This window comes from Cupriavidus sp. USMAA2-4 (assembly GCF_001854305.1).
Classification (GTDB): domain Bacteria; phylum Pseudomonadota; class Gammaproteobacteria; order Burkholderiales; family Burkholderiaceae; genus Cupriavidus; species Cupriavidus malaysiensis.
In genome coordinates this window covers 2254902-2482213 of record NZ_CP017748.1, presented here as the reverse complement: position 1 = coordinate 2482213, position 227312 = coordinate 2254902, and the positions used below count along the sequence as shown (strand labels likewise).

Genomic DNA, 227312 nt, shown 5'->3' with positions numbered 1-227312 from the left:
ATTCCGTACTCTTGGCGGGTTGGCGTGACACCATTCTCACCATGCAGAAGCGCTAGGAATCTAGTTATTTGTTCACGGATTGGATCTAAGCTGCCTCGATCATTTCGAATAAAGAAATCAGCAAGTTGCAATGCCTTATCGAGTTGCTGGCCATTATCATCCTCTTGTCTGCGATCACGCTCCATTAGCTCCGATACGCGCGCTTTTGGTACGCCCTCTTGTTCTAGGCGATTTCCGCGACTGGCTGCTACGCTGACAACCCCGACGAGATAAAAGAGGTTTCGGTAGACAGCGCGAAGTAGCTGGACTTCTGCGGGATGCTTAATTTGATCTATAAGATATGCTATGCGATCTGGGATGAACTCCTTTGGCTTTGTATCGAATTCCGGTGGCATATCTTCTGCGCGGACACCTACGATTTCCCGAACCGCCCATTCGGCTAGAATGTCTGGGGCAAATTGCTTGCGCAATGCTGAGCCTCCATCTTGAAGGCGAATATACCTGTCAGCCTTGTCTAGGCTTGGAAGTTTGCCAATATTGACGATATTCTTCTTTAGCGCATCATCAATGAGTTGGCTGATTTTTATTCTGTGAACCGTATAATTTAAGGCTTTGAGTTGTTGCTCTGCTTGGTTGATGACGCTCGTAATTCCAGAGCCGATGGGCCCTGCGAAGGCAATGACAAGCTCGGAGGATTCACGTCCCTTGAACTGATGGATCGGCTTATTTTTATCCGCCTGGGTGGGTTTCCGCTTTTCTGTGGGAAGCTCTGTCGGGATCGTGGCCGGTGTGTTCATATAATATGGGCGAGCTAATTTGTTTCTAGATTTACCAGTCCCAATTGGGCGCCGCCGGCCAAAATTGGGGGCGGTTTTTAGTCATCGGGCCTAATGCTTCTGGCTCGGAACATTATCTGGTAAGAGGTTGGCGTCCAGTATTGCTCCACTCCGATTGACAAAGTTCCGGACTTGATAGGTCGGTGCTAGTGCCCCCGCGGGAGCCATCCTTTTCTGTTTCGCTTGGGAATCGGAAGGCCTCGCTCTTTAAGGTGAGCGAGAAGCAGCGGTTCTAGGTGGGCTGCCCAGCCATCTGCATTCGCTTCCCAGCAGGCGCTGCAGACCATGATCTGACCGTAGGTTGCTAAAGACTTCCCATCATATTGGTGAATGCCAAATTGAAAGCTAGACCCACAGGAAAAGCAGCTGTACATGAACTTCGGTCTGGACATTGGCGGGCCCCTTGAAAATGTCCCGATGATTTGCATGGCAAGGTGGGCACCTATGTCTTCTGGTCCCACCCAGTGACATACCCGTCCTCAACCGTCACTCGAAGGCCGTAGCGGTTTGCTCCACGGTGGTTATATTTCCAGACTTCGCGAGTCTTGGTTTTCAGTAGCTTTTGATCGATAGACAAGGGCCGACCAATAGAGTCGATAAGCTGTTCTGCACTTTGTGTCTGCCATATCTGGCCTCCGACAATGCGCTGGACAACAACTTCGTCCTGATACTTGACCCGAAGATACTCTAGGCGAGCTTTGCGCCTGGATGCGCGTTGAGCCAAAACCAGTGCGACAACCGCGGCGATGGCGCATAAGGGGGCTATCCATCCGACGGTCTCATTGACCTTACTCACAACGTAGATGGGCACGCCAATGAAGAGAGCGGCGGCAGCGAGGCCAGCAATCTCCTTGTCCTTTCTTTTCCCCATGTCATCACTCCCGTCCGTGATGCGACCGCGTTGGCTCTCTCCGGCCACTTCTGCTAGCTGCACCATGGTGCGTGGTTCAGGCATGCATCGCATATCCCACTTTGGTGTGGAAATGGGGAGAGAGGACTCGGCCTGGAATGCTGCGAAGCAGCAGGGATCTCCAGCATCTATCTTTGCGCGAGTTTTGAGTGCCAAGTCGGCTATTGGCGAACTTCAGGGCTTCTTTGACTACCTTGTCGGCCATCTTCTGCGCGCTACGACTTGCGCCGCCCGCTGATCGACAGTTGCTAATTGGTCAACGTTGACCGATTTAGGCTTCCCAACCGTCTGTGCCTTCGCCCAGTCCTGTCCTTAGCGACGATGGCGGCCTGCTGGATTCATGTCACGAGGTGGCAGTTCCGTCCGCCGACGAAAGGCAATGATCTCACCGCAGGCAACGAGATCCGACTGCTACAGGATCGCTCGCGCGGGACCAGCGAATCTCCCGCTCGGGCAAAAGGTCGTCGGCTTTGGGCACTATGAGCGGTAGGAGTCAGCCTGGAGCCACCACCGACCGACATGGTTTAAGCCTGCGTAGGCCCGTTCATCTGCCTCCGGATAGCTTCTTCTTCCCCTACCGTCTGCGTGGCGGAGCCTGAATGTGACTACCTGCCTATACGTTCTAAGCGGGGTGGTCATCAGTTCACTTCGGCGGCATGCTCGTCAAGCCCGAGTCAGGGATGTCGCATCGGGTCTGGACGTACGTATTGATGCAACAAGGCGCGCCGCCGGCTAGCGGCCATCTTTGCGAGGAATTCCTATGGAAGTCAGCAGCGTGTTGAGTGCCAGTGCTAAGGAGTGGGTGTCGTTTTACGACTATGGTGCCATCGGTGACGGCGTGGCGGATGATACTGCCGCGTGTCAGGCCATGCTAAACAGTGGAAGCAATCTGGTACTGTTCGACGGGATTTTTAAGATTTCTGCTCAGCTCGTTCGAAGCTCCACGATCTGCATCGTAGTCCTCGGAACGGCGAAAATCACTGTTGCAAGCGGCGCCAACCCGGCGAGTGCGTTGAAGATCGATGGTGACGATGTAAAGATTTATCGTCTTGGTGTCGAGGGTATCTGTACCTCGGAAGTGGTGAGCGTAAGCGGGCAGCGCCCGCTTATCGTTGATCTGAGGATCGATGGCCAGGGCGGATCAAAATGTGGTCTGTATCTGAATAACCCGGTCGGAGGGGTAGTTGAGAGGCCGTCAGTTAAGAATATCGTTGGCCCGGCGACCGTCTATAGCGCGATAGGGATCTACGCCTACGGCAACGTGGATAAATTGCATATCCTTCATGCTGATATCTCCAATATCGTTGCGCCGGTGACGGGGAGTATGGGGGATTCGGCAGGGGCAAGTCGGGCAATTAATGTGCAAACGACGCTTTCAAGTGGTTATTTGAAAATTGAAGGCGGCCGCTACGATCGGATTGTCGGTCGTGAAGGGGATTCTATCAATGTGCAAAGCTCGTCTCTCACCGACGAGTTTATTTTGATTGTTGATGGTGCTGTCTGTACAGACTTCAATCGACGGGCAATCAAGGCACAATGTGGAGAGGCCCGGATTCGGAATCTGGATGCGAAAATTCAATCACTCGGACAGAGCGAAATTCCTGCTGGTTACGCACCAATCACGACGTTTGGTCCAAAGGTCTCAATTGCAGATTGTGACATTGACGCAAGGTACTTTGATTTTGCTATCGTCGTTTCTGGAGCCGCCAAGGGTCACATATCAAACAATACTATCCTTGTTGGTGTAAACCGATCATCTGATCCTTCGTGGGCGGGTAGAAGCTCTCAAACAGGGATTTATATTCGGGGTTCGGCAAAGATTAATGCTGTCAGTAATTCCATAACTGGCGGAGTTTATGGTGTTCGCTTTGTAACGGCCTCGAATTGCTCAGCAACGGGCAATGACTTGTACGGGCAGAAGGACTATGGAATTGTTCAGGAGGCGGATGCTCCTGTTGCCGTGATATCGGAGAATAGGTTCTACGATGAGGCCGGCATCGCTCCAGCCTACGCCGTCTGGATGAAAGGGGTGGGCGGCGCTGCGGAGCGGAACAAGGTACACCTGTCGAATCCCTCGCTTGTCTGTCAGGCTGTGCGCGCCGAAAGTACTTCCTCATTGCTTAGTGTCAGAGGAAATGCAGGGGCATCGGATGCGATTCCTGCTGTTGTTGATAATGGCGGCACATCCAATCTCTTCGAAGGAAATATAACTCTCGGCTCTGCAGGTTCTGGCAGCCAGTCGGGAGTTTTCTCCGCAGGGAACAACAGCAGTACTGCTGGGCGCGGTGAACGTTATACGATAGTTTACAAGACACCCATTACAGCAAACCGTGATGTAAGCACAAATAGCCGCTTTCCATCGTCGAGCGATGTATTGCGTGTTATTCGGGCGGCTAGCTGCACAGGCGATTTCAGTGTCAACGTGGCCAGCCTGAAATCGCTTACTGTACCGGGTCAGTGGTGCGAGGCCACATATAACGGCAGCACATGGGAGCTAACGGCCTATGGCGTCTTGTAGAGGCGTTCGATCTCAGTGAACTGCCCGGGCAAGGATAGCAGGCTAAGTAAAGTGCGACACGAAGGCAAGCGTCAAAGTTCGCACAGAACTTCTGTAGACAGCTAGGGCACCAACTCATGTGCGACCGGTGCGTAATCAGGAGGGGTTATATCGGCACCTTTGGGCGCATGGTCGCGGTGCGTAGATGTGCCTGATATTTTGGCTGGGGTAAGCACCAAGCCCTTCGAAGGGGTGTATTCGGTCGACTGTGCATGCAACGCTCGGGGTACCAATACAACGAGGAGGGACCATGAAAACGCTGTTCGCGCTGCTGATCGCCGCATGACTTGTTGCGCCACCGCTTGCTCAGGCGAAGGGAGGCAGTAAAGGCGGCGGCGCCCGACCTTCCTATTCCGGCAGCAAGCATAGCGGCAGCCATGGCGGCCACTATGCCGGGGGCCGCGGCTCGTCGCACAAGGGCGGCGACCACAAGAGCGCCAAGTCAGGCGACCGATATGGCAAGCATCAAGGCGGCAACTGACGTTGCGAGAGCCTCAGAGCATCAGCGCACCTACGTAGGGCCGTGAAGCCACGCCGGGACGTGAGCCGTCTCTAGCGATCGCTGGCTATCCTGTACCGGATTCGTTGGTTGTCTGCGGAGAGGATATCAACCGTGAAATTCTGGAATCGAACGGTCCTTGACTGAGCCAAGTCATATCGCACGCTCTGATAGAAAGCCGGTGCTGCGTATCCTTGCCGGAACTCGCGATAACTGAGTTCGATCGTTGTGCCCGCGATTCCGGAGTAGATCAATTCCTTCCGAATGTAGTCAGCGGAGGGCTGCTCCAATTCCCTCCAGCCATCTGGTGAGTTCAGTAGCCCCACCCACACGCGCCGCTTGGTGATGTAGCCATTCTGATCCACCAGCATGACACTTCCGGTCGTGGTGGAGACCTCCCTGCCAACGGCGTACGATTTGAAGGCGCGCTGCTCGACGACAGTGGACGCACATGCGCTCACAAGTGCTGCGCCAGCCAGGATAACGAAGTACTTGCGATCCATGACCCTCTCCCGCTGTTGTTTTCCATCGATGATGGAACGGGACGGTCATAACCGAAATCGGCCAAAGGTATAGAGCTTCCCTCATACATCTGGAGGTAGGGGATCACGTTCTAGCGGCCGCCTTTGGCCAATCCATTCTCCTCCGTCCACGCGGCAACAACCCCGATGTCCCGCACCAGCAATTCCGCGGCCGTCTGTCCCAAATCGAACAGCACATCCATGGTGGCCGGACTGAGCGAGCCGAGCGCTCTATCGCCATCATCGGCTTGTTCCTCTTCATGCTGTTCGACGGCGTTGTTGCGCGCAAGCGTGAATAGCATGTCCAAGCCTCTGGCAACCCGCACGGCGCGGTTCAGGCATTCGACGAGTGGGCCGGTATTTGCCAGTTTGCCCAGGTAGGCGGCTCGCTCAATGTGCTCATCGAATACGTTATCGCGATGCTCAAAGAGGCTTCGCTTGCATGAAGGAAATCCGGTGCCTGGGTGCTCAGAACGTGCGTGGGTCTTGCGCATTGCGGCCTCCAACGTTGGTTGCGAAGACCCGCCGCTCATCGCCAAATGAGGGGGGCGGGCCGAAGCGGGGTTGGCGAACCGGAACGTTGGCACCGGCCAGCCCGAAGGCTGCCCCACCCGGCCCGCCATTGAAAAGGCGCGCGCGAGCGCAAACGGACATGGAAATGCCGCACCGATGCGGCTGTCCGCCAACGTTGTTCAGGTCGCCAAACCTGGCCCCTGTTGTTTCAGGGGCGAATGGAGAATAGCACGCTGCGCCGCGCCGGCAACGGCGCCAGGCGCACGGAACGCAAAGTGTTTCATCGCTGGAGAGCGATGGTCCGGTGCATCGTCAAATCCGATGCGCCGCTCCCGTGCCAGTGGTGCGCGGGCCGCACACCCGGCCCGCCACCCCTCACTTGCCGATACAGAACCGCGTAAAAATCGTCCCCAGCAGGTCATCGCTGGTGAACTCCCCGGTGATGCTGTTCAGGTGGTCCTGCGCCAGCCGCAGTTCCTCGGCGAAGAGGTCGAGTGCCTGGGCCTGCTGGTCGGCCTGTTCGGCGGCCATGTCGAGGTGGGACTGGGCGTTGCGCAGCGCCGTCAGGTGGCGTTCGCGGGCGAGGAAGGTGCCTTCGTTGCCGGACGATTGCCAGCCGACCAGGCGCAGCAGGTGGGCGCGCAGCAGTTCGATGCCGGCGCCGCTGCGCGCGGAGATCCAGACTTCGCTGGGATTGGGGCCGTTGGCGGCGACCACGTGCGGGCGGTTGCTGCTGAAGTGCGCGTCGCCGGCGGCGGGGGCGAGGTCGATCTTGTTGACCACGCGCAGGATGGGCGAGCCCGGCGGCAGCACGCCGCTGAGGCGGTCGTCGATCTGGTCGTCGATGGGGGACAGGCCGTTGCGCACGTAGTCGGTGGCGTCGACCAGGTGCAGCACGATGTCGGCGCGGCCGACGGCGTCCCAGGTGCGTTGGATGCCGATGCGCTCGACTTCGTCGTCGGTGTCGTCGCGCAGGCCGGCGGTGTCGATGATATGCAGCGGGATGCCTTCGATCTGGATGGTCTCGCGCACGCGGTCGCGCGTGGTGCCGGGGATGGGCGTGACGATGGCCAGCTCGGCGCCGGCCAGCGCGTTGAGCAGCGAGGACTTGCCGACGTTGGGCTGGCCGGCCAGCACCACCGACAGGCCTTCGCGCAGCAGCGCGCCCTGGCGTGCCTGCGCCAGCACGCCGGCGAGGTTGGCGCGGATCACGGCGAGCTGGCCGCGCGCGTCGGAGGCTTCGAGGAAGTCGAGTTCTTCCTCGGGGAAGTCGAGCGTGGCTTCCACCAGCATGCGCAGGTGGATGACCTTGTCGACCAGTTCGTGGATGGCCTTGGAGAAGACGCCTTCCATCGAGCGCGCGGCCGAGCGCGCGGCGGCTTCGGTGCTGGCTTCGATCAGGTCGGCCACGGCTTCGGCCTGGGCCAGGTCGAGCTTGTCGTTGAGGAAGGCGCGGCGGGTGAACTCGCCGGGCTCGGCCAGGCGCAGGCCGATGCCGCGGCCGGCTTCCAGGCAGCGCGCCAGCAGCATCTGCATCACCACCGGGCCGCCGTGGCCCTGCAGTTCGAGCACGTCTTCGCCGGTGTAGGAGTTCGGCGCGGGGAAGTACAGCGCGATGCCGTGGTCGATGACGTCGCCGGTGGCGTCGAGGAAGGGCAGGTAGGTGGCGTGGCGCGGCTTGAGCGTCTGGCCGCAGAGGGCGCGCGCGATGGGGGCCACGTCGGGGCCCGAGACGCGCACCACGCCGATGCCGCCGCGTCCGGGCGCGGTGGCGATGGCGGCGATGGGAGGCTGGGAGGCAGTCATGGGCATATTGTCGCAGAAGGTGTGGCGGGCGGCGCCTGGCCGCCGGTGCGCCGGTGCGCCGGTGGCGGCGGGCAGGGCGGGGCAGGGCGTGGGCAGGGCGTGGGCCTGGTGCTGTCAGGCCGGCTGGCCCGGCGCGGGCGCCTGGCCCAGGCATTCGCACAGCAGGCGGCGCGCCACGGCTGCGTCGATGACGCGGCCGAGCCGGGTCTGGCGCTTGACCAGCTTCGCGTGGAGGGCTGCGGTGCGGCGCGCCGGCAGCACCTCGGCCAGCGCTTCCAGGGTGTAGCGCAGCAGCTTGCCGCGGATGCGCAGCTTGTGCAGCCTGGCGGTGTCGTTCTCATGTGCGGCGCGCTTCAGCTGGCGCAGCCGCTTGCGCGTGCTCGCCACGCGCTGGCGGGCGAAGGGGCCCAGCGCGGGCGCCGCCGGCAGGTGCGGTCCCACGCCGCCGCGCAGGTGGACCAGGTCGCGCTGCAGTGCCGGCAGCGGCCAGTGGCGGCATTGGGCCAGCCGTGCCCGCATCTCCCCGTGCGCCTCGGCGCGGCGCGCGGCGGCGGTGTCCAGTACCGCCAGCAGCACCGGGTCGCCGGGCTGGCGGTCGAGCGCGGGTTTGAGCGTTTCCAGCGCGAACACGTCCCAGTCGCGTACGGGGCCGGCGGCATCGGCCAGCTCGCCGACCAGCTGGCGCCAGCGCCGCGCCATGCCGGCCGGCAGCGCGGGCGCGAAGGTCCAGGCCAGCGCGCGCAGGTGGCGGGTGGCCACGCGCAGCGCGTGCACGTCTTCCACCGCGTTGCGGCTGGCAAGCACCTCCAGGCACTCGCCGATGGCGGCGAGGTCCGCCTCGGCCAGGTCGGCGAAGGCGGCGTGCGGGCGCATCTTGCGGTCAAGCCGGAGCGGATCGGAGCGGGTGCGCATGGGTGGCGGAGATACGGCGGCTGATTGCGGCGGCGGAGTGCGGCGCTGGAAGGCACCAATGGGTACCAACATTATCCAGTGTAGACGATGGGGCACAGCCGGCAGTGTGGGGTGCGGCACCCTGGACGGCGGCGGCGCTGCCAGGCGGCGGTGGCGCGCCGGTTGACGGCGATTGACGGCGATTGACAGCGCGCCCGCGCGCGGTTGCAATGGCCGCCATCGCCCCGGAAGGCAAGGAGACAGCGAAGATGATCGACCATACCGGCGTGCTCGTCGGCGATTTCGCCCGCAGCCGCGCGTTCTACACCGAGGCGCTGGGCGCCATCGGCTTCCTCAAGAACATGGAGTTGCCGGCCAGCGTCACCGGCCATACCGACATGGCGGGTTTCGGGCCGCCGGACAAGCCCGAGTTCTGGATCAGCGCCGGCACGCCCAACCGGCCGCCGGTGCATGTGGCCTTCCGCGTCGACAGCCGGGCGGCGGTCGATGCCTTCTATCGCGCGGCGCTGGCCGCCGGTGGCCGCGACAACGGCGCGCCGGGCATCCGCGCGCACTACCACCCAGACTACTACGGCGCCTTCGTGCTGGACCCGGACGGCCACAATATCGAGGCGGTCTGCCACCTGCCGGCCTGAGGCGCGGGCCTGTGGCGCCGGCCATCGCGCGCGCATCAACGGGTACGGCGGCCGGGGCAGCCGAGGCGGCCTGGGCGAGGCCGGGCGACGCTCAGCGGGTCGCGACGATGAACAGGCGCGGGAAGGGCAGCAGCACCGAGCCGTCGGGCAGCGTCGGGTAGGCCTGCGCCACGGCGTCCTGGTAGCGCGCCAGGTAGTCGGCGCGCTCGGCCTCGTCGAGGGCCTGCACGAAGGGGCGCAGGCCGCTGCCCTTGAACCATTCCACGATGGCCGCAGGCCCCGCCGCCAGCGGGTGGTGGTAGACCGTCAGCCACACGTCCACGCGCGCCGCATGCGGACGCAGCATGGCGTAGTACTCGGTCGGCGTGAACAGGCCGGTGCGGGCATTGGCGGCATCCGCCAGCTTGGCCGCCCAGGGGCCGGCGGCGGCCACCTCGCGCATCAGCCGGTGGGCGGGTTCGTCGAGCGAGTCGGGCATCTGCACCGCCAGGCTGCCGCCGGGGGCGAGCTTGCCGATCAGTTCCGGCAGCACCTTGCGATGGTCCGGCACCCACTGCAGCACGGCGTTGGCCAGGATCACGTCGACCGGCGCAGCCGGCTGCCAGTCCTCGATGCCGGCCAGGGTGAACGGTACCTGGGGCAGGCGCTGGCGCGCCGCCGCGATCATGTCGTCGGAGTTATCCACACCGGCGACCTCCGCGCCGGGAAAGCGCTGCATCAGCACCTCGGTGGAATTGCCGGGGCCGCAGCCCAGGTCGACGGCGCGCCGCACGTCCTGCGTCGGCACTGCCGCCAGCAGATCCCGTACCGGGCGGGTGCGTTCATCCTCGAACGCCACATATTGTCTGGCAGACCAGCTCATCTTGCTTCCTCTTCTAGCGGATTTCCTGCGGAGGCTGCCGCCCGGCAATGGCTTTGGGGGGCGTTGCGGGCGCTGCGGGCCTTGCCGGCCGTGTCAGGCCCCGGCAAGGGATGGCGCAAGCATAGGCCCGCTCATCTATGATTTCCAGCTCATCCCGAGCACAATATCCATACCCTGATGGTATGGATAAAGCAGGATGGTGAACCAGGTCCTGCGGGAGATGGCTGGATGATCGATCTGCGCCGCCTGCGCGCCTTCGTGGCGCTGGCCGAAGAAGGCAATATCACGCGTGCCGCCGAGCGGCTGGACATGCAGCAGCCGCCGCTGACGCGGCTGCTGCGCGGGCTGGAGGCCGAGCTGGGCACGCGCCTGATGCAGCGCTTGCCGCGCGGCGTGCGGCCGACCGAGGCCGGCCAGGCGCTGCTGGAGGAGGCGCGCGTGCTGTTGGCGCGCGCCGAGGCCCTGCCCGGCGTGGTGCAGCGCGCCGCGCGCGGCGAACTGGGGCGGCTGGCGCTGGGCTTCACCAGCTCGGCCAGCTTCCACCCCTTCGTGCCGGCGGTGCTGCGCGCCTTCCGCGCGCGCATGCCGGGCGTGGCGGTGGCGCTGGAGGAGGCCGGCACCGTCGAGCTGGCCGACGCGGTGCTGCACGAGCGGCTCGATGCCGCCTTCGTGCGCTCCCCGGCGGGCGGCCTGCCCGACCTGCTGCTCGATCCAGTGCTCGACGAGCCCATGCTGGCCGCCTTGCCCGCCCATCACCCGCTGGCGGCCGATGCCGGCAGCGCGGCCGCGCCGCTGCCGCTGACCGCGCTGGAGCGCGAGCCCTTCATCCTGTACCGGCGCCCGACCGGCCCCGGCCTCTACGACAGCATCCTCGCCGCCTGCCGCGCGGCCGGCTTCAGCCCGCTGGTGGCGCAGGAAGCGCCGCGCCTGCCGGCCACGCTCAGCCTGGTGGCCGCCGGGCTCGGGGTGTCGGTGGTGCCTGCTTCGATGCGCCGGCTGGGTGGGGAGGACATCGTCTACCGCGACCTGGACTGCCCCGCGCTGTCCGCCCCGCTGCACCTGGCGCTGCGGCGGGGCAACCCGTCGCCTGCGCTGGCGCGGCTGCGGGAGCTGGTGCGGGAGTTGGCGACAGCACAAGCGGGCACGGTCCAGACGCCCCGCTGAGTCGTGTCGCCCCCCGCGTGGCGGGCCGGTCAACACGTTGCTTGCAAGTAGATCGCGCGCGACCTATATTTTGCCCATGGATACGCAAGACACCCCGCTCAAGCTGCCGGCGACGGCGCAACTGCTGGACCACCAGTTCTGCTTCTCGGTGTACGCCACCTCGCTCGCCTTGAACAAGCTGTATCGCAAGCTGCTGCGTCCGTTAGGACTGACTTACCCGCAATACCTTGTGATGCTGGTGTTGTGGGAGCAGGACGAGGTGACGGTCTCCGATATCGGCGCCCGCCTGAACCTCGATTCGGCCACCCTGACGCCCCTGCTCAAGCGGCTCGAAGCGCAGGGCTTGCTGAAACGGGCACGCGCCGCGGCCGACGAACGGCAGGTGATCGTCAGCCTGACCGAAGCGGGCCGGGCGATGAAGGCGCCGGCGCGGCAGGTACCGGAATCGCTGCTGTGCGCCTCGGCCTGCAGCATCGATGAGCTGGTCACGCTGAAGCGGGAGCTGGACACGCTGCGTGAACGCTTCGCCAAGGAGGCGATGCAACCTTAGGGGCGGCAAGGCCGGCGGCGGCCCAGGCTGCCGTTGGCTGGCAGATCATATGTAGTGCGCGATTCAATCGCTAGCAATTCAAAGCGGGTGCGGTGCCTCCCCGGCGATGGCGGTGACTCCCGTGACCTCGGCAGCAATCAGCAGCAATCAGCAATCAGCAACAAAAACCCAGACCCACTCTAGCCAACCAAGGAGTCCACCATGTCGATCGAAAAAGTCCTCTACCGCGCCCAGGCCCAGGCAACCGGCGGCCGCGACGGCCGCGCCGTCTCGTCCGACGGCGTGCTTGACGTCAAGCTGACCACCCCGCGCGAACTCGGCGGCGCCGGCGGCGACGGCACCAATCCCGAGCAGCTGTTCGCCGCGGGTTACTCGGCCTGCTTCATCGGCGCGCTGAAGTACGTGGCCGCGCAGCAGAAGATCGCCTTGCCGGCCGAGACGTCGATCACCGGCAAGGTCGGCATCGGTGCCATCTCCAGCGGCTTCGGCATCGAGGTGGAACTGCAGATCTCGCTGCCGGGCATCGACCGCGCGGTGGCCCAGGGCCTGGTCGACAAGGCGCACACCGTGTGCCCCTACTCCAACGCCACGCGCGGCAATATCGACGTGACGCTGACCCTGGCCTGAGGCGACCGACGCGATCGGCGTGATGGCGTGATGGCGTGATGGCGGTGCCGCCAGGCGCGGCACGCAACGGCCGCCGCCCGGCGCGCAAAGAAAAAGCCCGGCACGAGCCGGGCTTTTTTGCACGTCAGGGGAGGCGCGCTCAGCTCTTGGCTGCCGCCGCGGCCCTGCCCTTGCCGAGCATGCGGTTGATCTGCCACTGCTGGGCGATCGACAGCACGTTGTTCACCACCCAGTACAGCACCAGGCCGGCCGGGAAGAAGAAGAACATGAAGGAGAACACCAGCGGCATGACCATCATGACCTTGGCCTGCACGGGGTCCGGCGGGGTCGGGTTCAGCTTGGTCTGCACGAACATCGACACGGCCATCACGATCGGCAGGATGTAGAACGGATCCGGCACCGACAGGTCATGGATCCAGCCCAGCCACGGCGCGCCGCGCATTTCCACCGACGACAGCAGCACCCAGTACAGCGCGATGAACACCGGGATCTGGATCACGATGGGCAGGCAGCCGCCGAGCGGGTTGACCTTCTCGGTGCGGTACAGCGCCATCATCTCCTGGTTCATCTTCTGCGGATCGCCCTTGTGGCGCTCGCGGATGGCCGTCATGCGCGGCTGCAGGTCCTTCATCTTGCCCATCGAGCGGTAGCTCGCGGCCGACAGCGGGAAGAACACCAGCTTGATCAGCACCGTCAGCAGGATGATCGACCAGCCCCAGTTGCCGAGGAAGCCATGCAGCTTCTCCAGCAGCCAGAAGATCGGCTTGGCCAGCACGGTCAGCCAGCCGTAGTCCTTCACCAGTTCCAGGCCCGGGGTGATCTTCTCCAGCATGCGCTCTTCCTGCGGGCCGGCGAACAGGCGCGCATCGGTGGTCACCGTGGCGCCCGGCGCGATCTGGCCCAGCGGCTGCTGGATGCCCACGCGGAACAGGTTGGCGTCGATCGCTTCCACGTAGAAGCTGTGCTGCTTGCCGGTCTGCGGGATCCAGGCCGAGGCGAAGTAGTGCTGCACCATCGCCACCCAGCCGTTGTCGGCCGCGGCCGGCACGTCGGCCTTGCCCTTGGCGATGTCCTCGAACTTGATCTTGTGGTACTTGTTCGCGTCGCTGTAGACCGCCGGACCGGTGAAGGTGCTGTAGAACTGCGACTGCTCGATCTTGCTGCCGTCGCGCACCAGTTCCAGGTACAGCGTCGGCGAGATCGCCTGGGTGCCGTCGTTGGTCACCGCGAAGCGCGTGTCGACGACGTAGCTGCCCTTGCGGAAGATGTACGTCTTGACCAGCTTGATGCCGCCCTTGTCGGCCGTCAGCGCCACTTCCAGCGTGTCCGCGCTGCCGAGGGTGCGCGGGCCGGGAGCGGCCGTGAACACCGTGGTGTGGTTCGGCAGGTCGCCGCCGATCAGGCCCGAGCGGGCCACGTAGGTGCGCACGCTGTCGCGTTCGAACAGCACCACCGGCTTGCCGTCCTTCTCATGCTGGTTCAGCAGTTCCAGGCGCGACAGGATGCCGCCCGCGGTGTCGATGGTGGCACGCACCTCATCGGTGGTCACCACGATCTGCTCGCCGGCGGGCTGGGCCGCGGCCTGCGGCGCGGCAGCGGGCGCGGCCGCCGCGGAGGCGCCGGCGGCCTTGGGCACGTCGCCCTGGGTGGCCGCGTTGGCGGCCTGGCCCGAAGCGGCTGCCTGCTGCTGGTTGGCGCTCGGGAAGAACATCGACGGATGACCCGTGGCGCGCTGCCAGTTGTCGTAGAGCAGCACGAGGGACATCGCGAAGATGACCCACAGTATGGTGCGTTTGATATCCATGTCTCGCAGTGGTCAGGGGGATTCAGGGTCGGGGCAGCCGGACGGTGATGCGCGCCGCCGGCTCGGAGGCGCTCGCTTCGGGCATGACGCCAGGCACGGGATCATACCCGCCCTGTGCGAACGGATGACAACGGCAGAGCCGGCGGGCAGCCATCCAGCTGCCGCGGCCGGCGCCGTGGCGTTCGATCGCCTCGCGGGCGTAGTCGGAACAGGTCGGCAGGAAGCGGCACTGCGAGCCGAAAAACGGGCTCAGGGCGATCTTGTAGACGCGCAGCAGGGCTAGCAGGAGTCGCTTCATGATGACGGCTCGTTCGGGCGGCGGCTAGGCGGTCGGCGCCGCGGCCGGCGGGTGCGCGCCCGCGGGGGCGGGCTGCACCGGTGGCGGCAGCGGCCGCGCGGCCACATCCAGCAGCGCGCCGATCTCGGCCAGGCAGGCCCGGCGGATGGCGGCGCGGCTGGAAAAGTCCGCGCGTGGGAACTTGGCCTGCAGGCGCAGCAGTACGTCGCGGCCGGCAAGTTGGTCCTGCCGCAGGCGGAACAGTTCCCTCGCCATGCGCTTGACCAGGTTGCGCTCGGCCGCGCGCGGGGCGAATTTCTTGCCCGTCACCAGCCCCAGTCGTGCCTGCGGGAGCCCGTTGGGGCGCACGTAGAGCACGAAGTGCTGGCTGCGGCGACGGGGCCGCAAAGCAAAAACGGATGAAAACTCATCCGTCTTTGTCAGCCTTACGGCTTTGGGAAAGGCATGGGCGGGCACGCTGGGCAAAGCTAGCGGATTGCTGCGCTTGGCTGCAGTGCTCCCGGCCGTCCTGCAGGCGAGGCGGCGGCCGGACGCGGCGCAGGCTGCGCCGCTCCGGCCGGTCGCCCGGCCCTTAGACTGCCAGGCGCTTGCGGCCCTTGGCGCGACGCGCGTTGATGACGGCACGGCCGCCACGGGTCTTCATGCGCACACGGAAACCATGGGTACGCTTGCGGCGGGTAACGGAAGGTTGGTAGGTACGTTTCATGTTGCACTCTCTGGTTGATCCGGGCTCGCCCGGGCACCGGCCGGTGGCCGGGGCGCCATGGCCGCCGCATATGGTTCGCTTGGGGCTGCCGCGTAGGCGGACTTGCCGACGTCTGCGGTTGTCTTTTGCTGCCGGCCGTGCGTCTTGCGACGCTGCTGACCTGTCGGGATCGAGCCGGCGTGCCGGCCTTGCTGTCTCTTCCTGGTCAGGCTGCTTCGGCCTGCTGTCCGTCCCGGCCATCCGGCCCGCGGGCGCGGACGGTACGGATCAGGTCAGACCCGGCGATGCGCATACGTGATCCCCTGCCGCATCGCAGAACCCGCCATTTAAACGATTTTTGCCGGAAGTGTCAAGGTGAGGAGCTGAGTATACGACGTATACGTCGCCTGGCGTGGCGTCAGGTAAACGCGTTGCGTGTGTCATTGTCCACAATGCCCGGTGGGTAAGTGAGCACGTCGCGGGCCGCGCTCCACAGGCCTGTCCACAGGAGAAAAAGCAGTCTTTCCATTTGTTTACGGGACCTTGCGCGCACCGCCAGGTCGCGTCAAATCAAGGGTTGTGCACAACGATCCACTGCTTCTACACAACTTGTCCACAGACTTATCCTTTGTGGATAACTTGGAGCGAGGGGTACAATCCGGGTCCAAACATCAGACGGGGTGGCGTGGCTCACGCGCAGCCCGGGTCCGCGCATGGCGCGCCAGCATTGGGAGAGGTGGCGAGGCGATCGCCCGTATACCCGTATACGAAGTTGTATACGTGTGGTTTACGGTCCGGTCGCCCCGCCATTTCCTATTTCCCATCTGCCGGCGGCGAAGGTCACCATGCAAGGTCCCGGACGGGAAGCGCAGGCGTGAGCCGCATCGGTCGTCGGGATCGCAAAACAAAACAATGCAAGATTTCTGGCAGGCGGCAGCCGCGCAACTCGAGCGCGAACTGACGCCGCAACAATTCAAGACCTGGATCAAGCCGCTGGCGCCGGTCGCCTTCGACGAGGAGGCGCACACGCTGCGCATCGCCGCGCCCAACCGCTTCAAGCTGGATTGGGTCAAGAGCCAGTTCGCCAGCCGCATCACGGCACTCGCCTGCGAGTACTGGGAGGCGGATGTGAGCGTGCACTTCGTGCTCGACCCCACGGCCTCGGGGCGGGCGGCGGCGTACGCGCAGGCGAACGGCCTGGCCGGCACGCACCTGGTACCGCCGGCGGGCGTGCCGGGCGGTGGCTATCCGGGCGCGGCGCCGGTCCAGCCCGGCCAGATGCAGGCGGGCATGCCGGGCGGCCAGTACCCGGCAGGCGGCCCCGGCTTCGCCCAGGGCGCGCAGCCGTTCGGCCAGGGCGGCCAGGGTGGCCATCCGGCCGGCGCAGCCGGCTTCGGCGGCGGCGCCTACCCCGCCGGCATGGGCGGGGCGGTCGGCCATGGCGCCATGAACCCGATGGGCGGCATGGGCGGCATGGGCGGTGCGGCCATGGCCGATATCGACGTGGCCCAGATGGACCCGGCGGAGGCCGCCGCGCGTTCCTACCGCGTGCCGGCCCAGCCGGGCGGCGCGGGCATGGGCGGCATGGGGCCCGGTGGCGCCGGCATGGGCGGCGCCCAGCAGCCGTCGGACACCGTGCACGAGCGCTCGCGCCTGAATCCCATCCTGACCTTCGACAACTTCGTCACCGGTAAGGCCAACCAGCTCGCGCGCGCCGCTGCCATCCAGGTGGCCAACAACCCGGGCAAGTCCTACAACCCGCTGTATCTCTATGGCGGCGTGGGCCTGGGCAAGACCCACCTGATCCACGCCATCGGCAACTTCATGCTGATGGAGAACCCGCGCGCGCGCATCCGCTACATCCATGCCGAGCAGTACGTCTCCGACGTGGTCAAGGCCTACCAGCGCAAGGCCTTCGACGAGTTCAAGCGCTACTACCACTCGCTCGACCTGCTGCTGATCGACGATATCCAGTTCTTCTCGGGCAAGAACCGCACGCAGGAAGAGTTCTTCTACGCCTTCGAGGCCCTGATCGCCAACCGGGCGCAGGTGATCATCACCAGCGATACCTATCCCAAGGAGATCACCGGCATCGACGATCGCCTGATCTCGCGCTTCGACTCCGGGCTGACCGTGGCCATCGAGCCGCCCGAGCTGGAGATGCGCGTGGCGATCCTGATGAAGAAGGCCGCCGCCGAGAACGTCAGCGTGCCGGAGGAGGTCGCCTTCTTCGTCGCCAAGCACCTGCGCTCCAACGTGCGCGAGCTGGAAGGCGCGCTGCGCAAGATCCTGGCCTTCTCCAACTTCCATGGCAAGGACATCACCATCGAGGTCACGCGCGAGGCGCTCAAGGACCTGCTGACGGTGCAGAACCGCCAGATCTCGGTGGAGAACATCCAGAAGACCTGCGCGGACTTCTACAACATCAAGGTCGCGGACATGTACAGCAAGAAGCGGCCCGCCAATATCGCGCGGCCGCGCCAGATCGCCATGTACCTGGCCAAGGAACTGACGCAGAAGAGCCTGCCCGAGATCGGCGAGCTGTTCGGCGGGCGCGATCACACCACCGTGCTGCACGCGGTGCGCAAGATCGCCGACGAGCGCAGCAAGGACGCGCAGCTCAACCACGAGCTGCACGTGCTGGAGCAGACGCTGAAGGGCTGAGCACCGGGCACGGACCATGTGCATGGAATGTGCATGGGATGCAAAGAATCTGCACCCCCGGCTCCCCCCGGGAGCGAGGGTGCGAATTTGCCTGAACCGCCATGCGGGGCTGGCATACTGTAGGGTGCGCGCCGGCCTTGCGGGCCGGCTGCCCCGAATGGGATAGCAGTACGCGGAATCAACCAGAAGCACCGCCGGCACGGGTGCCATGGTCGCCAGAGCTAAGGCTTTGCGGTGAGTCGGGACGAACTGCCGGGAAATCCACCAATAAATGCCTCATGGGGCATTTTGTTCGTGGAAAATCGTGATGCACGGAGCACATATCGCCTGCGGCATGTGCCCGGCGCACGGCCCGGCGAGCGTCGCCCCGCTTCACCGCAGCGGCTTATCCTTTGGTACAATGGCACATTAACTCCTTGATTCCAAAGTAAATTTGGATCGATGTGAATCACGGAGCCAATGGCCCTGCGGTCGCCGACGACAAACGACGAAGGATAAACTCAATGCAATTGGTCAAAACCTCGCGAGACAACCTGCTGCGACCGCTGCAAATCGTGAGCGGCATCGTGGAGCGCCGCCACACCCTCCCGATCCTGGCCAACCTGCTGATCCGCAAGTCGGGGGCCAACGTTTCCTTCCTCTCGACCGATATCGAGATCCAGATCACCACCCATGCCGAGTGCGGCGTGGGCAGTGACAGCGTGGCCACCACCGTGGCCGCGCGCAAGCTGCTCGACATCCTGCGCGCCATGCCCGACGGCGACGTCGCCCTGTCGCTCAACGACAAGCGCATGACCGTGCAGTCCGGCAAGAGCCGCTTCGCGCTGCAGACGCTGGCCGCCGAGGAATTTCCCACCGTGGCCGAGGCGAGCGAGTTCAACGCCACCGTCACGCTGCCGCAGAAGACCTTCAAGCACCTGCTCGCCATGGTCCACTTCGCCATGGCCCAGCAGGACATCCGCTACTACCTGAACGGCATGCTGCTGGTGGTGGACGGCAAGAAGGTCATGGCCGTGGCCACCGACGGCCACCGCCTGGCCTACTGCGGCGTGGAGCTGGATCAGGAAGCGGCGGGCGCCGGCGCGCGCCAGGAAGTCATCATCCCGCGCAAGACCATCCTGGAACTGCAGCGCCTGCTCGAGGACACCGACGATCCCGTGCAGGTCCAGCTCGCCGCCAACCAGATCAAGTTCACCTTCGCCAACGTGGAGCTGATCTCCAAGCTGGTGGAAGGCAAGTTCCCCGATTTCCAGCGCGTGATCCCGAAGGGCTACAAGAACGCCTTCGCGATCGACCGCGTGCAGCTGCAGCAGGCGCTGCAGCGCACCGCCATCCTGACCACCGACAAGTTCAAGGGTGTGCGCTGCATCCTCAGCACCCACACGCTGAAGATCAGCTCCACCAACGCGGACCAGGAAGAAGCCCAGGAAGAACTCGAACTCGACTATTCGGGCGACGCCCTGGATATCGGCTTCAACGTGACCTACCTGCTCGACGTGCTCGGCAACCTCAAGAGCGAGCAGGTGCAGGTCTCCCTCGGCGACTCGAATTCGAGCGCGCTGATCACCGTGCCGGATGACGACAACTTCAAGTACGTCGTCATGCCGATGCGCATCTGATGCGACGGCAGCAGTCGAGCCTGGACGACACAAGGAACGACGAGATTCGCCACACCGGAGCATCCAACGGCACGCCACGGCAGCCGGCCCGCAGGGCCGGACATGCCGCCGCAGCAGGGGCCGGATCCGCGGGATCCGCCCCTTTTGCCGTTTTTAAGTAACCCGCACGCGGACCGACCGACGCCCGCCCCGGCCCACGACGCCGGCGCCGGCCCGGTTCCCGCCATTGCCGTGAGTAGGAAAACATGACCGAACAGCAGAAACCGCAACAGGAAAACAGCTACGGAGCCTCCTCGATCCAGATCCTGGAAGGCCTGGAGGCGGTGCGCAAGCGTCCCGGCATGTACATCGGCGACACCTCCGACGGCACCGGCCTGCACCACCTCGTGTTCGAGGTGCTGGACAACTCCATCGACGAGGCGCTGGCCGGCTACTGCACCGAGATCCAGGTCACCATCCACACCGACAACTCGATCTCGATCGTCGACAACGGCCGCGGCATCCCGCCCGACGTCAAGTTCGACGACAAGCACGAGCCCAAGCGCAGCGCGGCCGAGATCGCCATGACCGAGCTGCACGCCGGCGGCAAGTTCAACCAGAACAGCTACAAGGTCTCCGGCGGCCTGCACGGCGTGGGCGTGTCCTGCGTCAACGCGCTGTCCAAGTGGCTGCGCCTGACCGTGCGCCGCGACGGCAAGGTCCACCTGCTCGAGTTCGCCCAGGGCGCGGTGCAGAACCGCCTGGTCGAGAGCGCCACCGGCACCGACGGCCAGCCGGTCGAAGTCTCGCCGATGAAGGTGACCGGCGCCACCGACAAGCGCGGCACCGAAGTGCACTTCCTCGCCGACGAGGCCATCTTCACCAACGTCGAGTTCCACTACGAGGTGCTGTCCAAGCGCATCCGCGAGCTCTCCTTCCTCAACAACGGTGTGCACATCCGGCTGACCGACCAGCGCACCGGCAAGGAAGAGGACTTCGCCTTCTCGGGCGGGGTCAAGGGCTTCGTCGAGTACATCAACCGCGCCAAGACCACGCTGCACCCGACCATCTTCTACGCCAATGCCGAGAAGGACGGCATCGCGGTGGAAGTGGCCATGCAGTGGAACGACGGCTACAACGAGCAGGTGCTCTGCTTCACCAACAACATTCCGCAGCGCGATGGCGGCACCCACCTGACCGGCCTGCGCGCGGCGATGACGCGCGTCATCAACAAGTACATCGAAGAGAACGAGATCGCCAAGAAGGCCAAGGTCGAGACCACCGGCGACGACATGCGCGAAGGCCTGGCCTGCGTGCTGTCGGTCAAGGTGCCCGAGCCCAAGTTCAGCTCGCAGACCAAGGACAAGCTGGTCTCGTCCGAAGTGCGCCTGCCGGTGGAAGAGCTGGTCTCCAAGGCGCTGACCGACTTCCTGCTGGAAACGCCGGCCGACGCCAAGATCATCTGCAGCAAGATCGTCGACTCGGCGCGCGCGCGCGAAGCCGCGCGCAAGGCGCGCGAGATGACGCGCCGCAAGGGCGTGCTGGACGGCATCGGCCTGCCCGGCAAGCTGGCCGACTGCCAGGAGAAGGACCCGGCCATGTCCGAACTGTTCCTGGTCGAGGGTGACTCCGCAGGCGGCTCCGCCAAGCAGGGCCGCGACCGGAAGTTCCAGGCTATCCTGCCGCTCAAGGGCAAGATCCTCAACGTCGAGCGCGCCCGCTTCGACAAGATGCTGTCGAGCCAGGAGGTGCTGACGCTGATCACCGCGCTCGGCACCGGCATCGGCAAGGACGACTACAACCTCGACAAGCTGCGCTACCACCGCATCATCATCATGACCGATGCGGACGTCGACGGCTCGCACATCCGCACGCTGCTGCTGACCTTCTTCTACCGCCAGATGCCCGACATCATCGAGCGCGGCTACGTCTACATCGCGCAGCCGCCGCTGTACAAGGTCAAGCACGGCAAGGAAGAGCGCTACATCAAGGACGACACCGAGCTCAACGCCTACATGCTGCGCCTGGCGCTGGAGAAGGCCGCCCTGGCGCGCCCCGACGGCAGCGAGATCAGCGGCGAGGCGCTGGGTGAACTGGCCCGCCAGTACCAGCTCGCCGAAGGCGTGATCGGCCGCCTGTCGCGCATCGTCGACAGCGACGCGCTGCGCGCCATCGCCGACGGCATCACGCTCGACCTCGACAGCGCCGCCGCCGCCGAGGCCTCCGCCGTGGCGCTCAAGGCCAAGCTCGCCGAGATGCACGCCAAGACGCTCAGCGGCGCCGCCGTCAACAACGATGGCACCGCCGACGTCTACGCCCAGTTCGACGAGAAGACCGACAAGCACCGCCTGATGATCGCGCGCCGCCAGCACGGCAACGTGCGCCTGTCGCACCTGGACGCCGACTTCGTCCACGGCGCCGACTACGCCGCGCTGGCCAAGGCCGCCCAGACCTTCCAGGGCCTGATCCCCGACGGCACCAAGGTGCGCCGCGGCGAGGGCGACAAGCAGCGCGACCAGACCGTGGGCGACTTCCACGCCGCCATGACCTGGCTGCTGTCCGAAGCCGAACGCGGCGTCTCGCGCCAGCGCTACAAGGGCCTGGGCGAGATGAACCCCGAGCAGCTCTACGAAACCACGCTGGACGTGACCCAGCGCCGCCTGCTCAAGGTGCAGATCGAAGACGCCATCGCGGCCGACCAGATCTTCACCACGCTGATGGGCGACGAGGTGGAACCGCGCCGCAACTTCATCGAGAGCAATGCGCTGGTGGCGCGGAATATTGACGTTTGATGTCGACCCGGCCTTAGGGTGCCAAAGCCATCGCAACTGGCGCCACAACGCTGCTACAGCCGGACCTTGGTCAGTGCTATTGGCCTGCAGAGGACAACAGGTCGACGGTTTCGGAAGCGGCAGGATCCGTAGTTGACCTGCAAGCGAGATGAGCCCAGCCAGAATTGGCTGGGCTTTTTTTCGGGCGCGGCGGCACTATGGGCGACTTTCCAGGCCGGTCTTTGGTGAACCGACCCCTTCAGCAGGGCCAGCAGGCTTCCAGCAACGTCCCTTTAAACCAGCTCCTGGAAAGCGGCAGGAGCATCCGCTGTTGCCCGTGTTTCGCTGCCAACTCCGCTGGCGGAAGATCGTTCAGCCTCAAGGTCCTTCAACCGGCGCGCCTCCGACACGTCCATGCCGCCGAACCTTGCGCGCCAAGTGCAGAACGACGCGTCACGGAACCCGTGCTTCCTGCACAGTCCCTTGACCGGCATACCAGCCTCGGCTTCCTTCGGAAACCCAATGATCTGCGCTTCCGTGAAGCGCTTCTCGATGTTCGTCTTCTTCTCCGAAAAGGAACCTTACTAGACTCCGGCTCGCCCTGTTTGCAGGGGGCAGGTCACCAGGGCAATGCCTATTGACAAGAGTGCCGGGCAACTTGCATCGTGACGCACCTGTCTTCGGGCCCAACAAAAAATAGAGAGACACACGCCATGAAAGCCGCCCCCGCCGACGCCCGCCACGCCACAGAAGCTCCCGAGCCGGTTGTCTACGTCGTCGATGACGATGGCGGCGTCAGGACTTCGCTGAAGTGGCTGCTGGAGTCCGTGGGCCTGTGCGTACACGCCTACGCCAATGGCCGCGAATTTCTTGATGCCGCAGATCCCTCTGTGCCGGGATGCATCCTGCTTGACGTCCGCATGCCGTACATGGGTGGCTTCGATCTGCAGGAAGGCCTCGCGCCCAGAGGCTTCCTGCTGCCGGTCATCTTCCTCACCGCGCATGGCGACATCCCCATGACCGTGCGCGCCATGAAGGGCGGTGCTCACGATTTCCTCGAAAAGCCCTTCAACGACCAGGCTCTGATCGACCGGGTCCAGGTCGCCTTGCAACTATCGCTGCGCCAGCACGCCGCGGCCACGACACGTGGCAGCCTCCGCAGCAGGCTGGGCCAGTTGTCGGCGCGCGAACGCGAGGTCTTCGAGAAGATGGTCGAGGGGAAGGCATCGAAAGTGATCGCCACGGAACTCGACATCAGCTACAAGACCGTCGAGGTGCATCGCGCGCATATCCGCGAAAAGCTCGGTGTCACTTCACTCGCGGAGCTGGTCCGCCTTGCGGTGGAAGACAGGTCCGCGAACGATTCCGGCCCACCCGTGCGGGAGTAAGTGCTCCCCCTTATTCCCCTAGGTGGGTGAACGAATTTACCCGCACCATGCCGTCACTTAACCTTGATTCCGAGATAACACGATCGGAACGAGGAGAGACAAGGCATGAAGAAGTTCGCAATCATCGGTGGCGGCCAGTGCGGGCTGCATCTCGCATTCGGCCTGCTGGACCGCGGCCACGACGTCACCCTTTACAACGATCGTAATCCCGAGCAGCTGCTCGCCAGCCGCATTCAGAGCACCGCCTTCCTGTTCAACCGCACCCTGGAGATGGAGCGCCGCCTGGGCCTCAACTTCTGGGAGCATGAGGCTCCGCTTGGCGAAGGCATGCTGGTCGATTTTCGCGACCCTGGCGGCAAGAGCATGCTGTCCGTCGCGGGCCGCCTGCACGAGAAGTCCGGGCAGGCGCTGGACCAGCGCACCAAGTTCGCGCGGTGGATGCAGGAGTTCGAGCGGCGCGGCGGCAAGCTCGTGATCCGGACCGTCTCACTCGATGAGCTCGAACAGGTTGCTGCCGAACACACTCTGACGTTCATTGCCGCCGGCAAGGGCGCCGTCAACGCCCTGTTCGAGCGCGATGCCGAACGCAGCCGCCACCACACGCCGCCGCGCCAGCTGGCCGCGCTGCTGCTGCGCGGCCCCAAGCTGCTTGGCGAGCGCCCCTGGCCCAAGGCCGACTTCCGCCCGCTACGCTTCAACTTCATCATGGGCGTGGGCGAGTTCTTCTCGCTGCCGTTCTATACGCATACGGCAGGGGAATGCCGCAGTTTCCTCTTCGAAGCCCGCCCCGGCGGCCCGATGGACCGCTTCGGCGATGCAGCGGATGGGCAGGAGATGCTTGCCGTCGCCAGGCAGGTGCTGCGCGAGTACGCACCCGATGACGCCGCGCACCTCGAAGACGCCAAGCTGACGGACCCGAACGCGTGGCTCAAGGGCGCGTTCACCCCCACCATCCGCAAGCCGGTCGGTACCCTGCCCTCCGGGCGCGTGGTAATGGGAGTCGGCGACACGGTCTGCCTGAACGATCCGATTGCCGGCCAGGGCGCCAACAACGCCTCGCGCATGGCGGAGCACCTGCTCCATGCCATCTCCGAGGCGCAAGGCGAGGGCCTGGATGCGGCGTGGATCCAATCGACCTTCGACGCCTTCTGGGAGAACTCCGCCAGTTACACGTCGGCCTTCTCGAACTTGCTGCTCGAGCCGCCAGGCGAGGCGGCGATGGAAGTGCTCGGCGCCGCGGCTCGCCACCGCGAGGTCGCCGATGCCTTCATGGCGTGCTTCGAAACGCCGCGGGATTTCTGGCCGTGGATCGACGACCGCGACGCGGCCCGGCAGTTCGTGGCGCGGAGGGTCCACGATGCAGCCTGACCTTCCCATGCTCTCGCCATTCGATCGCGCCGATCTGCGGCGGGCCCTTGGCACCTTCCCGACCGGCGTGACGGTCGTGACCGCGCGCGGCCCCGACGGGCAACGCCTTGGCGTGACCGCCAACTCGTTCACCTCGGTCTCCATGGATCCGCCCCTGGTGCTGTGGAACCTGGCGCTGAGTTCGCCCAATCTGGCTGCCTTCCAACGTTGCGGGCACTTCGCCATCAACGTGCTGGCCGGCGACCAGGCCGCCATCTGCCGGCAGTTCGCGACACCGTCGGCGGACAAGTTCGACGGCGTGGCGACGCTTGATGGCATCGAAGGCGTACCGCTCATCGAAGGCGCAGCGACGCAATTCGAATGCCGTACCGCCACGTCGCATCCGGCGGGCGACCACTTGATCCTGATCGGACAGATCGTCCGCTACCGGTCGCAGCAAGCATCGCCGCTGCTCTTTTGCCAGGGCCGCCTGCAGGCTTACCCGAGGCACCCGGGCGAAGCGCGCACCGTGGGCTGACGATTTCCGGAGACATCATCATGAAAGGCATACAGGACAAGGTCGCGATCGTCAGCGGCAGCGCAACCCTGATCGGCGCTGCGATTGCCCGCGAATTCCTGCGTTATGGCGCCAGCGTGGTCATCGCGGACATCGACGCGCAGCGTGGCGAAGCCTTGCAGGCCGAGCTCGGCGGCAAGGCCCGCTTCGTGCGCACCGACCTGCTGCAGGACCAGGAGATCCTGCACTGCGTTGAGGAGACGGTGGCCGCATTCGGCCGTATCGACTTCCTCGTCAATGTCGCGTGCAGCTATGTCGACGACGCGATCAGCTCGGACCGGCTGGCGTGGACGCAGGCGCTGAACGTCAACCTGATCGGCGCCGCCATGCTGCTGCGCGCAGCTCATCCGCACCTTGCGGCAAAGGGTGGCGCCGTCGTCAACCTCGGTTCCACCAGCGCGCGTGCGGCGCAGGCTGGCCGCTGGCTTTACCCCGCGTCCAAGGCGGCCATCCTGCAGCTCACGCGCAGCCAGGCGCTGGACCTCGCCGGCGATGGTATTCGCGTCAACAGCGTGTCGCCCGGTTGGACCTGGTCCGGCGTGCTGGACACCCTGTCGGGCGGCGACAAGGCCCGCACCAACGCCATTGCAGCGCCCTTCCACATGCTCGGGCGCGTGGGGGAGCCGGAGGAAGTCGCCGCCGCGGTGGTGTTCCTCTGCTCCGACCATGCGTCCTTCATCACGGGTGCCGACCTGCCGGTCGACGGTGGCTATAGCGCAATGGGGCCGGAACAGCGGCTGTCACCGATCGCCGCGCTGGTTGCATAGCCATCACGCCAGGCCGATACCGGGCCAATACGGCACCGGCGGCCTCATCGACGCAGTTTGTACGAGATCGATCCCATGGAAACCGCTGTCCACTCCCTGCACTTTCTTTGCCGCGCCGAGGAAGTCCCCGCCAACACCGTTCGCCGGGTCGACATTCCCGGCTTTCCCGCACTTGCCGTCTTCAACCTGGACGGCAGTTTCTTCGTCACCGACGACCGCTGTACCCATGGTGAAGCCTCGCTGTGCGAAGGCGAGATCGATGGCGACCTGGTCGAATGCCCGTTCCACCAGGGCACCTTCGATATCCGCACCGGCAAGCCGACCGGGGCACCGTGCCGCATTGCGCTCAAGACCTACGACGTGACGGTCGAGCAAGGCGGTGTCCACATCCGCCAACCGGAATGAGGTCGCCTTGATGTTCCGTATCCAACTTGAAGGCGCCGCCGGCGGCTTTGCGTGCCACGCCGGCGATACGGTGCTGCGCGCCGGCCTGCGCGCAGGTCTCGCCCTGCCCTATGAATGCAATGTCGGCGCCTGCGGGACCTGCAAGTTCGAACTGCTGCAGGGTGAGGTCCTCAACCTGCGCGAGAACGCGCCGGGCCTTTCGGCGCGTGACCGCGCCAAGGGCCGGCTGCTGGGCTGCCAGGCCCGTCCGCTTGGCGACTGCACCATCAAGCTGCGCCTGGATGAGGCCTGCCGCCCGGCTGTGCTGCCTGCCATGCGGCTGGCGGAACTGACCGGGACACAGGACCTGACACACGACATCCGCGAGTTCCACTTCCGGGCGCAAGGGCGTGCGCAGTTCCTGCCGGGCCAGTACGCCCTGCTGCATCTGCCCGACGTCAACGCGCCGCGTGCGTACTCCATGTCGAATATTGCGAACGCGGACGGTCACTGGCAATTCCAGATCCGCCGCACGCCCGCTGGCGCCGCGACCGGGGTGTTGTTCGACCAAATGCGCATCGGCGACCGCATCGAGATCGATGGGCCATACGGCATCGCATACCTGCGCACCGACATAGCGCGCGACGTGGTCTGTATCGCCGGCGGCTCGGGCCTGGCGCCTATGCTGTCGGTTGCCCGCGGCCTTGCGGACAGCCAGGCCATGCACGCGCGCCGGCTCCATTTCTTCTATGGTGCACGCACGCCGCGGGACATCTGCGGCGCAGACCTGTTGCAGCAGCTGCCGGGGTTCGGCGAACGGATGGCCTACTACGCGACTGTCTCAGCCCCCGCCGCCGGGAATCCGCCATGGCATGGCCACACCGGCTTTGTCCATGAACTGGTGCGCGACACGCTGGCGCCAGCCCTCGCAGACCACGAGTTCTACCTCGCCGGTCCCCCGCCCATGATCGAGGCCGTCGAGCACCTGCTGCTGGTGGAGCACGGCGTGCCGCAGGGCCAGATCCATTTCGATCGCTACTTCTGATGCTTGCGCTGAGCCTGCTCGATGGCGTCGGCCTGCTTGCCGCCGCCCTGACGACGGGCGCCTTTGTCCCGCAACTGCTCAAGATCTGGCGCTCGCGTTCCGCCGCTGACATCTCATACGGGATGTATATCGCGTTCATTGCCGGCGTCATGCTCTGGCTCGGCTATGGCGTCGCCATCGGATCGATGCCGATGGTGGTCTCGAACGCCGCCGTCCTGCTGCAGGCCGTCGCCATCCTCGTGCTCAAGCGCCGCTTCGAAGCGTGAAGCCCGCGCGCGGGCCAGGCGTGCTGCGGATACGTGTTTCACCTTATCCCCGTAGATAGCCGGCCGGATTCTCCGCAGCGCCCCCCACGCCTAAGCTGACCATTCGACAAGCCAGACAGGAGGAAGACCACATGTCCCCGGATACGCCCACTGCGACCATCACCGTCCCGCCTGTGGACCACGTCCATGTCAGCCGCTACACGCGCGGCGTGATCGGCCCCAGCCTCGAGATGCTGGGCCCGGTCCGCGACGGCGGCCGCATCTCCACCGGCACTCCGCCGGGCTGCTGGGGCCCGATGATCACGCCCATCTTCGAGGGCGGGCACGAGGTCACGCAGCCCGTCGCGATCGAAGGCGCCGAAGTCGGTGATGCCGTCGCGCTCAAGATCCTGCGCTGCGACGTGACGTCCGAAGCCACCTCTTCCGGCGTCATGGAGTTCGTGGAAGGACGCTATCTCGGCGATCCCTTCGTCGCCAAGCTGTGTTCGGCCTGCGGCACGCCGAGCCCGGCCAGCCACGTCGAAGGCATCGGCGACACGGCGATCCGCTGCAATACCTGCGGTGCCGAGGTCAACGCCTTCCGCTTCAGCAACGGCTATGTGATCGTGCTGGACCGGACCAATGGTGTGTCGCTGACCGTGGACCGCGCAGCCGCCCAGCGCATCGCCGCCATGCCGGGCGCGCACGCCTTGCTGCCGGAGCGCTCCGAGCAGCATTCGATCCTGTCGCTGGCACGCGCCGACATGGCCGGCGTGGCCGCCCACATGCAGCCATTCCTCGGCAATATCGGCACGCTGCCGTCTACCGATATTCCGGACTCGCACAACGCCGGCGATTTCGGCGCCTACCTGGTCGCCGCGCCGCACCGCTTTTCGCTGACTCAGGAGCAGCTCGACCAGCACAAGACCGATGGCCATATGGACACCAACTCGGTACGCGCGGGCGCGATCGTGATCTGCCCGGTCAAGGTGCCCGGCGCCGGCGTCTACATGGGCGATATGCATGCCCAGCAGGGCAACGGCGAAATCGCCGGGCATGCGACCGACGTTGCCGGCGAGGTCGAGCTGGAAGTCGAGGTGATCAAGGATCTCGCGCTGGACGGCCCGATCCTGCTGCAGCGTCCCGATGACCTGCCGCCGATGGCCCGCCCGATGAGCGCGGCGCAGCGCGCCCACGTACGAGCACTCGCCGCGCGCTATGGCCAGGGTGAGATCGAATGCAATGGTCCGATCACCTTCATCGGCTCCGGCACGACGCTGAATGCGGCAACCAAGAACGGGCTCGATCGCGCAGCGAAGGTCACGGGCCTGCCCTACGACGAGATCCTCAACCGCGCCACGATTGCCGGGTCGATCGAAATCAGCCGCTTGCCGGGCGTCGTACGCGTGACCTTCCTGTGCCCGATGGCGGTGCTGGACCGCCTGGGCATCGGTCACCTGGTACGCCGCCAGTATGGATTGGAGGATGCGCCCGCGCAGCACGCCTGAGCGGGCCGCCTGATCATTGCACGAGAAAAAACGAGGAGCAACAATGAACGTACCCCATGAGCAATTGCGCTGGGCAAGCAAGTTTCCCGAGCTGGGACTGGAGCCCATTCCGGTCGAGCCATGCATCTCGCCGGAATACTTCGAAAAGGAAAAGGAGCAGGTCTTCATGAAGACCTGGCTCAAGGCGGGCCGCGTGGAAGAGATTCCCAATGCTGGCGATTACAAGGTCAAGAAGATCCATTTCGCCAAGACCTCGGTGATCCTGATCCACGGCAAGGATGGCAAGATCCGCGGTTTCCACAACACTTGCTCGCACCGGGGCAACAAGGTGATCGTGGAAAGCGGCGAGGAGACCTTCGGCCGCAGCAAGGCAGCCGTGGTGACCTGCCGCTTCCACGGCTGGGTCTACGACGCGCAAGGCCAGATCGCCCACGTGCCGGAGGAAGAACGCTTCTCACCGTGCTGGGAGAAGGCCTCCAATGGCCTGACCCCGGTCCATACCGACGTCTGGGAAGGCTTCATCTTCATCAATCTGTCCAAGGAGCCGGTCGACTCGCTGCAGAACTACCTGGGCGGCATGGGCAAGCACCTGGCAGGCTATCCCTTTGCTTCGATGAACCGGTGCTTCAGCTATCACACGACGCTCGACTGCAACTGGAAGATCGCGCTCGATGCGTTCTCCGAGGCGTACCACGTCTCGACGATCCACGCCGGCTCCTTCCCCAATGCCTTCTCGACCGGCCTGGCGGACGTGGAGCTGTTCGGCGACCACCGTACCACCGGCATCTGCCTGACGCTGGACGCCACGCCGACACCGATTGCCGCGATGGCCAACGAGATCACAGGTGCCTCCCTGGTTGCCAAGCGCGGTGCTTCGATGCTGCCCGCCTCGGTCAACCCGAGCCGCCGCGAGGATTTCTCTTTCGAGCTCAGCGTGGTGTTCCCCAACATCCTGATCCACATCTCCGAAGGCATCTGGTTCACGCACCAGTTCTGGCCGATTGCCCACAACCGTACGCTGTGGGAAGGCAAGTACTACGTGCCGGCCCCCAAGACCAACAGCGAGCGCTGGGCGGTGGAGTTCGCGCAGGTCCTGCAGCGCAACGCCTGGCTGGAAGATACCGCCACGATGGAGGATACGCACGCAGCGCTGGAGTCCGGCGCGAAGACACATATGGTTCTGCAGGACGAGGAGATCCTGCTGCGCCATGGGTACAAGGTGCTGGAGCAATACATGACCGCCAAGCAGGAGTGAAGACAGCATGAACGCCGTGAACGCCATGAACACGAGTTTGCCGAAGGATTTCGAGATGCTGGAGCCCCTGGTGGCCGATTGGGCCCTGCAGACGCAGGATGCGCGCCAGGCGCGGCGCAAAGCCTCCAGCCGTGGGGAACTGCAGTACTTCTACGACAACATGCTGCCGCGGATGCCGGCGATCCTGAAGTACCTGGATCGTTATCCGCTGGGTGAACTGCCGCTCGACGTGTCGCGTCTGCTTGCGCTGTCGCTGTCGATGGCCGAGGTGGCGCCTCACATCGAGTTGTACGGCGGCAGTCCGGGCGTGCCCTACGCCTTCGAGGAGTCGCGCTTCGTGGCCGAGCACGGACAGTCCGTGCTGTAGGCGGCCGCCAGGCATCCACTTCGCCACCACCTGCCGCCGGCTTTGGCCGGCGGCCTTTCATCCCGCCATGACATAGCCCGCCATGACATCCGCGACCCTTTCACAGCGCCTGCGCAGGCTGGAAGCCATCGAGGCCATACGCCGGCTCGTTGGCGAGTACGCACGCGGGGCCGACCGTCGCAACGATCCCGGCATCCTGGGCCCACTGTTTCATGAGGACGCGGTCTGGGAAGCGGAAGGCTTCGGCCGATGCGTGGGCCGCGAGGCCATCGCCGCGCACCTGGCGCAGATCGGCACGGAGCAGATCGTCTGGAGCCTGCACTACATGGTCTCGCCGGTGGTCGAAGTCAACCCGGATCTGCGCTCCGCCCGCTGCCATTGGTACCTGTGGGAACTGGCGCAGGTCAAGGAAGACGGCGCACACCGCGCCCACTGGATCGGCGGTTGGTACCACAGCGAACTGACCGAGGCCGACGGTATCTGGCGCTTCCGGCACGTGCAGCTGGACCTGCGGCTCGTGCATCCGAACGGAGAGGACTGGGTGCCCACGGCGGCATGAGATGCCGTCCGCGAGGCCCGCTTGTTGCGCTAGGCGGCCTGCGCGGCGCAGCCGGGCAACAATACGTGGCAGCGGGTTTCGCGGACCCCGCCGTTCTCACGCGCGGCTGCCTCGGTCATCCAAAGGTGTCCGCCATGTGATTCAACGATCGACCGGCACAGCGACAGGCCGATTCCCAAGCCCTCGCGCTTGGTTGTGAAGAAGGCGCCGAACATCTTGTCCGGGCTGATGCGCGGCAGGCCGTGGCCCGTGTCTGCGAGTGTCATCTTGATGCGGCCCGAGGATTGCCGTCCCACGGAGATCCGCAGGCGCCGGCAGTCGCCCTGTGCCTGTTCGATCGACTCGATGCCATTGACGGCAAGGTTCACCACAACCTGCTGGATCAGCACGTCGTCGCACTCCACCCAGCATGGCTGCGCATCCATGTCGTACTCGAGCGTCACGCCCGCATGCCTGGCGCGCACACCGATCAGTTCGCCCATATCCGCCGCAAGCCGGCGCAGGTCGGCTGTGCGGCGTTGATAGTCGCTCTTGCAGGTGAAGTTCCGCACGGTATTGACGATCTTGCCGGCGCGTTCCGCCTCGTTCTGCGCGAGTTCGAGCGCCCGCAGGATGCCCGCTTCGGAATAGCTGCCCGACTGGATCTGGCGCCGGCAGCCGGCCACGAAATTGAGAATGGCAAAGAACGGCTGGTTCAACTCATGCGCCAAGGCCGCAGCCATCTCCCCGGTGGTCGACAACCTGGCGATATGGCCGAACTGGCGCTCGCGTGCGTGGGCCAGTTCCTCGTCCTGCACGCGGCTGGTGATATCGCGGAAATTGATCAGGATGCCCGCCACGGCGGGATCGCGCACGAGGTTCCGGCATGTGGCTTCGTGGACGCGCCAGAGGCCGTTCCGGTGCAGGATCCGATAGGTCAGCGTGGTGTCCGCCTCCGGTGGCAGGCTGCCCAGGATTTCGCGGAACCGCTCGCCCTCTGCCTCGCTGACGAAGTCATAGACCGAACGGCCCGTGGCAAAGCGCGGCGGCACGCCCAGGAGCGGCAGGATGGACGGGCCCGCAAACCGTATGATGCCGTCGACCGACAGGATCGCGATGCCGTCGGCGGAGCGTTCGATGAGGCGGCGATAGTAGCGCTCTTTTTGCCGCAACGCAGCCTCTGCCTGCTTGCGTTCGGTGATGTCGCGCGCAATGGCGAGGACCCGGACCACGCCATCCAGCGTGATGGGCTTGAGGCTGACCTCCACCGCCGTCTCCGCGCCGGCACGGTCCCGGATCACCCATTCGAACAGCTTGTCCTCCGGGGTGGTCGCGGCCTCGCGGACGAGCCGCAATCCCTCGTCGTTGTCGTACGGAAAGTGGTTGCGCGTCAAGTCGCCGATCGCCATCCGGCGCAGTTCCTCGACGCTGCAGCCATACACCTCGCAGGCCTTGCGGTTGGCATGAAGGATCTCACCGCTGTCCTTGTCATGGATGACCATGACGTCGTTCGCGTAGTCGAACACGTCCCGATAGTTGGTGGAGGCGGTCATGTGTGAATCCGGAATAGCTACGGACAACTGGCGCGGCGTGCCGCTGGCGCGTCAAGCGTATGCCAGAAGCCGTCGTCCGCGCAAGCCGGTGTGGCGCTGCCCGCACCGGACGGAGGCTGCATTCGCGACGATCCCATAGCGCGATAAGGGATAGCGCTTATCGCCGTACATGGACGGACCGATCCCAAACTGCGCGAGCGCCGCGTACGCTCACGTCAGGCCTCGCATATGTCTGGGCCGGAAAAAATCATAACCATTCCATGGAGGAGACAATGCAGGCAAAGAGGGATCTTGCCGCCAGCGTGGAAGACCACGCGCTGGAGGCTGTACCGGAAGGCAGCCGCAAGGGCTGGCTATCGCTGTCATGGAGCACCGTGGGGATCGTCACGACACTGGTGCAGCTGTTCATCGGCGCCCTGACCACGTTCGTGGCCGGGCTCCATATCGCAGTGCTGGCTGGCATCACCGTGGCGGTGATCGGCGCCCTGCTTGGCTGGGGCGTCGGCCATGTTGCGTATCGCACGGGCCTGTCAAGCACCGTGCTGTCTCGCCACCATGGTTTTGGCAGCAAGGGATCGGTACTGACCGCCGCGGTGTTCGGCTTCATGATCATCGGCTTCCTTGCGCTGGAAAACGCCTTGCTCTACAAGGGTTTTCTGTTCTACCTGAACCGGCCGGACACACTGTCCAACCGCGTGATGATCTACGGCGGGCTGACGTTGGCATGGGTGGTCATCACCGCCTTCGGGTTCGGCCTTGTCTCACGCGTGTCCTCGTGGATGCTGGTCGCCTTCCTGGCCGTGCTGGCGTACATGGTGTTGGAAGTGATCGCCGTCTCCGGACAGAGCTGGAGCGCCGTCTTTGCATTCGGCGCACAGTTCCCGCCGAATGCCCTCAAGGCGCTCGGCGCCGCGACGGATTTCGGCAAGTTCGCTTTCTGCGTCAATGTCATGGTGGGATCGGCCGGGGCGCTGGCCCTGATCGATGCCGATCTCGGGCGCTATGCCCGACGCTCGCGCGATATCGCGATCGCGGCGCTGCTCGGCAATCTCTTCATGGATGTGATCATGCTGGTGGTCGGCGGTGTCGTCATGTACGCCGGCATGGCGGCATTGACGGAGTACTACGTCGGCACCGGCATGTCACGCAGTGCGGCCCAGGCAGCCGCGCTGCAAAGCCCGGACAGCGTCGCGGCCGCCTTCATCGTCTTCGGCGGCGTTGCCGGCACCGTGCTGATGGTACTGGCGCAGTCGAAGGCTCAGGTGCTCAATGTCTACAGCGCGTCGCTGTCGCTCACCAACCTGTTTGATGCTGCGTTCTCGTGGCGTCCCGGCAGGCTCGTGTTCGTGGTACTGGCCAATGCCATTGCCCTGGTGATGCTTGCTGGCTCCATCCTTGCGTGGTTCAACACCTTCATCACGGTGCTTGGCATCCTGACCACGAGCTTCGCCGGCATCATCGTCGCTGACTACTTCCTGGTGCACCGCTTCGTTTCCTGCGCCGGCCCGCAGGCCGGCAGCCGGTCCGGCTTCAACTGGGCGGGCATCGTCACCTGCGCCGTCGCCTTTGTGCTTGCGCACTATGTGCTGGTTGAATGGATGCCGGTCGAGTTCTTCGTCTCCATCAGCGTCTCACTACTTCTCTACCCGGTGCTGCGCATCGCTTCCGTGCGGCGTCAACGGGATACCGCGTCTTCCGTCAGCCTCGGCTAGCCCGGGCACTCCTGCCAGTGGCGATCCTCCCGGCCGCTGGTCCACCCATCGGTAACGTGCTGGTGCGCTCCGCCCCTATCTGCGCACAGTCGAAACATAAAGCCATGACGATGATTTCAAGAAAACTGCTCGGCCGGCTCCTGCCTGGCCTGGCCGTGACGTGCGCCGCAACCGCGCACGCCCAGTCCTCGGTCACACTCTATGGTGTGATGGATGCCGGCATTACCTACGTCAACAACCAAGGCGGCCACGCCAACTGGCTGCTGGACACCGGCATGCTCTCCCCCAACCTGTTCGGGCTGCGCGGCAGCGAATCGCTTGGCGGTGGCCTCAAGGCGGTGTTCACGATCGAAGGCCAGTATGCGCTCGACAACGGGGCCAGCATCGGTGGCCTGTTCGGCAGGCAGACGTTCGTCGGCCTGTCATCGCCCTGGGGCACGCTGACGCTCGGCAGGCACTACGACTTCAGCTTCGACATGCTGGCCGTACTGCGCTATGGCCCCTCCTTTCCGTTTGTCAGCCTGCACAACCTCAGGCATGGGCCGTTCGGGGGGCTGGGCATTCCCAACATGCCAGGCGGCGCGATGGACTTCGACCGCGTCGGCGGAGCCGAGCGCATCCCCAACTCCATCAAGTTCAGCAGTGCCAACTATGGCGGACTCACGTTCGGCGCCTTGTATGGCCTGGGCGAGCAACCCGGCAGCTTCAGCCGCGACCGCGCCTACAGCGCCGGTGTCGGCTACGAGCGCGGACCGTTCGCGCTCAGCGCGGCGATCACCGAGGTCCGCTACGCCGCCATCAACAATGGCAACGACGGCATTCGCACCTGGGGCCTCGGCGGGCGCTACGCACTGGGCACGAGCAACATCAACGCGCTGTACACGAACACGCGCAATACCTTCACCGGGGGCGGCGTGCAGGTACTGCAGGCAGGCGTAACCATGCCGGTCGCACCCGCAACCACCGTGCTTGCGGACTATCAGTACCAGTGGGCCAATGCCGCGCTGAATCGCAACCACGCGCATCAGGTCGGCCTGACCTTGGACTACGCCTTCTCGCGCCGCACCGACACCTATCTCGGCGCCGTCTACCAGCGTGGCAGCGGCACAGGTGCCGCTGCCTGGATCCCGGGGTTGATGATCGGCTCCGACAACAAGAGCCAGGTGCTGGTACGAGCCGGGATCCGGCATGTCTTCTGACCGTGAATGACTCTGTTTTCCCGCAATGCGCGGCGCGCATCCGCTGCGTCTGACTCTTTATTACTCACACAAGAAGGAGGAACAGCCATGGCTGAACTGAATGCCAAACAACTGCTCGATCTGGTGAACAGCCGTCGCGTCGCCGACGGCAACGAACGCGTGCGCGCCATCACGGCGCGTATCGTCGGCGACCTGTTTCGCACCATCGACGAGTGCAACGTCTCGCCCGACGAGTTCTGGGCCGCGGTCAAGTGGCTGACGCGCCTTGGCCAGGCCGACATGATCGGCCTCATTACCGCAGGTCTCGGCTTCGACCGCCTGCTCGATATCCGCGAGGACGAGATCGACCGCGCCGCCAGCCGCTCCCTGGGCACCCCCCGCGCGATCGAAGGCCCGCTCTACATTGCCGGCGCGCCGCTGCACCAACGCGAGGTACGTCTTGATGCCGGCAACGAGGACAGCGGCACGCCCTTCGTCATGGAAGGCCAGGTGCTGGGCACGGATGGCCGCCCTGTGCCGCATGCCATGGTCGATGTCTGGCACTGCAACGCCTCCGGCCGCTACTCGCACTTCGACCCGTCCCAGCCGGCCTACAACCTGCGACGCCGCATCGAAGCCGACGAGCAGGGCCGCTACCGCTTCCGGAGTTTCCTGCCGCCCGGCTACGCAATTCCGCCCAACAGCCCGGTTTCGGAACTGTTCGAGAAACTGGGCCGCCATGGAAACCGGCCGGCTCACATCCACTTCCTGATCTCGGGCCAGGACAAGCGGACCCTGACCACCCAGATCAATCTGCCCGGCGATACCTACCTGGACGATGACTTTGCCTTCGCCACCCGCGATGGCCTTGTGGTGGAACTGCAGCAGGTACAGGACCCGACCGGCTATGAGTCGCTCGGCATCAGTTCGCCTTTCGCCCGGGTGCAGTTCGACTTCCGGCTCCAGGATGCAGCCAGCGATCGCGAAACGCGCGCCGCCAGCCGCTACGAGACGGCGCTCGGCTAGGCGTCGAGCGCACGCCCGGGCCGCCTTGACACTACCTGGGTACGACTCTCTTCCATGGCCGGCGTGCCCCGCCGGCAGAGATTTCCCGCCCGTTGGTTCCGACAACAACAATAACAACAGCGTGTTCATACCGTACTCGCCGGGATGGTCGGCTCTACGGCAGGCGATCGCCGGTGAAATTGCGATGCATGCGGCAGCAGCACCCGCCTGAGCGGTGCAATGGTGTCCGGGTCCGGGTCCGGGTCCGGGTCCGGGTCCGTGGCCGGGCTGGGGCGCGGCATCATCCAAGTACTTGCTTTGCCAGGTACCGCGAGAGCCCGATCTGTGGCGCCTTACGCCGGCCAGGCCTTCCCCGCCACCGAGCCATTCGCCCCGCCAACAAAAAACGCCCCGCACAAGCGGGGCGTTTTTCCAGGCACCGGCAGCCCTCACTGCGACAACCGCATCACCTTCAGCGCCGGATCGGCCGCGATGGCCGCTTCGGAGAACGGCAGCCGGTTCCAGTGCTTGCCCGAGTACGCACGCATCTGGTCGAACGCGTGCGGCGAGGCGTGGTCGGTCGATTCGCCGTAGGTGAGGATGGCGTCGGCGACCGGGCCCTGGTCGTCGAAGGTCACGGTCTGGATGTAGCTGGTGCCGAAATACACCGGCAGCCCCTTCGGCCCGATCGGCAGGGTTTGCAGCTTGTTGAGCACGCCTTCGTATTCCTCGCCGCCGTGCAGGGCGATGGAGCCGTCCGGTGCGTGCGCGGCCTGTACCGTGCCCAGCGGCGCATCCAGCGCGAAGCCCGCCTTGCGCACCGCGCCCACGGCTTCCTTCAGCGCCTTGAACACCGCCGTGCGTACCGTCGCGTCGTTCATGCGCAGGCCGCGCGGCGTGTGGACCGGGTCGGCCGGGTCGAACTCGACGGCGTGCACCTGCGCGATGTCCTTGGCGCGCATCCAGAACTCGCGGAACAGGTGCGCGGCGCGGGCGTCGGCGTTGCTGGTGCGGTTCCACTGGCCGAGGGCGGCGCAGCCGTCGCGCACGTCGGCATCCGGGGCCGGCGTGGCCTTGCATGCCGCGAGCAGGTCGCCCAGCACCAGTTGCCCCGCCAGGTTGGCATTGCTGAAGATCATCGCCTGCAGGTTCGGCAGGTCGATGCGGTTGCCGGGCAGTCCGTCGGTGCCGGCCAGGCGGCGGCCGATCTCGATCAGGCCGATGCGCGTGCGCAGCCGCTGCGGTACGTCGACCGAGCCCATCACCGGCGAGAAGCCGGTCAGTTTCTGCGCGGGGTTGGTCAGCCACGAGCTGTCATTGCTGTTGGCGACGTAGTCGTCGCGCTCGAGCACCGGCATGCGCGCGGGCGCCACCAGCCCGGGTACCGGCGAAGCCGGATCGACCTGCCAGTTGCAGGTGCCGCGCGAGCCGTCGAGCAGCACCAGGCCCGCGTCCTTGAAGAGTTTGCCGGCCAGCGGCGACGGGGCACAGCGCTGGAGCTCCGCGGCCGGCACGTCCGGCGTGGTCGACACGTCGGCGAACAGCGCGCGGCCGTTGCGGTCGGTGGCGATGGTGTTGACCCAGGGAATGCCCAGGTTGCCGATGGCCTGGCGGATGCCGGCCACGTCCCGGGCCTGCCCGATATGCAGCCAGCTGTCGACCGAGCGCGTGTTGTTGCGGTTGGCGTCGCGCAGGGCGTAGGCCTTCTGCGTGGTCCACGGCATGCCGCCGCTCGGCATCGACAGCACCGGGCCGTAGATGGTGTCGTAGAAGGTGTGCGTGCGGCGCTCGAGGCGGCCGTCCGGCAGCTTCACGTCGAAGGCGACCGTGCGGGTGGTCATCTTGTGCGGCGTGCCGTCGACCAGGTAGGTGGTCGGGTCGCCTTCGGCCAGCTTCAGTTCGAACAAGGTGAAGCGGCGGCCGGTGGAGACGGTGTGCGTCCACGCCACGTCCTTGTTGAAGCCGATGCTCACCACCGGGAAGGCCGCGATCGAGGCGCCCATCACGTCGAGCTTGCCGGGCACCGTCAGGTGGACCTGGTAGAAGCGGTTGGTGGTCGTCCACGGGAAGTGCGGATTGCCGAGCAGCACGCCGCGCCGGTTGGCGGTGGCGTCAGCGCCGAAGGCCCAGCCGTTGGAGCCGATCGGCATGTCGCGCAGCTGCAGTTCGCGGTCCAGCGCCACGGTGTCGACGGCCTGCGGCGGAATCTCGCGCTCGGCCACCGGCGTGCGGCCCGGCGGCTGCGCGGCGACGATGCCCGCCAGCATGGCGCCGGCGCTGGCCTGGATCGCCTTCTCTTCGCCCATGCGCATCATGTCGCCCAGCGTGAGCGGACGCACCCAGGCGGCATTGCGGCAGGCGGCCGGGAAGTTGGCGGGCGGCGTGTCCTTGAGATAGCGGTTGAAGCCGGCGATGTAGCCGCGCAGCAGCTCGCGCGCCTCGGGCGACATCTGCGCATAACCGGCGCGCAGGCCGTCCTCGTCGAAGATGCCCTTGAAGAAGGCGTCCGACTGCAGGTTGGGGATCGGCTTGAACGAGACCGTCACGGTGCCCTCTGGCCCGAAGGTCTTCGAGCGCTCGCCGTTGACGGTGACCACCTGGTCGGCCAGCAGGCACAGGTTGTCCTGCGCGTAGGCATAGGCCATGCCATAGCCGAGGCTGGCGTAGTCGTTGGCGCGGATGTGCGGAATGCCGAAGCCGGTGCGGCGGATCTCGGCGGACAGGCCGGTGTCGCTGAGCGACCCCCAGCGGCCATCGGTGGAACTGGCGCAGCCGGCCAGCGCCGCGAGCGCGGCCATGGCGAGCGTGCCGCGCAGCGCGAATCCCTGCATCATGCGTTGTCTCCTGTTGTCGGTCTTGTCTTGTGTCGCTCTAGTCTTGCGGCGGCGCGCAGGCGCAGCCACCGCCGTATCGTCGACTGGGGCCCGCCCGGAGGAAAGAGGTATTCCCGCCAGAGTTGGGGTCAATCCCGCCACGCAGGAGGCCTCCGCCCCGCCTCCCCCTATACTCTGCGGCATGCCGACCATCGACCTGCTGACCTTTCCCGACGCCGGCCTCTCCACGCTGGCGACCGTCGCCGACACCCTCGGCGTGGCCAATGCGCTCGCCTCCATGCATGCCGGCAAGCGTGCCGATGCCGCCAGCCCGGTGTTCGGGTGGCGGCTGGTCGCGCGCGACCCGGCCCGCTGGCAGGCCGCCGCCGAGACCCTGGCCTGCCGCTGCCAGCCGCTGCCGGCGGACGACGCCGCGCTGGGCGACGCGCTGGTCGTCCCGCCCCTGCATTTCGACCACATCAGCACGCTGGAGCAGCGCCTGGCCCTGCTGGAGTGGGAACGCGCCACCATCCGGCGCTACCTGGACGCCGGCAGGCTGGTGGCCTCGTCCTTCACCGGCGTGGCGCTGCTGGCCGGCGCGCTGCCCTCCGGCCGGCGCCTGACGGTGACGTGGCTGATCGCCGGCTGGCTGCACGGCAACTACCCGCAGCTGAAGGTGGTGGCGGAGCAGGCCATCGTCAGCAGCGGCAACGTGCTGACGGCGCGCGCGATGGAGCACGGCGTGGCGCTCACGCAGCGCCTGGTCGGCCGCCTGGCCGACACCCGGCTGGCACGCACCCTCGGCAAGGCCGTGCTCGACCACCCGTCGCGCGGCGAGTCCACCGCCATCTGGCTGCGCAGCAAGCCCGCCATCCGCACCAGCGTGGTACTGCGGGCGCGGCGCTACCTGCAGCAGCACCTGCACGAGCCGTTCGACCTGGCCAGGCTGGCCGCCGCCGCCTCGACCAGCGAGCGCACGCTGCTGCGGCATTTCACCAAGACCCTGGGCACCTCGCCGCTGCAATTGCTGCACCGGCTGCGCGTGGAGCGCGCCTGCCACCTGCTGGAAGTCAGCACGCTGAGCCTGACGGCGATCGCCGAACAGTGCGGTTATCACGACATGTCCGCCTTCCGGCGCCTGATCCGGCGCCACACCGGCCAGCCGCCGGGCGCCCACCGGCGCGCGCATTCGGTGCGCGCCGAGCTGCGCGGCTGAGGGGCGGGGCGCTGCACAGCGCGCTCCCGTCTTCCCCACCCCCTGATCAGGGAAACCTATAAGCCAGAACTACCCGGACGGGTGGGAGCGGGCCGGCCGCCCGCTGCCTACACTGCAGGCACAACGATAAGCCACCGGAGACAGCCATGACCGACCACCCCGCCCGCCACGGTCCCTGAGCGGCCGCCCCGCGCCGGCCGCAGCGCCGGCTGCCTGACGCACCAGACGTACCGCTTGCCACCTGCCACGCGCTCCGCCTTCGCGCCGGAGCGAAGGCGTCCTTTTGCTCCTCGAAAAGCGAGACTGCGCATGAGCACCTCATACGATCCCGACCCCGCCGCCGGCACGCCGCCGGCGCCTGCCCACGCCGGCGCGGCGCGGAAGCTGCTGATCAACATCGACAACGGCGGCACCCTCACCGACATCTGCGTGATGGGCGGCGGCGAGGTGGTCCGCACCAAGACGCTGACCACGCCGCACGACCTGTCCCAATGCCTGTTCGACGGCCTGCGCAAGGCCTCGGAAGCCGTCTACGGCCGCGAGGACCTGGAAGCCTTGCTGCTGTCCACGGCCGCCATCCGCTATTCCACCACGCAGGGCACCAACGCCCTGGTCGAGCGCAAGGGGCCGCGCCTGGGCCTGGTGGTGGGCGGCACGCTGTCGGTCGAGCAGGTGCGCGCCGCCGACGGCGCCGCCGCGCTGTTCGACAGCGTGCTCGGCGACCGTGCCGTGGCGCTGCCGACCGGCCTGCAGGACGATGCGCTGGACGACGAAGCGGTGCGCCAGGTCGGCGAGCTGGCGGCGGCGGGGGCCAACCGCCTGGTGGTGGCGATCGGCGGCCCGCGCCGCGCCGTCCTGGAGCAGCAGATCAAGCGCAAGCTGCTGCGCACCTTCCCGCCGCATCTGCTGGGCGCGCTGCCCATCCTCTACGCCCACGAAGTGGCCGACGACGCGGACGACGCCCGCCGTACCTGGACCGCGCTGCTCAACGCTTTCCTGCACCCGGCCATGGAGCGCTTCCTGTACAGCGCCGAGCAGAAGCTGCGCGAGGCGCGCGCGCAGAGCCCGCTGCTGGTCTTCCGCAACGACGGCCTGGCCGGGCGGGTGGCCAAGACCATCGCGCTGAAGACCTACAGCTCGGGGCCGCGCGGCGGCATGGAGGGCACGCGCGTGCTGGCCGCGCACTACGGCTTCGGCCACCTGCTGTCGATGGACATCGGCGGCACCACCACGGACATCGGCCTGGTCGATGCCGACGGCGTGCGCGCCGACCGGCGCGGCCGCGTCGAGGGCGTGGCCACGGCCTTCCCTCTGTGCGACGTGGTCAGCGCGGGCGTGGGGGGCAGTTCCATCCTGCGCGCCGACGGCGAGGCGATCCGCGTGGGGCCCGACAGCGTGGGCAGCGCGCCCGGACCGGCCTGCTTCGGGCTGGGCGGCACGCTCGCCACCATCACCGACGCCTTCCTGCTGTCCGGCCTGCTCGATCCGGATTCCTTCTTCGGCGGCAAGCTGCGCCTGGACCAGGAGCGTGCCCGGCAGGCCGTGCACACCCATATCGCCGATCCGCTGCGCATGGGCGGCCAGGAGGCCATCGCGGCGATGGAAGCGGCCTGGGTGGCCAAGGTGGCCGACAGCCTCAAGGCCTATGCAGAGATCCGCCCGGACACCACGCTGGCGGCCTTCGGCGGCGCCGGCGCGCTGGTGGCCTGCCGCGTGGCCGAGGCGATCGGCGTGCGCCAGGTGCTGATCCCGGGCCTGGCAGCCGTGTTCTCGGCCTACGGCATCGGCTTCTCGGACGTCGGCCACACCGTGTCGGCGCCGCTGGCGCAGGCCAGCGACGCCGCCCTGCAGGAGGCCGCGACGGTCCTGCGTGCGCAGGCCGAGCGCGCCATGTTCGGCGAGGACGCCGCCATCGACGACTGCGCGCTGCGCTACACCCTCGAAGCAGTGACGGCCGACGGCGAGGTCCAGGCCCATGCGCTGCCGGACGGCGCGGCCCGGACGCTGCCGCGTGGCCTGCCCGTGGGCGCGGCACTGTCGCTCTCGCTGACGGCGGTCAAGCCGATGGACCGCCCCGCCATGACGGGACGCTTCGGCGGCACCAGCCAGCCGGCCGTGCCCGGTGGCAGCCGCCGCGTGGCCGTGGGCGGCCGCGAGTCCGAGCTGCCGCTGTACCGCGTGGAAGACCAGCCCAAGGGCGTGGCGGTGCGCGCCGCCGGTCCCGCGGTGCTGGAGGAAGCCTTCTTCACCGGCCGCATCGATGCCGGCTGGACCTTCGAAATCAACGCCAGCGGCGACATCCTGCTCAGCCGCGGCACGGAGAGCGTGCAATGAACGTCCTGATCACCGAGACCCTGCGCATCAACCTCGACAGCGAGCAGTGGGAGTGCCGCCGCTGCGGCCATGTGCACGGCAGCGCGCGCGACAACTACAAGCGCGGCCTGCTGGTGTACGACCGCGATCCGCGCGAGATCCACAAGCCGCTGCTGGATACGCGCCTGTACGCCCGCACCTATTCGCCCGATCCCGACTGGTGCCGCATCCTGGAGTACTACTGCCCCGACTGCGGCACGCTGGTGGAGGCCGAATACCTGCCGCCCGGCCATCCGCCGCTGCACGACATCGAACTCGACATCGACGCCCTCAAGGCGCAGTGGAAGGACCGCCCCGAGATGCAGGAGCCCGCGCAGGCGCCCGACCTGGCGCTGGAGCGCGTCAAGCTGCAGCGTGCGCTGCACGCCGCCGCGCACCATCCGCGCCACCTCGGTGCGCCGGCGGACGCCGGCTCCGCGCCTTCCACGCCCGATACCCCCACCCCCTGACCCGACCACGGAGCCACAGATGAAACGCGTTTCCGTCGACATTGGCGGCACCTTCACCGACTGCTTCGTCGCCTGGGGCGAGCAGTGCGTGGAAGGCAAGGCCCTCACCACGCACCACAACCTCGCCGTGGGCTTCAACGACGCGCTGGCCGATGCCTGCCGGCAGCTCGCGCTGACGCCCCAGCAGCTGCTGCCCGAGGTGGACTCGGTGCGCTACGCCACCACGCTGGGCACCAACGCGCTGATCGAGCGCAAGGGCCCGCGCGTGGGCCTGCTGGTCACCACCGGGTTCAAGCACACCGTACCGCTGTCGCGTGCACGCGGCTATGGCGAGGGCTTGAGCGAGCCGGAACAGATGGACATCCCGAACGCCGCCCGCCCCGATGCCCTGGTTCCCATCCCGATGATCCGCGAGGTGCGCGAGCGCGTCGACTACCTGGGCCAGGTGTTCTGGGCGCTGGACGAAGACGATGTGCGGCTGCGCATCCGCGAGCTGGTCGACGCCGGCGCCCAGGCGCTGGTGGTCATGTTCACCAACAGCGTGGTCAACCCCGCGCACGAACTGCGCGTGCGCGAGATCTTCCTGGAGGAATACCCGGCCCACATGCTGGGCGCGGTGCCGGTGCTGCTGTCGCACCAGGTGGTGGGGCGCAAGGGCGAGTACGCGCGCGCCACCTCCACCATCGTCGACGCCTTCCTGCACCAGATCATGTATCACGGCCTGGGCACGCTCGAACTCAACCTGCGCCAGCAGGGCTACCTCAAGCCGATGCTGGTCAACCACAATTCGGGCGGCATGGCCCAGCTCAACTCCACCGATGCGCTGCAGACGGTGCACTCGGGGCCGGTTTCCGGCATCGCCGCCAGCGAGTACCTGGCGGCCGCGGCCGAGCTGGGCAATGTGGTGGCCACCGACATGGGCGGCACCAGCTTCGACATCGGCATCGTGGTGCAGGGCGGGCTGAAGTTCTATGACTTCAACCCGGTGATCGACCGCTGGCTGGTCAGCGTGCCGATGGTGCACCTGGTGGCGCTGGGCGCCGGCGGCGGCTCCATCGCGCGCTACGAGCGCATGTACAAGACCGTGGAGATCGGGCCGCAGTCGGCCGGCTCCGATCCCGGTCCGGCCTGCTATGACCGCGGCGGCCAGCATCCCACCGTGACCGATGCCGACCTGCTGCTGGGCTACCTCGACCCGAAGCACTACGCCAACGGCCGCATTCCGCTCAATGTGCGGCGCGCCCGCCAGGTCATGCGCGACGCCCTGTGCGATGAGCTCGGCCTCGACGTGATCGAGGCCGCCAAGCTGGTCAAGAAGCAGGTCGACGCCGCCATGGCCAACGGCATCGCCACCGAGCTGCGCACGCGCGGCTACGAGCCCAAGGACTTCACCGTGCTGGCCTACGGCGGCAACGGTCCGCTGCATGCCTGCGGCATCGCTTCCGCGCTGGGCGTCAGCAAGGTGCTGGCACCGCCGTACTCTTCGACCTTCTCGGCCTGCGGCGCCGGCACCGTGAACCAGATGCACATCCACGAGATGAACACCTGGACCGTGCTGTTCAACCCGAATACGCGCAGCTTCTTCGGCGACTTCGACGCCTTCAACCGCGGCGTCGAGGAACTGGAGCGGCGCGGGCGCGAGGACCTGGTGCGCCAGGGGCTCGACCCGGCACTGATCCGCTACCGGCTGGAGCTGGACATGCGCTACGGCAACCAGCGCGTGCAGACCGCGGTGGTCACGCCGCTGGCGCGGCTGCGCTCGCAGCGCGACGTGCTGCAGCTGATGGAGCTGTTCCACGCGCGCTATGGCGAGCGCTTCGGCGAAGGCTCGCAGAGCCCGGAGACCGGCGTGCGCATCAATACCCTGCGCGTGTGCGCCTATGTCGAGCAGCCCTCGGTCCGCTTCGCCAGCCTGGCCATCCGCGGCGAGCCGCTGGCCCCGCCGGAGCCGGTGGCCTGGCGCGAGTGCCACTTCGTCGGCCACGACGCACCGCTGCAGACCGCGGTGTACGACGACCGCGCGCGCGCCGAAGGCACGCAGATCGATGGCCCCGCCGTGATCACCACGCGCGCCACCACCTATCTGGTCGAACCCGGCTGGACCTACCGCGCCGTGGCGCAGGGCGGTGCCTGGTTCCTGCGCCGGTAGGCGCCGCACGACACCTTGCGCAAGGCCGTGCGCACGACGTCGCACACGATGCATAAGACGATGCAGGCGACGATGCCCACGGCGGCGCACACGACAGAACAGATGGAGACGGAGTTCAGCATGTCACACGAAAGCAATGCCGAAGAGCGCGCCCTGCTCGACAAATTCCTCGCCGACAACACGCTCTTCCTCGGCCCGGATCCCGAGATCATGCGCAACCACAGCGTCCTGCCGCGCTCGCCGCAGGAGGATGCGGTGCTGCGCCGCGGCCTCGACCCGCACCAGGTCCACCATGTGCGCGGCCTGATCAACGCGGCCCTGTCCGAGGCCTTCACCATGGTCAACCAGATGGGCGCCGCCCCGGGCGCCAAGTGGGGTGACCTGGTCACCGCCATCTATACCGCGCAGGGCGACCTGTCGATGATCGCGCCGCACGGCATCATCGCCTTCGCCGCCTGCTGCTTCTATCCGATCCGCTTCATCGTCAAGAACTGGACCAACGACCCGACCGTGGGTGTGCGCGACGGCGACGGCTTCATCCACAACGACGCGCGCTACGGAGGCATCCACAACACCGACCAGTCGATGATGATGCCGCTGTACTACCGCGGCGAACTGGTGTGCTGGCTGTCCTCGACCATCCACGAAGGCGAGAACGGCGCCACCGAGCCCGGTGGCCTGCCGGCCGCGGCGGAGAGCAAGTACGACGAGGGCATCAAGATGCCGCCGTTCAAGATCGTCGAGAACTTCGAGCTCAAGCGCGACCTCGTCACCTTCCTGCAGAACTCGGTGCGCGATCCGCGCCTGCAGCTCGAGGACATGAAGGTCAAGCTGCACGCCGTGCTGCGCCTGCGCGAGCGCATCATCGCCATCCTCGACCAGTACGGCCGCGACGCGCTGATCGGCACGCTGCGCACCCACCTGGAGGATGTCGAGGGCGAGATGCGGCGGCGCATCGGCGAGCTGCCCGACGGCACCACGCGCGTGCTGCAGTTCATGGACTCCACGCTGCGCGAGAACGCGCTGCAGAAGATCTCGTGCGCCATCACCGTCAAGGGCGAGCGCATGACCATGGACTTCCGCGGCTCCTCGCCGCAGTTCCTCAACCGCTCGGTCAACACCAACCTGGCCTCCTTCAAGGCCGCGCTGTGCACCGGCCTGCTGCAGAACATCTGGCCGGACCTGCCGCACACCATGGCGGTGCTGTCGCCCATCGAGATCCTGACCGACCGCAACTCCATCCTCGATGCCGAGGGCGAGATGCCGCAGGCGATGAGCCTGATGCCGCTGTTCAAGGGCTGCGTGGTGTGGACCATCCCGATGAACAAGCTGAGCTACAGCCTGCCGCACCGCTACTCGGCCATCATCGCCTCGCAGTACGACCAGGCCGCCACCTTCATCTATGGCGGCCTGACCCAGCACGGCGACGTCACCGGCAACTTCTGCGCCGACATCAACGGCAACGGCCAGGGCGCGCGCAGCCATGCCGACGGCGAGCACTCGATCTCGCCGGTGTTCGGCTTCATGTGCGATACCGGCGAGCACGAGGTGGCCGAGGAAGACACGCCCATCATCCGGCTCGGCGCCCAGCGCCTGGCCAAGGACCGCATCGGCTGGGGCAAGTACCGCGGCGGCATGGGCTACGAGCAGATCGCCACCGCGCGCGGGTCCGGCCTGTGGGGCTTCATGACCGGTTGCGAGGGCTCCAAGTTCCCGTCGGCGCAGGGCCTGTTCGGCGGCTATTCCTGCCCCAGCTACCAGCTGATGAAGATCAAGGGCATCAATATCTTCGAGGTGCTGAAGGCGGCGCCGAAGACGGTCGAGGTGTTCGACATCGTCGAGCTGATGAACAAGCGGCCGATCCCTGGCGCGCAGTACAGCAGCCACGACATGGGCATGACCTTCGAGCTCTGCAACGAGGGCGAGATCTACATGATCTGCCAGGGCTCGGGCGGCGGCTACGGCGACGTGCTCGAACGCGATCCGGAGCTGGTCATGCAGGACCTGCGCGAGGACCTGATGTCGCACGAGAACGCGCGCGACATCTACCGCGTGGCCTACGACGCGCAGACCCTGGTGGTGGATGCCGAGGCCACCGCGGAACTGCGCGCGGCGGCGCGCCGCGAGCGCATCGCGCGCGGCAAGCCCTTCGATGCCTTCTGCCGTGAATGGGTCAAGCCGGAACCGCCGGCGGGCCTGCCTTACTTCGGCAGCTGGGACGATCCGAAGACCATCTACATGACCACCATGGGGCAGCGCGTGAAGGTGCCGGCCGAGCAGATGCAGGGCGCCTTCATGCTCAACCCCAAGGATGTGCGCATCGCCGAACTGGAGGCGCGGCTGGCCGCGCTCGAGGGCGGCGCGCCGGCGCTGCCGCGCTGAGGCGCGGCGCATCCGGTCCATTCCACGGGCCCGCCGCATGCTGGTGCAGCGCACAGGAAGCGAGGCAGGCGGCAGGCCCTGGCAACGAAACAGGTGAGACATCATGGATAGCTTGAAGCAAGCCGCGCAGGCGCGGCGGCTGCTGTGGCTCGAGCATGGCGGCTACGCCGCCCGGCTGCTGGCCGGCGGCGAGGCGCCCTGGCGCGACGTGGCGGCGACGCTGGCCTGGATGCGCCAGGCACAGGGCCTGTTGCGCTCCGACGTCGTCACGCTGCCGGCCGGCGAGGTGGCGCGCGCGCTGCTCGCGCAGGCGCCGGGTGCGCCTGCCGCGTCGGCCTCGTCGAGCTTAAGGCAGGCGATGGCGGACAAGGCGGCACGGCCGGCCGGCCCGCTGCGCGTGTGGCTTGCCGACACCGCCTTGCGCGAACAGGTGGCGGCGCTGCTGGCCGGGCTGCGCGCCGCGCTGCCCGGCACGCTCATCGCGCTGGCCTTGCCCGCACCACGCCAGTGGCTGCGGCTCGCGGCGGCCGCGGCCGGCGTGGCGGGGGAGGGCCAAGGCGGGGACGATGAGTCCGATGAGGCCGATGAGGACAGCCTCGACGCCGCCGCCTCCTACAGCGCCGACTTCCTGCGCCACTTCGGCGCCAGCGGCATCGATGCGGTGCTGCTGAAGGAAGACCGCCGCTGGCCGGATGCGGACAGCGCCGCGCTGTGCCTGGAGCTGTACCAGCCGGTCGCCAATGTGGCCGCGCACTACGGCTGGAGCTACGGGCTGCAACTGCCCGAGGCGATCGCGCTGCCGGGCGGACATCTGCCCGGTTTCGTCATCGCGCCGGCGCCGCTCGAAGGCGTGCTGAGCGGCGTGGCGGTGCCGGCCGGCTTCTGGCAGGGCGAGCCGCTGCCCGCGGCGCCCGCCGGTGCCTTCGACCACGCCACGATTCCGCCCACGGCCGAGCCGGAGTCGGTACTGGCCGCGCTGGCGCGGCTGCGCGAGAGGAGCGGGGCATGGTGAGCGAAGGCCAGTGGCTGTGGAGCCCCGCCGCGGAGCAGGCGCGCGCCTCCAACCTGCAGCGCTACATGGACTGGCTCGGCGAGGCACGCGGCCAGCCGTGCCAGGACTACGCCGCGCTCCACTGCTGGTCGGTGCAGCAGCCCGATGCCTTCTGGCGCTCGATCTGGGACTGGTGCGGCGTGCGCTACGACGGCGATGCGACACGCGTCACCGACGGCGCGCCGATGCCGCATACGCGCTGGTTTCCCGACGCGCGCGTCAACTATGCCGAGCACGTGCTGCGGCACGAGGAACAGGCGGAGGCCGATGGCGAGGGCGGGCGCATCGCCTTCCATCACGCCACCGAAGCGCAGCCGCTGCGCGCCATGAGCCTGCGCGAGCTGGGCAGCCAGGTGCGCCGCCTCGCCACCCGCCTGCGCGAACTCGGCGTGCAGCCGGGCGACCGCGTCGCCGCCTACCTGCCCAATGTGCCCGCCTGCGCCGTCGCCATGCTGGCCACGGCCAGCATCGGCGCGGTGTGGTCGTCGGCGGCGATCGACTTCGGCGTGCGCTCGGTGGTGGACCGCCTGCGCCAGATCGCTCCCAAGGTGCTGATCGCCGCCGACGGCTACCGCTTCGGCGGCAAGGACTTCGCCCGCCGCGACGAAGTGGTGCAGATCGCGCAGGCGCTGCCGTCGCTGCAGCAGCTGGTGTGGCTGCCGGTGCTGGGCAGCGGCGTGCCGGCCGACCTGCCGGCCCTGCCTTGCCGCGTGCAGGCCTGGGACGCGCTGCTGGCCGGGCCCGAGGTGCCGCGCGCGGCCTTCTGCTATGCGCGCGTGGATACCGCCCACCCGCTGTGGATCGTGTTCTCGTCCGGTACCACCGGCCTGCCCAAGCCCATCGTCCATGGCCACACCGGCGTGCTGGTCGAGCACCTGAAGCTGATGCACCTGCATATGGACCTGCGCGCCGGCGACGTGATGTTCTTCTACAGCACCACCGGCTGGATGATGTGGAACCTGCTGGTGGCCGCGCTGATGACCGGAGCCGCGGCCGTGCTGTACGACGGCAGCCCGGTGCATGGCGGCCCCGGCTGCCTGTGGCGGCTGGCGGCGGACGCCGGCGCCACCAGCTTCGGCGCCAGCCCCACCTATGTGCAGATGATGGAGAAGGACGGGCTCGAGCCGGGCCGGCACTTCGACCTCGCGCGCCTGCGCAGCGTGGTGCTGAGCGGGGCGCCCAGCACGCCGGAGACCTTCGACTGGTTCTACCGCAGCGTCAAGCGCGACCTCTGGGTGACCTCGCAATCGGGCGGCACCGAGTTGTGCAGCGGCCTGGTCGGCGCCGTGCCGCTGCTGCCGGTGCATGCCGGCGAGATCCAGGCGCGCATGCTCGGCATGGCGGTCGAGGTGTGGAACGACGCCGGCGAACCGGTCGTCGACGAGGTCGGCGAACTGGTGGTCACGCGGCCGGCGCCCTCCATGCCCATCGGCTTCTGGAACGACGCGGACGGGGCACGCTACCGCGAGTCCTACTTCGAGGTCTTCCCCGGCACCTGGCGCCATGGCGACTTCATGCGCCTGACGCCGCAGGGCGGTTGCTACATCTACGGCCGCTCCGATTCCACTCTCAACCGCTACGGCGTGCGCATCGGCTCGGCCGAGATCTATCGCGTGGTGGAAGAGATGGAGGAGGTGGCCGACAGCCTGGTGGTCTGCTGCGAGCTGCCGGGCGGGCGTTTCTTCATGCCCTTGTTCCTGCGGCTGCGCGACGGCGTGCCGCTCGACGACGCGCTGCGCGCGCGCATCGCGCAGCGCTTGCGCACCCTGTGCAGCCCGCGCCATGTGCCGGACGTGATGGTGGCGATGGCGCGCATCCCCTACACCCTGACCGGCAAGAAGATGGAGGTGCCCGTGCGCAAGATCCTGATGGGCCGCCCGCCCGAGCAGGCGGCCAGCCGCGATGCCATGGCCGACCCGGCGGCGCTGGATGCCTATGTCGCCTTCGCGCGCACGGAGGTGCCGGCATGAGCGCGGTGGAAGCCATGGCCGCCATGGCAGAGCCGGCCGGACCCGGTGCGGCCTGCCCGCAGGAGCATCCGCGCGCCGGCTACGCCGGGCTGGCACCGTTGTGCTGCAACCCCCTCGCCGCCTTGGCCGCCTTCGCGCGCGTGGGCGGCTGGTCGCCGCCGCTGCCCGAGCGCGGTGAGGCGGCGGATGCCGCCGCCGGCGCGCCGGCCCGGGTCCCGCGGGAAACCCCGCTTGCCCCCGCGCAGGGCGGCCGCTAAGCTCGTTGGCGAGCCTGCCCGCCCGCCATCCCCTCCCGCACTGACCGTGGCCGACCTTCCCGCCCCTCCGCAACGCGGCAGCCGTACCGGCGCGCCGCGCCGCCGTGCGTCCGGCTCGGGCGTGGAGATCCGCGAACACAAGCTGTTCGCGCCACCGGCACGGCCCGGCGCCATCGTGCGCCATGCCTTGCTGGAGCGCGTGCTGGCGCTGGGCGCGCCGCGCGTGGTGATCGTGCAGGCCTCGCTGGGCGGGGGCAAGTCCACCTTCCTGCAGCAGGCCATGGACACGTGCCGCGCCCGCCGCTGGGCCACCGGCTGGCTCACGCTGGACGAGGACGACGACGACCCGCACCGCTTCGAAGTCCATTTCGCCGCGCTGGTCGCCCGCCTGGCCGAGCAGGCCGGCGCCGCCGTGGCCGGCGGGGCGGCGCGCGTGGCGGCCGACAAGATGCTGGACTGGACGCTGGGGCAGCTCGCGCGCATCGCCACGCCGGCAGCCTTGTGCCTGGACGATGTGCAATGCCTGCACAACCCGGTGATCCTGCGTTTCCTGCGCGACCTGCTGCGCGCGCTGCCGCCGCGCTGCCGCGTCTTCATCGGTTCGCGCAGCCTGCCCGACATCGGCCTCAGCTCGCTGCTGGTCGCCGAGCAGGCCATGGTGCTGCGCACCGAGGACCTGCGCTTTTCCGCCGCCGAGTCCGCGGCCTTCCTGGGGGCGGAGGGGGGCCGCGCGCAGGCCGACGCGGACGCGGACGGCATCGACGCCGAGACCGCCGCCGCGATCCATCGCCGCACCGAAGGCTGGCCCGCCGGCCTGCAACTGTTCCGGCTGTCGATGGCGCGGCCCGGCATGGCGCGCGCCCTCGACGAACTGCACGCCCTGCGCGAGCGCGAGCCGCTGGCGCTGGCCGGATACCTGTCGGAGAACGTGCTGTCGATGCAGCCGCCGGAGATGCAGGATTTCCTGCAGAAGACAGCGCTGCTGCGGCGCCTGAGCGGTCCGCTGTGCGACGAGGTGGCCGGCGGCGCGGACGGCACCGCCAGGCTGCGCCAGCTGGAGCAGTCCGGCCTGTTCCTGGAGGCCCTGCAGGGCAGCCCCGGCTGGTACCGCTACCACAGCCTGTTCGCCAGCTTCCTCGCCGAGCGGCTGACGCGCGAGGATCCGGACCAGGCCAGCGCCGTGCACCGGCGCGCGGCCCACTGGCATGCGCGGCACGGCACGCCGGAAGAGGCGATGTTCCATGCGGTGGAGGCACGCGAATTCGCGCTCGCCATGGAGATCCTCGACGGGTGGGCACCGCGCCTGATCACCAGCGCCGAGCTGGTCACGGTGGTGGACTGGTTCGACCGCCTGCCGCCGCACGAGATCGTCCAGCGCGAGGGGCTGGCCATCAAGATCGCCTGGGCGCTGGTGTTCCTGCGCCGCGCCGCCGGCCCGCACCCGCTGCTGGCCCACCTGGCGCGCAGCGGCGCGGAAGATGGGCGCGACGGGAAGGCAGGAGACAGCGGGGATAGCGGAGACAGCGGGGACGGGGGAGCGGGCGCCGGCGCGGCCGGGCACAGTCCGGTCGTCGTGCTGGCCATGGCCGCCATGTTCGGCGGCGACCTGCGCGGGGCCGCCCGGCTGGCCGACGTGCCCGCGGTGCAGGAGCCGGCGCCGGATCGCTTCGTCGCCTTCGAGCGTGGCGCCGCGGCCAACCTGCTGGCCTTCCGCGCGATGGCCCAATGGCAGGAAGAGGACATCCGCCGGCTGCTGGTGCTGGCCGACAGCCACAACGAACGCGCCCAGGCCGCCTTCAGCCAGGGCTACACGCTCGCCTTGCGCTGCCTGCTGCAGGTCATCCGCGCCCGGCCCCTGGAGGCCACCGGCGCGCCGCCCTATCCGCCGGGCCTGCGGCCGCGCCTGGAACGCGGCATGGCCGCCGCCGCGCTGGGGGCGGTACGCATCTGGGCCAGCTACGAGGCCGACCAGCTCGATGCCGCGGAGGCCCTGGCCGCCCAGTTCGAACAGGACATCACGTGCGCCGCGGTGCCGGAGTTCGTCGCCCTCTCGATGGTGGCGATCGCGCGCCTGCACCAGCTGCGCGGACGCCCCGCGCGCGCCAGCGACACGCTCGACACGCTGGAACGGATCGGTTTCGAAAGCCGCTGGAGCGTGGTGCGCGAGATGGTGGCCTGGGAGCGGCTGCGCATGGCGGCCGCCGCGGGCGACGCCACGCTGGTGGACAAGCTGCTGCGCCAGGCGCCCGGCCAGGAGGCGCCGCCCGACGGCAGCTGGCTATCGGTCACGGAGCTGTTGAGCGGGCCGGTGCTCGGACGCATCCGCCTGGCGCTGTACCAGCGCCATTTCAGCCAGGCCGCCGGATTGCTGGAGGCGGCCCAGGCCATGGCGCCGGCGCGGCCGTTGCTGAGCCTCAAGCTGTCCGTGCTGCAGGCGCAGCTGCTGCACTACCAGGGCCAGCCGCGCCAGGCCGGCCGCCTGCTGCTGCAGGCCCGCGAGACGGCGCGCGCCGGCGGCTGCCTGCGCGCCCTGCTCGACGAAGGCGCCGAAGTCGCCAGCCTGCTGGCGCCGCCGCCCGAGCCCGCCGCCGTGGCGGCGGCACTGCCGGCAGCATTCCCGGCTGCGGGATTGGCCGCTGGCCTGGCCGACCCGTTCCCCGCCGGTGGCGCCGGCAACGGCGAACTCTCGCAGCGCGAGCGCGAGATCCTGCGCCTGCTGTGCAGCGGCGCATCGAACCGGGAAATGTCGCAGCAGCTCTACCTGTCCGAGAACACCGTCAAGTTCCACCTGAAGAACCTCTACCTCAAGCTCGGCGTCAAGAACCGCGCGCAAGCCATCCTGCGTGTGCGTCCGCCGGGCCCGTCAGGGCCATCAGGGCCGTCAGGGCCGTCAGGGCCATCAGGCCGCTAGGGGTGGTCCGCCACACGACCTTCACCTGCATCGGCCCTGCCGCCCCCGCATGGGGCCGCACCGCTTACTCCGCCTGCTCGCCGTCCCGCGCGCCGCCGTAGTGCCGCATCTCCAGCGGCGCCATGCCATAAGCCCGCCGGAACGCGCGCGTGAAATCCGACGCGCTCTGGAAGCCCACGGCATAGGCCACCTCCTGCACCGTCAGGCCGGGGTAGCGCACCAGGTCGTCGGCCGCCGCGCGCAGGCGCAGGTGGCGGATGTAGGCGCCCAGGCCGCCTTCGTGCTGGAACAGGCGGTACAGGCTGGGGCGTGACAGGCCGAGCGCCTGCAGCACGGACTCGGGGGTCAGCTCGCTGTCGGTCAGGTGGGCGTGCACGAAGCGGCGGGCGTGGTCGAAGGCCATGGCGCGGGCGATGGCACGCTTGCCGCCGCGCAGCCCGGCGGCCTCGGCGTAGGCGGCCGCGATCAGCTCCACCAGGGCGAGCAGCTCGCGGCAGGCGGCCTCGGCGGGCAGGTGGCGGATGCCGTCGGCCAGGCGCAGCGCGCGCGCGAGGATCAGGCGCACGGTGGGCTGGTGCGGGCCGAGCACTCGCCCGTGCAGCGCGCCGGGGTCGGGGAACAGGTGCTGCAGGCGTGTGCCCGGCACGAACAAGGTGGCGTGGCGGCAGGCGTCGCGCTGCGCGAAGATGGGCTGGTCGAGGTCGATCGCCAGGATGCCGACTTCCTGCGCTGAACCGGCACGGTTGGCCGGCCGCCCCACCACGCAGCCGTTGGCGCCGCTGAGCACCATGTGGAAGGCGATGCGGCGCAGGTTGTCGCGCGAGATGCGGGCGATGGTGCGTTCCTGCGTGACCTGGTCGGTCTCGGAGTCGGTGAACAGCAGGTCGCCGACCTCGTAGCGGTCCATCACGCCGCGGAACGGCAGGGCGATGGTCGCGCGCGAAGGCAGCACGTCGATGATCATGCCCAGCCGCTCGCGCCAGGCCAGCAGCTGGCCGGCCGCCGGCGCGACGCTCACGTCGAAGTGCCCATGCACGATGGCCAGCGGTGGCGCCGGTCCGGCGCCCGTCTGGCTGGGCGGAGGCGGTGTGTCGTCTGCCATGGCGGGGGCGATGTGGGGCGGCGCTCAGGGACGGCGCTCAAGGACGGCGCTCAAGGACGGCGGTAAGCGGTCCGGCAAGGTGCCCGCTAAAGGGGTGCCGCAAGAGCGCGGGACGCTGCCGGCAACGATGATACTGCGCTGCATGCCGGCGCCGCTGGCGCGCCGGGCGGGTGCCGGGCCGGCTGTGTCCCGCCGGTGCTGCAGCCGCTCAGCCGCTCAGCCGGCGCGGGCCGTGTCCAGCTGGCGCGCCAGTGCCGCGTCCACGCCCCCGGCGCAGCGGCGCGCCGCTTCCCAGATCTCGCGCGTCAGGTCGCCCGCATCCGTCTCGCGCGCCAGCGCGGCCGCCTCGCCCGACCACAGCACCGAGAAGTCGTCGCGGCCCGCTTTCTCGAAGGCCGCGCGCAGCGGGTCGACGGCGCCGGTGGCGAGCGGAAAGGCGGGCGCCACCTCGCTCATCGGGCCCTGCTCGCGCATGAAGCGCGTCAGCAGGCCGCGCGCGGGCCGGCCGGTGTAGAGGTTGGTCAGGCGCGTGGTGTCGTCGCGTCCCGCGCGCACCGCGGCGCGATGCAGCGCCGAGCGCCCGGCCTGCGGCGTCAGCAGGTAGGCGGTGCCGATCTGGGCGGCGCTCGCGCCCAGCGCGAAGGCAGCGGCCACGCCGCGCCCGTCGGCGATGGCGCCGGCAGCGATCACCGGCACGCGCACCGCGTCGACGATCTGCGGCAGCAGCGCGAACAGGCCCGGCTGCGCATGGATATCCCCGGTCAGGAACATGCCGCGGTGGCCGCCCGCCTCGTTGCCCTGCGCGATGATGGCGTCGACCCCGCGCGCTTCCAGCCAGCGCGCCTCTTCCACCGTGGTGGCGGACGACAGGATCATGGCCCCGGTGGCCCGTACCCGTTGCAGCAGGCCGGCTTCCGGCAGGCCGAAATGAAAGCTGACCACGGGCGGCCGGGTCTCCTCCACGACCGCGCACATGGCCTCGTCGAAGGGCGCCCGGCCCGGGCCGCTGCCGGCCGCCGACAGCTCGAGGCCGATCTCGCCGTAGTAGGGCGCCAGCTGCTCGCGCCAGCGCGCCTGGGCGGCGTCGTCGGGCGGCGGCGCGGTGTGGCTGAAGAAATTGACGTTGAAGGGCGCCGGCGTGGCCGCGCGGATCGCCGCGATCTGCTCGCGCAGCTGCGCCGGCGACAGCGCCGCGCAGGCCAGCGAGCCGAGGCCGCCGGCCTCGCACACGGCGATGGCGAGCGGGCTCAGGGAGCCCACCATCGGGGCCTGGATGATGGGGAGACGGGAGGGCAGGAAGGACATGGCGACTCGCTGGGGGTGGCGTCGAGGGAGTGGGCGGTGGCGGCCCTGCTTCAATCCGGGTTCAGCTCGCAGAAGCGCAGCCGGTTGCCGAAGGGGTCGGCCACCTGCAGCTGGCGTCCCCAGTCCAGCGTGTCGATGCCGGGACGGGCATAGGGATAGTCCTTGGCGGCCAGTTCCGCATGCAGCGCGTCGATGTCCTGCACCGGCACGAACACCGTCGAGCCCGGCGTGCTGTCGCCGTGATGCTCGCTCAGGTGCAGCGTCAGGCCGTCGCGGCGGATCTGCGCGTACAGCGGGAAGCTGGCCTCGAAGCGGTGCTCCCAGTCGAGCGTGAAGCCGAGGAAGTCGAGGTAGAAGGCCTTGGCGTGCTCGACCGAGAAGATGCGCAGGATGGGGATGGCGGACGACAGGTGCATGGCGCGGGTCCTGGGAGAGGAGAGCGTGGGTGCCGGCTGGCGGGAGCGAGGCAGTGGCTGCCGCGTCCTTGCCGCCTGCGGGCGGGGTTTGCCCGAGGCGTGCCGTCGGCGCGCCAGGCGAGGCAATCGCCACATTCTAGCCGTGCCGCGTGGCCGCCGCTTGCGGCCGTCTCCGCATTCCCGCTCCGGCACAGGCTGTGCCGGCGGCAGCGGCAGGTGCGCCTGCCGCTACCAGCCGCTGCCAGCCGCTACCAGCCGCTCCCGGCCGGCGCCGTGCCCGCCGTGCCCGCCCGTCGTCAGTTGCCGCCCGAGCTGGCCGCCACGGTGGTGGTGGCGCCCGCCGCCGGCACGGCGGGGATCGCCTGGCCGGCCACGGCCAGGCGCGCGGTCGGCGTCAGCACGATCTTGATCGGCCTGCGCGCCAGGGGCTGGGCCTGGGCCAGCGTTTGCGACTGTGCCGTGGCGGCGGCCGGCGCAGCCGGTGCCGGCTGGGCCGGCGGCACCGAGTTGGCCGAGTTGGCCGAGTTGGCCGAACGAGCCTCCTGCGCCGCGCGCAGGGCCTGCTTCCTGACCGCCTGCGCCACCAGCGCCGATTCCTTGTCGACCTCGCGCCGCGCCGCCGCCGGCAGCTTGGCCACGCGTACCAGCGACTGCGCATCGTGGCGGCGGCCGCTGGCCGTCAGCCAGATCGCCGCGCGGCTCACCGCCACCGGGCTGGCGCCGTCCAGCTCCAGCGCCTGCATCACCGGCGCCTTGGCCTCCTGGAGCGCGCCCGCGCGCATCAGCGCATAGCCCAGCGCGCTGGCGATCTGCGGGTTCAGCGGCTCCAGCGCCAGCGCCTGGCGCAGCTCGCCGGCCGCCAGCGCGAAGTCGCCCTGGCGCGTGGCGATCATGCCCAGGCCATAGTGGCTGTCCACCGCCTTGCCCTGGCGGTTCAGGTCGCGGTAGGCCTGCGCCGCCTCGGCTTCCTGCCCGGTCTCGCGCAGCGCGGCGGCGCGCAGCGCCAGCAGGTCGGCGTCGGCGCCGAAGCGCTGCTGGTAGGCCGCGATATGCGCCAGCGAGGCGTAGTAGCGCCGCTCGCGCTGCAGCGCCTGGATCTGCTCCAGCGTGCGCCCCCGTTCGGCGCGTGCCGCCGCCGAGGTGGCCAGCGCCGCCTCGTCGGGCCTGGCGGCGTTGGCCGTGCCGCCCGCCGCCGGCCGGGCGGCGGGCGCGCCGTCGTTCTGCACAGCGCTGCCGGCGCAACCGGCCAGCAAGGCCGCCGCCATGGCGGCGGCCATCCAGAGCCCCTTGGGTCCTCTGGGTCCTCTGGGTCCTTTGGGTCCCTTGCGGCCCGGCTTGTCGTTCCTGTTCATGATGCTTCCCTTTGTCCTGATCCGTAGTATCGGTGAGTCGGCTCGCCGCGGCGGACGTTCCAAGGGAAAGGAGAATCGCAATATGCGTGCCATTGCCCCGGCCGGCGGCCGCGCCTGTCCGCGCTCCGCCGCCGGCAGGCGCCAGGCAAGGCATGGCGGGCACCGGGTATGGGCTAGCGCTTAGACGGATACGTGTTACGCGTTACGTAACATGGCGATGGGGCGCCGTCTGCGCGCACGCAGCGGACGGGCGACGATGGCGTCGTGCTGGCGAGCGGTCGTGGCCCGGACAGGGGGGCGAGAGCCGCGCGGGGCTGCGCGGCCATCGCTTCAGCCGCGCGCCTCGCCGCGGGCCCGCGCCGCCAGTGCCACCACCAGCGCCAGGCCCACCAGCCCGGCCGCCACCGAGAAGGTCGCCCGCATGCCTGCCGCCACCGCGGCGGGTGGCGCGGCAGTGATATCGCCGCCGCCGGCGGCATGGGCGAACACCGCGCCCATCACCGCGGCGCCGGTGACCAGCCCGAGGTTGCGCGCCAGGTTCAGCAGGCCGGAGACGACACCGCGCCGGTCCGCGCCGATGCCGCGCATCACCGCGGTATTGTTGGCCGCCTGGAACAGCGCGTAGCCCACCGTCACCACCACGATCGCGGCCAGGTAGGCGGCCACGCCCAGCGTGGCCGGCAGCAGTGCCAGCAGCGCCGTGCCGATTACCATCGCCGCCAGCCCGGCCGCGACCGCACGCGCGGCGCCGTAGCGGTCGACCAGGCGTCCCGCGGGCAGGCCGCCCAGCGCCGACACCAGCGGACCGGCGGACAGCGCCAGCCCCACCCGCGCCGCATCCAGGCCCAGGCCGCGCGCCAGGTAGAAGGGGCCCACCACCAGCGTCGCCATCATCACCGTGGCCACCAGCGCGCTGGCCAGCAGCCCCGCGCGCAGCACGGGCTCGCGCAGCATGCCCAGGCGCAGCAGCGGCGCCGCCGCGCGCGCCTGGACCCGCACGAAGAGCGCGCCGATGGCCAGCGCCGCCGCCAGCAGTGCGCCATTGCGCGGGCCGAAGCGGCCGTGGCCGGTGGTCATGGCGAGCGCATAGGCGGCCAGCGCCAGCGCCAGCAGCAGCGTGCCGAGCGGATCGAGCTGGCCGGCGCCGCCTTGCCTGCGGTCGGGATCGGGCGGCAGGCCGCGCCGTGCCAGCCACCACGCCAGCAGCCCCAGCGGCACGTTGGCCAGGAACAGGGCACGCCAGCCGCCGCCGGCGATCAGCAGGCCGCCCAGCGAAGGCCCCAGCGCCGTGCCCACCGCCGACATGGTGCCGAGCAGGCCCATGGCGCTGCCGGCGCGTTCCTGCGGCACGGCCTCGCCCACCAGCGCCAGCGTCAGCGCCATCAGGATGGCCGCGCCCAGCCCCTGCAGCGCGCGCGCCGCCACCAGCCACCCCAGCGCCGGCGCGGCCCCGCCCAGCCCCGAGGCCGCGGCGAAGAGGAGCAGGCCGGCCAGCAGCAGGCGCCGGCGTCCGGCCAGGTCGCCCAGCCGGCCCATGCTGACCACCAGCGCGGTCACCGCCAGCAGGTAGGCCAGCACCACCCACTGCACGGCCTGGAACGGCGCGGCGAAGGCCTGCGCCAGCGCCGGCAGGGCCACGTTGGCGCTGCTGGTGCCGAGCGAGGACAGCAGCATGGACAAGGACAGCCCGGCCAGCGCCAGCCGCGGCGAAGCGCGGTCCCGGTTGCGTCCGGATGCCGGTGGCTCGCTGCCGGCGTCGATCGATCGGAAAGTGGTCATCAGGTCTCCACGCCTGCGGGGGCAGGCCATGGGGCAACAGCCTAGGCCTCGGCGAGCGCAGGCGGAAGGCGCATGGATCGCAAGGTATTCCTGCATTTGACGCCATCTCATGGCGGCGCCAAGATGGCGCCATGAGCACGCCCGACTTCAATCTCCTCCTCACCCTGCACGTGCTGCTGGACGAAGGCAGCGTGGCGCGCGCCGCGCAACGCCTGGGCCTCAGCGCCTCGGCCATGAGCCGCGCGCTGGCGCGCCTGCGCGCCACCACCGGCGATCCGCTGCTGGTGCGCGCCGGGCGCGGCCTGGTGCCCACGCCGCGCGCGCTGGCGCTGCGCGAGCAGGCCGGGCAGCTGGTGCAGGAGGTCGAAGCGGTGCTGCGCCCCGCCGCGCGGCCCCGCCTGGCGCAGGTCGAGCGCACCTTCACGCTGCGCACCAGCGAAGGCTTCGTCGAGAACTTCGGCCCTGGCCTGCTCGCGCGCATCGCGCAGCAGGCCCCCGGCGTGCGGCTGCGTTTCGTGCAGAAGCCCGACAAGGACAGCGCGCCGCTGCGCGACGGCACGGTCGACCTGGAGACCGGCGTGGTCAGCGAGGAAAGCGGCCCCGAGCTGCGCGTGCAGGCCCTGTTCCGCGACCGCTTCATCGGCGTGGTGCGCCAGGGGCATCCGCTCAGCCGCGGCAAGGTCACCGCCGCGCGCTACGCCGCCGGCCAGCACATCAGCGTCTCGCGGCGCGGGCGCGACAAGGGCGCCATCGACGACGCGCTGCAGGCCATGGGCCTGGCGCGCCACGTCGCCACCATCGTCGGCGGCTTCGCCACCGCGCTCGCGCTGGCGCGCGCCACCGATCTCATCGCCAGCGTGCCCGAGCGCCACACCGGCAACCTGCGCGCCGGCCTGCACAGCTTCGCGCTGCCGGTGGCCACGCCCGAGCTGACCGTTTCCATGCTGTGGCATCCGCGCCTGCACGCCGACCCGGTGCACCAGTGGCTGCGCGGCTGCGTGCGCGAGGTGTGCACCGGGCAGGTGGGCGAGCTGGCGCCACGCGAGAAGGAGGCGACGGGCGGGAAGGATGGGAAGGGCGGTGGCAAGGGCGGCAAGGGTGGCAAAGGCAGGGCGCGCGGCTAGCGTGAGCCTGATGCCGCGCCGCCTGCGCGGCCCGCGGCGTGCCTGCTAAAGCATCCTGAAACCCGGCTTTCGCAAAGCGAAATTGGCCGCCGGGGGGAAATCGCCGATGCTTGTGGCCTGCATCCGCGCGCGGGCATGGCGCCGCGACGGCCACCGCCACCGCTTCGATGGCCGTTTCCATGGCCGCTGCCCGCCGCGGATGCCCGCACAGAACAAGCCAGGAGACACTGCCCCATGATGCAGTCCCGCACCATCGGCGACCTCAAGGTCACCCGCATCCTCGAATACGCCGGCCCCACCCACGATCCCGCCTTCCTGTTTCCCGACATCGACCGCTCGGTGCTGGACGCCAATGCCGGCCTGATGGCGCCGCACCACTGGATCCCGCACATGAACAAGCTCATCGTGACGATCCAGTTCTGGGTGGTGCACGCGGGCAACCACATCATCGTGGTCGATACCGGGGTGGGCAACTTCAAGCCGCGGCCCGGCATCGCGCGCATGAACATGCTGAACACCCTGGTGCGCGAATGGATGACCGCGGCCGGCGCGCCGCCGGAGCGGGTCACCCACGTCGTCATGACGCACCTGCACGCCGACCACGTGGGCTGGAACACCACCTGGCAGGACAACCGCTGGGTGCCCACCTTCCCCAATGCGCGCTACTACATTCCCAAGGACGACTTCGTCTTCTGCGAGCAGGGCCGCAACAAGGAGCCCGGCGTGGTCGACGTGTTCGGCGAGTCCTTCTTCGACAGCGTGATGCCGGTGGTCAACGAGGGCCTGGCCGAGATGATCGTGCCCGGGCAGGAGATCGCCGACTGCCTGCAGGTGGAGGACGCCGCCGGCCACAGCCCGGGCCAGGTCGCCTTCCGCGTGCGCTCGCGCGGCGAGGAGGCCGTGTTCTGCGGCGACATCCTGCACAGCCCGCTGCAGATCGTGCGCCCGGACGTGAACTCCGGCTACTGCATCCGCCCGGACCTGGCGCGCAGCACGCGCCTGGGCTTCCTGCACCAGGCCGCCGACAGCGGCGCGCTGGTGCTGCCGGTGCACTTCGGCGAGCCGTACTGCGGCTACGTGCGCCGCGAAGGGCAGGGCTTCCGCTTCGAGCCGGCCGGCTGGTAGCGCGGCGCGGCCCCGCGTATTGCCGCAGCTTTCCGCGTCTTCCCGCATGTTGCCGCGGCGGGTCGCGCGGTTATCATCCGGGCAATACGATCGAGCCGCGAGACCTGCAGCATGGCTGTTCCCTTCGATATCACCGACTTCCGCCTCTTCGTCAACGTGGCGGAGTCGCGCAGCCTGACGCGCGGCGCCGAGCGCTCCTTCCTGTCGGTGCCGGCGGTCAGCAACCGCATCAAGAACCTGGAAGACACGCTGGGCGTGCGCCTGCTGGAGCGCTCGCCGCAGGGCGTGGCGCTGACCGCGGCCGGCGAGGTCTACCTGCAGCACGCGCGCGTGGTGCTGGCCGAGCTGGAGCGCCTGACCGGCAACCTGCAGCCCTACACCGCGGGCCTGAGCGGGCAGCTCAAGCTGGTGGGCAACACCACGGCCATCACCGAATACCTGCCGCCGGTGATCGGCGACTACCTCGCCACCCACCCCGACGTGCGCATCGACGTGCGCGAGCGCCTCAGCGACGACATCGTGCGCGTGGTGCGCGAGGGCGGCGCCGACCTCGGCATCATCTCCGGCAACGTGCCCACGGCCGGCCTGCAGGCGGTGCCCTTCGTCAAGAGCGCGCTGATCCTGGTGGCGCCGCTCGGTCATCCGCTGCTGGCCCGGCCCGCGGTGTGGTTCGAGCAGTCGCTCGAGTACGCCTTCGTGGCCCTGCTCGAAGCCACCGCCTACCAGATGTTCCTGACGCGCGCGGCGGGCGCGCTGCACAAGCCGATGACCATCCGCGTCCACGTGGCCAGCTACGACGCCACCTGCCGCATGGTGGCCGCCGGCGCCGGCATCGCCATCATGCCCAAGGCCGCCTTCGCGCGCCTGCGCGGCGAGCAGCCGCTCGGCAGCTGCGACCTGCTCGACGACTGGGCCGTGCGCACCTTCCAGCTCTGCGCGCGCGATCTCGAAGGCCTGTCCAGCTTCGCGCGCGAGTTCGCCAACCGCCTGATCGGGCGCTACGCGCCGGGTGGCGGCGCGGCGTAGCGGAGCAACGGTGTAGCGGTTTAGCGGTGTAGAACCGTAGCGGCGTTGCCTGACGGGGTGGCGCCGCGCTGACACCGTCCTTCGCCGCGCGCCCGCGCGGCGTCGCGTGCCGGCCATCGGGGCCGGCGCTTCCATGATCGCCACGATCTCCGCTTACGTTGCCATCCGAACTGCCAAGGCATCCTGGCGCGCGCTGCGCCGCGTATCGCCACGCGTCGGCGTGCCATGTCACTGCCTGCCGGCAGCCTGGCCTTAACGCGGCGCTAAGGGTGCTTGTCGATCGCGAAATTGTGAGTCGCGCGGCGCGGTGGCAACCTTCTCGCATCCACAGAACAACGACGCGAGACATGATCGACAAGCTTTACGAAACGGCGCGCGCGGCCGTGGCCGACGTGGCCGACGGTGCCACCGTCGCCATCGGCGGGTTCGGCGGCGCCGGCATGCCGGACGAACTGATCGATGCCCTGATCGAGCAGGGCGCGCGGGATCTCACCGTGGTCAGCAACAACGCCGGCAATGGCGACACGGGCCTCGCCGCGCTGCTGGCGGCGCGCCGCGTGCGCAAGCTGATGTGCTCCTTCCCGCGCCAGCGCGATGCCCATGTGTTCGAGGGCCTGTACCGCGCCGGCGAGATCGAGCTGGAGGTGATCCCGCAAGGCACGCTGGCCGAGCGCCTGCGCGCGGCCGGCTGCGGCATCGGCGGCTTCTACACGCCGACCGGCCACGGCACGCTGCTGGCCGAAGGCAAGGAAGCGCGCCGCATCGGCACGCGCGACTACGTGCTCGAATTTCCCATCGCCGTCGACGTCGCCCTGATCAACGCCGAGGCGGCGGACCGCTGGGGCAACCTGGTCTACCGCAAGACCGCGCGCAACTTCGCGCCGGTGATGGCCATGGCCGCCACCACCACCATCGCCGCGGTCCGGCGCGTGTGCGAGCTGGGCGAACTGGATCCCGAGACCGTCGTCACGCCCGGCATCTTCGTCAAGCGCGTGGTGCTGCGCGACGGCGCGCCGCCGGCCGCGGAGCCGGCCGTGCGCGTGCCGGCCGTCGTGCCGGCCGGCGTGGCCATCAATACTTGGGGGAGGTGAGGCGCATGGACCAAGTGGCAAGAAACCTGCTGGCCGCGCGCGTGGCGCGCGATATCCCCAACGGGGCCTACGTGAACCTCGGCATCGGCCTGCCCACCCTGGTGGCCAACCACCTGCCCAAGCATCGCGAGGTGATCCTGCACAGCGAGAACGGCGTGCTCGGCCAATGGTCGGCGGCCGAGCCCGGGCAGGAAGACTGGGACCTGATCAACGCCGGCAAGGAAGCCATCCGCCTGGAGCGCGGCGCGGCCTTTTTCCACCATGCCGACTCCTTCGGCATGATGCGCGGCGGCCATCTCGACATCTGCGTGCTCGGCGCCTTCCAGGTCTCGGAGCGCGGCGACCTCGCCAACTGGCATACCGGCGCGCCCGATGCCATTCCGGCGGTGGGCGGCGCCATGGACCTGGCCATCGGCGCCAAGCAGGTGTTCGTGATGATGGACCACCTGAGCAAGGACGGCGCCAGCAAGCTGCGCCGCCAGTGCAGCTATCCGCTGACCGGCCTCGCCTGCGTGAGCCGCGTCTACACCGAACTGGGCACCTTCGCCATCGGTCCGCACGGCGTGGCGGTGCTGGAACTCGTCGGCGACATGTCGCCGCAGGCCCTGCAGTCGGTCACCGACGTGGCGCTCGACTTCACGCGCCTGGCATCGCCCGAGTACGCCTGAACGCCCGGACGCATGAATGCCCGGACGCCGGCGTGGCAGCCGCTGCCGCGCCGGCTGTCGGGAGCACACCTGGCAGTACACAAGACGGGCCGAAAATCAGGCCGCAAGACAGGCCGCAAGACAGGCCGCAAGACAGGCCGCAGCAGCGGCTACAAGACAGACAAGACAGACAGGAGACGACAATGATGGATTGGTACAAGTCCGGCACGCCGCAGCAGAAGAAGACCTTCTGGGCCTGCTATTCCGGCTGGGCACTCGATTCCTTCGACATGCAGATGTTCAGCTTCCTGCTGCCCGCGCTGACCGCGGCCTGGGGGCTGGGCAAGGCGGAAGTCGGCGTGCTCGGCACCGTGGCGCTGGTGGTCACCGCCATCGGCGGCTGGGGCGCCGGCATTCTCGCCGACCGCTACGGCCGCGCGCGCATCCTGGTGTTCGCCATCGTCTGGTTCACCTTCTTCGGTGTGCTGGCCGGCTTCGCGCAGACCTACAACCAGCTGCTGGTGGCGCGCACGCTGCAGGGGCTCGGCTTCGGCGGCGAGTGGGCGGTGGGCGCGGCGCTGATGGCCGAGGTGATCGATCCCCGCCACCGCGGCAAGGCCATGGGCTACGTGCAATCCGGCTTCGCCGTGGGCTGGGCGCTGGCGGTGGTGGTGGCCACCGCGCTGCTGGCCTGGCTGCCGCACGACATGGCGTGGCGCATGGCCTTCTGGTTCGGCGTGATCCCCGCGTCGATCGTGCTCTTCATCCGCCGCCATATCCGCGACTCGGCCATGTTCGAGCGCGCCCGCCGCAGCCGCGCGCCGCGCGCTTCGCTGGCCTCGGTGTTCAACCGCCAGTACGCCCGCTCGCTGATCCTCGCCAGCGTGCTGGTGATCGGCCTGCAGGCCGGCTGCTACGCCATCCTGGTGTGGCTGCCCTCGCTGCTGGCGCAGCGCCAGGTGGCTGCCTCGTCGATGATCGTCACCGTCTTCATCATGGCCTTCGGCTCGTTCTGCGGCTTCGCCGTCGCCGCCGACCTGGCCGACCGCATCGGCCGCCGGCCCACGCTGATCGGCCTGGCGGTGTGCGCCTGGATCGTCACCGCCAGCTACATGCTGCTGCCGCTCAACCCGGTGCTGGCCGCCGTGCTCGGCTTCCTGGTCGGCTTCTCCGCCATCGGCATGTTCGCCGCGCTCGGCCCCTTCCTCAGCGAGCTGTTCCCCACCCATGTGCGCACCACCTGCATGGGCTTCGCCTACAACGTCGGCAAGTCGGTCGGCGCGGGCTCGGTGGTCGGCGTCGGCGTGCTGTCCACCCACATCGGGCTGGCCAATGCCATGGGCGCGTTCTGCCTGGTCGCCTACGCCATCGCCGTGTTCGGCATCCTGCTGCTGCCCGAGACGCGCGGCATCGCCATCGAAGCGATCGGCGCGGCGGAGGACGAGCCGGCCGCGGTGGCCCTCGCCGATGCCGCGCGGGCGCATACTTGAACACCTGAAAGAGACGGTCGGTACGGCGACGCTATGCGATGCCACGCAGCGCTGCCAGGTGCCGGCCCACCGATTCCACCCTGAGGAGACACGATGATCCGCATGCTGTACCTGCTGGTGAAGCCTGAAGGCATGTCCGACGCCACCTTCCGCGCCGAATGCCAGCGCCACTACGACATGTCGCACGGCATTCCCGGCCTGCACCGCTACGAGGTGCGCCTGGTCGCCGAGCAGCCCACCGACACGCACGTGCCGTTCTTCGACATCGGCCACGTGGACGCCATCGGCGAATGCTGGTTCGAGAACGAAGCGGCCTATGCCACCTACCTGGCCTCGGACGTCCGCAAGGCATGGTTCGAGCACGGCAAGACCTTCATCGGCCGGCTCAAGCCGTTCCGCACCGAAACCGTCGGCGGCGACGACACGGCCTGAGCACGGCGGGCGCCGGCCAGGCTTGCCGATATCCACGAGCCCGACGACTGCCTCGACGAAGACGCCAGCCATCGACAACGCCGACCCCATCGACCCCATCGAAACCACCCAGGAGACACCATGCTGTTCCACGTACAGATGGACGTGAAGATTCCCGACACCCTGCCGGCCGAGCAGGCCGACGCCATCAAGGCCGCCGAGAAGGCGCGCGCCATCGAGATCCAGCAGGCCGGCAAGTGGCCGCACCTGTGGCGCGTGGTGGGCCGCTACGCCAACGTCAGCATCTTCGACGTGGAGAGCAACGACGAGCTGCACGCGCTGCTGTCGTCGCTGCCGCTGTTCCCCTACATGACCATCCAGGTCACGCCGCTGGCGCGGCATCCGTCGGCGATCTGAGCGCGGGCGGGCATGGTGCGCCGGGGCGGCGCGCCTGCCAGCTGTCCCGACGCATTGGTGCCTGCGTGGTAATCGGCAGGTGGAAGCACGACGCTGCCATCGGCCGTACTTTGGTGCCTACAATCCGGATTGTGTATCAGGAAAAAACAGCCTATGCTTTGTAAAGTAAAAATACAGGCCATAGACTGTATGCGCGAATTCACGGTCCGCACGCCCGAGCAACTCCCAGCCATGCTCCGAGGCTTCCGCAAGCAAGCCGGCCTGACCCAGGCCGAACTGGCTGCCCGTCTGGGCGTACGCCAGCAGACATTGTCGGGGCTGGAGCGCAACGCGGAAAGCGTCAGCGCCGGGCGCCTGTTGACGCTGCTGTCGGTATTGGGTGTCGAACTCGTGCTTCGGCAAGCGGACGCTGCCGCGCAGGCCGCGCCCCCGCCAACCGATCTTCCTCAGTGGTGACGCCGATGGGGCGCCGCTCTCGCACGCGCAGCCTCGGACTCTGGATGAACGGCGTCTATGTCGGCAACTGGCAGTTCCAGCCGCAACACGGGGACGTACTGCAATATGCGGAGGCCTGGCTTTCGGCGCCCGAAGGGCGTCCGCTGTCCTTGTCGCTGCCGTTCACGCCGGGCAACGCCGCGCATCGGGGTGACGCCGTGCGCGCCTACTTCGAAAACCTGCTGCCCGACAGTCGGGAGATACGCGATCGCATTGCACGGCGTTTCCGCACGGAAACGACCGATGCCTTCGATCTGTTGGCACAAGTCGGGCGCGACTGTGTGGGCGCACTGCAATTGCTGCCGGACGGCATGGCGCCGACAGGCGTCGCCACGATCGATGGGGAACCACTGAACGAAGCGCAGATGGCGAGGGCATTGCGCGGAGCGGTCATGCAGCAGCCGCCAGCCGAGGCCGATGATGGTGAGTTCCGCATATCGATCGCCGGCGCCCAGGAGAAGACTGCTTTCCTGTGGGCGGACGGTCAATGGTTGCGCCCCAGAGGCTCCACGCCCACCAGTCATATCTTCAAGCTCCCCATGGGACTGGTCGGCAATATGCAACTGGACCTGGGCGAATCGGTCGAGAATGAATGGCTGTGCGCACAGATCCTCGCGGCCTATGGCATGCCCGTGGCCGCTTGCCGGCCGCTCATGTTCGAGAACCAGAAGGTGCTCTGTGTCGAACGCTTCGATCGCATGTGGTCGAAGGGAAGCAAGCCCTGGCTCATCCGCCTGCCTCAGGAGGACATGTGCCAGGCCACCGCCACGCCGCCATATCGGAAGCACGAAGCCGATGGTGGCCCGGGGATCGACCGCATCATGCGTCTGCTCGATGGCTCGATGCATCGTGAGGCGGATCGCCTGCGCTTTTTCCAGGCACAGGTTCTGTTCTGGATGCTGTGCGCCCCCGACGGACATGCCAAGAATTTCAGCTTGGCGTTGCGTCCTGGTGGCGCCTACCAGCTGACACCCCTATACGATGTGATGTCGGCCTATCCACTGCTTGGCGAAGGACCAGGGAAACTCTCGCCGCACAAGGTCCGCCTGGCGATGGCGGTCCGTTCCAGCAACGCACATTGGCGAGTACGGGACATCCGGCGGCGGCACTGGCTGGAACTGGGGCGCCGCCACGCCATCGTCACGCCGGAGGGCGGCGACGCGGAGTCCGTGGTCAACGGTCTCGCAGCAAGCACGCCTGCGGTAGTCACCCGCGTGCGCAGCCTGTTGCCAGCGGGGTTCCCTTCGGCACTGGCCGACACCATCCTTGGTGGATTGCAGGCGGCGGCGGACAAGCTTGCGGCCTGAGTCCAGAGCGCGTCTCCGGATACCGTTCCCGCCCATCCCCGAAATGGCGCGCTATGCCAGCGCGTCGTCGAAAGCGGGCCCTCTCCGGCGTCAGCAGCGGCCCGATGTCCGTTTCGTAGACATGGTGCCCGCTGTCGATGAGCAAGCCGGGTCGTCCAACATCGACTCGCCGGTCTTGTGGCCGCATCTGCCTTTCGATGCGATGGCCATGAGGATGCGGGGCTCGAAGCCGTGCACCGCACAGGGCGTCATGTGCATGAAGCAAAGCCAGCCCCGCAGGGCTGGCTTTTTTTCCGGGTGCAATCGATGCACCGCCGGCAGTTCAGTCATGCGCCCCGTCGGTGTACGGGTCGCGCGGATCATTGGTCCTGGCGCTGTCGGCATAGACATCGAACTTGCCGGCCTTCGCGCCATCGGTGTAGGGATCGCGCGCGCCGGTGCGATAGGTGATGCCGGCGCGGTTGTCGGCGGCGCGCGTGCCGTCGTGCAGGCCGGCGGCATTGGCATCGGCGGCGATGGCCGCCAGGGCGGCGATGGCGATCGGGATCAGGATTTTCATGATGCGCTCCAGGTGAGTGGTGATGACTTCCGCGGTGCGCTGCCTCGACCTTGTCGCGGGCATCGCGCCGGGGCATGGCGGCCGCGCCGGTTGCCGCGGGTGTCGCAGCGCGCGGCGGCGGGTGGGCCATGCATCCGTAGGACCGGGCCGGCGGCGGACTTATTCCCTCGGATCGCCGACGGCGTCGCGCAAGGCCTGCGCGAACGCGCGCACGTGCGCCGGCTCGGCGTCGCTGATGGCCCAGAAGTCCATGCCGGCCGCGCACCAGCGCACCATCGCGTAGCCGTCCGCCGAGCGGTTGGCGGGCGTGCAGGCGCCCTCGGCGGCGGGCAGGACATAGAGGTCGATCGGGTGCCGCTGGTCGCGATAGACCAGCACCGCGACACGGCGATGCGCCACGTAGTCCATGCGACCCCCTGTCAGCGGGAAGCCGCGGGTCGCCAGGTCGACCACGGGCGGCGCATAGTCGAGGCGGCCGTTGAACCATGGCTTCACGGTATGCTGGTCCGTCGACACCACGTCGACCGCATGCTGGGACAGCAGCGCGCGCACATGGCTCGCCACGATCTCCTGGCCGAGCCGTTCGTCGTGCCGCGCCGGCACCGGCGCGAGCAGGGCGAACAGCAGCGCGGAGGCGGCAAGCCCGGCCAGGCCGCCGCCTGCCCAGGGCAGCGCGGGGCCGATGGCCGGACGCAGCCATGGTGTCCCGCGCGGCCATTGCTGCAATGGCCGTGATGGCTGCCATTGCGGGCGTTGCCATTGCGGCCAGCGCAGCCAGCGCAGCCAGCGCAGCCAGCGTGTGCGGCGCGGCTGGCGTGCCGGATCCGCCTGATCTGCCTGATGTGGCAGGTCGTCCCGGCGGGCATCGCCGGCCAGCCGCGCCATCACGCGCGCGCGCAAATCCGGCGGCGCGCGATGATAGAGCGAGTCGTCGCGCAACAGTTCATGCAGCAGTCCGTGCAGTGGTTGGTTCAGCCGCTCATGCTGCTGCGCAGGCAGCGGGCGGCCGGTGGGGTCATGGCTCATGATTTGCTCCCATCGGATGGCCGGATGCCGGCGCGCGCGCCAGCGCGGCGCCGTCCGCCTGCGCGGCACGCAGCGCGGCGCAGAGCAGGTGGCGGCCGCGCGACAGCCGCGACATCACGGTGCCGAGCGGAATGCCGGCGATGCCGGCGATATCCCTGTAGCTGAGGTCTTCCAATTCGCGCAGCACCAGGACCTCGCGGTACTCCACCGGCAGTTGTTCGAGCGCGTGGTGCACCAGGCGGCTAGCTTCCCGGCGCATCACCAGGACCTCGGGATCGCTGCCGATGCCGTCGACCCAGCCCGGCAGGCGCGTGTCGCCGTGCAGGGTGTCGTCGTAAGGCGTGCCGTCGGCGGCATCGCTGCGCCGCCGCCATTCGGTAAACCAGGTATTGCGCACGATGGCGAGCAGCCAGGCGCGCGCGTTGTCGCCGCGGAAGCTGTCGAAGAAGCGGAAGGCGCGCAGGCAGGCTTCCTGCACGATATCGTCCGCCTCGCTGGCGCTGCCGCTCAGCCAGCGCGCCAGGTTGTAGGCGGCATCCAGGTGCGGCAACGCCACCTGCTCGAAGCGGCGGGACTCGTCGGTCGGGGCCACGGCATTCTCCTGTCCCTCATACCTGTCTTACCGGGCGCGGCCGCGCGCTATTCCCGCAGCGGCCGCCACAGCCGGCACCGGCGCGTGCGGGGCGCCGCTTGCGGCGCCCCGCACGATGGACTACGACTCAAGCAGGTAGTCCGGCACCACCTGGGTGAGCCGCAGCACGCCCTGCGGATCGAAGTAGAAATGCATGGTCGCGTACGACACGTTGTCCTCGGCAAAGCGGTAGCTCCATACTTGGCGCCGCATGCGCGGGAAGCGGCTGGTGTCGACCGGCTTGCCGTAGTGGGCCAGCACGTCCTGCATGGTCCACTCGCCGACCTTGGCTTCGCCGGCCTCCGCGCCGCTCAGCATCGGATGCACGCGGATCACGTGCCCGGAGGGGTCGAGGCTGGCGGACCACTTGGTCTGGCTCGGCCCGGGGTAGAGCCAGCGCTGGGAGCCGTCGGGCAGGCGATAGGTTTCGCGCGGCGGTCCGAGCCTGGCCTGCAGCGCGTCGCTGCCGGCGCCGGGCGCCACCGTGCGCCAGGCGGGATCCGCGCAGGCGAACAGCAGCGGCAGGGCGCACAGCGCCAGCCACAGTCCCGCGCGGCGGGGGCGCGGCGCATGGGTGGATCGGGTCAGGGAAGCGGGCTTCATGATGGCACTCCGACGGTCTCAGTCTGGTTGAGGAAGGCCTCCCCCGTGGCCGCGTGAAGGCCCGGCTGCCTGGTGGCGGCGCGGGCGGGCAGCAGCCGCACGCCGGCGCCTGCCGGTGGCCGCTTGCCGCGATAGGCCTCGCGATAGGCCTCGCGATACGCCTGGACCAGCCGCACCGCCCGGCAGAGCGCCGCGCGCGGATGGCAGTGCCAGTCCCGCACCTGCTCGCTGCGGCTTTCGCCGGACAGGCACCAGGTGCAGAAGTGCTCGCAGTTGTTGCTCAGGAGCCGGTAGTCGTTCTCGTCGAGCCGGGAACGCGCACGCCGCACCACCTCCGGGCCCGGGTAGCCGGGCCGGGGATCGGCGTCGATCCACACGGGCTGGCCGGCGGTGAAGCCGGCCAGGGCCACTTCCTCCACCGGTCCGCGCTGCAGCGCGCCGCCGAATCCCGCGTAATGCACGACCTTGCCGTCTCCCACGTAGATGCCGTGGTGGCAATAGCCGCAGCGCAGCGTGACGAGGTGGGTGCCGGGGGCCGGGGGGAAGTGGGGGTCGGGCATGGTGCGCTCCTCGCGGGTGGAGGTGGCCGGCACCGACGGCGGCATCGCCATGGCGGCGTTGCTGTCCGTGCCGGCACCTGTATGACGCCGGCAGGACGGGATTTATTCGCGCGGCGGTTCAGGCTGGCGGGGCCGCGCCGCCCTCCGCCGCCCTGCGCCGGCGCCGCTCAGCCCAGGTGCTGCACGAACCAGTCCCGCGCCGCCGCGATGGCGCGCCCGGCATGCGTGGTGTAGGGATCGAAGTGCCCGCCCGGCAGCAGGCACAGCCGCTTCGGCTCCAGCGCCCGTTCGTAGGCCGCCAGCGCCAGGTCGGTCGGGGTCACCGTGTCGTGCCCGGCCACCACCATCAGCAGCGGGGTCGGGCTGACGCGGTCGATCCACGCGCCCGGCTCGTACTCGCTGGCCAGCTCGCTGGAGCGCAGCGTGACGCGGTTGTCCCAGCCATCGGCCAGCGTCCAGGCCGCGCTGTAGAAGGCCTGCGCGTCATCGCTGCCGTAGATGCCCGCCTCGCCGTCCTGGTCGATCACGCGCCGGTAGCGCGGCGGCTCGCCGCGGTAGCGCGCCGCGCGGTCCTGCGCGAAGGCCGCGCGCACCGCGTGGAGCTGCGGCCCGGCGCGGCGCAGCAGGCTCTGGTAGCCGCTGATGGTCGGCACCTGTGCCACCACGCAGCGCACGCGGCGGTCGTGCGCGCCCACGGAGATGGCGTGGCCGCCGCTGTAGCTGGAGCCCCACACGCCCACGCGCGCCGGATCCACCTGCGGCAGCGCCATGGCCCAGCTGATGACGTCGCGCAGGTCGTCCACCTGCTGACGCGGATCGATTTCGCCGCGCAGCGCGCCGCCGCTGCGGCCGAAGTTGCGGTGGTCGTACAGCACCACCGCGAAGCCAGCCTCGGCGAAGGCCGCGGCGAAGCGGTCGAGATACAGCTCCTTGACCGCCGCGAAGCCGTGGCTCATGACGATCAGCGGGGCCGCTGCCGCGGATGTAGTCGATGCTGCTGCGGTCGCTGCGGCCGGCAGCGCCGGGAGGTAAAGCCAGCCATCCAGCTCGATGCCGTTGGCCGGGATGCGGTGCGATTCACGGGTGGGTCCTGCCATGTCGGCTCCTGCTTGCGTGGGTAGCGAAGGGATGCCGCCGCGCGGCGGGCCCGTGCCGAAGAGGCCGGCCCACGCGGCGAAGCGATACCCCGCAGCATAGGCCGCCGCGCCCGCCCCGTCTGCCGCCGGCGCGCCACGAACTTGCGCGGATCAGCCAGCCTGGCGCCGCAGCTCGCGCGGCGAGTACCCGGTCAGCCGCCGGAAGGCCGTGGCGAACGCCCCCGCCGAGCCATAGCCCAGGTCCGCCGCCACGCGCGCCACCGCCTCGCCCTCGCGCAGGCGCGGCATGGCGGCGAACACCCGCGCCTGCTGCCGCCACAAGGCGAAGCTGGTACCGAACTCCGCCTGGAACAAGCGCGACAAGGTGCGCGTCGACGCCCCCACCAGCCGCCCCCACGCCTCCAGGCCACGCTCGTCGCCCGGATCGTGCAGCAGGCCCAGGCAGATCTTCTGCAGGCGGCCGTCTCTGGGCATGGCAAGCTGCAGCGGGATCGCCGGCGCCAGCGCCAGCTCGTCCAGCAGCAACTGCATCAGGTGCGCCTCGCGCCCATCCGCCGGCGTCGCCCGCGTCACCGGCCGCGCCTGCAGCACCAGCTCGCGCAGCAGCGGCGCCACCACCAGGCTGCGCGGCTGCGCCGGCATGCGCGCCGCGCACAAGGCCGGCGCCACGTACACCGTGCGCAACGCCACCGCACCCCGCGCGCGCAAGCGGTGCGGCACGCCGGCCGGCATCCACAAGGCCTGCTGCGGCGAGATCACCCAGAAGCCGTCTGCGCAGCGCAGCTCCATCACGCCGCTCACCGCATGGATCAGCTGCGGCGCCTCATGCCAGTGCTCGGGCATCTCGTGGCCGTCGGGGTAGGCGCGGGCGACCGGCTGGAGCAGGGTGTCGGGGGTGGGGAGGACGGGGAGGTGGGTGGGTGGGGGCATGGTCGGCGGGGCGGATGGGGCGCGACTATCGTCTCATGGCTTGGCAGGGGCTGTCGTGCGTTCAGGGAGCGCTCGGATGCGGTGGAGGGCGCCCTGCCGGGCGTGTCTCGCTCGCACACTGCCGCGGCATCGTCGCCGTGCCGATAGTCCGATGCACCCCCCCGATCAGGAGGGGGCCGATTCCCCTAAAGCCGCACGCCCGGCCACCGATACTAAATGCCGAGCCCACGGCATTCCGCCCGGCATCCCGCCGTACCAGGGCCTAGCCAAAGACCTGCCATGGCCACCTCTTCCCTCTGGCCCGAGCTCGAGAACGACATCCTCGCGCGCATGCCCTCCGCGGCCGAGCAACCGATCGCCTCGGGCGAGCTGATCGACCGCGTCCAGCAGCTGCATCCGCGCCAGCCGCCCAGCCGCGACACCATCCGCCGCGCGCTGGAGCAACTGGAGCTGGAGGGCTATGTCGGCAAATCCGGCGAGGCACGTGCCCGCAAGTGGTGGAAGACCGGCAAGCCGCGCGCCGCGAACGGTGTGGCGCGGCGCCCGCCGCTCGAACTGGCGATCGCGCTGCTGACTCTGCAGCGCCACGCGCCCAATCACCTGCCCAGCCACGTGACCGGCCTGCTCACCGAGTACTTCACCGGCGCCGAGAAGGTGCTGCAGGAGAGCCCGGTCGATCCCACCCTGGTCGACGCGCGCGCCTGGGCCACCAAGACGGTGCGCATCGATGCCGGCTATCCCTTCGTCTCGCCGCCCGTCGAGAGCGGGATCCTGAACGAGATCCGCCGCGCCCTGTACGCGACCAAGGTGCTGTCGGTGTCCTACCGCAACTCGCGGCTGGAGACCGCGGCGCCGGCTTCGTACGAGGTGGTGCCGCTGGCGCTGGTCGAACGCGGCCCGGTGCTCTACGTGGTGGCGAGCCGGCGCAGCAGCAGCACCGGCGCCTTCCGCCGCTACCAGCTGCGCCTGGACCGTTTCGTCGACGCCACCTGCACGGATGTGCCCGGCGAGCCCGATCCCGCCTTCGACCTGGACGCCTACGTGCGCCACAACCAGTTCTTCTCCTTCTTTCCGCAGGAGCCGATCCGCATCGCGCTGCGCGTGCGCGAGGACGTGGGCCTGCGCGACCGCTTCCGCGAGCAGCGTCTGTCCGACGACCAGTGCATCGAGGAAGAGGCCGGCGGCTTCCGCCTGAGCGCGACCGTGATCCCCTCGGTGGAACTGCGCAACCTGCTGATGGAGCGCGCCGCGCGGGTCGAGGTGCTGGCCCCGGCCGAGCTGCGCGCGGAAATCGCGCAGGGCCTGCGGCAGGCCTGCCGCTACTACGACGACCTGCCGGCGCAGCCGTGAAGCGCGCGCGGCCACCCTGCTCAGAACGGTGCCAGCGGGGTGGCGGGCCAGGGATAGACCACGGTGAACTCGGCCGACAGGTCGAGCGAACCGGTCTGGCGCCGATGCAGGCGCAGGCGTTCCCGCATCTGCGGGCGGAAGGTCTCGACCAGGTCCACCACATGCGTCTGCGCGGCCACCAGCACGCGGCGCGGCGCGGCGTAGGCGCGCTCGCAGGCGGTCCACAGCACCTCCATGGTGCGCTTGGCCAGCGCGTCGCGGTCGGTGCCCTGTTCCCGCGTCAGCACGCACAAGGCATTGGTGGCGGCCAGTTCCTCCAGGCCCACGGGCAGGCCGGGCTCGGCCGACAGCATCGGCTCGATCGCCGTGCGCGCCAGGATGTTCAGCGCCGTGGCCAGGCTGCGCTCGCCCGCCAGCACCCAGCAGCCGACCCGGTCGAGCGGCAGGTGCTGGGTCGAGCCCAGCACCAGGGCGATCTCGACAGTGCGGCGCTGGCGCGCCTTGCGCATGGCGTCCACCGGGCCCATCGCGTTCCAGCGCGCACCGCCGAACACGCCGCTCAGGCGTGTGGCATCCACCAGGTGGATGACGATATCGGGCCGGCGCGCCGCGCGCTCCTCGACGCCCCATTGCAGCCGGCCGTCGAGCGAGTCCAGGTCCGGCAGCAGGCCGGCGGCCTCGGCCTCGGAGAAGCCCCAGCGGCGCAGCAGGATGCGCTGCGCGACGGCTTGCGGTTGGACGTTGTGTACGGTGAGATGGGCATCGATGCGCGACATAGACGGATTGGCTCTCCCTCGGATTGGATGAGGCCAGTGTGGCGCGGCATCTGCGCAAGGCGTGCGCAGATATCCGCGCAGAATGCAGGGCAGGCGGGAGAGGGCGGACAGGTACCGCCAGGCACGACCGAGGGCACTACCGAGGGCACTACCGAGGACACCAGCGGGCGCATGCCGGTGACGCTGCCGGAGCGCCGGTCCATGCCGCCGGTACAGAAGACGCAGCCAACGCAGCCAACGCAGCCAACGCGGAACATGCCGGCCACGCCATCGCGCGGGGCCGGCCAGGAGGACAGCTTGTGAACACCAGACCACGGCATACCATCGTCACGCAAGGGCGCCTCGCCCTGCGCGGGCAGCGCCTGCGCGCCGCGCGGACGCGCGCACAGGGCGTGCAGATCGTCGATATCGAACAGCTCGCCGCGCGCCTGGCCGGCGGCTTCATCGCGCCGCTGGACGACGACACCCTGCGCGCCGCCATCCAGGCCGTGCTGCCCGGCACGCCGCTCGGCGAACTCGACGCCATCAAGGACCTGCCCGGCATGGTGGGCGCCGCCGCCGACACGCTGCGCAAGGCCTGGCGCGCCGGCATCGACCTGCAGGCGCGCGCCGGCGAACACGCGCGGTTGCAGGCCATGGCTGCCCTGGAGCGCGCCGTGCTGGCCCAACTGCCGCCGGGCATGCTCCACCCGCCCGCGCTGGCCGCCGCCGCCCAGGCACGCCTGGCGCACGCCCCGGCGCTGCTCGGCCGCGTCGACGTGGATGGCCTGGCCGACCTGCCGCCCTGCTGGCGCCCGCTGCTGCTGGCGCTGGCCGCCGTGCTGCCGCTGCGCTGGCTGGCCGGTCCGCGTCCGCTGCCGGACTGGCTGGACGGCAGTGCGGTGGCGGTCGAGCGCAGCGCGCCCTGCACGCCGGCGCGCAGCGTGGTCAGTGCCGCCACCGCGCAGCACGAGGCCATCGAAGCAATGCGCTGGGCGCGCGCGCTGCTGGCCTCCGGGCAGGCGCGCCCGGAGGAGATCGCCATCGCCGCGGTGACCCCGGCCGACTATGACGACCACTTCCTCGCGCTGCGCGCCGACAGCGGGCTAGACCTGCACTTCGTGCATGGCGTGACGGTTGCCGCCAGCCGCGACGGCCAGGCCGCCGCCGCGCTGGCCGACGTCCTGCTGCGCGGCCTGAGCCAGGCGCGCCTGCGCCGCCTCGCCACCCTGTGCGCCGGCGGCGCGGGCCTGCTGGGCCGCCTGCCCGAGAACTGGGCGCGGGCGCTGCCGGCCGACGCGCCGCTCAGCAGCGCCGCCGCCTGGACGCGGCTGCTGGACCGCCTCGGCGCCACCGGCACCACCGACGGCACCGACGCCACCGGCGCCAGCGAGTGGCCGGAGGCCAAGGCACTCGGCGCCACGCTGCGCGCCGTGGTGGCGCTGCTGTCGCGCGGCCATGACGGCGCGGCCGAGGCCGGCGAGGCGCTGCTCGGCGGGCGCGCGCTCGCCATCTGGCGCCGCGCCCTGCTGGCCGGCCCGGCGGCAGCGCTCGACGTCACGCTGGCCGGGCTCAAGCAGGACGACGGCCTGGAGGCCTGCGTGTGCGCCGCCTGGATGCCCGCCAGCGCGCTGGCGTCGGCGCCGCGCCGCTTCGTGCGGCTGCTCGGCCTCAACTCCTCGCACTGGCCGCGCGGCCGCGCGGAAGACCGCCTGCTGTCCGATCACATCGTGCCGGCGGCCGAGCTCGATCCGCTGCCCGTCGCCGCCGCCGACCGGCGCGACTTCGGCATCATCCTCGCCACCACCGAGAGCGAGGTGGTGCTGTCGCGCGCACGCCGCGACGGCGAGGGGCGCCTGCTGGGCCGCAGCCCGCTGCTGCACGGCCAGCCCGACGAAACCTATCTGCGCCGCAACGCGGCACCGGCACAGGCCTGCAGCGAGGGCGACCGCCTGCTGGCCCGCCCCGACGAATTCGCGCGGCTGCCGCAGGCCGAGGCCGCGCAGCGCTGCTGGCTCGACTGGCAGCTCGCCGAGCTCACGCCGCACGACGGCCTGGTGCGCGCCGGCCATCCCGCGCTGGCCGCCGTGCTGGCGCGCCCGCAGTCGGCCAGTTCGCTCAGCCGCCTGCTGCGCAATCCGCTCGGCTACCTGTGGCAGTACGGTCTGGGCTGGCGCGCGCCGGAAGACGGCACGGAGCGGCTCACGCTCGATCCGCCCAGCCTGGGCAACCTGGTCCACCTGACACTGGACCTGGCCCTGCAGGCGCTGGAGGCACAGGGAACGCAGGGAACGGAGGAAGGGGGGCTGGCTGCCGCCAGCCCGCAGCGCATCGCCGCCGCCGTGCAAGCGGCCGCGGCCGAGGCCGCGCGGCAATGGGAGGCCGGCGAGGCCGTGCCGCCGGCGCTGATCTGGCGCCGCACCCTGGAAGACGTGCGCGCCATCAGCACCACCGCGCTGGCCGCCAGCCAGGGGCGGCTGCCCGCCGCGCGCGCCTTCGGTGAAGTCCCGTTCGGCGGCATGGCGCCCAAGACCGGCAGCGCCGTGCCCTGGGACCACCAGGCCAGCGTCGAGATCCCCGGCACCGGCCTGCGCATCCGCGGCTATATCGACCGCCTCGATATCTCCGGCGACGGCCGCCGCGCGCTGGTGCTCGACTACAAGACCGGCGCCGTCCCGGACACCGGCAGCGAGGGCAAGGAGAAGCCCTTCGTGCTCAACGGCGGCAAGGAACTGCAGCGCTGCCTGTACGCCTTCGCCGTGCAGGCCCTGCTGGGCGACGGCGTCGAGATCAGCGCCGCGCTGCTCTACCCGCGCGACGGCGTCGAGCTGGTGCTGGACGATCCGCAGGGCACGCTGGATACCGTGGTGGCCAGCCTGCAGGCCGCGCGCGACGCGCTGCTGGGCGGTGCCACCGTGATCGGCATCGACAGCGGCAGCGACTACGACGACCTGGGCTTCGCCCTGCCGGCCAATGCCAAGGCCGGCTACCTGCGGCGCAAGCTCGCCGCCGCCACCGCACGCCTGGGCGACGCCGCCCGCATCTGGGAAGCCGCATGATGACCACCGCCACGCCTGTCCTCCTCGACCAAGCCGCCCGCCGCACCGCCATCGCCGCGCATGAGCGCTCCCTGCTGGTGGAAGCCGGCGCGGGCTCCGGCAAGACTGCCGTGATGGCCGGCCGCATCGCGCTGCTGCTGGCGCGGGGCATCGCGCCCGCGCACATCGCCGCGGTGACCTTCACCGAGCTGGCGGCCAGCGAATTGCTGATCCGCGTGCGCGAGTTCGTCGCCGCGCTGGCCTCGGGCCACGTGCCGGCCGAGATGCGCGCCGCGCTGCCCGCCGGTCCGGATGCCCGCCAGCTCGAACACCTGCAGGCCGCCAGCCACGCCATCGACGAGATGACGTGCTCCACCATCCACGGCTTCTGCCAGCGCCTGATCCGGCCCTATCCGGTGGAGGCCGGCATCGACCCCGGCGCCACGCTGATGGACCGCGACCAGGCCGACCTGGTCTACCGCGAACTGGCCGACGCCTGGCTGCGCGCGGCCCTCGCCGATGCCGGCGCAGCGGGAGCGGCCGACCCGCATGGCGGCAGCCTGCTCGCCCAGCTGGCCTGGCGCGAGCCGGCGGCCACCGTGGCGCTGGCCGGCAAGGTGCTGGACCTGCTGCGCCAGCATCGCCAGGCCGGCGTGCGCGCGCCCGAGGCACTGGCGCCGCGGCTGGCGGCCTTCCGCGCCGCGGTGCAGGACTTCCAGGCCTTGCTGGCCGAGTGCGCAACGGTGGACGAAGCCGAGACCGCCGCCATCGTCGCGGGGTTTGCCGGGATGGCGCAGGCCATTCCCGCGCGCTGGGAAGGACACGGCAACGAGCACGCCGCCCAGCAACTGGCCGCGCTGGTGCTCACGCGGCCCGCCGCCGTGCTGCTGACGGCCAGCGGCGGCTTTGCCGCCTACAAGAAAAAGGGCAAGTGGAGCGCCGCCGCGCGCGCCGCCGGCCTGCGTGCCGCCGACGGCGAGGCCATGGCCCAGCGTGCCACCGCCTGCTATGCCGCCTGCCGCGATGCCTGGCTGGCGCTGCAGCAGCACACCGCCTCGTGGGTGCTGGCCGGCCTGGTCGAGGCCCTGCGCCCGGTCGCCGACCAGTTCCGCGACTACAAGCGCCAGGCCGGCCTGCTCGACTTCGATGACCTGATCCACGCCGCGCGCGACCTGCTGCGCGACCACGAGCCGGTGCGCCGCGCGCTGGCCGGGCGCTTCACCCACGTGCTGGTCGACGAGTTCCAGGACACCGACCCGCTGCAGTCGGAGATCTTCTGGCGCCTGTGCGGCGAGCCCGACGCCGGTGGCGATGGCGCAGATGGCAGCGAAGGTGGCGAAGGCGACGCGGACTGGCGCGGCTACCGCATCCGCCCGGGCGCGCTGTTCCTGGTGGGCGATCCCAAGCAGGCCATCTACCGCTTCCGCGGCGCCGACGTGGCCGCCTACGTGGAGGCGCGCACCGCCTTCGCGCGCCAGGACGGCGACAGCGTGCTCGCCATCGCCACCAACTTCCGCTCGCGCGCCACCATCCTCGACTGGGTCAACGCGCGCTTCGCCGACCTGCTGTCGGAGGCGCAGGGCCAGCCCGGCTTCACCGCCCTGCAGCCCTTCCATGCCGATGCCGGCGAGCGGCCCTGCGTGGCCGCGCTGGACGTGGCGGCCGCCGACGAGGACGGCGCCGCCAGCGCCGAGCAGCAGCGCGATGCCGAGGCCGAAGCCGTGGCCGAGCTGTGCGCCCGCCTGATCGGCAGCGAGCCCGTCGTCGACCGCCGCAGCGGCCAGGCCCGCCCCTGCCGCCCCGGCGACATCGCCCTGCTGGCCCCCACCGGCAGCGAACTGTGGCGCTACGAAGAAGCGCTGGAGCGGCGCGGCGTGCCGGTCGCCACGCAGGCCGGCAAGGGCCTGTACCGGCGCCAGGAGATCCAGGACCTGATCGCCGTCACGCGCGTGCTGGCCGACCCGCGCGACACGCTCGCGCTGGGCGCGCTGCTGCGCGGGCCGCTGGTCGGCCTGAGCGAGGAAGAGCTGCTCGATATCGTGTGGGCGCTGCCGCGCACCGACGAGGAGATCGCCGCCGGCAAGCTGGCCGCGCTCACCCTCCACCTCGAGGCGCAGGCCATCGTCCATCCGCTCGCACGCCACATCGTCGAGACCCTGCAGGCGCTGCGCCGCCGCGCCAACGCCACCACCCCGCACGCGCTGATCGCGCAGGCGGTCGAGGCGCTGCGCGTGCGCCCGCTGCTGCAGCAGCGCCACCGCGGCCAGGCCGAGCGCGCGCTGGCCAACGTCGACCTCTACCTCAATCTCTGCCGCGCCTACGCGGTGCGCGGCCTGCGCGCGCTGGCCCAGGCCATGACCGCCGCCTGGAGCGACGAAGCGCGCGCCCCGGAAGGCCGCCCCGACGCGCAGGAAGAGGCGGTGGCGCTCTACACCATGCACGCCGCCAAGGGCCTCGAATGGCCGGTGGTGGTGCCGATCAACACCATGACCCAGGTGAAGGCGGCCGACAGCACCGTGGTGGAGCGCCATACCGGCCATCTCTTCTGCCCCGTCTTCGGCACCGACCCGGTCGGCCTGGAGGCCGCGCGCCAGGCCGAGCAGGACGAGCTGCAGCGCGAGCGCCTGCGCCTCTGGTACGTGGCCGCCACCCGCGCGCGCGAACTGCTGGTGCTGCCGCGCCTGGACGTGCCGCCGCCGCGCAGCAACGCGTGGATCGCGCTGCCGCAGTTCCCGCTGCAGGCACTGCCCGCGCTCGACCTGTCCCACCTGCCTGCCGACCCCGGCGCTGGCGGCCTCGGCGCCGCCGAAACCGCCAGCGCGCAGACGCTTGAGGTCTTCGCGCAGCAGGCCGCAACCATCGCCGCCGGCCGGCGCCGGCTCGCCTGGGTGGCGCCCAGCCGCGACGAAGGCGCCGGCACGCCGCTGCTGCGCCCGGTCGACACGGAGCGCATCGCCAGCAGCCTCGACGACGCGCCGCCCGCCGCCGCGTCCGATTGCGCGCAGGCGACGGGGCCGGACGAGGTGCAAGGGCCCAAGGTGCAGGGCGGCCGCGAGCGCGGCCTGCTGATCCACAAGCTGCTCGAAGAAGTGCTGAACGGCGAAACCGCCGACGCCCCCGACACGCTCGCCGCGCGCGCCGCCGAGCTGATCGGCATGCTGGGCCTGCCGCCGTGCGCCGACCCCGCCCGGGGTCCGGCGGCCGTGGAGATCGCCGCCAGCGTCGCCCGCACCCTGGCCCTGCCCGAGATCGCCGCGCTGCGGCCCGCACTGGTGCCCGAGTACGCGCTGTACGCGGCCACCGCCTGGGACGACCAGGAAGAAGCCACCGCCGGCATCGCCGACGCCATCGCCTTCGGCGACGACGGCCGCCCGCAGGTGGTCATCGACTGGAAGAGCGACGTCGATCCCGCGCCGCAGACCGTCGAGCACTACCGCGCGCAGGTGCGGCAGTACCTGGCCATGAGCGGGGCGCGGCGGGGGCTGATCGTGATGGTGACGTCGGGGCGGGTGATCCAGGTGGAGAGCTTCCGCGCATGACAAGCACACCACGCCAGAGCGCCAGCAGGAGAACACCATGCCCCAACTGATCGAACACATCGACGCCATCGCCCGCCGCAAGCAGCGTGACGTCCTCTATCTCTCCTTCTTCGACGACGACGCCGACTGGCGCCGGCCGGGCAACTGGCGGGCCAACCCCACGCGTGCCCAGGTCATCGACTGGCTGGACGCCAACGGCGTCGGCTGGTGCGAGTGCGGCGAGATCGCCAGCGAAACGGCCATGCGCAGCTATGGCGGCACGCTCTATCTCGACGTGCCCTTCGATCTCGCCGACCCGGCCTACCAGGCGCTGGCCGCCTTCTTCGAGCATCCCGATGGAACGTTGCGCCTGCCCGGCATGAAGTTCTGGGCGGTGTCGCTCGAAGCGGCCATGCGCAATGCGCACCATGACGAGCCGGGGTTCTGGGAGGCTTGGGCGGAGCGGTTCTGAGGGAGGTTGGACTTGGTGATGCGTTTGCCTGCACCGGGATCGCAGCGAGACATCGCAGCGATCGCCTGGTGGGTTGATCCGGGCCTGACAAGGCCGATTTTCCAAGAGGAGACAAGAAGATGAGTCAATGCCGATTCTGCGGTTCGCGCAGCTATGGCAGTGGTTGCACCTACAGTCCGCACAAGCGTCACGAACACAATGGCGACGAAAAGAAGTGCGAGTTCTGTGGATCGAGCAGCCATGGGCGGGGTTGTACCTACAGCCCGACCAAAACGCACCGACATGGCAGTGGCAACAACAAGTGCCGCTGGTGCGGTTCCAGTGCCACCGGCTCAGGGTGCACCTACAGTCCGAGCCGGACGCACGAACGCTGATCGCGCGGGACGGTGGGCAGGGGGCTGGCTACAGCCGCTCCACCAGGATTCCCGCCGCCCGCTCCGACAACACCAGCACCAGCTTCATCGTCGCCCGCGTGGCGCCGACGAAGAGCCGGCGCACGGCCTGGTCGTCCAGCGTTTCGAAGTCGACCTCGGCCAGCACCACGGCCGGTGCCGACTGGCCCTTGAAGCGATGGACCGTCTCGGCCAGCACGTCGCCGTCGGAGTAGACCGGCCGGCCGTGCACGTCGTACTCGCCGGTGAAGGTGCGCAGCGTATGCGGGCCGAGCTGGTTGAAGCCCAGCAGGCGCGAGCTCTCGCGGCCGCGGTAGCTGAGCAGCGCCACGTCGCCCTTGCGGAAGCCCGCCGCATAGCATTGGCGGATGCCGTCCTTCACGCATTCGCGCAGGGTGGCGTCGTCGCGGTAGACCAGGAATTCCACCTCGGCGGCCGCGATCGGCGCCGCCGCTTCGATCTTCACCTCGGGCGGCACGATGGCCTGCAGCAGCTTCACCACCGGGCGCGGGCTGCGGAAGTTGCTCTCCGCGCGCAGCCGCACCCAGCCGGGCAGCTCCACCGGCGGCTGGCCGTACAGGTTCTGCAGCGGGTCTTCCAGCCACAGCACGCGGCCGTCGGGGCGGGCGTGGCGCAGCACCAGGTCGCGCCAGGCGGGAGCGAAGTCCTGGCCCTCGTCCACGATCACGCTGTCGAACAGGAAGGCCGGCGTCACCTCCCGCTCCGCGGCGGCGGCCACCAGGCGCCCGAAGGCGTCCGGCTGCTGGAAGTCCGGCGTGATGCCGGCCGCGCGCAGCAACTGGTCGCACAGCATGTGGAAGGTGCCGACATGGCCGCCGGCCGGCGCGATGCGCGCGAAGTGGTCGGCCAGCGGGCGGTTGAAGCAGACATAGAGCGGGCGCTTGCCGGCCTCGATGGCGGCGCGGTACTCGGCCAGCGCCAGCTGCGTCTTGCCCGATCCCGCCGTGCCGGTCACGCGCAGGCGGAAGGGCTCCAGATCGAGCTGGCGCGCCCAGTGCGCCAGCCCGCCCGAGACGCGCGTGACCATGGCGCGCGCCTGGCCCACCAGGGCGCTGACGTCGGTCTCGAGCTGGATGATGTCGCACAGGAAGCGGTCGACGCGCGCCGCCAGCGCATCGTCCTCGCCCACCGGCAGCACCTGCTGGATCCACTGGCACAACGCCTCGCGCCGCTGCGCATCGATGATGCGCTCGGGCGACAGCCCGGCCGTGGCCGGCGAGCGCACCACGTGGTCCGGGCAGTACAGCAGGTGCTCCAGCCGGATCGGCTGCCCCGGCAGCGCGCGCCCCAGCTTGCCGCGCAGGCCGTCCGCGGTGCGGCCCATCTGCACCGGCACCGACTTCAGCCTGCCGCCATAGTTCTTGGCCAGCCCTTCGTCGGTCTCGACCAGGTAGCCGCTCTTCTGCTCGATCAGCATCAGGTGGCCGGCGCGGTTCATCACCACGAAATCGATCTCGCCGTAGATCGCGTGGGCGCGTTCCACATTGGTCCAGTGCACCGCGTGGTAGACGGTGTAGCCGTCCGGCAGGCCCGCGGCCAGCACCGCCAGCGTATCGAGCTCTCGCTGCAGCGGACCGTCCGCCTCCATGGTCTCCCAGCCGTCGGGAACGACGCGTGCCATCTGGATTCTCCGTCTTGGTGATGTGGCCGATGATGATGTGGCGGGAGGATACCGCATGGCGTGAGGGGGTGCGTGCCATGCGATGGTGCAAGGTCATCCATCGCGCTTCTGCTTTCGATGCCGTGCCTCCGCCCAGCGACACATCCTGTCGCACCCCCGTGGAGAATGGCCTGCCATGCCCACGGAGAACCGCCCCATGCTGCGTCACCACCGAAGCCGCTCCCACCGCGATCCCCAGGACGTCTCGCCCGCCGTGCGGCTCTGGCTGCTGCGCCTGCTGGTGCCGCTCGGCGCGCATCGGGAGTTCATCCAGCGCTCGGGCTTCGGCAACGATGCGCTGGCCCACGCGATCGGCCTCGGTGCCTTTGTCGACCCGGAAGACCTGGAGTTCGACGCGGAGGCGGTGCGCCGCCGGCTGCGCAAGCTGCACCAGGAGGCCGAGCGCAACGCCGGTGATGCTGGCGCCGGCGGCGATCGCGACATGCCCGCCTTCCTGGCGCGCAATATCGCCCGCCTGGCCGAGGTGGTCGGCTTGTCGGCGCTGGACTGCCGCATCCTGGCCTTCGTGGTCCTGCTCAAGAACGAGCGCCTGCTCGACGACACCGCCGACTGGCTCGGTTCCCTGTCGGCCGCCAAGGTCTTCGACACCCTCGCCGTGCTGCTCGACGAGCCCGAGCCCGCGGTGCGCGCCGCGCTCGGCCCGCACGGCGTGCTGGCCCGTTCCGGCCTGGTGTCGATCGACCGCAGCTGCCGCTACACCCTGAACGGCAAGCTCGAACTGCTCTCGGACAGCTTCGCCGACCACATCGTCTCCACCGATGCCGACCCCATCGGCCTGCTGCGCGACACCGTCGCGGTGGCGGCGCCGGCCACGCTGCGGCTGGACGACTACGAACACGTGCGCAGCTCGCTCGCGGTGCTGCTGCCCTATCTGCGGCAGGCCATGGCGGCAGGCCGCCCGGGCGTCAACGTCTTCCTCTACGGCCCGCCCGGCACCGGCAAGAGCCAGCTGGCCAAGGTGCTGGCGCGGGAGATCGGCACCGAGCTGTTCGAGGTGGCCAGCGAAGACGACGACGGCGACCCCATCAGCGGCGAGCGCCGCCTGCGCGCCTACCGCGCCGGGCAGAGCTTCCTCGGCCAGCGCCGCGCGCTGATCCTGTTCGACGAAGTCGAAGACGTGTTCCAGGATGGCGACGGCCTGTTCGGCCTGGGCGGGCGCAAAAGCACCGCGCAGACGCGCAAGGCATGGATCAACCGCACGCTGGAAGGCAACCCGGTGCCCACGCTGTGGCTGTCCAACTCGGCGCGCGGCCTGGATGGCGCCTTCCTGCGCCGCTTCGACATGGTGATGGAACTGCCGGTGCCGCCGCGCCGGCAGCGTACCCGTATCATCGAGGGCGCCTGCGCCGGCCTGCTGGACGCCCGCGCCGTGGCCCGCATGGCCGAGTCCGAAGTGCTGGCGCCCGCCGTCGTCACGCGCGCCGCCGCGGTGGTGCAGGCCATCCGCCAGGAGCTCGGCCCGGACGGCACCGCCAGCGCGATGGCACTGCTGATCGGCAACACCCTGCGCGCGCAAGGCCACCCGGACCTCGCCCAGCCCGGCGCCGAGCGCCTGCCCGAGCTCTACGATCCCGCCCTGGTCCACGCCGATGCCGATCTCGACGCCCTGGCCGCCGGCCTGCAGCGCACCCGTGCCGGCCGCCTGTGCTTGTATGGCCCGCCGGGCACCGGCAAGACCGCCTTCGGGCGCTGGCTGGCCGAGCGGCTCGCGGTGCCGCTGCACGTCAAGCGCGTCTCGGACCTGGTCTCGCCCTACGTCGGCGAAAGCGAGCAGAACCTCGCCCACGCCTTCCGCCGCGCGGCCGAAGACGGCGCGCTGCTGCTGATCGACGAAGTCGACAGCTTCCTGCAGGACCGCCGCGGCGCGCAGCGCAGTTGGGAAGTCAGCCTGGTCAACGAAATGCTCACGCAGATGGAAGCCTTTCCCGGCGTCTTCGTCGCCTCCACCAACCTGATGGACGGCCTCGATCCCGCCGCGCTGCGCCGCTTCGACCTCAAGGTGGCATTCCACCCCCTGAAATCCGATCAAGCCTGGACGCTGCTGTGCCGATATGCAGAGCAGCTCGCGCTGCCGGCGCCGGAAGCCGCGCTGCTGCCCCGCGTGTCGCAGCTGGCGCGCCTGGCCACGCTGACGCCCGGCGACTACGCCGCGGTGGCGCGGCGGCACCGCTTCAACGCGCTGGCCTCGGCCGCCGATTTCGTCGCGGCGCTGGAGGGCGAATGCGTGCTCAAGGACGGCGGCAAGGCGGCGATCGGGTTCCGCTAGCCGCGGCGCGATCGCACATGGAATAATGAAAAAACGGGTTCCATGCCACGGGAACCCGACCACAACAACGACACGCCATCCGCCTTCGCGCGAATGGCGGGCAAGCTCCCACGCACCGCACATGCCCAAGCGACCGGATACGCTGGAGACCACCCTGCTGGCCGTGGAACTGCTGCGCCGCATCCCGCGCCACCGCAAGATCTCCGCCGTCGAACTGCACGAACAGCTCAAGCACGCCGGCATCGAACGCGAACTGCGCACCATCCAGCGCCAGCTGGAAAAACTCAGCGAACAGTTCGACATCGAACGCGACGACCGCAGCAAGCCCTTCGGCTACCGCTGGAAAGAACGCGCCAGCGGGCTCTCGCTGCCGGTGCTCAGCGAACAGGAATCGCTGATGCTGATGCTGGCCGAACAGCACCTGCGCCACCTGCTGCCCAGCAGCCTGATGCAGTCCATGGACGGCTTCTTCCAGCAGGCCCGCGCCAACCTTTCACCGCACGGCGGCAGCGCCACGGGCAATGTCACAGGCAAGGGCAACCGGCGCGAGCGCGAATGGCTCAACAAGGTGCGCGTGGTCAGCACCACCCAGCCCCTGCTGCCGCCCAAGATCCGGCCGGGCGTGTTCGAAACGGTGAGCAACGCCCTCTACGCCAACCGCTGGCTGGCGCTCGACTACAAGAACGCCGCCGGCAAGCGCAAGACCGCCAACGTGATGCCGCTCGGCCTCGCCCAGCAGGGCGTGCGCCTCTACCTGATATGCCGCTACGAAGGCTATGACAACGAACGCATCCTGGCCCTGCACCGCATCCTGTCGGCCGAAGCGTCGGTGCACACCTTCGAGCGTCCGCGCGATTTCGACCTGCAGCGATACGATGCCGACGGGCACTTCGGCTTCGGCGATGGCAAGCGGATCCGGCTCACTTTCCGCATCGCCAAGGAAGCCGGCCTGCATCTGCTGGAGTCGCCGTTGTCGAGCGATCAGCAGGTGCGGGAGGTGGGGGATGGTTTCGAGATTTCCGCGACCGTCGTGGAGACGGCGCAGTTGGAGTGGTGGTTGCGGGGGTTCGGGGAGGCGGTGGGGGAGGTCAGGCGAATGCCTCTGGAGGCCGACGTGATCCGGAGAGAGAGACAGGAGACAGGCGGGGCGACCGAGCGAAGTCGCACTTCATCTAACGAGTAGTCGAGATTCAGCGGCTTACCCAGGACAGACCCCCTGTAGCGCTATCACGTGCCCCCGGGGTCTTGATTCAATAGTGAAAGAGGAACGGCGTGTCAAACCAGAAAACAATCAATCAGCTCTTTGCGGGGAAATTCTTCGAGATTCCGAAGTACCAGCGTAGCTACGCGTGGGAAAAGCAGAACGTCCGGGAGTTGTTCGAGGACATCAGGGAGGCCCTCGAGACCACATCCAGTCATTACATCGGGACTGTGGTGCTGGCAAAGACGGACAAAGCCGATGTCTTCAACATCGTCGATGGTCAGCAACGACTCACTACCATCGTCATGTTCATCAGCGTGATCGCCGCCAGGCTGGGGGATGCCGAAGAGAGTGCGTTCACGCGCCGGTCCTACGTCAAGCAGAAGGATCAGCTCAAGCTATCCCCGTTGGAGCGGGATCGCGACTTCTATCTGCAGATCCTGAGCGGGGACATCACCTCGGAGCCGCAAAGCAAGAGCCAGCGGTACATGATGGACGCGTATCACGAGATGGTGAACATCGTGGACCATCATGTGCCGGACCCGGAGGCGCTGCTGAGCGCGATCGAGAAACTCTCCATCCTGGAGTTCGTCGAGGAGAGAGAATCGGACGCGATCCGGATCTTCCAGACGGTGAATGACCGCGGCAGGGATCTATCGCGGATGGACAAGATGAAAAGTCTCTTGTTCTACTTCTCGAATAAGTACCTGGCGCAGAAATATGATGACGCCATCAACGACAAGTTCGGCGAGATCTTTGAACTGTACGACGATATCAAGCTGGGCGGAGAAGAGCAGAAGATCAACATCATCAGCTCTCGTCAATTCAGCGAAGATGACTTGCTGCGCCACCACCATATCTGCTTTTCGGGTGAGAGCTTCGACCCGACCGCACAGCAGGTGCTGGATAACGTCAAGTCGCAACTGGCGGAGCTGCGGAAGGGCGGGGATGCCGCAGCGCTCGACGCGTATCTTTCCGGCTATCTCGATAGCCTGCTGAGCTATGTGCGAGCCTTCGCGGAAATCGTCGGCAAGACGCGTACCGATGTGGACTACTTCAAGCTGTTTTCCGTGCTTGGTCTTTCCGCTGTGTACTACCCGGCGATCACCCAGCTGCAGAAGAACGGCTTTCTCGAGCAAGTGCTCCCGACCAGGAACATCAGCGTCCTGAAGATGGTCGAGATCATCGATGTCCGAGTACTCAAGGTCCGCGAATATGCCGGCAGAAAACACATTGCCGAGTTCGCCTACAGCCTGAACCATGAAACCTGGTCGCTGGCGGATGTCGAGAACCATCTGCTGTGGTTCAACTCCCACGAGATCAGCGACGAGCGCTTCAAGGACTACCTCGCCAACTACGACTACTACAAGCAGACCGGCTTGCTGCGGACACTCTTCATCGACTACTGCGAAAGATTGCGCGGCAAGACGTACGTGCTCCAGGAGCTGGAGAAGATCATGGAGGCGGATCCAACGATTGAGCACATTCTGTCGCAGACGCCGATGTTCCGGCCCAGGGCCTTCGGTTTCAGGGATGAAGAGGACTTCGAGGACCACAAGAACCTGCTTGGCAACCTGACCTTGCTGGAGAAGTCGATCAACAGCCGGATCAAGAACGACGACCTCGTCGTCAAGCGGGATGGATACAGCACCAGCAAGTTTCCGATGACAGGGCAGCTTGCCACTGCGCTGGCCGCCAATGGCGCGTTCAAGAAGGCGGACCTGATCGCGCGCGGACAGAAGCTGGTGGAGGACTTTGCCGTTCGCTGGTGGGCGTAGCAGCGGCATCCGTTCGCTGAAGTGGTGCGGTGAAGGCTGGTCGCACCATGGATCGACGGGAACCCGTCTATGGTGAGTTGGGGCGCGGTTGCATCCACGTTCCTTCCTGGGCGGCGCCAGGCGCCGCCCGCCGCCCATCAGCAGGGCGAGCTTCTCGTCGCGCCGGCCACTGTCGGACCGAGGCTGCGGACTGCGACTGGTCCAGGAACCTATCGGCCTCGGCGCGCTTCCAGTGGGGCTGTGGGGCTGTAGGGCTGTGATTGGCCAAGACGCTCGCTGGGTGACGCGTGGGCGCGTTGCCTGAGAGCGCACCCGTGAAGAGCGAGGGAGCAAATCGTTGGGAAATCAGCAGACGATTTTGAGAATTTCCTGAGAAGCGAAGCGCTGTGCAGGGAGCAAAGTACCGGGCTGCATGCTGTGCCCAGGGACGCCCAGGGCTCGCATGGCCGTTCGCCGCCTGGTCCGTCGATGGAATGTCCCGCGGCATGAGCACGCCTGCCACCGCAACGTCCGGTGGACAGCCTGCCATGCAAGCAGCAGGTGCTGCCCCATTCCATGCGCGGAATGCCAAGCGCTCACTCAGGAAACCACCACCGTGCGCAAGCCCATCAAATCGACCTCCTTCCTCGCTTCGCTCTGCCTCGCTGCCGGCGTCACAGCACTCTCCGCCCAGGCGCTCGCCGCGCCGCCTGCCGCCCAGGGAACGGCAGGGGCAGGGGCAATGGCAGCGGCAGCGGCAGAGGCGGAATATGTCCCCACCGCGCAGGACTTCATCGGCCGATGGGAACTCACCGGCGCAGGCCTGCGCCGGCCGCCGGATCTCAAGAGCCCGGAAACGCCGGAGCAGAAGAACGGCGCCGCGGCCTGGCAGCAGACCACGCTGGCCTTCTACCGCGCCTTCGACTACCTGGAAATCAAGCCGGACGGCAGCTTCAATTTTCACCAGCCCGGCGACGGCGCTGCCGCGCGCTGCGTCTGGTGCGGCAAGTGGACGTTCCACGACGGATCGCTCTGGCTGGACCAGGGCACCGGTCCCAGGCTCGACATCTTCGCCCGCCAAGGCGACATGCGCATGAGCTACACGAAGGAGACCGCCGAGGTCTCGTACTACAAATGGCTGGTCTGGTCCTGGACGAAGCTGCCCTGAGCCTGTGACGGTGGTTCACCAGCGGCCGTGGAGGGTTTTGCCGTGCCGCCGGGCTGCATGGCCTTCGGCCCGCCGTGTCGAAGCGGGCGCCAGCTAGCCCGGCAGTTAGCGGTAGTTGGCGGCAGCAGGCGGCAGCCGTGGCCGGAGCCGTTGGCCCGGGTGCGCCTGGGCGACAACTACTCGATCCACACCCGGTTCCGCCCCGCCTCCTTGGCCCGGTACAACGCCCGGTCCGCCACCACGAAGGCCTCGCGATACCCCCGATCGCACGGCCCGTTGCGCAAGGTGTGCGAGCCGCCGATGCTCAGCGTCACCCGCCCATACGGCGAGCCCCGATGCGCGATGGCGAAGCGCTCCACACCGGCGCGCACGCTCTCCAGCACCGCGCCCAGCGCCGGCCGCTGCGCCGCGCCCACCAGCAGCGCGAACTCCTCGCCGCCGACGCGGCCGGCCACCATCTGGTGCTTCTCGGCCTCTTCGCGCAGCAGCGCTGACACCTGCCGCAGGCAGGCGTCGCCGGCTGGGTGACCGTAGGCGTCGTTGTACTGCTTGAACCAGTCCACGTCGATCATCACCGCGCCCAGCCCCTCGCCGGCGCGCGTGTCCTGCCACTGGCGGTGGATGCGCTCCAGCGTCTGGCGGCGGTTGAAGAGCTGCGTGAGCGGATCGACGGCGGCCGCGGTGCGCAGCTTCAGGTCGTTCTCGATCATCGCGCCCAGGTGGCGCAGCGCGTCCACCTGGCGCGGCTCCAGCCGGCGCGGCTGCGGATCGAGCGCGGCCAGCGCGCCCACCACCTCGCCGTCCGGCAGGCGGATCGGCACCGCCGCATAGAAACGCGCATGCGGCGCCTCCTGCACCAGCATGCACTCCTGCACCTCGGGCCGCAGCATCGTGTCCTCCACCACGAAGACCCCGCCCGAACGGATCGCGTACTCGCACAAGGAGTTGTGGCGCGGGATGGGCCGCACCGCCAGGCCCGCCTCGCCGCGGTAGTGCTGGTGGTTGCGGTCGATCAGCGTCACCAGCGCCAGCGACGCGCCGGTCGCCACCTTGATGATCTCCGCCGCGTGGCGGAAGCACTCGCGCATCACCTGGTCGTCATGCAGCAGCCACTCGGTGACGGAAGGGGCGGGGTTGTCGCTGGCGGAATCCGAGGCATGTGCTTCAGGAGGCGCTAGGGCGAAGGAGGGCAGCATCTGGCAGCGAGGGCGGGGAGGGCGGGAGTCCGGGTGCCTAACGGCAGTGGGGGGCGAAAGTTTAGCGACGGTGGGGCTGTGCTGGTCGGGGCGGGGGAACGGGCGCGGCAGGGGAGCGGCAGCCGCTGAGATGCTGAGGGGGTCCGGCGTCACAACCGTCCGGCGTCTGGCGTCGGTTGGCAGACATTTGCGAGGGACGCCATTCCTTGGATTGCCGATGCCGTCGCCGCAGTAGTCGCCTTCCATCCGGCCGGTCTCGCCGGCCCCCTTCACCGGAGCCCGGGGGCCTGATGACCGAATGCCGTCGCGGCAGGCCCTACCTCACCGGATGCTGGGCCAGATACAGCAACCACGTCAGCGCCAGCATCAGCAGCAAGGACGCGCAGGCCCAAGCCAGCAGGACCCTTCCCGCGCGAGGCTTGCTGCCCGCAATGGCCAGAAGCACCCCCCAACCGAGCGGCATGGCCACGTACACGGCCAGCGAGGCGCTGGTCAACCAGGGCGGACACGACTCCCGGCACACATCGGTGCCCGCCAGGCGCTCGACAACGCCGACCACCATGTCGAAGACAAGGCCGAGCAACAGCCCGACCAGGAAAAGGAACGCCCGCAGCAAAGCCCGCAGGAGCACGCGAAGGAAAGCCCGCTTCATCATCGGATCTCGAAAAAGAGAATGGTCTTCGCCCGGCGCAGGTCGGAGTACAGCGGAATCCACGGATCCTGGATGCCCAGCGCGAAACGCAGCCCGTTCAGCAAGGAACCCGCCATGCCGTGGTTCGTCAGCCGCGAGCCGTTCCACAGATCGATATGGCCCCCACTCGCCCGCGCCGCCGACTCCCCGGTCCGCGCCCAATAGCCATCGAAGGCAATAATCCCCGTCCGGCCCCGGATGCGCGCCTGCCAGTCCCTGCCGGTGATGTCCTCCGGCCGCGCCGGCAAGCCGCAGAACGGCCGCCTGGCCAGCCACGAGCCCATCTGGTCGGCACGCACCGCGGTGAACTTGCCATCGAGCAGGATGCGCCCGAACACATTGCCCGGCTTCACCGTGACGTTGGCCGGCGTGAACGACCGCATCTCCACGCCCAGCCGATGCAAGGTCACGCTCAAGCGGATCGCGCACTGGTTGCCGAAGCCGGGGGGCACCCCGCCGTTGGCGGGGTCGCGATACGGGTTGCCGGTGACGTAGCCCTGCCAGAGGTCGGCGAAGGTCACCGTTGGCGTGGAAGGTGGGCAGGCGGGGGCGGCGGAAGCGAGGGTGATTGTTGAGCAGGCCAGGGCGAAGAGAGCGAGTCTGCGGAGGAGCATGGATGACATCCCGCTTGCAGTTGGTGTCGGCATGACGACGTGCGGAGTTTGTGGCCGGCGCACCTAGGCCGGCGACGCCGTTCCGCGGCGCTCGCCGTTGCCGCAGCAATCGTTCGGGCAAGCCGGCAGCAGGGAAATCTCCACACGCTTGCCGTTCGATACCGTCCCCGCAGGATAGACACCGTAGTGGGTCGCGATGGGCACCTGATTGAATCGCCACCTGGTCAACAGGCGGTGCACCGCATCGAGGCGAAGACGTGAGAGCTCGCGCGCCCTGGGCTCAGCGGAATCCGCGTAGCCGCTCATGGCAAAGACTTGCTGCGTCGGCACGTCGCGGCGCAGTTCCGCAACCCAGAGCGCAAGCCGCCTCGCCTCGGTGGCCGATGGAACAACGGACCCCGCAGAGAAATAGAGATCGAAGTGCTTGCCGGGAAGGCAGGCCAGCGCGGGACTGGCGAATGAACAGGCAAGAACGAGAGGCAGGTACCAAGCGAGGTTCATCGATGCAAGCTGCCGAGCAGCCATGGCGAGCCGGATGGGAAAGGCGTCCTGTGCGACCAGGACCGGCGTCCATTCTCGTCGCGCCTGCGGCCGTGGAAATGACGAAGATTCCCCCCTTCCTTGCGAATCCAGCCAATCGCCTGTCGGGCGAGTCAATGCCACAGTGGCAACTGTGTGGACCACTATGCGTACCGCCAGCTCGACCCCAGGAGATCTGCATGGAGGACTTTCGAGAAGTGCCGAAGCATGGCGACGCCACGGGCAACAGCGTTGTGCTCCATGCCCAGGTCATCGGCGCTACGTATGACGGCGTCGCCGTGGCGGGCGAATCCCTGATGTCTTGACAACGTAGATAACGCGGACAGCTATGTCATTCTCTAGACTTCTCCTTGCGGTCGGTATCGTGGCCGGGCTTCTCGTGCAACCGGCGCTGGCCTGCAGCTTCAGCATCGCATTCAAGACGCAGTTCGACCCCGGCGCGGATCGCCTGCCGGCATCAGAAGTGCGCAGGCTTGCAGAGTGGTTGATCGACTCGCCGGGAAAGTACGAGCACCACGAAATGTTCCTCGTGGTCCTGTACGCCGCGCCCACCACCGGCATCAGCGAAGCACTGGCGCGCAAGCGTGCTGCCCACTTGAGGCACTGGTTGACGACGCTCCGTGTACCCGACGGCAAGATCGTCCTGGAGGTTGCTCGCTACAAGCCTGGGAAGACGTATGAGCCACCAAACTTCGCGCAAGTGGATTTCCTGCCGGGGTGCCCGCATCCGTGCTGTCCCGGCATGGTGCCAATCGTGAAGCCGCCCCAGGCAACGGACAGCATGGCGCGCGGGGCTCAAGGGCTATGACGATCGTGACGGCGCGCTTGCCCAAGGCACTTCACGTTGTCTCCGGCATCGCCATGCTGCTGGCGATGCCCGCGCTGGCCTGCAGCTTCGATATCTCCTTCAACTCCGAATTCGAACCAGGCAAGGCGCGCCTGTCCGCCGCTGAAGTCCGTCGCATGGCGGAGTGGATGATCGATGAACCCAGGCGGTTCGAAAACCAGGAAGCGTTTCACATCGCGCTCTACCAGGCGCCAGGTTCAGGCATCAGCCCTGCCATGGCACACAGGCGAGTGGCTCACTTGCAGGGTTTGCTGGAGATGCTTGGTGTGCCGGCCAGCATGCTCTCCAGCGAGATCGCTTCATACCGGCCGGGCAGGTCCGGGCTACCGCCGAACTTCGTGCAAGTGAATTTCTTGCCGGGATGCCCACATCCATGCTGTCCGGGGCCGCAGCCGATCGAGCGGCCCCGGTAGAGGAGCGCAGCGGAAGCGTTCAGCCTCTTCCGCAATGTCGGACACTATTTCGTACTGCATCGCGAACAGAAAGCTGCAGGCCACGCAGGTCGCCTGGGCCCGCAACGGGTCACGCACGGTTCCACCCAGCACCGGTGAAGAACAGCCTGTCCAACGCGCCAGCGGATTCAGGAACAAGCGCGATCAGTTTCCGACGATTCCGAATTTTGGTCGAATGCGATGGACGTAAAAGGACCGCATTGTCTTTGCGACAGGAGCGCGCTGCGATGCGGAAACCCAAACCGACCAGCCGGCCTTGCGGCCATGTCCTCCACACCGATCCCCACCTCTACGTGCTCGCGCGCTACGCGCCCCGCCCGGATGAGCCGGACTACTGCAGGGCCTCATGCGAAGCCCTGGATGCCGAAAACCCGGAACTGGGAAACGGACTGGTCTTCTACCTCTCGCCGTTCGACGCGTACCTGGACGCGGCATTCCGGTCCGCCCCAGGCGAGCCCTTCCACGTCGTCCCCGCGGTGGCCTTCGACCCGCGCGAGATGATCTGCGAGCACGGCGGCAAACTCCACTACTTCCTGCACTTCGGCTGGTGCGCCAGCGACGGCAAGCTGGTCATGCGCCGCCACGGCAGCCTGGCGAGCGTGTACCTGCGCGAGACCCTGCAGGTGCCGCCGGCCAAGCTGCACACCATCGACCTGAAGATCCGCACCGACGACCTGGCGCACCACCGCTACACGCGCGAACAAGCCGGGCTATACGCCTACACCGAGACCTTCGAGCAGATCCTGGCGCTGGACGAGCGCAGCCGGAGGCAACAGGTGGGACGCGCCATCGAGAACATGCCGGAAAGGACGACGGCGGATGCGCTGGTCAACCAGTTGGCCATGTATGACCCGGAGGCTGCGCAGTGGCATTTCATTCCGTTTGAGGTGTTTGTGTCGAGGTTGGGTGAGGGGAGGAGGAGGGCATGACGGGCATGCTGGAGCTCAAGGCACGTCAATTGTTAGGCTATTGATTCTTGCCGTTTTCTTGAGCGTTTCCACACCCGGTTCCGCCCCGCCTCCTTGGCCCGGTACAAAGCCCGGTCCGCCACCACGAAGGCCTCGCGATACCCCCGGTCGCAAGGCCCGTTGCGGAAGGTGTGCGAGCCACCGATGCTCAGCGTCACCCGCCCATACGGCGAGCCCCGATGCGCGATGGCGAAGCGCTCTACGCCGGCGCGCACGCTTTCCAGCACGGCGCCCAGCGCCGGCCGCTGCGCCGCGCCCACCGGCAGCGCGAACTCCTCACCGCCGACGCGGCCGGCCACCATCTGGTGCTTCTCGGCCTCGTCGCGCAGCAGCGCCGACACCTGACGCAGGCAGGTATCCCCGGCCGGACGGGTGTAGGCGTCGTTGTACTGCTTGAACCAGTCCATGTCGATCTAAATTCATTGTGTTGCTCGATACGCACTCCAAACGCACAAAAAAAGTACCAACACAGTGACTTCTCCAAGCAAAGTCCATCGACGTCGCACTACTGCCGGCCAACTACTTACCGCGACGCCTCAGACGCGGGCACAATGAAGAAGGTAACGAAGCCACAATTTAGATGATGGCGATTTGCTTCTACCACGGCACGGTTGCATGGCTCATTGGGCACACAAACTATCATGGCCGACAACGTATCCCCTGAAAAGCGTTCAAAAATCATGCGATCCATCAAGGGCAGTGGAACGCGTCCTGAGATGGCAGTGCGTAAGCTTGTTCGAGATATAGGCCGCGGGTACAGACTCCGGCGCCCGAGCTTGCCTGGGCGGCCGGATCTCATTTTTCCGGGTATGCGGAAAGCTATCTTTGTCAATGGATGTTTTTGGCATGCGCATTTTTTTGAGGCAAGTTGTCGCATCGCGCGTAATCCGGGTGGGGAAAAGTGGCAGCGTAAGTTGGCTGAAAATCGAGAAAGAGACGCGAGGAGTATCCGCTTACTCGAACAGGCTGGTTGGGCGAGCCTGGTAATCTGGGAGTGCGAGCTTGCTAAGCCCGACCTCGTTCGCCAACGATTGATGACGTTCCTCGGAACTCTAGATACTGAGCCTCCTACAACAGTGCGCTGTGACTAACAACTGGTTGGGAACACCCCCTGGTACTCACCGAAGAATCATGGCAAAATATTGCGCCAGGATCCTCCAGAGCTCATCTCGTGAAAAAGAAAAACCCGCCCAAGTTTATCGACGTTTTCGCAGGATGTGGAGGCCTCTCCCTTGGTCTTATAAATGCGGGCTGGCACGGACGGTTCGCGATTGAAAAAAGTCCGCTCGCTTTTTCCACCCTCCAGCATAATTTACTCGGCGCCAAGAAAAACCACTTCGATTGGCCCACGTGGCTCCCAAAAGAAGCGACTACGATCGAGGAGGCACTGGCAAATCACGCCGACAATCTCGGTAAAATGGGTGGTCGAGTAGACCTGATAGTTGGTGGGCCCCCGTGCCAAGGGTTTTCAGTAGCGGGGAAGCGAGACCCAAACGATCCTCGGAACAAACTAACCGAGCAATATCTGTCACTTGTGGGGCTTGTTAAGCCACGCTTCCTTGTGATCGAGAATGTTTCGGGTTTCGATATGAGTTTCGACGCGAATGTCGAGGCGCCTGCGAAGCGCAATGGGAAAAAGGAATCCTATGCTAATTATGTTGCAAATCGCCTCGCCGCCATGGGTTATCGCGTCTACAAAGGCTTAATAAATTGTGCGGACTTCGGTGTGCCGCAGAACAGGCTTAGATTCCTAATGCTATGTGAGCTCAATGTTCCCAATGTCAAGCATGTCGATTTGTTTGATAAACTCCGGAATCATCGTGCTCGCTTTCTCAGAAGCCGGAGGCTACCTCTCGATCGCCAAGTCGCCGTCGCCGAGGCGATCGGCGACTTGGAAACAGCTGGTTGCAAGCTCCTGCCCGCAAGCGATTCGCCTGCACCGGGATTCATGGAGGCCGAGTATCAGACTCCCAAGAATCCCAACGCCTATCTCACGCTGATGCGAAGGGGGATGCAGCAGCTTGCGCCAAACAGTCGTAGACTGGCGAACCACCGCCCAGAGACGATTAAAAAATTCCGGCTGACGCAAGTCGTCTGCGAGCCCGGCCACTGCCTTTCAGTAAGTCAGCGAAAGCTACTAGGTACTCAGAAACATGCAAGGACAGTTCTGAATCGCACAATGCCCTCTGCGACGGTCACAACGCTACCGGATGACATCCTGCATTACTCCGAACCTCGCATTCTCACCGTTCGGGAGAATGCCCGTCTGCAATCATTCCCCGATTGGTTTGCTTTTCAAGGGAAATACACAACGGGAGGGTCTAGCCGGAAAAATGAATGCCCCCGTTACACCCAAGTGGGAAATGCGGTGCCACCGCTACTCGCCGAGGCCATCGGAGAAGTGCTGCAAAAACGTATCGCAGAGTTGAAACGAGAGCAACGGGCGAAAAACCCTCACGGTACAATCGCCGAAAAAATGACGGGTTAATCCAATCCCTAGAATGTCGGCGGGAGATGGGCTCCCGCCCTAAATATTGAAATTGCGTGGAGAGCTAAGCTGGGTATAGGCCATCTGGTTTGTTGATGACTAAACCCATATTCATTAAAGTTGTCACGAGGTACGGGATATTCAATCGCGTTGCGTCCACTCCGGGCACCTCGAGCCTTTCCAGTGGAGTTCCTGGTCGCTGCTGAATTGCATCAAGGGCAAGCATCATTGGGTAGCCTATCGTCTTAATGATAGTGGGCGCGTACTGGGCATTGGTAATTATTGCCTCAAACAGTGTGAGCTCCTCGATCCTCCCATCCTCTATCGAGCCGCCGATAAGGCGTGATATATCTCGAACGCGATCGCGATCAGCACCATTGCCATGAATAATCTTGGTATTCAGCGATGCAGACACGTCTTGGGGAAAATCGGTCGGATACTGGGATGATAAAAGCACACCCACTCCGTAAGCGCGACACTCCCTAACGAACTGAAGCAAAAAATCGGAGTCAAGCACACGGTGAGCCTCATCAAAGACAAAGAACTGTCTTAGGCTGCCGGTGTGAGGCCGAGCATTATAGTACCGATGCGCAGACATTATCAATATCTTTGCGATGGCATTCTTTATCCGATCGCTTTGAATTTGGCTGAGGTCGACGATGACTGGATCCGCCAGCATCGCATCAAATCGCGCCATGCGGGCCTCTTGCGGGAAAATAGCAAGATCAAACAGGGGGTCTAGTCGATTGTATGCCGCCGGATTCATCACCCGCAGCTTCTCACCAACATCATTGAAATCGGGATAGTCGAGGTTGCCAACCACCTGTACGGTGCCTCGCGATTGAATTCCCCGATCCTCAAAGCACTCTCGAATGGCGTTCTTCACTGCCACTTCTTGTTGATCTCCCAAGCCAAATGCTTTTTTGAGGATGTCAGATAGACCGTTTATGTGCTCCGAAATCTGAATATGTTCTACGGTAGCGCCAGGTCTTCTGATGGGCATTGGGATCAATGGATTAAATGGCAGCCCATCAAAGACAACATGGAGAGGTCGAAGTTGTGCGCGGGCGACAAAATGATCGTCACTGGCAAAATCATTCTTGAAATCCAATAAGAACGCACTTCTACCTTGATCACGTAGCCGCGAAACGAGCATCTTCACATACTGGGTTTTTCCCTTTCCGGAGGAGCCGGTAACCATCATATTATAATTATCGAGGGGTGTTTGCACGTCCTGCGGGTTATAATAATGTGATACTGACGCTGTCCTTCCAAGCAATATTGGTTTAAGTGTTGATGTCAATGGGGTTTCTATTGGCGGTTGGCTGATTCTCGAGAAAAAATTATCATCGTGGAGCCCTTTAGTCTCGCCTGGCTGAATGAGATCAGTCTTGGTGTCCCGAAGTAACTCATCGGGAGTTAGGGCTTGCCCTTCGGTTTCTTCGTGTTCAGGCTCTTCCTGCTCTGCTAGCTTGCTACTGGATGCCTCCGCAAGGGGCGTCACATTGTTAAATAGGGTAGAAAATAGCCTCGACAAGTGCTGTCGCACGGAAAGCAGCGCATTTGATTCACTAATGCCTGGCCAGTCTCCTGGCGTGACTGTTACCAAAAGCCCTTTCTTTTGTGACCACGAGGCTTTCTGTGACGCACAGTCGGTGACAATCGCAACAGTGCCGGCATTCGCTGGTATTGAAACAAATTTCCCGTCGATCAGATGCTTAAGAATATGCCCTTCAAAATCAATATCGGCACCACCGTTTGCGGAAGTGTGGTCATGCGACAGGCGTAGTCCAAAGGAAATTAGCGACAGTATCGCAAGGCGCTCTGGAATGCCATCTTTCCCGCGAGCCCGGTTGATCAGGGCTGCAAACCTATCGTGCGTTACTTGAGCTTGCTGAAGTGCAGATTCAACGAACTGCGTACTAAAGCCATTGCTGCAATACTTGCACTCAATCGCGCAGAACGAAATGCCGAGGGTTCCATCTCTCAATAGACCAAGCTGGACGGCAAGCAAATCGGCACGCTGATTTGATGCGTGATCAATGTCGTTAAGTCCTCCGCCTAAAATCTCCTGAAAGGAATCCACGGGCAGAAGAAATCCCCTCAAGTTGTGTCCACCGCGTAAGGGTGCCGGAAGAGGCCTCTCCGGAGCGAATAGTCGCGTTGCCGCCAGTACTCCGACTACCCCTAAGGCCTTAGTCCCCGATCGCAAACTCTCACTGCCGATCGCAATACCGATATGTCCAAGCTCGGAAAGGATATCTTTTGCGACATTTTTTTTCTCAAATACCGGGCTTCTGTTTAATTCAAAAATCACGCTCTTGGGGATTTTTGATAATACGAAGTAACTGTTGTATGAGCCCGTTAGGCTCATATTGTAATCCCATAGCGCTGCACCTTCACCTCCCTCCGCAGAGGATCCTACATAATTAACGAAGACCGCCGGGTCTACATGGTTCCCCGGTACCACCGTCCAAAGAAAATCCAGCGAGCGTGGAAGTTCAGCACGCCAGTCAACCACGCGCGCTTCGTTCGGCATACGTGCCAAAACACCTGACGCGGCGGTGAAGGTGCCTCCTAACGAAGAATCTTCACACTCGCCAAAATCCCTCTCGAATGCCTTAGACACTAGGAACCCGTCTGCATTCTTCTGCGTCCTTCTTATCGGGCATATAAAGCTGGCGAGAAGACCACTCCCGCGTGGCAGCCTTGGATGATCACTTCCAGCACGGGCCGAGACTGCTCGTCCAGGGGAAATAAGATTTATGTCTCTATAAGATTTCACGGAAGATTCAGAACTGCCATACAGCGCGACAGGAGGGGTTCTCCATCTTCTGCGCTCCATTGATTCGGCATTCGGTGCAACTATATGAATTCCACCAGGAAGCTGCCTTCCGAGAGGAGTCACTGTTTCACCCTCATAGAGCAAAGCTTCGGCAGATTCTGCGAGACGTTCAGGCGGATAGCTAGCATCGGCGACAACGGAAATGGCTCGCCTCGTGGGATAGGCTTTAAAGAAATCTTGGAGATAGCGACGGGCAACTTGTTCGCGCGACACTGAAACTAGCGTTGTCTCAAGGCCGAAATTATCCCGCATCGCACTAAGAATATGAGAATATTCTTGCCGCCCGATGAGCTCATGAGAAATTGCTACGTGCCAGCCAGGATCAGCTGTGGACGAAATGTAATAGCTTTCAAATGTTCTGCCATCCTCTGACGGACCTGCAAACCAACGAAAAGCATCAACACGGTCCAGCAGCCGTGCTAAACCACCTCCGCGCGCCCCATCACCATGGGCGAGTTGTCGCCGTGCAAATGGGACAAGAGCTGCTTGAACCATAAAGCGTTTGGCGACCACAAGAGGATGCCACGGGCCGATGAGTGCGATTTTTCGTGATTCGATAGTTCCCTCCTCCCAATGAAGGACACAATCAGACCAGGATAGTCGAAAAAGCTCGGCCCAATCTCGGGAAACTGGCTCTCGATCCAAGTACTCTAGAGCATTCAAGTAAGCTCTGACATACGCGCAAATACAGTCTTCTAGATCTGTGCGCCTACTTTCGACAAATACTGGGAGAAAAGCATAATCTGGCCAACCGGTGTTGCGCAACGATGTGCGGATTAGGCTAATTACTGCTTGGCGAGCCAATGTATAACTATCGACGAGTTCCTTTGCTCGTGGGGTTAGCGTTGACACCGCGAAGGTGGGCGGTAGCTGCCCAATACCACAAATGGCAAGGGGGCTAATGGTCTCGTCAAAACGCCTTGCCTCTGCACTAAGCAGATTTGCTAAAATTGGGCGACCAGCATCGTCGTGCTCGAATATAAAGGCAAGATTTGCTCGAGCGCGGGAATTATCATCCATAGGGCTTAGGCCGCCATATGATGTACTCGATTTTCCTAAGAAGACGTCGACTATTTTCGTGATTGCGCTACGCTGCCGAGACTGTCCGTCAAAGCCCGCTAGCTGAGTAACAAGTTCTCTCTCGAGCGTAAATTCTCCTCGAGAGATTTCTTGTGCCTCGATCGCTAGGGCGACCTCGAATCCACTAGCCTGGACACTAAATTCAACTCGCCCACTTCCCGAAGCCGCCGCATCAATTGGCTTCGCGAGTCGCCACAACATTGTGCTATCGCCCAGCGAGACTAGCGCTTCAACTTCACCGTCAATTTCCGCCTCCACACCTTCGAGTCCCTCCCAGGCTGCAACGAAGAATTGTAGCGGCTCATCTGATTCAATTTTCTCAAATGCGTCACCTGTCTCCATAGGTGCCGAAATTGCAGCATGCCCAGAAAATACCTGGAAAGTGGGCTGTGCCACCACCACAAGGGGTTGGTTGGTGCCACAGGGGTAGACATTGAGGCGCACAACAGCCAAGTCAGAATCACCACGACGAATGACCACTCTCAGACTTTTCTTCTTTGTGCTAGAGCCAGGCGGAAAAATAGTCTCGTAGGCAATGCTGGTCTGCACTGTATCGCAGGAATTTACGCAGGGCTGCGAAAAGACTGGATTCGATCTGTTGAATACGAAAAGTGATGCTTGGTTTGCCGTGCTGTCGAGCCCTTCATATTGAATATTGAGAAGTAGGTCGCCATGCTCCAATAACAAGGCGGCTCGCCCACTCTCAGCGCTTATCCCTGCAATCGTGGAGATGCTTGCTGATAATCGAACGCGCTCATCCGGTGGAGGTAAATCCAGTAGGCTTCTTAGTTCTTCTAGATTCCAATCCAACCAGGCACGCGTATCCGGCCAACAACCATAGAGCCCAAGCACTCCGTCCTGGCGCCTAGCGTCGAGCGTCAAATAAGTCCCTAGAATATCCTTCAATGAAGATTCGCGTCTCAAGGCACCTGCTTCGTCGTCTGCGATGTCACGTGCGCGTGACTCCAGCTCCTGAGCCCCATCCACCGCCTCGACTCGCTGACGTAGGGATTTGAGCACATTACGTACACTGTCGAAATGGAGTCGAAGCGCATCAAGGTCCTCCCAATCTACGTTGTCCGAATAAGGAATGCCAAGATGAAAGAATAGTCTTGGTAGCCCACTACTAATAGCAGCCGGCTCCGATGGATTAAACCCGCCGAGGATTGCATCTAGAAAAACCTCTCCTCGTGCAATTGAATCTCTGGAGGCATCCCGGGCTGTTTGTAATACGACCTTGAACGCCTCCCGTTCTTCCCGACTAATTTGCCAACAATCAAGCAATTTATCAAGAACGGGGCCATCAAATCTGAAATGCTCATTCCCCTTGTCGATCCATGGCCACTCATCGTTGAATGCGAAGTTCCGCATTGCGCCGCCTGCTCCAACCACGGAGTCTTGTATTCGCGACATCTCGCCAGGCCATACGACTACGACCATATCCCCCTGACGCTTGCTAGTGAGCCCTTCAGCGCGTATCCAGCGATTTACTTCGTCAGGTGCATGACTGTGCGGCACAACTAGATACGAGGGCATTCCAATCGTAAGAAGTCTGCCATGCAGCGCCGTCGCGATATGCTCAGTTAGTGCTGGAATCACAAGGCGGCACTCGACTCCACCAGTCTTAAGATCATTAAAATAACGGCACACCTCATGGGCAAGCGCGTCTACTAGTGCGTTCGTCATTGTTCAGATTCTGGAATGGATAGTCGGTATTGATTGAATCATGGCAACAGCTCTGCACTGTCTCCAGCGTCGGGCGAGCCCTTAAGGAGGCCGAGTCTAGCCAACTCGAAGACAAGCTTCGGTCGAGCGCCTATACTCGCCGAGAACTCCACGCCATATGCCGAGAACTGTCGCTCCAGATCTGCCAAAACGATTTTTCCGTTTTTCCTTCCTTTCGCTGCTGCTGCGAGCTGCAATACGGTTCTTATCATCCCAGAACCTGGGAAGACACTTACTCGCTGCAGTCCACCCTTCAGGCTGGTGAGCAAATATCCATCGTCATTGTCGCTCGTATGTAATCGTAGTAAAATCCGCAAGAATTCATCTATGTTTTTGCCTTGGCCGCGGGTCGTCGGTTGCAGCCACGCGCCGAACTGCTGCGCAAGAGGTACGAGTTCGGCACGCAAATTCTCGGCATTCGCGCCGGTGAATTGGAGCCGCTCACCTGCGACACGGCAGTGCGCAAGCCAGTCTGTAACAGACAGGTGACTACTATCGCTGCGGTGCACGGCTAATTTCTTTGTATCGAAAAAATATCCGCACGTATTTCTCACTGTATAGACGAGCAGGCTCAGCTCAACCCGAGCTTTTATATATCGCTCTATATGTAGCGCAATTTCATTCGAGCCGGTTTGTGTAGGATGAAAGAGCCCTCTCCAACGGCCCGCGATGACGCTGCTTACTGTGTCTTCGTTCGCCACATTACCGCCGAATGCCTCAAGAGACCAATCCCGCAGGGCGACAGTGAGGCGCATATTCCCAAGGAGCCACGCCGATATTCCTAGTCGAAGATATACCTTAAGATGCTCGATCCAGAGTATTCGAGGAATTTTGCCTTCAAGCTCACATAGGTGATAGAAATCCTCCCCGAGTCGGCTGGCCAGCGGATCACGATCACGACAATCTAAGACCTGGCGTTCTTGATTCTTGAGCGTATCGGAGAGTGAGAGAACGGCTTCTTCCGATGTCATCAGACGAGAAGATCCTGATTGAGGATCGATTCTGCTTGCTACCTCAGAGAGGATGTCTCGGCAACCATCGCCGCGCGGTTTTCCTTGCAGTGCATCGATTATTGTTTCGGAAATAGCTTGCGGTTCCCACTCCGCTACCTTCCCACCGCAATCTCGAACGTGTTGAGCAAGTAGGCCTTCTATGAGCTGAAGCTGGATGACGCGGTCAGCCCCCTTGCGTGGCCAAGAATTGCGAGCTAGTACGGGATATAGTGGTGCATAATAAAGGCTTGCGTTTCCTCGCTGAGTTATTCGCTTCGCACGACCTCGCTCGAGGTGAAGGAGGGCCGACTCTTCTAAAGTATCCTCCGGGCACGGCTGAAGCTCGCGCGCCCCTGCCGGAGCATTTGCCGGTCGTCCCCCAAAAAACAATTCACGAAACAGCTCCGTTATCAAGCGCTCGGGTGCCTCCCGCATGCCCACGGTATTGACGAAAAATGCTGATGCCTTGATTAATTTGGGAACACTCGGTTCGTGTACAGTTTTATCCTGTGCCGTCAGAAGTTGGCGCAGACTCGGGAATCTGCCTCGATCAAGCTGCATCGACATAGACCTCTCCATACATGCGAATCATCCGCACGTCTTGCTCTTCTATTCGATTAACTAGAATTTCTATGTCGTCTTGCTTGTCGTAATTTGACTTCACGGCAACTCGCGATACTGTGTCACGTGCGGTCTCTAGATATTGATCTGGAAAGGTTCCCTGAGACATGGCACGCTCCGCACGCCGCTTGAGCCAGACGAACGCCCTAGTGCTCATTCGAACCTTGTCAGCACCGCTGCCGAACGCCAATTGAACAGACATGCCCGTTGTTGCGCCATTAGCATTGCCGTGAATAATTCTCGGCTTTAGTAATGCAGAGCCGACCCATTCTCCGCGCAACGTGGCCGAGGGGGTCAGTGTAAGACCCTCTCCGCCCCCCCTCAGGCTTTCGGTTAGGATCGCACTAATTGATTTAATCATCCCAAGCTGCTCCATCGTCGGGCGATCGGAAACACCAAGAATTCCTGCCAGTGCATCGAGGTCTTCTGAAAAAGTGGTCACTCCGTCAACGAGGGCGCCTGCCCGCATCGTGAACGATGTAATCCAGCGCGATAGCCAGCGATAAGCGTTAGTTGGTCCGTTGGGGAGCTCTCCCAAGGCCATTTGCAGGTCACTCCAGTGTGAAAAGCAGATAATCTCTAATTCGCTTACCCATGGCCCTCCTGCACGAAGCGCGGGCCACGCTTCACTCCATAAGTCCAGAAAATCCAGTGGCAATACATCGGCCAGCGGATCTAGCTCCCGAAATACACCTTCGGATCCAAGCAGGCGCTGAATACCGACGTCAGTGGAATTTCTGCGGCTGCTATCAATTAGCGCCATTAAAGAGAGTTTTGCCCCCTGAGAGAGGGCGGCGCATTGCGTGGTTATTTCTTTTAGTGCGCGCAGTTGTTCGCGCGCGTCGATGGAGTCACTCTCAATGCCATGAGGGGCGTAAGAGGAGAAAATGATCGCATATATGCGACGTCCTAAGAGCGAAAAGACATCCTGTTCGCTGTGCTTCTGCATCACCCAATTACACGGCTGCCCATCTGTATAATCATGAGGGCATCCGGCTAAGATTAATGAAAGCAAGGCGCGGGCCTCGCGTAAGACTATTGTCTGTCCGTCTAGGAGCTCGCCATGAGTCAGTAGGCGAATAAATTTGCTGCGTAAGCTATTATCTGCTAGCCAGTCGCGATTCGCTCGAAACGGACAGAGCGGCTTGCACGCGCAGTCATTGCAGTTCTCCCAGTCGGGAGCGCCTACAGCAGCAACTATTAATTTATCGAATGTATCTGACCCGAGCAACAGACTCTCGCCATCAAGTACGGTAACACCGACGGCAAGCGAATCAAAAACGCGCTTACGTTCAGCCTTGCCGAGATGAATTGTCTCTGTTCGAGCGTCTCCGACTGCCAGGCGGAGAGCTTTAAACCAGGGCGCATTATTTTTGCTTGGATCTTGATAGCCATGTGCGAAGGCTTTTTCGACGACACCTCGATTTGTACAGACAACGAGCGACGTCCCGCGCCTCTCGGCTTTTTGCAAGAGATTTTCAAGGGCTGATGCTGGGTCCGCGGCGGGATCATATGGATGCGGTACGACAGAGGCATCCTGAGCGATGAATAGATATGGGTAATCCTTATCCAATTCAGACACTGCGAGTAGGTAGGGAACGTCCCCAGACGAGGTCAACTCCTCAAGCGGAAGGTTCGTATAAGCATCCAGGACCCTGTCGCCTTGCTTAATCAGTTCACGCACTAGCATGCCAGCACACGCTGACTTCCCATTGCCGGGCGACCCGACAAAGAAGTGCCAAGCGCCTGCTCCGTGGCCACTCGCTGGCGGGCGAACGGCAACTGCAAGCTCAGCCACCTTGTCATGCAGCCTTGTCGGCACCTCCAGAAATGGTTTTTGCAGCCAATTCGAAGGCCTACTAATTGCGTCGGCGCCATCCTGCTGCAGCGCTAGCAGCTTTGTAAGGAAGGGATTATTTGCCATTGCGCGCACACATCCTGATCGTGGCTGTAAAAGCTCATCCTACTACGGAGACGCGCCCCAGCGCCACGCAAAACCGAGACGTATCTGACCACATAACCTCTCGATCAGATAGGTGAAGGGCCCCGGCGGGGGCGTGATCATTAGCTGTCCAGTTTGGGGGGGGGGCGTCCAGATATGTTGGTTGTCAGTTTTGCGTAATTCGAATGAAAACAAAAAACAACCCCTCGTAAGGGGTGGATGTAACGGTAACTTGCTCGAGCGGTTGTCATTGATGCATCGCAACGAACCTGCCTCATCCAGGCTATGTGCTTCGCACAACTGGGAGGAGACCCCAAAAGGCAAATCGATTCTCGCGGGTAAGCACATCGATGATAACTGGCGAAAATTCTGGCGACGTGGGCATCCTGCGGTTAGTCACGGCGGCCTCAAATCTGAAGTGCAACACCTTGCCATTCGGTAAGGTGTGATGAATGACGAGAACGAAATACCTACAACTACAACCCGAAGAACGCGTGCGCATCGAGATTTGGAAGGCTGAAGATGTCAGCCTGCGAGCCATGGCTCGCAGGCTTGGTCGCGCGCCCTCGACACTGATGCGTGAGCTGCGTCGCAATGCCACCGCCCGTGGCAGCTATGGCGCAATGAGCGCGCAGGCCTGCCGTACCCAACGCCTCAAGGCCAGCCGCCCAGCCCTAAGCTTGCTCCTGATGGCGTGCTGTGGGGCGTGGTGCGCCACTTCCTCGATCAGACGTGGTCGCCCCAGGAAATCTCCGCTACGCTCAAGCGAGCCTTTCCTGACCAACCCGAGCTCAACGTGTCCCAGGAGACCATCTACAACGCCATCTACGCCTATCTGCGAGGTGAGCTGCGCCGCTAACTCATCGCCTGCTTGCGACAAGGCCACACCAGGCGTCTGCCGCGCTCGCGCGGCACCGACCGGCGCGGCCAGATTCCCGGCATGGTCAGCATTCACGTGCGCCCGCCCGAGGTCAACGACCGGCTCATGCCCGGGCACTGGGAGGGCGACCTCATCAAGGGAGCGGGCAACCAATCGGCCGTAGGCGTACTGGTCGAGCGCATGAGCCGCGCCGTACTGCTGGTCAAGATGCCAGACGCCACCGCTGCATCGGCTCTGGCCGGCTTTACCGCGAAGCTGCAATCCTTGGTGGCGCCACTGCGCCAGACCCTGACTTATGACCAGGGCCGAGAGATGGCCCGGCACGCCGAACTAAGCGCCGCCACTGGCGTGCGCGTGTACTTCTGCGACCCGCATAGCCCCTGGCAGCGCGGCACCTGCGAGAACACCAATGGCCTGCTGCGCCAGTACTTACCCAAGGGCACCGACCTGTCCGTCCACTCGCAGGAAGAACTTGACGCCATCGCCGACAGCCTCAACGGCCGGCCGCGCAAAACCCTGAACTGGCACTCCCCGCTACAAGTCCTCGCGCAGGTTCTGGCCAATCCCACGGACCGGCTTCCTGTTCAATAACTGAGGGGTGTTGCACTTCGCACTTGAAACCGCCCACAATAGGCGCGTAGCCGAGGCATCTTCCCCGAAGACTGCTTGCGTCAAGAGTTCAATTTGTTGGAAAGCATATTAGGTCCTGATGAGTGGGAAAAGTACCTCTTTGATTAGGGAAGGCGTGCGATTTCTTTGAACGAGCTCTACCGGAAGTAAGTTTTTGGTGCACTAGCCGCATGGAAGGAGTTTTGTCCTTCAGGGGTGATCCGTTGCGGCCTTGGGGCTGGATACTCGTGATGGACTCGGCAAAGCCGTTGTGCTGGCGCAATTGTGGCCCCTCTTCGGGGGCTTGGAACTGGGTTGGTTTCTCTAGCAAGAACCGGCGCTAGTCGATAGGCGCAGCGCACCAACTATTGCCCGCCCCCTTCCTTCAGCCTCTCCAAATCCCGAGCAATCCGGTCCCGCATCGGCGACGTATGCCCATGCATCTCATCCGTCTTTCCAGTAACGAGCCAGTAAGCATACTGAGGCCATACCACCCCAATCGCCTCAACCATATCCTGCGTCACCCGCTGCTGGTTCCGGCAGGTGTTCTTCCAGTTGTCCGCCTTCACGCCGGTCAACTCTTCCATGCGCTTGTAGCGCCGGTTCCCGCCAGCAACGAAATCTATCAGCTCGACAACGCGATCGCGCATTTCAATTGGGCTATATTAGCCTTGCAAGGTAAATTTAGCCTCGTTGGCCGCTGGAGGTGTGTCCCTCAGGTGGCGCGACGCGGTAGCGCGCTCGTTGTCCGAACGGCGGTGCTTCCGTGCGTCTCGAGGTACCACAGCAAGCCCAGGGAGGCCGCGCCATTTGGCAACGACATAGCCCGCGCTCAGCCTTGGAAAAAGGTGGCGCGGGCTCGGAATCTATTGGGCCTGATCAGTCGCATTATGGACTATGCGGAGGGGGCGCTGCGTCTCGGTGGACCGCTTGCGCTAGCTCCGTCAGGGGGGGAGGAGGTCGCATGACCGCTCATCAACGTCGGCAAGGCCGTGCCGAGCAAGGACACAGGCTGGTCAGTCGGTTTGCGCTTAGTCGATGTTTCTGAGGCTGGGTGCGCGCACGCCTACAGATTCGCAACCGTGGCCAACTCCACCACCGAAACCCCCAACGCCTCCGCAATCGCAACCAAGTGCATCACCCCGATGTTCTGCTCGCCCCGTTCCACCGAGCCCATATAAGACCGGTCAATCCCGGCACGCAGCGCAAGTTCTTCCTGTGACATTCCGTGTTCCTTGCGGATATGTCTGATGGCTTGTCCCAGTTGGACGAGAGGGGCGGCACCGCCGTGCCGAGGGGATGCGATTGGCATCCCGTGATCCTGTCGCTATGATGACGATCTAACCACGGACGATCTTACCCAAAACCTTCCTCAAAGGAGTTGCTCATGACCGCTCGTCAACGCCGCCTACGTGTTGCCACCGCTCCAGCAGATGCCTCCGTGCTGGCCGATCGTCTTGAGACGCTCGACGAGCCCGTACTGGAGCATGAGGAAGACGAACCCCATCGTGACATCATCCTCCAATCCTGCGACGAACTCCTGCGCGTCAGCGCCGGCCTGGATGCCTTGCTGACCTTGCTGGAACTGCAGGCAGGTGAGAGCTTCGACAGCAACGGCCTCCACGCCTTGCTCCTGCCGCTGAAGTTGCAGATGGATGAGGCGGTAGACCGCGTCCAGTCCCTGTACTGAGCCATCGAGCAGACAAACGCGCGGGCCCTGGCCTACCCCAAGCCACCGCCCGCGCGGACCTGCCGCCCTCGTCGACTTCTCCAACGCGACATACCGCCATCCCCGCCGCCCACCGCTCCCGCTTGCTCAGGGCCGCGTCCAACTGCGTCGCCTCGCCCGCTTCCAGCACCGCTAGCAATTCGAGGCCGACAGCCTGTGCCTCAAGACCTATGTCTCATACAGGGCCGCCCTGGCCCGGCGCAGGCCGGGCAACACCGCAGGCCGGACAGGCTGGAGAGCGGCAATAGAAGGCTTCCACCTCTTCAAGATTGCATTCGAAGTTGGCAGTGAGCTTGATGGTGTGTTTCGCGGTCACGATACGAAGCCGTCAGTCACCCTGCGACTTTGGCGGCGCGGCGGCGCTTGATGGCCGAAAGGGCGCTATGCGCGTCTTTGACCTTGCTGGCAGCGACATCGGCAAGGCCACGGCTGCCGTCGTCGATCAGCAGCAGGTGGATGCGTTCGTGTTCCAACTGATGGTAGTAGTCGAGCCGCTGGGCGTCGATGATGGCCACGTAGCTTTCACCGTGCTTGCTGATGATCTTCTCGGCCCCGGCCTTCACCTGGTCAGCCAGTTCGGACAGGTTCGCTCTGGCTTGCGACAGCGGAATCAGGTCTCCGGCAGAAATCGCCATGGCTGGCTCCTTGATGATGTCTGAATAAGAACTTGCACAGCATGCGCGCGCTGGGATCCTCTTGAGGGATCGAAGCCGACCCGCCGTCACCTATGACGGGCCGGTCGCGATGCCCGCTGGGTCGTGTCGCGCTGGCTCTTGGCTTGATGCGGTCAACAAGCCTTGACCACCGTCACCTCTTTTCCATCGGCTCAGGGCCGGGGCAACAAGGGTTCGGGCAGTCCGGCTCGAAGCCAATGCCTGCGATGTCGGTTCGCTCAGGATCCGAGCCTTTGAATGCAAAGGTTCGGATTTCAAGGCGATCTGGCTTGACGCCAAGCTGACCGAGCAGAAGCCTGAGATGACCTTCGCGTTGCTGTGCGAGGCGAGTTGATACCCCGAGAGAGGGCGCGATCTTCAACTCGCCCAGATAGGCCCCCTTGTCATGGAAATTCTCCACGATGGCGGCATGCCAATGCGCGAGCTTGCGGACGTTGGATGCCGTGAGCGTGGTGGCGCTGCGCTCGAACTGCACCTCGGTATCGAGCCCGAGGGGCTTGCAGGCGAGTGCGTTCAGCGAGACGGCCAGGCATGCCGTTGCCATCAGCGGCTTAGATGCGATCATCCCGGAACCCCACGATGTAGGTGGCCACGTTTTCCGCGCTCTCAATACGGAAGCGATTCGAGTCCAAATAAAGCAGGAGCAGAAAAGACAGACAATCAGGCGCTTCCGAATCTGCGGCGAGGTTTGCGGAACATTGCAGACAGGGCCGTGCGCTGCTGGAGAGTGCCGCCCTGTATTGGGACGAGCCATTGGACCGCGTCCTGGCCCCGTGCTGAGCAAACAACCGCGCGGACCCTCGCCTACGCCGAACCCCCACCCCCCTGCCGCCCCCGCCGACTCCCCCCAGCTCGCCGATCCGCCAACGGCAACCCACCCCGCTCCGCCATCCCAGCCGCCCGCTGCTCCAGCTTCCCCAGGATCGCTTCCAGCTGCGCCACTTCCCCGGCTTCCAGCGCCCCGAGCAATTCAAGGTTGACCGCCTGCGTCACCGGAAAGACTTCCCGATACAGCGCCAGCCCTTCGGCCGTCAGTGCCAGCGAGACATGGCGCGCGTCGCCGGCGCGGGTGGTGCGGCTGACCAGTTTTTTCTGCACCAGCTCGGAGACGGTGCGCGAGGCGCGCGGGCGGTCCAGGTGGGCCAGCGTGGCCAGGGCGGATAGCGTGGGGGCGGGGCCGCTGGCGTGGGCGCCTAGCAGGGCCAGCAGCCGCCATTCGCGGCGCGTGATGCCGAAGCGGCCTTCGCATTGGCGGATGACGATGCCGCCGGCGCCGGCCAGCACGGCGCTGAGGCGGTAGAGGAGCAGGTCTTCGATCGACTGGGGCTGGGTCAGGCGCGTGCGGTCCGGCATGGTGGGGTGGGGCGGGTGGCGGGGAGCCATTGGCCGTTGGCATGGGTCGCTGGCCACTGGCCACTGGTTTACACGGGGGATGGTTGTTTTGAACAACTGATTGTGCGCAACGTACATTGCCCTGACAACCCGGGTTGACGGCAGGCCGGCGCGGTGGCGCTGGCTGCCTGGCCCAGGGTGCCCACCAGCCGGTGGAGGAGGGATGTCGTGGCGGCGCGCGGGTTCCGCTGGCCGTCCGTACGCGGTCGGTGGCCTCGTGTGTGGCGATGGGGGCTGCGCATCGCGGATGCGTGGGCCCTGCGCGGGGCGGCTGCGGCATCGCCATCGCTTTCCAACCGGCGCTTAGAGGAGTTGGAGACATGTCTGTTTGCCGTTCCCTGCCCCCTGGCCCGCATGACGGGCTGCGTTCCTGCTGGCGTTCCCGATGGCCTGCCGCGTCGCTGTGCCAGCCGTTGTCGCTTGCGCCGTCCGCGGGCCGTCCGCGTCGCGCGGTGCTGCGCCGCCTGCTGGGCGCGTTGTCGTGGTTGCCGGCGCTGCCCTGGCTGTCGATGGGCCTGCCTGGTGCTGCTGCCGTGGCGCATGCGCAGGACCTGTATCCCAGCAAGCCGGTCCGCTTCGTCAACAACTTCCCGCCGGGCGGGCCGTCGGACATCCTGGCGCGTTCGGTGGCGCAGGTGCTGCAGGGCGAGCTGAAGCAGCCGTTCGTGGTGGAGAACAAGCCCGGTGCGGCCGGCAACCTGGGGGCGGGCGCGGTGGCGCGCAGTCCGGCGGATGGTTATACGGTGCTGTTCGGCATCGATACCACCTTCACGGTGAATCCGCACCTCTACGCCAGCATGCCGTTCCAGCCGGGGGAGATGAAGCCCTTGATGATCCTGGCTACCTCGGGCCTGCTGGTGGGGGTGAATCCGGCCACGGGCATTGGCAGCATGGCCGACCTGCTGGCGCGCGCCAAGGCGAAGACGCTGAACTTCAGTTCGGCGGGGAGCGGCAGCCCGGGGCATATCGCGGTGGAGTCGTTCCGCCGCGCCACGGGGGCTACCTTGAACAACGTGCCGTACAAGGGCAGTTCGCCGGCGGCCACGGCGGTGGTGGCGGGCGAGGTGGATGGCGGCATGCTGGCCACGCCGGCGCTGCTGCCTTTCGTCAAGGCGGGGCGGGTGAAGGCGCTGGCGGTGACGGGCGCGCAGCGCTCGACCTTGCTGCCCGAGGTGCCGACCGTGACGGAGCTGGGCTTCAAGGCGCTGGAGCATGAGGTGCTGTACGTGGCGATGGTGCCGGCGGCCACGCCGGAGCCGGTGCAGCGCGTGCTGGAGCGCGCCATGGCGGATGCGCTGGCGCGGCCGGAGGTGCGCGCGCGGCTGGCGGCGCTGGATATGCGTCCGGATGGCGCGGTGGGCGCGGCGGCGGCGCAGCGCATGGCGGCGCTGTCGGAGCGCTACCGGCAGTTGATCGCTGCCGCCGGCATTCGTGCGGATTGAGGGGCGCGGATTGAGCGGCGCGGATTGAGTGTCGAGGACTGAGCGTCGCCCGGCCGCGGCCGCCACGCGCATGACTTTCTGAACGCCGGCGCGCGTGTTCGTCGCGCCGCGCCGGTTATCGAGTGAACGATGAAACCCAACCTGATCTACATCGTGGCCGACGATCTCGGCTATGCCGACCTGGGCTGCTACGGCGGCCGCGTGCCCGTCTCGCCGGTGCTCGACAGCCTGGCCGCCAATGGCCTGCTGCTGACGCAGGGCTATGCCAATTCGCCGGTGTGCTCGCCCACCCGCTTCGCGTTGATGACGGCGCGCTACCAGTACCGCCTGCGCGGCGCGGCGGAGGAGCCCATCAGCAGCAAGCGCATCGGCCAGCCGCAGGGTTTGCCGCCTTCGCATCCGACGTTGCCGTCGCTGCTGCGCGATGCGGGCTACCACACCGCGCTGATCGGCAAGTGGCACCTGGGCTTCGCGCCGGACTTCGGCCCGCTGTTGTCCGGCTACGACGAGTTCTTCGGGCCGATGGCCGGCGGCGTGGACTACTTCACCCATTGCGATTCCACCGGCCGCCATGACCTGTGGCACAACGACGCGCCGCACCAGGAGCCCGGCTACCTGACCGACCTGCTGTCGCGCCGCGCGGTGGACTTCGTGGAGCGCATGGCGGCGCAGGACGCGCCTTTCTTCCTCAGCCTGCACTACACCGCGCCGCACTGGCCGTGGGAGACGCGCGACGACGCCGCGCTGGCGCCGCAGGTGAAGGACAACCTGTTCCACCTCGACGGCGGCAATATCCACACCTACCGCCGCATGATCCACCACATGGACGAAGGCATCGGCTGGCTGGTGGAGGCGCTGCGCCGGCTCGGCCGGCTCGACAACACGCTGATCGTCTTCACCAGCGACAACGGCGGCGAGCGCTTCTCCGACAACTGGCCGCTGGTGGGCGGCAAGATGGACCTGACCGAAGGCGGCATCCGCGTGCCCTGGATCGCCCACTGGCCCGCGCGGATCGCGCCGGGCGGCAGCAGCGCCCAGCCCTGCATGACCATGGACTGGTCCGCGACGATGCTCGACGCCGCCGGCGTGGCGCCGCATCCCGAGTACCCGCTCGACGGCATCTCGCTGCTGCCGCTGCTGCGCGACGCCGGCCACCGCTTCCCTCGCCCGCTCTACTGGCGCATGAAGCACCGCGACCAGCGCGCCCTGCGCGACGGCGACTGGAAGTACCTGCAGGTGGACGGCCACGACTACCTGTTCGATCTCAGCCAGGACGAACGCGAACGCGCCAACCGCGCCGCGCGCGAGCCCGGGCGGCTGGCGGCGATGCGCGAGGGGTGGCTGGCGTGGAATGCGCAGATGCCGGCGATACCGGAGGAGGCGCTGGTGAGCCTGGGGTATTCGGCGAAGGATATGCCGCAGCGCTGAGGGGAAGCGGCTGCAGGAACCTGCCGCGCGGATGCCGTATGCTCTGCTTCATCACCGTCACGCAGGCCACGCAGAGCAAGATGCCGTTTGCAGGAAATCCGCAGCAAGGAGGGACCGCCCGCGGGCGGTGTATCGAGCGTCTCGAGCGTCTCGGCCGCATCGGCCTGGTCCTGGCGGGCGCGCTGTTGCTGGGCGACGCCGTCGGCCTGATGTCGCTGGGCCTGTTCAACTTCGGTGTGATCCTGCCCACCGCGATCGGCGCGGCCTTCCTGCTGCTGGGCTGGCGCTGGCCCGCCGTGGCGCGTTGGCGCGCGGCGCGGCCGTGGCGGCAGCGCTTGTGGCGGGCGGGGTGGACGGCCTTCGCGCTGTGGCTGGTGTCGGTGGCGCTGTTCTTCCACACGCTGCACGGCGAGATCGTCGCGGCGGCGCCGGAGGCCGCGGCGGCGCGCGCGACGGCGGCGAAGTCCATTGTGATCCTGGGTGCCGGCACGCCTAACTGCGCGGCCTCGCCGACGCTGGCGGCGCGCCTGGACGCGGGCCTGGTGCTGGCGCGCCAGCTGCCGGCCGCCTGGGTGGTGGTGAGCGGCGGCGAGGATTTCCTGCGCGGCTGCCGCGAGGCGGACGTGATGGCCGACTACCTGCTCGCGCGCGGCCTGGCGCCCATCCGCCTGATCCGCGAGGGCCGCGCCACCAGCACCGACGAGAACCTGCGCTTCAGCCGCGAGCTGCTGGCGCAACAGGGCGTGCCGGCCACCGAGCCGGTCATCGTGGTGACCAGCGATTTCCACCTGATGCGCGCCGAGCGCATCGCGCGCAAGGCGGGCTTCACGCAGGTGGCGGGCGCGGCCGCGCCGACGCCGCTATACCTGCGCTATAACGCCTGGCTGCGGGAGTATTTCGCGCTGATCAGCGGGCGGGTGCTGGGGGAGTATTGAAGCAGCCGCCGGGCGCCTCCGGCGTACCCCATCAGGATGCGGATCGATGGCGCTCAGCGCCCCATCCTGCAGCCCCAGCCATGGCCAAACCGTCACTCCGGCGGTCAGCCTTGCGCCCGGCCTCAACGAACCTGCCCTGTCGCGGGCGCAGAAGACCTTCCAATCCCTGATCCGCCAGATCGACAAGCGGCGCCAGCGCCTGCGCGGCTGGGAGGCGACGCTGCCGGTGTTCCAGCAGCGCTATGTCAATGAGCGAGCTGTTCGAGGCGCGTTTCGTGCGCAAGGACGGGACGGACGGGGAGTAAGGCCACACCTGTGGCCGACGGGCGCACCGCGATTCCGCTGGGCATTGCGGAACGCGGTGCGTGGCCACTTGCGCTTAGCGTTCGGCGTACAACAAGCGCACCAGCATCGTCGCCAGATTGGTCTGGGTGGTGGCGTTGTGCACGGCGGTGCTGGTCGGCTGCAGGCCGTCGGTGTCGATGACGCTCTTGTCGGCTTCGATGTTCCACAAGTGGCCGTTTGCCGGGTAGCGCTTGCGTCCGGTGAATGGCGACTCGCTGCCCACCAGGTCCTTGCACACGCCGGGACGCTCCATGGCGTCGACGGCCTTCTGGTTGTACGGGTACTCACGCACTAGTCCGCACATGTCGAGCGTATCGGCACCGGTCTCCACCGCGTAGCGCAACACGAAGAAGTGGAAGGGAGCTGGGGACCAGTAGTCGACGTTGAGCAACCCGGACAAGGTCGCCGGATCTCCGCAGCCGACGGCGTTGCAGTTCGCGAATCCGAGCTGATGCGTCTTGTATGGGCCGAAGTGGCCGATCGTCCTTCCGCTCGAGTCGTCCTCCGGGTGGTCGGGTTGCAGGTTGCCGACGTAGCGGGCGATCGGGTAGGTCCACTTGGTCGCCCAGTCGTCCAGGCTTGTGATGTTCACCCAGGTCGGCTTTCCAGCCGAGGGGGAGAGACGGGCCGGATCCTGGTAGAGGTCGTAGTAGGCATCGGCGCCGATGGCCGCGTTCAAGGTGACGATCAATGCCTTGTCTCCCAGCGGCTGATAGTTCTCGCGGAATTTGGGTAGCAGGGCGCGCGACACCAGCCGGCCGCCGAACGAATGCCCGGTCACCAGCATGCGGCTCGAAGCCGGCCCCGCCTGCACAGCGGCGGCGATGGTGGCGAGGTCCGCGGCAACGGTGCCTTGCGCGATCCGATCTGCGGCGCGGCCACGATCTGCCACCGTGAACACGCTGGGAATCGACGCCTCGATCAGTTCGCCGCGCCAGCCGACATAGATGCCGAGTACGCGGATGTCAGTGCGCCCCGCCCGGGCGAGTGCATCGGCATAGCGCGCAAGCATGTGATCGAAATATTTGACGTTGCCGTCTTCGGTGCTGGCGTTGTGGTGCCAGCCATGCACGTAGACAGCGACCAGCGTGGCCTGGCCGGCGGCGTTCGCGCTCTCGATGCGCTGCCGGATGGCCAGCAGTTGCCCGGGAGCGAACAACTGGCCCGGGGCTTTGCAGGCGGCGCTTTCCAGCTCGCAATATTCGAGGAAGGCCACGCTGAACTTCCGCTCGATGCGCTGGCCTTCTTCACCACGGCTGCTGTCCGGCGGGCAGGTGGCCTCTCGCCCCGAACCGTTCAACGAGCACGACTTGTCGCGGAAGCCGGCAGTCTGGTATTGCTGGTCCGGCACCGTGCTGCATCCCGTAAGCAGCGCGGCAGCGAACAATATGGCGAGAATGGCGCGCATGATCTCTCCCTGTTTCTTATGATCGTTGTCGGATCGGCGCATTCTGTGCCCGCCAATGGGGCAGGCGAATAGCTCGAATGAGGGGCAGTCGTGCTGTCCGGTTTCGAGCATGCTGTCGGGCTTGACTCGCCTGGTTTCGTCGCGGGTGGCGAGGGGCAGGAAATGGCCGTGTTCACTGCTGGCCATGATCTGTGCCGGTTCTCAACGGCGAACGCGCGTCGCCTCGACAAGGGGGGCGCAAGCTTCAGGACGCCCGCCCGCCGCCCCCCTCACGGATGCCAAGTCGCCGGCCGCCCGATCTGCATCGGCTCGCGCTGGCTGCCCGCCATGGCGTACGAGAGCCGGTTGGCGGCGTCCATCACGGTCTGCGCCAGTTCCGTCAGCCGCGTTTCGTCCAGGCGCGCGGTCGGGCCGGAGATGCACATCGAGCCCAGCAGCCGCCAGTGCAGCCCGAACACGGGGGCGGAGACGCTGGAGACTTCGGGCTCGCGTTCGCCCAGCGAGAGGTGGAAGCCGCGCCGGCGGATCATTTCGTAGGGTTCGCCGGATTCGCCGGAGAAGGCCAGGATGACGCGCCCCGGGGAGCCGCTGTCGAGCGGCAGGGCGGAGCCGATGCGCACGTGGTGGCGGATCGCCTGCGGGCCTTCGACGCGTACCAGGCAGATGCGCTGGCCGCCTTCGCGCACGTAGAAGGAGGCGCTTTCGCCGGTCTGGATGGCGAGTTCGCGCAGCACCGGCTCGACCACTTCCTGCACGTTGAAGGTGGCCTGGTAGCAGGCGCCCAGCCAGCCGGCGGCGCGGCCGAGGCGCCAGCCGCCGTCTTCGGTCTGCACCAGGTAGTGGTCGGCGGCCAGGGTGCGGGCCAGGCGCAGCACGGTGGTCTTGTGGATGCCGGTGCGCCGGCTCAGTTCGGCCAGCGAGAGTTGCGGGTCGTTCACGCCGAAGGCTTCCAGCACGCGCAGCGCGCGCGTGACGGCGCCGACGCCGCCGGTGCTGTCTTCCTGTGCGGCGGGCCCGGCGGGCGGGGGCGCGGCGGCGGTCTCGGGCGTGCTGCGTGGCGCCCGGGCAGGCCGGGATGGCGGGGCGGGCGGAGCGGCCGTCTTGGATTTCATCGCGCAGAACGTGTTTCGCTGTGGGAAACGGCATTGTAGGAGATGAAACGCACGGCAACAATCCGGGGCATAACCACCCATAAGATCCGGAGACATCCATGCGCGCATCCCGCCGTAGCCTGTTCGCCCGCGCCTTCGGCGCCACCCTGGGCGTTCCCCTTCCTGTGGTCCTGAGTGCGGCCTTGAGTGCAGCCCTGACCGCGGCCCTGGCCGTCTTTCCCTCGGCCGCCTCTGCCAGCGCCGGCGGCACCGCTTATCCGTCCCGCCCCATCCGCGTGATCGTGCCGTTCCCGCCGGGCGGCGGCACCGACATCATCGCGCGCGAGATCACCAATACCGTGGCGATGTCGACCGGCTGGACCTTCGTGGTGGACAACAAGCCGGGCTCGGGCGGCAACCTGGGCGTGGATGCCGCCGCCAAGTCGCGCGCCGACGGCTACACCATCGCGCTGGGGCAGACCAGCAACCTCGCCATCAATCCCACGCTGTACCCGCGCCTGCCCTATGACCCGCTCAAGGACCTGACGCCGATCGGCCTGGTGGCCAGCGCGCCGCTGGTGCTGGTGACGCCGGCCGGCTCGCCCTACAAGACGCTGGCCGACGTGGTGCGCGCCAGCAAGGCGAAGCCGGGCGCGCTCAACTTCGCCTCGCCGGGCAACGGCACGGTGGCGCACCTGACCGGCGAGCTGCTGCAGAAGGCCGCCGGCATCCACCTGACCCACGTGCCGTACAAGGGGGCCTCGCAGGCGCTCAACGACCTGCTGGGCGGACAGGTGCAGCTCTATATGTCGTCGGTGCCGACGCTGCTGGCGCATATCCAGGGCGGCAAGCTGCGCGCGCTGGCGGTCAGCTCGGCCAGGCGCATCGATGACCTGCCGCAGGTGCCGACCATCGCCGAGTCCGGCTATCCCGGCTTCGACGCCACCACCTGGTTCGGCTTCGTCGCGCCCGGCGACACGCCCAAGGAGGTGGTGGCGCGCCTGAACGCCGCCTTCAACAAGGCACTGCAGTCGCCCGAGCTGGTACGCAAGCTGGGCGACCAGGGTGCCGCGGTGCTGGGCGGCACGCCGGAGCAGTTCGGCGCGCGCGTGCGGCAGGACATCGGGCGCTGGGCCACGGTGATCAAGGAGTCCGGCACCAAGCTGGACTAGGTGGCGGCGGCAGGACGTCTCTCCACCCTCCACCGCAACCCTTTCACCGTAGCCCTTCCGGCGCCGACCCTGGGCGCCGAACCGGCGAGCGCGGCCGCGCTTGCCCTTGCGCCTTACCTCTGCAGCGGGCCCGTCGGTTGTCAGTTGTCCGATATTCGCCCGCTACATGCCCCCCCGCCCCTCGGGCATTCCCTTGGTTGTCAGATTTCGTCAGCTTTGCACTCACGCGAGCGGATAGCATGAAGATCGCTAAGAGGATCGGGGCAGGGTACGGAGGGGTCCCAGAGGAGGCGGCGTTGTCAGCCTCCCGCATGCCACCCTGTGCCGGGTCCCGGGCGTTTCCCGCTGCCCCTCGTTACGCCGCCGCGCGGCCGCGTAACGGGGCGGGCCGGTGGAAACGGCCCGCCGCTTTGCCGGAAGTCCGTCCGCGGCTTGTCCCTTACCTTGCCCGAGAAGAGAGCGAGGGCGGGCGCGCCCCCCCACGGTCGGGCTTCCACAAGCGGCCGCCGGCAGGCGGCGAGTACCGGCGGTGCCGAGGCACCGGCCGGTGGCGCCTGCCCGCGGCGGCTGGTCGCCGGATGGCAGCGGTGCTGCCGGCGGCATCCCCGTCGTGGTGACGCGTCGGCGGGGTCATCCAGCGTGCCTGGCGCGCTGTCGTCGGGCGGCGGTCCCGGCCGTGGTGATATACGGCCGGGGCCGCCTGCTTGCCGGCATGCGGTCCGCGGGTCCGCATGCGGGTCTGCATGCGGGCCTGCATGCGGGCCGGATGGCGGCTGGTCTGGCCGTATCGGGCCGGTCGCTCTCCCGCGACCCGTTTTCCGGCTTCCGGCCCTTCGGCGACGATGTGGTGAAGTCCGCGCTCTTCATGCTCGGCATGACTTCGGCGGCGGTGCTGCTGGTGGACCTGCTGTGGCTGAAGGCGTACCGGCGCGCGGCGGATGCCGGGGCGGCGGGCGTGCACGCCTGAGCTGCGGCTGAGCGGTTGACCCCGGCGGGCCCCGCCGGGCCGGGGCCTGCCCGCGTCCGCGTGACGGTGTCATGGCGCTGCGGCGTCATGGCGTCACGGCGCCGTGGCAGCGCCGGCCGCATCCGGCGCGCTGCGCTCCCGGCCGCTGAGGAAGACGAACACGGCGATCGCGCACAGGGCGGTCACCACCGCCAGTCCGCGCAACAGCAGGCCGAAGGCGTCGGCATAGCCTTGCCGCAGCGTGGCGCCCGCCACCGACGGCAGCCATGCCGCGGCATGGGCGAAGTCCCCGGCGGCAAGTTGCGCTGCGGCTTGTGCGGCGTCATATGCCGTCAGGCCCGCGTCGGCCGTCGGCATGCCCGCCAGCAGGCGCTGCTGCGTCAGCGCGGCCAGCACGGCGCTGACCACCGCCAGCGCGATGCCCTCGCCGGCCACCCGCGTGGTGCTGAAGATGCCGGTGGCCATGCCGGCGCGCTCCTTGGGTACCACGCTGACCGAGAGTCCATCCATCAGGCCCCAGGGCAGGGCGGTGCCGAGGCCGATCAGCAGCAGCGGCGCCAGCGCGGCCGGGCCGGCGCCCGCGCGCAGCGCGAGGCTGAGCCACCAGAGGCCGCCCGCCGCGAGCAGCAGGCCGAGGCCGCAGAGGATGCCGGGCGCGAGCCAGCGCGTGAGCGCGGCGGCCGCCAGCGGTACCACCAGCATCGGGCCCGACAGCGCCAGCATCATCCAGCCGGCATCGATCTCATCGAAGCCCTCGACGCCGATCAGGCGCAGCGGCAGCAGCACCAGCAGCACGATGTAGCCGTAGCAGGTGGCGATCGGCAGCACCTGCACGCCGACGAAGCGCGCATAGCGGAACAGGGAGAGATCCAGCATCGGCCGCGGCGCTCGCCTTTCCACCGCGACGAAGGCGGCCGCCAGCAGCGCGGCGGCGCCGAGCAGCCCGATCACCAGCGGGCTGGACCAGCCGCTCTCGGGCGCCTGGATCAGGCCGAAGGTGAAGCAGGACAGCGCACCGGTGAAGGTGGCCGTGCCGGCGCGGTCCAGCCCGCCGGCGTGCGGGTCGCGCGATTCGCGCAGGCGCGGCACGCCGACGGCCAGCGCCAGCGCGCCGGCTGCCGCGCTGCTGAGGAAGATGGCGCGCCAGCCGACCGTGTGGATCAGCCAGCCGGCCAGCACCGGGCCGAAGGCCAGGCCGATGCCGAAGGTGGTGCCGAGCAGGCTGAAGGCACGTGTGCGCGCCGGGCCGTCGAATTCCTGCGCCAGCGCGGCGGTGCCGCCCGCCAGTGCCGCCGCCGCGGCCACGCCTTGCGCCGCGCGCAGCAGGTCGACCGCCCATAGCGATGGCGCCAGCCCGAGGGCGAGCGAGCACAGGGCGAAAGCGGCCGTGCCGAGCGCGAACAGCCGCTTGCGGCCGTAGCGGTCGGCCAGCGTGCCGGCCGCCATCAGCAGGCTGCCGAAGGTCAGCATGAAGGCATTGGTGATCCAGCGCAGCGCCACCGCGCTGCCGCCCAGATCGCGGCCGATGGCCGGCGTGGCGACGGCACCGCCGGAAAAGCTGAGGGGCAGGGCGAGCGCCGCGAGGCAGACCGCTGCAAGGATGGCGAGCCGGCGCCGCGCGGGGCCGGCCGGGTGGGGGTGATCCATGGTCGCTCCTGGATGGGTTGGAAGGGCCTGGGGAAGGTGGCCGGCGCGCTGTCATGCCCGCTGTCGTGCCTGCCGTCGTGCCTGCCGTCGTGCCATATGGCCGGGGCCGCGCCGGGCGAGCGATGAACGATAGAGGGGAATGAATCAGGGAAAAACCACGCCAGCTTCCGCTGACTGCGGAATAGAATTCCGCAATGCATGCGCGGACCGAAGCCGGGCCGGCCGCGCGCGGGACGGCCGGGCATTGCCGGCCGGCCTGCCGATGTGCCGGCAGTGATCGGAGCGACCATGAATGATCAGGCAGGCGCGGACCCGCTCGGCGGCATCGCCGCCTTCGTCCGCGCGGCCGAGGCGCTCAGCTTCGTGGCCGCGGGCCGCGCGCTGGGCATTTCCGCCTCGGCGGTGGGCAAGACCGTTGCCCGGCTGGAGCGCTCGCTGGGCGTGCGCCTGTTCCATCGCACCACGCGCCGCGTCACGCTGACCGAGGAGGGGCGCCACTTCTACGCCAGCTGCCGGCGCGCGCTCGACGAACTCGACGAGGCGCGCGCCACGCTGTCCGCCGCCGCCGAGCGCCCGCGCGGGCGCCTGCGCGTCAGCCTGCCGGCGATCGGCTACCGCTTCCTGCTGCCGGTGCTGCCGGAATTCGCGCAGCGCTATCCCGAGGTCGAGCTGGACCTCGATTTCAACGATCGGCTGGTGGATGTCATCGAAGGCGGTTTCGACGCGGTGATCCGCAGCGGCACGCTCAGCGACTCCAGCCTGATGGCGCGCCGCCTCGGCCCCTTCCGCTTCAAGCTGTGCGCCACGCCCGGCTATCTCGCCGCCGCCGGCACGCCGCGCACGCTGCGCGAGCTGGCGGCGCATGCCTGCGTGCGCTACCGCTTCCCGACCACCGGCAAGCTGCAGCCCTGGGCGCTGGCGGACGACGGCGGCGAGCCGCCGGACCTGCGCACGGCGATGACCTGCAACAACATGGAAGCCCTGCGCGGCGCGGTGATGGCCGGCTTCGGCATCGGCTACATGCCCGACTTCCTGGTGCGCGACGCGATCGAAGCGGGGCAGCTCGTGCCGGTGCTGGATGCGCACTGCAAGGCCCCGGGGCAGTTCTCCATCCTGTGGCCATCGAGCCGCCAGCTGTCACCCAAGCTCAGGGTGTTCGTCGATTTCGCTTGTGCGAGGTTGTTTCAGGAGGCGTGAGGGGAGGCGGGTTGGGAGCGCGTTGGCGGCTTCGTCTGTGCGCTCGCGTGCTGGACCACACCGAGGGCTTCGCTGGATGTGGCGCCTTGCTAAACCACCCCTCACCCCCACTCTCTCCCCATGCGGGGAGAGGGAGCCAAGACCTCGTGCTTGGCGCGCGGTGTTGGCGTATCTCGTCGGCTTCGTCCAGCGCGACCTGGTTCGCACCGCGCTGTTTCGCTCCCCTCTCCCGCTTGCGGGAGAGGGGCCGGGGGTGAGGGCCGGCGCCCGCACCAAGCGACAACGCGCCGCCGCGCCGCAGCGCCGCCGTGCCGCCGCTGTCTCCAGCCTCAATGCAGCCGGAACCCCCCCACCACGCCCGCCAGGCTGGCGGCCTGCGTCTGCAGTGCTTCGGCGGCGGCGGACGATTGCTCCACCAGCGCGGCGTTCTGCTGCACCATCTGGTCGAGCTGGCTGACGGCCTGGTTCACTTCCTGGATGCCGCGCGTCTGTTCGCCGGCGGCCTGCGAGATCTCGGAGATGATGCGGCTGACCTTGCCGACGTCGCCGACGATGCGCTGCATGGTGTCGCCGGCGCGGCGTACCTGGCCGGAGCCGGTGCTGACGCTGCCCACGGTGCTTTCGATCAGTGTCTTGATCTCCTTGGCGGCCTGGGCGCTGCGCTGGGCCAGCGCGCGCACTTCACCGGCCACCACGGCGAAGCCGCGGCCCTGTTCGCCGGCGCGGGCGGCTTCCACCGCGGCGTTGAGCGCCAGGATATTGGTCTGGAAGGCGATGCCCTCGATCACGCCGATGATGTCCGAGACCTTGACCGCGGCCTGTTCGATGGCGCCCATGGTGACGATGGCGTCCTGGATGGCGCTGCCGCCGTTGCCGGCGCCTTGCGCGGCGGCAACGGCGAGATGGTCGGCCTGCTGGGCGGAGCTGGCGGACTGGCCGACGGTGGCGGTGATCTGCTCCATCGAGGCGGCGGTCTGCTGCAGGCTGGCGGCGGCGGATTCGGTGCGGCGCGACAGGTCGTTGTTGCCGGCGGCGATCTCGTCGGCGGCGGCATGCACGGAGGCGCTGGCGTCGCGGATCTGGCGCATCACGCCGGCGAGCTGGTCGGCGAAGGCGTTGAAGGCCTGGGCGATCTGCGCGGTCTCGTCGCGGCCGTCGGCGGGCAGGCGGCGGGTGAGGTCGGCTTCGCCGCGGCCGATGTCGCGCATGGCGTCGCGGATCTGCGTCAGGCGGCGGAAGGAGACCCCGGTGGCGCCGGCCACGATGATGGCGGCCAGTACCGCGATCACCACCAGCGCCAGCAGCGAGGTCCACAGCACCGAGCGCATGCCGGCGCCGGCCTCGGCCTGGTCCATCGCCAGCACGGCGAGCCAGTCGGTGCCCGGCACCGGGCGCGCGAACAGCAGCTTGGCCACGCCGCCCGCCTGCACCGGCAGCGGCGCCTCGGCGCCGGCCAGCGCGGCGAGCTTGCCGGTGTCCAGCGCGGGCACGAGGTCGGTCACGGGCTTGAGCGTGAGCTTGTCGTCCGGGTGCGCGACGATCTCGCCGCTGCGCGCCACCAGCATGCCGAAGCTGGCCGGGGTGGGGCGGATGGACTTGACGTTGGCCACCACGCTGTCCATGTTGACGTCGCCCGAGACCACGCCCTTGAGCTCGCCGTCCTTCAGCACCGGCACGGCGAAGGCCACCACCAGCTTGCCGGTGCCGGCGTCCACGTAGGGCGGCGTCACCACCGGCTTGCCGGCCTTGGCGGCCTGCTGGTACCAGGGGCGCACGGTGGGGTCGTAGCCGGGCGGGATGCCGGTCGGGTTGGAGAAGCGGGCGGTGTGGTCGGCATAGCCGACGTAGACGTTGGTGAAGCCGCCGGCGGCCGCCACCAGCTTGAGCGCGGCCTCGGGCTCGGGCTGCAGCACGGCGTCCTGCAGCGACACGATCATCTGCACGTGGCCGGCCACCCATTCGCCCATGGCTTCCACGTGGCCGCCTTCGATGGCGGACAGCGTTTCGCTGATGGAGGCGTCGTTGTAGCGGTCGGCGACGACGTAGTTGAGGATGGCATTGATGGTCAGCGCTGCCACCACGATGGCCACGGATAGGGCCACGATGCGGGCGCGAAGGGATGCGAACATGGATGAGTGTTCCTGTGCTGTTGCCCGGGTAGGGCGGGGGGCGCGGCAAATCGGAGGGATTTACGGCCCGCCCGGCGCGGACTTGAGGGGCGACGGCGTAATGTCTGGACATTTTTGCGGCTTCGCCTGAATTCGTGCCATATGCGCCACTTGTTGTGTCTGGTGCGGCGCACTTGTGCTTCCGGCTCCGGCACGAGGCGGCGGTCCTGCTGGGCCAGCGTGCAAGTGGCAATTCCGCCATTTCCAGCCGGCGCGCCTGTCGCTAGACTGAGGCTCATCGCAGCGCATCCCGACCGTCGTCGCCTGCAGTCATCCCCAGGAGCCATCCCCCCGCCATGAGAATCCTGATCGCCCGCCTCAACCACGAGACCAATACCTTCTCGCCCATCGCCACGCCGCTGGCGTCCTTCCATCCGCGCTACGGCGAAGATGCCTGCCGCGCCAGCCGGGGCACGCGCACCGCCATCGCCGCCTTCATCGACCTGGTCGAGGCGGCCGGCCATACGCCGGTGGTGGCACTGGCGGCCGGCGCCAACCCGAGCGGCACGGTGGCGGCCGCGGCCTATACCGCGCTGTGCGATGCCATCGTCGCCGCCGCGCCCGGCTGCGACGCGGTGATGCTGGACCTGCACGGCGCCATGGTGGCGGAGAACAGCGACGACGGCGAAGGCGATCTGCTGGAGCGGCTGCGCGCGGTGCTGCCGCAGGCGCCCATCGCGGTCTCGCTGGACCTGCACGGCAACGTCACGCAGAAGATGGTCGACCACGCCGACGTGATGGTCAGCTTCAAGACCTATCCGCACGTCGACATGTACGAGAGCGGTGCGCACGCCGGCCGCCTGCTGCTGGCCGGGCTGCGCGGCGAGGCGCGTCCCGCGCTGGCGTGGCGGCGCCTGCCGCTGCTCAGCCACACCCTGCGCAGCGCCACCGCCGAAGGCGCGATGCGGCGCGCGGTGGAGGCCGCGCAGCGCATGGAGGCGCAGGGCATGCTGGCGGTGTCGGTGCTGGCCGGCTTCAGCCTGGCCGATATCGCCGCGCCCTGCCTCAGCGTGCTGGCGGTGGCCGATGGCGATGCCGCCGCCGCGCAGGCGGCCGCCGACCGCCTGGCCGCGCAGATCTGGCAGGAGCGCGCCGGCTTCGTCTACGAGAGCGAGCCGCTGGCGCAGTCGATCGCGCGCGCGGCGGCGCTGGCCGCGGGCGGCGGCAGCGGCCCGGTGCTGCTGCTCGACCATGGCGACAACTGCATGTCAGGCGGCACCTGCGACGACATGGCGGTGCTGCGCGAAGCCTTGCGCCAGGGCCTGCACGGCATCGCCGTGGGGCCGCTCAACGATGCGCAGGCGGTGGCCGCGCTGGCCGCGGCCGGCGTCGGCGCCAGCGTCACGCTGCCGGTGGGCAACAAGGTGCCGCTGGCGCAGCTCGGCCTGTTCCCCGAGCCGCTCGTGCTGAGCGGCCGCGTCGCCGCCCTCAGCGACGGCGAGTACACCATCAGCGGCCCCACCTATACCGGCGAGCGCATCCGCATGGGCCGCAGCGCGCTGCTCGACACCGGGGCCGCGCTGGTGATCGTCACCGAGACGCCGCAGGAGCACTGGGACCTCGGCATCTTCACCCATATCGGCGTGGACCCGCGCGCGCAGCGCTTCCTGCTGCTGAAGTCGCGCATGTACTGCCGCCCGGTGTTCGTGCCGATCGCGCGCGCGGTGGTGGAGTGCGACGGCGGCGGCGTGACCAGTTCGCGCTATGCGCAGTTTCCGTTCCGCAAGCTGGCGCGGCCGGTGTATCCGCTGGAGGCGGAGGTGGCCGCCGATGCGGCAATCGCTGCGGCAATCGCTGCGGCAACCGATGCCGCAACCGATGCGGAACCCGGCGCGGCGGCCGGCCGCTGAAGCGCGCCGCGCGTGGCCTTGACGTTGCGCGAAGCGCCATGCTCCAATCGGAAGCCCTGATTCCATGGGGACGGTGGCAACGGCGTTCCGCCCGCGCAGCCGCCCCGGCCGATGCGAGTCCTGCCGTGTCCCCCAACACCACCACCGCTATCGATGCCGCCACGCTCCAGGCCTACCTGGAGACTCACTACCGCGTGCGCGGCGGCATGCCGTTCACGATGCGCATCGGCGAGCGCTGCGAGGCGCTGGCCGTGCTGCACGCCTCGGCGGGCGTGCGCTGCAGCGCCTTCATCACGGCCTGGAATCCCTATAGCCAGCCCGATCCCGACGCCGCCGCCAATGCCTCTGCCAATGCCGTGCGCCAGCAGGCGCTGGCACAGGGGCTGATGCGCACGGGCCTGCGCTATATCGACGGCATCGGCCAGCACCCCAGCAATGGCTGGGCCGGCGAGGAGAGCCTGCTGGTGCTGGGCCTGGCGCGCGAGGCGGCCGAGGCGCTGGGCCGGCACTATGCGCAGAACGCCATCGTCTGGAGCGGCGCCGACGCGGTGCCGCAATTGGTACTGCTGCGGTAGTGCTGCTGAGGTAGTGCTGCTGCGCAGGCAGGGCGGCGCGGGCCAGCCACCGCTCGCCAGCCTCACCACTGCTCACCATCGCTCACCATCGCTCGCCACCGCGCCGCCGGTGCGACAATGCCCGCCTGACTTCCCGCTGGACTTCCCGCTGGACTTCCCGCCGCGTCGCCGATGGACAAGGAAACCGAACTCAAGCGCAGCAAGGCGCGCGCCCTGGCCCTGCTGGGGCTGTCGGCGCTGGTCTTCGCCATTACCGCCTGGCTGCCGCCGGGCTTCGCCGTCGGCTGGATCAAGGCCATCGCCGAGGCCGCCATGGTGGGCGCCCTGGCCGACTGGTTCGCCGTGGTGGCGCTGTTCCGGCGCGTGCCGATTCCGCTGGTGTCGCGCCACACCGCCATCATTCCCGCCCACAAGGATGAGATCGCCGACAACCTGGCGGCCTTCGTCAAGGACCGCTTTCTCGACGATGCCTCGCTGGTGGGGCTGATCCGCAAGCACGATCCCGCGCAGCGGGCGACCGACTGGCTGCAGTCGCCCGACCATGCCGCGCGCCTGGGCACCTATGCCACGCGGCTGCTGGGCGGCGCGCTCGCGGTGATGGACGACGAGCGCATCCAGGGCTTCGTGCGTGCGGCGGTGCGTACCGCCATCGGCAAGGTGGACTGGTCGCGCACCGCCGGCATCGCGCTGGAGAGCCTGACGCGCGGCGGCCGCCACCAGGAGCTGCTGGACGCCGGCATCGAGCAGTTGCTGGCGCTGCTGCGGCAGCCGCAGACCCAGGCCTTCATCGCCGCGCGCATCGTCGAGTGGCTCAAGCGCGAGCATCCGCTCAAGGAGAAGGTGCTGCCGTCGGAGTGGATCGGCGCCAATGGCTCGGAGCTGATCGCCGACGCGCTGCGCAGCGTGCTCGACCAGGTCGGCAACGATCGCGGCCATGTGCTGCGCCAGCGCTTCGACGAAGCGGCGGCGCGGCTGGTCGAGCGTCTCAAGCATGACCCCGCCTTCCTCGAGCGGGCCGAGGCCATCCAGCGCTACGTGCAGGACGATGCCGCCTTCAATGCCTATGTCGGCCAGCTGTGGGACGAACTGCGCGGCTGGCTGCGGCAGGACCTGGAGCGCGACGACTCGCTGCTGCGCGCGCGCGTGCAGGAGGCCGCCGGCTGGCTGGGCGGCGCGCTGGCGCAGGATCCGGCCCTGCGTGCCTCGCTCAACGGCCGGCTGGAGGAGGCGGCGCGCGCCATGGCGCCCGAGTTCGCGCAATTCCTCACGCGCCATATCCGCGATACGGTGCGCAACTGGGACGCGGCCGAGATGTCGCGGCTGATCGAGCTGCATATCGGCAAGGACCTGCAGCGTATCCGCGTCAACGGCACGGTGGTGGGCGCGATGGTCGGCTGCGTGCTGTATCTGCTGTCGCACGCTGCCGAGCTGTGGCGCATGGCGGGGTAGCTACGCGCGGGAGCGACCCGCCGGGCTACTCCACGCCCTGCACCACCACCTTGCCGAAATGCCGCCCCGCCTCCAGGTGGGCATAGGCTTCGGCGGCGGCGTCGAAGGCGAACACGCGGTCCACCACCGGGCGGATGCGGTTCACTTCGACGAAGCGGGCCAGCGCCTCGAGCATGGCGCGGCTGCCGACCAGGATGCCGGCGATGCGCTTGGCGCCGCCGATCAGCGCCAGCGGCGCGATGGTGGTCTCACCGAAGCCGCTGACGCCGCCGATCAGCGCCACTGTGCCGCCCAGGCGCGTGGCCGCCAGCGAACGCGCGAAGGTGCCTTCGCCGCCGACTTCGAGTGTCAGGTCGACGCCGCGGCCACCGGTCAGGCGCAGCACCTCGTGCTGCCAGTCGGGCGTGGTGCGGTAGTTGATGGTGGCGTCGGCGCCGAGTGCGCGGGCGCGCGCCAGCTTGTCGTCGCTGGAGGAGGTCAGCACGGTGCGCAGCCCGGCCGCCTTGGCGATCTGCAGGGCCAGGATGGAGACCCCGCCGGTGCCCAGCAGCAGCACGCTGGCGCCGGGCTGCAGCCCGCCGGCGGCGAACAGGGCGTTCCAGGCCGTGGTGCCGGCGCAGGACAGCGTGGCGGCCTCGGCATAGTCCAGGTGCGCGGGCATGGCCACCAGCGCCTGTTCGGGCACGACGAAGGCCCCGGCCAGCGTGCCATGGAAGTGCGTGCCGAAGGAGCCCGCGGTCTTGGCCGGGTCGGGCTCGCCGTCGATCCAGCCGGGGAAATAGCTGTGGATGACGCGGTCGCCGGGACGGAAGCGGGTCACGGCCGCACCCGTGGCGACCACCTCGCCGGCACCGTCGCCCAGCGGGACCAGCGGCTCCCACCCCCGGTTCAGGTAGTTGCCGCGCGCGAACATCAGGTCGCGGTAGTTGAGGGCGGCGGCACGCATGCGCACCACGACCTCGTGCGGGCCGGGCTGCGGGGTGGGCAGGTCGATGCGTTCCAGGCCGGACAGGCCGGCGCCGGGGGTGAGTCGATAGGCCTTCATGGGGCGCTCCAGGGTGGGTTTGCGGCCGGGCGGGACGTCATCGGGATGGCATCGGGATGACATCGGGATGCCATCGGGACGTGCGCCTGCCGTCGATCTGTTGCTACGATATCGGAGCGCTGTACGATGCATTGGATAGATTTTTTCTGCCAATCGGTTCCATAGAAGATGCAATCCATGAATGACAAGCTGGATGGGGTGGGAGTCTTCGTCGCGGTGGCGGAGGCCGGCAGCTTCGCCGTGGCGGCGCAGCGCCTCGGCGTGACGCGCTCGGCGGTGGGCAAGCAGGTCGCCCGCCTCGAGCAGCGCCTGGGCGTGCGCCTGTTCCACCGCACCACGCGGCGCCAGAGCCTGACCGACGACGGCCAGTCCTACTACGAGCACTGCGTGCGCGCGCTGGCCGAACTGGCGGCGGCCGAGGCCGGCTTCGAAAGCGGGCGCTGCGAGCCGTCCGGCCGGCTGCGCGTCAGCGTGCCGGTCCTGTTCGGGCGGCACTGCGTGGCGCCGGTGCTGCAGGCGCTGGCGCAGCGCCATCCCGCGCTGGAGGTGGAGGTCTGCTTCTCGGACCGCATCGTCGACCTGGTGGAGGATGGCTTCGACCTGGCGGTGCGGGTCGGGCCGCTGCCCGATACCACTGCGCTGGCGGCGCGGCGCCTGGGGGTGCAGCACATGAGCATCTGCGCCGCGCCGGCCTACCTGGCCCGCCACGGGCACCCGCGCAGCGTGGCAGACCTGGACGGCCACGCCGGCATTGCCTACGTGCGGGCCGGGCGGCCGATGCCGTGGCTGCTGCGCGGGGAGGATGGCGCGCCGGTCGAGTCGCGCATCGCCAGCCGGCTGCGCTTCGACGACCTGCAGGCCATCGCCGACGCGGCGATCGCCGGCGCGGGGCTGGCCTGGCTGCCCTGCTGGCTGGTCGCGCCCGCCTTGCGCGACGGCCGGCTGGCGCTGGTGAGCGGCGACGATGCCGTGGTGCCGGCCGATATCCACGCGCTGTGGCCGCATTCGCGCCGCCTGCCGCTGCGCGTGCGCGTGGCCATCGACGCCCTGGTCGAGGAACTGCCGCGGCGCCTGGCCCATGCCTGAACGGGCGGTAACCGCCACCGCGAGGTAGCGTTGCGCCGGATCCGGGTGCTATGGTGGAAGCCGGGCAGGCGGAAGGCCGCTGTGCGCTGCGGACCGGCCTGCGACGGACCACAGGAGAGCCGGCCATGGCATACAACGACCTCATCCTTGCCGCCGCCCGGCACGGACATGCCGAGCCGGCGCCGCACGAGCCGTCGCGGCCCGCGCGCATGGCGGTCCAGCGCTGGGGCTTCTCGGAAGCGGAGACGCTGGGCGTGCTGGCCGATTGGCCGGCGCTCGACGGCGCGCTGGAGTGGCAGCTGGCCGAGCGGGCACGCACGCGCTCCGACGCGATGGTGCACCTGGTCGATGCCGCGCGCCTGGCGGGCGCGGCGGGCGCGGCATGGAGCGCGATGGGGCCGGTCGATGCCATGCGCCGCGCACGCACGGCGGGACGCCTCGAACTGGCGCTGGTGCTGGGGCAGGCCTCGCACCTGCCCATGGTGCGGGCCGGCTGCTGGGTACTGGCCGGCGCGCGCAGCCTGGCCGACGCCATGATGATCCTGGTGCGCGCCACCCTCGGCGAGGCCGCGCCCGCAGGCGCCGCGCGCCAGCGGCTGCACCTGCTGCGCGAACTGGCCGCGCTCGACGCCAGTTGCATCCTGCTGCAGCGCGAGGCGGAAGATGCCGCGCAACTGGCCGATCGCATCCGTACCGATGCCGGCGCCCTGCTGGACGGCTATGCCAAGCCGGCGTGGCTGTGCGCGGCCGGGCCCGACAGCGCGCTGGACGTGTTGCGCAACCATCCGGGCCTGTCGCCGCGCCGGCTGCGCCTGACGCCAGCGCCGCCGGCCACCTGCCGCGTGGACCTGGTGGTGGCGTTTCCCTGGCCGGACCTGATGCGCTGAGCGGAGCCACCAGAGCCACCAACACCGAGCGCCAAGCACGAGGTCTTGGCTCCCTCTCCCCGCATGCGGAGACGGCGGGGGTGAGGGGTGGTTTAGCAAGGTGGCACATCCAGCGAAGCCCTTGGTGTGATCCAGCACGCGAGCCAAGAAACGAAGCCGATGGTGTGATCCCACCCGCCACGGCCTGCCAGCGCCTGCCCTCACCCCCGGCCCCTCTCCCGCAGGCGGGAGAGGGGAGAAAACCAGCGCGGTGCGCGGGCCGCCGCGCGGCACGTTCACGGCACGGCCGGCGTCTGCGTTTGCGCGGCCTCCGTGGCGTCTTCGCCGATGGCGCCGGCGCGGCGGGCTTCGTGGTGGTGGTCGGCGGCCAGGAACATATACATCGCCGGCACCACGAACAGCGTGAACAGCGTGCCGATCGACAGCCCGGTGAAGATCACCAGCCCCATCGCGTGGCGGCCGGCGGCGCCGGCGCCGGAGGCGAACACCAGCGGGGCCACGCCGAGCACCATGGCGAAGGTGGTCATCAGGATCGGGCGCAGGCGTACCGAGGCGGCGTGTTCGAGCGCTTCGCGCTTGCTCTGGCCGGCGCGCTGCAGTTCGTTGGCGAACTGCACGATGAGGATGCCGTGCTTGCTGATCAGTCCCATCAGCGTGACCAGCCCGACCTGGGTGTAGATGTTCAGCGTGGCCAGCCCCAGGTTGATGAAGATCAGCGCGCCGAACAGCGCCATCGGCACCGAGACCAGGATCACCACCGGGTCGCGGAAGCTTTCGAACTGCGCGGCCAGCACCAGGAACACGATGATGGTGGCGAACAGCAGCGTGATGACGAAGCCGCCGGACTCCTGCGCGAACTGGCGCGACGGCCCGGCATAGTCGATCGAGTAGCCGCCCGGCGCCGCTTCCACCGTCATCTGGCGCAGCGCGGCCAGCACCTCGCCCTCGGTGGCGCCGGGCACCGGCACGCCGGAGATGGTGGCGGAATTGAGCTGCTGGAAGTGGTTGATCGACTCCGGCACCACCTTGTGCTCGAGCCGGGCCACGGTGCTGGCCGGCACCACGCCGGCGCCGGGCGTGTTGATGTAGTAGTCGAGGATCTGCGACGGGTTCAGGCGGTCGACCTGCAGCACCTGCGGGATCACCTTGTACGAGCGGCCGGCGATGGAAAAGTAGTTGACGTAGCCGCCGCCGAGCGCGGCGGTCAGCGTGGCGCCGACATCGGCCTGGGTCAGGCCCAGCGAGCCGACCTTGTCGCGGTCGACCACCACCGTGCTCTGCGGCTTGTCGAGCTTGAGGTCGCTGTCGACGAAGAAGAACATGCCGCTGGCGCGCGCCTTGGCCAGCACCGCCTGCGAGACCTCGTTCAGGTTCTGGAAGGGCTCGGTGGTGTTGATGACGAACTGGATCGGCAGGCCCTGCGAGCCGGGCAGCGGCGGGAACTGGAAGGCCGCCACGCGCGCGCCGGCGATGCCGTTCCACTTCTGCTGCAGCACCTGCTGCAGTTCGAGCGCGCCGCGGCTGCGCTTGTCCCAGGGTGTCAGCAGCACGCCGCCGATGCCCTGGTTGAGCGTGGGCGTGCCGGTGAGCTGGAACATCTGCGCATACTCGGGAAGATCCTTGGACAGCGCGAAGACCTGGTCGGCATAGGTCTGCATCTGCTGGATGGTGGCGTTCGGCGGGCCTTGTATCTGCGACAGCACCAGGCCCTGGTCTTCCTGCGGCGCCAGTTCCGTCTTGGAGGTCATGAACAGGTAGACCGTGCCGGCCAGCAGCAGCGCGCCCATCACCACCAGCACCACCCAGGTGTCGAGCAGGCTGGAGAGCATGCGCCGGTAGCCGTGGTGCACGCGGTCGAACTGGCGGTCGATGAACTGCACGAAGGTGCCGGACTCCTGCTCGGCGCTGAAGAAGCGCGCGCACATCATCGGCGACAGCGTCAGCGCCACCACGCCGGAGACCGCCACCGCGCCGGCCAGCGTGAAGGCGAACTCGGTGAACAGCGCGCCGGTCAGCCCGCCCTGGAAGCCGATCGGCACGTACACCGCCACCAGCACCACCGTCATCGCCAGGATGGGGCCGCCCAGCTCGCGCGCCGCGATCAGCGCGGCCTCCAGCGGCGGGCGGCCTTCCACCTTCATGTGGCGGTCGACGTTCTCCACCACGATGATGGCGTCGTCCACCACCAGGCCGATGGCCAGCACCAGCGCCAGCAGCGTCAGCAGGTTGATCGAGTAGCCCAGCGCCAGCATCACGAAGAAGGTGCCGACCAGCGACAGCGGCATGGCGATCACCGGGATGGCCACCGCGCGCAGGCTGCCCAGGAACAGGAAGATCACCAGCGTGACGATCAGCAGCGCTTCCACCAGCGTCTTGATCACTTCGTGGATCGAGGTGGTGACGAACTCGGTGGCGTCGTAGACGATCTTGCCGGTCAGGCCGGTGGGCAGCTGCGCCTGGATCGAGGGGAAGATCCTGCGCACGCGCGCGGCCACGTCGAGCACATTGGCCTGCGGCGCGGTCTTGATGCCGATGAAGACCGAGCGCTTGCCGCTGAAGGCCACGCTGAAGTTGTAGTTGTCGGCGCCCAGCACCACGGTGGCCACGTCCTGCAGCCGCACCAGCGCGCCGTTCTTCGACTTCACCACCAGCTGCTTGAATTCGTCGACGCTGTGCAGGTCGGTGTTGCTGGTGATGTCCACGCTGACCATCTGGCCCTTGGTGTTGCCCAGCGCGGCCAGGTAGTTGTTGTTGCTCAGCGCGGTGTAGACGTCGGCCGCGGTGACGCCGTAGGCGGCCAGCCGTTGCGGGTCGAGCCAGGCGCGCAGCGCGAACTGGCGCGCGCCGAGGATCTCGGCGGTCTGCACGCCTTCGACCGAATCCAGGCGCGGCTTGACCACGCGCAGCAGGTAGTCGGTGACGCTGTTGCCGGGCAGCACGTCGCTGTAGAAGCCCATGTACATGGTGTCGGTGGTCTGCCCCACCTGCACCGTGATGACGGGCTGCTGCGCCTGCGGCGGCAGCTGGTTGCGCACCGAGCTGATCTGCGTGCTGATCTCGGTCAGCGCGCGGTTGGCGTCGTAGTTCAGGCGCAGCGTGCAGGTGATGGTGGAGATGCCGGTGGTGCTGGCCGACGACATGTAGTCGATGCCCTGCGCCTGCGCGATGGCGGCCTCCAGCGGCTGCGTGATGAAGCCGGCCACCGTCTCGGCGTTGGCGCCGTAGTAGGCGGTGGTGATGGTGACCACCGCGTTCTCGGTGTGCGGATACTGGCTGACCGGCAGGCTCGCCAGCGAGCGCAGGCCCAGCACGAGGATCAGCAGGCTGACCACCGAGGCCAGCACGGGGCGCTTGATGAAGAGGTCGGTGAGGTTCATCGCGGCACGCTCGCTATGACGATGTAATGGTGTGGCGGTATGGCGGTGTGGCGGTGTGGCGGTCGGCGCGCGCGGCCGCGCCTACTGTTCCTGCGGCGCCGGGTTGGGCGCGTCCGCCGGCCGCACCGAGTTGTCGATCACCAGGCGCGTGCCGTTCTTCAGCTTGAGCTGGCCGCTGGTGACCACCTGGGTGCCCTCGGCCACGCCTTTCTCGATGGCGACCTGGTCGCCACGCGTGGGACCGACGGTGACGAACACCTGCTGCGCCACCGGCATTGGCGCGGCGGGCTTGCCGCCGGGCGCGGGCGGCGGCGCTTCGCCGGGCCTGGGCGCGGGCGCCGGCTGCACGACGAAGATGGTGGCGCCGTAGGGGTTGTAGGTGATGGCGGTCTGCGGCAGTGTCAGGCGGCGCTGCGGCGTGCCCACGTCGATGCGCACGGTGGCGTACATGCCGGGCAGCAGGCGGCCGTCGTGGTTGTCGAGCAGCGCCTCCACCTGCACGTTGCGGGTGGCGGTGTCGACCTTGGGATTGATCGATGTGATCCTGCCGGGGAAGGGCAGGCCCGGCCAGGCATTGCTTTCGGCGCGCACGGCCTGTCCCACGGCGAGCTGGCCGATGTCCTGCTGCGGCAGCGTGAAGTCGGCGTAGATGGGGTCGATGGCCTGCAGCGTGACGATGGCGTCGCCGGGGTTCAGGTACTGGCCGGGGTTCAGGGTGGTGATGCCCAGCTTGCCGTCGAAGGGCGCGCGGATAGTCTTCTTGGCCACCGTGGCGGCCTGCTGCGCGACCTGGGCGCGCTTGCTCTTGAGATCGGCGGCGTCGGCGTCCAGCGTGGCCTTGGCGATCACCTTGATGTCGTACTGGGCCTTGTCGCGGTCGTAGACCGTCTGCGCCAGCTCGGCGGCGGCCTGCAGCGCCTGCAGCTGCGCCACGTCGGCATCGGCGTTGAGCTGCACCAGCACCTGGCCGGCGCGTGCCTGCGCGCCCGAGGTGAAGTGGACCTGGCGCACCAGGCCGGCGATCTCGGTGGTGACGTCGACGCCGCGCACCGCGCGCAGGCTGCCCACCGCCGACAACTGCGGCTGCCACACCTGGTAGCTCGCGCGCGTGGCGCTGACGGTGGCCGGCGGCGCCGCGTTGCCCGCCATGAACTTCTTGAACATATACGCCTTGAACAGGTTGAAGCCGACCAGCGCCGCCAGCAGCAGGCCGACGCCGAGCAGCATGATCGCCATCCGTTTCTTCATTGCCTGGTCTCCACGGCCGGGCCGGCCGATCTGGCGGATATGGCCGCTGCCGTCGCGGGGGCGCTGCCGGCGGCCGTCGCCCGCGGTGTTGCCAGCTGGGCGGCCTCCGGTGCGGCCTCCGGCGCCGGCACGGTGGCGGGCGGCCGTACGTCCGGGTCCTGGCGGGCATTCCACCAGCCGCCGCCCACGGCCTGGTAGAGCGCGGCGGTATCGGCGTAGCGGGCCGCCTGCGCCTGCACCAGGCTCAGCACCGTCTGCTGGTACTGGCGCTGCGCGTCGAGCAGGGTCAGGTAGCTGACCGCGCCCAGCCGGTACTGCTGCCGGCTCAGTTCCAGCGAGGCCTGCGCGGCGGCGGCGGCGTCCGCCTGGGCCGCCAGCGCGTGCGCGTCGTTGTCGAGCGCGCGCAGCGTGTCGGCCACGTTCTGGAAGGCCAGCAGCACGGTCTGGCGGTACTGGGCGTCGGCCTGCTCGAAGGCGGCCTGGGCCGCGCGCCGCTGCGCGCTGAGCTGGCCGCCGTGGAAGAGCGGCTGCAGCACGCCGGCGCCCAGGCTCCACACGGTGTTGGCCGAGCGGAACAGGCCGGCCGGCGTCAGGGCCTCGGCGCCGTAGCTGCCGGTCAGCGTGAGCTTGGGATAGAGCGCGGCGGTGGCCACCCCCACATTGGCGCTGGCCTGGTGCAGCAGCGCGTCGGCGGCGAGGATGTCGGGCCGCTGCCGCACCAGCTCGGACGGCAGGCTGGCCGGCAGGTCGCGCGGCAGCGAGAAGTCGGCCAGCGCGAAGCGCGGCAGCGTGTCGTCGCTGGGCGGCCTGCCGGCCAGCACGGCGAGCTGGTGGCGGGTCTGCTCCAGCGCCTGGCGCAGCGGCGGCAGGGTCGCCCGCGTCTGCGCCAGCGTGGTGCGCTGCGCCAGCACCGCGGCCTGGTTGACGCCGCCCAGCGCGAACTGCCGTTCCAGCAGGTCGAGCTGCTGCTGCTGGTCGGCGGCGATCTGCAGCGTGGCGTCGATCTGCGCGCGCAGCGAGGCCTCCCTGACGGCGGCGGTGACGAGGTTGGCGGTCAGCGCCAGGTAGGCGGCCTGCCACTGGTACTGCTGGTAGTCGATCCGCGCGCGCAGTCCCTCCAGCTCGCGCCGCGTGCCGCCGAACAGGTCGAGCGTGTAGGAGACGTTGACCGAGGCGTTGTAGAGCGTGAACTCCTCGCTGGCGCCGGGCACGCCGAAGCTCAGCCCGGACACGCGCGAGCGCTGCGCGCCGAGCTGGCCGTCCACGCCCGGCAGCAGCTTGCCGCCGGCGGTGGCGCGGTAGTTCTCGCGCGCCTGGCGCAGCGCGGCGCGCGCGGCATCGAGGTTGGGGCTGTTGGCGAGGGCGTCGCGGATCAGGGCGTCGAGCGGGGCGCTGCGGAACAGCGACCACCAGTCGCCGGGGATGGCCTCGGCGGCGACGAAGCGCTGCGCGGCACCGGCATCGCCCGCCATGCCGGGCGTGGCCACGGTGCGGGCGGGCAGGGGTTGCGGGGTGACGCGGTCACCCGCGGGCGGTGCCGGCGAATGGTAGTCGGGCCCCACGGCGCAGGCTGCCAGCAAGATGCCCGCCGCACCGATCACCGCAGCCTTCCCTGTGCGCTGCCCGAACCGCCGGCAGACGACAACACCCGGCACGTCGTCCATCCGCTTGCCCCCCGCCACGGCATGCCGCGAAGCGGGCCGTGAAAGACACTGCGTTCGGCAAGCCTAGCGCAATTTGGCGGCCCGGGTTAGCTCAAGTCACTCATCGGACGGATTGCGCCGCATCCGGCACGCTGCCCAGCGCAGCGGAGCGTTGCCAGCGGCACACGGCATCGGTCCAGTGTCTCCGTGTGGCGCATGCGGTTCCCCGTGCGCGGTGCGCTGCCTTCAGGCGCCGGCATCGGTGCGCGCCTCGATGGCGCGCACCACGGCCACCATGTCGGCCTGCGCCAGGCCCAGCGCCAGCGTCTCGCCGTAGAGTGCATGGCACACGTCCAGCAGCGGCGAGGCGATGCCGGCGGCGCGCGCGGCCTCGGCCACCAGCCGGTTGTTCTTCAGCACGTCGGGGATCGCGGCCTGCACCTCGAAGTCCTCGGCCACCAGCTTGGCGGCCTTGATGCGCGACACGGCGCTGGCCATCGGGCCGGCATCCAGCACGGCCTGCCAGCGTGCCATGTCGAGGCCGTGGCGGCGGGCGAAATGCGAGGCCTCGGCCAGGCCGGTGACCATGGTGATCAGGAACAGGTTGACGGCCAGCTTCATCAGCAGCGCCGAGGGCACCGCGCCGCATTCCACCACCTGGTGGCACATCGGGCGCAGCAGCGGCAGCACCTCGGCCACGTCGCCGGCCTCGCCCGCCACCATCGCGACCAGCTGGCCGGCCTCGGCCGGCTTGCGCGAGCCGGACACCGGTGCCTCCACGTAGCGGCCGCCGGCGGCGCGGATGTCGTCGCCGAGCGCGCGCGAGTACTGCGCCGAGGTGGTGCCCATATTGACCACCAGGCGGCCGGCCACGCGCGCGGCGAAGGCGGGCGTGGCGCGGCCCAGCGCCGCATCCATCGCCGCGTCGTTGGCGAGCATCAGGATCACGATGGGTGCCTGGCGGAACACTGCCGCGCAGTCCTCCGCCACCGTGGCGCCGGCCTCGCGCAGCGGCGCGCACTTGTCGGCGCTGCGGTTCCACACCACCAGCGGCGTGCCCGCGCGTGCCAGGTTGAGCGCCATGGGCTGCCCCATCACGCCCAGGCCGATGAATCCGATTGCCATGTCTGTCGTCTCCTTGGATGGGCCGGGCCCGGCGCCGCCTGCCCGCATGCTTGCGCCGTGGATTGGCGCTATGCTGGGCAGCCGCGGCGGGCAGACCGTCGAGGACCACTTTAGGCCGGCTTGGAGGAGGTGTCTTGAACGATTGTGCACGGCCGCCCGGCGCGGGCGGCAACCGCATCCGCATGGGCCGCGGCGGCGCCGGCATCGAGCGCGCCGAAGCCTTCTTCCACGGGCAGGCCTTCGCGCCGCACCGCCACGACACCTATGCCATCGGCGTCACCACGGCCGGCGTGCAGACCTTCCGCTACCGCGGCGAGCGCCGCGTCTGCCTGCCGGGGCAATGCCACATCCTGCACCCCGATGAACTGCACGACGGCGGCGCCGGCACCGAGGCGGGCTTCGGCTACCGCATCGTCTACGTCGATCCGGGCCTGGTCCAGCAGGCGCTGGGCGGCCGCCCGCTGCCCTTCGTGCGCGCGCCGGTGGTGGGCGGCGCGCTGCTGCCGGAAGGCTTCTCCAGCGGGGTCTGGGATCTCGACGGCGAGATCGACGCGCTGGCGCGCGTGGAGATCGCGGTGGCGGTGGCCAACCTGCTGGTGGCCGCCTCCGGCGGCACGCCCCTGCGGCCGGGCGCGCGCGCGCTCGATGCCGTCCAGCGCGTGCGCGAACTGATCGCCGCGACCCCGGCCGAACGCCATGCGATGGAGACGCTGGAGCGCGCCAGCGGGCTCGACCGCTGGACCCTCGCGCGCCAGTTCCGCGCCCTGTTCGGCACCAGCCCCGGCCGCTTCCGCACCCAGCGCCAGCTCGACCTGGTGCGGCGCCTGCTGGCCGCCGGCACCCCCGCCGGGGCTGCCGCGCTGGAAGCGGGATTTGCCGACCAGAGTCATATGACGCGGCACTTCAAGCGCGCCTATGGGCTGACGCCGGCGGCGTGGGCGGCGGCGCTGTCGGGGCGGGGGTAGGGTGATGGTGGCTCTGTTGGCTTCGATCAGCACGACAGGATTCGCGCCGCGCTGGTTTGCTCCCCTCTCCCGCCTGCGGGAGAGGGGCCGGGGGAGAGGGCAGGCGCCCGCCAGCCGCGCAGACCATCGCGCCACCACCGCCTTGCCCCGTCCACCGCAAACCATGCTTCAATACGCCCCGAACCGTTGTCTTGCGCGCCCGCCGGGGCGCTTGTCGCCATGTCCCTGATCGATCTCCGCAACCTCCAGCAAGCCGCCGCCGCCTTCGGCGAGGCGCGTGGCTGGGGCAAGTATCACAGTCCCAAGAACCTGGCCATGGCCTTGTCCGTCGAGGTGGCCGAGCTGGTCGAGATCTTCCAGTGGCAGACCGAGGACGAATCGCGCGAGGTGATGGCCGGCGCCGAGCGCGAGCATGTGGAGCAGGAGCTGGCCGACATCACGATCTACCTGGCGCAGCTGGTGACCGCGCTGGGGGTGGACCTGGACGCGGCGGTGCGGGCCAAGATGGAGCGCAACGCGCGCAAATACCCCGCCCCCGCCCCCGCCCCCGGCGGCGAGTAGGCCGGGAGGTGCGGCCCGCGCTCGTGCCTTTCAAGCTTCCAGCGCGGCCGCCAGCGCTTCCACCAGCAGGTCGGCGTGCGCTTCGCCGAACACCAGCGGCGGCCGGATCTTCAGCACGTTGCCGTGCTCGCCGGCGCTGCTGACCAGCACGCCGCGCCGGCGCATGGCATTGACCACGCGCGCGGCGGCCGCGCTATCCGGTGCGCGCGCGGCATCGGTGCCGAGCAGTTCGACGCCGGTGAACAGGCCCGCTCCGCGCACGTCGCCGATGGCCGGGTGCAGGCGCGCCAGGTCGTCCAGCCGCGCGCGCAGGTAGGCGCCGACGCGCAGGGCGTTGGCCATCAGTCCTTCTCCTTCGATCACATCCAGCACCGCCATGCCGGCCGCCACCGCCACCGGGTTGCCGCCGAAGGTGTTGAAGTAGCGGCACTGGCTGCCGAAGGCGGCCATCACTTCGGGCCGCACCGCCACGCCGGCGAGCGGATGGCCGTTGCCCATCGGCTTGCCCATGGTCACCAGGTCGGGCACCACGCCGTGGCGCAGGAAGCCCCACATCGCTTCGCCGGTACGGCCCAGGCCGGGCTGCACCTCGTCGGCGATGAAGAGGCCGCCGGCCGCGCGCATGGCGTCGACGGCTTCGGCCAGGAAGCCGGGCGGGTCGGTCAGGATGCCGTCGCTGGAGAAGACCGTGTCGACCAGCAGGGCGGCGGGACGCAGGCCGCTCGCCTGCAGCTCGGCGATGGCGGCGCGCACGCCGCGCGCGAAGGCCGGGCCGACCTGCTCCGGCGGCAGGCGCGGATCGGGCGCGGGCACGGTGCGCACATGGCTGCCCAGCCGCACCTGCGTGCCCAGCGAGGGCGAGGCCTCGGCCAGCGCGGCGGTGACGCCGTGATAGGCGAAGCGGGTGATGACCAGGCCGTTGCCGCCGGTGTGGGCGGCGGCGATGCGCAGCGCCAGGTCGTTGGCTTCGCTGCCGGTGCAGGTCAGCATCAGGTGGCCGAGCGCGGCCGGCATGGTGCCGAGCAGGCGCTCGGCGTAGTCGAGGATACCGTCGTGCAGGTAGCGCGTGTGCGTGTTGAGCGTGGCGGCCTGGCGCGCGATGGCTGCGACCACGTGCGGATGGCAGTGGCCGACCGCGGCGACGTTGTTGTAGGCGTCGAGATAGCGCCGCCCGTGCGCGTCGACCAGCCACACGCCTTCGCCGCGCACCAGGTGCAGCGGCTCCTGGTAGAACAGCCGGTAGGCGGGGCCGAGCAGGCGCGCGCGGCGCGCCAGCATGGCCTGCGTCCCGGCCGCTTCGTTGGCTTCGTTGGCTTCGTTGGCTTCGTTGGCTTCGTTGGCTTCGTCGGCTTCGCTGGCTTCGTTGGCTTGGCTTGCTGCGCTTGCGTGGAGGGTTGGCATGGCTTGCATGGTTTCCGTGGCTCGCTTCGTTTCACCGGACGGTTGCGTCCGCTGTATCCGGACCGGCGCCGCTGGGGCGCCGCTCATGCCAGCTCGCAGCGGCGCGCCAGCACGCTGGCCGCCTGGCCCGGGGCGATCGCCGTGCAGGCCTCCAGCCGCTGCCAGGAGATGGCGTTGTTGCGCATCAGGTAGGCCGCGTTGGCCGGCTCGCGCGCGGCGCGCCAGCCGCTGATGGCCACCACCATCACCAGGCGCGCCTGCAGCAGGTCGAACAGCACCGCGACCTCGTCGGCGGTGAGCGGCAGCACCTCGTGGTAGGCGCCGACGAAATCGGCCAGCGCGCCCAGCGTGTCGCCCGCGGGGTCGACCTGGTAGGCCGCCGCCACCGCCAGGTCGTTGACCAGGGGCGCGTGCACCATGTCGCCGAAATCGAGGATGCCGGCGATGCGCGCGTGGTCGGCGGGGTCCACCAGCACGTTGTACAGGTTGAGGTCGTTGTGGATGGGCTGGCGCCGCAGTGTCGGCTGCAGCGGCTTGACGCGCATGCTGAAGCGGTCGAGCACGCGCAGCGCCATGGCGCGCCGCTGCGGATCCGCCACGTGTTCGAGCAGCGCGCGCACTTCGTCGGCGCGCTGGATGTCCCACGGCAGCGCGAGTTCGCCGGCGGGGTGGCGCAGCTCGCGCAGCGCCAGGTCCAGCCGCGCCAGCGTGCGCGCCAGCGCGCGCGCCTGGGCGGGGCTGCGTGCGGCCTTGGGCAGCGGCTCGCCGTCCAGGTAGCTGAACAGCCGCACCACGCGCGCGGTGCCGTCGGGCGCGGTGGCCTGCAGCGAGGCGCGCCCGTCGACGGTGGGCTCGATGCGCTGCACCGGCAGCAGCGGGTCGGTGGCGGCGACATGCAGCAGCGCCTGGGTCTGGAAGTCGGCCACCAGCGCGGACTCCGCCGGGTGCGAGATCTTCAGCATGAAGCGGCGCGCACGCGTTCCGCCTGGGCCGCCGTGGCCGGCATCGGCCTCGAGCAGGAAGTTGCTGTCGCGCTCGCCGCTCAGCACGCTCAGGCGTCCGGTCAGCCCGTAGTGCCAGGCGGCCAGCGTCTGCGCCCATTCGAGCGGCACCTTGCGCACGGTGTCGCTCAGCACCGCGGTACCGGCCGCCGTGCCTGCCATGCCTGCCGCGCCAGGTGGCCGCGCCGCCGGTCCCGCCGCCTCTGCCACCTCTGCCCGCGCACTCATGCCGCCCCCTCGAAGCCGCGCAGCGCGCTCGACAGGTTGGGGCCGAGATCGTCGGACAGGTAGCCGCCTTCCTGCACCAGCACCGTGGGCAGGCCGAGCCGGGCGATCTCCGCCGTGATGCGGGCGAAGCCCGGCGTGGTCACCGCCAGGGCCTGGTAGGGGTCGCGTTCGTGGGCGTCGAGCCCGAGCGCCACCACCAGCGCGCCCGGCGCGAAGGCGCGCAGCGTGTCGCAGGCGCCGCGCAGCGCGGCCAGGTAGGCCTCGTCGCCGGTGCCGCGCGCCAGCGGCAGGTTGAGGTTGTAGCCCAGGCCGTCGCCCTCGCCCTTCTCGTGGGCGTGTCCGGTGAAGAAGGGCGTGAACAGGCGCGGATCGCCGTGCAGCGAGATGGTCAGCACGTCGGCGCGGCGGTAGAAGATGCCCTGGGTGCCATTGCCGTGGTGCATGTCGATGTCGAGGATGGCCACGCGTGCGTGCCACTGGCGCAGGTGCTGCGCGGCGATGGCGACGTTGTTCAGGTAGCAGAAGCCGTTGGCGCGGTCGACGTAAGCGTGGTGGCCGGGCGGGCGGCACAGCGCGTAGACGGCGCGCTCGCCGTCGGCGACCAGTTGCGCGGCATGGGTGGCGACCTCGGCCGAGGCGGTGGCCGCACGCCAGGTGGCGGGCCCGATCGAGCAGGCCGCGTCGCCCATGTGGTAGCCGGCCTGGCCGACGATGCTGTCGGGGTAGGTGAAGGGCTGGCCGGGGAAGGGGTGGATGTTGGGCAGCACCTCTTCGGAGGCGTCGCCCAGTTCCTGCCAGCGTGCGTACGCCGTTTCCAGGAAGCGCAGGTACTCGGGCGTGTGCACGGCGGCGCGCGGTCCGGCGCCGTAGGCCGCCGGCGCCACCACGGCGTGGCCGTCGGCCTTCACCGCGGCGAGCAGCCGCTGCGCGCGCTCGGGCTGTTCGTTGCTGCGCTTGAGGCGGCCGCGCACCAGGAACTGGCGCGGATCGTGGTCGAGATGCTGGTCGCTGTAGACGACTTTCATGGGGCGGGCTCCTTGGGGGGGATCGGTGCCGTGCCCTGCTTCTGCATGAACACAGCGCGCAAATGGGTGTGTGCATCCTCGATATGGAAGCGCAGGGCGGCGGCCGCGGCCTGTTCGTCGCGCAGCCCGACCGCGCGCGCGATCGGGCGGTGGGTCTCGGCCACCACGCGCGGATCGGCGTAGACGCGGTCGATCAGCGCCACCACCATGCGGATCTCGGTCTGCATGTTGACGAACACGCGGTGCAGGTAGGCGTTGCCGGACAGCTCGCACAGGTAGGTGTGGAAGCCCAGGTCGCGCGCCACGCGCTCGGACTGGGGCAGCGAGTCGGCGTCGCGCACCATCTCGTCGACCATCTGCATCAGGCGCGCCAGGCCGGCGTCGGAGGCCTGGCGGCAGGCCAGCGACACCGCCATCAGCTCCAGGTTCAGGCGCAGCTGGAACAGGTCGTCGATCTCGCGCGTGGTGATGGTGCGCACCGCGAAGCCGTGGCGCGGGCGCGCCACCAGCACGCCCTGGCGCTCCAGCCGGCGCGCGGCCTCGCGCACCGGCGCGCGGCTGACGTTCATGCGGCGCGCGATCTCGGCCTCGACGATGCGGCTGCCGGGCGGCAGGCGGCCCTCCACGATGGCCTGGGTGAGCTGGGCCTCGACGGCGGCCACCAGGTCGGACACCTCGATCGAGGAGAAGGCGGGCAGGTCGTCAAGCGTTGCGGTAGACATCGTCAATCCTCTCGGCGCGGTGCCAGCGTGCTGCGCCAAGCCAGGAAGCCGCCGGATAGCATGATCAGGGCGATGCCCGCGAGCGCGATGGCATCGGGCGGGCGCTGGAAGACGAAGCTGCTGAGGAGCACCGCGAGCAGCAGTTGAAAGTAGTTCAGCGGCGCCAGCGTGGCGGCCGCGACGCGGCGGAAGGCCGCCAGCAGCAGCAATTGTGCCGCGCCGCTGCACAGGCCGCCGGCGAACATCAGCGCCAGCTCGGGCCAGGGCGGCAGCGGCTCGGGCAGCAGCGCCAGCGCCGGCACGCCGGTCAGCACCAGGCAGGCCAGCGCGGTGGAAGCGTACAGCACCGGCGCCTCCACCTGCGCGGCCAGGCGCCGCGTGAGCAGCTGGAAGACGGCGTAGCAGACCGCCGACACCGCCATCAGCAGCGTGCCCAGCGCCGGCAGGTCGCTGCCGGGACGCACGATCAGCAGCATGCCGACGAAGCCGGCCAGCACCGCCACCCACTGCGCCGGCCGCACGCGCTCGCCGAGCAGCCAGGGCGACAGCGCCACCATGATCAGCGGCGCGGTGAAGTAGATCGCGGTGGCCTCGGCCAGCGGCATCCACAGCAGCGCCGCCATGAAGCAGGTGGCGACGATGGCCAGCGCGGTGCCGCGCGCCAGCAGCAGCCCCTTGCAGGGAATCGCGCGCAGCGGCGGCATGCCGCTGCGCAGCAGCCAGGCCAGGGCGATGGCGCTGACGGCCAGGTAGCGCGTCAGGTTCATCAGGGTGGCGGCGTGCGTGCGCAGCATCCATTTGCAGAAGGCGTCGTAGCTGGCGAAGGCCAGCAGCGCGCAGAAGAACAGCGCGATGCCCTGGCGGCGCCGCGCCGCGGCCTGCGCCGCCGTCAGCGCGGGCGCTGGCGCGGCGGCACCCGCCACAGCGCCCGTCACAGCGCCCGCCGCCAGCGGGACCGCGCCGCCGTGCAGGCTCGCGTCGGGCTTCACGCCGCGGCTCCGCTGGCCGCTGCCTCCCCGGCGAGGGTGGCCTCGAGCCGGTCCAGCGCGCGCCCGAAGCGCGCCAGCATGTCGTCGATCTGCGCGGCGGTGATGATCAGCGGCGGGCAGAAGGCGATGGCGTCGCCCATGGCGCGCACGATCAGGCCCTCTTCCTGCGCGAGCCGGGCCAGGCGCGCGCCGACCTTGGCGGCCGGCGGGAAGGGCCGTCCGCTGGCGCGGTCCGCCACCAGCTCCACCGCGCCGATCAGGCCGATGCCGCGCACCTCGCCCACCCAGGGCCGCTGCGCCAGCGCGCGCAGGCCCTGCTGGAAGCGCGGCGCCACCTCGGCCACGTGCGCCAGGATGTTCTCGTCGGCATAGACGCGCAGCGTCTCCAGCGCCACCGCGGTGGCCACCGGATGGCCCGAATAGGTGAAGCCGTGGCCGAAGGTGCCGAGGCGCCCGCTGTTGGCGGCGATGGCTTCGTGCACGCGCGCGCTGACCATCACCGCCGAGATCGGCTGGTAGCCGGAGGACAGTGCCTTGGCGCAGGTGAGGATGTCGGGGCGCAGGCCGAAGGTGGTCGAGCCGAACATGGCGCCGGTGCGGCCGAAGCCGCAGATCACCTCGTCGGCGATCAGCAGCACGTCGTGGCGGCGCAGCACGGCCTGGATCTTGTCGAAGTAGGTGGCGGGCGGCACGATCACGCCGCCCGCGCCCATCACCGGCTCGGCGATGAAGGCGCCGACGGTGTCGGGGCCTTCGGCGAGGATGCGCGCCTCCAGCTCCTCGGCCAGGCGCGTGGCGAAGGCTTCCTCGCTCTCGCCGGGGCCGGCTTCCCGGTAGTGGTGCGGGCAGCCCACGTGCAGGATGCGCGCGATCGGCAGGTCGAAGTCCTGGTGGTTGGCGGGCAGGCCGCTCAGGCTGGCGGCCGCCACCGTCACGCCGTGGTAGGCGCGCCGGCGCGAGATGATCTTCTTCTTGGCCGGGCGGCCGCTCGCGTTGTGGTAGTACCAGACCAGCTTGACGGCGCTGTCGTTGGCTTCCGAACCGGAGTTGGCGAAGAACACCTTGGACATCGGTACCGGCGCCAGCGCCAGCAGCGCCTGCGCCAGCTCGATGGCGGCCGGGTTCGAGCGGTGGTTGAAGGTGTGGTAGTAGGGCAGCGTGCGCAGCGCGCGCACGCCGGCCTCGATGACGCGCGCGTGGCTGAAGCCGAGCGCGCTGCACCACAGCCCGGACATGCCCTCCAGGTAGCGCCGGCCCTGGTCGTCTTCGACGAAGATGCCGTCGCCGCGCGTGATCACCAGCGGGCCCACCTCGGGGTGCGCCGCCAGGTTGGTGAAGGGATGCAGGTGGGCGGCGATGTCGCCGGCGGCGAGGCTGGCATGTCGGTCGGCGCGTTGGTCGGCACGTTGGTCGGGGGCGGTGTCCATGCTGGCGGGTCTCCTTGTGGTTGGCATCGCGGATCGCGGTTGGTGGTCCTCAGGCGTCAGGCGTCAGTCATCGGTCGTCGCGGGCCGCCGTCAATAGCCTTGCGCGGGGTCGACCGCGGCGGGCGGCCGCAGGCCGCGGCGCGCCAGCGCGAGGTTGTCCAGCGTCTGGCGCGCGATGACGGCGGCATCGGTGCGCGTGGCCACGTGCGGCGTGACGACGATGCGCGGGTGATGCCAGAACGGATGGCCGGCCGGCAGCGGCTCCTGCACGAAGGCGTCCAGCGTGGCGGCGCCGAGCTGGCCCGTGGCGAGTGCGGCCAGCAGGGCGTCCTCGTCCAGGTGGGCGCCGCGCCCGACGTTGACCACGTGCGCGCCGCGCGGCAGCCGTGCGAACACCTCGGCGCCGAGGAAGCCGCGCGTCTGCTCGGTCAGCGGCAGCAGGCACACCAGGGTGTCGCAGCCGGACAGGAAGGCGTCCAGGCCGTCGGCGCCGTGGAAGCACTCGACCTGCGCCGGCGCCGCCGGCCGCGGCGTGCGGCTCCAGCCGCGCACCGCATAGCCCAGCGCCAGCAGCGCGCGCGCGCAGGCTTCGCCGAGCGTGCCGAGGCCGGCGATGCCGACGCGATGGCGCGCCGGCGGCACGATGGGCTCTTCCTGCCAGCGGCCGGCGGCGGCGCTGGCGAGGTAGGCGTCCATGGCGCGCTGGCGGTGGATCACCGCCCAGGCTACATAGGCGGCCATGCCGCCGGCCATGGTGGGGTCGACGATGCGGCACAGCACCGGCGCGCGCCGCGCCTCCTCGGCGGGCAGGTGGTCGATGCCGGCGGCCAGGGACTGCACCAGGCGCAGGCGCGGCAGCGTGGCCAGCAGGCCCGGCGGCGGATACCAGCACACCGCCGCGTCGATGTGCTCGGGCGCGCCGAGCGCGTCGGCATAGCGCAGTTCGGTGCCGGGGCAGGCCGCTTCGAAGGCGGGCGCCAGGTAGCGCATGTCGAGCACGCTGCTGAGCAGGGCGATGACCGGTGGCGCGGCGTCATGCGGCGCCTCGGGCGCCTCGGACGCAGCGGCGGGCGGGGATGCGATGGCGCTGTTCATGCCGCGGCCCTCTCGCGGTACGGTGCGCCGTCCGCCCGCCCGGCCGGCGGCGGCTCGGGCGCCGGGCGCGCCAGGCGCGGGATGGCCTCGATCAGGCGGCGCGTATAGGCATGCTGCGGGTCGCCCAGCACGCGCGCGGTCTCGCCGTACTCGACCATCTCGCCGCGCTGCATGACCGCGATGTGGTCGCACATCTGCGCGGCCACGCGCAGGTCGTGGGTGATGAAGACCATGGCGAGCTGGAACTGCTCGCGCACCTGGGCGAATAGCTCCAGCACCTGGGCTTGCACCGAGACGTCGAGCGCGGACACCGGCTCGTCGGCGATCAGCAGCGCCGGGCGCATGGCCAGCGCGCGCGCGATGCCGATGCGCTGGCGCTGCCCGCCGGAGAACTCGTGCGGATAGCGCTCGGCAGCTTCGGCACCGAGGCCGACCAGGCCCAGCAGCTCGACCGCGCGCGCGCGCGCCTGCTCGCGCGGCACGCCCTGGGCGATCGGGCCGGCGGCGATGGCGGCGCCGATGCGATGGCGCGGATTGAGCGAGGCGTAGGGATCCTGGAACACCATCTGGATCTGCCCGGCGGCATGCCGCGGCACGCTGCCGCCGGCCGCCAGGGTGCGCCCGTTGACCACCACGCGCCCGCCGTTGAACGGCGCCAGCCCGGCGATGCAGCGGCCCACGGTGGACTTGCCCGAGCCCGATTCGCCGACCAGGCCGAGGGTCTGGCCGCGCCACAGCTCGAAGCTGATGCCGCGCGCGGCCTGCACTTCGCGGCCGCGCCGCAGCAGCCCGCCGCCGGAGCGGTAGGTCTTGCACAGGTCCTGCACCTGCAGCACGCGGTTGGCGTCATCGGCGCGCGGCGCCGGCGCGCGTGCCTCGCCGCCGGGGATGGCGGCGATCAGGCGGCGCGTGTACTCGTGCTGCGGGGCGCGCAGCACGCGCGCGGCGGGGCCGCGCTCGACGATGCTGCCGGTCTGCATCACCACCACCTCGTCGGCGATCTCGGAGACCACGCCGAAGTCGTGGGTGATGAACAGCACCGCGGTGCCGCGCCGCTGCTGCAACTCGCGCACCAGCTTGAGGATCTGCGCCTGGGTGGTGACGTCGAGCGCGGTGGTCGGCTCGTCGGCGATCAGCAGGCGCGGCTCCAGCACCATCGCGCTGGCGATCATCACGCGCTGGCGCTGGCCGCCCGACAGGCGGAAGGGATAGCTGTCGCAGAGCGCCTCCGGATCGGGCAGGCCGACGTCGGCGAGCGCGGCGAGGATGCGCCGGCGCTTCTCGGCGGCGGGCAGGCGCTGGTGCGCGTCGAACACCTCGGCGATCTGGTCGCCGATGCGCATGACAGGGTTGAGGGCGGTCATCGGCTCCTGGAACACCATGCCGAGGCGCTGGCCGCGCAGCGCGCGCAGCGCGGACTCGGGCAGCGCCAGCAGGTCCTGGCCTTCGAACAGGATGCGCCCGGCCACCGGTTCCACGTGGGGGCGCGGCAGCAGGCCCATCACCGCGTTGGCGATCATCGACTTGCCGGAGCCGGATTCGCCCACCACGCACAGGGTCTGGCCGGCCTGCAGCGTCAGCGAGGCCTCGCGCACCGCCAGCGCGCGGTCGCCGCCGGCGGGCAGGCGGATGCTCAGGCCTTGGATATCGAGCACGGGTGCGTTCATCGTCCTCTCCCGCCCAGGCGCGTGTTGAGCGCGTCGTTGAGTCCTTCGCCGACCATGTTCAGCGCCAGCACCGTCAGCACGATGGCGGTGCCGGGGAACACCGCCATCCACCAGGCCTGGCGCAGCACCGTGCGCGCCTGGCCGACCATATAGCCCCAGCTCATGTGGTTGGGATCGCCCAGGCCCATGAAGCTCAGGCTGGATTCCAGCAGGATGGCGGTCGCCACCATCAGCGAGGCCATCACCACGATGGGCGAAGTGGCGTTGGGCAGGATCTGCGTGAGGATGATGCGCGGCGTCGATTCGCCGGCCAGGCGCGCGGCGGCGACGAAGTCGCGCTGGCGCAGGGTCAGGAACTCGCTGCGCACCAGGCGCGCCACCGGCGGCCAGGAGACCACCGCGATGGCCGTCACGATGGAGGCGATGGAGGGCTCGAAGATGGCCACCAGCACCAGCGCCAGCGCGAAGCTGGGCACGGCCTGGAACAGCTCGGTGAAGCGCATCAGCGCGGCATCGACCCAGCCGCCGAAATAGCCAGACAGCGCCCCCAGCGTGACGCCGATGGCCAGCGAGACCACGGTGGAGACCAGCCCGATCAGCAGCGAGATGCGCGCGCCGTGGATCACGCCGGACAGGATGTCGCGCCCCATGGTGTCGGTGCCGAGCGCGAAGCCCGGCTGCTGCAGCGGATGCAGGAAGGGCTGCTGCGCCATCTCCCACGGGTCGTTGCCAGCCAGCCAGGGGCCGAACAGCGCCAGCACGGCCACCGCCGCCAGCACGGCGAGGCCCAGCAGCGCGGCCTTGTTGCGGCAGAAGCGCCGCCAGAATGTGTGGTTCATTTCAGTTCAATCCTCGGGTCGACCAGGGTGTAGACGAAGTCGGTGACGAAGTTGAAGGCCACGGCCATGGCGGCGGTCACCAGGAAACAGCCCAGCAGCAGGTTGTAGTCGCGCTGCAGCAGCGCATCGAACATCAGGCGGCCGATGCCGGGCCAGGCGAACACGGTCTCGGTCAGCACCGCGCCGCCGATCATGCCGCCGGCCTGGATGCCGGCCAGCGTGACCACCGGCAGCAGCGCGTTGCGCAGGATGTGGGCGCGCTGGATGCGGCCCGGATGCAGGCCCTTGGCGCGCGCCGTCTTGACGAAGTCCATCTGCGCCACCTCCAGCATCGAGGCGCGCGTCATGCGGGCGTAGACCGCCATGTAGAACAGCGCCAGCGTCAGCGCCGGCAGCACCAGGTGCTGGCCGATGTCGAGCGCGCGCGCCACGCCGTGCAGGTCGGCGCCGACGGTGGCGTAGCCGAAGCCCGGCAGCCAGTCGAAGCGCACCGAGCACAGCAGCACCGCCATCATCGCCAGCCAGTACAGCGGCGTGGCGTAGAACAGCAGCGACAGCACCGTGATGGCGCTGTCGACCCAGGTGCCGGCGCGCCGGCTGGCCAGCGCGCCCAGCACCACGCCGAACAGCAGCGACAGCGCGAAGGCGGTGCCGGTCAGCAGCAGGGTGGCGGGCAGGCGCTCGACGATCAGGTCCAGCACCGGCCGCTGCTGCCGGTAGGAGAAGCCCAGGTCGAGCTGCGCCACGTGCACCAGGTACTTGCCGAGCTGCTGTGGCAGCGGCTGGTCGAGGCCGAACTGTGTGCGCAGCTGGGCCACGAACTGGGCGTCGGAGGCGCCCGATTCGCCGGCCATCACCGAGACCGGGTCGCCTGGCGCGGCACGGATCAGCAGGAAGTTGACGGTGGCGATGATGAGGATGGCGAACACGCCCTGGATCAGGCGGCCCACGAGGCGTTGCGTGCGTTGCATGGCGTGGCTCCCGCGTACGGTGCCGGCCTCAGGCCAGCCAGGCCCGGCCCAGGCTGTCGTTGAGGCCGATGCCGGAGCTGATCAGGTTGTTGACGCGGCTGCGGTACAGGGTGGGGAAGTTGAGTTCGTGCATCCACACCACCGGCATCTCGTCGAGCAGGATCTTCTGCACCTGCTGGTAGATGGCGCCGCGCCTGGCGGGGTCCATCTCGCGCGCGCCGGCATGGAACAGTTCGTCGACCTTGGCGTTGCGGTAGCCCTCCACGTTGTTGAAGGGCGAGCCCTGGGCGATGTTGTCCGAGGTGTAGTTGCGCGCCACGCCCAGCGCCGGATCGCCGTACTGGTAGACGTAGGTGAAGGCGAGGTCGTAGTCCCACTTGTTGAGGCGCTCGCCCCAGCCGGCCACGTCGGTGGGCGTCATCTCGATCTTGATGCCGGCCTGCTGCAGGTTCTGCCGCACCATCTCGGCCGAGCGCTGCCAGGTCTCGCCGTAGGGCAGCGGCAGCAGGCGCAGGGTCTCGCCCTTGTAGCCGGACTCGGCCAGCAGCTGCCTGGCGCGCGCGAGGTCGCGCGGGTACCTGGCCACGTCGGTGCTGTAGAACTTGATGTGGCTGTTGAAGGGGCCGGTGGCGGTCCTGGCGAAGCCCTGCCAGGCCACGCGCGCGATGGCGTCGCGGTCGATGGCGAAGGCCAGCGCCTGGCGGAACTTGATGTTGTCCAGCGGCGCCTTGCGGTTGTTGGCCCACAGCCACGAGTGCGGCGCGAAGAACTCCCAGCCCTTGGTGCTGACCTGCACGCCCGGCAGCTTGGCCAGCCGCGCCACGTCGAAGTACTCGACCGCGCCGCCCGGCACCACGTCGACCTTGCCCGACTCGAAGGCGGCGGCGCGCGCCGCGGCGTCGGGGATCACGTGGAAGTAGACGCTGTCGACCAGCGGCACGTCGGCCTGGTGGTACTGCTCGTTGCGCACCAGCTGGATGTAGGAGCCGCGCACCCACTCCTTGAACTTGAACGGGCCGGTGCCGATCGGTCTGGCGTTGGCCGGGTTGTTGAGGAAATCGGTGCCCTCGTAGAGGTGCTTGGGCACCATCGGCATCGAGCCCACCTCGAAGATGCCGAGGAAGGGGCTGAAGGGGTACTTCAGCTTGAACTCGACGGTGAGCGGGTCGAGCGCGCGGATGCTCTCCACCGCCGCCAGGTTGGCGCGCAGGCGCGCATGGGTCTTGCGCAGGAACACGTCGGCGGAGAACACCACGTCGGCGGCGGTGAAGGGCTTGCCGTCGTGCCAGCTGACGTTGGGCTTGAGCTTGAAGGTGTAGACCGTGCCGTTGCCGCCCACGGTCCAGGAGGTGGCCAGCGCCGGCAGCGGCTCGAGCTTGTCGTCGTAGCGCAGCAGGCCTTCGTAGATGTTGCCGGAGATGAGCTGGGTGGGGCCGTTCTGCGTGATGCCGATCATCAGCCCGGAAGGCTCCGGCTGCACCAGCGCGTTGATGATGCCGCCTTTCTTGCCGGCGGCCAGGACGTGGAGGGGAATGCCTGCGATCGACAGGCCGCTGGTGGCGGCGCCCAGCTTGAGCAGTTGGCGGCGGTTCATGGCGTGACTCTCCTAGGGGGCTGAGGATGGGGACGATGCGGAACAAGCGCCGCGGCGCGCCCGGATGCTGGCGGGCGCCGCGCGGGGTCAGGCGTGATCAAGCGTGGTAGGGCACCGGGGCGGCCGGCTCCAGGCGCTGCAGCAGCGCGCGCCATTCGCGCGCGTACGGGTCGGCGCTGCCGGCCAGGCGGTTGCTGTCGCCGCTCTCGTACTGCCGCGCGGTCTTCTCGCGGATCGCTTCCGGCACCGCGTAGACCGCTTCGCCGCTGGACTGGACGGCGAGCTGCACGCGGCAGGCGCGCTCCAGGTTGTGCATCAGGATGAAGGCCTCGGCGACGCTGCGGCCCAGCGTCAGCAGGCCGTGGTTGCGCAGGATCATGGCGCGCGCGGAGGCGCCGAGGTCGGCCACCAGCCGCTCGCGCTCCTCGTGGTCCAGCGCGATGCCTTCGAAGTCGTGGTAGACCACGCGGTCGTGGAACTGCAGCGCCCACTGGTTGCACGGCTGCAGGCCGCAGGCCAGCGAGGACACCGCCACGCCGGCCACCGTGTGGGTGTGCAGCACGCACAGGGCGTCGGGGCGTGCCGCGTGCACCGCGCTGTGGATGGTGAAGCCGGCCGGGTTGACGTCCTGCCCGGGCGCGCCGTCGACGATGTTGCCGTCGAGATCGATGCACACCAGCGACGAGGCGGTGATGTCGCGGAACAGGGTGCCGAAGGGGTTGATCAGGAAGCGGTCGTGCGTGCCGGGCACGCGCGCGGAGATATGCGTGTAGATGCTGTCGTCCATGCCGTAGTGCGCGACCAGCCGGTAGGCGGCGGCGAGGTCGGCGCGGACCTGCTGCTCGGCGTCGGAGCGGGGGGAGCGCGGGGTGGCGGTGGCGAGTTGGATGCCCATGTCTCGGTTCCTTTCTGGTGCCTTGGTGGTGCCTTGGCGACTGGTCTTCTGGCAGGGTTTTACGTCGATGGTCAACTGTCGACAGGATGATTCAAGACGGTCTGAGTCGAATCGTCAACTGTCGACAGCTACGCGAAGCAATGCAGCAAGGTTCGGGCCAAGCGTTGCCTGGGCGGCCGCCGATCCGCTGGGGATTTCCTTAATCCGTTGATTTGCATGAAAATTTGCGCTAGCGGGCCGACGCCGTCCGGCACGGCCGGCGGGGTGGCGTGCCGGATGGCGATGCCTTGCGATGGTGCGATGCACCAGCTCCAGGTTCCGTCATGGGGCGGTCCGCAGGGGGCTGGCGGGAGGTGAAGGGGGACCGCCGGGGGGGCGGCGAAGGGAGCAGCGAAGGGGCAGCGAAGGGGGGCGCCGGGAGGGGATGCGGCGCGGCTACGGCGCCGCGCAGCGGAGGGGGCTGCGCCGGCGGTGGACGGGGCGGGCGGGAGGCTTCCCGCCGGCGCTCAGATCATCGACAGGAACTGCTTCAGCTCCGGCGTCTGCGGGCTGCCGAAGATGCGCTCGGGCGTGTCCACCTCGTGCACCTTGCCCTGGTGCATGAAGACCACGCGATCGCTGACCTTGCGCGCGAAGTTCATCTCGTGCGTGACCATGATCAGGGTCATGCCGTCGGCGGCGAGGCTCTCGACCACGCCGAGCACCTCGCCCACCAGTTCCGGGTCGAGCGCGGAGGTGATCTCGTCGCACAGCAGCACGGCCGGGTCCATCGCCAGCGCGCGGGCGATGGCCACGCGCTGCTGCTGGCCGCCGGAGAGCTGGTCGGGGTAGCTGTCGAACTTGTCGCCCAGGCCCACGCGCGCCAGCAGCGCGCGGGCGCGCCGCTCGGCCTCGGCCTTCGGCATGTCCTTGACCAGCGCGGGCGCCAGCATCACGTTGCGGCCGGCGCTGAGGTGGGGGAACAGGTTGAAGTTCTGGAAGATCATGCCGACGTTCTGGCGCAGCGCGCGCATCGCCTTGGCATCGTCGTGCCGCAGCGGCTGGCCGTCGACGGCCAGCCCGCCCTGCTGGAAGGCCTCGAGCCCGTTCACGCAGCGCAGCAGCGTGCTCTTGCCCGAGCCGCTGCGGCCGATGATGGTGACCACCTCGCGCCGGCCGATGCGCAGGTCGATGCCCTTGAGCACTTCGTTGTCGCCATAGCGCTTGCGCAGGCCCTGGATGTCGACCAGGGCGAAGGGCGCGGCGGCGGGGACATCGCCCTGCTGCGAGGGGGCGGGGTGCGTGGCGGAAGCGGCCGGGCTGGAGATAGCGTCTTGCATGGGGAAACCTGTCTGCGGATGCGCGGTTGAAGATGGGGGCGAGGGGAGCGTGGGAGGAAGGGAGCGCCGCCTAGCGCTGCGGCCGCAGCCGCCGTTCGAGCTGGCGGCTCCACAGCGACAGCGGGAAGCACAGCGCGAAGTACAGCAGCGCCACGCAGCCGTAGGCGAGGAAGGGCTGGAAGGTGGCGTTCGAGATGATCTGGCCGGCCTTGGTCACCTCGACGAAGCCGATCACCGAGGCCAGCGCGGTGCCCTTGATCACCTGCACCAGGAAGCCCACGGTGGGCGCCACCGCCAGGCGCGCCGCCTGCGGCAGGATGACGTGGCGCAGCTGCTCGCCCAGGCTCATGGCCAGGCTGGCCGATGCCTCCCACTGCCCCTTCGGCACCGCGTTGACGCAGCCGCGCCAGATGTCGGTCAGGTAGGCGCCGGTATAGAGCGACAGGCACAGCGCGGCCGAGAACAGCGGCGAGGCGTCGACGCCGACCAGCGCCAGGCCGAAGTAGGCGAGGAAGAGCTGCATCAGCAGCGGGATGCCCTGGAACAGCTGCACATAGAGGGCCACGCCGCGTTCTGCGCCGGGCAGCCGGGCGATGCGCGCCACCAGCAGCGCCAGCCCCAGCACGCCGCCACCGACGAAGGCGATCAGCGACAGCCCGACGGTCCAGCGCAGCGCCAGCAGCAGGTTGCGCAGGATATCCCAGAGAGAGAATTCGATCATGCCGGCACTCCTTCAGCGGCGGAAAACGAAGCGCGGCCCGATCCAGTTCAGCAGCTGGCGCAGCGCCGCGGCCAGCGCCAGGTAGGCGAGCGTGGCGACGATGTAGGACTCGAAATTACGGAAGGTGCGGCTGGCGATCAGGTTGGCGGCGTACGACAGCTCCTCGGCCGAGATCTGGCTGCACACGGAAGAGCCGAGCATCACGATGATGATCTGGCCCACCAGCGCCGGCCACACGCGCGCCAGCGAGGGCGGCAGCACCACCCGCGTGAAGATCTGCCAGCGGTTCAGCGCCAGGCTCTGCGCGGCCTCGATCTGGCCGCGCGGCGTGGCGTCCAGCCCGGCGCGCACGATCTCGCAGGCATAGGCACCCAGGTTCAGCGTCATCGACAGCACGCAGGCCACTTCCGGCGACAGCCGCACGCCCAGCGAAGGCAGGCCGAAGAAGATGAAGAAGAGCTGGATGATGTAGGGCGTGTTGCGGATCAGCTCGACGTAGGCGCCGGCCAGGAAGCGCGCCCAGCCGGTGCCATGCAGGCGCAGCCAGGCGCAGCCGATGCCGGCGAGCGTGCCCAGCAGCGCCGACAGCGCGGTCAGCAGCACGGTCTGCAGCAGGCCGCGCAGCAGCATCGGCCACTGCGCGAAGACGGGGGTGAAGTCGAAAGAGATCATGCCTGGCATCGATAAGGCGGGGCGGCGCGCGCGGCGCGCCGCCGGGGAAGCGGGCGGGGAAGCGCGCTGGCACGCGGGCGCCGCGCCGTGGCCGCGCACCGCTGGCGGCGGTCCGCGCGGCACGGCGCCGCCCGGCGGCGGCCGTGCTTACTCGGGCAGTTCACCGGTACCACGGCCCAGCCACTTCTGCGCGTAGGTGTTGAGGGTGCCGTCGGTCTTGGCCTGGCGCAGGATGTCGTTGACCTTGGCCAGCAGCGTGGCGTCGCCCTTGCGCACGCCGACGAAGTTGGGCGAGTCCTTCAGCAGCAGCTTGTACTCGGCCTGCACCTGCGGGTGCTTCTGGATCGCCATCGCCGCCACCGCCGCGCCGGTGGCGATCAGCTGCGTCTGCTGCGAGACGAAGGCGGCCACGGTGGAGTTGTCGTCCTCGAAGCGCTGGATCTTCAGCGTGGGCGGCGCCACCTGCTGCAGCGCATCGTCCTGGATGGTGCCGCGCGTCACCGCGATGGTCTTGCCGCCCAGGTCGGCGAAGCTCTTGATGGAGAGCGACTTCGGCCCGAACACGGCCTGGTAGAACGGCGCGTAGGCCACGGAGAAGTCGATCACCTTGGCGCGCTCGGCGTTCTTGCCCAGCGCCGACACGATCAGGTCGATCTTCCGGGTCTGCAGGTAGGGGATGCGGTTGGGCGTGCTGACCGGCACCAGCTCGGCCTTGACGCCCATGCGGTCGGCGATCAGCTGGGCCACTGCCACGTCCAGGCCCTGCGGCTTCAGGTCCGGGCCCATGAAGCCGTAGGGCGCGAAGTCGACGGGGATGCCGATCGCGATCGACTTCCTGGCCATCACGGCCTGGAGCGAATCGTCGGCGCGTGCCGGTGCCATGGCGGTCAGCGCGGCACAGGCGAGCAGGCTGGCGGCGACGGTGAACTCTCTGCGTTTCATGAAAGACCTCTTGCGTTGGAATCGGAAGCAACGAAACCGCTGAGGCAAGTTGTGTGCCACTGCCGCAATGCCACCGCTGCGGCGCTTTCCCGCGAGCCTGCGCCTGCCAGGCGGGGCAAGGCCCGGCGGGGAGATGGCGCGCTGCGGCGAGGACTTGGCATCGAGATTGCTTGTACCGCGGCCAGGCGCTGGAACAGGTGTTTCATGCGGAAGAAACAGCGGGAATTCCCGTTTCAGCGCCGCACCGGCGCGTTCCGCCATGGTGCGCGCGCACAGAAATGAGGCGGCGCGCACCAAGGTATGCAGGCGCGGCCGCAGCGCATGCAAGGGTGCCGACGCTGACGCCTTGCGCGCGGCGGCGTGCAGCGGGGGATGCACCAAGGCACGCACCAAGGCACGCACCAAGGCACGCACCAAGGCACGCACCAAGGCACGCACCAAGGCACGCACCAAGGCACGCACCAAGGCGCGTACCAAGGCCTGGCATGCGGCAACGCCTGCCAGGCCATCCGATGTCCAACCCAAGAGCCACCAATGAGCCACCCATGAGTACACATGAAGTGCTGGAAGCGCTGGAAGCACGCATCCGGCAACGCTATGGCGACCTCTCCGCGGCCGACCGCAAGCTCGCCGACGTGCTGCTGGCGCGCCAGCGGGAGCTGCTCAGCTACTCCGCCACCGAGCTGGCCGGACTGGCCGGTGTGTCCAAGGCGAGCGCGGCGCGTTTCTTCCGCCGCCTCGGCTACGCCGACTTCAGCGCCTTCCGCCAGAACCTGCGCGACCAGGTCTCGGCGCGCTCGCCGCTGCGCCAGCTGGAGCGTGGCGGGCCGCCGTCGGCGGCGCGCGGCGCGCCGTCGGCCCGGAGCGGGCTGGCGGCGCACGTGGAGCGCGATGCGCTGCGCCTGGCGGCGCTGCCCGAGCAGGTTGGCGAGCGCGCGCTGGGCGCGGCGCTCGACGCCCTGGCCGAGGCGCGCCGCGTCTGGGTGGTGGGCTACCGCAACAGCTACCTGGTGGCGATGCACGCGTGCGCGCTGCTGTCGCAAGGACGGCCCGACGTGGCCATGCTCAACGATGCGGCCGGCCAGGACGCCGAGCGCATCGCCGAGATCGAGCCGCGCGATGTGCTGCTGGCGGTGGACTTCCGCCGCCGCGCGCAGCGGCTGCCGGCGGTGGTCGGGCTGGCGCGCGAGGCCGGCGCCGGCTGCATCCTGCTGACCGACACACCGGTCTCCACGCTGGCGGCCGAGGCCGACGCCGTGCTCGGCTGCGCGCACCAGGGCGAACAGGTCTTCGATTCCTACGTGGCCGCGGTGAGCCTGGTCAATTACCTGGCCACGGCGGTGGTGACGCGCACGCGCAAGCGTGCGCGGGCGCGCATGCAGCGCATCGAACGCGCCCACGCCGTGCTGGCCGACCTGGAGGGACTCGCCTAGCGCGGCGTTACCCGTTTTCCCGTTTTCTCTGCTCGACCCGGTTCTCCGTCTTCTCGTTCCTGTCTCTGCCCTAGCCGCAAGCGATACCGATGCCTTCCCTGACTTCCTCGCCGAATCTCTCGCCGAATCTCTCGCCGACTTCCTCGCTGCCCCCGCTGCCGTCGCTGTCCCTGGACTGCTTCCCCAACCCGGCGCTGCGCCGCGACCTGCCCTACGGCGCCGCGCGCAGTGCCATCCTGGGCGAGGCGGCACTGGCCGCCGCGCGCGCCGAGATCACGCGCTGGCCCGGCTACCAGCCCACGCCGCTGGTGGCGCTGCCGGCCCTGGCCGCGCGCCTGGGCGTGGCCGCCATCCACTACAAGGACGAAGGCTCGCGCTTCGGTCTCGGCAGCTTCAAGGCGCTTGGCGGTGCCTATGCGGTGGCGCGCCTGCTGGCGCGCGAGGTGGGCCGCCGCGCCGGCCGCGAGATCGCGCCCGCCGATCTCGCCGAGCCCGCGCTGCGCGCGCTGTGCGCCGACCTCACCGTGACCTGCGCCACCGACGGCAACCACGGCCGCTCGGTGGCCTGGGGCGCGCGCATGTTCGGCTGCCGCTGCGTGATCTACATCCACGCCACCGTCAGCGACGGCCGGCGCGACGCCATCGCGGCCTACGGCGCCGAGGTGGTGCGCACCGCCGGCAACTACGACGAGGCCGTGCAGCAGGCCGACCGCGACGCGCGCGCCCAGGGCTGGCACGTGATCTCCGACACCTCCTACCCCGGCTACATGGACGTGCCGCGCGACGTCATGCAGGGCTACCAGCTGATGGTGGAGGAGGCCGCCCGCGCGCTGCCCGAGGCGCCCACCCATGTCTTCGTGCAGGCCGGCGTGGGCGGCTTCGCCGCCGCGGTGTGCGGCTACTTCTGGGAGCGCGCGGGCGGCGCGCGGCCGGTCTTCGTGGTGGTCGAGCCGGAGCGCGCCGACTGCCTGTACCAGAGCGCGCGCGCCGGCCGGCCGGTGGCCGTCGGCGGCGAGCTCGACACGCTGATGGCCGGGCTGGCCTGCGGCGAGGTCTCGCTGCTGGCCTGGGAAGTGCTGGCGCAGGGCGCCGACGCTTTCTGCCGCATCGGCGACGATGCCGCGGTGGCGGTGATGCGCCTGCTGGCGCGGCCGGGCGGCGCCGACACGCCCATCGTCGCCGGCGAGTCCGCCGTGGCCGGCCTGGCCGCCGCCATCGCCGCCATGCAGGACGAGCAGGCGCGGGCCGCGCTGGGCCTGGGGCCGCACAGCCGCCTGCTGTTCATCGGCAGCGAGGGCGATACCGACCCCGCATGCTATGCGGAACTGGTCGGGCAGAGCGGCGCGGCGGTCCGTGCCGCGGCGCGGGGGGCGGCATGATGGAGCGGCTTCCCGAGATCGACGGCGCGCGCCTGCTGCGCAGCCTCGATGAACTGGCGCAGGTCGGCGCCATCGAGGGCGGCGGCGTGTGCCGGCTGGCGCTCAGCGATGCCGACCGCGCCGGGCGCGACTGGACCGTGGCACGCATGCGCGCGCTGGACATGGCGGTCAGCATCGATGCCATCGGCAACATCACCGGGATTTATGCCGGTAGCGATAGCGGCACCGATAGCGGCACCGACAGCGCCATCGATAGCGGCACCGGCGCCGCGCCGGCCCCCGTGATGACCGGCTCGCACATCGACACGGTGCGCACCGGCGGCCGCTACGACGGCAACTACGGCGTGCTGGCCGGCCTGGAGGTGGTGGCCGCGCTGCGCCAGGCGGGCGTGCGCACGCGCCGGCCGCTGGCGGTGACGGTCTTCACCAACGAGGAAGGCGCGCGCTTCCAGCCCGACATGATGGGCTCCCTGGTCTATGTCGGCGGCCTGCCGCTGGCCGAGGCGCTGGCCACGCGCGGCATCGACGGCGCCACCGTGGGCGAGGAGCTGGCGCGCATCGGCTACCAGGGAACGGCGGCGGTCGGTGCGCCGCGCGTGGACAGCTTCGTCGAGCTGCATATCGAACAGGGGCCGGTGCTGGAGCAGCAGGGCCTGCGCCTCGGCGTGGTGGAGGGCGTGCAGGGCATCTCCTGGAACGAGTACACCATCGAGGGGGTGTCCAACCACGCCGGCACCACGCCGATGGCGCTGCGCCGCGACGCCGGCCACGCCGCCGCGCGCGTGGCCACCTTCGTGCACGACCTGGCGCTGCGCTACGGCGGGCGGCAGATCGGCACGGTCGGCGCCATGCAGTTCGCGCCCAACCTGATCAACGTGATCCCGCACCGCGCCGTCTTCACCGTCGACCTGCGCAATACCGACAACGCCGCGCTGCGTGCCGCCGAGGAAGAGGTGCAGGCCTTCGTCGCGCAGTGCTGCGAGGAGGCCGGGCTGGCATGGTCGCGCCGCGCGCTGGCGCGCTTCGCCCCGGTGGCCTTCGACTGCGCGCTGGTGGACGAGGTGGCGCGGCACGCGCAGGCGCTCGGGCTGCCCGCCATGCGCCTGCCCAGCGGCGCCGGCCACGACGCGCAGATGCTGGCGCGCGCCTGCCCGGCGGCGATGATCTTCGTGCCCAGCGTGGGCGGCCTGAGCCACAACGTGCGCGAATTCACCCGCCCCGAGGACCTGGTCGACGGCGCCCGCGTGCTGATGCGCGTGCTGCTGGCGCGCGCCGACCGGCCGCTCGGCGCGCCTTGAGAGCGCCATCGCCTTCACCAGCGCCCTCACCAGCGCAGATCCCTTTACCGCATCACCGGAGATTCCCTTTGACCCGAATCGTCAACCTGGCCCTGGGCCAGCTCGGTCCCATCGCCCGCGCCGACAGCCGCGCCCAGGTCGTCAAGCGCCTGTGCGCGCTGATGCGCGAGGCGCACGCCAGCGGCGCCCACCTGATCGTCTACCCCGAACTGGCGCTGACCACCTTCTTTCCCCGCTGGTACATCGAGGACGAAGCCGAGCTCGACAGCTTCTTCGAGCGCGAGATGCCGGGCCCCGACACCCTGCCGCTGTTCGAGCTGTCGCGCGAACTCGGCGTGGGCTTCTATCTCGGCTATGCCGAACTGGCCGAGGAGGGGGGGCGCAGGCAACGCTACAACACCTCGATCCTGGTCGACCGCGGCGGCCGCATCGTCGGCAGATACCGCAAGGTCCACCTGCCCGGCCATCGCGAGCACGAGCCGTGGCGCCGCTTCCAGCACCTGGAGAAGCGCTATTTCACCGCCGGCGACGGGTTCGGCGTCAACGAGGCCTTCGGCGGCAAGGTCGGCATGGCCCTGTGCAACGACCGCCGCTGGCCCGAGACCTACCGCGTGATGGGCCTGCAGGGCGTGGAGATGGTGCTGATCGGCTACAACACGCCCGTGCACAACGCCCCCGCACCCGCGCACGATGACCTCTCGCTGTTCCACAACCAGCTCTCGCTGCAGGCCGGCGCCTACCAGAACGGCACCTGGGTCGCGGGCGTGGCCAAGGCCGGGATGGAGGAGGGCGTGGACAGCATCGGCGGCAGCTGCGTGGTGGCGCCATCGGGCGAGGTGGTGGCGCGCTGCGTCACCAAGGACGACGAACTCGCCCTGGCGCGCTGCGACCTGGACTTCTGCGCGGTCTACAAGCGCACCACCTTCAACTTCGACCTGCACCGCCAGCCGCACGCCTACGGCATGATCGTGGCGCGCAAGGGCGAGACGCTGATGGCGGACGGCAGCGCGGTGGCGGGCTGAGGCGCTCGCACGGCCGGCGGCACGCAGGGGCGCGCTTGCGGCTACACTGCCAGCCATCTCCCCGCAGGAGCAGGCGATGGCAGGCAAGGCAGGCAGCGGCAGGGCGGCGGCGGTCACGGCAAGTTCGAAGGAGGCGGCGGCGGCCGCGCGCATCCGCGTCGGCATCGGTGGCTGGGCCTATGCGCCCTGGCGCGACAACTTCTATCCGGCCGGGCTGGCGCAGGCGCGCGAGCTGGAATTCGCCAGCCGGCACCTGAGCGCCATCGAGATCAACAGCACCTACCACGGCACGCAGAAGCGCGCGTCCTTCCTCAAGTGGCGCGAGCAGACGCCGGATGGCTTCGTCTTCTCGGTCAAGGCCTCGCGCTTCGCCACCAACCGCCGCGTGCTCGCGCAAGCGGGCGATTCGGTGGCGCGCTTCCTCGACAGCGGCATCGCCGCGCTGGGCGACAAGCTGGGGCCGGTGGTGTGGCAGTTCGCGCCGGCCAAGCGCTTCGAGGCCGAGGACTTCGAGGCCTTCCTGAACCTGCTGCCGGCGCAGGTGGAGGGCGTGCGCCTGCGGCACGTGCTGGAGGTACGGCACGAGAGCTTCGCCTCGCCGGACTACCTCGCGCTGGCACGCCGCTACCGGATGGCGACGGTATTCGCCGATTCGCCCAGGTTCCCCTCGCTGGCGGACCTCAGCGCGGATTTCGTCTACGCGCGGCTGATGGGCTGCAGCGAGAAGCTCAAGCACGGCTATGCGCCAAAGGCCCTGGACGCCTGGCGCGAGCGCGCCATGGCGTGGTCCGCCGGCGACGAACCGGCCGACCTGCCGCGCGTCCGCGAGGCACCGGCGCCGCGCCGGCAGCGCGAGGTCTTCGTCTTCTTCATCAACGGCGCCAAGGAGCGCGCGCCGGCCGCGGCGCAGGCGCTGCTGGACCGGCTCGGCTGGCGTGGGCCGGGCTGGCCGCCGGCCTGAGGGGGCGGGGGTGAGGGCGGGCACCGGCGCGAAGTGAATGCCGTCGTGCCAGCGAAGGCCTGCCCTCTCCCCCAACCCCTCTCCCGCAGGCGGGAGAGGGGAGCGGACCGGCGCGGTGCGGACCACGTCGCGCTGGACGGAGCCGACGATGCACCAACTCCGAGCGCCAAGCACACGGTCTTGGCTCCCTCTCCCCGCATGGGGAGAGGGTGGGGGTGAGGGGTGGTTTAGCAAGGTGCCACATCCAACGAAGCCAACGGTGTGATCCAGCACGCGAGCGCAAAGACGAAGCCGACGGTGTGATCCCAGCCACTGCGGCACAGCCAGCGCCCGCCCTCACCCCCAACCCCTCTCCCGCAGGCGGGAGAGGGGAGCAAACCGTCGCGGCGCAAATCCCGTAGGCCGGCCGGAGCCGCCGGAACGCACCCAGGCCGGCGGCATCGGCAACACCTGCGCGAGACCGGACGGCATATGTGACGCCCTGGCCCAGGCGCCGGGCTACAATCCGGCATGACCTCGAGCCAGACCCCCCAGCCGTCCGACGGCACCCCCTTCTCCCGCCTGCCCCTGTCGCCCGCCACGCTGGCGACGCTGGCGCAGCTCGGTTACCAGGACATGACGCCGATCCAGGCCGCCGCGCTGCCGCTGGCGCTGGCCGGCCACGACCTGATCGCGCAGGCCAAGACCGGCAGCGGCAAGACCGCCGCCTTCGCGCTGGCGCTGCTGCAACGGCTCGATGCGCGCAGCTTCGCCACCCAGGCGCTGGTGCTGTGCCCCACGCGCGAGCTGGCCGAGCAGGTGACGCAGGAGATCCGCCGGCTGGCGCGCGGTGCCGACAACGTCAAGGTGCTGACCTTGTGCGGCGGCACGCCGATGCGCCCGCAGGTGGAGAGCCTGGCCCACGGCGCGCATATCGCCGTCGGCACGCCGGGCCGCATCCTGGACCACCTGCAGCGCGGCACGCTGCAGCTCGACGCGCTCAACACGCTGGTGCTCGACGAAGCCGACCGCATGCTCGACATGGGCTTCTTCGACGATATCGCCATGGTCGCGAGCGCCTGCCCGAAGGCGCGCCAGACGCTGCTGTTCTCGGCCACCTATCCGGATGGCATCGCCAAGCTGAGCCGGCAGTTCCTGCGCGAGCCGCGCGAAGTGAAGCTGGTCGAGCAGCACGCCGGCGACACCATCCGCCAGCGCTTCTATGAAGTCGAGGAGGGCGAGCGCCTGGCCGCCGTGGGCCGCCTGCTCGACCATTTCCGTCCGGCCAGCACGCTGGCGTTCTGCAATACCAAGGCGCGCTGCCGCGACCTGGTCGAACTGCTGCGCGCGCAGGGCTTCCAGGCGCTGGCGCTGCATGGCGAGCTGGAGCAGCGCGAGCGCGACCAGGTGCTGGTGCAGTTCGCCAACCGCAGCTGCTCGGTGCTGGTGGCCACCGACGTGGCGGCGCGCGGGCTGGACATCGCGCAGCTCGAGGCGGTGATCAACGTCGACGTCACGCCCGATCCCGAGGTGCACGTCCACCGCATCGGCCGTACCGGGCGCGCCGGCGAGGACGGCTGGGCCTTCAGCCTGGCCAGCCTGGGCGAGATGGGCCGCGTCGGCTACATCGAGCAGGCGCAGGGCACCGAGGTGGTCTGGCATCCGCTGGCCGAGCTGACGCCGGCCAGCCCCGAGCGGCTGCTGCCGCCGATGGTCACGCTGCAGATCCTGGGCGGGCGCAAGGAGAAGATCCGCCCTGGCGACGTGCTGGGCGCGCTGACCGGCGACGCCGGCTTCAGCAAGGAGCAGATCGGCAAGATCAACGTGATGGAGATGTCGACCTACGTGGCGGTGGACCGCGCCATCGGACGCGAGGCGATGCGCCGGCTCAACGACGGCAAGCTGAAGGGGCGCAAGGTCAAGGTGCGCATGCTGACCGAGTAAGCCGTTCCGGCCGGCGCGCCGGCGCCGCACACTCAGGTGCGGAAACCGATGCGTTTGTGGGTGCCGTCGCAGAAGGGCTTGTTGCCCGAATGCCCGCAGCGGCACAGCCACGCTTCCTCCATGCGGTCGATCAGCCGGCCGCTTGCGCCCACCAGTTCCAGGTTGCCTTTCACGTGCAGCGGCCCGTTCGGGATCGGGTGGACCGCCAGCGGCCCGCCGCTGCTGGCCAGCACGGCGCAGGGGCCGGGTGGCATGTCTCCCGGTGCCTGGAAGCCGTTCTCGGCATGGCTGCCGTCGCACAGGGGTTTGCGATGCGAGCCGCCGCAGCGGCACAGGCTGACGCGCAGGCCGGCTGGCCGGCCGTCGATCAGCACCGGCGCTCGCACGGCCAGCGGGCCGTTTTCGCACAGACGGACGATATTGACGAGCGTGGCTTCGCTCGCGCCGGCGGCCGCTGGCGCGGCCGTGGAGGCGGGCTTGCCCGCGGCGGTTTCGCTGGCCATGGATGGCGTCTCCTGGTTGCCGCGCGGTGGTCTTTCCGTTATAGCGCCTGACCCCGGCCTTGGGGCAGGAGAATTTCGCCCGCGATCACTCGATCGCGACCGCACCACCACCGCACCACCACCGCACCACCACCGCACCACCACCGCACCACCACCGCACCTCGACCGCACCTCGACCGCACCACGGTCGTGACACGGTCGTGACATGCGGGGCGCGGCGGTCAGCCGCCGAGCCGCACCACATAGCCTTCGCGCGGCTCCGCGCGCCCTTCGGCCAGGCTGGCGATGCGCTCGCGCGCGGCCGCGAAGCCTTGCTCGCGCTCCAGCGTGAGCCAGCCGTGGGCGGGTTCCCTGGCATGGTCGATGAATTGCTGCTGTGCCGCATGGAAACGCCGGTTGACCTCCTCCGGCCCCCAGTCCGCGTTGCGCTTGCGGATCTGCACGGGGGCGAAGAAGAACGCCGGTGCCGGTCCCGGCAAGGCAGCCTCGCGCAGAAAGCCGGTGTTCTGCGCCGAGCCGGCGTAGCAGTCGTAGACCAGCGCATCGCCGAGGTGGCGGTGCACGCGTTCGCGCAGGGCTTCGTCGCCGGAGAAGTCGACGTAGAGCGTGGGCGTGGCGGTATCGATCGATTCGAGTGCGGCATAGTCGCTCACCGCGCCGTAGCAGCCCAGGCCGGCGACGAAGCCGCGGTGGCGCGGCGAGGTCAGCGCGTGCAGCGCGAGGCCGGCCTGTCCGCGCAGGCAGAAGGCGGTGCCGTAGGCGGTCTTGCTGGAGGCGCTGGAGAACAGCAGCCGGGTGGCGCCGAAGAAGCCGTTGTCGGCGAGGAAGTCGGCCAGCATGAAGGAGGTGAGGAAGAGCGGGCGGTACAGCATCTGGTAGTCCTCCAGCTCGCGCCGGTAGGCGGCATCCTGGCTGACCCGGGTGTACTGGTTGTAGGCCGAGGTCAGCGTGCGGCGGTGCGCGCTGGCGTCGTAGAAGCCGCGCGGCGTGACCCGCTCGGGCTGCATGCGCACGTGGCTGGCGATGGGGAAGTAGCCGTAGAAGCGCTCTCCGGCCTCGATGCCCGGCACGCCCGAGGCGACCACGTCGGCGAAGCCCCAGACCGGCATCTGGCCCCAGCCGGCCTGGCCGGTGGGGAAGAACTGCCAGTACTGCATGGCCTCGCCGAAGGCGGCATAGGTGATGTTGTTGGTGGTCAGGGCGAAGCGGTCCAGCCTCAGCAGGACCTCGCCCGCGGCCGCGCCGGCGGGCTCTTGCGCGGCTTCCAGCCGGCTCTCGTTTAAGGCATCCTTGCGCGTGAGCAGCCGCGTCACCTCGAGCTGCCCGTCCGTCTGCGCGTCCCTGTGCGCATCCCTGTGCGCGGGCGCCTGCACCATCGTCTCCGTTGCCATGCCTGCCGTCATCTCTCTCTCCTGGTTGCCGCGCCCGGCCCCTGCGGCCGGTGCGCCCTGTCATCGATGACTCGACTGTATCGCCGCGCCGGCCGCGCCGGGTTCGGAAACGCCGCGGCCACGGACGGCGCGGCCGCACGCCCGGCCAGGCCGCTCAAGCGGCCGTCCCAGCAGCGCGCGCGCTTCACCGTGGCGGCCATCTACGAGGCCTTTGTTCGGATCTGGCAGGCGCGCGGCTGGGCCGGCGTGACCACGCGCGCGGTGGCGCTGGAGGCGGGGTGCTCGGTGGGCACCTTGTACGAATACTTCCCCAACAAGGAAGCCCTGCTGTCGGGTTTCGTGCGCCATGCCATCGAGCGGCTGCTGGCGCGCATCGAGGACGAGGCGGCGCACGCGCCGGCCGCGGACTGGCGCGAACGGGTGGGGCGCCTGGTGCGCTTGTGCTGCAGCGCGGAGGACGGCGCCTGGACCGCCTACGACCGCGACATGATGGCGCTCGAGGCGCGCATCGCCGAGCCCAAGCACCACCAGCGCTTCTTCGAGGAGCTGTGCGCGGCGTGGCTGCGGGTGCTGGCCGCCTGCCCGGACCTGCCGCGCCAGCCGGACGCGGCCGTGGTGGCCAGCCTGGCGCAGGCCGTCTGGGGCGCGCGCCGCTACCGCCTGCTGCTGGCGCCGGTGCCGCCGGCCAGCGACTGGGCGCTGCAGATGGAGCGCTTCTGTGTACTGGCGCTGGAGCAGGCCTGCGGCATTGGTGCCGGGCCACCCCCCGGGCCACACCCCGGGCCGCACCCCAGGCCGCAATGAAGCGGTGCCCGCGCGTGCCCGCCGGAGCGGCCGGCCGCGCGATGGGGGGGCCTCCCGCCGGGCGCGGCATCGGGGGGAGCGGGCCACGCACCGTGGCGCGGTTACAAAGAATCGCCTGCGTCACCCTGCAAGGCGGCGCCAACCTTTGCTAATCTGGAGAAACGAGGCGGCGGCACATCGGGGGAGGGCCCCGTCCGCGCTCCGGCCAGGGCCGGGGTGGGCAGCACTACTCTCTGGGCGCGACAACAAGGAGTCGGGGATGAAAACCGCACGACAGGTTCTGGAAGCGAAGTCCAGCCAGGCGATCTTCAGCATCCAGCCGGGGGCCACGGTCTATTCGGCGCTGCAGCTCATGGCGGAGAAGGGTATCGGCGCACTGCTGGTGATGGAGTACGGCAAGATCGTCGGCATCCTCAGCGAGCGCGATTACGCGCGCAAGGTGATCCTGATGCAGCGCACCTCGCGCGATACGCTGGTGCGCGAGATCATGACCACGGCCGTGATCTACGTGCGCGGCGACCAGAGCACCGACGAGTGCATGGCGCTGATGACCGAGCACCGGCTGCGCCACCTGCCGGTGATGCAGGGCGAGGACCTGATCGGCATGCTGTCGATCGGTGACCTGGTCAAGGACATCATCTCCGAACAGCGCTTCATCATCGAGCAACTCGAGCACTACATCACGGGGACGCATAGCTGACGTCCCGGGCGCCGCACAGCGCTGCGCGCAAGCCGGCCGCCCGGGAGCGGCCGGCGGGTCCCGCCGGTTCCTTCCCGCCTGCCGCTCTTTCACACCTCCGTCTTCCGTCTTTCGTCTTTCGTCTTTCGTCTTTCGTCTTTCGTCTTTCGTTCTTCGCCCCGTCCTGCGTTTCGTCTTCTGCTGCGCCGAGCCGCCGCCTGCTCGTGGCCGGCTTCAGGGCAGCGTGCCGAAGCGCACCCCGTGCGCCGCGAGGTAGCGCCGGTAGGCGCTCGCCATGCGGTCGGCCGGCTGCGGCACTTCCACGCCGGTGGCCAGCGGCAGGCGGCGCGGCCGCTGCGATTCCACGATGGGCTGGTCCTGCAGGAAGATGGTGTCCTGGAAGGCGCGCAGGCTGGCGTCGTCGTCCTCGCTGACCAGCGACATGACGAACCACACGCGGCTGGCCTCCGGCTCGCGCGGGCAGATGAACAGCGCGATGGCGGCGCGGTGGTCGTCGCCGAGGTCGGGCACCTTGGTCAGCACGGCGGTATAGGGCGCCACCACGCGGTATTCGTACTCGACCATGGCGCCGCCCTCGGCGCTGGCATGCGAGCGCGGCTGCCAGGCGCGGCAGCCGATGGTGCGCAGCGCGTCGGGCGCGCGCGGGTCGCCGCTGGCCTCGACCTCGTAGGGCGGCACCTCGGTGTGCTCGGGATCGCCGAGGTAGCCGTCATGGACGTAGCCGAAGTGGGCCATGTCGAGGAAGTTCTCCACCAGGCGCGGGGCCGAGGTGGCGACATCGTAGGGTCCGGCGATGACCTGCCGGCAGCCCGCTGCGCCGGATTCGGGAAAGGGCGGCAGCGCGGGGGGCGGCGCTGCGCCGTCGCCGGCGCGGGCCAGGCGCACCCACAGCAGGCCGTAGGCCTCGCGCACCGCATGGGTGACGGCGCAGGCGCGCGGGGCGGGCACCAGTCCGGGATGGGCGGGATAGCGCGTGCAGCGCCCGCTGCTCTCGAAGCGCCAGCCATGGTAGCCGCAGCGCAGCAGGCCGTCCTGCACCCGGCCCAGCGTGAAGGCGGCGCCGCGGTGCGGGCAGCGGTCGTCCCAGGCATGCCAGCCATCGGCATTGCGCCACAGCACCAGGTCGCGCTCGAGCAGGCGCACGGGATAGGGGCCGTCGCCATCGGCGTGCTCCAGCGCGAGGACGGGGTGCCACTGATCGTGTTCCGGGCCGGTGGCGTCCTGGCCGGCCGCCACCGCGGCATGTTGCGGGGCGGCTTGGGGGTGGTCTTGCGGACGGTCTTGCGGGTGTGCGCTCATGCCGGGATCCTGCCTTCGACGCCGGCCACGTAATAGTTCATCGCCAGCAAGGCCGCGTCGTCGGCGCTGGCGCCCGCGGCGAGCACGGTCTTGCCGGTGTTGTCCTGCAGCGGGCCGCGGAAGATGGCGGCATTGCCCTGCGCGACGATGGCCTGGCGATGGCTGGCCAGGCTGGCGCGGACCGCGGCCGGCAGCTTGTCGTCGAGCGAGACCAGGTCGTTCATCTCCTGCTTGATGCCCCACCAGGTGGTGGCGGGCTGCCAGCGGCCCGCCAGCAGGTCGCCCACGGTCTGCTTGTAATAGACGCCCCAGTTGAAGACCGCCGAGGCCAGGTGCGCCCTGGGCCCGAAGCGCGACATGTCGGAATCCCAGCCGAAGGCGCGCAGGCCCTTTTCCTCGGCGTACTGCAGCACGGCCGGCGAATCGGTGTTCTGGATCAGCACATCGGCGTGCTGGGCGGCCAGCGCTCCCGCCGCCTCGCGCTCCCTGCCGGGGTCGAACCACTTGTTGACCCAGACCACCTTGACCACCGCCTTCGGGTTGACGGCGCGCGCGCCCAGCGTGAAGGCATTGATATTGCGGATCACTTCCGGGATGGGCACCGCGCCGACGAAGCCCAGCACGTTGCTGCGCGTCATCTGGCCGGCGATGACCCCGGCCAGGAAGGCCGGCTCGTGCATGCGGCCGGCGTAGACGCCCAGATTGGACGCGGTCTTGTAGCCGGTGGCGTGCTCGAAGCGCACCTCGGGGAATTGCCTGGCGATCTTCAGCATCGGTTCCATGTAGCCGAAGCTGGTGCCGAAGATCAGTTGCTTGCCCTGGCTGGCGAGATCGAGGAAGACGCGCTCGGCCTCGGCACCGCTTTCGGGCACGTTTTCCACGTAAGTGGTGCGGATACGGTCGCCGAAGGCCTCGATCAGGGCCTGGCGTCCGCGCTCGTGGGCATAGGTCCAGCCGGCATCGCCGACCGGGCCGAGGTAGACGAAGCCGATCTCCAGCGGCTTGCCGGTGACGGCGGCCGCGGCAGCAGGCGCGGACGCGGCCTCGGCGGCGGAGGCGGGCGCCGCGGCGGGCACGTCTTCCTTGCGGCCGCAGGCGGCGAGGGGGGCGGCGGCCAGCGCGGCGGACCATTGCAGCAGGCGGCGGCGGGTGAGCGTCATGGGGTCTCCTGTGAGGGCCGGGAAGCCGGCGCGTCGGTTACGCCACAGGGCGAGCAAGCGCTGTGCCAGCGCGGCCGCGCGCTCCCGCCTGGCGATGGCACGGCCCAGCCCATGCCGTGGCACCATCCATCCGCCCGGATTGGTACCAACGCGATAGCCGCTGCACGCATATAATTATGCGTTCACTGAATAAGCAGGCGGCCAGCGCCACCGTATCCGCACCCGGATGCGCCGGCGGGCGGGAGATCCCGCGTCTCGCCATGCCTTCGCAGCCGTTGGCTGCATCTTGACGGCAGTTCCCCCGATGTCAACGTCTTCCTCCCCCTCCGCCCCAGCCGCGGAGTCCGCCGCGCCCGTGCACGACCACCAGGCCGTGATGCGCGTGATCGGCGGCATCGTACTGTGCATCCTGCTGGCCGCCCTCGACCAGACCGTGGTGATCCCGGCGGTGCCGGCGATCGCCGCCGACCTCAACGGTTTCGGCCACCTGTCGTGGATCGTGACCGCCTACCTGATCGTGTCGACGGTGACCACGCCGCTGTACGGCAAGCTGTCCGACCATTTCGGCCGGCGCCGCCTGCTGCTGGCGGCGATCGCCCTGTTCATGCTGGCCTCGGTGGCCTGCGCCATGGCGCAGTCGCTGGGACAGCTGATCCTGTTCCGCGCGCTGCAGGGCGTGGGCGGCGGCGGCCTGATGTCGCTGGCGCAGGCGGCCATCGCCGACGTGGTGGCGCCGCGCCAGCGCGGCCGCTACCAGGGCTACCTGGCCACGGTGTGGGCGGTGGCGTCGATCGCCGGGCCGCTGGTGGGCGGCTGGGTGTCGGACCATATGTCCTGGCGCTGGCTGTTCTGGATCAACGTGCCGCTCGGCCTGCTGGCCATGCTGATGTGCCACCGGGGCCTGGCGCGGCTGGCGCTGCCGCGCGCCGGCGGCCGGCTGCGCGTCGACTGGCTGGGTGCCATGCTGCTGACGGTGGCCATCGTCACCTTCCTGCTCGCCATGAGCTGGGGCGGCGACCTGTTCGACTGGCTGTCGCCGGAAATGGGCGGGCTCGCCCTGGCCACGCTGGCGGCGCTGGCGGCCCTGGCCTGGCAGGAGCGCCGCGCCGCCGATCCGATGCTGCCGCCGCGGCTGTTCGCCAACCGTGCCTACGTGCTGGGCGCGGCGGCTTCGGCGCTGGCCGCCCTCGACATCTTCCTGTGCATCTTCGCCCTGCCGCTGCAGTTCCAGCTGGTGCGCGGCGCCGACGCCTCGCTGTCCGGCCTGCTGGTGGTGCCCTTCCTGCTGGCGACGGTGGCCGGCAATTTCATCGTGGCCTGGCTGGCGCCGCGCCTGGGCCGCCTGCGCGGCCTGCTGGTGGCGGGCCTGGCCGCCGCCGTGGTGGGCCTGGCCGTGCTGGCCGTGGTGCCGGCGACGATCCCGCTGCCGGTGGTGCTGCTGGCCATGGTGGTGGCCGGTGTCGGCCTCGGCGTGGCCATGGTGGGCACGCTGATGAATGTGCAGAACGCGCTGGAGCGCCGCGACATGGGTGCCGGCACCGGCGCCCTGCTGGTGCTGCGCTCGCTCGGCAGCGCCTTCGGCGGCGCGCTGGCCGGCACGCTGCTGACGCTGGAGTTCCGCCGGGCCCAGGCCGCGGCCGGACTGCCGGCCGAACTGGACCTGGGCGCGCTGCGCCACGGCAGCGAGGCGCTGGCGCAGCTTGCGCCGGCCGTGCGCGACGCGCTCGGCGCGGGAGTGGCCTCCGGATTCCACCTGATCTTCGCCGCCGGCGCCGCCGCCGCGCTGCTGGCCCTGCTGATCGCGCGCCGCGGTCCCGACGTGGAACTGCGCAGCAGCGTGACCGAGCACGCCGCCACCCTGGCGATGGAGTGAGGCGGGCGGCGCGCGGCGCCGTCGCGGCTGCCTGGCGCGCCTTGCCTCCTGCGCGTCCGCGCTTCCGCGCTTTTGCGCCGGTGCGACGGTGCGACGGTGCGCGGCCGCGCACCGGCCGGCATACACTACAGGGCAAACCGACTTCCGGAGCCCCCGCCATGCACGCGTTCCCCCTTGCCCTGCCGCGCGCGCGCCGCGCCGCGCCCGCCGCCAGCCTGCCGGTCCTGCTCGGCGCCACCCTGCTGGCCCTGGCCGCCGCCGCGCTGCCGCGTGCGGCCGCGGCGGCGGACCAGCCCGCGGCCGCACCTGCCGGCGCCCGTCCGGGCACCTGTCCCGCCGCCCTGAACTTCCGCTTCCCGCGCCTGCAGGACGAGGCGCCGCAGGATCTCTGCCAGTACGCCGGCAAGGTGGTGCTGGTGGTCAACACGGCCAGCTATTGCGGATTCACGCCGCAGTACGAAGGCCTGGAAGCCCTGTACAGCAAATACCGCGAGCGCGGCCTGGTGGTGCTCGGCTTCCCCTCCAACGATTTCTCGCAGGAGCCGGGCTCGGCCAAGGAGATCGCCGAGTTCTGCTACAACACCTACGGCGTCAAGTTCCCGATGCTGGGCAAGAGCCATGTGCGCGGCAGCGAGGTCAATCCGATGTATGCGCTGCTGGCCAAGGAGACCGGCACCGCGCCGAAGTGGAACTTCTACAAATACCTGATCGACCGCAACGGACGGGTGGTGGCCAGCTTCAACAGCCTGACCAAGCCCGACGAGGCGCCCTTCGTCGCCCGCATCGAGCAGTTGCTGGACGCATCGCGATAGCGCGCGCGGCCGCCGCGCGCGCCGCTTGACCTGCGTCAAGCCGGCGCCGCGCCCGCCGCATTAGCCTCGACGCTTTGCGCGCCACCGGCCGCCCCCGTCGGCGCCGTTCCCCGGGGAGGCGGCGCGGGCGAGGAAGCGAGACGATGGCAATCACGCTCTACGAGGCGGACGGGCACAGCTGCCTGATGTTCGCCGACCTGGTCGAGGAGGAGCACGGCGAGGTCGTGCAGACCAACCAGTTCCTGGTGGTGGACCATGGCCACGGCGCCCTGATCGACCCTGGCGGCCACATGACCTACGGCGAGCTCTATCTCGCCATCAGCCGCTACTTCCCGCCCAAGCAGCTGGACTACGTGCTGGCCTCGCACGCCGACCCCGACATCGTCGCCTCGGTCGGGCGCTGGCTGACCGCGTCCGACAGCAAGGTGCTGATCTCGCGCGTGTGGGCCCGTTTCCTGCCGCATTTCTGCCAGGCTGGCAAGACTGCCGGGCGCATCGTCACGCTGCCCGACCCGGGCGCCGCCATCCCGCTCGGGCATTGCCACCTGCTGGCGGTGCCGGCCCACTTCCTGCATTCGGAAGGCAACTTCCAGTTCTACGACCCGGTCAGCAAGATCCTGTTCTCGGGCGACCTGGGCGCGGCCATGACCAGCGCGGCCGAGGCCGGCACCGTGGTGACCGACTTCGATGCCCACGTCGCCGCGATGCTGCCCTTCCACCAGCGCTACATGAGCGGCAACCGCGCCTGCCGGCTGTGGGCCGGGATGGCGCGCGGCCTGGACATCGAATGGATCGTGCCGCAGCACGGTCCGCCGCTGCGCGGCAAGGCGATGGTGGCGCGCTTCATCGACTGGGTGGGCTCGCTGGCCTGCGGGCTGGACCTGCTGACCCAGGAGCACTACCGGGTGCCGCGCGTGCCCGGCGCCCACTGAGGCCAGGGCCGGCGCCGGCACGCGCTCCGCTTCAGTCCTTGGCCAGGCCCTCGGCCACCAGCGCCTCGCGTACCTTGGGGCGGGCCGCCACGCGCGCCAGGTAGGCCTGCAGCGAGGGATAGGCGCCCAGCGGGAGGCCGAGCATATTGGCCCAGTTGACCACGGTGAAGCAGTAGGCGTCGGCCACCGTGAAGGTATCGCCCATCAGGTATTCGCGCCGCGCCAGGTGCGCGTCGAGCTCGGCGAAGCGCAGCGCCAGCTTGGCCTTGCAGTCCTCGCGCGTGCTGGCGGCGGTTTCCTTGTGCCACAGCCAGGGGCTGAACACCTTGTGCAGCTCGGTGGCCACCAGCGCCAGCCAGCCGACCGCCTCCATGCGCTCGGGCGTGCCGGGCGCCGGCAGCAGGGCGCGCTCGGGCACGCGGTCCGCCACGTATTCGAGCAGGGCCACGCCCTCGGTGTGGCGCGAGCCGTTGTCGAGCTGCAGCAGCGGCACGTAGCCGCGCGGGCTGATGGCATAGAAATCGTCGCTGCCGTTCTCGGGCTCGGCCAGCTTGTGCGTGGCGAGGTCGACGCGGGCCAGCGTGAAGGGCAGGCCGGCCTCGCGCAGGGCGATGTGAGTGGCGAGCGAGCAGGCGCCGGGCGTGTAGTAGAGCTTCATGTCGGGTTCCGGTTGGCGTTGATTGGCGGAGCGGTGGCGCGCGTGCACGGCAGGGGCGGCGCCTGTTCCGGTGGCCGGGCTTGTGGCGGCAACCGGAGCAGTCTAGGATTGCGGGCCCGCAATCGCAATGCGCATCGCCGCAAATCATGGCTGCAAACTCGCAATACCAGCTGACGCCGGCCGACCTCGACGCAGTGCTCGCGCTGGTGCGCGGCGGCACGCTGGCCGAGGCCGGGCGCCGCCTCGGGGTCGACGCCTCGACCGTGTTCCGCGTGCTGCAACGGGTGGAGAAGGGGCTGGGCCGGCGCCTGTTCGAGCGCAGCCGCGCGGGCTACCTGGCCACCGAACTGGCGCAGCAGTTCGCCCAGCATGCCGAGCGCATCGAGGCCGAGCTGGAGGCCGCGCGCGGCCATGCCGCGGGCAGCGCCGGCACCTTGAGCGGCCTGGTGCGCATCTCCACCACCGACACCGTGCTGCATGCGCTGCTGCTGCCTGCGCTGAGCGATTTCGGCCGCGCCCATCCCGGCCTGCGTTTCGAGCTGGCGGCCACCAACGAACTGGCCAGCCTGAGCCGGCGCGATGCCGACATCGCCGTGCGCGCCACGCGCCAGCCGCCGCCGCACCTGATCGGCCGCCGCCTCGGCCCGCTGCGCGTGGCCGTGTTCGCCGCACGCGGGCTGGCCGAGCAGGTCGCGCCGCTGCCGGCGCAGCAGGACGGCGCGGCGGCGGCGCCCGGCTGGGACGCTGCCGCACTGTCGGCGCTGCCGTGGATCGGGCCCGACGAGGCGCTGCCAGAACATCCCTCGGTGCGCTGGCGCCGCAAGCACCTGCCGCGCGTGGTGCCGCAGTACGGTGTCAACAGCATCGGCAGCCTGGCCGAAGCGGTGGCGGCCGGCCTGGGCGCGGGCGTGATCTCGCTGGCCATCGCCGCGCGCAGCCCGCACCTGGTGGCGCTGACGCCGGCGCTGGAGCCCTGCGAGACCGACCTGTGGCTGCTGACCCATCCCGAGTCGCGCCACCTGCGCCGCATCGCCGCGGTGGTGACGCATCTGGCCGCGCGCATTGCCGTGCCCGAATAGGGAGGGCGGATCGTCACGCCGGGTAGCGCAGGACAGGCCCGTGCCGCCGTGGCCAGCGGCACGATCGTTCGATCCCGCAGTCCCGCAGTCCCGCAGTCCCGCAGTCCCTCAGTCCAGCAGGCGCGCCAGCGCCGGCGGCAGGCCCACGTTCGGCTTGCGCGGCGGCCGCGCGAAACTGCCCTCGCGCGCACCGCGCGGCGCCAGCGCGACCAGCGATTCGCAATGCCGCACCGCGCTCGACACGCCGTCCACCACCGGCACCGGGATGCGCTCCTTCAGCTCGCGCGCCAGACCCGCCAGCGGTGCGCCGGCGACGATGATCACATCGGCGCCATCCTCGCGCACCGCCTGCAGGCTCAACTGTTCCAGCCGTGCGGCGTGGTCCTGCTGCACGCTGCCGATGTCGCGCAGCGGCTCCTGCAGCGAACGCACACTCGCCAGGCGCGACGTCAGGCCGTTGGCCGCCACGCATTCGCGGTACCAGGCTTCGATGCGGTGCGAGATGGCGATGATGGAGAAGCGCTGGCCGAGCAGGCAGGCGCTGGCCAGCGCCGCTTCGGTCATGCCGACCACCGGCACGTCGAACAGCTCCTTGAGCCCGGCCAGGCCGGGATCGCCGAAGGCCGCCACCACCAGGCCGTCGAAGCGGCCCGCATGCTCGGCGGCGGCGCAGGCGGTGGCGTAGCCGCCGACCAGGGCTTCGAAGCGGGTTTCGATGTAGGCGACGCCGAAGGGGGCGGTGGCCATCGTGATCCGGGTGCCTTGGGAGAGGCTGCGCCTGGCTTCGGCTTCGATCAGGTCGGTGACGGATTGGGAGGTGTTGGGGTTGATGATGAGGAGTTGCATGATGGGGGCTCCTTGTTTTGTTTGGGGGCTTGGTTTGCTGGTGTTCTTGGGTTTGGTTTCGGGTGGTGTCGGTTTGCGTGGCAAGGGCTTGAATCGGTTTCTGTGACTCTGTGCTTGTGTTCGGGCGGTGTTGGTTTGCGAGGCAACGGCCTGTTTCGACTCCCCTGCGGGGAGCCGACCTACTTTCTTTGTCTCGCCAAAGAAAGTAGGCAAAGAAAGGCGACCCGGGTGCGGCGACCCCCCCTCGCGAATTAGCCCCGGCCGCCGCGCCCGTCCGAACTCGCGGCCTGCGGCCGCTCAAACAGCGGACGGGCTTCATCGGCGGCCGGGGCTAATTCGCGAGGCGCCGCACACGGGAGGGAAAGGCCAAACCGTTGGTACGCGAACGGGCTCGCTTTCGCGTAGCGGCCAAGCTCGCTAAGGCTTCGTGTTCGGCCAGCTCGCTGGCCGAACATTTCCTCCTGAAGTACGGCGAAGCGTGACGCACAGAAGCCAAAAGCCAAGCCATCGGATTGCCAACCAGTTTGCTGTTCGCGTGACGGCCTGATCTGGTGAACGTTCGTGTTCGGCCAGCGAGCTGGCCGAACACCCGTCACCCGAAGCGAAGCGAGGCGTGGCATCTTTTCCCTGCCGTGTGCGGCGCCTCGCGTGCTGAGGCAAAGAGCGGAAAAGAGGGCCCCCTGTCTGAGGATCGCCTTAAGGCGATCCGAGTTGGGGCCCGGCCGCTCTTTGCCTCAGCACGCGAGGGGGTTTTAAGCCGCACCCGGCGCGCCTTCTTTGCCTACTTTCTTGGGCAAGACCAAGAAAGTAGGTCGGCTCCCCCGCAGGGGGAGTCGAAACAGGTTGTTGCCACGCATATCAACACCGCCCGAAGACAAGCAATGAGTCACGAGAGCCGAAACAGGCCGTTGCCTCGCAAACCGAAATCGCCCGAACCAACACGACAAGCGTCAAGTCACGAGAGCCGAAACAGGCCGTTGCCCCGCAAACCGACACCGCCCGAACCAAGCATCGAACCCCCTCAATCCATCACCGGCACCCCCGCCGCCAAAAACCTCCCCCGCCCCGCCAGGGGCTCCAGATACCTCCCCCCCTCCACCAGCATCTCGCCCCGCGAGAAACAGTGCACCGGCCACCCGGTCACCTCGATCCCCTCATAAGGCGTGTAGTCCACCGCATGATGCAGCTCCGCATTGGCGATGCGCACCTTGCGCGCCGGGTCCCACAGCACGATGTCGGCATCGGCGCCGACCGCGATGGTGCCCTTGCGCGGGTACAGGCCGTACAGCCGCGCCGGCCGGTAGGAGGTCAGGGCGACGAACTGGTGCAGTGTCAGCTTGCCGCGCGCGATGCCGTCGAACAGCAGAGGCAGCCGCGTCTCGATGCCGGGCACGCCGTTGGGGATATGGTCGAAGGACGGGCGTTCGCCGCCAGGCTGCTTGCCGGCCGGGTCGTCGTAGTTGAAGGGCGCGTGGTCGGAGGAGAACACGCTGAACACGCCGCCGGCCAGCGCGCGCCAGACCGCGGCCTGGTTCTCGAAGTCGCGCGGTGGCGGGCTGCACACGCACTTGGCACCTTCATAGCCATGGTCGCCGGACAGGCCCATGTCATCGGCGGTCAGGTAGAGGTACTGCGGGCAGGTCTCGGCGAGGATGCGCAGGCCGCGGCCCTGGGCCCAGCGGATCTGTTCGATGGCTTCCTGGCCGGAGACGTGCACGATCAGGATGGGCACGTCGACCAGTTCGGCGAAGGTGATGGCGCGGTGGGTGGCTTCGCGCTCGACCGCGGCCGGGCGGGCCAGGCCGTGGAAGCGCGGGGCGATGCGTCCTTCGCCGATCAGCTTGTCGGTGAGCCAGGAGATGCAGTCGGCGTTTTCCGCGTGCACCATCACCAGCGCGCCGTTCTCCTTGGCCACCTCGAGCACCGACAGCATCTCGCGGTCGGACAGCTTGAGGTCGTCGTAGGTCATGTAGACCTTGAACGAGGTGTAGCCGCGGCGGATCAGCGCGGGCAGTTCCTCGCGCAGCACCTTCGGCGTGGGGTCGGCGACGATCAGGTGGAAGCCGTAGTCGGCCACGGCGCGTCCTTCGGCGCGGCGGTGGTAGTCGTCCACCGCGGCCTGCAGCGAGCCGCCTTTCTCCTGCGCGGCGAAGGGGATCACGGTGGTGGTGCCGCCGCACACGGCGGCGCGCGTGCCGGTGAAGAAATCGTCGGCCATGCGCAGGCCGTCGGGCATCGGCTGGTCGAGGTGGCAGTGGCCGTCGACGCCGCCGGGCAGCGCGAGCAGGCCGGTGGCATCCACTTCGCGCGCGCCGCGCGGCAGGTCGTGGCCGAGCACCGCGATGCGGCCGTCGCGTACGCCGATGTCGCACTGGAAGCGGTCCGATGCGGTCACCACGTCGGCGTTGCGGATGACGAGATCGAGGGTGTCGTGGGCGGGCATGGTCTGGTCTCCTGTTGCTGTCGTTGCCTGTCGTTGCCTGTCTGCGGCGCGGGCCTATTCGACTTCGCGGAAGAGCCGGCCCCAGCCGGCCAGCGCGCGCGTGTCCACGCCGGCCAGGCGCAGCGATTTCCACACCACGGTGGCGATGGTGTCGTACACCGGGATGCCGGTCTCCGCCTCGAGCGCTTCCACCAGGTGGGCCGCGCGCAGGTTGGTGCAGAAGGTGGTGATGGCCTGCGGGCGCGTCTGCGCCAGCTCGCGCACCATGCGCGCGATGGTGGCTTCCTCGACCTCGGCGAAGCTGTAGTTGACGTGCAGGTCGAGGTGGCGCTCGGCCACGCAGTCGAAGCCGCTGCGCGCGTAGTTGGCGACGATGCGCTGCTGCACGTCGGCCAGGTAGGGCGTGGCCAGGCCGAAGCGGCGTGCCCCGGTCTTGTCGAGGATCTCGTTGAGCGCCAGCACCGAGGTGGTGGCGGGGATGCCGGTGGCCTCGGTGATCTGGCGGCACAGCGCTTCGTCGCGCTCGAAGCCGAGCCAGCCGGACGAGGTGCCGTTCCAGCCGATCACGTCGACGCGCGCATCGGCCAGCAGTTGCGCCGCGCCCAGGATCTTGTCGAGGTCGAACTGTCCCAGGGCCTGGTCGCGCAGCGAGATCTCGGTGACGGTGAAGCGCGAGAAATGCGCGCTGACACCCGGCAGGCCGCTCACCATGGCGCTGGTGATCGGTTCCAGCGCGGTGTTGGAGGACGGCGTCAGCATGCCGAGGCGGATGGGTTTGCTCATGGTTCTGCTCTCAGGAGGTGGCGCGCGGTCGCGGCCGGGAGGGCCGCGCCGCCGCGTTTGTCGTTGTCTCTGTCGTGGAGGTGCCGGGGGGCGCCGGCCGTGGCCGGCGCGGCGTCACACCGGCAGCTTCTTCTCGTAGTCGATGGCGGTCGAGGCGATCAGCAGGCCCACGCCGGCGGCGGCGAAGAACATCAGCGCCAGGAAGTAGGAGCCGGTGTACTGCACGATCATGCCGACGATGATGGGCACCGAGATGCCGCCGATATTGCCGCCCAGGTTCATCACGCCGCCGAGGAAGCCCACCTTGTCGCGGGTGCCGAGGATGGACGGGATGCACCAGAACAGGCCGCACCAGCGCAGGAAGAACAGCGTGGACGACAGCAGCGCCACCACCACCACCGCGTCCTTGACGTAGGCGACCGAGAAGATCGACACGGTGGCCACCACCGCGGCGATGCCGAACAGGGTGCGCATCACGCGGTTGGGCGAGCCGCCGGCGGCCTTCCACTTGTCGGCGATCCAGCCGCCGATCAGTTCGCCGACGAAGCCGGAGAAGAAGATGATGAAGCTGGCGCCGCCCATGGCCTTGATGTCGAAGCCGTGCACCTTGTTCAGGTAGTTCGGCATCCAGGTCAGCAGGCCGTAGAACACGGTGTTGAAGCACATCCAGCCGAGCGCCATGCACCACACCGAGCGGTACTTGAAGAAGTCGAGCGAGCGGCCCGACAGGTTGGCGGGTTCGGCGCGGTGCTCGCTGGCCTGGGCCTCCTCGATGTACTTCGCCTCGATCTCGTTGACGCCCTTGTGTTCGCGCGGATGGTTGCGGATGTAGTACCAGGCCCACATCCCGGCCAGCACCGTGCCGCCGCCGGCCACCACGAAGGACAGCCGCCACGAGCCCAGCGCGGTGATCAGCCAGGTGATGAGGATGGCGCCCAGCGCCGCGCCCAGCGGCGCGCCGCCGTCGAGCAGGGTGGCGCCGCGGCCGCGCTCGTTCTGCGTCATCCAGATCGCGTTGAGCTTGCCGCCGGCCGGGTAGATCGGCGCTTCCGCCGCGCCCAGTCCCAGGCGCGTCAGCAGCAGCGCGGTGGAACTGGTGCAGACCGCGGCCAGGGCCTGGAAGGCACCCCAGAACACGGTGGCGGTGGCGATCACGATGCGCGGCTTGTACTTGTCGGCCAGCATGCCGCCGGGCACCTGCATCAGGGCATAGGTCCAGAAGAAGGCGCTGAGGATCAGGCCCTGCATGGTCGGGCTGAGGTCGAATTCCTTGGCGATCAGCGGCATCGCCACCGAAAGCGAGGCCCGGTCGATGTAGTTGATCGCGATGAGGAACAGCATCATCAGGAAGATCTTCCAGCGCACGGAGCTCCTGGTCTCCGCGAGCGCGCCGGCCCGGCTGGTGGTTTGCATGACGTTTGTCTCCTAGGTTCCTTGGGGTGGAAGGGGGGCTGTTATGGAATGGGTGTCGCGCAACAGGCCGGAGTATAGGATACGTAATCTGTAATTACAATCTATGTAAGTTACTGATTTTATTATGATGCAAGCGCACATTTTTGGTGTGTGATAGCCTTGCGCTGGTGCATTCGCCCCGTCTGTCCCCCTTTTGGTGATGTCTGTGACACAAACGCTTGCTTCCACCCCGCGCCTGCGCACGCTCGGCATGTCGGCCGAAATCGCCGCCCGGCTGCGGACCATGATCGAGGAGGGCGAGCTGCCGCCTGGTGCCCGCGTCGACGAGCGCGCCTTCTGCGAACTGTTCGATGTGTCGAAGACGCCGCTGCGCGAGGCACTCAAGGTGCTGGTCGCGGAGGGGCTGGTGCTGCACCGGCAGTACATCGGCTATCGCGTCGCGCCGCTCGACCTGGACGAACTGCGCGCCACCTTCGAGACCCTGCACGGGCTGGAGGCGCTGGCCGGCGAGCTGGCGGCCGCGCGGCTGTCCGAGGCCGCGCTGGCCAAGCTGGAGCGGCGCCACCAGGCCATGCTCGAAGCCCACGCCGCCGGGCGGCGCACCGAATACTTCCGCATCAACCAGGAGATCCACCAGGTCATCATCGACGGTGCCGCCAACCCGGTGCTGGCCGGCATCTATGCCGCGCTGATGAGCAAGGTGCACCGCGCGCGCGGCGCCGCCAACGCGGACACCCTGCGCTGGCAGGAATCGCATGAGGAACACGAAGCCATCATGGCCGCGCTGCGCGAGCCCGGCCGCCCGCGGCTGGCCGCGGTGCTGCGCCACCATTCCGAGAACACCGCAAGAGAAGTGCTGAGCGTGGTCGAGCGCAGCTTGTCCGAGCCCGCCCGACGCCTGGCCAACGACAACCGAGGACAACGATGAAACTAGTACGAGTGGGCAAGCCCGGCGCCGAGCGCCCAGGCCTGATCGACGCCGAGGGCCGCGTGCGCGACCTGTCGGGCGTGACCGGCGGGATCGGCGCGGCCGACCTGTCGCCGGCCGGGCTGGCCCGGCTGGCGCAGGTGGACGTGGGCGCGCTGCCGGTGGTGGAGGGCGAGCGCTTCGGCGTGCCCTGGAGCGGCATCGGCAAGATCGTGGCGATCGGCCTGAACTATGCCGACCACGCCGCCGAGGCGGGCATGCCGCTGCCGGCCGAGCCCATCGTGTTCCTCAAGGCCAACAGCTCGCTGAACGGTCCGGACGACGCTGTGATGCTGCCCTTCGGCTCGGTCAAGAGCGACTGGGAGGTCGAGCTCGGCGTGGTGATCGGCACCACCGCGCGCAACGTGGCGCGCGAGTCGGCGCTGCAGCATGTGGCCGGCTACTGCGTGGTCAACGACGTCTCCGAGCGCGAGTTCCAGATCGAGCGCGGCGGCACCTGGGACAAGGGCAAGGGCTGCGACACCTTCTGCCCGGTCGGCCCCTGGCTGGTCACCCGCGACGAAGTGGCCGACCCGCAGGCGCTCGGCCTGTGGCTGGAGGTCAACGGCGAGCGTGTGCAGCAGGGCAGCACCGCCACCATGGTGTTCGACGTGGCCACGCTGGTCAGCTACGTCAGCCGCTTCATGACGCTGCACCCCGGCGACCTGATCTGCACCGGCACGCCGCCGGGCGTGGGCATGGGCTTCAAGCCGCCGCGCTTCCTCAAGGCCGGCGACACCATGCGCCTGGGCATCGACGGCCTGGGCGAGCAGCGCCAGGGCGTGGTCGCCTACGGCGAACTCTGAGGCCGCGGCCGGCCGGGTTTCCCACCCGGCCGCCGGGCCCGGGCAAGTTCCGCAGCGAAACGTTTTCACACAAAGCCTGAGGTTTCCACACAAAGCGTGCCGCGGCCGCAACAGTCGCGGCATCGGATGCGCCCCAATCGGATAGAAAGCGGGCCGCGGCATTCCCCTGGCGATTTCAGCGTGAAATACTGTGTTCACAAGTCTCGTCAGAAAGAGCATCGCCATGTCGGAACACGCCCCCGAGCTCGAGACGCTTCTCGAGCGCAATACTCGCAACACCCCCGCCCCCGCCACCGATACCCCTGACGGTCCCCCGCTGCAGCAGGCCCTGGCGCACCACCGCCGCTACTGCGAGCTGGGCGACACGCTCGACAGCCGCGACGAGCTGCAGGCCATCCGCCACCGCATCCACCAGAACCCGGAGCTGGCTTTCCAGGAACTGCAGACCGCCGAACTGGTGGCCAGCCGCCTGGAAGCCTGGGGCTACGAGGTGACACGCGGCGTCGGCGGCACCGGCGTGGTCGGCACCCTGCGCAGCGGCGAGGGCGGGCGCAGCATCGGCATCCGCGCCGACATGGATGCCCTGCCGATCCAGGAACTCACCGGGCTGCCCTACGCCAGCGCCAACGCGGGCCGCATGCACGCCTGCGGCCACGACGGCCACACCACCGTACTGCTGGGCGCGGCGCGCCAGCTGGCCCGCACGCGCCGCTTCCGCGGCACCGTGCACCTGATCTTCCAGCCCGCCGAGGAAATCGGCGCCGGCGGCGGCGCCGAACGGATGCTGGCCGACGGCCTGTTCGAGCGTTTTCCCTGCGATGCCATCTTCGGCCTGCACAACCATCCGGGGGTCGAGACCGGCACCTTCATGTTCCGCACCGGCCCGCTGATGGCCGCCTGCGACACCGTGGTCATCACCATCCGCGGCAAGGGCGGCCATGCCGCCCGCCCGCACCAGTCGGTCGACCCGATCCTGGTGGCCGGCAGCCTGGTGATGGCGCTGCAGTCCGTGGTGGCCCGCAATATCGATCCCAACGAAACCGCCGTGGTCACCATCGGCACGCTGCACGCCGGCCATGCCGCCAATGTGATTCCCGACAGCGCGCGCATGGAACTGAGCGTGCGCTCCTTCTCGCCCGAAGTGCGCGCCGCGCTCGAGAGCCGCATCCGCCAGATCGTCACGGCCCAGGCCGAAAGCTACGGCGCCAGCGCCGAGATCGACTACCAGCGTGGTTATCCGGTGCTGGTCAACAGCGAGGCCGAGACCGAATTCGCGCGCCAGGTGGCGGAGGAACTGGTCGGGCCGGACAAGGTGGTCGCGCCCTGCGCGCGCGTGGCCGGCAGTGAGGACTTTGCTTACTTCCTGCAGCAGCGGCCGGGGTGTTTCGTGCGGTTGGGGAATGGGGTGGGCAAGCCTTTGCTGCACAACGCGGGTTATGACTTCAATGATGCGTTGTTGACGGTGGGGGCGGCGTATTGGACGAGGTTGGTGGAGCGGTATCTGGAGTGAGGGTGGGGTTTGTTGTTTCGCAGTGCGTGGCTTTGTGCTTGGGTTCAGGCGGTGTCGGTGTGCGGGGCAACGGCTTGTTTTGGCTCTCGTGACTTGACGCTTGTCGTGTGGGTTCGGGCGGTGTTGGTCTGCGAGACAACGGCCTGTTTCGACTCCCCTGCGGGGAGCCGACCTACTTTCTTTGTCTCGCTGTATAGACTGGGGACATAGGTGACACCTGTGCGAGGACATGGTTGACACATATTAGGCCGCCTGGTGGTCGTTCAAATCGATGTAGCCGAAGCAGTGATCGACGAAATACAGATCGAATCGTCCATCGTGGTTGGGTTGTGGGCGCAAGGCGACCGGGAAATCTCGTAGGGCATTGGACACTTTGAAGGTTTGCCCGCGAAAGCGCAGTTGTCCGTCCCATTTGATCTTCACTACCAGATCGTCAGGGCCGTATTCGATCTCCGGTAGCACCTCCGGATAGGAGCGAGGACTGGGCTGATAGCGTGTCACCGGCGTCGCCAGGCCGAGTGCCTCGTGTGGGCGCTGCAAGTTGTAGATATCGCGCCAGGCATCAAACGCATGCTGGGCTTGCAGGCTGGAGGCAAAGCCACGGGCATTGATCACTTCGGCTTTGAGGGTGCGGTGAAAGCGTTCGTCCTTGCCATTGGTTTGAGGATGGGCCGGACGGCTATGGGTCAGGCGCACGCCCAGCCGGATGAGCCAGACCCCCAGGCCGGTGAGCTGCCCCGGTTGTGAAGGACTGCCCCACGGCGCCCCATTGTCGGCGTTGATACGCCAAGGCAGTCCGAAGTGGCGAAAGGCCTGAGCCAGGTGCTCCTGGACCACAGCGGTGTGGGTCTGCGTACAGGCGGCCAGCGTGACGGCGAAGCGGGAATGATCGTCCAGTACCGTCAATGGTGAGCACATCTGGCCATCGTGCGTGCGAAAGCCGCCCTTGAAATCCATTTGCCACAGCTGATTGGGCGCCGCATGTTCAAAGCGTTGCCAGGGCTGGGCCTTGACCGAGGCTTCGGGTGAGATCAGGCCATGCCGATGCAGGATGGACGTCACGGTGCTCGGAGCCGGCACCGGTGTGTGGCCCAGATCCTGAAGCCGCCGGCTGATCTTGCGCCCGCCCCAAGCCGGGTGCTGCAGGCGCAGGTCGACGACCAGTCGCTCCAGTTCCTCCGCCGTTCGGGTCGGACTGGTCGCGGGCCGGCGCGACCGCTCGACCAAGCCAGCCATCTCCTGTTCGGTGTACCGAGCAATCCACTTATAGCCGGTCTGCGGGGAGATGCCGTAGCGTTGGCATAGCTGGCGGCGATTGCAGCCCTCTTGCTGGGCGAGCAGGACGAATTCGTGGCGCAGGCTCATGGTGTCGCGTGGGCTCCAGGGCATGACGGACTCCGGCAGAAACTCTGCCGTGAAGTGTCAACCATGTCCTCGCACACCTGTCCACCATGTCCCCGGTCTATACATCTCGCCAAAGAAAGTAGGCAAAGAAAGGCGACCCGGGTGCGGCGCCCCCCCTCGCGAATGGGCCCCGGCCGCCGCGCCCGTCCGAACTCGCGGCCTGCGGCCGCTCAGACAGCGGACGGGCTTCATCGGCGGCCGGGGCCCATTCGCGAGGCGCCGCACACGGGAGGGAAAGGCCAAACCGTTGGTATGCGAGCGGGCTTGCTCTTGCATGCTGGCTTGGCTGGTTGAGCCTTCGTGTTCGGCCAACTCGCTGGCCGAACATCTATCTCCGAAGCGCTGGACAGAGTGCAAAAGCGAAAGCCAAGCCATCGGTCTGCCAACGAGTTCGATATAGCGTGAAGGCTTGGTCTGCTGAGCTTTCGTGTTCGGCCAGCGAGCTGGCCGAACACCCGTCACCCGAAGCGAAGCGAGGCGTGGCGTCTGTTCCCTGCCGTGTGCGGCGCCTCGCGTGCTGGGGCAAAGAGCGGAAAAGAGGGCCCCCTGTCTGAGGATCGCCTTAAGGCGATCCGAGTTGGGGCCCGGCCGCTCTTTGCCCCAGCACGCGAGGGGGGGTTGAGCCGCACCCGGCGCGCCTTCTTTGCCTACTTTCTTGGCAAGACAAGAAAGTAGGTCGGCTCCCCGCAGGGGAGTCGAAACAGGCCGTTGCCTCGCACGCCGACATCGCCCGAACCAAAGCACCAAGTCACGAGAACCGAAACAGGCCGTTGCCCCGCAAACCGACAACGCCCGAATCGAAGCCCCAATCCCCAATCCCCAATCCCATTCCCCCTCACCGAAAAAACCCACTAGGCGGCACCCCGAACTGCCTCCTGAACATCGTAGAAAAAGCACTCGGACTCTCATAACCCAGATCCAACGCCACATCCACCACCTTGACCCCGGCCGCCAGCCGCTCCAGCGCCGCCAGCAGCCGCGCCTGCTGGCGCCACTGCCCGAAGGTCATGCCGGTCTCGCGCGCAAAGCGCCGCTGGATGGTCTTGGGATCGACGCCGAGCCGCCCGCCCCACTGCGCCAGCGTGAGCGCGGTGTCGGGCGTGGCGGTGATGGCTTCGCAGATCTGCCGCAGGCCGGCATCGGCGGGGCGCGGCAGGTGCAGCGGCAGGGTCGGCACCAGCATCACTTCGTCGAGCAGCAGCCGCATCAGGCGCCCGTCGCGCGAGTCCGGCGCGTAGGTGGCGGGGATGTCGATGGCGGCCAGGATCAGTTCGCGCAGCAGGGCGGAGATGCCCAGCACGGTGCAGCTCTGCGGCAGGCCGGCCGCGGCATCGGGGCGCACGTAGGCGGTGCGCATCTGCACGCGGCCGACCATGCGGATCCAGTGCACCGTGCCGCCCGGCATCCACATGCCGCGCGTGGGCGGCACGATCCATTGGCCTTCGCCGGTGGAGACCACCATCACGCCGTGCACGGCGTGGATCAGCTGGGCATGGGGGTGCTGGTGCGGCTTGGTCACATGGCCGGGCAGGTAGTCGGCCGCCATGGCGGTGACCGGCATCGGGCCGCGGTCGTAGCGGACGTAGGCGGGGGTTTCGGCGTAGGTGTCGGCGCGGGCCAGGGCGGCCGGGTCGGGGGCGGGGGCGGGCGGCAGGCGGCGGGTGGGACGGGTCATGTCCGTTTCTCCAATGTTCCGGACCTATTCTCGCAGGACAGGCGTCGCGGCGGCAATTAGCATGGCCGTCACGATTCCCTTGAAGCGACCTCAGAGAGCGCCCCCAATGTCCACGCCTGCCCAATCCGCGCCGCCGGGTGCGGCCCAGCCAGCCCAATCGGCCCAATCGGCCCATCGTGCCGCCGATGCGGCCCATCGTGCCGCCGACGCCGAGCGTACCGGTTTCCGCGTCCTGTCGGCGATCAGCTTCGCCCACTTCCTCAACGACATGATCCAGTCGCTGATCCTGGCGATCTATCCCATGTTGAAGGGGGGCTTCAACCTGAGCTTCGCCCAGATCGGCCTGCTGACGCTGACCTACCAGATCACCGCCTCGCTGCTGCAGCCGGTGGTGGGCCTGTACACCGACCGCCATCCCAAGCCTTTCTCGCTGGCGGTGGGCATGGGCTTCACGCTGTGCGGCCTGCTGCTGCTGTCGGTGGCACCGACCTACGGCGTGCTGCTGGTGGCGGCCGCCCTGGTCGGGACCGGTTCCTCGATCTTCCATCCGGAGTCGTCGCGGGTGGCGCGCATGGCGTCGGGCGGGCAGCACGGGCTGGCGCAGTCGATCTTCCAGGTGGGCGGCAACGGTGGCAGCGCGACCGGGCCGCTGCTGGCGGCGTGGATCGTGCACCAGCAGTCGAACCTGGCCTGGTTCTCGCTGGCGGCGCTGCTGGCCATCGCGGTGCTGTGGCAGATCGGCGGCTGGTATGCGCGCCAGCTCGAGCACGGCGCGCGCAAGCGCAAGGCCGGCGCCGGCACGCTGGCGCCGCTGCCCACCGCCACGGTGGTGCGGGCGATGGTCGTGCTGATGCTGCTGATCTTCTCCAAGTACTTCTACATGGCGAGCCTGAACACCTACTACACCTTCTACCTGATGGAGAAGTTCGGGCTGGCGCGCGAGAGCGCGCAGCTCTACCTGTTCGTGTTCCTGTTCGCGGTGGCCGCCGGCACCATCCTGGGCGGCCCGATCGGCGACCGCATCGGCCGCAAGCGCGTGATCTGGGGCTCGATCCTGGGCGTGGCGCCGTTCACGCTGATGCTGCCGCATGCCAACCTGTTCTGGACCGGCGTGCTGTCCTTCATCATCGGCTTCATCCTGGCCTCGGCCTTCTCGGCCATCCTGGTGTTCGCGCAGGAGCTGATCCCGGGCAAGGTGGGCATGGTGTCCGGGCTGTTTTTCGGCTTCGCCTTCGGCATGGGCGGCATCGGCGCCGCGGTGCTGGGCCGGCTGGCCGATGCGCAGGGCATCGAGTCGGTCTACCAGCTGTGCGCCTTCCTGCCGCTGCTGGGGCTGCTGGCGGTGTTCCTGCCCGACCTGCGGCATCGGCAGGGCAAGGCCTGACGCCGCTGCGGCGGTCAACGGATAACGGAAAACGGGGGCGCCTGCCCCCGTTTTCTTATGCCGGTGCCGGTCCCGCGCGGCGCGTGGCTCAGCGCCCGGTCTTGTCCTGCGACACGTCCATGATCATGCGCGTCAGCAGGTAGAGGCGCGGCGCCACCGAGTTGAGGTCGACGTACTCGGCATCGTTCGAGTGCGCGCCGAAGCCGCGCAGGCCGAAGCGCTCGATCACCGGCGCCTTGGTGGCGGCGGCGGCGAAGGCCGCGTCGGTGCCGCCGCCCTCGGCGGTGTCGAACACCGCCAGCTTCTCGCCGATCTCGGCATAGACCGTCTGTGCGTGCGCGGCCAGTGCGCGCGAGGCCGGCGTGGCTTCCAGCGGCGGGCGGCGGCGCTCGAACCTGACCTCGACCTTGGTGTCGGGGATCAACTGGTTCTTGATGCGTTCCTGCAGCTTGCGTTCGAGCGCGTCGTAGTCGGCCGTGCGCAGCACGCGCACGTCGGCCTGGGCGCTGGCGATGGCGGGGATCACGTTGCGGTTGGTGCCGGCCGAGGCGATGGTCCAGTTGACCTTCAGCCCGCTCGCCGGGTCGGACAGGTCGCGCATCTGCAGCACCTGGTGCGACAGCTCGTAGAGCGCGTTGCGGCCCTGCTCCGGCGCGCCGCCGGCGTGCGAAGCCTTGCCCGTCACCTTGAGCTGGACGGCGCCGATGCCGCTGGTGGCCAGCGACAGGCGGTCGCCGTTGACGCGCGTGGCCTCGCACGAGAACACCGCGTCCTGCTCGGCGCCGAGCCGGCTCAGCATGGCGCGCGCGCCGGGCGAGCTGATCTCCTCGTCGCCGTTGACCAGCACGGTCAGCGTGCCGTAGTCCTGGAAGTTCATCTTCTTCAGCACCGCCAGGGTGTGCAGGATCACCGCCACGCCGTTCTTGTCGTCGGCGATGCCCAGCCCGTAGGCGCGCTCGCCGTCGATGCGGAAGGGTTGCTGCGCCAGCATGCCGCGCAGGTAGACCGTATCCATGTGGGCGATCAGCATGATCTTGCGCGTGCCCTTGCCGTGGAACTGCGCCAGCACCATCTTGCCGACCTTCTGCGGCGTGTCTTCCATGCGGTAGACCTCGCCCGGCTCGACCAGCCTGGCGTCGCCGCCGAGCGCCGCCAGGCGGTCGCGGATCAAGGTGGCGACGCGATCCAGGCCTTCGAGGTCCTTGCTGCCCGACTCGATCGAGACCAGGTCCTTGAGCGTATCGAGCAGGGCCGGCTTCTCCTGCTGCGACAGCTGCCAGGCCGGTTCCACCGGCGCGGCGTAGGCGCCGGCCGCGAGGCTGGCGCACAGCGCGGCGCAGGCGGCCAGCGCGGCGGGGCGCAGGGCGTGGATCAGGCGGGGGGAAGACGAGGGGCGCATGCGTGGGACTCCGTGGGCAGGGTGGAAGGACAGCGGTAAGCAAGAAGCGCGCGCACCCGGCCGCCGCCGCAGCAGCGGCGGCGCGGTCGGCGCGCCGGGGCGCGGCTTCAGGCCGGCGGTTCGAAGGACAGCAGCAGGCGCCGCAGCAAGCCGGCCAGCTGCTCGCGCTCGGCCGGCGCCAGGCCGGCCAGCAGGCGGTGCTCGTTGGCCACGTGGATCTCCAGCGCGCGGTCCACCCGCTCGAAGCCGGCCGGCGTCAGTTCGATGCGCAGGCCGCGGCGGTCGTCCGGGTTGGGGCTGCGGCGCACCAGGCCGGCGCGTTCCAGGTGGTCGAGCCGGTTGGTCATGGTGCCCGAGGTGATCATCAGCGATTCCATCAGCGCGCCCGGCGACAAGGCGTAAGGGGCGCCGCTGCGGCGCAGCGTGGCGAGCACGTCGAACTCCCAGCCGTTCAGGCCCGCGGTGGCCAGCGCGGCTTCGACGGCGCGGTCGGTATGGCGGTCGAGGCGCCACAGGCGGCCGATCACGCCCATCGGCGAGGCATCGAGATCGGGCCGTTCGCGCGCCCATTGCGCCAGGATGCGGTCGACGCGGTCGGCCGGGTCGGACTGGTGGGGGGCAGGTGCGCCGCCGTCGCGGCGCGCGGCGGCGCGGCGTGCGGGGCCGGCGGGGGAGGGTTTGCTGGAGCGTGTGGCCATCGCGGTGGTGGGCCAAAGGTCGTGGCGACGATATGGGAATCTTGACATCGAGATATTCGCTTCGTAAAGTGGTTTTTATCTTGATGTCGAGATTCTTGATATGAATGAAGATCAACTGACACGCGCCCCGCATTCCGCCGGTTCCGCCGGTTCCGCCGGATCGCAAGACATGGCTGGCACGGACGGGCCGGCACCGCCGCGCCGCCATGGCCTGGATACGCTGCTGACGGCCCTTGCGCCGGCGATCTGGGGCAGCACCTACCTGGTCACCAGCCAATGGCTGCCGCCGGGCCAGCCCTTGCTGTCGGGGGTGATCCGCGCGCTGCCGGCCGGCCTGGTGCTGCTGCTGCTGGGGCGGCGCCTGCCGCGCGGCAACTGGTGGTGGAAGGCGGCGCTGCTGGGCGTGCTCAATATCGGTTTCTTCCAGGCCATGCTCTTCATGGCCGCCTACCGCCTGCCGGGCGGGGTGGCGGCGACGGTGGGCGCGATCCAGCCGCTGCTGGTGGTGGCCCTGGCCTGGACGCTGCTCGGCACGCGCCCGGGCGCGCTGGCCTGGGCGGCCGGCGCCGGCGGCCTGCTGGGCGTGGCCCTGCTGGTGCTGGGGCCGGCGGCGCGCCTGGACGCGGTCGGGCTGGCGGCCGCGGCGGCCGGGGCCGTGTCGATGGCGGTGGGAACCGTGCTGACGCGCCGCTGGCGGCCGCCGGTGGCACCGCTGGTGCTGACCGGCTGGCAGTTGTGCAGCGGCGGCCTGTTCCAGCTGCCCTTCGCGCTGGCGCTGGAACCCCTGCCGGCCAGGCTCGGCGCGGTCCAGCTCGCCGCCTATGCCTGGCTCGTCGTGGCCGGCGCGGGGGTGAGCTACGCGCTGTGGTTCCGCGGCATCGCGCGCCTGCCGATACCGGCGGTGTCGGCGCTGGGCCTGCTGAGCCCGGTGGTGGCGACCTTGCTGGGCTATGCCGTGCTCGGCCAGGCATTGACGCCGCTGCAGATGGCCGGCGCGCTGCTGGTGCTGGCCAGCGTCTGGCTCGGCCAGCAAGGCGGCGCCGCGCGCGGTCCCGCGGCCGCGCCGGCGGCGCGCTCAGCCGCGGCGCCGTGAGACCAGCGGCGCGGCGCGCACGAAGCGGCAGGCCGCCGCCTCGTCCAGCATCCAGCGGGCCATGGCCGCATAGGAGACCGGCAGCCAGGAATTGCCGGCGTCGGCCCAGCCGGTGCCGGCGGCCGGTGCCTCGTCGCGTCCGCGCGCATTGACGGCGGCGCGCACCAGGGTCCAGCGCAGCGAGGACAGGGCGCCGGCGCCCAGGCCATCGACCACCGCCTGCAATTCCGCGGCGCCGCGGCCCATGCGTCCGGGCAGCCGGGCGAAGGCGCGCATCAGCCGGCTGGCCGGCTGGCCGGGCGGTGCGCTCAGCAGGGTGTTGACCAGCAGGATGCGATCCACGCCGGCCGCCTGCATCGCGCTTTCGAGTGTGGCCAGGTGCCGCGACAGCAAGGCCGACGGGTCCTGGCTGGTTGCGGTCACACCGACCGCGCTCAGCACGGCGCCGGCGCCCGCGAAGGCGCGCGCCAGGGCGTCGCCGTCGGCCAGCGCCGGCACCACCGCGATACGGGAACCGGTGGGCACCGCGCCGATGCGCTCGGGGCGCGAGCGCACGATGGCGGTGAAGCCAATGCCCAGGGCGCGGCACCTGGCCAGGATGCCCTGGCCGAGGCCTCCGGCGGCACCGAGGACGGCCACGTGCGCGGGACGCAGTGCACAGGGCGCGACGGCAGGCTTGGCAGGCAGGGCAGGCGGGGTGTCGCGGGTGGCTGTCGTCATCGGTCGGAGGGTGTTGCGCGCGGGCGCGGAGCGCGCATTGTGGCATCACTGTGGCGCACGTGGCACTTCCCCGGCGGCCGATCGGGCGCCAACGGCGGGCAACTGCGGCCAATTTCCCATGCAGGCGCGGTATCGGCCACGGCCCGGGCCGTGGCCGCGTGGATGTTGCGGCGCCGCGTTTTGCGGCATCATGCGGACATGAAGTCAGATGCCCCCCCCACCCCGCCGGCCGCGACCGTGTCCGCCTGCGCCCGCTGCCGCGCGCTGGCGGCCGATGCGCGCCGGCGCGAGCCGCATGCCGGCCTGGCCCTGCAGCACACGGCCCCGGTCACGGAGCAATGCGAGGCCGGCGTGGCCTACAGCAAGCTGACCTTCGTCTGCCGTGACTGCGGCACCGAGTGGCGGCTCTACGACCGTGCCGGCGAACCCTTCGTGGCGTGGGCGCCGGCGCGTCCGCTGACCACGTAGGCGAGCGTGCGCGGCGCGGTACGCCCTGCGCGGAGCGCATGATCCCGATCGGCTAAGATAGCGTCCTTGCGCACCGCCGCGCGCGCTGGCCGAGCGCCGCCTGTCACCTATCGCCCAGCGCCCATCGCCGCGCGTCGGCCCCGTCTCCTTCATTCTTGGCAGCATCCTCACCCATGGCTCTTTCCTCCCGCCTCCGCTCGCTGGCCGCCCTGTCGCTCGCGGCCTGCGCGGGCACGGCCCTTGCCGCGCCCGACAATTTCCCCAGCCGCCCGATCCGCCTGATCGTGGCCTATCCGAGCGGCGGCATCAGTGACACGGTGGCGCGCGCACTGGGCGAAAAGCTGTCGGCGCAGCTGGGCACCTCGGTGGTGGTCGAGAACCGCGGCGGCGCGGGCGGCAGCATCGGCATCGATGCCGTGGCCAAGGCACCGGCCGACGGCTACACGCTGGGCTTCTCCTCGACCAGCCCGCTGACGCTGACGCCGCACGTGTCCCACGTCAACTACGATCCGAAGCACGATATCGCGCCGGTGATGAGCGTGATGTATTCCCCGGTGCTGGTGGTGGCGACCCACAGCTTCCAGGGCAAGACCTTCCAGGACCTGCTGGCGCAGGCCAAGGCCAAACCGGGCTCGGTGCGCTGGGCCACCTCCGGACAGGGCACCATCGGCCACGTGATGCTGGAGCAGATCAAGGCCAAGACCAGGACCGACCTGATCATGGTGCCCTACAAGGGTGCGGGCCAGCAGCTCAATGACGCGCTCGGCGGCCAGTTCGAGGTGATGAGCACCAATGCCAGCCCGATGCTGACCCAGCACATGCAGGCCGGCCGCCTGCGGCCGCTGGCGGTGGGCGCGCCCAAGCGCCTGGAATCGCTGCCCGCGGTGCCGACCTTCGCCGAGCTGGGCATTCCCAGGGCCAACCTGACCTCGACCTTCGGCATCTTCGCCCCGGCCAAGACGCCGCCCGCCATCCTCGCCAGGCTCAACACCGAGCTGAACAAGGCGCTGGCCGAGCCGGACGTGCGCGACCGCCTGCTCAAGGGCGGCGTGGTGCCGACCGGTGGCAGCGCAGCCCAGTTCGCCGCGGCCATCCGCGGCGAATACGAGGACAACGCGCGCATCGTGCGCGAGGCGGGTATCAAGGAGGACTGAGTCCGCGCAGCTCCGCCAGGCTGCGCGGCTCGAGCAGGTCGAGGCGGCAGCCGACCGCGCAGATGGCGCTGAGCCGCACGCCGTTGTGCGGCCACAGGCCCAGCTTGGTGCGCACGCGCGACAGGTGGCTGTCGATGGTGCGCGAGGTCTGCGGCACGGCGCGCCGCCACACGCGCTCGCACAGGATCTGGCGCAGCACCAGCTGGCCGGCATGGCGGAACAGCAGCACGGCCAGGTCGAACTCCTTGGGTGCCAGCGGCACGCAGCGGTTGCGCACGTAGGCGCGCCGCTCGGCCAGGGCGAAGCGGAACACGCCCACCACCAGGTCGCCGCAGCCGGCCGCCGGCGCGGTGCGCCGCGCCAGCGCCTGCACGCGCGCGGCCAGCTCGCCATGGCGCAGCGGCTTGGCGACGAAGGCATCGGCCCCGTCGGCGAAGCAGTTGGCGATATGGGCCTCGTCGTCGCGCTCGCTCAGCAGCATGACGGGCAGCGCGGCGCCGAGCGCGCGCCGGATCCACAGCAGCACGTCGCGGCCGGCGATGCCGCGTACTTCCCAGTCGAGCAGCAGCATGTCGAACGACTCCCGGCGCAGCGCCTGCATCAGCGCCTGGCCGCCGCGGAAGCGCACGCAGCTGTGCCCGTTCAGCAGCAGGGTCTGCTCCAGCAGCAGGGCCTGCGTCGGATCGTCCTGCAAGGCAGCGACCTTCATCGAAATCCCTCCTGGCACGCTCGGATCGGTCCGCCATGTTAGACGCGGTCCCGGTGGCGGCCAAAGTCAAAATTTGTCTCCGCAGCCGCGCCACCGGCCTGCCCGGTTCCCCGCAACACAATCGCTGTTCGATTTGAGATTTGTCTCAGTGTGTTTGCCTGGGGCAAGCGCTTGAATGGTGCTGCCCTGCGCCGCCTGCCGTCCGGCGCGCGGCGATGCCGGCGCGGGGCCGGCGCACACGAGGCGGCTGGCAGATGGAGGCAAATCCGATGGAAACGAGAATCGCATCGCTCGAAGACGACCCGGCGCAGGCCGCATGGATCCAGCATGTGCTGCGCAATGCCGGCCTGCACTGCGTCAGCTTCGAAGCCGGGCGCGAGCTGATGCTGAGCCTGCGCGAGCACAGCTTCGATGTCCTGCTGCTCGACTGGCAGCTGCCCGACATGAGCGGCAAGGACCTGCTGTGCTGGGTCCGCGCCAACGTGGACCGGCGCGTGCCCGCCATGTTCCTGAGCTGCCGCGACGCGGAGGAAGACATCGTCGGCGGGCTGCATGCCGGCGCCGACGACTACATGGTCAAGCCGATCCGGCCGGCCGAACTGGTGGCGCGCCTGCAGGCCCTGCTGCGCCGCGCCGCCGCCGGCCCGCGCCCGGGCAACTCGCCCATCGAGCTGGGCGGCTACACGCTCGACTGCGCGGCCCGCTCGGCCGCGCGGCACGGCCGGCCGCTCAAGCTGACGCCGAAGGAGTTCGACCTGGCCGTGCTGCTGTTCCGCAACGAAGGCCGCATCGTCTCGCGCGACCACATCGTGGCGGCCGTGTGGGGGCGCGAGATCTCGCCGCTGTCGCGCACCATCGATACCCATATGTCACGCGTGCGCGGCAAGCTCGGCCTGCATCCGTGCAACGGCATGCAATTGGTGCCGGTGTACACGCACGGCTACCGGCTGGAGTGGCTGGAGCGCGGCGGGTCCGACGGCGCCGAGGCGATGGCCGCGGCCTGAGCGCGCCCGCGCGGGCGCATCCACCATGAAAAAAGGCACCCGCAGGTGCCTTTCTTCGTGGCTTCCGTGCCGCTGGCAGTGCCAGCCGGGCATCAGAAGATGTGGCGGATACCCGTTGCCACGCCGAGCTGGTTGTTGCGGCCCGGCAGTTCGGTGACGGCGCCGCCGGTCACCTTGTTGTAGTCCACGGTGCCGTACAGCTGGGTGCGCTTGGACAGCGAGTACTCGGCCAGCAGCACGCCGGTGTAGCGGTTGCCGGCGTTGTTCGACACACCGTTCACATTGGTGATGTGGTCGGCGTAGAACACGCCCGTCAGCGCCAGGGCCGGGGTGGCCTGGTAGGTCACGCCGAGGAAGCCGGCGGTGTCCTTGCGCGGGTTGTTCTGGAAGTTGCCGCCGGCCGGGACCCGGTTGCCGCTGATCGACGCGTCGGCGTTCATGAAGCCGTTGTCGATGATGCCGGTGCGGTCCTTGCCACCGATGTAGCCCAGGAACAGCTTGGCAGGGCCGATGCCGTACTTGCCGGAGGCGCCCCACATCTGCTGCTTGTTGCCGTTGATGTCGCGGATTTCCTGGTAGACGCCACCGACGGCGAACGGTCCCATGCTGTAGGACGCGCGGGTACCCCAGTACTGGTTGGTGGTGATGCTGCCGGGCTGCTCGCCGAAGCCGTAGCTGGCGCCGACGTTCAGGCCGCCGAACGCGCCGGAGTAGCTGATGACGTTGTCGCGGCGGAACTGGGTCAGGAAGAACGGCCAGGCGTTGGCGGTGTAGTTGCCGATGGTCAGCGGATCGAAGTCGCCGAAGAAGTTGAAGCCTTCGGTGTACTGGCGGCCCAGCTTGACGGTGCCGAAGTCGCCGGCCAGGCCGACGTAGGCCTGACGATTGAACAGGCGCGAGGAGTCGTTCTTGGCGCCGGTGTCGATGCTGTAGCCGTTTTCCAGCTGGAAGATCGCCTTCAGGTTGTTACCCAGGTCTTCCGCGCCCTTCAGGCCCCAGCGGCTTTGCGTCACGGCGCCGTCGGTCATCTGGAACTGGCCGTCGTTCTTGGCGTTCGAGTTGGTCGTGTAGCGGACGCTGACGTCAGCGATGCCGTACAGGGTGACCGAGGAGGACTGGGCGTAGGCGCTGCTGGCCAGCAGGGCGCCCGCTGCGAGGGTCAGGGCTGATTTCTTCATGGTGCTCCTTTTCTGTCGTTCTGATTGCGTGGCACCGGATCGCGGCGGCACACATGGTTACGTCTTGTCATAACGCCGCCAAAATTTATCAAAACGACGGGAACTTAGGAGCAAACCGGACAATTGAGCGTACATTTCCCGGCCAAAACGTTGTCAGGCCGCGACACCAGGCTGCAGGTGTCCCCGCTGGAACGGGTGGGATATGCCCCAAAGGGGGGATAAGAAGGCACGCCGTGGCGCTGGACACGCCGCAGGCGCCACGACGTGCCGCCGCCGCCACAGCCGCCGGCGGGCGCGCGGGGGAGGGGGACGCGGGATGGAGGCGGGAGGGGCGCGGGAGCGGCGCGCGCGGCGGCGCGGGGAAGGCAAAGGGCCGGCCGGGGCCGGCCCGGCCGCCGCGATCAGCCCTGCGGGATCTCGATCTTGACCTCGAGCACTTCGAGGTTGTCCTGGCGCTCCAGGCTCACGCGCAGGTCCTCGTCGCTGATCTTGACGTACTTGGAGATCACCGCCACCAGCTCGCGCTGCAGTGCCGGCAGGTAGTCGGCCGGGGCCGAGTGGCCGGTGCGCTCGTGCGCCAGGATGATCTGCAGGCGCTCCTTGGCCACCGACGCGGACTTTTTCTTCTCCCCCAGCAGGAAGGACAGAATCGACATGGGTACGGTCCTCCTTGGGTTACTTGCTGCCGAAGATGCGGGACAGCAGGCCGGGCTTCTGGTAGTCGGTGAAGCGCATCGGCTTGTCCTTGCCGAGGAAGCGGTCGACCACGTCGGCGTAGGCATCGGCCACGTCGGTGCCTTCCAGGTGGATGGCCGGCGTGCCCTGGTTGGAGGCATGCAGCACCGCCTCGGATTCCGGCACCACGCCGATCAGCTTGATGCGCAGGATTTCCTGGATGTCGGTCAGCGACAGCATCTCGCCGCCATGCACGCGCTTGGCGTTGTAGCGGGTGATCAGCAGGTGTTCCTTGATCGGCTCGCCGCCCTCGGTGGCGCGCTTGGTCTTGGAAGCCAGGATGCCCAGGATGCGGTCGGAGTCGCGCACCGAGGATACTTCGGGGTTGGTGACCACCAGCGCTTCGTCGGCGAAGTACATGGCCATCAGCGCGCCGCTCTCGATACCGGCCGGCGAATCGCAGACGATGTACTCGAAGCCCATGTCGGTCAGGCCGTTGATGACCCGCTCGACGCCGTCACGGGTCAGCGCGTCCTTGTCGCGCGTCTGCGAGGCCGGCAGGATGAACAGGTTCTCGCACTTCTTGTCCTTGATCAGGGCCTGGTTCAGGTTGGCCTCGTTCTGCACCACGTTGATCAGGTCGTAGACCACCCGGCGCTCGCAGCCCATGATCAGGTCGAGGTTGCGCAGGCCGACGTCGAAGTCGATGACGGCCGTCTTGTGGCCGCGCAGGGCCAGGCCCGCCGCAAAGCTGGCGCTGGTGGTGGTCTTGCCGACGCCTCCCTTGCCGGAGGTCACAACGATGATTTTTGCCATGGCTCTTGGTCCAGTAATAGGGTTGCTTGCTTGAGTTCAGGTTCGGCCGGCGGCGCTCACTTCATGCGCAGCGGCTCGAGGATCAGTTTTTCTTGGGCCAGGCGTACCTGGGCGGACTTGCCCAGTACCTCCGCCGGCAGCGTCTGCTCGGCGGTGCGATAGATGCCGGCGATGGAGATCAGTTCGGGCTCCAGGCAGGTGCAGAAGATGCGCGCGTCCGGATTGCCCTTGACACCCGCCAGCGCGCGGCCGCGCAGCGGGGCATAGATATGGATGTTGCCCTCGGCGATGACTTCGGCGCCGTAGCTGACCAGGTCGAGGATGACCACGTCGCCCTGGGCGTAGATCTGCTGGCCCGAGCGCAGCGGCCGGTCGATCACCAGGGTCGGCACCGCCTGCCGCACCGGTTCGGGCGCGGGGGCCGGCGCCGGCGCGGCGGTCTCGGCGGCGGCCGGTGCTGCCTCGTCGGCGTCCTGCGCCGCCCGGGCCGGCTGGCCCGCCCTGGCGCCGCGCCGGCTCTGGCTGTCGAGCAGCGGCAGGCCGAAGGCGCCGGCCCAGCCGCGCTGGTCGGGACGCGCCACCACGCCGATGGCGCGGGCCTTGAGGGTGGACAGCGTATCGATCACCTGTTCCAGCGCGACCGGCGCCTCGTCGGGCAGGCGGCGCAGGTCCAGCGCGACGACGTCGTCGGAGAAGAAATCCGGCGTGGCTTCGAAGCGGGACAGCAGATCGTCCCGGAGCGCGGGCACGTCAGCGGTCTCGAGGGAGAGAAGGAGGGCGTCGACGTTGCCACTGCGCAGCTCGAAGCGTGGCGATTTCTTCTGGGACATGGAGCCGGTGACCGTGGAAATGCCACATTCTAACGTCGTCTGCCGCACGAACTGTAACAATTCCGCCGTGCACGCGGGGCAGTGCCGCAAGCGGCGCGCTGCCGTGCGCTGGCGCAAGGCGCACAACGGGCACAACGTGCGCAACGTGCGCAACGTGCGCAAGGCGGGCAGGACCTGACGGCGGCCACGGCCGGCATGTGCGCTGCGGGCGGCGGGCGGCGCACGCCCGGGCCGCCTGACGCGGCACGCGCCGTCTTTATATCTTCTTTACACCCCCCTCCCGCCTCTCTATCCCGTTTTTACCGTTCCGTCCCTAATCTGCGAGGCGTCAACCACGCACGCTTCATATCTGCCATGGACGGGATCTATTTCATCGTGCTGCTGCTGTTCGGCGCGCTGACCGGCGCGCTGCTCATCCTGTGCGCCGCGCTCGGCGCCAGGACGCCGCCGGGCGGCGATCGACAGGGGGGCGGCGACTCCGGCGCGCCGTCGGGAAAACACAGTGCACAGGACAGGGGGCTGTGATGGACTGGGCTGATCTGCTGGGCGGCGCGCTCGCCGTCGTCGTCTTCGTCTACCTCCTCATCGCGCTGTTCCGGCCGGAGAAATTCTGATGTCCACCGAATTCCTGGGCCTGCTGGCCCTCTACCTGGCCATCCTGCTGGCCGCCGCGCCTTTTCTCGGCCGCTATATCCGCCGCGCGATGGAGGATGGAAGCTACGGCCTGACCGCCTGGGGCCGTCCGCTCGAGCGCTTGCTGTACCGCCTGGGCGGCGTGCGCCCGGGCGCCGAGATGGGCTGGAAGCAGTACGCGGTGGCCGTGATCGCCTTCAACCTGCTGGGCGTGGTGGCGGTCTACGCGCTGCAGCGCGTGCAGGGGCTGCTGCCGCTGAACCCGCAAGGCTTCGGCGCGGTCTCGCCGGATTCCGCCTTCAATACCGCGGTCAGCTTCGTCACCAACACGAACTGGCAGGGCTACGCGGGCGAGTCCACCATGAGCTACCTGACGCAGATGCTGGCGCTGACGGTGCAGAACTTTGTCTCGGCGGCCACCGGCATTGCCGTGGTGTTCGCGCTGATCCGCGGCTTCGCGCGCCAGAACGCGTCCACCATCGGCAACTTCTGGGTCGACATGACGCGCTCCACGCTGTACGTGCTGCTGCCGCTGTCGGTGGTGATGGCGCTGGCGCTGGTCAGCCAGGGCGTGATCCAGAACTTCGACGCCTACCGGGATGTCGGCCTGGTGCAGGCGGTCGAATACAGCCAGCCCAAGGTCGACGCGGCCGGCCAGCCGGTGCTCGACGCCAAGGGCCAGCCGGTCACCGAGCCGGCCCGCACCGACAAGCAGACGCTGGCGATGGGCCCGGTGGCCTCGCAGGAAGCCATCAAGATGCTGGGCACCAACGGCGGCGGCTTCTTCAATGCCAACTCGGCCCACCCCTTCGAGAACCCGACCGAGCTGAGCAACCTGATCGAGATGCTGGCCATCTTCCTGATCCCGGCGGCGCTGTGCTTCAGCTTCGGCGAGATGGTGCGCGACCGGCGCCAGGGGGTGGCGGTGCTGGCCGCGATGACGGTGATCTTCGTCGCCATGGCGTGCGCGGCGGCGCTCTCCGAGCAGCAGGCCAATGCCGCGCTGGCCGGCCTGCCGGTCGACCATGCCGCCTCGCTGCTGCAGGCCGGCGGCAATATGGAAGGCAAGGAATCGCGCTTCGGCATCGCCGCCACCGCGCTGTTCGCCACCATCACCACGGCGGCTTCGTGCGGCGCGGTCAATGCCATGCACGACTCCTTCACCGCCATCGGCGGCGCCGTGCCGATGCTGCTGATGCAGCTCGGCGAGGTGGTGTTCGGCGGCGTCGGCTCCGGCCTGTACGGCATGCTGGTCTACGCGGTGCTGGCGGTCTTCATCGCCGGCCTGATGATCGGGCGCACGCCGGAATACCTGGGCAAGAAGATCGAGGCCTACGAGATGAAGATGACCGCGGTGGCCATCCTCGTCACGCCGCTGCTGGTGCTGCTCGGCACCTCGGTGGCGGTGATGAGCGAGGCCGGGCGCGCCGGCGTGTTCAACCCGGGCACGCACGGCTTCTCGGAGATCCTCTACGCGCTGTCCTCGGCGTCCAACAACAACGGCAGCGCCTTCGCCGGGCTGTCGGCCAACACGCCCTTCTACAACGTGCTGCTGGCCGCGGCGATGTGGTTCGGCCGCTTCTGGATCATCGTGCCCATCCTGGCCATGGCCGGCTCGCTGGCGGCCAAGAAGCGGCTGCCGGCGACGGGCGGCAGCATGCCCACGCACGGCCCGCTGTTCGTGGTGCTGCTGGTCGGCTCGGTGCTGATGGTGGGCGCGCTGACCTATATCCCCGCGCTGGCCCTCGGTCCGGTGGCGGAGCAGCTGCAGGGACCCGTGGCCGCCGCCGCGCCGTGAGCGTCGCCGCTCGCGGCGCAACGAGCCAAGCGGAAAGCGCAAAGCGGAAGAACGGAAACAAGACACAACAGGCAGGAATCCGGCTGCCGGCGGGGTGCCCAGGGCGCACGCCGGCAGCTACCAGGTGATTGCGGAGAAACGCATGCAACAAGACTCCATGACCGCGCAAGCCAAGGCCGGCGGCGCGGCTTCCGCCGATACGGCACAGGCCACCGGCGCGCCCACCCACGGCAGGGCGGGCGGCGGCCACCACCGGCCCGGTCCGCGCGGCATGTTCGCGCCCGAGCTGGTCAAGCCGGCGCTGCTGGAATCCTTCAAGAAGCTGTCGCCGCGCGACCAGCTGCGCAACCCGGTGATGTTCGTCGTCTACGTCGGCAGCATCCTCACCACGGTGCTGTACTTGCGCGCGCTGTTCGCGCCGGCGGCGGCGGGCGGGGAGAGCGCCGCCTTCATCCTGGCGGTGACGGTGTGGCTGTGGTTCACGCTGCTGTTCGCCAACTTCGCCGAGGCGCTGGCCGAGGGCCGCAGCAAGCAGCAGGCCGAGGCGCTGCGCGGGCTGAAGACGACGGTGACGGCCAAGCTGCTCAAGAGCGGTGCCAGGCAGGGGCCGGGCGCCGCCACCGAGCCGCGCGCGGCGACCGCGCTGCGCCGCGGCGACGTGGTGCTGGTCGAGGCGGGCGACATGATCCCCGGCGACGGCGAGGTGATCGAGGGCGTGGCCTCGGTCGACGAGAGCGCCATCACCGGCGAATCGGCGCCCGTGATCCGCGAGTCCGGCGGCGACTTCTCCTCGGTCACCGGCGGCACGCGCGTGCTGTCCGACTGGATCGTGGTGCGCATCACCACCAACCCGGGCGAAAGCTTCATCGACCGCATGATCACCATGGTCGAGGGCGCCAAGCGCCAGAAGACGCCCAACGAACTGGCGCTGACCATCCTGCTGGTGGGCCTGACCATCGTGCTGCTGCTGGCCACCGCCACGCTGCAGCCGTTCTCGGTCTACAGCGTGCTGGTGACCAAGGCCGGCCTGCCGGTCACCATCACCGTGCTGGTGGCGCTGCTGGTGTGCCTGATCCCGACCACCATCGGCGGCCTGCTGTCGGCCATCGGCGTGGCCGGCATGAGCCGCATGATGGAAGCCAATGTGATCGCCACCTCGGGCCGCGCGGTCGAGGCCGCCGGCGACGTCGACGTGCTGCTGCTGGACAAGACCGGCACCATCACGCACGGCAACCGCCAGGCCTCGCGCTTCATCCCGGCGCCCGGCGTCACGCCGCAGCAGCTGGCCGAGGCGGCCTGGCTGTCGTCGCTGGCCGACGAGACCCCGGAAGGGCGCAGCATCGTCATGCTGGCCCGCCAGCAGTCGGGCACTGCGCTGCCGGACGGCGTGGACCCGGCCGGGCACGTGTTCGTGCCGTTCACCGCGCAGACCCGCATGAGCGGCGTCGATGTCGGCGCCGGGGCCGTGGGTGGCGCGGCGCAGCGCAGCGTGCGCAAGGGGGCCGCCGACGCGGTGCGCAAGTACGTCACCGAGCGCGCCGGCAAGTTTCCCGACGCCGTGCTGCAGGCGGTGGATGACGTGGCGCGCGTCGGCAGCACGCCGCTGGTGGTGGCCGAAGCCGCGGCGGGCCCGTCCGGGCGCACCGACGCGCCCGACGCCATCGTGCGCGTGCTCGGCGTGGTGGAGCTGAAGGACATCGTCAAGGCGGGCATCCGCGAGCGCTTCGGCGAGCTGCGCCGCATGGGCATCAAGACCGTCATGATCACCGGCGACAACCGCCTGACCGCGGCCTCGATCGCCGCCGAGGCGGGCGTCGACGACTTCCTCGCCGAAGCCACGCCCGAGGCCAAGCTCAAGCTGATCCGCCAGTACCAGGCCGAAGGCCGGCTGGTGGCGATGACCGGCGACGGCACCAACGACGCTCCCGCGCTGGCCCAGGCCGACGTGGCGGTGGCGATGAACAGCGGCACGCAGGCCGCCAAGGAGGCCGGCAATATGGTCGACCTCGACAGCAACCCGACCAAGCTGATCGAGATCGTCGAGATCGGCAAGCAGATGCTGATGACGCGCGGCTCGCTGACCACCTTCAGCGTGGCCAACGACGTGGCCAAGTACTTCGCCATCATCCCGGCGGCCTTCGCCACCACCTATCCGCAGCTCAACCAGCTCAACGTGATGGGACTGGCGACGCCGGGCTCGGCCATCCTGTCGGCGGTGATCTTCAACGCGCTGATCATCGTGGTGCTGATCCCGCTGGCGCTCAAGGGCGTGGTGTACCGGCCGCTCGGCGCCGCCACGCTGCTGCGCCGCAACCTGCTGATCTACGGCCTGGGCGGCATCGTCGTGCCCTTCGCCGGCATCAAGGTGATCGACATGATCCTCGCCGCGTGCGGCTGGGCCTGAGCGACGTCCGCCGTCCGCGGCCGCCTGGTCCGATCCCACCTATCCGGAGTCTCTTATGCATACGCAAGTCCAAGCCAGTCCCGCCGCCGCCGCGCCCGATGCACCCGACGCGCCCGAAGCGCAACGCGGGCTGCTGCGCCCGCTGCTGACGGTGTTCGTCGCGCTGTCGGTGGTCACCGGCCTGCTCTATCCGGGCGCCGTCACCGGCATCGCCAAGGCGCTGTTCCCGTCGCAGGCCGCCGGCTCGCTGATCGTCAAGGACGGCAAGGCCATCGGCTCCGAGCTGATCGGCCAGCCCTTCTCCGACCCGCGCTACTTCTGGGGCCGGCTCTCGGCCACCGCGCCGATGCCCTACAACGCGAGCGCCTCCAGCGGCTCGAACCTGGGCCCGCGCAATGCCGCGCTGACCGACGCCGCGCACGCGCGCATCGAGGCGCTGCGCGCGGCCGATCCGGGCAATGCCGCGCCGGTGCCGGTCGACCTGGTGACCGCCTCCGGCAGCGGCCTGGATCCGCATATCAGTCCGGCCGCGGCCGACTACCAGGCGGCCCGCGTGGCGCGCCTGCGCGGCCTGCCGCTGGCGCGCGTGCAGGCGCTGGTCATCGCCAATACCGACGCGCCGCTGCTGGCGGTGCTGGGTGACCCGGTGGTCAATGTGCTCAAGCTCAACCTGGCGCTGGATGCCGAGCCGCGGCGCTGAGGCGGCTCGGCGGCGGTGCGGCGGCGGCATGGTGCCGCCGCGCGCGTGCGCCGCCGTGGCACAATCGACGGCATCCTCCCCGCTGCCGGGCGATGGGGCCATCCATGTCTGATTCCTCGCTGCGCGACCCCTCCGAACGACCCGATCCCGATGCGCTGCTGCAGCGCGTGCAGGCCGAGGGCGCGCGCGCCGCGCGCGGCAAGCTGCGCGTCTATTTCGGCGCCTCGGCCGGCGTGGGCAAGACCTACGCCATGCTCAGCGCGGCGCGTGCGCTGCACGGCGACGGGGTCGACGTGCTGGTCGGCGTGGTCGAGACCCATGGCCGTGCCGAGACCGAGGCGCTGCTGGCCGGGCTCGAACGCCTGCCGCCGAAGGTGGTGCCCTACCGCGAGCGCGAGCTGACGGAGTTCGACCTCGACGGCGCGCTGGCGCGGCGGCCCGCGCTGGTCCTGGTCGACGAGCTGGCGCACTCGAACGCGCCGGGCAGCCGCCATCCCAAGCGCTGGCAGGATATCCAGGAACTGCAGGCGGCCGGCATCGATGTCTGGACCACGGTCAACGTCCAGCACCTGGACAGCCTGAACCAGGCGGTGGGCGGCATCACCGGCATCCGCGTATGGGAAACCGTGCCCGACGCGGTGTTCGACGATGCCGACGAGGTGATCCTGGTCGACCTGCCGGCCGATGAACTGCTGCGCCGCCTGCAGGAGGGCAAGGTCTACCTGCCAGAGCAGGCGCGGCACGCCGCACGCAACTTCTTCCGCAAGGGCAACCTGATCGCGCTGCGCGAGCTGGCGCTGCGGCGCACCGCCGATCGCGTCGACGACGACGTGCGCGCCTACCGCCATGCCGAGGCGATCCAGCCGGTGTGGCGCACGCGCGAGGCGGTGCTGGCCTGCATCGGCGCCGGCGACGATGCCGAGCAGGTGGTCCGGAGCGTGCGGCGCATGGCCGGCCAGCTCGACTGCGAGTGGCATGTGGTGACCATCGCCACGCCGCGCCTGGCGCCACTGTCCGAGGCGGCGCGCCTGCGCATGCAGGAAGCCATGCGCCTGGCCGAGGAGATGGGCGCGCGCACCGAGACGCTGGCCGGCAATGACATGGTGCGCGCGGTAGTCGGCTATGTGCGCCGCCACAACCTGACCAAGGTGGTGCTGGGACGCGCGCCGGCCGACTGGCGGCGCGGCGGCGGCACCGTGCTCGAGCGCGCGCGCGCCGTGCTGGCGACCTCGCTGTCGCCCTTCCTGGGCGCGCGCGCCTGGCTGTTCGGGCGGCGCAGCTTCGCCGATGCGCTGGCGGCGGCCTGTCCCGAGATCGACGTGATCCGTGTCGCCGCCGACACCACGCGCGACGACCTGCGCGGGCGCAACCCGCCACCCGGCACGCGCCCGGTGCTCGCCGATGACGAGGCGCAGGCCGAGGTGGCGCTGGCGCATCGCAAGGACTACCTGTGGGCGCTGGTCTGGTGCGGGGCGGCGACCGCGCTCTCGGCGCTGACGCGGCCGTGGTTCGATCTCGTCAACATCGCCATGCTGTTCCTGGCCGCGGTGGTGGCGGTGGCGCTGCGCCACGGGCGCGGTCCGGCGGCGCTGGCCTCGGTGGTGTCGGTGGCGGCCTTCGACTTCTTCTTCGTGCCGCCGCGCATGTCCTTCGCTGTCAGCGACGTGCAGTACCTGCTGACCTTCGCCGTGCTGCTGACGGTGGGGCTGGTGATCGGCCAGCTCACCGCCGGCCTGCGCGAGCAGGCCGAGGTGTCGGTGCAGCGCGAGACCGACGCGCGCACCCTGTACGAGCTGGCGCGCGAGCTGTCGGCGGCGCTGATGACCGAGCAGATCGTCTCCATCGGCAGCCGCTTCCTGCATGCCGCCTTCCAGGCCAACTGCGCTTTCTTCCTGGTCTCGGCGCAGGGCCGCCTCCTGCCGCCGCTGGTGGACCCCGCCCATCGCGACGGCAGCCGCGGCGGTATCGACCCGGTGCTGGCGCAGTGGGTGTTCGACCACGGCCAGCCGGCCGGCACCGGCACCCATACCTTGCCGGGCAGCACGGTGCTCTACCTGCCGTTGAAGGCCCCCATGCAGGTGCGCGGCGTGCTCGCCGTGGAGCCGCAGGCCTGGCGCGCCTTCACCGAGCCCGGCCTGCGCCGCCAGGTGGACGTGTTCGCCACGCTGATCGCCATCGCCATCGAGCGCCTGCACTATGTCGAGGTGGCGCAGCAGGCCCTGGTCTCGATGGAGTCGGAGCGGCTGCGCAGCTCGCTGCTGGCCGCCGTGTCGCACGACCTGCGCACGCCGCTGACGGGGCTGATCGGCATGGCCGAGACCCTGCTGCGCGGGGTCCCGGCGCTGGCGCCGCCGGTGGCCGAGACGGTGGACGCCATGCGCGGCCAGGCGCTGCGCATGCGCACCATGGTGGTCAACCTGCTCGACATGGCGCGCCTGCAGAGCCGCGACGTGCAGATGCAGCAGGAGTGGCAGTCGCTGGAGGAACTGGTGGGCGCGGCGCTGGCGGCGATGCGCGACGCGCTGCGCCAGCACCGCATCACGGTGGCCGACCTGTCGGCGCTGCCGCTGGTGGAGTGCGATGCCGTGCTGATGGAGCGCGTGCTGTGCAATCTGCTGGAGAACGCCGCCAAGTACACGCCGCCGGGCAGCACCGTGGCCATCGCCGGCGAAGTGGCCGGCGAAGAGGTGAGGCTGGCGGTAGAGGACGACGGGCCCGGCGTGCCGGCCGGCAAGGAACGGCTGATCTTCGAGAAATTCACCCGCGGCGAGCGCGAGTCGGCCACCACCGGGGTCGGGCTCGGGCTGGCGGTATGCGAGGCCATCGTGCAGGCGCATGGCGGCCGCATCTGGGTGGAGGGGCGCGGCGATGGCGGCAGCGGGGCGCGCTTCGTGATCGCCCTGCCGCGCGGCAACCCGCCCGCGATCGAGCCGGAGGCACCCGTCGCCGCCGCGCAGGAGGCGCGGGAACACGCGCCGCACGACAAGAGCTAGCTGACTGAGGCTACACAGGAAAGGATCCGGACCGCGATGCCATTCGATTTTTCCCCCACCGTGCTGGTGGTCGAGGACGAACCTCATATCCGCCGCTTCGTGCGCGAGTCGCTGGAAGGCGAGGGCTGCAGCGTGCACGAGGCCGAGACGCTCAAGCGCGGGCTGATCGACGCGGGCACGCGCCAGCCCGACGTGGTCATCCTCGATCTCGGGCTGCCCGACGGCGACGGCATGACGCTGATCCGCGAAATGCGCACCTGGACCGAGGTGCCGGTGCTGGTGCTGTCCGCCCGCACCGGCGAGAACGACAAGATCGCCGCGCTCGACGCCGGCGCCGACGACTACCTGACCAAGCCCTTCGGCGTGGGCGAACTGATCGCGCGCGTGCGCGTGCTGCTGCGCCGGCATGCCCGGCTCAATCCGCAGGGCAGCGCCCAGGTGAGCTTCGGCGAGGTCCAGGTCGATCTCGCCAACCGCCTGGTCACGCGTGGCGGGGAAGCGGTCCACCTGACGCCGATCGAGTACCGCCTGCTGGCCGTGCTGATCGCCAACCGCGGCAAGGTGCTGACGCATCGCGAGCTGCTGCGGCAGGTGTGGGGGCCTTCGCATTCGGAGAGCAGCCATTACCTGCGGGTCTATATGGGGCATCTGCGGCAGAAGCTGGAGGGGGATCCGGCGCAGCCGGTGCATCTGTTGACGGAGGTGGGGGTGGGGTATCGGTTTGTGGGGTAGGGGGTTTTGGGGGCTTTGGGCATCGCGGTTTGTCGAGCGGGGTTGGTGGTTGGACCCAACGGCCGGCCGCTCTCGGATTGCTTGAGGTCTCGCGGTTTGTCGGGTGGCGTTGGCGGTTGCACCCAACGGCCAGCCGCTTTCGGACTGCTTGAGGTCTCGCGTTTTGTTGGGCGGCGTGGGCGGTTGCACTCGACGGCCGGCCGTTCTCGGGCTGCCTGAGATATCGCTTTTTGTTGGGTGGCGTTGGCGGTTGTACCCAACGACCGTACGACATCCCCCTGCGGGGGCTGCCGGTCACTTTTCTTTGCGTTCTGCAAAGAAAAGTAACCCAAAGAAAGCAGACCCTGCCGGGGGCAGAGCAATCAGGCTCGCTGGCTTAGTCGCCGGCCGTGGTGGGCGTGGCGGCTCTGCTGGTCGCTGCCGCGGCCGGTGCGGACGTGGTCGGCGCTGCCGATGTCGCGAGCAGGGATGGTGGGCCCCTGATGGCGGGCGGCGGGGGGTGGTTCGGCCATCTGCCGTTACCGGGGCGGATCGCCGCGCTCTACTGAGCGGCGCTGGTTTCATTGCCGGGAAGTGGCCCCCGGTTTGAGGTTGAGGGCACTATTGCGATCCGTCGCGATAGGAACGCAAAGTGGTCGACGTGGAGTGTCATTCCTCATGCGTGGGCGCCGCGGGTATTCCTTCGTCAAAATCTCCCGTATCGGACTGCTTGAGGTCTCGCGTTTTGTTGGGCGGCGTGGGCGGTTGTACCCAACGACCGTACGACATCCCCCTGCGGGGGCTGCCGGTCACTTTTCTTTGCGTTCTGCAAAGAAAAGTAACCCAAAGAAAGCAGACCCTGCCGGGGGCAGAGCAATCAGGCTCGCCGGCTTAGTCGCCGGCTGTGGTGGGCGTGTCGGCTCTGCTTGTCTCTGCCGTTCGCGTGGCGGGCCATCACGGCATTACGACCTTCCTGAGTTCTATTGCCTTGCCCCTGATGGCAGGCGGCCTTGGTAGTTCGACCATCTGCCGTTACCGGGGAGGAGCGCCACTTCCTTGGCGGCGTGCCTGGTTGCATTGCAGGCCTGGGGCTCCCGTGCAAGCCGGGCAGCAAGCGTGATTGCCAGCAGGATCTCGACGAAGGAAGGCCCAGGGTGAAGTCCGCTCGGGCCCACCCATGAGGAGTGGCACTCCACGTCGACCACTTTGCGTTTCAATCGCCAGGAACCACAACAGCGCCCCTCACGCCAAACCGGGGGCCACTTCCCGGCAATAAGACCAGCGCCATTCAGTAGAGAGCGACCATCCGCCCCGGTATCGGCAGATGGTCGAACTACCTCGCCGCCCGCCATCAGGGGCCCACCATCCCTGCTCGCGACATCGGCAGCGCCGACCACGTCCGCACCGGCCGCGGCAGCGACCAGCAGAGCCGCCACGCCCACCACAGCTGGCGACTAAGCCGGCGAGCCTGATTGCTCTGCCCCCGGCAGGGTCTGCTTTCTTTGGGTCACTTTTCTTTGCAGAACGCAAAGAAAAGTGACCGGCAGCCCCCGCAGGGGGATGTCGTACGGTCGTTGGGTGCAATCGCCCACGCCGCCCAACAAACCGCGAGACCTCAAGCAATCCGATAGCGGCCGGCCGTTGGGTGCAAGCGCCAACACCCCCAGCAAAACGCGATACCTCAAGCAATCCGATCGCGGCCGGCCATTGGGTGCAACGGCCAGCGCCGCTCGATAAAACGCGATGCCACGCGCAGGCCCAATCTCCACCACCCAACCTCACCACACCCCAAAAAACACCCCCGCCTGCTTATAGACATTCGTCTTAGCCGCCACCTCCTCATGACTCACCGTCACGCGCGGCTTGAGCGCAAGGAACCACTCCAGCAGCTTCTGCCGCATGGCCGCGCGCACCGGCTCGTGCCCGGCATCGGTCCCCAGGTCGAAGAACTCGTCGGGGTCGTTGGCGAGGTCGAACAGCTGCGGGCGGAAGCCCTGCCAGTGCACATACTTCCAGCGCGCGTCGCGCACCATCCAGGCACGGCATTCGCCAGGGTGGCGGCCCAGCGCCAGGCGTGCGCCGCGATAGGCGTAGTCGAGCTCGGAGACGACGAAGTCGCGCCAGGCGCCGTCCTGCGCGCCGCGGGCCTGGGTGATGTGCAGCAGCGAGCGGCCTTCGATACGGTGGTCGGCCGGCGGCAGCGAGAGGGCGTCCAGCACGGTGGGCACCACGTCGACGGCGGAGACCATGGCCTCGCTGGCGCTGCCGCGCGTGGCGTCGGCCTGCGGCGAGGGGTCGTAGACGATCAGCGGGATGTTCTGCACGGTGTCGTAGAACTGCTCCTTCTCGCCCAGCCAGTGGTCGCCGAGGAAGTCGCCGTGGTCGGCGGTGAAGACGATCAGGGTGTCCTGCCAGCGTCCCAGGCGCTCCAGCTGTTCCCACAGTTCGCCGAGGCGGTCGTCGATCTGCTGGATCAGGCCCTGATAGGCCGGGCGCACCGTGTCGGAGACTTCGCTGCGCATGAAGTTCGCGCATTCTTCCTGGGTGCGGTAGGCCGACAGCACGGGGTGCGGGTCTTCCAGCTCGGCCGGGTCGCGCTTGAGCGGCAGGCAGTCGTCGAGCGCATAGGCGGCGTGGTAGGGCGCGGGGGCCAGGTAGGGCCAGTGCGGCTTGACCAGCGACAGGTGCAGGACCCAGGGGTCGTCGCCGCGCGTGGCGATGTACTGCATGGCCTGGCCGACGGTGTAGGCGGTCTCCGAATGCGGCTCGGCCACGCGCGCGGGCAGGCCGGCATTGCGCATTTGCCAGCCGGAGACGATCTCGCCCTGGGCGGTCTCGGCACTGATGACATAGTCGGTCCACGGGTCGGCGCTGTCGTAGCCCTGCGCGCGCAGCCAGTCGGCGTAGGCGCTGCGCGGCTCGGCGTGGTGGCCGTCGTGGCGGTCGACTTCGACGAAGTGGCCGCTGCGCAGCAGCTGTTCCAGTTCGCTGCCGCCGTCCAGGTGCAGGCGCTTGAGGCCGGCGTGGTCGGGCATCACATGGGTCTTGCCGGCCAGCGCCAGCGCGCGGCCGCTGTCTTTCAGGTATTCGCCCAGTGTGACCTCGCCCACCGAGAGCGGCACGCGGTTCCAGGTGGCGCCGTGGCTGCTGACGTAGCGGCCGGTGTAGAAGCTCATCCGGCTCGGGCCGCACACGCCCGAGGTGACGAAGGCGCGCTCGAAGCGCACGCCGCGGCGCGCGAGCGCGTCGATGTTGCGGGTGCGCAGGGCGGGGTGGCCATAGCAGCCGAGATGGTCCCGGCGCAGCTGGTCGCACATGATGAAGAGGACGTTGCGTGTCGTCATGGCATTCGATGGAGGAGCGCGCGCCGGCGGGCCCGGGCCTGCCGGCGCTGGTTCGGCGGGGGCTTCAGTCGCCGGTGTAGCCCGAGGCCTTGACGATGGGGCCCCACTTGGCGCGGTCGTCGGCCAGCAGGCGGGCGAACTGCTCCGGCGTGCCGCTCTGCGGGTCCAGTCCCATCTTGACGAAGCGCTCGCGCAGGTCGGGGGCCTGCAGCGCCTTGACGATGGCGGCGTTCAGGCGCGCCACCACCGGCGCGGGCGTGCCCGCCGGCACGAAGATGCCGTTGCGGCCCAGGCCTTCGATGTCCTTGTGGCCGAGTTCGCCGAAGGTCGGCACCTCGGGCAGCGCGGCCGAGCGTTGGGTGCCCGAGCTGGCCAGCACGCGGATCTTGCCGCTGCGGTGCATCTCGGCGAGGTCGCCCAGGGTGTCGATGGCGGCGGGCACCTGGCCGCCGACCAGCGCCGTGATCTCGGGGGTGGAGCCGTTGAAGGGCACGTGCAGCATGGTCACGCCCAGCTGCTTGCCGAACAGCAGGCCGAAGAAGTGGGGCAGGCTGCCCAGCGCGGGCGAGGCGAAGGAGTTGTTCTGCGGGCTGGCGCGCAGCCAGCTGACGTACTCCTGCAGGGTCTTGGCCGGCACGCCCGGGCCGACCGCCAGCGCGAGCTGGAAGTTGGCGGTCTGGGCCACCGGGGTGAAGTCGCGCACGGCGTCGTAGTGCAGCTTGCTGTACACCAGCGGTGCGATGGTCATCACGGCGCTGTTGGCCAGTACCAGGGTGGTGCCGTCGGCCGGCTGGGTGCGCGCATAGTCCATCGCCAGGCGGCCGCCGGCGCCGGGCTTGTTCTCCACCACCACGGTCTGCTTGAGCGACTCGCGCAGCTTGTCGGCGATCAGGCGGGCGGTCAGGTCCGAGGTGCCGCCGCCGGGATAGCCGACCACGATGCGGATCGGCTTGTCGCTGGCCTGGGCACGGGCGCCGGGCGCGGCGAAGGCGGCGATGGCCGTCACCGTGGCGGCGGTCGCGGCGGAAGCCAGCGCGGTGGAGACGGAGGAGGCGGCAGGGCGGGGCAGCAGGGCGCGCAGCGCGCGCGGTATCAGCGTGGCGGGGGTCATGGTTCCTCTGCGGGTCGGGTCCGGACGGGGCCGGCCAATCTATCGAACGCACCCGATGGCGCCAACGAAGCCTTGTGCAGATCGATCTGCGCAAATCTCATGTCGGCGTCCCGGCCCGGCGGCGCGCGCCGGGCGGGTGCGCCGCTCCCGCTGTCTCCTCGGGTGGCGGCGCCTGCCACGCTAACACCGGCCCATATAATCCACCTAGTCAACTAATTGTGCGGGTGCGGCATGGATCAAGCGCGGCAGGGGCAGGGCGGCGGCGGACCGGCGGACACGCTCCGGCAGCCGGCCACGCTGCGCCAGTTCCTCAACTACCGGCTCTACCACCTGACGTGCGCGGCGCTGGGGGCGAGCGCGCTGCACCTGCGCGCCGCGGCCGGCGTCAGCCGGCGCGAGTGGCGCATGATTTCCTTCCTGGGGGAATGCCCGGGCACGCGCTTGACCGAACTGGCCGCCAGCGCCGGACTGGACAAGGTGCTGGCGAGCCGCGCCATGCAGGCCCTGATGGCGCGCGGCCTGGTGCGGCGCGAGGTCGGCGCCGGCGACCGCCGCGCGGCATCCTTCGCCCTGACCGAGGCCGGACAGGCGGTCTACCGCAGCGCCTTCGCCCGCGCGCTCGACTTCAATACGCAGTTGGCGTCCTGCCTGGACGAGGAGGAGGCCGCGCTGCTGTCGCGCTGCCTGGACAAGCTGCAGGCGCACGCCGCGCAACTGCTGGCCGAGGCGCAGTCGCTGCCGCACGCGGCGCCCGCGCCGGCCGGGCCGGCCGATGCCGCGGCGGATCCGCTGCGGCTCTGGCGCGGGCAGGCTCCGACCGATTTCAGGGATTCGGTGGACTAGTCCATTGGGTCAGAGAAAGCGCACCCGGGAGGCGCTGCCGATCGGGGGTGCCTTTCGAATGACGCAGTGGACTATCTCCGGCCTCCTACACTGGAAGCGGAGGGCGCCGCCGGCGGCCTTCGCCGCCCACGCCCCCGGGGAGCCCGTCATGCGTCACATGTTCCGCCGCCACGCTGTTCCCGCTGCAGGGTGCCCGCCGCGGCACGGCACCAGCCATGCATGGCTGCCATGGTGGCGCCTGCTGGCCCTGCTCGTCCTGATCCTGTTGCTGGTCCTGCTGGCGGCGCCGTCGGCCGGCGCCGCGGCCGGCCCGGCCGTGCCGGCGGCCGCGCGCGTGGTGACCGAGCAGGCGCTGGCGGCCTACCAGGCCGGCCGCTTCGAGCAGGCGCTGGCCGGCTTCGGCCGCGCCGCCCGGGAGGGCGACCGCCTGGCCCAGTACGACTACGCGATGATGCTGCTGCGCGGCGAAGGCACGCCGGTGCGTGCCGACGAGGCCATGGTCTGGCTGAAGAAGGCGGCCGACAACGACATGACCCATGCCCAGTACACCTGGGGCGAGATGTACGAGCATGGCGACCTGCTGCCGCGCTCGCTGGAGCAGGCCAACGTCTGGTATGAACGGGCCGCGCGTGGCGGCCATGTGGCGGCGCAGATGGCGCTGGCCACCAACTACTTCACCGGGCGCGGCGTGGCGCGCGACTACGGCAAGGCGTTCCAGTGGTACCGGCGTGCCGCCGACGCGGGCAACGGGGATGCCCAGTACATCGTGGCCAGCTACTACGAGCGCGGCGAGCCCGGCGTGGTCGGCCAGGACGCCGGCCAGGCGCGCATCTGGTACGCGCGCTCGGCCGCGCACGGCGATCCCGCCGCGCTGGCCAAGCTGCGTTCGATGATCGAGCAGGACGTGCGCGAGCGCCAGGCGCGCCAGGACCAGCTCGACCACCGCGGGGAGCGCGCCGGGGCCGGACCCTAGCCGGGCTCCGGGTCAGCTCTGGATCAGCCGCTTCTGGCGCGAGATGCTCATCAGGATGCCGATGCCCATGCCCAGCGTCACCAGGGCGGTGCCGCCATAGCTCATCAGCGGCAGCGGCACGCCCACCACCGGCAGGATGCCGCTCACCATGCCCATGTTGACGAAGGCATAGGTGAAGAAGATCAGCGTCACGGCGCCGGCCAGCAGCCGCGAGAACAGCGTCGGCGCGTTGGCGGCGATATACAGGCCGCGGAAGATCAGCATCAGGTAGAGCACCAGCAGCATGGCGTTGCCGACCAGGCCGAATTCCTCCGAGTAGACCGCGAAGATGAAGTCGGTGTGCTTCTCGGGAATGAACTCCAGGTGCGTCTGCGTGCCCTTGAGCCAGCCCTTGCCGGTGACCCCGCCCGAGCCGATGGCGATGATCGACTGGATGGTGTGGAAGCCCTTGCCGAGCGGGTCGGTGGTGGGATCGAGCAGCGTACAGATGCGGTGCTGCTGGTAGTCGTGCAGGATCGGCCAGTTGACGCCCGGCGCGCAGATCTTGCTCTCGAAGCTGACCAGCAGGGTGATGGCCACCACCACCACGCCCAGCAGCGGCAGGATGATCTTCCAGCTCAGGCCGGCGAAGTAGATCACGTAGAGGCCGGCGGCCATCACCAGCAGCGCGGTGCCGAGGTCGGGCTGCTTGGCGATCAGGCCGACCGGCACGAGCAGCAGCAGCAGCGCGACCAGGAAGTCGAACCACCGGATCACGCCCTCCCGCTTCTGGAAGTACCAGGCCAGCATCAGCGGCATGGCGATCTTCATGATCTCGGAGGGCTGGATCACCATGCCCACGTTGAGCCAGCGGCGCGCGCCCTTGCGGATCAGGCCGAACATGGCCACCGCCACCAGCAGGGCCACGCCGACCGTGTAGAGCGGTACCGCCACCCGCATCAGCGTCTGCGTCGGCAGGTAGGCGATGACCAGCATCACCGCGTACGACAGCAGGATGTTGCGCAACTGGTCCTCGACCCGGCCCGGCATGTCGATGGCGGCCGAGTAGAGCGCGACGATGCCGGTGGCGAAGATCAGGAAGACGATCAGCGCCAGCGGCTTGTCGAAGCCGGTGAGCGCCGATTTGACGAGCGATATGACGCGGCGGCGATCCATGCGCGTCTCCTTCAACGTGCAGCCTCGGGCGCGGCGGCCTTGGCGCGGGGTTTGACGGCGGGGCGGGGCGCGACGTGGGCGGCCGCCGTGGGCGCCGGCGCCGAAGCGGGCTTGGGCTTGCTGTGCCCCAGGGCCTGCTGCATGCGCTGTTCCAGGGTTTCCTCGGCGTCGGCCGGGGCGATGGCGGCGGGATCGAGCGCCGCGGCCATGCCCGCGCTCGCGCGCTCGGGCACGGCCGGGGCTGACGCCGAGGCCGCCGCGGCAGAAGCGCCGGCCGAAGCGGTGGCGGGGGCCGACGCGCCCGCCACCGCGGGCGTGCCGGCCGGGCCGGAGGCGGCCGCCGCCGAAGCGCCGGCATTGGCCATCACGGTGGCGGTGGCGGCGCTGGCGGTGAGGCCGGTGGTGAACACGCTGGGCGTGTCCACCGGCGGCTGGCCGCCCGCGCGCTCGCTGGCCGGCGGGGCGATGTCGGCCAGCTCGGCCGGCCATTTGCCCTGCAGGTAGTAGTCCATCATCTTGCGCGCGATCGGCGCGGCCTCGGCCGCACCCCAGCCGGCGTTCTCCACGATCAGCGCGATGGCGATCCTGGGATGGTCGACCGGCGCGAAGGCCGTGTACAGCGCGTGATCGCGCTTGTGTTCATCCAGCGCGTGATGGTTGTACTTCTCGTTCTTGCCGAGCGAGAAGGTCTGTGCCGTGCCGGTCTTGCCGGCCGACTCGTAGGCGGCGCCGGCGAAGGCGCGCGCCGCCGTGCCCGCGTGCGTGACGCCCACCATGGCACGCTTGATCACGTCGATGTCGGCCTGCTTGAGCGGGATGCGGTAGCTTTCCTTGGGCACCGTCAGCGCGCGGGCGCGCGAGATCGAGTCTTCCACCGCCTTGACCAGGTGAGGCTTCATGGCGACGCCGTTGTTGGCCAGGATGGCGGTGGCGTTGGCCAGCTGCAGGATGGTGAAGTTGTTGTAGCCCTGGCCGATGCCCAGCGAGATGGTCTCGCCGTCATACCACTTCTGCTGCTCGGGACGGCGGTAGGCGCGCCGCTTCCAGTCGGTCGAGGGCAGGATGCCGCGCGCCTCGCCCTCGATGTCGATGCCGGTCAGCTGGCCGAAGCCGAGCGGCTTCATGAAGTCGTGGATGCCGTTGACGCCCATGTCGCGCGCCAGCATGTAGTAGTAGGTGTCGCACGACTGCACGATGGACTGGTACATGTCCACCCAGCCGTGGCCGCCCGGCTTGTCGTCGCGGAAGGTGTGGTTGCCGAGCGTGAACGAGCCGGGATCGTGGAAGCCCCAGGCCGCGGTGCGCTTGCCGGTGGCCAGCGCCGCCAGCGCCATGAAGGGCTTGTAGGTCGAGCCGGGCGGGTAGGTGCCGCGCAGCGGGCGGTTCAGCAGCGGCTTGTCGGGCGAGTTGTTGAGCTCGTTCCAGGTATTGGTGTCGATCCCCTCGACGAACAGGTTGGGGTCGAAGGTCGGCTTGGAGACGAAGGCGAGGATGTCGCCGGTCTCCGGCTCGATCGCCACCAGCGCGCCGCGGCGGTTGCCGAACAGGGCCTCGCCGAGCTGCTGCAGGCGGATGTCGAGCGACAGGATCAGGTTGTTGCCGGGCGTGGCGGGGGAGGTCGACAGCGTCCGCACCGGGCGGCCGCCGGCGGTCACTTCGACCTCCTCGAAGCCGGTCAGCCCGTGCAGCTCGGTCTCGTAGCTCTGCTCGATGCCGATCTTGCCGATGTAGTTGGTGCCCTTGTAGTTGTCCGCATCCTTGCGCGGGTCGTACTTGGCGCCCTCGGCGTCATTGGCCTCGTCCATCGCCTCGATGCGCTCCTGGTCGCGCTGCGAGATGCGGCCCAGGTAGCCGATCACGTGGGAGGCCGCCTCGCCCAGCGGGTACTGGCGGAACAGGCGCGCGCGCACGTCCACGCCGGGGAAGCGGAAGCGCTGGGCGGAGAAGCGCGCCACTTCCTCGTCGGTGAGCTGGCTGCGGATCGGCAGGCTCTCGAAGCTGCGCGATTCCTCCAGCAGCCGCTTGAAGCGGCGCCGGTCGCGCGGCTGGATGTCGATCACCTTGGACAGCGCGTCGATGGTGTCGTCGAGCGATTCGGTCAGCTTGGACGGCGTGATCTCCAGCGTGTAGGCGGAGTAGTTGCGCGCCAGCACGAGGCCGTTGCGGTCCATGATGATGCCGCGGTTGGGCTCGATCGGCGCCACCGAGATGCGGTTGTCCTCGGCCTTGGCCGAGTACTGGTCGTGCTTGTACCACTGCAGCCAGAGGAAGCGCGAAAGCAGCAGGCCGAAGCAGATCACGGCGAAGAAAGCCGCGGCCGCCACGCGGATGCGGAAGCGGCCGATTTCCTGTTCGACGTTGCGGATTTCGGTCATGGTACTGCGACGGTTGCCTGGGCAGGTTGGCGTGGAGGGCGGGACACGGCGGCGGGCCGGGCGCGGGCGGGGCCGCTACAGCGGCCGTGTCTCATCGACATCGCTCGGCCTGCGCTGCGGCGCCAGCAGCAGCGCGGTGGCCATCGGCCACAGCAGCGCCTCGATGCCCGGCGCCAGCAGCACGGTCCAGTCGGGCAGCGGCGCGCCCATGATCAGCCGGATCAGCACCGGCACCGCGTGCGCGATGAACAGCAGCGGCAGCACGTGCAGCGCCTGCGTGTAGACGGTGAACCACAGCACGCGGCGGTGGATGGTGATGGCGAAATAGGCCAGCAGCGTATAGGCCATGGCGTGCTCGCCGAGCAGGCGGGCATCGTGCACGTCCATCAGCAGGCCGAGCAGGAAGGCCACGCCCATGCCGACCTTGCGCGGCTGGTGGATGTTCCAGAACACCAGCACCAGCGCCACCATGTCGGGGATCCACAGCGTGGTGCCCCACGGCAGCAGGTTGAACAGGAAGGCGAGCACGAAGCTCAGCGCGATGAAGATGGGGTTGACCGGCCGCAGCAGGTATTGGGGATTGGTCAACGCTTGGACTCCTTGTCTGCGGCCTTCTCTGCCTTTTCCGCCTTCTCGGCGGCACGCTCGACCGGGGTGCGGGGCTCGGCGCGCGGGCCGCCGCGCTGGCCGGCCTTGGGTTCGCCGCCGCGCGCGTCCGACTTGGCCTGCGCCGCGGCCTTGATCCCGGCGCGCGAACCCTTGGCGTCGGCGGCGGTGCCGTCGTCCTTGGCCTCCAGGTCGCGCACGCCGGACTCGTAGCGCAGCACCAGCAGCTGGCGGTGCGCGCGCACGCCGGCCACCGGCTCGCAGTAGACGCGCGAGAAGGCGGTGTCGGCCTTGCGTTCGATCTTGACGATCTTGGCCACCGGCAGGCCGGCCGGATAGACACCGTCGAGGCCGGAGGTGACCAGCAGGTCGCCCTGCTGCAGGTCGGCCGAGGCCGCCATGAAGCGCAGGTCGAGCAGGCCCGCGCGGGCGCCGCCGAAGGCGACGCTGCGCAGGCCGTTGCGCACCACCTGCACCGGGATGGCCTGGTCCTTGTCGGTCAGCAGCGTGACCTCGGACTGGAAGGGCGAGACGCGCGTGACCTGGCCGACCACGCCGCGCTCGTCGATGACCGGGTAGCCGGGGCGAAGGCCCTGCTGGCTGCCGCGGTCGATCACGATGCGCTGGCTGTAGGGGTCGCGGGCCTCGTAGAGGATCTCGGCGGCGGTCACCGGCGTGGCGGACTGCTGCTGCAGGTCGAGCAGCTTGCGCAGTTGCTGGTTCTCCGCTTCGAGCTGGGCCTGCCGCACCGCGGTCTCGGCCTCCAGCACCGCGCGCTGGCGCAGTTCGCGGTTTTCCGTGGCCAGCGCGGCGGAGGACTGCGCGTAATCCAGCATGGCGCGGATCGCGTCGCGCGGTACCAGTACCAGGCGCTCGACCGGCATCAGCACGGTGGCGGCGACCTGCCGCGCCACGTTCATCGCATTGAAGCGGGCGTCGACCACCAGCAGCACGAGCGAGATCAGCACGTACAGGACGAGGCGCGCGACAGCCGAGGTGCCCTGCTTGAAGAGCGGCGGAGGGGTGTAATCCATTTACCCGTGCACAGGCGTGGACGCCCCGGCCGCCGGTGTCGACGCGGCGGGCGGGGATCGGTGGGCGGCGCGGCGGGGCACGGCGGGGCCCGGGGTGTCAGGCTGGCCGCGTTCCGCCATCGGTGGCTCCTGGGGGGCTTATTCGTACGAGAAGATGCTGCCGAGCTTGTCCATGCGCTCGAGCGCCATGCCCGAGCCGCGCACCACGCAGGTCAGCGGGTCTTCGGCCACCAGCACCGGCAGGCCGGTCTCTTCCGCCAGCAGGCGGTCGAGGTCGCGCAGCAGGGCGCCGCCGCCGGTCAGCATCATGCCGCGCTCGGCGATGTCCGCGCCCAGTTCCGGCGGGGTCTGTTCCAGCGCGATCTTGACCGCCGACACGATCTGGTTGAGGGGGTCGGTCAGGGCTTCCAGGATCTCGTTGGAGGAGACCGTGAAGGCGCGCGGGATGCCCTCGGACAGGTTGCGGCCCTTGACTTCCATCTCGCGCACCTCGGAGCCCGGGAAGGCCGAGCCGATTTCCTTCTTGATGGCCTCGGCGGTCTGCTCGCCGATCAGCATGCCGTAGTTGCGGCGGATGTAGTTGACGATGGCCTCGTCGAACTTGTCGCCGCCGACGCGCACCGAGCCCTTGTAGACCATGCCGCCCAGCGAGATGATGCCCACCTCGGTGGTGCCGCCGCCGATATCGACGACCATCGAGCCGGACGGCTCGGAGACCGGCAGGCCGGCGCCGATCGCGGCGGCCATCGGTTCCTCGATCAGGTAGACCTGGCTGGCGCCGGCGCCCAGCGCCGATTCGCGGATGGCGCGGCGCTCGACCTGGGTCGAGCCGCACGGCACGCAGATGATGATGCGCGGGCTCGGGCGCAGCAGCTTCGAGTCGTGCACCATCTTGATGAACTGCTTGAGCATCTGCTCGGTGACGGTGAAGTCGGCGATCACGCCGTCCTTCATCGGGCGGATGGCCTCGATGTTGCCGGGGACCTTGCCCAGCATCTGCTTGGCTTCCTTGCCGACCGCCGTGATGGTCTTCTTGGCGTTGGGGCCGCCTTCCTGGCGGATGGCGACGACCGAGGGCTCGTCCAGCACGATGCCGCGGTCGCGCATGTAGATCAGGGTGTTGGCGGTACCCAGGTCGATCGCCAGGTCGTTGGAGAAGTAGCTGCGGAGAAATCCGAACATCAGGAATCCTGTCTTGTGTTGGTTCGCGGGTATGCGAAACGGCCGGCGCCGATGGCGGTGCCGGCCGCTATGTGTGCGTG

General features: G+C 68.7%; 190 protein-coding genes and 3 pseudogenes (1 of these 193 only partly in view). 100 read left to right on the top strand and 93 right to left on the bottom strand.

The window, feature by feature from the left end; genetic code table 11:
• Both BKK79_RS10915 and BKK79_RS41095 read right to left on the bottom strand, forming a co-directional pair.
• On the bottom strand, positions 1–797 hold the beginning of the coding sequence (locus BKK79_RS10915) for an anti-phage dCTP deaminase (RefSeq protein WP_071037699.1). It extends 835 nt beyond the left edge of the window; 797 of the gene's 1632 nt are visible here — the first part of the coding sequence; its start codon is at positions 795–797; its stop codon lies beyond the left edge, outside the window.
• A 481-nt stretch (positions 798–1278) separates the two neighbouring features.
• Entirely contained in the window at positions 1279–1791 is a 513-nt protein-coding gene (locus BKK79_RS41095) for a hypothetical protein (protein ID WP_198173274.1), read from the bottom strand.
• A gap of 715 nt (positions 1792–2506) precedes the next feature.
• Here BKK79_RS41095 and BKK79_RS40300 point away from each other — a divergent pair.
• Positions 2507–4264, top strand: coding sequence for a right-handed parallel beta-helix repeat-containing protein (locus BKK79_RS40300; RefSeq protein WP_157128421.1), 1758 nt, complete (start codon positions 2507–2509; stop codon positions 4262–4264).
• Positions 4265–4855: 591 nt separating this feature from the next.
• On the opposite strand, the gene BKK79_RS10905 is transcribed toward BKK79_RS40300, so the two are convergent.
• From BKK79_RS10905 to BKK79_RS10890, 4 genes are all read right to left on the bottom strand, one after another.
• The gene (locus tag BKK79_RS10905; RefSeq protein WP_071037698.1) at positions 4856–5305 is read right to left on the bottom strand and encodes a hypothetical protein; all 450 of its coding nucleotides are present in this window, start codon (positions 5303–5305) and stop codon (positions 4856–4858) included.
• Positions 5306–5415: 110 nt separating this feature from the next.
• Positions 5416–5817: a hypothetical protein gene (locus BKK79_RS40295; protein WP_157128420.1), complete on the bottom strand. Its 402-nt coding sequence runs from the start codon at positions 5815–5817 to the stop codon at positions 5416–5418.
• A 394-nt stretch (positions 5818–6211) separates the two neighbouring features.
• Positions 6212–7642: a tRNA uridine-5-carboxymethylaminomethyl(34) synthesis GTPase MnmE gene (mnmE, locus tag BKK79_RS10895; protein WP_071010532.1), complete on the bottom strand. Its 1431-nt coding sequence runs from the start codon at positions 7640–7642 to the stop codon at positions 6212–6214.
• A 114-nt stretch (positions 7643–7756) separates the two neighbouring features.
• A complete protein-coding gene (locus BKK79_RS10890) occupies positions 7757–8515 on the bottom strand; it encodes a CHAD domain-containing protein (RefSeq protein WP_231907960.1) in 759 nt (252 codons plus the stop codon).
• A gap of 287 nt (positions 8516–8802) precedes the next feature.
• Here BKK79_RS10890 and BKK79_RS10885 point away from each other — a divergent pair, with 287 nt between their 5' ends.
• Positions 8803–9189 carry a VOC family protein gene (locus BKK79_RS10885; RefSeq protein ID WP_071015911.1) on the top strand — a complete coding sequence of 129 codons (387 nt, stop codon included), beginning with the start codon at positions 8803–8805 and terminating at the stop codon, positions 9187–9189.
• 91 nt (positions 9190–9280) lie between these two features.
• Here the strand turns inward: BKK79_RS10885 and tam are convergent, their stop codons facing one another.
• Positions 9281–10051, bottom strand: coding sequence for a trans-aconitate 2-methyltransferase (gene tam / locus BKK79_RS10880; protein ID WP_071010534.1), 771 nt, complete (start codon positions 10049–10051; stop codon positions 9281–9283).
• Positions 10052–10279: 228 nt separating this feature from the next.
• On the opposite strand from tam, the gene BKK79_RS10875 reads away from it, so the two are divergent.
• From BKK79_RS10875 to BKK79_RS10865, 3 genes are all read left to right on the top strand, one after another.
• Complete coding sequence (locus tag BKK79_RS10875) at positions 10280–11215, top strand: LysR family transcriptional regulator (protein ID WP_071010535.1); 936 nt, start codon at positions 10280–10282, stop codon at positions 11213–11215.
• 76 nt (positions 11216–11291) lie between these two features.
• Complete coding sequence (locus BKK79_RS10870; RefSeq protein WP_071010536.1) at positions 11292–11765, top strand: MarR family winged helix-turn-helix transcriptional regulator; 474 nt, start codon at positions 11292–11294, stop codon at positions 11763–11765.
• A 201-nt stretch (positions 11766–11966) separates the two neighbouring features.
• On the top strand, positions 11967–12392 hold the full coding sequence (locus BKK79_RS10865) for an organic hydroperoxide resistance protein (RefSeq protein WP_071010537.1): 426 nt from the start codon (positions 11967–11969) through the stop codon (positions 12390–12392).
• 139 nt (positions 12393–12531) lie between these two features.
• On the opposite strand, the gene yidC is transcribed toward BKK79_RS10865, so the two are convergent.
• The 4 genes from yidC to rpmH all read right to left on the bottom strand — a co-directional run bounded on the left by yidC (position 12532) and on the right by rpmH (position 15200).
• A complete protein-coding gene (yidC, locus tag BKK79_RS10860) occupies positions 12532–14196 on the bottom strand; it encodes a membrane protein insertase YidC (protein ID WP_071037696.1) in 1665 nt (554 codons plus the stop codon).
• A 22-nt stretch (positions 14197–14218) separates the two neighbouring features.
• Entirely contained in the window at positions 14219–14494 is a 276-nt protein-coding gene (yidD, locus tag BKK79_RS10855; protein WP_071010539.1) for a membrane protein insertion efficiency factor YidD, read from the bottom strand.
• A 24-nt stretch (positions 14495–14518) separates the two neighbouring features.
• Positions 14519–14950, bottom strand: a complete 432-nt coding sequence (rnpA, locus tag BKK79_RS10850) for a ribonuclease P protein component (RefSeq protein WP_156811334.1) — start codon at positions 14948–14950, stop codon at positions 14519–14521.
• A 115-nt stretch (positions 14951–15065) separates the two neighbouring features.
• A complete protein-coding gene (gene rpmH, locus BKK79_RS38950) occupies positions 15066–15200 on the bottom strand; it encodes a 50S ribosomal protein L34 (protein ID WP_006578231.1) in 135 nt (44 codons plus the stop codon).
• A gap of 891 nt (positions 15201–16091) precedes the next feature.
• On the opposite strand from rpmH, the gene dnaA reads away from it, so the two are divergent.
• The 3 genes from dnaA (at position 16092) to gyrB (ending at position 22233) form a co-directional block, all read left to right on the top strand.
• Positions 16092–17843, top strand: a complete 1752-nt coding sequence (dnaA, locus tag BKK79_RS10845; RefSeq protein WP_071010541.1) for a chromosomal replication initiator protein DnaA — start codon at positions 16092–16094, stop codon at positions 17841–17843.
• A 503-nt stretch (positions 17844–18346) separates the two neighbouring features.
• Positions 18347–19462, top strand: a complete 1116-nt coding sequence (gene dnaN / locus BKK79_RS10840) for a DNA polymerase III subunit beta (RefSeq protein ID WP_071010542.1) — start codon at positions 18347–18349, stop codon at positions 19460–19462.
• A 245-nt stretch (positions 19463–19707) separates the two neighbouring features.
• A complete protein-coding gene (gene gyrB, locus BKK79_RS10835) occupies positions 19708–22233 on the top strand; it encodes a DNA topoisomerase (ATP-hydrolyzing) subunit B (protein WP_071010543.1) in 2526 nt (841 codons plus the stop codon).
• A gap of 344 nt (positions 22234–22577) precedes the next feature.
• On the opposite strand, the pseudogene BKK79_RS38945 reads toward gyrB, so the two are convergent.
• Positions 22578–22766: pseudogene (locus BKK79_RS38945) on the bottom strand (transposase); the annotation flags it as partial.
• Positions 22767–22925: 159 nt separating this feature from the next.
• On the opposite strand from BKK79_RS38945, the gene BKK79_RS10830 reads away from it, so the two are divergent.
• The 11 genes from BKK79_RS10830 to BKK79_RS10780 all read left to right on the top strand — a co-directional run bounded on the left by BKK79_RS10830 (position 22926) and on the right by BKK79_RS10780 (position 31654).
• Positions 22926–23600, top strand: coding sequence for a response regulator transcription factor (locus tag BKK79_RS10830; protein WP_071010544.1), 675 nt, complete (start codon positions 22926–22928; stop codon positions 23598–23600).
• Positions 23601–23705: 105 nt separating this feature from the next.
• Positions 23706–24968 (top strand): styrene monooxygenase/indole monooxygenase family protein, encoded by a 1263-nt coding sequence (locus BKK79_RS10825; protein WP_071037695.1) that lies wholly within the window; start codon positions 23706–23708, stop codon positions 24966–24968.
• Positions 24958–25485, top strand: coding sequence for a flavin reductase family protein (locus BKK79_RS10820; RefSeq protein WP_071010546.1), 528 nt, complete (start codon positions 24958–24960; stop codon positions 25483–25485). The genes BKK79_RS10825 and BKK79_RS10820 overlap by 11 nt, the downstream gene beginning before the upstream one ends.
• 20 nt (positions 25486–25505) lie before the next feature.
• Positions 25506–26291 carry an SDR family oxidoreductase gene (locus BKK79_RS10815; protein WP_084084677.1) on the top strand — a complete coding sequence of 262 codons (786 nt, stop codon included), beginning with the start codon at positions 25506–25508 and terminating at the stop codon, positions 26289–26291.
• Between the two features lie 75 nt (positions 26292–26366).
• Entirely contained in the window at positions 26367–26696 is a 330-nt protein-coding gene (locus BKK79_RS10810) for a non-heme iron oxygenase ferredoxin subunit (RefSeq protein WP_071038512.1), read from the top strand.
• Between the two features lie 10 nt (positions 26697–26706).
• Positions 26707–27720: a 2Fe-2S iron-sulfur cluster-binding protein gene (locus BKK79_RS10805; protein ID WP_071037694.1), complete on the top strand. Its 1014-nt coding sequence runs from the start codon at positions 26707–26709 to the stop codon at positions 27718–27720.
• Positions 27720–27986, top strand: a complete 267-nt coding sequence (locus BKK79_RS10800; RefSeq protein WP_071010549.1) for a SemiSWEET transporter — start codon at positions 27720–27722, stop codon at positions 27984–27986. The genes BKK79_RS10805 and BKK79_RS10800 overlap by 1 nt, the downstream gene beginning before the upstream one ends.
• A gap of 131 nt (positions 27987–28117) precedes the next feature.
• Positions 28118–29473, top strand: coding sequence for an acetamidase/formamidase family protein (locus tag BKK79_RS10795; protein ID WP_071010550.1), 1356 nt, complete (start codon positions 28118–28120; stop codon positions 29471–29473).
• Positions 29474–29516: 43 nt separating this feature from the next.
• Positions 29517–30728: an aromatic ring-hydroxylating oxygenase subunit alpha gene (locus BKK79_RS10790; protein WP_071037693.1), complete on the top strand. Its 1212-nt coding sequence runs from the start codon at positions 29517–29519 to the stop codon at positions 30726–30728.
• Between the two features lie 7 nt (positions 30729–30735).
• Positions 30736–31095: a hypothetical protein gene (locus BKK79_RS10785; RefSeq protein ID WP_198173273.1), complete on the top strand. Its 360-nt coding sequence runs from the start codon at positions 30736–30738 to the stop codon at positions 31093–31095.
• An 82-nt stretch (positions 31096–31177) separates the two neighbouring features.
• Positions 31178–31654, top strand: a complete 477-nt coding sequence (locus tag BKK79_RS10780; RefSeq protein ID WP_071037692.1) for a nuclear transport factor 2 family protein — start codon at positions 31178–31180, stop codon at positions 31652–31654.
• Positions 31655–31683: 29 nt separating this feature from the next.
• On the opposite strand, the gene BKK79_RS10775 is transcribed toward BKK79_RS10780, so the two are convergent.
• Complete coding sequence (locus BKK79_RS10775) at positions 31684–33186, bottom strand: PAS domain S-box protein (protein WP_071037691.1); 1503 nt, start codon at positions 33184–33186, stop codon at positions 31684–31686.
• Positions 33187–33446: 260 nt separating this feature from the next.
• Here BKK79_RS10775 and BKK79_RS10770 point away from each other — a divergent pair, with 260 nt between their 5' ends.
• The 3 genes from BKK79_RS10770 (at position 33447) to BKK79_RS10760 (ending at position 37102) form a co-directional block, all read left to right on the top strand.
• Positions 33447–34898 carry a purine-cytosine permease family protein gene (locus tag BKK79_RS10770; protein WP_071037690.1) on the top strand — a complete coding sequence of 484 codons (1452 nt, stop codon included), beginning with the start codon at positions 33447–33449 and terminating at the stop codon, positions 34896–34898.
• Between the two features lie 104 nt (positions 34899–35002).
• Positions 35003–36097 carry a porin gene (locus tag BKK79_RS10765; protein ID WP_232346204.1) on the top strand — a complete coding sequence of 365 codons (1095 nt, stop codon included), beginning with the start codon at positions 35003–35005 and terminating at the stop codon, positions 36095–36097.
• 87 nt (positions 36098–36184) lie between these two features.
• Positions 36185–37102: a dioxygenase family protein gene (locus BKK79_RS10760; RefSeq protein WP_071010555.1), complete on the top strand. Its 918-nt coding sequence runs from the start codon at positions 36185–36187 to the stop codon at positions 37100–37102.
• 428 nt (positions 37103–37530) lie between these two features.
• On the opposite strand, the gene BKK79_RS10755 is transcribed toward BKK79_RS10760, so the two are convergent.
• Positions 37531–39915, bottom strand: coding sequence for an acylase (locus tag BKK79_RS10755; RefSeq protein ID WP_071037689.1), 2385 nt, complete (start codon positions 39913–39915; stop codon positions 37531–37533).
• A 181-nt stretch (positions 39916–40096) separates the two neighbouring features.
• On the opposite strand from BKK79_RS10755, the gene BKK79_RS10750 reads away from it, so the two are divergent.
• The 9 genes from BKK79_RS10750 to BKK79_RS10710 all read left to right on the top strand — a co-directional run bounded on the left by BKK79_RS10750 (position 40097) and on the right by BKK79_RS10710 (position 54652).
• Positions 40097–41110, top strand: coding sequence for a GlxA family transcriptional regulator (locus BKK79_RS10750; RefSeq protein WP_071037688.1), 1014 nt, complete (start codon positions 40097–40099; stop codon positions 41108–41110).
• Between the two features lie 309 nt (positions 41111–41419).
• Positions 41420–43444 (top strand): hydantoinase/oxoprolinase family protein, encoded by a 2025-nt coding sequence (locus BKK79_RS10745; protein WP_084084673.1) that lies wholly within the window; start codon positions 41420–41422, stop codon positions 43442–43444.
• A complete protein-coding gene (locus BKK79_RS10740) occupies positions 43441–43932 on the top strand; it encodes an acetone carboxylase subunit gamma (protein ID WP_071010558.1) in 492 nt (163 codons plus the stop codon). The genes BKK79_RS10745 and BKK79_RS10740 overlap by 4 nt, the downstream gene beginning before the upstream one ends.
• A gap of 19 nt (positions 43933–43951) precedes the next feature.
• Positions 43952–46081, top strand: coding sequence for a hydantoinase/oxoprolinase family protein (locus tag BKK79_RS10735; protein ID WP_071037687.1), 2130 nt, complete (start codon positions 43952–43954; stop codon positions 46079–46081).
• Between the two features lie 120 nt (positions 46082–46201).
• Positions 46202–48463 (top strand): hydantoinase B/oxoprolinase family protein, encoded by a 2262-nt coding sequence (locus BKK79_RS10730; protein WP_071038510.1) that lies wholly within the window; start codon positions 46202–46204, stop codon positions 48461–48463.
• A gap of 103 nt (positions 48464–48566) precedes the next feature.
• Positions 48567–49475, top strand: coding sequence for a hypothetical protein (locus BKK79_RS10725; protein WP_071037686.1), 909 nt, complete (start codon positions 48567–48569; stop codon positions 49473–49475).
• Positions 49469–51484 carry an acetoacetate--CoA ligase gene (locus BKK79_RS10720; protein ID WP_071037685.1) on the top strand — a complete coding sequence of 672 codons (2016 nt, stop codon included), beginning with the start codon at positions 49469–49471 and terminating at the stop codon, positions 51482–51484. The genes BKK79_RS10725 and BKK79_RS10720 overlap by 7 nt, the downstream gene beginning before the upstream one ends.
• The gene (locus BKK79_RS10715) at positions 51481–51741 is read left to right on the top strand and encodes a hypothetical protein (protein ID WP_071010562.1); all 261 of its coding nucleotides are present in this window, start codon (positions 51481–51483) and stop codon (positions 51739–51741) included. The genes BKK79_RS10720 and BKK79_RS10715 overlap by 4 nt, the downstream gene beginning before the upstream one ends.
• Before the next feature lie 46 nt (positions 51742–51787).
• Positions 51788–54652, top strand: a complete 2865-nt coding sequence (locus BKK79_RS10710; protein WP_071037684.1) for a LuxR C-terminal-related transcriptional regulator — start codon at positions 51788–51790, stop codon at positions 54650–54652.
• Between the two features lie 64 nt (positions 54653–54716).
• Here BKK79_RS10710 and BKK79_RS10705 read toward each other — a convergent pair whose 3' ends face one another.
• The 5 genes from BKK79_RS10705 to BKK79_RS10685 all read right to left on the bottom strand — a co-directional run bounded on the left by BKK79_RS10705 (position 54717) and on the right by BKK79_RS10685 (position 60606).
• Positions 54717–55754: a helix-turn-helix transcriptional regulator gene (locus tag BKK79_RS10705; protein ID WP_084084669.1), complete on the bottom strand. Its 1038-nt coding sequence runs from the start codon at positions 55752–55754 to the stop codon at positions 54717–54719.
• Between the two features lie 216 nt (positions 55755–55970).
• Positions 55971–57059, bottom strand: coding sequence for an NAD(P)H-dependent flavin oxidoreductase (locus BKK79_RS10700; protein WP_071037683.1), 1089 nt, complete (start codon positions 57057–57059; stop codon positions 55971–55973).
• 50 nt (positions 57060–57109) lie between these two features.
• A complete protein-coding gene (locus BKK79_RS10695) occupies positions 57110–57475 on the bottom strand; it encodes a glyoxalase superfamily protein (RefSeq protein ID WP_071010564.1) in 366 nt (121 codons plus the stop codon).
• Between the two features lie 296 nt (positions 57476–57771).
• A complete protein-coding gene (locus tag BKK79_RS10690; RefSeq protein WP_071037682.1) occupies positions 57772–58752 on the bottom strand; it encodes a hypothetical protein in 981 nt (326 codons plus the stop codon).
• 405 nt (positions 58753–59157) lie between these two features.
• A complete protein-coding gene (locus tag BKK79_RS10685; protein WP_071037681.1) occupies positions 59158–60606 on the bottom strand; it encodes an MFS transporter in 1449 nt (482 codons plus the stop codon).
• A 131-nt stretch (positions 60607–60737) separates the two neighbouring features.
• On the opposite strand from BKK79_RS10685, the gene BKK79_RS10680 reads away from it, so the two are divergent.
• The 10 genes from BKK79_RS10680 to BKK79_RS10635 all read left to right on the top strand — a co-directional run bounded on the left by BKK79_RS10680 (position 60738) and on the right by BKK79_RS10635 (position 69739).
• On the top strand, positions 60738–61730 hold the full coding sequence (locus BKK79_RS10680; protein ID WP_084084667.1) for a LysR family transcriptional regulator: 993 nt from the start codon (positions 60738–60740) through the stop codon (positions 61728–61730).
• A gap of 234 nt (positions 61731–61964) precedes the next feature.
• Positions 61965–62855, top strand: coding sequence for an MBL fold metallo-hydrolase (locus tag BKK79_RS10675; RefSeq protein WP_071010567.1), 891 nt, complete (start codon positions 61965–61967; stop codon positions 62853–62855).
• A 111-nt stretch (positions 62856–62966) separates the two neighbouring features.
• Positions 62967–63881, top strand: a complete 915-nt coding sequence (locus tag BKK79_RS10670; RefSeq protein ID WP_071010568.1) for a LysR substrate-binding domain-containing protein — start codon at positions 62967–62969, stop codon at positions 63879–63881.
• Positions 63882–64228: 347 nt separating this feature from the next.
• A complete protein-coding gene (locus BKK79_RS10665) occupies positions 64229–64972 on the top strand; it encodes a 3-oxoacid CoA-transferase subunit A (protein WP_071010569.1) in 744 nt (247 codons plus the stop codon).
• Positions 64973–64977: 5 nt separating this feature from the next.
• The gene (locus tag BKK79_RS10660; RefSeq protein WP_071010570.1) at positions 64978–65640 is read left to right on the top strand and encodes a 3-oxoacid CoA-transferase subunit B; all 663 of its coding nucleotides are present in this window, start codon (positions 64978–64980) and stop codon (positions 65638–65640) included.
• A 182-nt stretch (positions 65641–65822) separates the two neighbouring features.
• Entirely contained in the window at positions 65823–67109 is a 1287-nt protein-coding gene (locus BKK79_RS10655; protein WP_071037680.1) for an MFS transporter, read from the top strand.
• A 93-nt stretch (positions 67110–67202) separates the two neighbouring features.
• A complete protein-coding gene (locus tag BKK79_RS10650) occupies positions 67203–67541 on the top strand; it encodes a 4-methylmuconolactone methylisomerase (RefSeq protein WP_071010572.1) in 339 nt (112 codons plus the stop codon).
• 120 nt (positions 67542–67661) lie between these two features.
• Complete coding sequence (gene catC, locus BKK79_RS10645; RefSeq protein ID WP_071010573.1) at positions 67662–67937, top strand: muconolactone Delta-isomerase; 276 nt, start codon at positions 67662–67664, stop codon at positions 67935–67937.
• A gap of 189 nt (positions 67938–68126) precedes the next feature.
• Entirely contained in the window at positions 68127–68393 is a 267-nt protein-coding gene (locus tag BKK79_RS10640; RefSeq protein ID WP_071015926.1) for a helix-turn-helix domain-containing protein, read from the top strand.
• Between the two features lie 5 nt (positions 68394–68398).
• Entirely contained in the window at positions 68399–69739 is a 1341-nt protein-coding gene (locus tag BKK79_RS10635) for a type II toxin-antitoxin system HipA family toxin (protein WP_071037679.1), read from the top strand.
• A 90-nt stretch (positions 69740–69829) separates the two neighbouring features.
• Here the strand turns inward: BKK79_RS10635 and BKK79_RS40290 are convergent, their stop codons facing one another.
• The 8 genes from BKK79_RS40290 to BKK79_RS10600 all read right to left on the bottom strand — a co-directional run bounded on the left by BKK79_RS40290 (position 69830) and on the right by BKK79_RS10600 (position 75145).
• Positions 69830–70069 (bottom strand): hypothetical protein, encoded by a 240-nt coding sequence (locus tag BKK79_RS40290; RefSeq protein ID WP_157128419.1) that lies wholly within the window; start codon positions 70067–70069, stop codon positions 69830–69832.
• Entirely contained in the window at positions 70062–70298 is a 237-nt protein-coding gene (locus BKK79_RS10630; RefSeq protein WP_071010575.1) for a hypothetical protein, read from the bottom strand. The genes BKK79_RS40290 and BKK79_RS10630 overlap by 8 nt, the downstream gene beginning before the upstream one ends.
• Before the next feature lie 159 nt (positions 70299–70457).
• Positions 70458–71324 (bottom strand): anti-sigma factor, encoded by an 867-nt coding sequence (locus BKK79_RS10625; RefSeq protein ID WP_157128418.1) that lies wholly within the window; start codon positions 71322–71324, stop codon positions 70458–70460.
• Positions 71314–71916, bottom strand: a complete 603-nt coding sequence (locus BKK79_RS10620) for an RNA polymerase sigma factor (protein WP_071037678.1) — start codon at positions 71914–71916, stop codon at positions 71314–71316. The genes BKK79_RS10625 and BKK79_RS10620 overlap by 11 nt, the downstream gene beginning before the upstream one ends.
• A gap of 120 nt (positions 71917–72036) precedes the next feature.
• Positions 72037–72558 (bottom strand): dethiobiotin synthetase, encoded by a 522-nt coding sequence (locus tag BKK79_RS10615; RefSeq protein ID WP_084084665.1) that lies wholly within the window; start codon positions 72556–72558, stop codon positions 72037–72039.
• Positions 72555–73118, bottom strand: coding sequence for a lecithin retinol acyltransferase family protein (locus tag BKK79_RS42305; protein WP_442873227.1), 564 nt, complete (start codon positions 73116–73118; stop codon positions 72555–72557). The genes BKK79_RS10615 and BKK79_RS42305 overlap by 4 nt, the downstream gene beginning before the upstream one ends.
• A gap of 167 nt (positions 73119–73285) precedes the next feature.
• On the bottom strand, positions 73286–74215 hold the full coding sequence (locus tag BKK79_RS10605; protein ID WP_071037677.1) for an alpha/beta hydrolase: 930 nt from the start codon (positions 74213–74215) through the stop codon (positions 73286–73288).
• A gap of 150 nt (positions 74216–74365) precedes the next feature.
• The gene (locus BKK79_RS10600; RefSeq protein ID WP_071010578.1) at positions 74366–75145 is read right to left on the bottom strand and encodes an AraC family transcriptional regulator; all 780 of its coding nucleotides are present in this window, start codon (positions 75143–75145) and stop codon (positions 74366–74368) included.
• A 279-nt stretch (positions 75146–75424) separates the two neighbouring features.
• Here BKK79_RS10600 and BKK79_RS10595 point away from each other — a divergent pair, with 279 nt between their 5' ends.
• Entirely contained in the window at positions 75425–76495 is a 1071-nt protein-coding gene (locus BKK79_RS10595) for a helix-turn-helix transcriptional regulator (RefSeq protein ID WP_071010579.1), read from the top strand.
• A gap of 20 nt (positions 76496–76515) precedes the next feature.
• Here BKK79_RS10595 and BKK79_RS10590 read toward each other — a convergent pair whose 3' ends face one another.
• On the bottom strand, positions 76516–77271 hold the full coding sequence (locus BKK79_RS10590; RefSeq protein WP_071010580.1) for a hypothetical protein: 756 nt from the start codon (positions 77269–77271) through the stop codon (positions 76516–76518).
• 299 nt (positions 77272–77570) lie between these two features.
• On the opposite strand from BKK79_RS10590, the gene BKK79_RS10585 reads away from it, so the two are divergent.
• Genes BKK79_RS10585 through BKK79_RS10575 form a run of 3 tightly spaced genes read left to right on the top strand, consistent with a single transcriptional unit; the run spans position 77571 to position 84278 of the window.
• On the top strand, positions 77571–80309 hold the full coding sequence (locus BKK79_RS10585; protein ID WP_198173272.1) for a PD-(D/E)XK nuclease family protein: 2739 nt from the start codon (positions 77571–77573) through the stop codon (positions 80307–80309).
• Positions 80306–83827, top strand: coding sequence for a UvrD-helicase domain-containing protein (locus tag BKK79_RS10580; RefSeq protein WP_198173271.1), 3522 nt, complete (start codon positions 80306–80308; stop codon positions 83825–83827). The genes BKK79_RS10585 and BKK79_RS10580 overlap by 4 nt, the downstream gene beginning before the upstream one ends.
• A gap of 37 nt (positions 83828–83864) precedes the next feature.
• Positions 83865–84278, top strand: coding sequence for a hypothetical protein (locus BKK79_RS10575; protein WP_071037676.1), 414 nt, complete (start codon positions 83865–83867; stop codon positions 84276–84278).
• Between the two features lie 402 nt (positions 84279–84680).
• Here the strand turns inward: BKK79_RS10575 and BKK79_RS10570 are convergent, their stop codons facing one another.
• A complete protein-coding gene (locus BKK79_RS10570) occupies positions 84681–86312 on the bottom strand; it encodes an ATP-binding domain-containing protein (protein WP_071037675.1) in 1632 nt (543 codons plus the stop codon).
• A gap of 196 nt (positions 86313–86508) precedes the next feature.
• Between BKK79_RS10570 and BKK79_RS10565 the strand changes: the two genes are divergently transcribed.
• The 4 genes from BKK79_RS10565 (at position 86509) to BKK79_RS10550 (ending at position 92764) form a co-directional block, all read left to right on the top strand.
• Positions 86509–88638, top strand: coding sequence for an AAA family ATPase (locus BKK79_RS10565; RefSeq protein ID WP_071038504.1), 2130 nt, complete (start codon positions 86509–86511; stop codon positions 88636–88638).
• 121 nt (positions 88639–88759) lie between these two features.
• Complete coding sequence (locus tag BKK79_RS10560; RefSeq protein ID WP_071037674.1) at positions 88760–89821, top strand: helix-turn-helix transcriptional regulator; 1062 nt, start codon at positions 88760–88762, stop codon at positions 89819–89821.
• 89 nt (positions 89822–89910) lie between these two features.
• The gene (locus tag BKK79_RS10555; protein WP_071037673.1) at positions 89911–91617 is read left to right on the top strand and encodes a DUF262 domain-containing protein; all 1707 of its coding nucleotides are present in this window, start codon (positions 89911–89913) and stop codon (positions 91615–91617) included.
• A gap of 595 nt (positions 91618–92212) precedes the next feature.
• Complete coding sequence (locus BKK79_RS10550) at positions 92213–92764, top strand: hypothetical protein (protein WP_198173270.1); 552 nt, start codon at positions 92213–92215, stop codon at positions 92762–92764.
• 176 nt (positions 92765–92940) lie between these two features.
• On the opposite strand, the gene BKK79_RS10545 is transcribed toward BKK79_RS10550, so the two are convergent.
• From BKK79_RS10545 to BKK79_RS10530, 4 genes are all read right to left on the bottom strand, one after another.
• Positions 92941–93960, bottom strand: coding sequence for a sensor domain-containing diguanylate cyclase (locus tag BKK79_RS10545; protein ID WP_083383886.1), 1020 nt, complete (start codon positions 93958–93960; stop codon positions 92941–92943).
• Between the two features lie 316 nt (positions 93961–94276).
• Positions 94277–94615 carry a hypothetical protein gene (locus BKK79_RS10540; protein WP_071010594.1) on the bottom strand — a complete coding sequence of 113 codons (339 nt, stop codon included), beginning with the start codon at positions 94613–94615 and terminating at the stop codon, positions 94277–94279.
• The gene (locus tag BKK79_RS10535; protein WP_232346203.1) at positions 94612–95172 is read right to left on the bottom strand and encodes a type VI secretion system amidase effector protein Tae4; all 561 of its coding nucleotides are present in this window, start codon (positions 95170–95172) and stop codon (positions 94612–94614) included. The genes BKK79_RS10540 and BKK79_RS10535 overlap by 4 nt, the downstream gene beginning before the upstream one ends.
• Before the next feature lie 156 nt (positions 95173–95328).
• Entirely contained in the window at positions 95329–95766 is a 438-nt protein-coding gene (locus BKK79_RS10530) for a hypothetical protein (RefSeq protein ID WP_071038502.1), read from the bottom strand.
• A gap of 218 nt (positions 95767–95984) precedes the next feature.
• On the opposite strand from BKK79_RS10530, the gene BKK79_RS41940 reads away from it, so the two are divergent.
• The 4 genes from BKK79_RS41940 (at position 95985) to BKK79_RS10515 (ending at position 98033) form a co-directional block, all read left to right on the top strand.
• Positions 95985–96110, top strand: coding sequence for a hypothetical protein (locus tag BKK79_RS41940; protein WP_257787587.1), 126 nt, complete (start codon positions 95985–95987; stop codon positions 96108–96110).
• A 23-nt stretch (positions 96111–96133) separates the two neighbouring features.
• Complete coding sequence (locus tag BKK79_RS10525) at positions 96134–96613, top strand: hypothetical protein (protein WP_071037671.1); 480 nt, start codon at positions 96134–96136, stop codon at positions 96611–96613.
• Entirely contained in the window at positions 96610–97065 is a 456-nt protein-coding gene (locus BKK79_RS10520; RefSeq protein ID WP_071037670.1) for a hypothetical protein, read from the top strand. The genes BKK79_RS10525 and BKK79_RS10520 overlap by 4 nt, the downstream gene beginning before the upstream one ends.
• 266 nt (positions 97066–97331) lie before the next feature.
• The gene (locus tag BKK79_RS10515; RefSeq protein WP_071037669.1) at positions 97332–98033 is read left to right on the top strand and encodes a hypothetical protein; all 702 of its coding nucleotides are present in this window, start codon (positions 97332–97334) and stop codon (positions 98031–98033) included.
• Positions 98034–98065: 32 nt separating this feature from the next.
• Here BKK79_RS10515 and BKK79_RS10510 read toward each other — a convergent pair whose 3' ends face one another.
• Positions 98066–98479 carry a diguanylate cyclase gene (locus BKK79_RS10510; protein WP_071037668.1) on the bottom strand — a complete coding sequence of 138 codons (414 nt, stop codon included), beginning with the start codon at positions 98477–98479 and terminating at the stop codon, positions 98066–98068.
• Between the two features lie 234 nt (positions 98480–98713).
• Here BKK79_RS10510 and BKK79_RS42300 point away from each other — a divergent pair, with 234 nt between their 5' ends.
• On the top strand, positions 98714–99163 hold the full coding sequence (locus BKK79_RS42300; RefSeq protein WP_071037667.1) for a very short patch repair endonuclease: 450 nt from the start codon (positions 98714–98716) through the stop codon (positions 99161–99163).
• Between the two features lie 80 nt (positions 99164–99243).
• Positions 99244–100560, top strand: a complete 1317-nt coding sequence (locus BKK79_RS10500; RefSeq protein WP_071037666.1) for a DNA cytosine methyltransferase — start codon at positions 99244–99246, stop codon at positions 100558–100560.
• A gap of 64 nt (positions 100561–100624) precedes the next feature.
• Here the strand turns inward: BKK79_RS10500 and BKK79_RS40285 are convergent, their stop codons facing one another.
• From BKK79_RS40285 to BKK79_RS40275, 3 genes are read right to left on the bottom strand one after another with little or no spacing between them, the layout of a single operon-like run.
• Positions 100625–106171 carry an ATP-binding protein gene (locus BKK79_RS40285; protein ID WP_157128417.1) on the bottom strand — a complete coding sequence of 1849 codons (5547 nt, stop codon included), beginning with the start codon at positions 106169–106171 and terminating at the stop codon, positions 100625–100627.
• A 38-nt stretch (positions 106172–106209) separates the two neighbouring features.
• Complete coding sequence (locus BKK79_RS40280; RefSeq protein ID WP_157128416.1) at positions 106210–107769, bottom strand: hypothetical protein; 1560 nt, start codon at positions 107767–107769, stop codon at positions 106210–106212.
• The gene (locus tag BKK79_RS40275) at positions 107753–109747 is read right to left on the bottom strand and encodes a hypothetical protein (protein WP_157128415.1); all 1995 of its coding nucleotides are present in this window, start codon (positions 109745–109747) and stop codon (positions 107753–107755) included. Before BKK79_RS40275 ends, BKK79_RS40280 begins: the two co-directional genes overlap by 17 nt.
• Before the next feature lie 470 nt (positions 109748–110217).
• Between BKK79_RS40275 and BKK79_RS10495 the strand changes: the two are divergent.
• A pseudogene (locus tag BKK79_RS10495) lies at positions 110218–111236 on the top strand (IS30 family transposase).
• 383 nt (positions 111237–111619) lie between these two features.
• Here BKK79_RS10495 and BKK79_RS10490 read toward each other — a convergent pair.
• Both BKK79_RS10490 and BKK79_RS10485 read right to left on the bottom strand, forming a co-directional pair.
• Entirely contained in the window at positions 111620–111904 is a 285-nt protein-coding gene (locus BKK79_RS10490; RefSeq protein WP_071037665.1) for a hypothetical protein, read from the bottom strand.
• A gap of 416 nt (positions 111905–112320) precedes the next feature.
• Positions 112321–112566 carry a helix-turn-helix domain-containing protein gene (locus BKK79_RS10485; protein ID WP_071037664.1) on the bottom strand — a complete coding sequence of 82 codons (246 nt, stop codon included), beginning with the start codon at positions 112564–112566 and terminating at the stop codon, positions 112321–112323.
• Between the two features lie 75 nt (positions 112567–112641).
• Here BKK79_RS10485 and BKK79_RS10480 point away from each other — a divergent pair, with 75 nt between their 5' ends.
• On the top strand, positions 112642–112944 hold the full coding sequence (locus tag BKK79_RS10480; RefSeq protein WP_071037663.1) for a DUF1484 family protein: 303 nt from the start codon (positions 112642–112644) through the stop codon (positions 112942–112944).
• 371 nt (positions 112945–113315) lie between these two features.
• On the opposite strand, the gene BKK79_RS10475 is transcribed toward BKK79_RS10480, so the two are convergent.
• The 3 genes from BKK79_RS10475 to BKK79_RS10465 form a co-directional block, all read right to left on the bottom strand.
• On the bottom strand, positions 113316–113618 hold the full coding sequence (locus BKK79_RS10475; RefSeq protein ID WP_071037662.1) for a type II toxin-antitoxin system Phd/YefM family antitoxin: 303 nt from the start codon (positions 113616–113618) through the stop codon (positions 113316–113318).
• Between the two features lie 172 nt (positions 113619–113790).
• On the bottom strand, positions 113791–114222 hold the full coding sequence (locus BKK79_RS10470; protein ID WP_071037661.1) for a hypothetical protein: 432 nt from the start codon (positions 114220–114222) through the stop codon (positions 113791–113793).
• A 239-nt stretch (positions 114223–114461) separates the two neighbouring features.
• Positions 114462–115040 carry a MarR family winged helix-turn-helix transcriptional regulator gene (locus BKK79_RS10465; protein ID WP_232346202.1) on the bottom strand — a complete coding sequence of 193 codons (579 nt, stop codon included), beginning with the start codon at positions 115038–115040 and terminating at the stop codon, positions 114462–114464.
• A 461-nt stretch (positions 115041–115501) separates the two neighbouring features.
• Here BKK79_RS10465 and BKK79_RS10460 point away from each other — a divergent pair, with 461 nt between their 5' ends.
• The 3 genes from BKK79_RS10460 to BKK79_RS10450 all read left to right on the top strand — a co-directional run bounded on the left by BKK79_RS10460 (position 115502) and on the right by BKK79_RS10450 (position 118854).
• On the top strand, positions 115502–116491 hold the full coding sequence (locus tag BKK79_RS10460) for a Bug family tripartite tricarboxylate transporter substrate binding protein (RefSeq protein WP_232346201.1): 990 nt from the start codon (positions 115502–115504) through the stop codon (positions 116489–116491).
• 129 nt (positions 116492–116620) lie between these two features.
• A complete protein-coding gene (locus BKK79_RS10455) occupies positions 116621–117919 on the top strand; it encodes a sulfatase family protein (protein WP_071037660.1) in 1299 nt (432 codons plus the stop codon).
• Positions 117920–118128: 209 nt separating this feature from the next.
• Positions 118129–118854: a YdcF family protein gene (locus tag BKK79_RS10450; RefSeq protein WP_232346309.1), complete on the top strand. Its 726-nt coding sequence runs from the start codon at positions 118129–118131 to the stop codon at positions 118852–118854.
• Positions 118855–119233: 379 nt separating this feature from the next.
• Here the strand turns inward: BKK79_RS10450 and BKK79_RS10445 are convergent, their stop codons facing one another.
• On the bottom strand, positions 119234–120793 hold the full coding sequence (locus BKK79_RS10445) for a hypothetical protein (protein ID WP_157128414.1): 1560 nt from the start codon (positions 120791–120793) through the stop codon (positions 119234–119236).
• A gap of 83 nt (positions 120794–120876) precedes the next feature.
• Entirely contained in the window at positions 120877–121719 is an 843-nt protein-coding gene (locus BKK79_RS10440; protein ID WP_071037658.1) for an IclR family transcriptional regulator, read from the bottom strand.
• A gap of 98 nt (positions 121720–121817) precedes the next feature.
• Here BKK79_RS10440 and BKK79_RS10435 point away from each other — a divergent pair, with 98 nt between their 5' ends.
• Together BKK79_RS10435 and BKK79_RS10430 are read left to right on the top strand one after the other, a co-directional pair.
• A complete protein-coding gene (locus BKK79_RS10435) occupies positions 121818–122870 on the top strand; it encodes a Bug family tripartite tricarboxylate transporter substrate binding protein (protein WP_071037657.1) in 1053 nt (350 codons plus the stop codon).
• A gap of 766 nt (positions 122871–123636) precedes the next feature.
• Entirely contained in the window at positions 123637–123837 is a 201-nt protein-coding gene (locus tag BKK79_RS10430) for a hypothetical protein (protein WP_071037656.1), read from the top strand.
• Between the two features lie 93 nt (positions 123838–123930).
• Here BKK79_RS10430 and BKK79_RS10425 read toward each other — a convergent pair whose 3' ends face one another.
• Complete coding sequence (locus BKK79_RS10425; RefSeq protein WP_071010615.1) at positions 123931–125484, bottom strand: MFS transporter; 1554 nt, start codon at positions 125482–125484, stop codon at positions 123931–123933.
• A gap of 288 nt (positions 125485–125772) precedes the next feature.
• Here BKK79_RS10425 and BKK79_RS10420 point away from each other — a divergent pair, with 288 nt between their 5' ends.
• Positions 125773–126681 (top strand): LysR family transcriptional regulator, encoded by a 909-nt coding sequence (locus BKK79_RS10420; RefSeq protein ID WP_071037655.1) that lies wholly within the window; start codon positions 125773–125775, stop codon positions 126679–126681.
• A gap of 329 nt (positions 126682–127010) precedes the next feature.
• Here BKK79_RS10420 and BKK79_RS10415 read toward each other — a convergent pair whose 3' ends face one another.
• On the bottom strand, positions 127011–128810 hold the full coding sequence (locus BKK79_RS10415) for a methyl-accepting chemotaxis protein (protein ID WP_071010617.1): 1800 nt from the start codon (positions 128808–128810) through the stop codon (positions 127011–127013).
• Positions 128811–129145: 335 nt separating this feature from the next.
• Between BKK79_RS10415 and BKK79_RS10410 the strand changes: the two are divergent.
• The 3 genes and pseudogenes from BKK79_RS10410 to BKK79_RS10400 all read left to right on the top strand — a co-directional run.
• Positions 129146–130615: pseudogene (locus BKK79_RS10410) on the top strand (M81 family metallopeptidase); the annotation flags it as partial.
• A 209-nt stretch (positions 130616–130824) separates the two neighbouring features.
• Entirely contained in the window at positions 130825–131274 is a 450-nt protein-coding gene (locus tag BKK79_RS10405; protein ID WP_071037654.1) for a DUF3293 domain-containing protein, read from the top strand.
• A 171-nt stretch (positions 131275–131445) separates the two neighbouring features.
• Positions 131446–132723 carry a DUF445 domain-containing protein gene (locus BKK79_RS10400; RefSeq protein ID WP_071037653.1) on the top strand — a complete coding sequence of 426 codons (1278 nt, stop codon included), beginning with the start codon at positions 131446–131448 and terminating at the stop codon, positions 132721–132723.
• Positions 132724–132748: 25 nt separating this feature from the next.
• Here the strand turns inward: BKK79_RS10400 and BKK79_RS10395 are convergent, their stop codons facing one another.
• On the bottom strand, positions 132749–133768 hold the full coding sequence (locus BKK79_RS10395) for a zinc-dependent alcohol dehydrogenase family protein (protein WP_071037652.1): 1020 nt from the start codon (positions 133766–133768) through the stop codon (positions 132749–132751).
• Between the two features lie 177 nt (positions 133769–133945).
• Here BKK79_RS10395 and BKK79_RS10390 point away from each other — a divergent pair, with 177 nt between their 5' ends.
• Entirely contained in the window at positions 133946–134854 is a 909-nt protein-coding gene (locus BKK79_RS10390) for a LysR family transcriptional regulator (protein WP_071010621.1), read from the top strand.
• A gap of 125 nt (positions 134855–134979) precedes the next feature.
• Positions 134980–135741, top strand: coding sequence for a hypothetical protein (locus tag BKK79_RS10385; RefSeq protein ID WP_071037651.1), 762 nt, complete (start codon positions 134980–134982; stop codon positions 135739–135741).
• 275 nt (positions 135742–136016) lie between these two features.
• Here BKK79_RS10385 and BKK79_RS10380 read toward each other — a convergent pair whose 3' ends face one another.
• The 4 genes from BKK79_RS10380 to BKK79_RS10365 form a co-directional block, all read right to left on the bottom strand.
• A complete protein-coding gene (locus BKK79_RS10380) occupies positions 136017–139118 on the bottom strand; it encodes an efflux RND transporter permease subunit (protein ID WP_071010623.1) in 3102 nt (1033 codons plus the stop codon).
• A gap of 81 nt (positions 139119–139199) precedes the next feature.
• A complete protein-coding gene (locus BKK79_RS10375; RefSeq protein WP_071037650.1) occupies positions 139200–140366 on the bottom strand; it encodes an efflux RND transporter periplasmic adaptor subunit in 1167 nt (388 codons plus the stop codon).
• Entirely contained in the window at positions 140363–142030 is a 1668-nt protein-coding gene (locus BKK79_RS10370; protein WP_071037649.1) for an efflux transporter outer membrane subunit, read from the bottom strand. Before BKK79_RS10370 ends, BKK79_RS10375 begins: the two co-directional genes overlap by 4 nt.
• A gap of 225 nt (positions 142031–142255) precedes the next feature.
• Entirely contained in the window at positions 142256–143134 is an 879-nt protein-coding gene (locus BKK79_RS10365; protein WP_071010626.1) for an NAD(P)-dependent oxidoreductase, read from the bottom strand.
• 134 nt (positions 143135–143268) lie between these two features.
• On the opposite strand from BKK79_RS10365, the gene BKK79_RS10360 reads away from it, so the two are divergent.
• Entirely contained in the window at positions 143269–144099 is an 831-nt protein-coding gene (locus BKK79_RS10360; RefSeq protein WP_071010627.1) for an AraC family transcriptional regulator, read from the top strand.
• A gap of 219 nt (positions 144100–144318) precedes the next feature.
• On the top strand, positions 144319–144660 hold the full coding sequence (locus tag BKK79_RS10355; RefSeq protein ID WP_071037648.1) for a nucleotide pyrophosphohydrolase: 342 nt from the start codon (positions 144319–144321) through the stop codon (positions 144658–144660).
• A 30-nt stretch (positions 144661–144690) separates the two neighbouring features.
• On the opposite strand, the gene BKK79_RS10350 is transcribed toward BKK79_RS10355, so the two are convergent.
• The 16 genes from BKK79_RS10350 to BKK79_RS10275 all read right to left on the bottom strand — a co-directional run bounded on the left by BKK79_RS10350 (position 144691) and on the right by BKK79_RS10275 (position 162168).
• Positions 144691–145938, bottom strand: a complete 1248-nt coding sequence (locus tag BKK79_RS10350; protein ID WP_071038498.1) for an aspartate aminotransferase family protein — start codon at positions 145936–145938, stop codon at positions 144691–144693.
• A gap of 206 nt (positions 145939–146144) precedes the next feature.
• The gene (locus BKK79_RS10345) at positions 146145–147224 is read right to left on the bottom strand and encodes a phosphotransferase (RefSeq protein ID WP_071037647.1); all 1080 of its coding nucleotides are present in this window, start codon (positions 147222–147224) and stop codon (positions 146145–146147) included.
• Positions 147225–147286: 62 nt separating this feature from the next.
• Positions 147287–148315, bottom strand: a complete 1029-nt coding sequence (locus BKK79_RS10340) for a histone deacetylase family protein (RefSeq protein WP_071037646.1) — start codon at positions 148313–148315, stop codon at positions 147287–147289.
• Positions 148312–149037 (bottom strand): GntR family transcriptional regulator, encoded by a 726-nt coding sequence (locus BKK79_RS10335; RefSeq protein ID WP_071037645.1) that lies wholly within the window; start codon positions 149035–149037, stop codon positions 148312–148314. Before BKK79_RS10335 ends, BKK79_RS10340 begins: the two co-directional genes overlap by 4 nt.
• A 2-nt stretch (positions 149038–149039) precedes the next feature.
• Entirely contained in the window at positions 149040–149972 is a 933-nt protein-coding gene (locus BKK79_RS10330) for a DMT family transporter (protein WP_084084888.1), read from the bottom strand.
• A 50-nt stretch (positions 149973–150022) separates the two neighbouring features.
• On the bottom strand, positions 150023–151453 hold the full coding sequence (locus BKK79_RS10325) for an aspartate aminotransferase family protein (protein WP_071037644.1): 1431 nt from the start codon (positions 151451–151453) through the stop codon (positions 150023–150025).
• A gap of 90 nt (positions 151454–151543) precedes the next feature.
• Complete coding sequence (locus BKK79_RS10320) at positions 151544–152548, bottom strand: 2-hydroxyacid dehydrogenase (RefSeq protein WP_084084639.1); 1005 nt, start codon at positions 152546–152548, stop codon at positions 151544–151546.
• Positions 152545–154215 (bottom strand): dipeptide ABC transporter ATP-binding protein, encoded by a 1671-nt coding sequence (locus tag BKK79_RS10315; RefSeq protein ID WP_071037643.1) that lies wholly within the window; start codon positions 154213–154215, stop codon positions 152545–152547. The genes BKK79_RS10320 and BKK79_RS10315 overlap by 4 nt, the downstream gene beginning before the upstream one ends.
• Positions 154212–155054, bottom strand: coding sequence for an ABC transporter permease (locus BKK79_RS10310; RefSeq protein ID WP_071010634.1), 843 nt, complete (start codon positions 155052–155054; stop codon positions 154212–154214). Before BKK79_RS10310 ends, BKK79_RS10315 begins: the two co-directional genes overlap by 4 nt.
• Complete coding sequence (locus BKK79_RS10305) at positions 155051–156025, bottom strand: ABC transporter permease (RefSeq protein ID WP_071037642.1); 975 nt, start codon at positions 156023–156025, stop codon at positions 155051–155053. The genes BKK79_RS10310 and BKK79_RS10305 overlap by 4 nt, the downstream gene beginning before the upstream one ends.
• 28 nt (positions 156026–156053) lie before the next feature.
• Positions 156054–157619, bottom strand: a complete 1566-nt coding sequence (locus BKK79_RS10300) for an ABC transporter substrate-binding protein (protein ID WP_071037641.1) — start codon at positions 157617–157619, stop codon at positions 156054–156056.
• A 97-nt stretch (positions 157620–157716) separates the two neighbouring features.
• Positions 157717–158514 carry a class II aldolase/adducin family protein gene (locus BKK79_RS10295; protein ID WP_071037640.1) on the bottom strand — a complete coding sequence of 266 codons (798 nt, stop codon included), beginning with the start codon at positions 158512–158514 and terminating at the stop codon, positions 157717–157719.
• Between the two features lie 506 nt (positions 158515–159020).
• On the bottom strand, positions 159021–159833 hold the full coding sequence (locus BKK79_RS10290) for an amino acid ABC transporter ATP-binding protein (RefSeq protein WP_083383901.1): 813 nt from the start codon (positions 159831–159833) through the stop codon (positions 159021–159023).
• 70 nt (positions 159834–159903) lie between these two features.
• The gene (locus BKK79_RS10285) at positions 159904–160554 is read right to left on the bottom strand and encodes an amino acid ABC transporter permease (RefSeq protein WP_071010638.1); all 651 of its coding nucleotides are present in this window, start codon (positions 160552–160554) and stop codon (positions 159904–159906) included.
• Positions 160555–160566: 12 nt separating this feature from the next.
• Positions 160567–161226, bottom strand: a complete 660-nt coding sequence (locus tag BKK79_RS10280) for an amino acid ABC transporter permease (RefSeq protein WP_071010639.1) — start codon at positions 161224–161226, stop codon at positions 160567–160569.
• A 147-nt stretch (positions 161227–161373) separates the two neighbouring features.
• A complete protein-coding gene (locus tag BKK79_RS10275; RefSeq protein ID WP_071010640.1) occupies positions 161374–162168 on the bottom strand; it encodes a transporter substrate-binding domain-containing protein in 795 nt (264 codons plus the stop codon).
• Positions 162169–162713: 545 nt separating this feature from the next.
• Here BKK79_RS10275 and BKK79_RS10265 point away from each other — a divergent pair.
• The 6 genes from BKK79_RS10265 (at position 162714) to dbpA (ending at position 170184) form a co-directional block, all read left to right on the top strand.
• Positions 162714–163601: a MurR/RpiR family transcriptional regulator gene (locus BKK79_RS10265; protein WP_071010642.1), complete on the top strand. Its 888-nt coding sequence runs from the start codon at positions 162714–162716 to the stop codon at positions 163599–163601.
• 146 nt (positions 163602–163747) lie between these two features.
• The gene (locus tag BKK79_RS10260; RefSeq protein WP_071038495.1) at positions 163748–164980 is read left to right on the top strand and encodes a diaminopropionate ammonia-lyase; all 1233 of its coding nucleotides are present in this window, start codon (positions 163748–163750) and stop codon (positions 164978–164980) included.
• Positions 164977–166278, top strand: a complete 1302-nt coding sequence (locus tag BKK79_RS10255; RefSeq protein ID WP_157128412.1) for a Zn-dependent hydrolase — start codon at positions 164977–164979, stop codon at positions 166276–166278. Before BKK79_RS10260 ends, BKK79_RS10255 begins: the two co-directional genes overlap by 4 nt.
• Before the next feature lie 68 nt (positions 166279–166346).
• Positions 166347–167300 (top strand): N-carbamoyl-D-amino-acid hydrolase, encoded by a 954-nt coding sequence (locus BKK79_RS10250; RefSeq protein ID WP_071010644.1) that lies wholly within the window; start codon positions 166347–166349, stop codon positions 167298–167300.
• A gap of 76 nt (positions 167301–167376) precedes the next feature.
• Positions 167377–168261, top strand: coding sequence for a DUF72 domain-containing protein (locus tag BKK79_RS10245; protein WP_071037637.1), 885 nt, complete (start codon positions 167377–167379; stop codon positions 168259–168261).
• A gap of 510 nt (positions 168262–168771) precedes the next feature.
• Positions 168772–170184, top strand: a complete 1413-nt coding sequence (dbpA, locus tag BKK79_RS10240) for an ATP-dependent RNA helicase DbpA (protein WP_071037636.1) — start codon at positions 168772–168774, stop codon at positions 170182–170184.
• 32 nt (positions 170185–170216) lie between these two features.
• Here the strand turns inward: dbpA and BKK79_RS42295 are convergent, their stop codons facing one another.
• Both BKK79_RS42295 and BKK79_RS10230 read right to left on the bottom strand, forming a co-directional pair.
• Positions 170217–170687 carry a CDGSH iron-sulfur domain-containing protein gene (locus BKK79_RS42295; protein ID WP_071010647.1) on the bottom strand — a complete coding sequence of 157 codons (471 nt, stop codon included), beginning with the start codon at positions 170685–170687 and terminating at the stop codon, positions 170217–170219.
• 221 nt (positions 170688–170908) lie between these two features.
• On the bottom strand, positions 170909–172063 hold the full coding sequence (locus BKK79_RS10230) for a DUF2855 family protein (RefSeq protein ID WP_084084886.1): 1155 nt from the start codon (positions 172061–172063) through the stop codon (positions 170909–170911).
• Positions 172064–172144: 81 nt separating this feature from the next.
• Between BKK79_RS10230 and BKK79_RS10225 the strand changes: the two genes are divergently transcribed.
• Positions 172145–172882 carry a TetR/AcrR family transcriptional regulator gene (locus BKK79_RS10225; RefSeq protein WP_083383904.1) on the top strand — a complete coding sequence of 246 codons (738 nt, stop codon included), beginning with the start codon at positions 172145–172147 and terminating at the stop codon, positions 172880–172882.
• 259 nt (positions 172883–173141) lie between these two features.
• The gene (locus BKK79_RS10220; RefSeq protein WP_071010648.1) at positions 173142–173582 is read left to right on the top strand and encodes a CBS domain-containing protein; all 441 of its coding nucleotides are present in this window, start codon (positions 173142–173144) and stop codon (positions 173580–173582) included.
• Between the two features lie 213 nt (positions 173583–173795).
• On the opposite strand, the gene BKK79_RS10215 is transcribed toward BKK79_RS10220, so the two are convergent.
• Both BKK79_RS10215 and BKK79_RS10210 read right to left on the bottom strand, forming a co-directional pair.
• Positions 173796–174881 carry an aromatic ring-hydroxylating oxygenase subunit alpha gene (locus BKK79_RS10215; protein ID WP_084084633.1) on the bottom strand — a complete coding sequence of 362 codons (1086 nt, stop codon included), beginning with the start codon at positions 174879–174881 and terminating at the stop codon, positions 173796–173798.
• A complete protein-coding gene (locus tag BKK79_RS10210) occupies positions 174878–176041 on the bottom strand; it encodes a BMP family ABC transporter substrate-binding protein (protein WP_071037635.1) in 1164 nt (387 codons plus the stop codon). Before BKK79_RS10210 ends, BKK79_RS10215 begins: the two co-directional genes overlap by 4 nt.
• 376 nt (positions 176042–176417) lie before the next feature.
• On the opposite strand from BKK79_RS10210, the gene BKK79_RS10205 reads away from it, so the two are divergent.
• From BKK79_RS10205 to BKK79_RS10195, 3 genes are all read left to right on the top strand, one after another.
• Entirely contained in the window at positions 176418–177914 is a 1497-nt protein-coding gene (locus BKK79_RS10205) for an MDR family MFS transporter (protein WP_071038492.1), read from the top strand.
• 158 nt (positions 177915–178072) lie between these two features.
• Complete coding sequence (locus BKK79_RS10200) at positions 178073–178726, top strand: glutathione peroxidase (protein WP_084084631.1); 654 nt, start codon at positions 178073–178075, stop codon at positions 178724–178726.
• Between the two features lie 143 nt (positions 178727–178869).
• Positions 178870–179658, top strand: a complete 789-nt coding sequence (locus BKK79_RS10195; RefSeq protein WP_071010650.1) for an MBL fold metallo-hydrolase — start codon at positions 178870–178872, stop codon at positions 179656–179658.
• 31 nt (positions 179659–179689) lie between these two features.
• Here BKK79_RS10195 and gstA read toward each other — a convergent pair whose 3' ends face one another.
• Positions 179690–180316 carry a glutathione transferase GstA gene (gene gstA / locus BKK79_RS10190; protein ID WP_071010651.1) on the bottom strand — a complete coding sequence of 209 codons (627 nt, stop codon included), beginning with the start codon at positions 180314–180316 and terminating at the stop codon, positions 179690–179692.
• A gap of 146 nt (positions 180317–180462) precedes the next feature.
• On the opposite strand from gstA, the gene BKK79_RS10185 reads away from it, so the two are divergent.
• Entirely contained in the window at positions 180463–181395 is a 933-nt protein-coding gene (locus BKK79_RS10185; RefSeq protein ID WP_071010652.1) for a LysR family transcriptional regulator, read from the top strand.
• A 108-nt stretch (positions 181396–181503) separates the two neighbouring features.
• Here the strand turns inward: BKK79_RS10185 and BKK79_RS10180 are convergent, their stop codons facing one another.
• The 4 genes from BKK79_RS10180 to BKK79_RS10165 form a co-directional block, all read right to left on the bottom strand.
• Positions 181504–182241, bottom strand: a complete 738-nt coding sequence (locus tag BKK79_RS10180; RefSeq protein WP_071010653.1) for an aspartate/glutamate racemase family protein — start codon at positions 182239–182241, stop codon at positions 181504–181506.
• A gap of 1021 nt (positions 182242–183262) precedes the next feature.
• Positions 183263–184684 (bottom strand): dihydropyrimidinase, encoded by a 1422-nt coding sequence (gene hydA, locus BKK79_RS10175; RefSeq protein WP_071010654.1) that lies wholly within the window; start codon positions 184682–184684, stop codon positions 183263–183265.
• Positions 184685–184738: 54 nt separating this feature from the next.
• Positions 184739–185467 (bottom strand): maleate cis-trans isomerase family protein, encoded by a 729-nt coding sequence (locus BKK79_RS10170; protein WP_071010655.1) that lies wholly within the window; start codon positions 185465–185467, stop codon positions 184739–184741.
• A gap of 114 nt (positions 185468–185581) precedes the next feature.
• Positions 185582–186880 (bottom strand): MFS transporter, encoded by a 1299-nt coding sequence (locus BKK79_RS10165; protein WP_071010656.1) that lies wholly within the window; start codon positions 186878–186880, stop codon positions 185582–185584.
• Positions 186881–187079: 199 nt separating this feature from the next.
• Between BKK79_RS10165 and BKK79_RS10160 the strand changes: the two genes are divergently transcribed.
• The 3 genes from BKK79_RS10160 (at position 187080) to BKK79_RS10150 (ending at position 190163) form a co-directional block, all read left to right on the top strand.
• Positions 187080–187808 (top strand): GntR family transcriptional regulator, encoded by a 729-nt coding sequence (locus BKK79_RS10160; RefSeq protein ID WP_071037634.1) that lies wholly within the window; start codon positions 187080–187082, stop codon positions 187806–187808.
• Positions 187805–188653 (top strand): fumarylacetoacetate hydrolase family protein, encoded by an 849-nt coding sequence (locus tag BKK79_RS10155; RefSeq protein WP_071010658.1) that lies wholly within the window; start codon positions 187805–187807, stop codon positions 188651–188653. The genes BKK79_RS10160 and BKK79_RS10155 overlap by 4 nt, the downstream gene beginning before the upstream one ends.
• 223 nt (positions 188654–188876) lie before the next feature.
• The gene (locus tag BKK79_RS10150) at positions 188877–190163 is read left to right on the top strand and encodes a M20 aminoacylase family protein (protein ID WP_071037633.1); all 1287 of its coding nucleotides are present in this window, start codon (positions 188877–188879) and stop codon (positions 190161–190163) included.
• A 243-nt stretch (positions 190164–190406) separates the two neighbouring features.
• On the opposite strand, the gene BKK79_RS10145 is transcribed toward BKK79_RS10150, so the two are convergent.
• On the bottom strand, positions 190407–191552 hold the full coding sequence (locus BKK79_RS10145) for an IS481 family transposase (RefSeq protein WP_071037632.1): 1146 nt from the start codon (positions 191550–191552) through the stop codon (positions 190407–190409).
• Positions 191553–192402: 850 nt separating this feature from the next.
• Positions 192403–193242: an AraC family transcriptional regulator gene (locus tag BKK79_RS10140; RefSeq protein WP_071037631.1), complete on the bottom strand. Its 840-nt coding sequence runs from the start codon at positions 193240–193242 to the stop codon at positions 192403–192405.
• 106 nt (positions 193243–193348) lie between these two features.
• Here BKK79_RS10140 and BKK79_RS10135 point away from each other — a divergent pair, with 106 nt between their 5' ends.
• Positions 193349–194626 (top strand): MFS transporter, encoded by a 1278-nt coding sequence (locus tag BKK79_RS10135; RefSeq protein WP_071010661.1) that lies wholly within the window; start codon positions 193349–193351, stop codon positions 194624–194626.
• A gap of 88 nt (positions 194627–194714) precedes the next feature.
• Here BKK79_RS10135 and BKK79_RS10130 read toward each other — a convergent pair whose 3' ends face one another.
• On the bottom strand, positions 194715–196025 hold the full coding sequence (locus BKK79_RS10130) for a M20/M25/M40 family metallo-hydrolase (RefSeq protein ID WP_071037630.1): 1311 nt from the start codon (positions 196023–196025) through the stop codon (positions 194715–194717).
• A 107-nt stretch (positions 196026–196132) separates the two neighbouring features.
• A complete protein-coding gene (locus BKK79_RS10125; protein WP_335582903.1) occupies positions 196133–196771 on the bottom strand; it encodes a MarR family winged helix-turn-helix transcriptional regulator in 639 nt (212 codons plus the stop codon).
• Between the two features lie 121 nt (positions 196772–196892).
• On the opposite strand from BKK79_RS10125, the gene BKK79_RS10120 reads away from it, so the two are divergent.
• Positions 196893–197816, top strand: a complete 924-nt coding sequence (locus BKK79_RS10120; protein ID WP_071038490.1) for an EamA family transporter — start codon at positions 196893–196895, stop codon at positions 197814–197816.
• Here the strand turns inward: BKK79_RS10120 and BKK79_RS10115 are convergent.
• The gene (locus BKK79_RS10115; RefSeq protein ID WP_071037629.1) at positions 197799–198536 is read right to left on the bottom strand and encodes an NAD(P)H-binding protein; all 738 of its coding nucleotides are present in this window, start codon (positions 198534–198536) and stop codon (positions 197799–197801) included. The genes BKK79_RS10120 and BKK79_RS10115 overlap by 18 nt on opposite strands.
• A 198-nt stretch (positions 198537–198734) precedes the next feature.
• On the opposite strand from BKK79_RS10115, the gene BKK79_RS10110 reads away from it, so the two are divergent.
• On the top strand, positions 198735–199004 hold the full coding sequence (locus BKK79_RS10110) for a hypothetical protein (protein ID WP_071037628.1): 270 nt from the start codon (positions 198735–198737) through the stop codon (positions 199002–199004).
• A 173-nt stretch (positions 199005–199177) separates the two neighbouring features.
• Entirely contained in the window at positions 199178–200158 is a 981-nt protein-coding gene (locus tag BKK79_RS10105; protein ID WP_071010665.1) for a Bug family tripartite tricarboxylate transporter substrate binding protein, read from the top strand.
• On the opposite strand, the gene BKK79_RS10100 is transcribed toward BKK79_RS10105, so the two are convergent.
• A complete protein-coding gene (locus BKK79_RS10100) occupies positions 200145–200867 on the bottom strand; it encodes a response regulator transcription factor (protein ID WP_071037627.1) in 723 nt (240 codons plus the stop codon). The genes BKK79_RS10105 and BKK79_RS10100 overlap by 14 nt on opposite strands.
• 269 nt (positions 200868–201136) lie before the next feature.
• Here BKK79_RS10100 and BKK79_RS10095 point away from each other — a divergent pair, with 269 nt between their 5' ends.
• Complete coding sequence (locus tag BKK79_RS10095; protein WP_071037626.1) at positions 201137–201871, top strand: response regulator transcription factor; 735 nt, start codon at positions 201137–201139, stop codon at positions 201869–201871.
• Between the two features lie 92 nt (positions 201872–201963).
• Here BKK79_RS10095 and BKK79_RS10090 read toward each other — a convergent pair whose 3' ends face one another.
• From BKK79_RS10090 to minC, 4 genes are all read right to left on the bottom strand, one after another.
• Positions 201964–203049 carry a porin gene (locus tag BKK79_RS10090; protein WP_071010668.1) on the bottom strand — a complete coding sequence of 362 codons (1086 nt, stop codon included), beginning with the start codon at positions 203047–203049 and terminating at the stop codon, positions 201964–201966.
• A gap of 401 nt (positions 203050–203450) precedes the next feature.
• The gene (gene minE / locus BKK79_RS10085; protein WP_071010669.1) at positions 203451–203705 is read right to left on the bottom strand and encodes a cell division topological specificity factor MinE; all 255 of its coding nucleotides are present in this window, start codon (positions 203703–203705) and stop codon (positions 203451–203453) included.
• Between the two features lie 19 nt (positions 203706–203724).
• Positions 203725–204540: a septum site-determining protein MinD gene (gene minD, locus BKK79_RS10080; RefSeq protein WP_071010670.1), complete on the bottom strand. Its 816-nt coding sequence runs from the start codon at positions 204538–204540 to the stop codon at positions 203725–203727.
• A gap of 56 nt (positions 204541–204596) precedes the next feature.
• Positions 204597–205370, bottom strand: a complete 774-nt coding sequence (gene minC / locus BKK79_RS10075) for a septum site-determining protein MinC (RefSeq protein ID WP_071010671.1) — start codon at positions 205368–205370, stop codon at positions 204597–204599.
• Here minC and BKK79_RS10070 point away from each other — a divergent pair.
• The 8 genes from BKK79_RS10070 (at position 205369) to kdpE (ending at position 214630) form a co-directional block, all read left to right on the top strand.
• Positions 205369–205548, top strand: a complete 180-nt coding sequence (locus BKK79_RS10070; protein ID WP_071037625.1) for a hypothetical protein — start codon at positions 205369–205371, stop codon at positions 205546–205548. The two genes, minC and BKK79_RS10070, sit on opposite strands and share 2 nt — an antisense overlap.
• Before the next feature lie 176 nt (positions 205549–205724).
• Positions 205725–205895, top strand: a complete 171-nt coding sequence (locus BKK79_RS41080) for a hypothetical protein (RefSeq protein ID WP_167366666.1) — start codon at positions 205725–205727, stop codon at positions 205893–205895.
• Positions 205895–205984 carry a K(+)-transporting ATPase subunit F gene (kdpF, locus tag BKK79_RS10065; RefSeq protein WP_071010673.1) on the top strand — a complete coding sequence of 30 codons (90 nt, stop codon included), beginning with the start codon at positions 205895–205897 and terminating at the stop codon, positions 205982–205984. Before BKK79_RS41080 ends, kdpF begins: the two co-directional genes overlap by 1 nt.
• The gene (gene kdpA, locus BKK79_RS10060) at positions 205984–207801 is read left to right on the top strand and encodes a potassium-transporting ATPase subunit KdpA (protein ID WP_071037624.1); all 1818 of its coding nucleotides are present in this window, start codon (positions 205984–205986) and stop codon (positions 207799–207801) included. The genes kdpF and kdpA overlap by 1 nt, the downstream gene beginning before the upstream one ends.
• 142 nt (positions 207802–207943) lie before the next feature.
• A complete protein-coding gene (kdpB, locus tag BKK79_RS10055) occupies positions 207944–210205 on the top strand; it encodes a potassium-transporting ATPase subunit KdpB (protein ID WP_071037623.1) in 2262 nt (753 codons plus the stop codon).
• 55 nt (positions 210206–210260) lie between these two features.
• Positions 210261–210905, top strand: coding sequence for a potassium-transporting ATPase subunit KdpC (gene kdpC, locus BKK79_RS10050; RefSeq protein WP_084084627.1), 645 nt, complete (start codon positions 210261–210263; stop codon positions 210903–210905).
• Between the two features lie 104 nt (positions 210906–211009).
• Positions 211010–213898, top strand: a complete 2889-nt coding sequence (locus BKK79_RS10045; protein ID WP_071037622.1) for a DUF4118 domain-containing protein — start codon at positions 211010–211012, stop codon at positions 213896–213898.
• Positions 213899–213934: 36 nt separating this feature from the next.
• Entirely contained in the window at positions 213935–214630 is a 696-nt protein-coding gene (kdpE, locus tag BKK79_RS10040) for a two-component system response regulator KdpE (RefSeq protein ID WP_071010676.1), read from the top strand.
• 1757 nt (positions 214631–216387) lie between these two features.
• Here the strand turns inward: kdpE and BKK79_RS10035 are convergent.
• The gene (locus BKK79_RS10035) at positions 216388–217953 is read right to left on the bottom strand and encodes a sulfatase-like hydrolase/transferase (RefSeq protein WP_071037621.1); all 1566 of its coding nucleotides are present in this window, start codon (positions 217951–217953) and stop codon (positions 216388–216390) included.
• A 64-nt stretch (positions 217954–218017) separates the two neighbouring features.
• The gene (locus BKK79_RS10030; protein WP_083383909.1) at positions 218018–219064 is read right to left on the bottom strand and encodes a Bug family tripartite tricarboxylate transporter substrate binding protein; all 1047 of its coding nucleotides are present in this window, start codon (positions 219062–219064) and stop codon (positions 218018–218020) included.
• 231 nt (positions 219065–219295) lie between these two features.
• Between BKK79_RS10030 and BKK79_RS10025 the strand changes: the two genes are divergently transcribed.
• Both BKK79_RS10025 and BKK79_RS10020 read left to right on the top strand, forming a co-directional pair.
• Positions 219296–219907: a MarR family winged helix-turn-helix transcriptional regulator gene (locus tag BKK79_RS10025; RefSeq protein ID WP_071037620.1), complete on the top strand. Its 612-nt coding sequence runs from the start codon at positions 219296–219298 to the stop codon at positions 219905–219907.
• 148 nt (positions 219908–220055) lie between these two features.
• Complete coding sequence (locus BKK79_RS10020; protein ID WP_231907967.1) at positions 220056–220880, top strand: tetratricopeptide repeat protein; 825 nt, start codon at positions 220056–220058, stop codon at positions 220878–220880.
• A 12-nt stretch (positions 220881–220892) separates the two neighbouring features.
• Here the strand turns inward: BKK79_RS10020 and rodA are convergent, their stop codons facing one another.
• From rodA to BKK79_RS09995, 5 genes are all read right to left on the bottom strand, one after another.
• Positions 220893–222035 (bottom strand): rod shape-determining protein RodA, encoded by a 1143-nt coding sequence (gene rodA, locus BKK79_RS10015; protein WP_071010678.1) that lies wholly within the window; start codon positions 222033–222035, stop codon positions 220893–220895.
• Positions 222036–222046: 11 nt separating this feature from the next.
• Complete coding sequence (gene mrdA, locus BKK79_RS10010; protein WP_071037619.1) at positions 222047–224410, bottom strand: penicillin-binding protein 2; 2364 nt, start codon at positions 224408–224410, stop codon at positions 222047–222049.
• Between the two features lie 75 nt (positions 224411–224485).
• Positions 224486–224998 carry a rod shape-determining protein MreD gene (mreD, locus tag BKK79_RS10005; RefSeq protein WP_071037618.1) on the bottom strand — a complete coding sequence of 171 codons (513 nt, stop codon included), beginning with the start codon at positions 224996–224998 and terminating at the stop codon, positions 224486–224488.
• Complete coding sequence (mreC, locus tag BKK79_RS10000; protein ID WP_071010681.1) at positions 224995–226050, bottom strand: rod shape-determining protein MreC; 1056 nt, start codon at positions 226048–226050, stop codon at positions 224995–224997. Before mreC ends, mreD begins: the two co-directional genes overlap by 4 nt.
• Positions 226051–226188: 138 nt before the next feature.
• The gene (locus BKK79_RS09995) at positions 226189–227232 is read right to left on the bottom strand and encodes a rod shape-determining protein (protein ID WP_071010682.1); all 1044 of its coding nucleotides are present in this window, start codon (positions 227230–227232) and stop codon (positions 226189–226191) included.
• Positions 227233–227312 lie beyond the last annotated feature (80 nt).

What these genes read in the sequence shown, in the direction of transcription:
- BKK79_RS41095 (WP_198173274.1), bottom strand. Translation starts at nt 1,791, where the DNA reads ATGCCTGAACCACGCACCATGGTGCAGCTAGCAGAAGTGGCCGGAGAG.
- BKK79_RS40300 (WP_157128421.1), top strand. Translation starts at nt 2,507, where the DNA reads ATGGAAGTCAGCAGCGTGTTGAGTGCCAGTGCTAAGGAGTGGGTGTCG.
- BKK79_RS10905 (WP_071037698.1), bottom strand. Translation starts at nt 5,305, where the DNA reads ATGGATCGCAAGTACTTCGTTATCCTGGCTGGCGCAGCACTTGTGAGC.
- BKK79_RS40295 (WP_157128420.1), bottom strand. Translation starts at nt 5,817, where the DNA reads ATGCGCAAGACCCACGCACGTTCTGAGCACCCAGGCACCGGATTTCCT.
- mnmE (WP_071010532.1), bottom strand. Translation starts at nt 7,642, where the DNA reads ATGACTGCCTCCCAGCCTCCCATCGCCGCCATCGCCACCGCGCCCGGA.
- BKK79_RS10890 (WP_231907960.1), bottom strand. Translation starts at nt 8,515, where the DNA reads ATGCGCCCGCACGCCGCCTTCGCCGACCTGGCCGAGGCGGACCTCGCC.
- BKK79_RS10885 (WP_071015911.1), top strand. Translation starts at nt 8,803, where the DNA reads ATGATCGACCATACCGGCGTGCTCGTCGGCGATTTCGCCCGCAGCCGC.
- tam (WP_071010534.1), bottom strand. Translation starts at nt 10,051, where the DNA reads ATGAGCTGGTCTGCCAGACAATATGTGGCGTTCGAGGATGAACGCACC.
- BKK79_RS10875 (WP_071010535.1), top strand. Translation starts at nt 10,280, where the DNA reads ATGATCGATCTGCGCCGCCTGCGCGCCTTCGTGGCGCTGGCCGAAGAA.
- BKK79_RS10870 (WP_071010536.1), top strand. Translation starts at nt 11,292, where the DNA reads ATGGATACGCAAGACACCCCGCTCAAGCTGCCGGCGACGGCGCAACTG.
- BKK79_RS10865 (WP_071010537.1), top strand. Translation starts at nt 11,967, where the DNA reads ATGTCGATCGAAAAAGTCCTCTACCGCGCCCAGGCCCAGGCAACCGGC.
- yidC (WP_071037696.1), bottom strand. Translation starts at nt 14,196, where the DNA reads ATGGATATCAAACGCACCATACTGTGGGTCATCTTCGCGATGTCCCTC.
- yidD (WP_071010539.1), bottom strand. Translation starts at nt 14,494, where the DNA reads ATGAAGCGACTCCTGCTAGCCCTGCTGCGCGTCTACAAGATCGCCCTG.
- rpmH (WP_006578231.1), bottom strand. Translation starts at nt 15,200, where the DNA reads ATGAAACGTACCTACCAACCTTCCGTTACCCGCCGCAAGCGTACCCAT.
- dnaA (WP_071010541.1), top strand. Translation starts at nt 16,092, where the DNA reads ATGCAAGATTTCTGGCAGGCGGCAGCCGCGCAACTCGAGCGCGAACTG.
- dnaN (WP_071010542.1), top strand. Translation starts at nt 18,347, where the DNA reads ATGCAATTGGTCAAAACCTCGCGAGACAACCTGCTGCGACCGCTGCAA.
- gyrB (WP_071010543.1), top strand. Translation starts at nt 19,708, where the DNA reads ATGACCGAACAGCAGAAACCGCAACAGGAAAACAGCTACGGAGCCTCC.
- BKK79_RS10830 (WP_071010544.1), top strand. Translation starts at nt 22,926, where the DNA reads ATGAAAGCCGCCCCCGCCGACGCCCGCCACGCCACAGAAGCTCCCGAG.
- BKK79_RS10825 (WP_071037695.1), top strand. Translation starts at nt 23,706, where the DNA reads ATGAAGAAGTTCGCAATCATCGGTGGCGGCCAGTGCGGGCTGCATCTC.
- BKK79_RS10820 (WP_071010546.1), top strand. Translation starts at nt 24,958, where the DNA reads ATGCAGCCTGACCTTCCCATGCTCTCGCCATTCGATCGCGCCGATCTG.
- BKK79_RS10815 (WP_084084677.1), top strand. Translation starts at nt 25,506, where the DNA reads ATGAAAGGCATACAGGACAAGGTCGCGATCGTCAGCGGCAGCGCAACC.
- BKK79_RS10810 (WP_071038512.1), top strand. Translation starts at nt 26,367, where the DNA reads ATGGAAACCGCTGTCCACTCCCTGCACTTTCTTTGCCGCGCCGAGGAA.
- BKK79_RS10805 (WP_071037694.1), top strand. Translation starts at nt 26,707, where the DNA reads ATGTTCCGTATCCAACTTGAAGGCGCCGCCGGCGGCTTTGCGTGCCAC.
- BKK79_RS10800 (WP_071010549.1), top strand. Translation starts at nt 27,720, where the DNA reads ATGCTTGCGCTGAGCCTGCTCGATGGCGTCGGCCTGCTTGCCGCCGCC.
- BKK79_RS10795 (WP_071010550.1), top strand. Translation starts at nt 28,118, where the DNA reads ATGTCCCCGGATACGCCCACTGCGACCATCACCGTCCCGCCTGTGGAC.
- BKK79_RS10790 (WP_071037693.1), top strand. Translation starts at nt 29,517, where the DNA reads ATGAACGTACCCCATGAGCAATTGCGCTGGGCAAGCAAGTTTCCCGAG.
- BKK79_RS10785 (WP_198173273.1), top strand. Translation starts at nt 30,736, where the DNA reads ATGAACGCCGTGAACGCCATGAACACGAGTTTGCCGAAGGATTTCGAG.
- BKK79_RS10780 (WP_071037692.1), top strand. Translation starts at nt 31,178, where the DNA reads ATGACATCCGCGACCCTTTCACAGCGCCTGCGCAGGCTGGAAGCCATC.
- BKK79_RS10775 (WP_071037691.1), bottom strand. Translation starts at nt 33,186, where the DNA reads ATGACCGCCTCCACCAACTATCGGGACGTGTTCGACTACGCGAACGAC.
- BKK79_RS10770 (WP_071037690.1), top strand. Translation starts at nt 33,447, where the DNA reads ATGGAGGAGACAATGCAGGCAAAGAGGGATCTTGCCGCCAGCGTGGAA.
- BKK79_RS10765 (WP_232346204.1), top strand. Translation starts at nt 35,003, where the DNA reads ATGACGATGATTTCAAGAAAACTGCTCGGCCGGCTCCTGCCTGGCCTG.
- BKK79_RS10760 (WP_071010555.1), top strand. Translation starts at nt 36,185, where the DNA reads ATGGCTGAACTGAATGCCAAACAACTGCTCGATCTGGTGAACAGCCGT.
- BKK79_RS10755 (WP_071037689.1), bottom strand. Translation starts at nt 39,915, where the DNA reads ATGATGCAGGGATTCGCGCTGCGCGGCACGCTCGCCATGGCCGCGCTC.
- BKK79_RS10750 (WP_071037688.1), top strand. Translation starts at nt 40,097, where the DNA reads ATGCCGACCATCGACCTGCTGACCTTTCCCGACGCCGGCCTCTCCACG.
- BKK79_RS10745 (WP_084084673.1), top strand. Translation starts at nt 41,420, where the DNA reads ATGAGCACCTCATACGATCCCGACCCCGCCGCCGGCACGCCGCCGGCG.
- BKK79_RS10740 (WP_071010558.1), top strand. Translation starts at nt 43,441, where the DNA reads ATGAACGTCCTGATCACCGAGACCCTGCGCATCAACCTCGACAGCGAG.
- BKK79_RS10735 (WP_071037687.1), top strand. Translation starts at nt 43,952, where the DNA reads ATGAAACGCGTTTCCGTCGACATTGGCGGCACCTTCACCGACTGCTTC.
- BKK79_RS10730 (WP_071038510.1), top strand. Translation starts at nt 46,202, where the DNA reads ATGTCACACGAAAGCAATGCCGAAGAGCGCGCCCTGCTCGACAAATTC.
- BKK79_RS10725 (WP_071037686.1), top strand. Translation starts at nt 48,567, where the DNA reads ATGGATAGCTTGAAGCAAGCCGCGCAGGCGCGGCGGCTGCTGTGGCTC.
- BKK79_RS10720 (WP_071037685.1), top strand. Translation starts at nt 49,469, where the DNA reads ATGGTGAGCGAAGGCCAGTGGCTGTGGAGCCCCGCCGCGGAGCAGGCG.
- BKK79_RS10715 (WP_071010562.1), top strand. Translation starts at nt 51,481, where the DNA reads ATGAGCGCGGTGGAAGCCATGGCCGCCATGGCAGAGCCGGCCGGACCC.
- BKK79_RS10705 (WP_084084669.1), bottom strand. Translation starts at nt 55,754, where the DNA reads ATGGCAGACGACACACCGCCTCCGCCCAGCCAGACGGGCGCCGGACCG.
- BKK79_RS10700 (WP_071037683.1), bottom strand. Translation starts at nt 57,059, where the DNA reads ATGTCCTTCCTGCCCTCCCGTCTCCCCATCATCCAGGCCCCGATGGTG.
- BKK79_RS10695 (WP_071010564.1), bottom strand. Translation starts at nt 57,475, where the DNA reads ATGCACCTGTCGTCCGCCATCCCCATCCTGCGCATCTTCTCGGTCGAG.
- BKK79_RS10690 (WP_071037682.1), bottom strand. Translation starts at nt 58,752, where the DNA reads ATGGCCGCCGCCATGGCGGCGGCCTTGCTGGCCGGTTGCGCCGGCAGC.
- BKK79_RS10685 (WP_071037681.1), bottom strand. Translation starts at nt 60,606, where the DNA reads ATGACCACTTTCCGATCGATCGACGCCGGCAGCGAGCCACCGGCATCC.
- BKK79_RS10680 (WP_084084667.1), top strand. Translation starts at nt 60,738, where the DNA reads ATGAGCACGCCCGACTTCAATCTCCTCCTCACCCTGCACGTGCTGCTG.
- BKK79_RS10675 (WP_071010567.1), top strand. Translation starts at nt 61,965, where the DNA reads ATGATGCAGTCCCGCACCATCGGCGACCTCAAGGTCACCCGCATCCTC.
- BKK79_RS10670 (WP_071010568.1), top strand. Translation starts at nt 62,967, where the DNA reads ATGGCTGTTCCCTTCGATATCACCGACTTCCGCCTCTTCGTCAACGTG.
- BKK79_RS10665 (WP_071010569.1), top strand. Translation starts at nt 64,229, where the DNA reads ATGATCGACAAGCTTTACGAAACGGCGCGCGCGGCCGTGGCCGACGTG.
- BKK79_RS10660 (WP_071010570.1), top strand. Translation starts at nt 64,978, where the DNA reads ATGGACCAAGTGGCAAGAAACCTGCTGGCCGCGCGCGTGGCGCGCGAT.
- BKK79_RS10655 (WP_071037680.1), top strand. Translation starts at nt 65,823, where the DNA reads ATGATGGATTGGTACAAGTCCGGCACGCCGCAGCAGAAGAAGACCTTC.
- BKK79_RS10650 (WP_071010572.1), top strand. Translation starts at nt 67,203, where the DNA reads ATGATCCGCATGCTGTACCTGCTGGTGAAGCCTGAAGGCATGTCCGAC.
- catC (WP_071010573.1), top strand. Translation starts at nt 67,662, where the DNA reads ATGCTGTTCCACGTACAGATGGACGTGAAGATTCCCGACACCCTGCCG.
- BKK79_RS10640 (WP_071015926.1), top strand. Translation starts at nt 68,127, where the DNA reads ATGCGCGAATTCACGGTCCGCACGCCCGAGCAACTCCCAGCCATGCTC.
- BKK79_RS10635 (WP_071037679.1), top strand. Translation starts at nt 68,399, where the DNA reads ATGGGGCGCCGCTCTCGCACGCGCAGCCTCGGACTCTGGATGAACGGC.
- BKK79_RS40290 (WP_157128419.1), bottom strand. Translation starts at nt 70,069, where the DNA reads ATGACTGAACTGCCGGCGGTGCATCGATTGCACCCGGAAAAAAAGCCA.
- BKK79_RS10630 (WP_071010575.1), bottom strand. Translation starts at nt 70,298, where the DNA reads ATGAAAATCCTGATCCCGATCGCCATCGCCGCCCTGGCGGCCATCGCC.
- BKK79_RS10625 (WP_157128418.1), bottom strand. Translation starts at nt 71,324, where the DNA reads ATGAGCCATGACCCCACCGGCCGCCCGCTGCCTGCGCAGCAGCATGAG.
- BKK79_RS10615 (WP_084084665.1), bottom strand. Translation starts at nt 72,558, where the DNA reads ATGAAGCCCGCTTCCCTGACCCGATCCACCCATGCGCCGCGCCCCCGC.
- BKK79_RS42305 (WP_442873227.1), bottom strand. Translation starts at nt 73,118, where the DNA reads ATGCCCGACCCCCACTTCCCCCCGGCCCCCGGCACCCACCTCGTCACG.
- BKK79_RS10605 (WP_071037677.1), bottom strand. Translation starts at nt 74,215, where the DNA reads ATGGCAGGACCCACCCGTGAATCGCACCGCATCCCGGCCAACGGCATC.
- BKK79_RS10600 (WP_071010578.1), bottom strand. Translation starts at nt 75,145, where the DNA reads ATGCCCCCACCCACCCACCTCCCCGTCCTCCCCACCCCCGACACCCTG.
- BKK79_RS10595 (WP_071010579.1), top strand. Translation starts at nt 75,425, where the DNA reads ATGGCCACCTCTTCCCTCTGGCCCGAGCTCGAGAACGACATCCTCGCG.
- BKK79_RS10590 (WP_071010580.1), bottom strand. Translation starts at nt 77,271, where the DNA reads ATGTCGCGCATCGATGCCCATCTCACCGTACACAACGTCCAACCGCAA.
- BKK79_RS10580 (WP_198173271.1), top strand. Translation starts at nt 80,306, where the DNA reads ATGATGACCACCGCCACGCCTGTCCTCCTCGACCAAGCCGCCCGCCGC.
- BKK79_RS10575 (WP_071037676.1), top strand. Translation starts at nt 83,865, where the DNA reads ATGCCCCAACTGATCGAACACATCGACGCCATCGCCCGCCGCAAGCAG.
- BKK79_RS10570 (WP_071037675.1), bottom strand. Translation starts at nt 86,312, where the DNA reads ATGGCACGCGTCGTTCCCGACGGCTGGGAGACCATGGAGGCGGACGGT.
- BKK79_RS10565 (WP_071038504.1), top strand. Translation starts at nt 86,509, where the DNA reads ATGCTGCGTCACCACCGAAGCCGCTCCCACCGCGATCCCCAGGACGTC.
- BKK79_RS10560 (WP_071037674.1), top strand. Translation starts at nt 88,760, where the DNA reads ATGCCCAAGCGACCGGATACGCTGGAGACCACCCTGCTGGCCGTGGAA.
- BKK79_RS10545 (WP_083383886.1), bottom strand. Translation starts at nt 93,960, where the DNA reads ATGCTGCCCTCCTTCGCCCTAGCGCCTCCTGAAGCACATGCCTCGGAT.
- BKK79_RS10540 (WP_071010594.1), bottom strand. Translation starts at nt 94,615, where the DNA reads ATGATGAAGCGGGCTTTCCTTCGCGTGCTCCTGCGGGCTTTGCTGCGG.
- BKK79_RS10530 (WP_071038502.1), bottom strand. Translation starts at nt 95,766, where the DNA reads ATGAACCTCGCTTGGTACCTGCCTCTCGTTCTTGCCTGTTCATTCGCC.
- BKK79_RS41940 (WP_257787587.1), top strand. Translation starts at nt 95,985, where the DNA reads ATGGAGGACTTTCGAGAAGTGCCGAAGCATGGCGACGCCACGGGCAAC.
- BKK79_RS10525 (WP_071037671.1), top strand. Translation starts at nt 96,134, where the DNA reads ATGTCATTCTCTAGACTTCTCCTTGCGGTCGGTATCGTGGCCGGGCTT.
- BKK79_RS10520 (WP_071037670.1), top strand. Translation starts at nt 96,610, where the DNA reads ATGACGATCGTGACGGCGCGCTTGCCCAAGGCACTTCACGTTGTCTCC.
- BKK79_RS10515 (WP_071037669.1), top strand. Translation starts at nt 97,332, where the DNA reads ATGCGGAAACCCAAACCGACCAGCCGGCCTTGCGGCCATGTCCTCCAC.
- BKK79_RS10510 (WP_071037668.1), bottom strand. Translation starts at nt 98,479, where the DNA reads ATGGACTGGTTCAAGCAGTACAACGACGCCTACACCCGTCCGGCCGGG.
- BKK79_RS42300 (WP_071037667.1), top strand. Translation starts at nt 98,714, where the DNA reads ATGGCCGACAACGTATCCCCTGAAAAGCGTTCAAAAATCATGCGATCC.
- BKK79_RS40285 (WP_157128417.1), bottom strand. Translation starts at nt 106,171, where the DNA reads ATGACGAACGCACTAGTAGACGCGCTTGCCCATGAGGTGTGCCGTTAT.
- BKK79_RS40280 (WP_157128416.1), bottom strand. Translation starts at nt 107,769, where the DNA reads ATGTCGATGCAGCTTGATCGAGGCAGATTCCCGAGTCTGCGCCAACTT.
- BKK79_RS40275 (WP_157128415.1), bottom strand. Translation starts at nt 109,747, where the DNA reads ATGGCAAATAATCCCTTCCTTACAAAGCTGCTAGCGCTGCAGCAGGAT.
- BKK79_RS10490 (WP_071037665.1), bottom strand. Translation starts at nt 111,904, where the DNA reads ATGCGCGATCGCGTTGTCGAGCTGATAGATTTCGTTGCTGGCGGGAAC.
- BKK79_RS10485 (WP_071037664.1), bottom strand. Translation starts at nt 112,566, where the DNA reads ATGCCAATCGCATCCCCTCGGCACGGCGGTGCCGCCCCTCTCGTCCAA.
- BKK79_RS10480 (WP_071037663.1), top strand. Translation starts at nt 112,642, where the DNA reads ATGACCGCTCGTCAACGCCGCCTACGTGTTGCCACCGCTCCAGCAGAT.
- BKK79_RS10475 (WP_071037662.1), bottom strand. Translation starts at nt 113,618, where the DNA reads ATGGCGATTTCTGCCGGAGACCTGATTCCGCTGTCGCAAGCCAGAGCG.
- BKK79_RS10470 (WP_071037661.1), bottom strand. Translation starts at nt 114,222, where the DNA reads ATGATCGCATCTAAGCCGCTGATGGCAACGGCATGCCTGGCCGTCTCG.
- BKK79_RS10465 (WP_232346202.1), bottom strand. Translation starts at nt 115,040, where the DNA reads ATGGCTCCCCGCCACCCGCCCCACCCCACCATGCCGGACCGCACGCGC.
- BKK79_RS10455 (WP_071037660.1), top strand. Translation starts at nt 116,621, where the DNA reads ATGAAACCCAACCTGATCTACATCGTGGCCGACGATCTCGGCTATGCC.
- BKK79_RS10450 (WP_232346309.1), top strand. Translation starts at nt 118,129, where the DNA reads ATGTCGCTGGGCCTGTTCAACTTCGGTGTGATCCTGCCCACCGCGATC.
- BKK79_RS10445 (WP_157128414.1), bottom strand. Translation starts at nt 120,793, where the DNA reads ATGGCCAGCAGTGAACACGGCCATTTCCTGCCCCTCGCCACCCGCGAC.
- BKK79_RS10440 (WP_071037658.1), bottom strand. Translation starts at nt 121,719, where the DNA reads ATGAAATCCAAGACGGCCGCTCCGCCCGCCCCGCCATCCCGGCCTGCC.
- BKK79_RS10435 (WP_071037657.1), top strand. Translation starts at nt 121,818, where the DNA reads ATGCGCGCATCCCGCCGTAGCCTGTTCGCCCGCGCCTTCGGCGCCACC.
- BKK79_RS10430 (WP_071037656.1), top strand. Translation starts at nt 123,637, where the DNA reads ATGGCGGCTGGTCTGGCCGTATCGGGCCGGTCGCTCTCCCGCGACCCG.
- BKK79_RS10425 (WP_071010615.1), bottom strand. Translation starts at nt 125,484, where the DNA reads ATGGATCACCCCCACCCGGCCGGCCCCGCGCGGCGCCGGCTCGCCATC.
- BKK79_RS10420 (WP_071037655.1), top strand. Translation starts at nt 125,773, where the DNA reads ATGAATGATCAGGCAGGCGCGGACCCGCTCGGCGGCATCGCCGCCTTC.
- BKK79_RS10415 (WP_071010617.1), bottom strand. Translation starts at nt 128,810, where the DNA reads ATGTTCGCATCCCTTCGCGCCCGCATCGTGGCCCTATCCGTGGCCATC.
- BKK79_RS10400 (WP_071037653.1), top strand. Translation starts at nt 131,446, where the DNA reads ATGGACAAGGAAACCGAACTCAAGCGCAGCAAGGCGCGCGCCCTGGCC.
- BKK79_RS10395 (WP_071037652.1), bottom strand. Translation starts at nt 133,768, where the DNA reads ATGAAGGCCTATCGACTCACCCCCGGCGCCGGCCTGTCCGGCCTGGAA.
- BKK79_RS10390 (WP_071010621.1), top strand. Translation starts at nt 133,946, where the DNA reads ATGAATGACAAGCTGGATGGGGTGGGAGTCTTCGTCGCGGTGGCGGAG.
- BKK79_RS10385 (WP_071037651.1), top strand. Translation starts at nt 134,980, where the DNA reads ATGGCATACAACGACCTCATCCTTGCCGCCGCCCGGCACGGACATGCC.
- BKK79_RS10380 (WP_071010623.1), bottom strand. Translation starts at nt 139,118, where the DNA reads ATGAACCTCACCGACCTCTTCATCAAGCGCCCCGTGCTGGCCTCGGTG.
- BKK79_RS10375 (WP_071037650.1), bottom strand. Translation starts at nt 140,366, where the DNA reads ATGAAGAAACGGATGGCGATCATGCTGCTCGGCGTCGGCCTGCTGCTG.
- BKK79_RS10370 (WP_071037649.1), bottom strand. Translation starts at nt 142,030, where the DNA reads ATGGACGACGTGCCGGGTGTTGTCGTCTGCCGGCGGTTCGGGCAGCGC.
- BKK79_RS10365 (WP_071010626.1), bottom strand. Translation starts at nt 143,134, where the DNA reads ATGGCAATCGGATTCATCGGCCTGGGCGTGATGGGGCAGCCCATGGCG.
- BKK79_RS10355 (WP_071037648.1), top strand. Translation starts at nt 144,319, where the DNA reads ATGTCCCTGATCGATCTCCGCAACCTCCAGCAAGCCGCCGCCGCCTTC.
- BKK79_RS10350 (WP_071038498.1), bottom strand. Translation starts at nt 145,938, where the DNA reads ATGCTGGCGCGCCGCGCGCGCCTGCTCGGCCCCGCCTACCGGCTGTTC.
- BKK79_RS10345 (WP_071037647.1), bottom strand. Translation starts at nt 147,224, where the DNA reads ATGGCAGGCACGGCGGCCGGTACCGCGGTGCTGAGCGACACCGTGCGC.
- BKK79_RS10340 (WP_071037646.1), bottom strand. Translation starts at nt 148,315, where the DNA reads ATGAAAGTCGTCTACAGCGACCAGCATCTCGACCACGATCCGCGCCAG.
- BKK79_RS10335 (WP_071037645.1), bottom strand. Translation starts at nt 149,037, where the DNA reads ATGTCTACCGCAACGCTTGACGACCTGCCCGCCTTCTCCTCGATCGAG.
- BKK79_RS10325 (WP_071037644.1), bottom strand. Translation starts at nt 151,453, where the DNA reads ATGGACACCGCCCCCGACCAACGTGCCGACCAACGCGCCGACCGACAT.
- BKK79_RS10320 (WP_084084639.1), bottom strand. Translation starts at nt 152,548, where the DNA reads ATGAACAGCGCCATCGCATCCCCGCCCGCCGCTGCGTCCGAGGCGCCC.
- BKK79_RS10315 (WP_071037643.1), bottom strand. Translation starts at nt 154,215, where the DNA reads ATGAACGCACCCGTGCTCGATATCCAAGGCCTGAGCATCCGCCTGCCC.
- BKK79_RS10310 (WP_071010634.1), bottom strand. Translation starts at nt 155,054, where the DNA reads ATGAACCACACATTCTGGCGGCGCTTCTGCCGCAACAAGGCCGCGCTG.
- BKK79_RS10305 (WP_071037642.1), bottom strand. Translation starts at nt 156,025, where the DNA reads ATGCAACGCACGCAACGCCTCGTGGGCCGCCTGATCCAGGGCGTGTTC.
- BKK79_RS10300 (WP_071037641.1), bottom strand. Translation starts at nt 157,619, where the DNA reads ATGAACCGCCGCCAACTGCTCAAGCTGGGCGCCGCCACCAGCGGCCTG.
- BKK79_RS10295 (WP_071037640.1), bottom strand. Translation starts at nt 158,514, where the DNA reads ATGGGCATCCAACTCGCCACCGCCACCCCGCGCTCCCCCCGCTCCGAC.
- BKK79_RS10290 (WP_083383901.1), bottom strand. Translation starts at nt 159,833, where the DNA reads ATGCAAGACGCTATCTCCAGCCCGGCCGCTTCCGCCACGCACCCCGCC.
- BKK79_RS10285 (WP_071010638.1), bottom strand. Translation starts at nt 160,554, where the DNA reads ATGATCGAATTCTCTCTCTGGGATATCCTGCGCAACCTGCTGCTGGCG.
- BKK79_RS10280 (WP_071010639.1), bottom strand. Translation starts at nt 161,226, where the DNA reads ATGATCTCTTTCGACTTCACCCCCGTCTTCGCGCAGTGGCCGATGCTG.
- BKK79_RS10275 (WP_071010640.1), bottom strand. Translation starts at nt 162,168, where the DNA reads ATGAAACGCAGAGAGTTCACCGTCGCCGCCAGCCTGCTCGCCTGTGCC.
- BKK79_RS10265 (WP_071010642.1), top strand. Translation starts at nt 162,714, where the DNA reads ATGAGTACACATGAAGTGCTGGAAGCGCTGGAAGCACGCATCCGGCAA.
- BKK79_RS10255 (WP_157128412.1), top strand. Translation starts at nt 164,977, where the DNA reads ATGATGGAGCGGCTTCCCGAGATCGACGGCGCGCGCCTGCTGCGCAGC.
- BKK79_RS10245 (WP_071037637.1), top strand. Translation starts at nt 167,377, where the DNA reads ATGGCAGGCAAGGCAGGCAGCGGCAGGGCGGCGGCGGTCACGGCAAGT.
- dbpA (WP_071037636.1), top strand. Translation starts at nt 168,772, where the DNA reads ATGACCTCGAGCCAGACCCCCCAGCCGTCCGACGGCACCCCCTTCTCC.
- BKK79_RS42295 (WP_071010647.1), bottom strand. Translation starts at nt 170,687, where the DNA reads ATGGCCAGCGAAACCGCCGCGGGCAAGCCCGCCTCCACGGCCGCGCCA.
- BKK79_RS10230 (WP_084084886.1), bottom strand. Translation starts at nt 172,063, where the DNA reads ATGGTGCAGGCGCCCGCGCACAGGGATGCGCACAGGGACGCGCAGACG.
- BKK79_RS10225 (WP_083383904.1), top strand. Translation starts at nt 172,145, where the DNA reads ATGACTCGACTGTATCGCCGCGCCGGCCGCGCCGGGTTCGGAAACGCC.
- BKK79_RS10220 (WP_071010648.1), top strand. Translation starts at nt 173,142, where the DNA reads ATGAAAACCGCACGACAGGTTCTGGAAGCGAAGTCCAGCCAGGCGATC.
- BKK79_RS10215 (WP_084084633.1), bottom strand. Translation starts at nt 174,881, where the DNA reads ATGAGCGCACACCCGCAAGACCGTCCGCAAGACCACCCCCAAGCCGCC.
- BKK79_RS10210 (WP_071037635.1), bottom strand. Translation starts at nt 176,041, where the DNA reads ATGACGCTCACCCGCCGCCGCCTGCTGCAATGGTCCGCCGCGCTGGCC.
- BKK79_RS10205 (WP_071038492.1), top strand. Translation starts at nt 176,418, where the DNA reads ATGCGCGTGATCGGCGGCATCGTACTGTGCATCCTGCTGGCCGCCCTC.
- BKK79_RS10200 (WP_084084631.1), top strand. Translation starts at nt 178,073, where the DNA reads ATGCACGCGTTCCCCCTTGCCCTGCCGCGCGCGCGCCGCGCCGCGCCC.
- BKK79_RS10195 (WP_071010650.1), top strand. Translation starts at nt 178,870, where the DNA reads ATGGCAATCACGCTCTACGAGGCGGACGGGCACAGCTGCCTGATGTTC.
- gstA (WP_071010651.1), bottom strand. Translation starts at nt 180,316, where the DNA reads ATGAAGCTCTACTACACGCCCGGCGCCTGCTCGCTCGCCACTCACATC.
- BKK79_RS10185 (WP_071010652.1), top strand. Translation starts at nt 180,463, where the DNA reads ATGGCTGCAAACTCGCAATACCAGCTGACGCCGGCCGACCTCGACGCA.
- BKK79_RS10180 (WP_071010653.1), bottom strand. Translation starts at nt 182,241, where the DNA reads ATGCAACTCCTCATCATCAACCCCAACACCTCCCAATCCGTCACCGAC.
- hydA (WP_071010654.1), bottom strand. Translation starts at nt 184,684, where the DNA reads ATGCCCGCCCACGACACCCTCGATCTCGTCATCCGCAACGCCGACGTG.
- BKK79_RS10170 (WP_071010655.1), bottom strand. Translation starts at nt 185,467, where the DNA reads ATGAGCAAACCCATCCGCCTCGGCATGCTGACGCCGTCCTCCAACACC.
- BKK79_RS10165 (WP_071010656.1), bottom strand. Translation starts at nt 186,880, where the DNA reads ATGCAAACCACCAGCCGGGCCGGCGCGCTCGCGGAGACCAGGAGCTCC.
- BKK79_RS10160 (WP_071037634.1), top strand. Translation starts at nt 187,080, where the DNA reads ATGTCTGTGACACAAACGCTTGCTTCCACCCCGCGCCTGCGCACGCTC.
- BKK79_RS10155 (WP_071010658.1), top strand. Translation starts at nt 187,805, where the DNA reads ATGAAACTAGTACGAGTGGGCAAGCCCGGCGCCGAGCGCCCAGGCCTG.
- BKK79_RS10150 (WP_071037633.1), top strand. Translation starts at nt 188,877, where the DNA reads ATGTCGGAACACGCCCCCGAGCTCGAGACGCTTCTCGAGCGCAATACT.
- BKK79_RS10145 (WP_071037632.1), bottom strand. Translation starts at nt 191,552, where the DNA reads ATGCCCTGGAGCCCACGCGACACCATGAGCCTGCGCCACGAATTCGTC.
- BKK79_RS10140 (WP_071037631.1), bottom strand. Translation starts at nt 193,242, where the DNA reads ATGACCCGTCCCACCCGCCGCCTGCCGCCCGCCCCCGCCCCCGACCCG.
- BKK79_RS10135 (WP_071010661.1), top strand. Translation starts at nt 193,349, where the DNA reads ATGTCCACGCCTGCCCAATCCGCGCCGCCGGGTGCGGCCCAGCCAGCC.
- BKK79_RS10130 (WP_071037630.1), bottom strand. Translation starts at nt 196,025, where the DNA reads ATGCGCCCCTCGTCTTCCCCCCGCCTGATCCACGCCCTGCGCCCCGCC.
- BKK79_RS10125 (WP_335582903.1), bottom strand. Translation starts at nt 196,771, where the DNA reads ATGTCAAGATTCCCATATCGTCGCCACGACCTTTGGCCCACCACCGCG.
- BKK79_RS10120 (WP_071038490.1), top strand. Translation starts at nt 196,893, where the DNA reads ATGGCTGGCACGGACGGGCCGGCACCGCCGCGCCGCCATGGCCTGGAT.
- BKK79_RS10115 (WP_071037629.1), bottom strand. Translation starts at nt 198,536, where the DNA reads ATGACGACAGCCACCCGCGACACCCCGCCTGCCCTGCCTGCCAAGCCT.
- BKK79_RS10110 (WP_071037628.1), top strand. Translation starts at nt 198,735, where the DNA reads ATGAAGTCAGATGCCCCCCCCACCCCGCCGGCCGCGACCGTGTCCGCC.
- BKK79_RS10105 (WP_071010665.1), top strand. Translation starts at nt 199,178, where the DNA reads ATGGCTCTTTCCTCCCGCCTCCGCTCGCTGGCCGCCCTGTCGCTCGCG.
- BKK79_RS10100 (WP_071037627.1), bottom strand. Translation starts at nt 200,867, where the DNA reads ATGAAGGTCGCTGCCTTGCAGGACGATCCGACGCAGGCCCTGCTGCTG.
- BKK79_RS10095 (WP_071037626.1), top strand. Translation starts at nt 201,137, where the DNA reads ATGGAAACGAGAATCGCATCGCTCGAAGACGACCCGGCGCAGGCCGCA.
- BKK79_RS10090 (WP_071010668.1), bottom strand. Translation starts at nt 203,049, where the DNA reads ATGAAGAAATCAGCCCTGACCCTCGCAGCGGGCGCCCTGCTGGCCAGC.
- minE (WP_071010669.1), bottom strand. Translation starts at nt 203,705, where the DNA reads ATGTCGATTCTGTCCTTCCTGCTGGGGGAGAAGAAAAAGTCCGCGTCG.
- minD (WP_071010670.1), bottom strand. Translation starts at nt 204,540, where the DNA reads ATGGCAAAAATCATCGTTGTGACCTCCGGCAAGGGAGGCGTCGGCAAG.
- BKK79_RS10070 (WP_071037625.1), top strand. Translation starts at nt 205,369, where the DNA reads ATGGAGCCGGTGACCGTGGAAATGCCACATTCTAACGTCGTCTGCCGC.
- minC (WP_071010671.1), bottom strand. Translation starts at nt 205,370, where the DNA reads ATGTCCCAGAAGAAATCGCCACGCTTCGAGCTGCGCAGTGGCAACGTC.
- BKK79_RS41080 (WP_167366666.1), top strand. Translation starts at nt 205,725, where the DNA reads ATGGACGGGATCTATTTCATCGTGCTGCTGCTGTTCGGCGCGCTGACC.
- kdpF (WP_071010673.1), top strand. Translation starts at nt 205,895, where the DNA reads ATGGACTGGGCTGATCTGCTGGGCGGCGCGCTCGCCGTCGTCGTCTTC.
- kdpA (WP_071037624.1), top strand. Translation starts at nt 205,984, where the DNA reads ATGTCCACCGAATTCCTGGGCCTGCTGGCCCTCTACCTGGCCATCCTG.
- kdpB (WP_071037623.1), top strand. Translation starts at nt 207,944, where the DNA reads ATGCAACAAGACTCCATGACCGCGCAAGCCAAGGCCGGCGGCGCGGCT.
- kdpC (WP_084084627.1), top strand. Translation starts at nt 210,261, where the DNA reads ATGCATACGCAAGTCCAAGCCAGTCCCGCCGCCGCCGCGCCCGATGCA.
- BKK79_RS10045 (WP_071037622.1), top strand. Translation starts at nt 211,010, where the DNA reads ATGTCTGATTCCTCGCTGCGCGACCCCTCCGAACGACCCGATCCCGAT.
- kdpE (WP_071010676.1), top strand. Translation starts at nt 213,935, where the DNA reads ATGCCATTCGATTTTTCCCCCACCGTGCTGGTGGTCGAGGACGAACCT.
- BKK79_RS10035 (WP_071037621.1), bottom strand. Translation starts at nt 217,953, where the DNA reads ATGACGACACGCAACGTCCTCTTCATCATGTGCGACCAGCTGCGCCGG.
- BKK79_RS10030 (WP_083383909.1), bottom strand. Translation starts at nt 219,064, where the DNA reads ATGACCCCCGCCACGCTGATACCGCGCGCGCTGCGCGCCCTGCTGCCC.
- BKK79_RS10025 (WP_071037620.1), top strand. Translation starts at nt 219,296, where the DNA reads ATGGATCAAGCGCGGCAGGGGCAGGGCGGCGGCGGACCGGCGGACACG.
- BKK79_RS10020 (WP_231907967.1), top strand. Translation starts at nt 220,056, where the DNA reads ATGCGTCACATGTTCCGCCGCCACGCTGTTCCCGCTGCAGGGTGCCCG.
- rodA (WP_071010678.1), bottom strand. Translation starts at nt 222,035, where the DNA reads ATGGATCGCCGCCGCGTCATATCGCTCGTCAAATCGGCGCTCACCGGC.
- mrdA (WP_071037619.1), bottom strand. Translation starts at nt 224,410, where the DNA reads ATGACCGAAATCCGCAACGTCGAACAGGAAATCGGCCGCTTCCGCATC.
- mreC (WP_071010681.1), bottom strand. Translation starts at nt 226,050, where the DNA reads ATGGATTACACCCCTCCGCCGCTCTTCAAGCAGGGCACCTCGGCTGTC.
- BKK79_RS09995 (WP_071010682.1), bottom strand. Translation starts at nt 227,232, where the DNA reads ATGTTCGGATTTCTCCGCAGCTACTTCTCCAACGACCTGGCGATCGAC.